The sequence below is a fragment of the Rhodohalobacter barkolensis genome, from assembly GCF_002834295.1.
Taxonomy (GTDB): Bacteria; Bacteroidota; Rhodothermia; order Balneolales; family Balneolaceae; genus Rhodohalobacter; species Rhodohalobacter barkolensis.
On the sequence record NZ_PISP01000001.1, the window covers coordinates 346,030 to 576,715 of the forward strand.

Here is a 230,686-nt window from a genome sequence, read left to right on the forward strand (position 1 = left end):
TTGGCTAACTCCAAACCTATACCACTTGATGCACCTGTAATTAATGCGGTTTTCTTCATCTACTTTTATTCGCCTTTATACTTGTAGATTGTCCAGGCTGTAAGACCCAGCAAGACGGTTGCAGAACCTACAAGCAGTGCCAAATTCACATCTCTCTGTATTCGTTCAGCACGATCCAAATATTCGGAGCCGATTCCTTTTTCAGCGATTAGTTTTTCAAGCTCTTCCCGAGACAAATCTTTAAGCTTCATAATAGTAGTCCGTTAAGTTTTAAATTCAATTTTTGATCAATTCTGCTTATCTACTCACTTTCATAACATGCAGCATTTTACGAGAGTTCAACTCTTATTGTCAGGGATGTTGAAAAAGAGTTATTCCACTTTTTGTATGGATAGGTGTAAGATTCCATAAATCAATTTGTTTAAAAATTATGTCCAACTACATAGCAACTATTCGATGGAACCGAAATGGTGCAGCTTTTTCAGATCAAAAATATCAGAGATTGCATACCTGGTCATTTGAAAACGGAATGACGATGAATGCTGCCGCCTCACCCAATATTGTTCCTGAAACTTGTACAGATTCTTCAGTGATTGATCCTGAAGAGGCGTTTACAGCGTCTGTTGCAAGTTGCCATATGTTATGGTTTTTATCTATAGCAGCCGGCAGAGGTTATATCGTTAATCAATATTCTGATCCGGCTGAGGGAGTATTGGAGAAGAATAGTGAGGGTAAAATGGCCATGACGAAAGTGATTATCAGGCCAACTGTAGCATTTGATTCAGAAAATGCACCCGATGAAAATGATTTTATCAAAATGCATCAAGTAGCTCACAGTAAATGTTTTATTGCAAACTCGATAAAATCAGAAATAGAAATTATACCAAAATTGGTATTAGAATAGAGATTAGGAGTCTGAGTTCAAGCCTTTTACGCCGGCAACTTTCAGACAATACATGAGTGATAGTCCATAACTGACGTGCATAATAACACCTGCAAGCAGAATTTTACCGGGAATCCAGGTGTCCATATAGAATAACCCGAAAGAATCACCTGCCGCTGATGAGACCAGTGGACCAACAATTACACCGGAAAAGATCGAAATCAAAATACCATATATAAATCCCTGTACAATCCAGTTTCCGGGGACTCTGATCTGCAGCGATACAACCCAAAACAACGCCATTAATATACCACCAAGGATATAGGCTGCATTAGCCCAGGAAATGGAGTAAACTTCGCTGCCATGAACATGATTCAGACTTTGGTCGATGAGGTAGGCGATGTCGATGGTAGGTAAACCCAGCCCACCTTGCAAAAAAGAAACCATTGCCATGATGAAAGTTGCAATGAAACCGGAAATAACGGTACGCCAGAATATATTTGAGCTGATCATAGAGAGTCCTGTAAGTGAATAAGCCTGTTTAGGTTGCAGAAGTATACATTGAACATCGCAACCATAAGATGACGAAAATTTTAATTATCCCGAAATTCTAAACATCTAATCTTCCTATTAGCATTTAGGGTCATCCATTAAACTCTTCGAGCTGCTTTGCCAGTTTTTCCAGATCAGTCTCAGCATCTGCTTTTTTCTGCTTCTCTTTTTCAACTACTGCATCCGGCGCATTATTGACAAAACCGGCATTGGAAAGTTTTTTCTCAACACCTTTCAAAAATCCCTGTAACCGGTCAATCTCTTTCTGAATACGGTTTCGCTCTTTTTCCAGGTCAATCAAGCCTTCAAGTGGAATGTAGATCTCAGATCCATCCACAACTGCAGCAGCTGATGCTTTAGGTTTTTCGGAACCTACATCAAATGTGATCTTCTCAACGGGAAGAAGTTTGCTGTAGATCCACTCAGCCGAACGAAGCTGCCGGGCAAGGTCATCGTTTTTTGGTTTGATAATAATGTTTAGTTCCGCTTTGGGCGATAGATTCATTTCCGCCTGAATATTTCTTATTGCAGAGATCTGATCCTGAACCGTATTGAAAAGTGATACAGAACTATCAAACGTTTCATTCTTAATTTCAGGCCATGAACTCACCGTTAATGCCTCATCATCCGATCGACTTTGAATACGCTGCCAAATCTCTTCTGTGATAAATGGCATGAATGGATGCAGCATTTTCATCAGCATTTCAAAGAATCCGAGAGCTCTTTCCAGATTCTCTTTTGGCATGCTATCACCGTACTGATCTGCTTTACACACTTCGATATACCAGTCGCAGAAATCATCCCAAACCAGCGAGTAGATTTTCTTCAGAGCTTCATTGAGACGGTATTTGGAAAAATCATCTTCCATATCCCGCAGTGTAGACCGGATACGTCCTATCATCCACTTATCTGCCAGATTCTCAGGGTCAATTTCTGTAGTAGGTGCATATTCGACGCCATCTTCCATATTCATGGTTAGGAATCGAAACGCGTTCCAAATTTTATTTGAAAAGTTACGTCCTTGTTCACAAAGTGCTTCATCAAATAGAAGATCGTTTCCGGCAGGAGAGGCAAAAAGCATTCCCACACGTGTTCCGTCAGCGCCATACTTTTCGATTAGCTTCAACGGATCGGGTGAATTCCCAAGAGATTTAGACATCTTACGGCGTTTTTCATCCCGAACAATCCCGTGGTAGTAGACGTTGCTGAACGGTTTCTCACCGGTAAAAGCGTAGCCGGCCATAATCATCCGAGCTACCCAGAAAAACATAATTTCAGGTGCTGTTACCAAATCCTGAGTAGGGTAGTAGTACTCGAGCTCTTTATTTCCTTTTTTGTTTTTGATGAATGCCGGATCAAAAACGGACATGGGCCAGAGCCACGAGCTAAACCATGTATCAAGCACATCTTCGTCCTGACGTAGATCTGAATCGCTCAGGGCAGAATTTCCTGATTTCTCTTTGGCTTTTTCAAGGGCTTCGTCAGCCGTCCTGGCAATCACATACTCTTCTTCGCCATCGCCGAAATACCAGGCCGGGATACGGTGTCCCCACCAAAGCTGACGAGAAATACACCAATCGCGAATATTCTCCATCCAGTGCTTGTAGCTGTTTTTAAACTTAGCGGGATGGAACTGAATCTCGTCGTTCATCACGTTGTCGAGAGCCGGTTTGCTCAGCTCGTCCATTTTGCAGAACCACTGAAGGGAGAGACGCGGTTCAATGACGGCATCTGTTCGCTCAGAGTACCCAACTTTATTGGCCATCTCTTCAACTTTCACCAGCAGTCCGGCTTCTTCCAGATCTTTGATGATAAGTTTTCGGGCTTCGAATCGATCTTTGCCAACGTAGTGTTCGGCAACTTCAGCGACGGTTCCGTCGGCATTCAGCATGTCGATAATTTCCAGGCCGTGCTTTACACCGATCTCGTAGTCGTTCTGATCGTGAGCAGGAGTGATTTTCAGGCAACCGGTTCCATACTCTTTATCCACATACTCATCTGAAATGATTTTTACTTCACGGTTCACCATCGGGATAATGACAGATTTACCGATCAGGTGAGTATAGCGATCATCATCCGGATTTACGCATACAGCCGTATCTGCTAAGATGGTTTCAGGCCGGGTGGTAGCAATCGTGATATACTCATCCGAATCCTTAATCGGGTAGCGAACGTGGTAGAGTTTAGATTGGACTTCTTTATGTATAACCTCTTCATCACTCAGTGCGGTTTGAGCAGCGGGATCCCAGTTCACCATTCGCTGTCCGCGGTAAATGTAACCTCGATCATATAACTCTATGAAGCAGTCTATAACCGATTCGTAGAGTTCATCTTCGAGCGTGAACCGGGTACGCTGCCAGTCGCAGGAAGCACCCAATTTACGTAACTGCTGTAAAATAATTCCACCGTGTTCATCCGTCCAGTCCCACGCGTGCTTCAGAAATTCATCGCGTGATAGATCACTCTTCTTAATTCCCTTTTTCCGAAGTTTTTGGACAACTTTTGCTTCCGTTGCAATCGAGGCATGATCTGTTCCGGGCACCCAGCAGGTGTTTTTTCCAAGCATTCGTGCACGGCGTACCAAAACGTCCTGAATCGTGTTATTGAGCATATGCCCCATGTGCAGCACACCGGTAACGTTTGGTGGCGGAATAACAACTGTGAATGATTCACGATCGTCGGGCTCTGAGTGGAAAAAGTTGTTTTCTTCCCAATAAGAGTACCACTTATCTTCGGTTTCGGATGGGTCGTAATGTTTTGGAATGTCTTTTAAACTATCAAATGAACTCATATAAACTTTTCATTCAGGTAAACATAATTACTTCTTTAGGGCAAATAGTACAGTATTCAAATATTCTGATACCTGAATACTGTTTTAAAATCTATTTCACTCTTTTCAATCGTACACCAAAGTGGCCGTCGCAGCCGTGGATGTGCGGTAATGTTTGATAGGCATATCCATCTTCAACGAGTACCTCTTCCGGCAGAAATTCATCCAGCTTTTCAAGCTCGAAGTTGTCGTATTTTTCGAGGAATTTTTGAATCTGTTCCCAGTTCTCTTCAGGTTCAATTGAACAGGTGCTGTAAACCAATCTTCCGCCTCGTTTTACGTGATTCGCTGCTTCATCCAACAGTTCTTCCTGTAATTTCACGGAATTTTCGAGCTCTTCTTCTGTGCGCTTCCATCTTAAGTCGGCTCGCTTACTTAATACACCGGTTCCGGTACAAGGTGCATCGAGGAGTACTCCGTCGGCAAGCTTTAAATTCAGGTCACGAACATCATCCTGCCTAATTTTAATATTTTCAGCTCTGTAGTCCATTGCACTTTCAGCCAGCAGTTCAAGTCGTTGAGCACTGATGTCAACAGCGATAATACTGCCTTCAGCATTCATCATATCGGACATTACGATACTCTTGGTTCCCGGTGCCGCACACAGATCGTAAATGGTTTCACCCGGTTCGGGCTCTAAAATAGTTGGGGCGAATCCGGCTGCAATATCCTGAACCAGGCAGATGCCTTTTTTGAGCAGATCTTTTTCGATAAACGGAGCAACAGAATCTACTTTATAGTAACCCGGCAGCCATTCACTCTCATCAAATGGAATGTCGAGTTTCTCCATGCGGAGTTTAAAGTTCTCAGTTTTGGTACGAAGATTATTAACACGTACATAATAAAACGGTCGTTGATTATTGGATTGCATCAACTGAAAGGCTTCTCGCTCGCCAAACCTTTTTACCCATCGTTTAACCATCCACTCGGGGTGAGAGAAGGTCGTGGCAATCAGTTTTGTTCTGTCTTCGAAAGCCGGTTTTGGCAGATTATCGATATCTCTCTGGATATTGCGCAGAATGGCATTAACCAGATCACCCGCTTTAGATCCCAGTCTGAGTTTTGCCAGTTCAACGGCTTCGTTGATAGCGGCGTAGTCGGGTGTTCCATCCATGAATAACATCTCGTAAAGACCGAGACGTAAAATGTTTTTTAATACAGGCTTCATTTCATCGATGGTAATACTGGAATATTCACCAATGATGAAATCCAGATAACTTCTTTTTCGAAGAATATTCTGAACGTATTCTCTTACCTGTGCACGCTCTCTTGGTTCAAGGTCGTTGGCCAGCGAATAGTTCAGGCTCTTCTTGTCATCAAATATTTCCAGTAATTCAATGCTGACTGATCGTGCTGTTTGTTCCGTATCCAATGGTTTTCCCCGGGTTTAAAAATTCAAATTTCTGCAATCCGAAGCCGATTTAAATAGGCTAATTGTCGAATTTTAAAGAGTCTTAAAGATAGTACTTTGATATACTTTTTGCTAATAGATGATTGGGATAAAATTGAGCATTTATCGCTCTTTGATATCCATTGGTTCTTCTTAATTTCTGATAACGATATTAAAACAGCAGATCACTTTCATGAGCTTCTTTTCACAGTTTGAATTATGGACCTTCTTTGCCGGATTGGGAATATTTCTGTTTGGCATGCATATGATGGAAGAATCGATCCGGATTTTGAGTGGAGCAGCTTTTAAATCAATTATCCGCCGGTCGACAGGTACCCGTGTAAAAGCGATTTTTAGCGGGATGTTTAGTACGGCTATTCTTCAGAGCAGCTCGGCTGTATCTCTAATGGTTCTGGCTTTTGTGGGCGCAGGAATATTGAATCTGGTACAAGCTATATCCGTGATGATGGGGGCGAAAATAGGAACAACGGCAACGGCCTGGGTTGTAGCGGTTTTTGGATTTAAGTTTAATATCGAGGTCTTTTCACTGCCGATGATCGGAATTGGTGGGTTGGGAATGATCGCATTGGCACGCTCTCCCAAATATGTCAATATCAGTAAATTTCTGGTGGCATTCGGGTTTTTGTTTATGGGTCTGGATTACATGAAGTCGAGCGTAGACCAGGTTTCAAATGTAATCGACTCCGAAATTTTTACCGGCTATGGAATCCTTGTCTACGCTCTGGCGGGTCTCGTACTGACGGCAATAATGCAAAGTAGTTCAGCCACAATTGCCATTGTTTTGACGATGCTTTTCAGTGGGGTTATTGATTTTTCTGCTGCAGCTTCAATGGTTATTGGTGCGAATGTAGGCACCACTGTTACAGTGATTTTGGGAGCGGTTGGGGGAATACATACCAAAAAGCAAGCGGCAGTCAGTCAGTTGATATTTACCACCGGAACGGCATTTTTAGCTCTTCTATTACTCCCAGTTCTTACCTGGATTGTATTGGATCTGTTTTCATTTAATGACAATCCGGTACTGGGCCTGGCTCTTTTTCACTCCCTGTTTAATATTGGAGGAGTTTTGCTCTACTATCCCATCATTCCTCAGCTGGCCAAAAGAGTGGAGTTGTGGATACCGGAGAGGACGGTTTCGTTAAGCAGCTATATTCATAAAACAGATCCGGAAATTACGGAAGCCGGTTTGGTGGCGTTTAAAAAAGAAATTTTATGTCAGCTACAGTATACATTGAGTTTTCTAGAACCAATTTTCAGATTAAATAAAAGTAAACAGAGAATTGATTACTCTGACCTGGAGCGCTATCACGCCGAAATATTTGAGTACTATACAAACCTTCATAAAGAGGACCTAAATCAAGAGATAGCCGAGGATTTAGATAAGCTGTTGAGGGTAAGTCGTAGCTTTATGAATAGTTCTAAAAATTTACATGAGTCGGTTGATGAACTCAAGGTATTAGAGAGTGAGACTGATGAAGTTCACCAAAAAGCCAGTAATTTAATTAAGGAGAGAATAGAGTTACTTCTTCAAACCGGGAGAATGCTGGATGTGATTGAAACAGAAGAGAGACGGAATGAAGTAATATCAGCCGTTGAAGAGCTATATCAGTTCATCGAGAGTGTGGATAAGGAATTTATTAAAATGTGCTCAACGGCAGTTACTGAAGCTGATTTTAAAAAAGTTGAAATCACATTTTTGTTAATGCTTAACCGTGTGATTACACAATCCTGCCGAATGATTGTATTTGGAATGAGAACACTGCTTTTAAGTGAAGAAGAGCAATCCAAATAGACTTCATTCTTTGAAATTCTGAAGATTTCAATGAGTGCCCAAATCAAATATTAATTGATGCGATTCATCTTTGATTTTTGGGTAAGAAGTGGGTAACTTTTTTAGCTTTCAATGAGGAGGTGAAAACCGGTAAAGATTCCGGTCAGTCTATGCCCGTTGAAAGGAACAGTATAACAGTTTACAATACGCGTAAAGACACAAAAAACGATTATAATCGAATGAATAAAGGAACTGTAGCACAAGTTATTGGCCCCGTAGTTGACGTTGACTTTGGTAGAGGTGAGCTCCCCAAAGTGATGAGCGCACTCTATATTGAGCGCGAAGACAAAACAAAATTATATTTAGAGGTTGCACAGCACCTTGGAGAAAATCGCGTTCGAACGATCGCGATGGACTCTACAGACGGCCTTGTACGAAATACAGAAGTAGTTGATACCGGAGCCCCTCTCTCTATGCCGGTTGGTGAAGACATCCGCGGCAGATTATTCAATGTTGTGGGTGAAGCTATTGACGGTATTGAACAGCCTGAAGGAAAAAGAAGTTATCCAATTCACAGAGAGGCACCTAAATTTGAAGATCTGGCAACAAGTTCCGAAATGCTTGAAACCGGTATTAAGGTAATTGACCTTCTCTGTCCATACGCCAAAGGTGGTAAAATTGGACTATTTGGTGGTGCCGGTGTTGGTAAAACGGTATTGATTCAGGAGCTGATTAACAATATTGCGAAACAACACGGTGGACTTTCAGTATTTGCCGGAGTGGGTGAGCGTACACGTGAAGGGAATGACCTTCTTCGTGAATTCCTCGAATCCGGAGTTATCAAGTACGGCGATGAATTTATCGAATCCATGGAAAAGGGAGAGTGGGATTTATCTAAAGTGGACATGGATAAGCTGAAAGAATCTCAGGCTACTTTGGTATTTGGTCAGATGAACGAACCACCGGGAGCTCGTGCTCGAGTAGCGCTCTCCGGACTGACCGTTGCAGAGTATTTCCGTGATGAGGTTTCCAAAGATATTCTACTTTTTATTGACAACATTTTTCGATTTACACAGGCCGGTTCTGAGGTATCTGCGCTGTTGGGACGTATGCCGTCTGCGGTAGGTTACCAGCCAACATTGGCCAGTGAGATGGGTGATCTTCAGGAACGTATTACTTCAACCAAAGATGGTTCTATTACATCAGTTCAGGCAATTTATGTACCTGCCGATGACTTGACTGACCCTGCTCCGGCTACAACATTCTCTCACTTGGATGCGACAACGGTATTGAGCCGTGCGCTGACACAGATTGGTATCTATCCTGCTGTAGATCCGCTCGATTCTACATCACGAATTCTGGATCCAAAGGTTGTTGGGGATGATCACTATGATACCGCTCAGGAAGTAAAAGAGATTCTGCAGAAGTATAAAGATCTCCAGGATATCATCGCCATTTTGGGTATGGATGAACTATCAGATGAAGATAAACTGGTTGTAAGTCGTGCACGTCGTGTACAGCGATTCCTAAGTCAGCCGTTCTTTGTAGCTGAACAGTTTACAGGCCAAAGCGGTGAGTATGTTAAGATTGATGATACCATTAAAGGTTTTAAAATGATTCTTGAAGGTGAATTAGATCATCTTCCTGAAAACTCTTTCCACCTTGTGGGTACGATCGAACAGGCTCAGGAAAAAGGTGAGAAACTGCTTGCAGAAGCTGAAGCTTAATCAAACCGGAGAATACCGTGTCTAAAACATTTCATGCACAAATACTGACGCCCGAAGGATCGCTTTTTGACGGTGACGTAGAGGGCGTACAGGTTCCCGGCAAAAGTGGAAACTTTCTAATGCTTTTTAATCACGCACCAATCGTGTCTTCACTCGGTGTGGGTCGTGTTATCATTAAAAAACCGGATAACAGCGAAACGGTTTATGCCGTGAGCGGTGGCTTTGTGGAGATGAATGATAACAAGATGACCATGTTGGCTGAAAAAGCTGAAGAAGCATCAGAAATTGATGTGGAAGAAGCGAGAAAGCTTCGGGCAGATGCAAAGGAGCGGTTAAAGGATGTGAAAAACGATCGCGAAAAAGCTGAAAAAGACCTGGCTATTGCTGAAAATAAACTGAAGATTGCTCAGTAGTTTTTTAAGAACTGACTTTTTAAACCCCGATCTGTGAAAACAGGTCGGGGTTTTTTATTTAAAAATTGACCGGTAGTGCAAAAAGGGTTGAAACCGGTTTGCCATCAACTTTTCCCGCGGTGAATTCGGTTGAACTTATTGTAATTTCTATGAGATCGGAACAATCATTTGATTCTTCAAGGTTGGATTTGATTTTTGAAATATTCCCGTTCTCATCAATCACAAAACTGTAGACTACTTGCTCATCTTTTAAAGTTGCACAGTCAACTGAAGAATTACGATTCACTGTCATAGAAATACGTTGCTGGAGATCTCTCATTCCTTTTACAACACTTGGAAACTCATCAACGAAAACCCATATTTCATTTCGCTCGCTCTCATCAATCCAGTTATGTTGATCAGTTCTTTCGGAATTCTCCTCATTAAATTGAGCAATTGTTTGTGGTTTTGTTGGGATAGTGGGTCGAGTTTCTGTTGATTTGCAAGCCGTTCCCATCAGAATGAGAGTGAAGGCATAGAGAATGAAATATTTCATGGAATTACGATTGTGTTTTGATCTTCACCTAAGGAAAGACTGGAGATACCGTGAATGCTTTTTCTCATCTTTTTGGCTCGTTTTGAAACCAAGGTTGATTTAATTCGTGAAAACATATCTAATTTCAACTAAGAAAAAAACTTTTTTGGTAGGGATTTGTTTATTCTCTCTTTAAGTATATTATCAAACCATCAACATTAATGAATCACCAATAAATTATGAGCCAATTGACACATTTAAAGTACTTATTAATAACGGGGTTGGTTTTTGTATTTCTGGGCTGCGCCACAACACAGCAAACAGCAGCACCGGAAGCCGCACCAACTGAACAGGATACCAAAGCGGATCTTGAAAAAGCAGTTGAAAAAAGTATCGCTTATGAAGGGTTGTTTACGATCTATCAGGATACCACAAACGGATCCATAAAAATGGCAATCCATAAAGATCAGCTCGATAAGGAGTATATCTATTTTGGACTTTCACAGGATGGAGTGTTGGAAGCCGGACATTTCCGGGGAAGTTTCCGCGATAACAAAATTGTGAAAGTGAGACGCTACTTCGATAAAGTTGAGTTTGTTCACGTGAATAACAATTACTACTTCGATGATGAGAGTCCGTTGAGCCGTGCATCCAGGGCTAATATTTCGGATGCTGTACTTTTTACCGGAAAAATTGAAGTTGAAGATGACTCGAGCGGATATCTTCTGATCGACGCTGACCCTCTATTCTTAACAGAGAGTCTGCACCAGATCAAACCTAGCCCAAACCCAATGAGCCGGCCGGGACAGTATTCAATTGGAAACCTGAACCGAGAAAAGAATAAGTATACGGCAATCAATAATTTTCCAAAGAATACAGATGTTATCGTTGAGTATGTGTATGAAAACCCATATCCAACCGGTTCAACAAGCGGAGCTGTAACAGATGGCAGATCGGTGAAAATTGCATACCAGCATACATTTATTGAGATGCCGGATAATGAATTTGAGCCCAGGTTTGCTGACCCACGTGTTGGCTTTTTTACCACTCAGATGGACGATCAAATCAGTACCAGCCCGACTCCTTATCGGGATTTGATACATCGGTGGAATCTTGAAAAACAAAATCCGAATGCAGAAATCTCTGAGCCGGTAGAACCAATTGTCTGGTGGATCGAAAATACAACACCGCATGAATTCAGAGAAACAATTAAAGAAGCTACTCTTGCGTGGAATGAAGCATTTGAAGCAGCAGGATTCAGAAATGCAATTGAGGTAAAAGTACAACCCGATGACGCTGACTGGGAAGCTGGGGACATTCGATATAATGTTTTGCGCTGGACATCATCACCGGTTTCACCGTTTGGCGGATATGGTCCAAGTTTTGTGAATCCCCGAACCGGACAAATTCTTGGCGCCGATATTATGCTTGAGTGGGGATTTTTTAGAAACCGATTCTTTGAGGAGGATGTTTTGGCAGTTGGAAGAACGGCCGAGGAGAATATTCAATTCGCGATGGACGAGCAGTTTTGTACTTTTGGTCGCCATTTCCAGGAAAACAACCAGTTTGGAATGAGCGCGTTGAGTTTACTCGATGCCCCGGATGAAGAACTTGAAGGTTTTCAAAAAGAGGCGATGACTATGCTGATTTTGCATGAACTGGGCCACACTTTCGGACTCAATCATAACATGCAGGCGAGTACATTACATTCTCCAGAAGATATCCACAGCGAAGATCTTGCTAATACGGTCGGGTTGACCGGTTCTGTGATGGACTACTCATCCGTAAACGTAAATAGTGATCGAGATAATCAGGGGCGATATTACGATATCAAACCGGGACCTTACGATGTTTGGGCTATAGAGTTTGGATACAAATCGGAATTGGATGATGAAAATCAGAGAAAAGCTCATCTCGAAAGATCCACTGAAGATGAGCTGGCTTTTGGGAATGATGCTGATGATATGCGTAGTCCGGGCAAAGCGATTGATCCACGAATTATGGTAGGTGATATGTCCGCTGATCCGGTTGCCTACGGTGTGGAGCGAATCGAAATGTCGCGTGAGTTGATGGACGGGCTGTTAGAGAAGTACGGTACCCGGGAAGGACAATCTTATCAGGAGCTCCGAAATGCTTATATGGCATTGATGAGTCAGCAGAGAACGCAAACCGGAGTCATTTCTCGTCAGATTGGTGGTGTTTACCGCGATCGTGCTTTTATCGGCCAGGAGGGAGGAGATATACCTTTCAGACCGGTTCCGGCAGAAGAGCAGAAAGAGGCGATGAGCTATTTAAATCAATATCTGTTTGCACCTGATGCTTTCAGCAGTTCACATGAAGTGTATAACTACCTTCAGATTCAGCGTCGGGGATTTAATTTCTTCAGTATGTCAGAGGATCCGAAAATTCATGATATGGTGCTCTCAATGCAGGCAAATGTTCTGAATCATTTGATGCATCCAAATACAATGAAGAGAATCACCGATTCCCGAACGTATGGAAACAGCTATTCACTTGCTGAGATGATGGGGGATCTGACTTCCTCTCTGTTTGATGCCGATGCACGCGGTAATGTCAATACATTCCGCCAAAATCTTCAGGTTGATTATGTGAATCGACTCACATCAGTATTGGACAGCGATGCGTTTGATAATATTTCAAAATCGACGGCGCTCTACAATTTACAGAACATCCGATCGATGATGGATAACAAAGGCAACGTGAATGAAGAGACCCGTGCTCATACAGCTCACCTTAAAACAGTGATTGATAAAGCGTTGGAAAGCTGAAAATAAAACTTGTATCCAATTAGAAAGGAGCTCTGCAGAAATGCAGGGCTCTTTTTGTTTACAGGGTTTTGACAAACGTTGAGTTTGTCTTTTTAAACCCAACCTTTTCGAGATACTCATTGTGTTCGCTGTTGCCGGCGGGAGTGACAATTTTTTGAATACCGTCTTTTTTTAACTCCTGTGAATTCTTTTCAAACATGAACCGGCCAATTTTGAAATCCCTGTAACTGGGAATGACAAAATCGAGATCCATCTCCAGGGTTCCATTCTCATCAATGTTGCCCAGAATGAGGCCGGCAGGCACCATATCACTCAAAACAAAAACCGAGTAATTGTAGGATTTTTTAAACGAGAATTCCGGCTGGTACTTTTTGATGTGATCTTTATAGAACTGCAAAAACCTGATGAGGTACGTACTCTCATCCGAAGTTCGTAATAGCTCAAAATATTGATCATCCCTGTAGATTTTAACCAGGTAATAGAGATTTACGAAAACAATGAACGCGTTCATGAAGGCAACGGGCCAGGCGTTAATCAATACTCCGTAAATGGTAAATGTCAGGGAACCAATCAGATTGATGATTCGCAGCTTAACGATGGCGCTCATCATCAGAGATATAGCAACCAAAAGGGAAGCCAGATAACCAATTAATTCATAAACAACTGCTTGTTCCATTGCGTGTTATATTTAATTCAAAGTTTTTTTAGAATGGCGGTTCGTTCACCTATCACTTCCAATTCAGCACTGTAGTGATTAGCCATCCAGTTAAAAGTCTTTTCTGAATAGAAAGTTACATGTGTGTCATCCTTACGATAATGCCAATCGGGAAATTCTTCTAAAGATGGTACCAATTTAGTCATAATTCCAAGGTATCCGCCTGTTTTCAGACACGACCAAAGCAGATCAAACTCTTCTCTTGGATTGAAAAGGTGTTCGGCAGTTTCAGTTGTGGTGATGAAATCGTACTGATGATTAAAAACAGATCGGTCCGGAGCATAGAACGGATCAAAAATATTGACCTTGTGTCCATCTTCTTCAAACATCACACTTAGTGTAGGACCGGGACCCGATCCAAAATCAAGACCGAAAGAGTTCTCTTTCAATTTCTTACTGAGTGGCCTGTAGAGTTGACTCAAAAACTCCCGGTACCTTTCATCTTCAGGGTTATTTTCGTGCAGATCATACCGGCTTTTCTCTTCGCCGGGATCAAGTCGCTGACCCGGTTTCACAAATATCAGATCACAAACACTGCAGTGTAAATAGTCGTATCCATCGGCTGTGCAAAGATCTTCTGCTTTTTGCGAAAGGCATAAAATACATTGATTCATAAAAGAAAATGTAGCAGAGTTATAAAAATTGGAAGAATTCTCGGGACTGTATCAAGTGGTATAAGCATGCTGCAGAAGCTGCTCCATGGATAAAATGGATAAGACCTTTTCATTAGTAGCTTCAAGGTCCACTTTCGGTGCTATTCCGGCATCATAGGCCTCTTTCCAACGCAGGGCGCATAAACACCATTTATCACCGGCTTTCAAACCCGGAAAGCTATACAGAGGCATAGGTGTTTTTAATGGATTTCCCATCTCCATAGAAAAATCCAGAAATTCATCGGTCATGATGGCACAAACCAGATGACGTCCGGAATCCTGAGGGCCGGTATGGCAACAACCATCCCGATAGAATCCGGTTATAGGATCTTTACTGCACTCTTTTAATGGTTGGCCAAATATATTTTTTGCTGATTTCTGCATCTATTTTTCCAGAAAAGTTAGTTCTTTACTATCCGGATTCAGAGATCTGTAAAAGCATGATTTCCGATGAACGCCCAACTTATTCTTGGTATGACAGACTCCATCACCTTCCAATCTCACTTTATAGACTAAAGCGTCCTGATCGCAATCAACCAAAATCTCATCGATCCAGATGGTATTCTCCGATGTTTCTCCTTTTACCCAGAGTTTATTTCGGCTGGTGCTCCAGAACGTGGCTTTTTTGGTTTCAAGGGTTCGATCTACAGCCTCTCTATTTACGGAAGCGATCATTAAGATATCGCCGGTTTCAGATTCCTGAACAACCACGGGCAAAAGTCCGCCTCGCTTGTCAAATTGAAGGTTGAGCTGGTTGCTTTCTTCTATTTCAGACTCTTTCATAAATAATTGGTGGTATGATTCCGATCAGTGATTTTCTTTTTTATCTCCCCATGTTGAATAATCGCCCGATTGATCTGCCCGATCTTTGGGTACTTCTCGAAGAGGCTCACACTCACGCAGTGTATCGTAAAGCTGTTTGGGCAGCCTCTGATACCAACCGGTACCTTCGGTTTTCCATTTGGCCATTTCATCGGTTACGTCTTTAACGATCTTGGCAGGGTTCCCAACTACAACCTTTCGATCCGGAATTTCCATTCCTTCTTTAATGAATGCAAGAGCACCGACGATACACTCTTTTCCGATGATCACATTATCCATCACAACCGCATTCATTCCAACCAGGGAATTCTCCCCGATCGTGGCTCCATGAATTATAGCTCCATGACCGATATGTGCTGATTTTTTCAATGTAACCGTTACACCCGGAAACATATGAATGGTGCAGTTTTCCTGAACATTACATCCATCTTCAATCACAATTTTCCCCCAGTCGCCCCGGATGGCAGCTCCAGGCCCGATGTAGACATCTTTTCCGATAATTACATTTCCGGTAACTGCCGCCAAAGGGTGGATGTAGGCAGATTCATCAATTACCGGTTTGTAACCGTTAAATTCGTAGATCATTTGAACAGATTTGTGATTTGAAAAATAAAAACCTGTCAGCGTGCCGAAAGCATTCGGTACCTGACAGCGTTTTTTAAAAGTTCAAGGTCTTAGAATCACGCTGACAGGACCACGAGAAAAAGCGTGGACGCTGTCAGGTGAAATGTCTGTCATGCTCTTCGGCTAACGGACCCGACACTATCTCAGCGTACTCTGCGCCTTTGCGGTGAATCAATCGTTTCCTTTCGGAGTAAACGACTGAATTCCTGTAATTTCTCTACCCAGAATCAGTCCGTGGATATCATAGGTACCTTCGTAGGTGTTCACAGACTCGAGGTTCACCATGTGATGGATTACACGGTATTCACCGGTAATTCCATTCCCTCCGTGCATATCACGAGCTACACGGGCAATATCGAGCGCTTTGCCTACATTGTTTCGTTTCGCCAGTGATGTCATAGCATGATGATCGCGGCCTTCATCCTTCAGTTTTCCGAGACGAAGTGCTAGCAGCTGCATTGAAGTGATCTCCGTCAGCATGTTTGCCAGTTTTGTTTGTGGAAGCTGATTTGCTCCAATTGGCTGACCGAACTGCTTTCGATCGAGCACATACTGCCGTGCTTTTTGATAGCAAAACTCCGCAGCACCAACGGCTCCCCAGGCAATACCATAACGGGCACTGTTCAAACACATAAATGGACCTTTTAGCCCACGAATATCAGGGAATACGTTTTCATCCGGTACAAACACATCTTCAAAAACCATCTCTCCGGTTGAGGATGCCCGAAGGCTCATCTTATGTTTGGTGGCAGGGCAGGAGTATCCGTCCATGCCTTTTTCAACAATAAATCCGCGAATGACCGGTTTGTCATCTTTATGCTCTTTGGCTTTTGCCCAAACAATTCCCACATCCGAAATGGGGGAGTTGGTAATCCACATTTTGGCTCCGTTCAGAATCCATCCGCCGTCTGTTTTAACAGCTGTTGTAACCATCGACCCGGGATCTGAACCGTGATCCGGTTCGGTCAATCCAAAACATCCGATGATTTCACCGGAAGCAAGTCTTGGCAGGAAACGCTCTTTCTGCTCTTCGGTTCCAAATTGGGAGATGGGATACATCACCAGGGAAGATTGAACAGACATAAAAGATCGGTAACCGGAATCGACGCGTTCAACTTCACGAGCTACGAGTCCATAAGCCGTCTGGCTGGCACCGACTCCGCCATATTTGGGATCAGTAGTTGCTCCAAGAAGCCCAAGATCGCCCATTTCTTTGGCGATATCCATATCAAAAATTTCTTCCTGATTTCCTTTTAGTGCACGCGGTTCCAGTTTGGTTTGGGCATACTCGCGGGCAGTCTCCATGATCATTTTGTCATCTTCATTCAACTCAGATTCGAAGAGATATGCGTCGTCAATATTAAATTGTGAATTTCCCATGTTGGTAGATGATTAAGAGCTAAAAATTTTCGAACTATATTTTATTCAATGTAATGAATTCAGATAGTCAATTCATCCATTCTGATTATTTTATGCAATAAATTATCTGAAATTGAACGGAAACATCAGGGTAAGAAAAAAGTCGCATCCCTTTCGAGTTGCGACTTTAATCATAAACTCTAAAATGTGGGTTTAACTGTTATACCCTAACTCATTTTTAATTTCACGAGCCAGAATCAGACGTTGGATTTCTGATGTTCCCTCGCCAATAGTCATCAGTTTGGAATCTCTCAAAAAACGTTCAACGTGATACTCTTTGGTGTAACCGTAACCGCCGTGAATCTGAATGGCATCCAGCGCGGCTCGTTCAGACAATTCAGATGCAAACAGTTTTGCCATGGATGCCTCTTTAGTATATGGTCGTCCCTGATCTTTCAGCCAGGCAGCTCTATGTACTAATAGTCTTGCTGCATCAATTTCTACAGCCATGTTTACCATTTTGTGCTCTATAGCCTGGAAATCACCGATGGAGTGTCCAAATTGCTTACGCTGCTTGGCGTATTTCATAGACTCTTCGAGTGCACCGCGTGCAATTCCAACGGATAGAGCTCCGATTCCGATACGGCCGCCATCGAGTACTTTCATCGTGTCGATAAAGCCTCTTCCCAATTCACCGAGGAGATTCTCTTCAGGTACTCTGACGTTTTCAAGGATGACCTCGGCTGTATCTGAGGAGTTCATGCCTAACTTATGCATCGGCTCACCGGGTTTTACACCTTCCATCTCACGTTCAACAATAAATGCGCTTATACCTTTGGTTCCTTTATTAGAATCCGTTTTGGCAAGAACAACATAGGTGTTACCTACGGTTGCCTGTGTTATAAATGTTTTCGCACCGTTGATGACCCATTCGTTTCCTTCTTTTACAGCAATAGTTTTCATATCGGAGGAGTCACTACCCGATCCCGGCTCAGTGAGGCACCACGCTCCAAGTTTCTCGCCTTGAGCAAGAGGAGTAAGGTACTTTTTCTTTTGGGCATCATTACCTGCCAGGGCAATATGACCGCTGCCCAGAGATGTATGAGAAGCTACTGTAAGAGCCAGTGATGCATCCCATCTGGCAATTTCTTCTAAAGCGAGGCAGAAACTTACCGTGTCAAATCCGGCGCCACCGTATTTCTCGTCATGATAGATTCCCAAAAGTCCCTGGTCGGCCAGCATTTTTATAATGTCGTGAGGGAATTTTTTGTTTGTATCTCGTTCAATTACTCCGGGAGCAATGTGGCGATTTGCAAAGTCACGAACAGTGTCGCGAATCATTGATTGATCTTCTGTCAGATCGAAGGATAGTGAGGTCGATTTTTCAAGTACGTCTAATGTCATTTCAAAATAGTTTTATTTTTTGGTACCGCTTCCAAAAGGTAACGATTTTTTGCCTGTTTTCATTTGTATGAGTTGAAATTTTTAGCTGGCAAAAAGATAGGATTAGGACGAGTGCTTATATTAAACGTAAGAAGTTGTACTACATTTAGATGTGGCGATTTGAACTCTTTTCATAGTTTTTTGGAATAATTGGAACATTATCATCTGATCTTCCTTTATATAGATGAACACACGTTAAATAAAGAGTACACAAAAATTATGCTAAGGAAAAAATCAACAATACTGGTTGCACTTCTACTATTTATAGGAGTTGGATGTTCTTCTCCGGGAAGTTTATCATCAGAAGAAATTACAAATGTTGCCGGAGTCGTAGTTACTGAAGATTATGAGAGGGTTGCAAATGCTGAGGTACATTTTGTGGATGATGACTTAAGAACCACCACATCCGAAGAAGGTACATTTACACTGTATGAAGTAAGTGTAGGAAGTCAAAATGTGACCATTAATTCTGAATCTCATGGTACATTTGAAAAAAATGTAGAGATTGTAAATGAAGGAACCAGGCTCGAGATCAAACTTGATTGAGTGTCGTAATATTTAAAAAAAAGCTCTCCTCGTTTTCGATGAGAGCTTTTTTTATGTTCTGATAATATTTATTGTGGGTATCAACCGAAATTCCACGTCACACCGCGGCCAATCTCCGGATCGGGAAATTCCCAACTCACCGCACCCTGATCGCAGGCATACATACAGGTTCCACACTCAATGCAGTCTTCCACCTGAAAATGGACCTTACCATTTTCATCCTTGGTATAGCAGTTTGCAGGGCACACATAGGTAGTGCAATGATGGGGGCAGGTTGAATTGCAAATATCTGTATCAACCTTAATATGCGGTTTGATTTCAGATTTAGCTTGGTTACGATAGCTAACCAATCCAAGTCGTTCGGGTAAAGTCAGGAGTTTCATGTGTATTTGAATTGTGTTAATTGATATTCATTAAAACTGAGTGAAATCGAAAAAGTGCGACATAATTAAAATAAAAGTTGGCAGTTGGGAGTCTGCAGTCGGCAATTTTTTTTCTACTATTCTATTTATAAAAACCTTAAGCATTAAGTAATAATTAAACTGCCAATTGCTAACTGCAAATTGTCAACTAATAAACAGCTACAGTGCTTTCGCTCCTTTTGCTCCAATCTTAACGAGATCCCAGTACGAAGCGTGTTTTTTAACGGAATCACTGAACATGTTTCTTGCCTTCTTGGTCGGCTCGTTCTTAATGCTAAAGAAATTCCGTCCGAAATCACAGAGCAGGTTTGGCATCTTGTCTATCATAAATGGATCGTGCAACAGATGTACGGCATCCTGAAAATTATTGATGTCTTTCATCACATAGCTGTCTTCCAACGTATCCTGATAGGCTTTCATTGCAGATTCTCCAAAGTCGCCTTTCTCTTTTGCTTTTGTGATGGCCTCGGCCGCCAAAATTCCGGATCGCATCGCGTAATCCATTCCCTGGATCGCTTTGCCGGCATTCATTAGCAGATTGGCTGCTTCGCCGCAAACCATCAGGCCGGCTTTGTAAAGCTTTTCAGGCATCACACGCTTATCACCGGATGACACAACGTGAGCAGAGTATTCAACAACCTCACCGCCACGAATCATATCAGCAACAGCAGGGTGTTTTTTAAAATGATTGAGGATATCGTAAGGTGTTTGCTCTTTTTCACGCAGATCTTTCAATCCCAAAACCAATCCGATTGAGACAGTGTCTTTATTGGTGTAGAGAAATCCACCGCCTTCAACACCGTTCGTGGCGTGCCCGACAAACTCATTACTCATTCCGCTTTTTCCATTTAGCTGAAAACGGTTCTCAAGAACATCCTGATCAAACCGGATAATCTCCTTGACACCGGTCAGCATGTGGTCGGCGGGGACGTATTTATCCTGGAGGCCGACCTGCCGTGTGAGAAGATTGTTAACTCCCTCAGCCAAAATCACAGAGTCTGCATAAAACTTATCTTCACCGGTTCGAATACCTACTACTTTACCATCTTCTTCAAGTACTTCCTCAACAAGGATATTGGGTGCCACGAAAGAGTCCATCGCGAAATCACTCTCTGCAATAGCTTCCTCAACTTTTCCGGCGAGCCATTTATCAAATTTGGATCGCAGTACAACCACACCGGTGTAAGGAGGTTCGTTGAAATGGGACGATTTAAAATCTACTGAGAATGATGACTGTTCATCCATAAAGGTGAGCCTGCGGTGATTGATAAATCGATCCCATCCGCTATCGTCTTCTTCCCAGTAATTTGGAACCAATTTATTCAAATCGTTTCCCCACAACACACCACCGGATACATTCTTTGATCCCGGAAATTCTCCCTTTTCAATGAGAAGAAATTTCATGTTGTTTTTGGCGAGCGTCATGGCAGCGGCAAGCCCGGCCACACCGGCTCCTACGATGATACAGTCAAATTTTTCGTCCATAGAAATTGAGTAGTTGGTATTAAGTATAAGGTATCAGGTATTTACTACCTGATACTTGCGACTTGATACTAATTCTGTTTGATTTTTTTCAGTTCTTCGATGAATGGAGGCAGGATTTTGTAAAGGTCTCCAACTAATCCGTAATCTGCAATATCGAAGATAGGAGCATCCGGATCTTTGTTGATGGCTACAATGACTTTACTGTTCGCCATACCTGCAACGTGCTGAATTGCACCGGAAATAGCCACACCAATATAGAGTTGAGGGGAAACCACTTTTCCGGTTTGACCAATCTGTAGACTTGGGTCATAATCTCCGGCTTCTGTTAACGCTCTTGAAGCTCCGATACCGGCATTCAGTACAGAAGCGAGTTCAGAAATCAGGTTTCGTCCTTCTTCATCTTTTACGCCGCGACCGGCAGCAACTACAACTTCTGCTTCAGAAAGATCAACTCTGTCGGACGACGAGCTGATAATCTCTTTCAGAGTTATTTGAAGCTCTTCATCACTAAAATTGAAATCGATCGCTTCAATGTTTGCGTTGCTCTCTTTCTCAACGACATCATAAGAGCCGGATCGAACAGAGATAATAACCGGTGAGCCCGATGCTTCTACTGAAGAAATAATCTTTGAAGCCATTACCGGACGTTTGCCCTTCACACCGTTGTCCGTCAGATCAAATTCAGACATGTCACTGAGAGCAGCTGTTTGTTGATTCGCTGCCAAGGCTCCAAGTACATCTTTTGAACTCTCCGTAGAAGGAAAAGCAACCACTTTTGGGTTGATTTGAGAAACTGCTGTAGAGAGAGCTTTTAGAACCGGAGTATTCAGGTGGTTTTTAAAGATTGGATTTTCGATCGTGTAGATCTCGTCCGGACCGTAATTTTTAAGTTGTTCTGCGATTTCAGAAGCTTTCGAGTCAATCACTAAAGCCGCAGATTTCATTCCGTTGTTTGATGCAAGCTCATTGCACCGTGAAAGAACCTCAAGAGAGGAGCGTTTAATTTTTCCGTCGTTAACTGAGATGACTGTTAATAGAGTACTCATGAATCAATTTCTTTTAAGTTTATATAACATTTTCTTCGGAGTCGAGCAGCTGGGCAACCTGGCGTGCAATTTCATCAGGTTCTCCCTCATACTTTTTACCGGGCTCGCGCTCAGGTTTTTCTTCAAATCCTAAAACTTTTGTTTGAACATCATCGGATGAGATTTCTGCACCCAAATCGTTTAGAGCAATCGTATCTACCGGTTTTCTTTTGGATTGCATGATACCTTTCAGACTCGGAATACGCGGATCATTCATGTCGTTTGAACAGGTTACCAAACCGGGTGCCGGAACTTCAATCATCTCTTGTCCCGAATCTCCCTGACGCTTTACGGTCATTTTTCCGTCACTGAATTCCAAACCAACAGCATTGGTTGCGTAGGGGAGGTTGAGCATCTCTGCCAGCATAGATCCTGTTAAACCGGCATCTGTATCCTGACTCTGTTTACCGCAGGAGATGAAGTCATACTCTTTATCAGAAAAGAACTTCGAAAGGATTTTGGCGTATGCATAGGAGTCGAAATCTTCATCTCCATTCGTCACAATATGAGTTCCTTTATCAGCACCCATTGCCAGTGCTTTTCGGAGAGTCTCTTTGGCTTTTTCAGGTCCGGCAAGAACAACTTCAACTTCACCGCTGTGTTTCTCAGCGAGTACTAATGCTTCTTCTACTGCGGATGCGTCATAAGCGTTCAAAATATTACGATCTGCATCTTGAATGAGTTGGCCGTCTTTTATCTGTAAGGGAGCGTTTACATCGGGTACCTGCTTAATACAAACGTAGAATTTCATGCTTGATGGTTTATTTTTCGGTTAGCGTATGAAACCGCTTTTTTAGCGTTTTTTAAATATACAAAACGTGAATAAAAAAACTGCATCCGATTCCCGACAAGAAACTCTAAATAATCTAAGTTGGATGATTTTCCGAGCTTGCCTATTATCCAACAGGTTAAAAGGATTTTCAATGGTTAAAAAACACTCCATCCTCTATTTGCTTCTTTTCATTGCAGCCGGCTGTGATGTGTTCAACTTTGATGAAGAAGCACCGATCTACCCTACTCAGCTCGACAAGCTGGAAATGGACGAACTGGTTTCCCTCAATGAAAAATTCCAGTCTGCAAACGATAACATGTGTTCAACTTTAAACGAGTATGGGTTAACCGGTTATAGTACAGTTCTGTTCGAAGGTGAATCCGGTCCATGTTCTAATCGAGAACCGGTTCGAATTGAATTGACTGAACCCGATACACTACTTTTACACGCTGCAGAATCTGTAGTTAAGAACAGTGAGTATACCGGTGTTTCAGATACTGAAGATCTATCACTACTGGAGATGGAGCCACTGAGAGGTTGTATAACCTGTGAAGGGCCAGATACAGACAGCCGTATTTTAGAGTGGAAATTTATTTTTCAAGAACAGGAGATTAATGGATTAAAAGTTTATGATTCTACCATCACCGTGATTGTTGATGCAAAAGGGGTGAACCGAATTTGGGGAAATTGGTACTCTGAGCTCTACTTACCAGCAAGAGCGAACGTTCTTCCGGATGAAATCGTCGAAAATCTGGATGGACAAACGATTGAATGGGATGAAGATGGAGAGGAGTATCGGCATACTATCGAGGCAGATCGGTTGTTACTTCCTGATCAGAAAACAGTTATAGCATTTGAAAATGAAGACCTCGACAAACTGGAACTCAGGGCCGGTTGGAAATTCGAGATTGAAGATCAGAACGTTCCTTTTGGTGGATGGACGGTAATTGCTGATATGGTTGACGGTAGAATTTTGAAGGTCGATAAAATGATAAGAAGCAATGATTTTGGTTCAACCGATGGGGGAGGTTAGAAAAACTTTGTAACAAAACGGGAACTCTTTGTTCTTATTCATGTAAACATGTGTTTAAGTAAATGCTAAAGGAGTAGGAGTTCTTTTGAAGCGAGTTCTCATTGTAGAAGATGATCTTATAATATCTCTGACCACAGAAAGAATGGTCAAAAAGTTAGGTTTTCAAGTTGTAGCTTGTGTTACATCGGGGGAGGAAGCTGTTAAAGCAGCGGAAGAGAACAAACCGGATGTCATATTAATGGACATTCGTCTGAACGGTCAGATGGATGGTATTGAAGCGACTCAACAAATTTTAGACAGCCTGGAAAAAACGAGGGTAATCTATGTAACGGGCAATACAGATAATGCCTACAGAGAAAGAGCCGAACAGACAGGATATGATGCCTATTTGATTAAACCTCTCCGGCTCGATGATTTGAAGTCAATAATTTGATGGTTCGATTTATGCATTAAGTGCGTTATATTCTCCAACTGTTTTGGAGGATGAATCATCACACTATTTTGGCACTCAAAAAGTATCAACCGCTCTTATTAAAACTGTTTCTCTCAACCACTGTGGTTGCTATGGGAGTAAGCTGGATGCACGATGCACCCGTTAATGAACGGGTAGTGACACTACGTTACTTGATTCTGGCTATCGCCGGGTTTATCTCATTTGTAACACCCTATCTACTATTTCCCGATTCGAATTCCAGATTAATTCAGATGGGAAATATATCCGGGAATAAGCTACTCTCATATCTGAGCCGCAAAACCCTATACTTCTACATTTATTTCTTCCTTTTTATTACAGTCATTCTTTTTGTGGACTCAGTATCCCTGACATCAGATTTAGTCACAAAAGGAGTATATGCTTTATATGGTATCCTATTTACAACAGGACTGCACTTTGCGGCACTTTTTCTTTATCTGAAAGTTGGTCCTCAATCCCAGTTTTGGCAGGAGAGTAATAAAGGAAAAGAGCTGAGGCGAAAAATGGCTGACTATTTTAAATACCCGATGGATCCCGGGGCAATTCCCAGCCTCATCAATACAGTTGTACTCGCTACCGGAGGTATGCTGCTGGTAATTATTTCCTCGGTTCTTGGCAATCAATTTGGCGGATTTTCAGAACTTCTTTTATCCCTTGTCGTTTTTAGTTTTGCTTTAGCCCAATACCGATTGAACAATCGTGAACCTGAAAGAAAATATTACCACACCAATAGTTTTTTTAGTGAATTTTTTGGTGCAAATGCCGGAGAAGACTCCATAACGGCCCGTCGGAAAGTAGATCAATTGTGGTGGGTTCCGGCTCAATTAAGGGCAAATGTATGGCAATTTCTTCAGCAGATAGATCGTAAGATACCGGCCGGACGAGCAGTGGCAGCCGGACACATCTTGGTCTGGTTAATCGCCTATCAAAAACCTGATATTAATTTTATGATCGGAGTGTGGGCATTATTTGCTGTTTCACACCATCTGTTTATTCTGATGACAATGCAGACAGATTTTTCACCTCATTGGCTTTTGCGATGGGTCTCATCTCCCGCAAAATGGTTTATAACCTGGTTTTGGATGCAAATCAGGTGGCTGCTGCCTCTGCTGATCAGCATGAACTTGCAACTGTTTTTATTTGATGTGCCCCGAGGTCAGGATCAGGTAGTGATAATTATCATTTATTTACTTTCAGCAGCCGTTGCAGCAGCTGTCGGGGCTGTTAGAATCAAAACAAGTGTCAAATAGTATGATTAGTATTAAAAATCTTACCAAGCAATATAAACCGGGACACCCGATCTTTTCGGACTTTTCGAAAGAGTTTAATCCGGGGGATGCGATCGGTATTATAGGTCCCAATGGGTCAGGAAAAACAACTTTTTTACGGATATTGTCGGTCAATTCGTTTCCCAGCGAAGGTGGGGTCTTTTTTGATGAAGTAAATATTCATGAGCACCCAAACCAGTACTTAAAAAATGTGGGATTGGTGCATGATGAAGAAACACTACCTGCGCATTTAACAGCATCTGAACTGCTGGAATGGATTCTTAGAAACAGAAATAGCTGGAATGAATCCTCAGAACAAGAAATTGAGAAGATTTTCGATCAGCTTTCTTTAGATGCAAGAAATGAACAGATTGGAACTTTTTCGACCGGGATGAAGAAAAAGACCCAAATTGCAGCGGCTTTAATTCATCAACCTAAGATTTTAATTATGGATGAGCCCTTAAGAGGCCTCGATAAAGAGACCCGTGTTATTGTAATGGACATGCTAAAAGAGATAAAATCAAACAATACCCTGATTTTTATGTCTTCTCATTACATGGGTGAGGAGGGTGAACTCTTTGATGAAATGATTCACTTTCCACTTTAGTTTAATATCCCAGAAATGAACCACAAACTGTAATAAAAACTATTTTCTATTTACATGCCCGAGTTAAAACTACCCGAAGTTGAACTGAATATTTATGGTCCAAAGGACCCGGTTGAAGTACCCGTTGTTGAAAATTATGTTATTACCAAAGAGTCCAGTCCAAACTTTGTTCGTCATATTACATTTGATATTTCAGGTACTGAATTGGTAGGCAGAGTTAAAGTAGGCCAGTCTATCGGAATCATCCCTCCCGGAAAAAACGAAAGAGGGCGGGACCATAAACTCAGACTCTACTCCGTCTCATCACCAAACGGTGGCGAAAATGGAAAACCACACCTGATATCAACCACTGTGAAACGGACTATTGAAGAGCTGGACAATAAACTATATCTGGGTGTTGCCTCCAATTATCTTGCCGATTTACAGCCGGGCGACAAAGTGAAAATGACCGGGCCCAGCGGTAAAAGATTTTTGCTTCCGGAAAACCCCAAAGAATTTAACTACCTGTTTTTTGCTACCGGAACCGGTATTGCACCTTTCCGGGGTATGATTATGGAGCTGTTTGAAAAAGGAGACTTCCAAAACGACTGTGCTTTAATTTTTGGCTGCCCATATCGAACAGATCTGCTCTATTCAGATTATTTCGAAAAGATGGCTCAAGAGCACAGTAATTTTTATTATCTGAAAAGTATATCCAGGGAAAATCGCCGGAAGGATGGATCCAAGCATTATGTTCAAACTAAAATTGAGGATGAAGAGGAACTGCTTCTTCCTATCCTTCAAAAGAAAAATACACTGATCTATATTTGTGGATTGAAGGGGATGGAAACCGGAATATATAAAGAGCTAATTCGTCTCGGTCTTGAGGAGTATCTGGATATTCGTAAAAAGCTACCTGAAGATTTGAATGAGATACCGCGTGGTGATTTCAAAATGTTCATCAAACCTTCGAATCGAACATTTGAAGAAGTATACTGATCAAAAATCAAGACTTGAGTTTTGATATCAAAAACTTCAATTCTGCTTTTAAATTTTTATCAGGAGAAATGCTTTGTCCGGGCTCAATGAAATAGTTTGCAGGTGAAATAAACCCGGGCTGAACAGCATACCGTTTGTAGAAGTCTGTATACCTACGGACATACTTTTGAGCTGTACTATTTTGCAGCGGTTGTGGACCTTTCAGGCACATCTGTCCTTTAAGTAGATTTTTTGAAAAGGGTAGTTTATAAAGACCCGACCTAAAGAGGAATTTTTGTATGCGCGCCGGTTCCGGATTTCCAACTGTGAGGTCTTGATATATGCCAATATTGAAGTGCTGAACTTCAAAGGGTTGTCCATATAATCCATTTACTCTATATGATGTGAATGTATGTCTGACTCCTGATAATCTCAGCAGACCCCAGATTAATGGAAAGGTTACGATGAATAAAATGTATAGAAACACACCAACTAGGAAACTCAGTCTGGAGTCTTGATCTAAACTCCTGTTTTCCAGTTCATGGAAAAAAAGATGAGTAGTAGGTCCGGAAAACTTCGATTCCGGGATATATTCCTTTTTCTTGGATATAATTTCCTCTTCAATAGACAACGATGAAAAATCTTCGTCAGAAGTTTTTCGTATTGCTTTCTGTATCATAAATAGGCCTTGAGAACGAACACAAATATTTTCAATGAAAATAATAAAGAGTAAATGCTGATAAAACTCATTTTTCCATCTTTATTGATAGGACTAATAAAAGAAGAGTTTGTTTCAATTTTTTAAAGCAATCTTGAAAATTGGAACAGTGGTGCAGTTAGGTTAAAAGGAGTTTATAACGCGAAATTTACTTATATCTTGGAGTGATATTTTTTAAGGGAAACGAATCTGTATGGTTTGATCTTTCCGCCATATTTTTCGGTATAAACTTGGGTAAAAACAGCACCCAGGAGAATGGTTTGAATGTTATAGTAAACCCAGATAATAAACACTACCAAAGAGCCCGCCGCCCTGTAAGTTGCTTCAATACCTGTGGCTAAGAAAAAATATCCTATCAGGAATTTGCCAATCAGAAAAAGTATGGTTGTGACACTTGCTCCAACCATAATGTCCGTCCATCTTGCATGCACATCGGGCAGAATTTTAAAGATGAGTGTGAAAAAGATAACTGCAAAAATCACCGTTACGGCTTGAGCAATAACTCCATACAAATTTAAAGGGACTAAAGGCAGAATATCAGTTAAATAGGTAGAAGAGACCGTAAGCAGCAATTCGGCTGCAAGGGACGTGAGAAGAAGTAAACTGAACACAATGATCATCCCGAAGGCAAGAAGTCTGTTGAGAAGAAAGTTCCAGACAGAATTAATGGTAACATCAGCCACATTCCAGATTTTGTTTAAGGTTGATTTTAGCTGACTGATAACCGTAGTTGCTCCAAATATTACAGTACCGGTAGCGATAATTGTAGTAATCAATCCGCTTTGGTCCTGACGGCGGGATGAGATATAGTCAGTCAGGTTTGTCAATACTTCTTCATCCAGATAATCTCCCAGATATTCTGAAGCTTGTTCAGTAACAAGCTCTTCGCTCAGAAAAATGCCTCCCAGGTAGACTACCAAAATAAATAATGGTGTGATTGAAAATATCGTATAAAATGCGATTGCCGCACCATGTACCATAATTTCATCATCAGCTGCTTTATTGAACGTATCGACAATTATATTCTTTACATCCCCGGCAACTTCTTTACTTTTTTTAAAAAATTGCATTCAGTACAGTGTCCAACTCTTCTATCGTGTTATAGTAGTGGGGTGCAATTCTCAGTTTCCCCTCTCTGGATGATATGGTAATATTTTCCTTTTTAAGGGATTCTACAAACATTTCTGTGTCCGGTACCTTGTCAGTGGAAAAAGTTACAATACCTGCTCGACTGTTTTCGTCAAGCGGACTAATGACATTAGTATCTTTACGATTTGATAATTGAGAGGTTAAATAGCCCGTAAGGTTTAAAATTAAACTGTTGATTTTATCAGGGCCAATTTCTGTCAGAGTTTTTAAAGATGCATTCATCCCTACTAATCCCAGCATGTTGGGAGTCCCGATCTCAAGATGTTGGGATACTGGCAACCATTCCTGATCGAAGTTGGAAAGCTCCCACGGCTCTACAACAGATAGCCAACCGGTTTTATAGGGTTTTAATTGATTACTTAACTTCTCTGAAAGATAAAGAAATCCGGTTCCCATAGGACTCATTAACCATTTATGTCCGCCGGTGGCCAAAGCATCAATGTTACACTTTTGTACGTCTATACTGCCTGCTCCAAGATACTGTATTGCATCAACCACGAAGATGACGTTATGCTTTTTACAAATCGACCCAATCTTTTCCAGGTCAGATTTAAAACCGGTTAAATACTGGACTGCACTGATTGAAAAAAGACGCGTTTTTGGTGTTATAGCCGATTCAACCATAGCCGGGGTAACTTTATGATCTTCAGGTTCGATGTATTGAACAGTGACTCCAAAACGCTCCAAAGCGCGAAATGGCTGAACATTGGTTGGGAACTCCATACGATTTAACAGAATCTCATCTCCCTCATTCCATTGTAAACCTTCAGCAACAGCTGTAATTCCTTCCGAGGTATTACTCATAAATGTAATGTGATCGGGAGAAGATGCATTGATGTGATCTGATATGATCTCGCGGGTTTCACTGACAATAGACATTCCCAGTTCAATATTGTCAATTTTTCCGGTTTGCCTGTCTTCTAAAAATTTTTCTATCGCTTGTTTTACCTGAACAGAAATTGGACTGATCGCCGCATGATTTAAGTAAGTATGTCCGGTTTTCGTGTGTGGGAAATAGTCCCGAAATTCAGCTATTTCTGTAGGAGTTATGGATGGGTTCATTTTTATTTAACTCTTTATGGCTTCAATTTGTGTGACACCCGCACTTACAGCAAACTTCATCGCTTCTGACGGATCTATTTTTAGAATTTTAACCCGGTTTGGATCGACTAAAAAAAGATTACCTGAAAAGTTATAGGAGTGGGGACAGTACACTGCAACTCTGTTCTCAATATTTAGAATGCTCAGATCCCGTTCTGTGATGAAACCTATTCGATCCACACCGTCGGTCAGGGTTACAATGACAGGTTTATTGAATTTCTTTTTATCTCCAAGAAATGCTTCAGTAAAATCTTTAAATGCAGTGTATATGATCTTAATAAAAGGAATTTTGGATAAAAGCGATTCAAAATAGGTTACAATCGGCCGGGTCAGTGCTGTAGATATTATGAATCCAAGCAATGCGATGAAAATAATGGTAGTGAAGAGTCCCAATCCCGGAATATGTATTGGAAGCCATCCAAAAAGAATAGGGTTTACGGCAGAGTCGAGCCAGTTCACTAACACTACGATTACAAAGACGGTAGCATAGAGTGGAAAAATGAAGAGCAATCCTCTTAAGAAGTAATTTAAAATTGTTTTCATAAGATCATATTCAATTAAATGATAGTCCAATATACGCAAGTGTAAAGGTAATACGCATGAATCTGAAACTTTGAAATGAGGTTATGTTTAAAAATTGCTATTTTATAAAGCTTATAAGGAAAACATTTTTACTAAAGTTTAATTGAATATATGTCATTGAAAACGGCTGCTCAGATTCGTCGGGAGTTTTTGGAATTTTTTAAGGCTAAGGAGCATCTTATTGTTGATAGTGCACCTGTTGTTCCAAAAAACGATCCGTCCCTTCTTTTTACCAATGCCGGTATGAATCAGTTTAAACCTATCTTTTTGGGAGAACAGGATGGTCTTAAAGACGACGGTAAAATTTGGAAGCGCGCAGCTGATACTCAGCGCTGTATTCGTGTGAGCGGGAAGCATAACGATCTGGAAGAGGTAGGGCACGACACTTACCATCACACACTGTTCGAAATGCTCGGAAACTGGTCTTTTGGCGACTATTTTAAAGAACAAGCTATAGAATGGGCATGGGAGCTGTTGGTAGATGAATGGGGACTTGACCCGGATCGATTGTATGCAACGGTATTTGAAGGTGATGAATCTGACGGGCTTCCTGCCGATGATGAATCAGCACGGCTATGGGTAGAAAAGACATCCATATCACCTGATCATGTTCTGAAGTTTGATAAGAAAGATAATTTCTGGGAGATGGGTGAAACCGGTCCTTGCGGTCCCTGCTCTGAAGTTCATGTTGATCTTCGGTCAGATGATGAGAGGAAGAAAAAGCCCGGTGCAGAGCTTGTAAACATGGATGATCCCCGAGTGATGGAGATCTGGAACCTGGTATTTATTCAGTTTAACAGGCAGAATGATGGTTCACTGGTAAAACTGCCGGCTCAGCATGTAGATACCGGGATGGGTTTTGAGCGAATCTGTGCTGTGCTTCAGCGGAAAACATCCAACTACGATACAGATGTTTTTCAGCCAATAATCCAAAAAATTGCTGATTTAGCCGGGAAAACGTACGGAGATGATGAAGAGACAGATATCGCCATGCGGGTTATTGCAGATCACATCCGTGCGGTGAGTTTTTCTATCATGGATGGAGCTTCTCCGTCCAATGAAGGTCGTGGGTATGTAATCCGCAGAATTTTGAGAAGGGCCATTCGCTATGGATGGGATCGACTTGATTTTAAAAAGCCATTTATGAGCAAACTGGTTCCGGTATTGGCGGATCAGTTTGCTGACGTATTCCCGGAGTTGGACGGACAGATTGAATACATACAAAATGTGATCCTGGCTGAGGAGAAGAGCTTTCTTAATACTCTGGGTCAGGGAATTGAGCTGTTTAACTCTATGATTGAGGGAAAGAAAAAACTATCAGGTGATGATGCCTTTAAGCTCCATGATACCTACGGATTTCCTATTGACCTGACAGAGTTGATGGCCCGGGAAAAAGGAGTGGAAGTCGATACGGATCGTTTTTCCGAGTTAATGAAAGAGCAAAAGGAACGTGCACGGGCTGCCGGAAAATTCACAGCTTCGGAAAAAAGTGATTTGGAATGGACGGTGATTAAAGATGCAGAATCTGAGTTTGTGGGTTATGATGACGTCAAAACAAATACCTCAATACTGGCAACGGCTCAACGGGATGATCAGAAGTTGATCCTGTTGCAGCAGACACCATTCTATGCAGAATCGGGCGGACAGATTGCAGATACCGGCTTTATTGAAAGGGGATCGGAGAAATTAAGGGTTCTGGATGTTCAGAAGTCGGATAAGGGTCATGTGCATTATGTTGATCAGCTGCCCGAAGATCCATCCGGTGAGTGGATTGCATCTATTGATATTGAGCGTCGCCGTGAAATTGAAAAACATCACTCTGCAACTCACATTATGCATTCGGCATTGAGAGATGTTTTGGGAGATCATGTAGCCCAGAAAGGATCACTGGTGGCTCCGGATCGTCTTCGGTTCGACTTTTCACATTTCGAATCGGTGAAACAGGAGGAGCTCGATCGGATTGAGCAGCAGGTGAATGAGAAAATTCAGGAGAATATTCCTCTGCTCGAGGAGCGAAATGTACCGATTGATCAAGCTCGTGATCAAGGTGCAATGATGTTGTTCGGTGAAAAGTATGGTGAGCAGGTCCGGGTCATTACGTTCGACCCCAACTACTCTGTTGAACTCTGTGGCGGAACGCATGTTGATGCAACAGGCAGAATCGGGTATTTCCGTTTTTTAAGTGAAACATCTGCTGCTGCAGGAATCCGAAGGGTGGAAGCTGTTACCGGAAAAGCTGCGGATCAAAAATTGAGAAACGAGCAGAGGCTTTTAAAACAGATTCAGACAGTGTTGGGGAATCAAAAAGATGTGCTCCCCGGTATTCAGAATCTGATTGAGAAAAATAAAGAGTTGGAGAAAGAGCTTGAAAAATTACGGCAAAGTCAGGCCGGTGATTCATTAGATCAAATTCTTGAAAACGGAAAAGAAGTTTCCGGTGTTCAACTCTATACCGGAAAAGTTGACGGAGCCGATATGGATACGCTAAAGCAGCTGGGTTATGATGCTTTAGAAAAGATGAAATCCGAAACAGTAGTTGTATTGGCTTCTGTAGATACAGAAGAAGGGAAAGTCTATATAATGGCGGCGGTTACCGATGATTTAATCCAAAAAGGAGTGAAGGCCGGAAATATGGTGTCACAACTTGGAAGAATTGTTGGCGGCGGTGGCGGCGGACAACCTAATCTGGCAACAGCCGGAGGTCGGTTTCCGGAAAAAATCGAAGAAGCATTTGAGAAAGCAGAGGAGTTGATACAATCGGAGCTCTGATTTAAGATTCAGGCATCTGTAAACTTCTCAAATAATGGGTATATTTAACACAAATTAGAAATTGAACAACGATTAACTGTAAATATGGCGAAGAAAAAAGAAACAGATGCTATTTTTACTCCCATCGGGATTGAAAGTGGCAATAATGGCCAAATTGAAAAATCAGTAGATCTGCCTGATCCAACAGAGAAATCGCATAAAGATTTAGGTCTGTCGGATGATGATGCAATCAAAATGTTTGAGCAGATGTTCTTGCAACGACGTTTTGAAGAGCGTGCCATGCAGCAGTATCAAAAAGGAAAATTTGGTGGATTTCTTCACCTATATATTGGCCAGGAAGCTGTATCAACCGGAACCGTTCATGCATTAAATGATGATGACGATATCATTACCGCTTATCGTGATCATGGCTGGGGACTCTTGCGAGGGGTTTCTGCCAAGTCTGGAATGGCCGAATTATTCGGTAAAGCCACAGGATGCTCCAAAGGAAAAGGCGGATCCATGCACTTTGCAAATGTTGAAGAACATTTTTGGGGAGGTTACGGTATAGTTGGCGGCCATATCCCAATTGGTGGGGGGATTGCTTTTGCCAACAAGTACCAGGAGAACGATCGAGTAACAGCAACCTTCTTCGGGGACGGTGCAGTTGATCAGGGTGCACTTCACGAGACCCTTAATATGAGTCAGCTCTGGAATTTGCCATGCATCTATATTGTGGAAAACAATGGATATTCCATGGGTACTGCGGCTCGTCGGCATACGGTTAATGAAATTCATGAACGTGCCAAAGGATATGGCATGAAGAGTGCGGTATTTAATGGTATGGATGCACTTACGGTGTATGAGAATATGAAGAATATCGCTGATGAAGTTCGTAAAGACAGTAAGCCTTGGTTTGTTGAAATCCGGACTTATCGCTACCGTGGTCATTCCATGTCAGATCCTCAGAAATACAGAACCAAAGAGGAGCTCAAGAAGTATCAGGAGATCGATCCGGTAGAAAGAATGAAAACCTATTTGATTGACGAAAAAGTAGCGAAGAAAAAAGAAATTGAAGAGATCGAACAACGTATTGAGGATGATATACTGGAAGCAATTGAGTTTGCTGACAATTCCGATTTCCCGAAAGATGAAGCGCTCTATGAGGATATGTTTGCGGATACTCCTCACTTTCATGACAGAAAGTAATCGACTCAAAAAATAATTTTAAAGACAACGATTTATAAAAATGGCTGAATTACAATTTAGAGAAGCAATTCGCGATGCGATGGACGAGGAAATGGCTCGCGACGAACGAGTCTTTCTGATGGGTGAAGAAGTTGCCGAATATAACGGTGCTTATAAAGTGTCGGAAGGCTTACTTGATAAGTATGGCTTTAAAAGGGTGATCGATACTCCAATTTCAGAGCTTGGGTTTGCCGGAATAGGTGTGGGTGCGGCAATGAACGGTTTACGCCCCATCGTGGAGTTTATGACATTCAACTTTGCAGTGCTGGCAGCTGATCAAATTATTAATCACGCCTCCAAAGCGAGATATATGTTGGGTGGCCAGTTGAATACACCGATCGTTTTTCGGGGTCCCAACGCCTCTGCAGGTCAGCTTGGAGCGACGCACTCCGTTGCTTACGACTCGATGTATGCTCAGTTCCCGGGGCTTTCAGTGATTTACCCATCCGAACCTGACGATGCGAAGGGATTGCTAAAATCTGCAATTCGAAATGATGACGCCGTCCTTTTTATGGAGTCGGAACAGATGTACGGCTTGAAGGGTGAGGTATCTGATGAAGAGGATTATATTATTCCGATCGGGAAAGGTAAAATTAAACGGGAAGGGGACGATGTGACGATTGTTGCCACCGGAAAGATGTACCATATTGCTAAACAAGCAGCAACGCAGCTTGCCAAAGATGGTGTAGAAGCAGAGATTATAGATCCTCGCACAATTAAGCCGTTAGATATTGAGTTAATTGTGGAGTCTGTTAAAAAAACCAACAGATGTATCGTTGTTGATGAATCTCACCCGTTTGGCGGATTGGCATCGGAGGTGGGTTTCCTGATCCAGCGTGAAGCATTTGACTACCTGGATGCACCCGTTCGAAGAGTAACATTGCCGGACGTTAACGCTCCATTTTCAAAACCACTTTTTGATCTTTGGTTGCCGGATGCTAAAGAAATAATTGATGCTGTTAATGCAGTGACTTACAGAAAATAGGTGATGCAAGCGAATTGAAGAGTTGATCTCTTCATAAATACCGAATGACGAAAACAATTTACAAACAGGATTAAGAAACAGGATTATGGCTATAAAAATTGAGATGCCGAAGTTAAGCGACACCATGGAAGAAGGTGTTATTGCTAAGTGGAACATCAGCGAAGGGGACAAAATTGAAGCAGGTGATGTAATAGCTGAGGTAGAAACGGATAAGGCTACAATGGAAGTTGAAGCTTTTGATCCGGGCACAGTTCTCAAAATTCTCGTAGGCGAGGGAGATGCTGTTCCGTTAGGAGGTATCATGGCTATTGTTGGTGAGGAGGGTGAAGACATCAGTGATTTACTGGAGGAGGCAAATAATGCCAACGGTGGTGCTTCTTCATCAGATAGTGAAAGCGAAGAGAAATCATCAGAGAAAAAATCATCTGACAAGTCTGATAAAAAAGAATTTGATCCTATTCTGGATGATGTTGAGTCCGGTAAGGGTAAAAAAGAAGAATCCTCTGAAAAAACCAGCGACGACGGCAGAATAAAGGCGTCCCCGCTTGCCAGAAAAATGGCTGAGGATAAAGGTATTAGCCTTACTGATGTTGAGGGTTCAGGTCCTGATGGTCGTATTATTAAACGGGATATAGAGGATTATAAACCTTCAGAAGCGAAGAAAGATAGCTCTGTTCAGGTTCCATCGTTTGCCTCAGAAGAGGATGAAGAGATTAAGATCTCGCAGATGAGAAAGGTAATTGCGCGTCGATTGAGTGAGAGTAAATTTAATAATCCTCACTTTTATGAGACGATTGACATCGATATGGAGAAAGCAATTAAAGCCCGAGCGGCACTCAATGAGATTAGTGAAGTGAAGATCAGCTTTAACGATATAGTTGTAAAGGCTTCTGCGATGGCTCTCAGAAAGCATCCCGAAATTAACTCATCCTGGTTGGGAGATGTCATACGCAAGCATGGTGATGTAAATGTAGCGGTTGCGGTTGCCATTGATGAAGGACTGATGACTCCTGTTCTGAATCATACCGACAAGAAAACTTTACAACAAATATCAGCTGAAACCAGAGAACTTGCCGGTTTGGCACGAGATCGTAAACTGCAGCCTGAACAGATGGAAGGAAGCACATTTACCATCAGTAACCTGGGGATGTTTGGCATAGAAGAGTTTACGGCAATTATCAATCCGCCCAACGCGTGTATTCTTGCCGTAGGTGCCATTAGAGACGTACCTGTTGTTAAAGGCGGTGAAGTGGTACCGGGCAAACGAATGAAAGTTACATTGTCCAGTGATCACAGAATTGTAGACGGAGCCAAAGCCGCACAATTTCTGAATACATTGAGAACAATGATTGAGAATCCATTGGCTATGATGCTCTGATTATAATAGAGCATTCTTTCCTTTTAGAAGCCGGTTGAGTTACTTCAGCCGGCTTTTTTTATTCCTCTTTCACACTGATAGGATCAGCACTAAGCCCATCTCTGCAGTTGATCCGGAAGTTTTATTAGAACAGAAAAAGTCTAATAAATGTAAAAATCAGCATTTCTGAGTTATTGACTTCGATTTATGAGGCAGTGTATTTACCACGTAAAAATTAGAATTTCTTAATATTAATTTATTCTAATATATTTCTGTAGAGACAAGATGCTTTAGTGAGTCAATCATGAGAAAGACAATAAAAATACTAATACTTGTACTGGCGGCCATCACGTTTTCTGCTGCGGATGTTATCGCACAAAATTTTGCCAGTGCAACGATGCAGGTTAAAGTTGAAGTGGTAAGTGGAAGTCAAATATCCAATAACCAAATTGCTGAACCTTTTTTGGTAAGGAATGAAGAGACAACATTTGGAGATTTTTCAATGAACCTTCCTAATGGTGTTGAGTTCATTACAGAAGCTAATGAATCTGTAGAGATGAGTGATGGTTCAGATCAATGGAGTATGAAAGCAGAAATGAAGATCAATAGAGAAGACGACGGTACAGTTAATGTGAAATTTATGACCCGGGACAATAAAAAAGAAAAACGTACGGGCACTACCTACCGCGGTAAACAAGTAGCTACGATTCAGTATCTATAGATGGCAATACAGGCCTGCTTAATCGAGAATGAAAATTTCGAGAGGACGCAGGTCTGCTTTTTTGTTCACTTCGTTAAAAATTTCGATAAATCTTTCCCACGACCTGAACTCACTTTGATCGAATAACCGAATGGCTTGCTGATCGGTCTCAATAGAAAGTCGTCTATTGGTAGCTCTGAAATAGTCTGTACTTATCTCTGTGTAATCATCAATGTCAGAAATTTCACCCAGATAAATTCTAAAAGTCAAATTGAGTGGCAGAGAGGTTTCAGGATCAACTTCAATTTCCTGATTATCAATAAAACCTTTATCCCGTAATTTGTTTAAAGCTTCATTAGCCGAATCAAATTCTGAAAAAGGTCCGGCTATGACATCGAAGACCTGAGTCGTTTCAGTTTTCACAGATACTTCAATCTCAAGTTTATCCGATATCTCATTAGCTAAATCCCTTGCCTCTGCCTCTTGGTCAAACTGAGCAATTGGAATGATAAAACGTGTATAGGTTTCTTCTACAGGCATTCCTCGGTCTGTACAAAGTCCTACGATCGCATACTGGTTAAGCGGATCCTGATCCTTAAATAATATCAGCTGAAACAGGGCATCTGAAATATTATCAATAGGGGACGTTCTCAGACCAAATAGTTCAGTAGATTCATTGTAGACAAGGAATATCTCTTCGTCCAACCGATCACTTATCTGATTTGCTTTTGCAGATGCTTCCCTGGCATTACCAAAACTTCCAACCTGAATTGGATAGCTGCAGGTAAGACTTTCCTGAGCACGAATTGGAGCAAATTCCATTGACCGAATGTCTGCAAAAGGATCATCATCAACTGTACTAAACTCAGCTTCTTCCAAAATTTCAACAACTTTTGGTTCATCGGTTTCCAATGTATCTGTATCTAAAGAATCAGGGGTTAACCCGGTTCTATCGATAGGTTCATAGATAACAATATCACGGCCGGTTATGCCTGTCGCTTCTTTGATGTTTTGATTGATCTGTTTCAACTCCTCAAGGTCACTTACCCGACTCTCTGTTACGACCTGAAACCGGCCATCTTCTGTTTGAATGATTTGTAGCTCTTCGTCTATTTGATCGCGGGTATTTTCTATAAATTGCCGGGCACTTTCCGAATCCATGAATGTTTCCAGACTAAGGGCGTATGTCAGATCTGTTTGCGGCGCAAGTTCGTCCTCATCCTCCAATCCGGCAAGCAGTTCATCATAATAACCTTCAAAAGCCAGTTCGTGAAGTGTGGATACTAAAGCGCTTCGATTTGTAAAAGGTCCGACAAATACTCTGAATAGGTTACTATCCCGGTCGGGGTAAATAAATACATTTTGGTCTTCCAGTTCAGCTTGAATACGATCTCTTAAACTATTGGCGCGTTCTCGCGAATCGTACGCTCCAACATGGATATGTAGATCTTCATCACTATCGGGTGAATCGCAATGATGAATCACTGAAAGCCTCCCAATATTTGAATTTCTAAAGTCAGATATCTGATTTGATAGAGAGTCAAAGTCATCGAATGGAGTCGTTCTGACCGTATACAGCTGATTAGAGGCATTGAAATCAATCTGAAGCTCAAGATCGGATAGATTCTCTGCATACGAAGCGAGGTCAGCAGCGTCAGTAAAACCTGTAAAGGTTCCCAGCTGAATGCTATAACTACAGTTTTCTTTGTAGTTGATATTAGAATCGGTACCGTTTAAACCAATGAGTGAGGCTGCTGTTATAGGAATTTCTTCAATCGGTTCACGGCGTTGAGGATCATCAGCCGGCAGCATAGTCATTTCAAGACCTTCAACAAAGTCACCCTCTGCCAAAGCTTCAACCTTAAATTCAATAGCTTCTAGTTCGGGAGTGGCATTTAGAAAGTTAAGCTGCGATGGATCCGGCTCAATCACATAGTCTCCCGGTGGAACCTCATAGGTGTAAAAACTCCCATCAGAAAACGTTCTGATTTCTTCTGTATGCGGTTGAACTCCTTCAGGAACATTGATCTGTTTCAAATAGAGTCGGAGTCCGCCGAGACCGGTCGTTGTGCCATCAGGCATTTGACGTGTAATCTTACCCTCTACAATGCCGGACATGTAAAGCGGGATCTCTATCAGCTTGTACTGATTTGGATCCGTTACTATCGAAAATTGTTCAAATTGTGGTATGAGCAACGGATTTGTAATGGATCCCTTATTTACCGTCATATTGTACTGTCGGTAGGGCTGCAGTTGGGAGATATAGTTGATTTCTCCCTTGGAGAATGTATTTCCGCCTGCACGATCAATCCGAATAGCATTTTCTGGTATTAATTCATCTCCTTCGTCATAAGTGCCATTGTTGTTGTTGTCAACAAACATACGTGTTGCAATTCCGGCTCGTCCTACTTGCTGTCTGTTTGTAAAGAGTGCGTAACTGTGGTTTGAATCGTAACCGACCGATCCTCTCAAGCTTTGTGTGAGAGTGGTTGAATTGCGTACAGATCGTACCGTTGTGTTTGAGCGAATCGCATCGAAGTCGAATGTGAGTGAAAATCTGAAGAGGTTGAAATCACCCACAAAGTTTCTTCCCGCAGAAAATTGAAATCGTCCTCTTCTTGTTACATTTCTGCTGAATTGAATTTCAGCATCTTCAATTCTGGAAATGGATGGAATATAATTGGCTTGAGCCCTTACAAATACACTTCGTAACAGTGAAGGGATATCCCTGCTTCGGGAAAAATTATATGTAATAGCAGAGTTTAACCGGGCTACCGGTGTTGTTTGAAATGAAAGGTTTCCCAATTGAGTGTCTCTGTACCCAAACCGAAGGTTAGCGCGGCCTACTCTTGTATTCAGGTCAAGTCTGTAACGAGTAACCGCACCGGTTTGACGTTGTTCGTTGGTAACAGACCATCTTAGGAACAGGGGCCAGTCTGCAATGTTTACCGGAGTAAATAGGTTTGCACGGATTGAAGATTGATTTCTGCTGGTATTGTAAATTCCACCCTGTGTGTTGTAGTAAGTGTAATCTAAATTAAAACTCGCGTTGTTGGGGTAAATAACACTTCCCGTTGCCCTGTAGAACGCATTATTGGCTGCCTCAAAGGAGAGCAGATAGCTGTCGGCTAATCGAGTGGATAAACCGGCAGTAAACGTTGGCAGATCATTGTGAAAGTCTTCAAAATATTCAACTCCGCCTGATGCAGTGAAGCGGTCAGTAAGTCCTGCACTTAAATTTGCTTTGGAAACCATTCCACGATTAGTGGAACCGGCAACAGGATTATCAACACGGCCGGCATTTATGGTATAGTTAACTTCTCCGGGCGGTAAAAAATTGAATGGTATTTGTAATCTTGCATCGCGGGTAGTCATTTCGCCGGTTGGACTGTAAGCTCGTATCGTGTAGCTTGACGAACCATACGTTAGAGGAATGGAAAATCGATAGATACCGCTGCCATCAGCCTGTGTAAAATCGACGAGGGTGTTGTTTCGATAGAGTTCAACTTCTGAATCAGGTTCTACTGTACCTGAAAAAACGGTCTCATCGTAGATATATCTCGGTTCAATGGGTTCGTTCGTAAAACGGACTCCGGTATATGCAACCGGGGCAAGACCTTCAGCCGTGGATTGTCCGGCAATAATTGTACTTATCCATTCATTATCCCGGATACCGTAGCGCCATCTCAATCCGCTGGATCGCAGAGATGATGCCGTTTCGGAATAACTGCCAAAAAGTGTTCCCTGTAGGTCACCGCCCACTAATTCCGTCCCGATGTTGGTACTGTACAAATAACTGTTACCCGATTCATTCAGGTTAGCCGTCAAATTGTAATCGATAAATCCGGCATCGAAAATACTCCTGTTCCGATCAAAGCGAAGGGGATAGAAATCACGTCTGAGTTCTCGTTGAGTTCGTAGGAGTCGTTCCCGTCGTACTTCACGTTCTCTTTGCGCAACAACCGGCATGGTATCAGGCGATTCCAGCGAAACAGATAGATTGCTGAAGTCGATAATGAACTCAAGTTCAAAGAGCTGATATAGTATTTCAGGATCGAGGTAGTATCCAAATTCAGTAATGACATAGTCATCGGCGGTGAGGGTGATGTCCTGATCTGAGAACTGTGCCCGGCGTGAATCGAAATTGAGTATATATCTGCCTTCGCCAAGATAATTACCGGATATTGTGAATGCCGCCTGATCAATAGTTACATCAATCTGAAGGGCTTGGAAAAGGTCTGCTACGGAAAGATAAAATTGATCGCGTTCGTATAACGCTGAAACATATGTGTTAACGACTCCTTCATGACGAAACTGTAGAAATACCTCCTGGTCTGAACTTTGAGCCTCTGCCGAATCAAATATCGAAGGACTCAGGAACAGAAGAAAAAGATGTGTTATCAGAAGGCATTTTTTAATCACTCAATCGTAAACGTTGTTCGCTCACTTACTTCAGAAATTTGCAGCAGGTTTTGCGATGAGATATCATTTCTTTGCGATTCAAACATAGTTTCTACAGAGTATTGACCGGAAGGCCAGTTTGACGTATCAAATTCTACACGCTGATTGTTGCGAAAATAGACAGAGGTGGATGAACGCCTGGAATCAACTTCCTGACCATTGGAGTTCATAACCCGGGTCCTTACACTTCCGATGAAAGGAGAGTTACCGGTGCGCTCTACATCAGTAATAACAACTAACCGGTCATCATCAACCATAGCTTCTGAACGGTGAACTTCCAATCCCGTTTCAGCACTTCCGTGCTGAACCAACACTGCAGTGACCTGGTCAATCTGGAAAGAGACCTGAGCGGCGACCTGTCCTTCAGCAACCTCACCAATTGGCGGAGTAAGCTGATTAGAGGAGACACGCATTCGGGTCCAATACATTCCCGGATCAGAATTTTGAGGAATTCGTCCGACTAAACGAACTGTTTGTCGCTCATTCGGCTGTAATACAAAAGTGGTTGGAAAAGCCCGTAAATGAGGTACAAGGGAAAATTTTTCTTCAGCTTCAGAATCTTCATAATTCAGAAAAACTCTTCCATCTTCATCCGTAGCAGGGTAGGCAAACTCGAAACCGAGTCGAACTTCTACGGCACTGTTTGATGGATTGGAGACATAGAATGATCCGACCTTACTGTTTTTATCGAGAAAAACGGCGGTAGGAGAGATCGTTACCTGAGCCTGTACGGAAAAAGCAAAGAGCAACAGCAGAGCAAAAGGAAGTGATAGTAGACGAATTTTCATGAACGTGTCATTTTATTCAACAAATATTGCTGAACTTACGAAATAAAAAAACCCCACGAAATAGTGGGGTTTTAACATATTGAAGTGTAAGTCTTAAATATTGTAATTTACTTCAAATACAAGTGGTAGACCACCCCCGGTATTTGTTGAGTAATTACCTGAAGCTGTAGGAGATTGGAGTTGTCCACCAATATCCAAGGTTAAATCACCACCACCAGATACGTTGTATCCTGTACCGTCAACGTCTGCTGTTACATCATTACCACCATCAAAAACTCTATGGGTGAATGTAAGTTGATCTCCGTCAGCATTTTCAAGAACAGCATTTTGAGTAACTTCTACGATATACTCTTGTCCATCTGCGGTAATTGTGAGTGAACCTGCTGAAGGGGCACTTGCGTTTGAACTTGTAATATCACTTCCATTTGCCTGAACTTCTGCTACCGAACCTTGCTGAACATTTCCGAATGAAACATCAGTACCAGCAACATTCAATTCGGCTAAAACATCTGCTGTAACACCAATTTCAGCAGTATTTGTTTGTGCAAAAACCGTCCCGGCTGAGAGTACAAATAGAGCAATTATGAGAGAGCTTAATTTTTTCATTTTTTCGATGATTTTATTGTTGTTTAAAAATCTTTAGAGCGATTCTTTTTTGTTTCTACAAACAAGATAAGTGGTTGTCTGACTTACCCCAAGTTAGAGAGCTTTAATTAAAGGGCTATAATACCCGCTTAATACCGTTAGAGCCACTTAATGCAAGCCCGTTCGGTAACTACTCATAAATCACAGTCAGCACCACTTCACCGGTGTAGACGCCTTCAGGCACATTGCCAATATCTATATTTCCAAACACATAAATATAGAGTGAGCTCCATGCTGAATCCGGATTGTTTGATGGAGACTCCAATACAAGGCTTTGTCCGATATCGTTCAAAGGAGTACTGAGCTCAAAATCTTGTAGATCAAAATTTGTATATGCCGCCTGCAGTTCGATGGGGATTGTATCCAGGATATCCGGGTTTTCGTGCTGTAGTTCACGATCAGATTCCATTTGAATAATTAACCTTTGGGTTTGCAAGGCGCGAACTCGAAAGACTCCCATATTCGGAGAGCCGGGTGGAATTGTCTGAAGCCCCATTCCTGTGATGACCTGACCAAAATCGAGACTGCGCTCAACAGTAGTTTCAACTTCAGGCTCTACATCAATCTGAATGTTTAAAGATTGAGATTGAGCAATGATGGGTAACAGACTCAATAAAAGCGAAGCGAGCAGAAATAAAATAGGATATGCTTGAAAATAGTTTGAGCGAATATCAGAGAATGTAGAAAAATAAACCTTCTTCATATCTATCTGTACTCCACTGTGACCGTAATGGTGCCTCTGTAAGAACCCGCGACTACATTTCCGACATCAATTTGTCCATAGAAATAGAGATAAGCGGTTTCATTCACTAAAGATTGATCAAAATCTCCGGTGGGCGGTGTGGGTGGAGGCCCCGGTGGTCGCTGTCTGCGAGAAAGTATGGGAAACCGGGCATTACCGGTACTTAAGGAAGGTGTGTTTGCAATACCAATGGGTCTAGCAGATGATACATTATTCTCTCCGCTGTTTGTGAATGCCGCTTCCAGTGTAAACGGAATGGATCGCTGAGGGTCTGAATCATACGTCGGATTACCATCCAGTAGTAATTTACCTTCAGCAGTGATATCTACATCCACGTCTAAATATTTTACCCCAATTATGGCCAGTACCTTAGAGTCGATCAGTTCAACCTGATGTATCCCACTGTTGCTGTTAATCGGGCCTTGAAATACTAAATCTTCAAGACCAATATCTTCCAGTTCTATGGTATAGGTGCCATACTGGCCAAACTCGATATCCTGTGAAAGCGCACTATTTACAGATAATCCAATCAGTAGGACTGCAATGAACGCTGTTTTGATATGTTTGAAAATTAATATCAACTCAATCAGATATACTCTATTTCGATTGTAAATTCACCTTGATAGCTGCCAGGATTTACGTCACTCAGATCTATGGTTCCACCTATCCAGAAGTAAAACTCACCCTCTTCGTTAAACTGCAGATCACGAATATCCTGATCCAGAAGTTCTGCGGTCTCCTGATCATCAATGCCATTACCGGCTACTTCATAATTAAAAAAGATGATGCCTTCGCCATCTAAGTTAACCAGTTCGCGTTGGCGGATGTAGTCAACCCTGAATTCTGCATTGGGCGTTCCGCGTGCGACCATCTTGCCGGATCGCTCACCAAAAATCGGATCAACCCGTATTTCGGAACCTTCCTGCTCAATATCATCAAAATCTACGGTGTTGATGGTAATCATCTCCACGGTTCCGGCTACGGTGGCTGAGACAGAAATACTCACGTTTTGCTGAGATTGAGCAAAAGCAAACAGTGGGAGCAGAGCTAAAATGAACAGTCCTAAAAGTCTTTTGTAAATCATGCTTAATAAATTTTCTACTATAAAGATCCCAACTTAAAGACGGTTTAGCGAGTTAGTCTTTTTTAATTAAGGAGATCTAAAAACGGCGATTTAATCTCTATATGAGCGTAATAGTTCTCTTTTTTTGATTTTACCCAAAGCCGTAACTGGCAGACTATCTTTGCGAATCAGCTCTTTGGGAACCTGATAGGCCAGCAGTTCTTTTTTAAGATAAGTTTTTAATTCCGTTTCATCTATTTGATCCATATCGGAGGTATAAAAAGCCACAACACGCTGACCCCATTTTTTATCATGTACGCCAATTACGGCAGAACGGCTGATTCCCGGAAATGTTTCAATGACTTGCTCTACATCATGTGGATTTACATTTTCACCTCCGGTAATGATTAAGTCGGTTCGTCTTGTTTCAATAAAAAGCTGTTTTCGAAAGTTCAGATATCCAAAATCACCGGTTTTAAACCATCCATTCTCGTCAAACACAATTTCATTTAAATCTTCTGATAGATATCCGTCAAATATCTGTGGACCTTTTAACCAGATCTGGCCGGATTCCCGTAATGGGAGGGCGGCTCCTTCATCATTACGAATTTCGATCGAGTTTGGTGGAAATAATCTTCCAACGCTGTTCTTAGGTGAATACATCCCGCTGGGCGAAAGAATGGGATTGGCTGCTATTTGAGCAAAGGTTTCGGTCATGCCGTAACTCGTCACAATGGGAATTCCGCGGGTGATCGCCCATTCAATCAGTTCCAAAGTTATGGGCCCGCCACCCAGTAAAATGGCCTTGAATTTTGGATGAGTTTGAAAGTGAGAATCATCCATAATATTTATCAGCATGGTGGGTACCATGGATGCTACTTCGAACTCCCGATGATTCGCAAGCAGATTGCTAACTTCCTCGGTTTCAAATTTGTCAACTCTATAGATAGCGGAACCGTAGAGTAACGATCTGAGTATGATTGAAATCCCTCCCACATGGTTGAGAGGAAGACATAAAAGCCAATATTTGTTCTTACCCGGTTTAAAATTCTCGGCTGATGCCTGTGCCGCAAAAAATACTTGTCGTCTTTTAATCGGTACAATTTTTGGAGTACCGGTTGAACCGGACGTTAAAAATAGTCCGGCTATTTGTTCGGGATCGTGTAAGCTAAAAGATGTGGTGTTGAAATCTGCTGTTCGTAATAATTCGTCATTAGAAATCTGAAGATTCGATGCGGTAAAAGTTTGGTCGAATCGGTTCTCATCAGTTGTGTAAATGAGAGCAGGGTCTATCTGATCCTTAAGTTTTTCTGCATCCGAATCAGAAAAATCTTCATGAAGAGAAATGAAAGGTATTTTTAACAAAAAACAGGCAGAGATTAAAAAAATGACTTCATCAGAAGATGGAGAGCAAATTAGAAGAGGTTTGTGAGCAGAAAATGAGACTCCTTCTGTCTTTTTTAAAAGCCAGTCAGTAAACCCGTAAAGATTTTGATAGGTGTATTCATTCCGGTCCGAAGCCAAAAAAATCAGGCTTTTGTCAGGATTTTGAAACAGATCAGTATTTATGGATGCCGGAGTCATGACTTGATTTCTTCTGTTAACCTGATATTTACATTCAGAATTTACTCAGTAGACTTTGATTTAAATCATTTAATTTAAAATTTCTGAAACCCGATTTTGGTACGTTGATTTCTCCTCTTACTATTTCCGGATCATCTGAAAGATCGGAATGAAAGAGATAACCTGTATTTAGGCCGTGAGCCAAATTTGGATCACCGATTAACGTGGCTGCTGAAGCTGCCATTGTCCTGCCAATCGAAGATTCCAGCGTAGTTGTAACAACGATCCTATTAAAATGAGTTCTTTCACCCCGTATTGTTTCAAATAGGTCGATTAAATTTCCAAGCAGCATCGGCTTGATCACTAAAAAGTTTTCAGGCAGTTCCCTGAGAAGCGTTTTTAAATGTTCAATATTTTGGATGGATTCATCCAACGCCAAAGGAATTGGAGATTGAGCACTTATTTTTTTGAAAACCTCGAGATCGTGCCATTTGAAAGGTTCTTCAATGTATTCGATATCGAAAGGTTCGAGCATTTGAATAGTAGATAGGGTCTGTTTTACCGGCCAGGATTGATTGGCATCGAGTCGAAATTTGAGTTCATGATCAGAATTTTGACGGAGCTTGGACAAAATTTGGATCTGGCTATCAACTGGAAAGCCACATTTTAGCTTAAACGTTTTGAATCCCTGATTTCTACTTTTTTTAAAATAAAGCAGAGAGGACTCCAGATCTTGAATAGGTATAATTTCGTTTACTTGAATATTGGGTATTTTCTGACAGTCAAAAAGCTCATAAAGAGATTGGTCTTTTCTTTTTGACAGGATCTGCAAGCCTAAGAAGCTTAATGCAAACTGTAAAGAGGGGAGGTTTGGAAAATCCTCTAAGATTTCCTGAAGATTTTGAATAGTAAATGGTTTGGACAGAAATTCATTCAACTCATTCTGTTTTTCTTTAAGTACACCGGAAATTGAATCGATTGATTCTTTTGAGAATCCGGGTAGCGGGGAAGCCTCTGTGAGAACTTCTCCCGAGTGATCTGAATATCGAACGAGAACTCCTTCTCTATGATGAAATTCACCTTTACCCGTAACAAACGGATTTTTGAAGGGCAGTTGATATTTATAGAGTTCAATCAAAGAGTTTAAAGTATCAGACCGGCTGCAAAAAGGAAACCGAAAACCACCATCAACTTAGCTGTTCGTTCCAGGGTGTTATTCAGTGATCTTTTATCTTCGTGGTGCCAAACCTCTTTGGTTAGATTCCACGCAAAGAGAATGGATAAATATGGGAGAATGATAAAAATGGAATAATCTAAAAAGTAGTAGAAGTAAACGGGAGTCAGGTACGCTACTGCAATCATAGAAACATACTCGACTTTAAGCGCACTTTCGCCAAAAAGAACACCGAGTGTACGTTTACCTGTAATTTTATCCTGTTCCACATCACGCAGGTTGTTGACAACCAGGATATTCACACAAAGTGCACCTACCGGGACAGATGCCCAGAATGCCTGCTCCGACCATTCCAGGGTATTCACGTAAGTTGTTCCCATAACGGCTACAAAACCAAAAAAAATGAATACAAATATATCGCCCAACCCATTGTAACCGAGAGGAAAAGGGCCGCCGGTATATAGTATTCCAAAAAGTAGAGAGAGAAGACCTATCCATAGAACCACCCATCCTCCAATCCAAACAAGATAGAGTCCGGCCAGGAAAGCGATGAACATCGTAAGAATAGTAGCCCGAAGCATGGTTTGCGGTGCCACGGCACCCGAAGCGGTGGCTCGTTTAAATCCTATTCGATCTTCTGTATCGGCTCCTTTCACAAAATCAAAATAGTCATTGGCGAAATTGGTTCCGATTTGAATTGCAAATGCACAGAACATGGCTACCAGAGTGGCATCCCATAAAAGAGAATCATGCCTGTAGGCAATGGATGCCCCGACAAGCACAGGAATAAAGGCGGCGGCCAGAGTTTGGGGGCGAGCGGCATTGAGCCAGACTTTAAAAGCAGATGAATTCAATGAGAATAATTAGTTAGTGACTCTATAAAAATTTCTGACCAAAGATACAGAATCAAAGACTCCCTTAAAAAATTCGACGGTATAACGGATTGGGTAAATTATTTTTGTCAGAGGCAAAACTGAAAGCGCTTTTAATTAAATAAATTTTTTTAATTTAGTTTAAAACTTAAATAAATAATGAATTTTAAAATTAGTAAGAAAAAATTTTAATTATTTTGAAACACTGATATATTTCCGCTGTTCAAAACCCCGAACTAAAACTTCATTAATAAAATGACACAGACACAACGTCGCTATGATACCCTTGCTGCAGCTAGAAATTGGTCACCTCAGGCCAATGGTGAGTTCAAACAGATGCATATCAAGGAAGTATTTGGAGAATTTACCCTCACACTGGATGATCTTAGAGAACGGCTTCCAAAAATTGTTTGGCAAGAGCTGAAAATGACCATTGAGGAGGGACAACAGTTGAATTTGTCCGTAGCTGATGCGGTTGCATTAGCCATGAAAGAGTGGGCAACCGAAATGGGAGCTACTCACTTTACTCACTGGTTCCAGCCCCTTACAGGAGCAACTGCCGAAAAGCATGACAGTTTTATTACTCCAAACCAGGGAGGCGGTGCCGTTTCAGAATTTTCAGGTAAAGATCTGATTCAGGGAGAACCGGACGCATCCAGTTTCCCAAGCGGAGGTTTGCGCGCAACTTTCGAAGCCAGAGGATATACAGCATGGGATCCAACATCCCCGGTTTTTCTGATTGAAAACCAAAATGGTAAGTATCTCTGTATTCCAACAGCCTTTGCATCGTGGACTGGAGAAGCCCTCGATCATAAAACACCACTACTGCGATCAGTAGAAACATTGGACGAGCAGACGAAAAGAGCACTGGCACTTTTTGGAGTAAAATCCAAAAGAGTAACATCAACAGTTGGCTGTGAGCAGGAGTACTTTCTGATTGATCAGGAGTTTTTCTATCGCCGTCCAGATTTGATGACTTCAGGACGAACTCTTGTCGGTGCAAAGCCTCCAAGAGGTCAGGAACTGGATGATCATTATTTTGGATCTATTCCGGATCGTGTACTCTCATACATGCTGGAAGCGGAGAGAGAACTTTACAGATTGGGTATTCCGGTAAAAACCCGACATAATGAAGTGGCACCCGGGCAGTTTGAAGTAGCTCCAATTTTTGAAAACTGCAATATTGCAGCCGATCATCAGCAGTTGATGATGATTGTTTTGAAAAAAATTGCCAAAAAATATGGGTTTGAGTGCCTGCTTCATGAAAAACCATTCGATGGGCTGAACGGTAGCGGTAAGCACCTTAACTGGTCACTAAGCACCACCGAAGGTATGAACTTGCTGGAGCCGGGTGAAAGTCCGCACGAAAATATGCAGTTCCTTTTCTTCTTTTCAGCAGTGTTAAGTGCGGTCTATAAGCATCAGGATCTGCTGAGAATAGCTATAGCAAGTGCAAGCAACGATCACCGATTGGGTGCAAATGAAGCACCGCCTGCTATTATTTCAGCGTATATCGGTGAGCAGCTGGAAGATATTATCAAGCAGCTGTTGAACGGCGGTTTGAAGAAGTCAATGAAATCCGGTTTGATGGGACTCGGATCACCGGTTCTGCCTACCATCCCAAAACATGCCGGCGATCGCAACAGAACTTCACCTTTTGCTTTTACAGGGAATAAGTTTGAGTTCAGGGCAGTGGGATCAAGCCAGTCGGTTTCATTCCCGATCGTGGTACTGAATACAGCTGTTGCAGAATCAATCGACACGATGTGCACCAGTCTTGAGAAGAAGATGGAAAAACAGGATCTGGAAAGTTCATTGAAAGAAGTTCTTGTTGAAACAATGAGTGAGGCAAGAGATATTATTTTTAATGGCGACGGATATTCTGATGACTGGCAGGAAGAGGCGGAAAAACGCGGTTTGTTGAATCTTAAATCGACGGCTGATGCGCTTCCGCTCTTAACAGATGAAAAGAATATCAATCTGTTTGAGAAGTACAATGTAATGTCATCTCGCGAAGTTCATTCCCGTCTTGAGATCTGGGCTGAACAGTATGTTACCAATTTGAATATTGAAGTGGATACTACGGAAGCCATTGCAAAAACAATGGTATATCCGGCCGCAATTCGATATATCAATGAGTTAACAGCTGCTGTTAAAGAGACATCAGAGCTTGGTCTGGATAATTATGGATCAAAAGAGATGCTTGAAACGGTAAATGGAGCGCTCAATGATCTGGGCAAGGCTTTGGTTGATCTTAAAAAGACACAGGATGAACTGGAAAGTGAAGACTTGATGGATCTTTGTAAAGAATACCGAGCAAAAATAATCCCTGCGATGGGTAAAATCCGAGATTCGGTCGACTTCCTGGAGCGTTATACCGCAGACGATCATTGGCCACTGCCAATTTATCGTGAAATGTTGTTCGTGAAGTAATTCATAGTCCATCAGGACAATTACTAAACTGATAAATACTTAACATCGCAGTATCTTAACCCGTCAGACACATTTTGTATCTGACGGGTTTTTTTATCTCTTCTTCTCTCCAATATGTCCCTCATTTTCTTTATATATTCTCAACTAAATCTACGCAGATCAAAATAAAATCGGTTGGGACATTGAATATCTTAGCAGTTGAACCTTTTTACAGCGGATCTCATAAAGCCTTTTTGAAAGGTCTTCAGGAGAACTCCCGTCACAATATTATTCCCATTAAACTGAACTATAAAGGGTGGAAATGGCGCATGCACGGCGACTCCGTTAAACTGGCCGAGATGTCAAGCCATGTTGATGAGGAGATTGACCTTTTATTGGTTAGCAGCATGACCAATCTCCCGGCTTTTTTGGCTCTGACCAATCCGAGATTTGCCCATACTCCTAAGGTTATGGTGATGCATGAAAATCAGCTTACCCAGCCGATGCCGGAAGGAGAGGAGAGAGATCTGACCTACTGTCATATCAACTATTTAAGTATGTTATCGGCTGATAAACTGCTCTTTTCTTCCAACTTTCACATGAATGATCTGCTGGATGCCTTGCCCGAATTTTTAAACAATTTCCCGGATGATAAAACCTATAACACAGTTCAACAGATTAAAGATAAGAGTATGGTGATGTATCCCGGCCTGGACCTCAAGTTTTTTGATCAGCATCCGGATACAAGAGATCAGAATCAACGCCCGGTAATTGTGTGGAATCAGCGCTGGCAGTTTGACCGAAATCCCACCATGTTTTTTAAGGTGCTGAATCGGCTGAATGATATAGATTTAGAATTTGATCTCATTCTGGCAGGAGATACCAAGCATGAAAAACCTGAGGAGTTTGAAAGAGCTTGGAAACGGTTTGGCGATCAGATCACCCATTTTGGATACGTGGATGATCCGGAACGCTACAGCAAACTTCTTCACTCAGGTGATATTGTTGTTTCTACTGCTACCTATGAATTTTTCTGTGTGGCTATTATGGAAGCCGTCTACTGCGGTTGCCATCCACTGGTTCCCAATCAGCTTCACTATCCGGAATTGATACCCGAAAGTCTTCATAGACCTCTTTTACACTCATCGGTTCTTTATGAATCAGAGGATGAACTGTTTAAATATTTGAAAGATCTGTTAACCGGAAAAACACAGCCACTCCCAAAAACATCTCTTCAGAATATCAACAAACATCTGGATTGGAGCCGAATGATTGGAAAGTATGATGCTCTATTTGATGAACTGAAGCAAACTGAGAGTTTGGCCTCGTTTTAATTTATTGATTCATTCACTATGCTTAGCAGTGACTCCGGCATATTTAAAGACCTTTGGTGTCTAGTCTTAAATTGCATAGCAGGAGGTTCTTATTTTTGCTAAGGTAATGTGAGTTCGATATAAAATGAATGTAAAGGCATTGAAAAAGTCCCCTCCTTTTTCAAGGAGGGCTCATTTTTGAGCGCGAAGCGAATATAGGGGTGGTTAAAACCAATAACGGATTAGGTTTTAAACCTGTGTTCATCAAGGCTACCTCCCCCCAACCCCTCCTTACACAGGAGGGGAGAATCATCTTCAAGATCCATATGTCGAACTCACGTTAAGATAAATTGTACGGGGCGGTTAGAAAGGCGCCTCGTCATCTCCACCTGGACTGAATGGCGGAGGTGCTCCGCCTGAATCACCGCCGGCATCATTGGAAGGGGGCAACGCTCCCTGGTCATCTGAGTCACCAAACGGATTACTTTCTACCCGTGTCAGTTTTTCGAACCGGGCGTATTCCTTCACAAAGAACATCCGGGTAGAACCAACGGGTCCGTTACGCTGCTTTCCGATAATCAGTTCAGCCAGGCCATTTGTAGATTCACCTTCTGCTGTTGTCGTAATGCCGTAATATTCAGGTCGATAGAGAAAGCAAACCACATCGGCATCCTGCTCAATAGAACCGGATTCACGAAGGTCACTCAGTTGAGGACGTTTATCACCGCCTCTTTGTTCAACCTGACGGCTAAGCTGTGAAAGTGCAATAACCGGCACGTCCAATTCCTTGGCCAAAGCTTTCAATCCACGGGATATAGTAGCAATTTCCTGCTCCCGGTTTCCCACATCTTTTGATGTAGCAGTCATCAGCTGAAGGTAATCGACGACAATTAAGCCGATATCGTGCTCACTTTTCAAACGCCGGCATTTGGTTCGCATCTCCATCACACTCAGACTTGGAGTGTCGTCAATAAAAATGTTTGCTGTGAAAAGGCGGCTGGCCGCATCAATCAGGCGTTTAAAATCTTCATCTTTCAATCGTCCGGTTCGGGCCGCTTGTGCATCAATCCGGGCTTCCATGGTTAGAAAACGTTGAACTAGCTGTTGAGATGACATCTCAAGGCTAAACAGTGCCACATTTGCCTGTAAATTTTCATCAGGATGGAGCGCCGCATTACGGGCACAGGTCAAAGTGAATGCAGTTTTACCCATGGAGGGGCGCGCTGCGATTATAACGAGATCTCCTTTTTGCCAGCCCGATGTATAATTGTCTACATCCAAACCTGTGGGCACACCTGTAACTCCCGCAGGTTTACCTCTGAGGTCCTCAAGATGAGCGAGCGTGTCTTTCAGCACATCCCCAATTTTGGTGGCATTAGCGCGGCTTTTGGTATTCGCTATATCAAAAATGCTCTGCTCTGCATGGTCCAGCACTTCATACGCATCGGTGGTGGAATCGTATGCTGCTTTGATAATCTCATTGCAGTTTAGAATCAGGTTTCGTTTAACAGCTTTTTCAGAGATAATCTGAGCGTGATAGTCTACGCTTGCTGCTGAACTGACGGATCTGGTCAGATCAGCCAGATAACCGGGACCTCCAACTGTATCGAGTAGCCCGTTATCCCGAAGTTCATTTTCTACAGTGATCAGATCCAGAGGATTATCTCTCTCGTATAGATCAAAAAGAGTTTCAAAAATATTTTTATGAGCCGGCTTGTAGAAATCGTCAGGTTTCAGAAGTTGAAGGGCGATAGTCGCCGCCTCGTGTTCAATCAGCATGGCTCCCAAAACAGCTTCTTCAATCTCTACAGCCTGCGGGGGTACTCTGCCGCCATCATGTGGAGCTGATGAATTCTGTTTACTGTTTTGATAGTTTGAGCCGTTCTGATTGGGCATTTTGGGAGAAAAATTTATACTTCTGAAATATTCAACTGAACCTGAGCCTGGAAATGTAATCGATTAAACTCCGGTCGGGTAAAGTACAAAAAAGTGGCCGGATTGTTTATCTTTTTTAGATGAAAACTTCTTCAAAGTGAGAAGTTTTTTCAAGGTTTCCCACCGAGTTCATCATACCGTTTTCTTACCATCTGAACATCTTCCCATGTGGGGCGTTTCCACTGTTGGTTTCGCAGAAGAGCTGCCGGATGATAGGTTACAGTCAATTCATAATCTTTAAATGAGTGAAACTTTCCACGCATGCTTTTCAGAGTTCCGTCACTGTTCAGCATAGTTTGACCTGAAATTTTACCAAGGCACAGAATGATTTTTGGTTTAACCAGTTCAATCTGTCTTTTCAGGAAAGGCATACTTCGTTTACACTCTTCATCGGTTGGATTTCGATTACCCGGTGGACGATGTTTTAAAATATTTGCAATGTAGATGTCATCACGCGAAAAATTGATGGCAGCCAGTATTTTATTCAAAAGTTGTCCGGCCGCACCTACAAAGGGTTCTCCCTGTTTATCCTCTTGTTCACCCGGCGCCTCACCGATCAGCATCAGATCTGCATTTGGATTGCCAACACCGAAAACCAGGTTGGTATTTTTAAGGTCGGTTCTAAGTTCATCGGCTGTAGAACAGAGTTGTTTTAACTCATCCAATGTTGAACAGGCCGCGAGTCTGTCAGAAAGGGTTAATGGCTTCGTCTCAGCTTCAGGTTGAACCTCTGTTTTTTCATCTTCTTGAATAGTTGCTGTCTCAGCTGTTTGATCAGGTCTATCAAAATCCCGTTTTGATACTGAAAAAGGACCATAAACTTCCCGCTCAGCTTTTAAATAGTTGATGATGTCATCAATAGATATTTGGTCAGAATTACTCATGAATCATTTGAGGATAATGTGTGCAGAATGATTGTCAAAACTTTGCTACAGAGAAAATGCAAAAGAGATGGGAGAGGGGCAAAGGTTTTAGTTAAATGCATAAAAAAATCCCCTGCAGTTGAACAGGGGATTTGAATAAATTTTATCAGTGCAGTCGCTATTTACGTGGAAGCTTTTCATCCAACATGGCTGTATGATAAACAAAAGTTGCAATAATTACTGCAGAACGCTGCAGATCTTGTTCAACCAATCGTTCGTAGTAATCCATATTCGAATGGTGCGTCATGGTGAAGTACTCAATTGGGTCCTGAATAAACTGGAATCCGGGGAGTCCAACTCTTTCAAACGCAATGTGGTCGGTTGAGCCTGTGTTGTTGTAGGTAACTGTGTTGGCACTCCACTCTTCAAACGGTTTCAGCCAGGTTTTGAACAGATGTCTTAAATCTTCATTCTGCTGAAGGTATACACCGCGTATTTGACCGGTTCCATTATCAAAATTGTAATAGGCAGAGAAGTTATCGTAATCCTCTTTTTCTTCTATCCCTTCTGCCTGATTCCACGAACCTTCTGCCGAAGCAAAGTGATCTGATACATATTCCAGGGATCCGTTCAGTCCCTGTTCTTCACCATCCCAGAGGGCAATCCGAATGGTTCTGCGTGGTTCTACACCCAGTTCTTTTAAGATTCGAACGGCTTCCATCATTACGGCAGACCCGGATGCGTTATCGGCCGCTCCGGTAGATGCATGCCACGAATCGAGGTGTGCTCCCAGCATAACCACTTCATCCTTAAGATCAGGATCCGTACCGGGAATTTCGGCTATCGTATTATAACCGTATAGGTCATCATCATAGAAGCTTACTTGCATATCGAGCTCAATTTCTACCGGCACATCTTTTTCCAGCATTCTGAAGATACGCCCGTAGTGCTCTCGCATCAGGGAAATTTGAGGCACAACATCTGATACGTTCTCATCCCAAACTCTGGGGCGTTCTCCCCATGGTGTTCCGGGGGCTGACGGTATGGATGCAGCACCTACAGCTATTTGTCCGTACCAGCCGCGATAGCCGTAATCGAGGATTGCGAGTGGTTTCTCCTCCCATAAAAATTTCATGATCTCGTACTGTAGTTCTGCCCGCTGAGCAGCTTCCGGATTTGGCTCGCGCTGATTCTCCTGTTGCTCACGAACGGCTTCAGATGCATTGGCCAGCTCTAATAGTCTTTCATCACTGATTCGTGTAGCGATAGGATCCCAGCTGGGTTCAGACTCCTGAGGAAGATCCAGCATCACAAATTTATCTCCAAGCTCCCCTCTGTATTGTTCAAGCTCCTCAACGCTTTCTACATTTAGAAAAAGCACTTCACCCTCCACGGGTCCTTCGTGTCCCGGCGACCACGCTTTTGGATAAGCTGTAACCGGAAAGTAACTGTGAGGAGAGTTCGCATGCATGGCAAAACGATTCAATTCCCATCCTTTGCCAAAGGGACCCCATTGGTGGAGATATGCATTCTCGAGGCCCATCTCTTCAAGGGCGGTTTTTGTATATTCGTTCGCATTTCTCATTTGTGGAGAGTTGGTAAGCCTGGGGCCGTAAACATCGGTCAGCCAGCTGGCAATTTCCATTACCTGGGAACGCTCAATGCCTTCCTCAATAATTTGGTCAACAATTTCAATGTCTACACTTGTCTCAGAGATTGATTGTGCATCAATGAACTGCGGTACAGTAAAAATGAAAAGAAAAGACAGTAGCAGATAATTTTTCATATAGTGGTGGTTAAATGACAATTCAATCAGCAATATGACAAGATTTAGACTAAAAAAATAAAGGTGTGCCGGGGCTTAAATACGAAATCGTGTAAAAAGATGTTTCTTCGAACTACTTTCTTTCGGATTGTTCAAAACGGCGTAACTGTTCAAAATACCGTTCAATTAACCTCTGAAAGGATTCGGAAAAACTCGTATAGTTTGGGTCCTGAAGTCGAGTGCGGATCTCTTGTTCAAGTTCCTGAAGCGTCATTTCCGGTGGAAGAGTTTGATCATAATTGCTTGATGCCGTTCCTTCACGTTCTTCTGTTTCGCCTCTTTGCTCAAGAGCCTCTTCAGCATCCAGCATTCTGGATAGAATATTTTGTTGTCTTTGCGTCATAATCGGATCGGTCATCCCGCCGCGCATGTCATTAATGGAATCTTCCATATCATCCATCATTCGCTGTAATTCACTCAAAACCCGATCGCCAGACTCAAGCCCGCCACGCCGTTGAATTTCCTGCAGCTGTCTTCGAACTTCATTTTGCTGGCGAGCCAACTGGTCAAGTCTTTCAGTCTGTTCCCGGCTCAAACGGTCTCCCTGCATGTCGTTGATGAGCTCTTGTAACTGTTGGTTGAGTTGTTGCTGGTTACCTGACATTTGCTGCATTTGCTCAATCATCTGTTGCATACTCATACCACCGCCACCATCACCATTTTGCTGATCTTTCAGTTGATCAATGAGGGAGGCAACCATGGATGCAAGATCATTGATTCCACTCAGGGCTTCTCTGGAAGCGATGGATGCATTCCGTTGATCCCGCTCTACCATCTCCTCAAGCGAATTTCCAAGGCTGCGTTCCACTTCAGCTTTTTTCCGGTTAATCTGATTTGGAACACCGGGCAGCTCAGAAGAAACTTTAAAGAGAGTATCTGCCGTGATCGAAAAATTGTCGGAGACATTTTTCTGGCTACGTGCCAATTCCACAAAACCTTGATTACGACTGCGAATTTCAGCAGCGCTTTGAGAAATATATTCCTGCAGATCAGAAAGTTCTAAAAGTGTATAGAGCGCATGTTGAAGTGCAAGTATATTCACTTGAATCTGCTGACCGCTCATCTGACTACTCGCCGACCGAAGCTGTTCAGCCTGTTCCTGTAGTTGTTGGCTTAATTGCTGTTGATTCCCCTTTGTGGATTCATCCGTTTCTTCATCACCACTCTGGATTTGATCTTCCGTTTCTCGGTCTAGATCATCGAAATCCTGCTCAATCTCATCTATTCGTTCTTGAGCCTCTTCTTTAATTTGCTTGATCTTTTGTTCAGATCGCTTCGGTGGATTTTGATCCAGATTGTCCAGCTGATTTTTAATCGAGTTTAAATCATCCTCACTATTCTGCAGCTCATTCTTCAGATTCTCAGGAGATTGACTTTCAGTTGGTTGAATTCGATCTGCCAGATCTTCATATTGTCTGGCCAGTTTATCCAGGTCGCTATTCATTTTAAGTTGTTTGAATAGCTCTACAGTCCGTTCAATCCGTTCCCTGTATACATCTTCGTTAAAGCTGACATTTTCCAGAGCTTGCTCAATCTCGTCGGGCGACATATTCTGCAGCGCCTTTTGCAACTCTTCCATTGCTTCGCGCAGGGCAGGGTCATCCAGCTCATCCATCAGTTGCTGTAGTTCGCGGTAGGCCCGTTGTGTCTCCTCAGATACATTATCATTCTGCATCATTTCGGATCGGAGCTCTTCAAATTGTTCATTCATTTCACGAACCGCATCATCTATATCCGATTGCTGGTCACGAATCTCTTCCATCATCTGTTCTTCTTCAAAACCTCCCTCAGGATTTTGCCGAAGCTTTTCCAGAAACTCTTCATACTCATTTTCCATGTTTCTGAAGTTATCCGAAATATTATCCAGCTCTCCCTGTACATCCCGTTCCTTGCTGTCCAGTTCCTCAAAGCTTTCTGCAAGTGAGGGCACGATCAAGGTTACAATGTTTGAATCACTGTATTTGGGACCGCTAATTTCGTCATTATCCCACACCCGAATTTTAAATTCAACAACATCCCTTGGACGAAGATCAAGAGAATTCAGATCCCAGTTTATCGATTCTGTATATCCGTTTCCGGGATTCGAGAGACGTTGTTGATTCTGTATCGGATCATCCACAAAAGCTCGCTGCAGTTCCCATCGAAGTTCAGCCCGGGTAATACCAAAATCATCCGTTGCCCGAAACTGGATCTCCATATTTTCGGGTGAGGAGCTTTGAATGGTGCCCGTAGGGTCAAGTATAGAGACGACAGGGTTCTCGTCATCAGTAAGAGTGAGTACTGTTCGATATCGGTTCGAATTTTGGAGTTCATCTATGTCTGACAGATAAAAAGCGAGTGTGTCATCGTTCTCGGGAGCAAACTGATAGGTAAAAACCGACTGGCCATTCTCCGTTTGAAGTTCTGGCACTGAACTAAAATCTTCACCTTCAATTCTTAAAGTGAGCAGCTCTTTATTTGTTCTGCCTGAAAGTGATATTTCAGAACCCGGATAAAAAGAGATGTTTGAAAAGGGATAGGTATATTCTGACGACGATAGTTGAGTGTATGAAGGAGGCTGTACATCAACCATTAACTCTTCAAACCTGGGCTGCAGACGGACCGTTGCTTCATACTCTTCACTTTGAAAGCCATCCATCTCAAAACGATAGGTTATACTGTTGGTTAACTCAATTTGGGAAGAGGCAAATAGCCTATTTCCGCCAGATTCTGTAGGACGTGAACGAAACCCATCTTCAACATCTGTCTTGTAGGAAAAAAGAATCTGGTCCGGAATATTACCATCCAGAAATTTGATTTCCGGGTTAAATGCAGAGCCGTGTTCCACAGTGGTGTTTCCGGGTGAAACCGTAAATTGAAAAGGATTAGGTTTTGAGTAGGTTTCCCAAAAATGAAAAGTCCTTTGGAGAGAATCCGTGTAGATGAAAGAAAAAGTAGCGATTAACAGGAAGGAGGCCAGAAAGAAAAAAGCAGATTTTTTAAATGACTTCGTTTCCGGTTTTTGTAGAATGAACTCATTTAACTCTCTTCTGACATCCCCGATATTCACATTTTTTAAATTGGAAGATATCGCCGCATCATAAAAAACTGAGCTTTGCTGATCGGGATAAAGATAGAGATCAACTGCACTGAGTACTTTCGACTGATCACTATTGGAAAAAAAATCAGTGTAAAACGTTTGAAATGAACTCGTTTTAAACTTCTTATAGAGTGAGTAACCTAACAGCAGGGACAATCCCAAAAGGAGAACCACCAATCCGGTTTTAACGCCGGAGGTCAAGTACAAACTTTGTTCAAGAAGAACGAAAGCTGATAATCCGGCCAGGAATAGTCCAAATGCGTAAAAGCCGAGCGTGGTTTTTTTGAAACGTGTGTACCGTTCATACCCTCTTTTCAAAAGAGCAATCAGCTCATCGAGTGTTTTATTATTTGAGGGTTTTTCAGGCATTCATTCAAAATGTTGGTAATAGAGAGTCATTTATTAATCCATCGATATAACGCAGCTGCAAGCCCGGTGATTATTCGATGTCGGAGATCTTCATGGATTGATCCATGGCATATTTTCCATTCTCCTCATTTATCGTAATGATTTCGTGTTCTGCATCGTGTTCCATGTAGATGTACCATTGATTTTCCACGGCCTCCTTCAAAAACGCTTTCTTCTCTTTCAGGGTTTGAAGTGGTTTCATATCGTATCCCATAATCCACGGCAGGGGTATGTGAGCGAAGGTAGGGAAGAGGTCCGCAGAATAGATAATGGTCTTCTTTCCGTCTGTAAAATGTGGCAGCTGTTGACCTTCTGTATGACCATCCATTACTACGGTTTTAAATCCTTCCTCGAATTCACAATTATCTTCGGTGAGATTTAATCGACCGCTATTCTTAATGGGATCGATATTTTCAGGAAAAAAACTGGCAGTTTCACGATCATTGGGATGATTTGCAGTTTCCCAGTGACGTTTATTCACGTGGTAGGTAGCATTAGGAAAAACCTCCACCAGATTTCCCTCCTGATCATAATCTGTAGTACCTCCGCAGTGGTCAAAATGGAGATGAGTGTAAACCATATCCGTAATTTCTTCAGGGTTAACTCCAATTTGACTCAATGAATCGATCAAATTACTGTGTTCATAATCCAGCGAATAGATCTTCTCCATCTTCTCATTAAACTTATTTCCACAGCCGTTATCAATCAGGTAAATCCGATCCGTTTTTTGAGATTTAACCAGCATACAGCGCATGGCCATCGGAATTCGGTTTTTATCATCTGCCGGTATTTGACGGCTCCATAATGTTTTAGGTACTACACCAAACATAGCACCTCCATCCAATCTGAATCTTCCGGTTTCTACGGGAAAGAGCTCGAGGTTTCCAATTTTTAAACTATTCATCGTGTCCGTCTTGAGTTGAGTTTATGATGGAGTGAAATGTAAACAAAAAAAGCCGATCTCGTAAGAAATCGGCTTTTAAAAACAGAATAATACTTTATTAGAAACTTGGTATTGGATCAATTCTGAATAGGGTATCCAGCAGCGTAATTCCAATCAGGAGCAGGAAGAAGATGATTGAAAAAACAAAGAGTAAACTGTTGAATTTACTGTCCCAATAAAGGTTCATGAAAAAGAGAAGTACCAACAACGCTTTTACAATTGCAATACCGATAGCCACTACTACATTCCAGGGATCAGGAATTTCAATCCAGGTAACGGCAACCGTAACAAATGTTAGGAAAAACAGGGCAATTGCAATTCCCCACAAAAACTTGGCTGATGAAATATGATGTCCACTCATGTTGTGATATAATTTTTTCGGTTAGTCGATCAGATAGAGTAATGGAAAGAGGAAAATCCAGATGATATCCACGAGGTGCCAGTATAATCCGGTGATTTCTACAGGTGTGTAGTATCCTTCGTGAAACACATTCTTTTTCGCCTTGATAACCAGCCAGATCATAAGCGCGATACCAATGGTTACGTGAACCCCGTGAAGACCGGTCATCATGTAGTAGATACTAAAAAAGATATTCGCTTTTTCGTGCTCCAATCCATCATATGTGTAATAACTTCCGGGTGCAATTCCCTTATAAAGCTTCTCAGAGTACTCAAAGTATTTAATCACCATAAAGGTTAAAGCTAATCCAATGGTAATATATAGGTTGATGATCAATCCCTTGATCTGATTCAGCTGGGCTGAACGAATGGCCATGGCTACCGTGAGTGAGCTACCGATAAGCACCAGTGTATTCACACCGCCCCAAAAAGCATTCAGTTGAGTGGATGCCTCAAGGTAGAGTTCGGGATACCAGGCACGATAGGCGATATATGCGGCAAAAAGTCCTCCAAACATGAGAACTTCAGTCACAATAAATACCCACATTCCCATTTTTGCGGATTCGAACTGTTGATCACTGTCAACAAAGTGGTGTTGAACGTGATCAAGCCTTTTTTCTTCAATAGCAGAAGTTGATGACATGATTTCTTTTTCCTTTGATTTACACTTTATCTTGTACTGATGATTCCGGTACGTTCACCGTTTCTTCTGCGTGGTGCCCGTTGTGTGAAGATGCAACTCCCAACTGGAATTCCGACATCGGTTTATGATAGTCGTAAGGTCCGTTAATTATTACCGGTACATGTTCAAAGTTATGCAGCGGCGGTGGAGATGCTGTTTGCCATTCGAGAGCCCGGCTTCCCCAAGGGTTAGATCCGGCTCGTTTCCCCTTAAAAAGGGAATGAATGAGGTAGAAAGCAATAATCAGGAAACCAACCCCCATGATGTAAGCACCTATTGTAGATGTTTGATGGAATGGTTGAAACTGCTCAATGTAGTTGAAGTATCTTCGTGGCATTCCCTGAGATCCCATGATAAACTGCGGAAGGAATGTCATGTTAAATCCAATAAAGATAAATCCAGCAGCTATTCGTGCCCAAATTTCACTGTACATCTTTCCGAACATCTTAGGCCACCAGTAGTGAATACCTCCGAGAAAAGCCATCACCATACCGCCAACCATCACGTAATGAAAGTGAGCAACTACATAGTAGGTATCGTGCAGGTGAATATCTACGGAAAGAGCGCCGAGCATGATTCCGGTAAATCCACCGATGGTGAACAGGAACAGGAAGATCATGATATATAGCATAGGAGCCTTTAAATCGATCGAACCTTTGTACATCGTGGCCAGCCAGTTAAAAATCTTAATTCCGGTTGGAATACCTACCATAAAGGTTAAGAATGAGAATACCATGTTGGCCAATGATGACTGACCTGCTGTAAACATGTGGTGGCCCCAAACAAGGAACCCTATAAATGCAATTGCCAGAGAAGAGAGTGCAATCGCCCAATACCCAAATATAATTTTCTTGGAAAAGGTAGAGATTACTTCAGAGACAATTCCAAAGCCGGGTACAATCATAATATATACGGCAGGGTGGGAGTAGAACCAGAAAAAGTGCTGATATAGCACGGGATCACCTCCCATATTAGGATCAAAAATACCTATACCCAATGCTCTCTCCATAGCGAGAAGAAGAAGTGTAATTGCAAGTACAGGTGTTGCTAAAATCTGAATAATGGATGTTGCATAAAGTGCCCAGAGGTTTAGTGGGAGTTTAGCCCAGGTGATGCCCGGTGAGCGCATTTTATGAATCGTAACAATGAAGTTTACACCCGTTAATATGGAGGAAAAACCGAGAATAAATATCCCAAGGGTCATCAATAACACATTACCGCTTGTTGTAGCACTGTAAGGCGTATAGAATGTCCATCCGGTATCAACACCGCCTGTCAATATAGCGGTAAGTGTAAATAGTGCACCGATTACGTAGATATAGAAACTTGCAAGGTTCAGGCGAGGGAAAGCCACGTCTTTTGCTCCAAGCTGAAGGGGTAAGACAAAGTTACCCAGAACGGTTGGAACGGATGGAACCAGAAAAAAGAAAATCATGATGGCGCCATGCAATGTAAATACCTGATTGTACATGTCGGCATCAAGGAAGTTTCGGGCAGGTGTCCAGAGTTCGGTTCTAAGAACCAAAGCCAGAATTCCTCCTACAAGGAAAAACAAGGCAATCGAAGCCAGGTACATCAGACCAATCTTTTTATGGTCTACTGTTGTTAACCAGGCCCAAAGTCCTTTTTCTTCGTTGAGATAATGTTTTTCAGGATTTTCATCCGGCTTATAACGCCGGACCTGTATTTTTTTGTAAGTCGTATTGGATGCTTCGGATGTAGCCATGATCTATTGTAAGGTTTTTATATACTCAATGATTGCATCAATCTGTCGGTCGTCGAGAGTACCTGCATAAGAAGGCATAACTCCCTGGAAACCTTCGTGTACTTTCGCATTTGGCTCCAGGATACTTTCACGAACATAGTTTTCATCAAACTCTACTGTTTCGCCGTTTTCGAGAGGTACTTCAGATCCCCACGCTCCCTGAAAGGATGGACCTGTAAGTCTGGATCCGTCTGTGGAGTGGCAGGTAGCACATGCATTACGCTCAATAAGCATTTCACCTCTTTCTGCAGGTGACATATCTTCATCATCTCCGCCACCCGATTCCAGCCATGTTTGAAAATCTTCTTCAGAATGAACAATTGTAGTTGCAAGCATATTTGAGTGAGATGTTCCGCAATACTCAGTACAGAATATTACAGATTCACCCTCTTCAGTGGCTTCAAACCATACAGAGGTATAACGATTGGGTAGTACGTCTTTTTTTACTCTGTAATCCGGAATATAAAAGGAGTGTAGTACATCGTCTGAACTCATAACCAGTTTCACCGGCCTGTCTACAGGAACATGCAGTTCGTTAACACTTACGGTGCCATCATCGTAATGGAATTCCCAAAGCCAGCTTTTACCTACAACTCGGATTTCGTAGGCATCAGAAGGAGGGGTGATATTTTTCACATAGGTGCTATAACCCCATCCAAATACAATGATCACCAAAATTAGCGGTATAACCGACCACGTAATCTCGAGCTTGTTGTTATGAGAAATAACCGGTGTAATATCATCTTCAGATTTTCTCCTGTATTTCCAGGCAAAGAGTATTATTGCAACGGTTATTCCAAAGAGAAGAATAAAGCTGGTAACATTGATGAAGTAGAACAATGCATCTGTTTCGCCGGCCATCGTACTTTTTGCCGGGGGAAGCATATATTCAATAAGTCTATTCATTTTCAGTAGTTATTTTTGAGGATTGTGTAGAACGGCGTTCGCGCCTCCAAAAAATTCCAAGAAATATACCCAGAATAATCACGGTAGCCAAGCCACCAAGTTTCATAATATTCATCGCAACCGGTACATAACTTTGCGATGACGGATCGTAAGTAAAACAGTATAAAACGACTTGATCGATGGCTGAACCGATTTTTCCGTCTGCAGATTCATGGAGTGCATTTCGCAAATCCAATTCTCTGAACGTAGCTCCATATAGATACCGGGTAATTTTACCTTCAGGGCTCAAAAGCATGATACTTGCCAGATGAAGATACTCACCTGTTTCTTCATCATACTTATACTTGAAGCCAATCGATTCTGTCAGAGCTTCAATATTTTGTTGATTACCTGTTAAAAAATGCCATCCTTCATCAGCGTTAGGCCTGTCGAGTGATTCTAAATAAGATCTTTTGTTTTGAGCAGCCAAATCGGGTCCTTCTTCCGGATCTATACTAAATGAAATAATGGTGTAGTCATCACCGGGCGACCACACAAGCTGATCAACAACTTTATATACAGCATCGAGTACCAAACTGCAAAGAGTAGGGCACTCATAATAAAGAGGATTTAAAAGAACAGGTTTTCCACTTTCTAGGAGATCACCCAATCGAACTGAATCGCCTTCAGAGTTGGCAAATTTAAGATCAAGAGGAATATTATCTCCGAGTTTTTCATCAACACCAATGTCTTCGAGTATTTGCGGTTTTGATTGATTTAACTGAGCAGATACTGAGCCGGCTGAAAAAATGAAAAACACTGAAACCCAAATTGCGATTCTCAGTGTGTACTTCATAAAGATTGATTAATTACTTTCATTCACTATTTCTGAAATAGCCTGATCTATCGGTATGCGATAAATTCCTTCTTCCGAATCAACAACACCGTAACTGTTTAGCGTTTCGGCTTCTCGTTGCTGAATTTCCTCAATATTGTAAAACTGGCTTTCTTCGGATGTTCTGTCTGCTACGTTAGACGTAGTGTAACTGTGTACATAGAAAACAGAAACAATGATGAGTAGAACCACTGCAGATCCAAAAGCACTCCAGAACACAATTCTTTGATAATTCGGAGTATCGAAGGAAGCACCGTAAGTGACTGATTTATCATAGTCGTCAGTAACTTCAATAGATACGCTATCGTCATCATTAACGTCAGTAACGCCTGTTTCGCGCATCCAATTCCGTATTTCTTCAACAGAAATACCATGTTCTTCTGCAAGCTCTTGCAGCTTACTTTCTTGGCCGGATGCAGCTTTTAAAGCGATGGCCGCTTTTTCTTCTTTAGTGAAATTTTTTGAGCTGTTACTCATAGCTAAAAGCAATTAAAAAAGATTATTGGTGATACTCTTTGTGTAGCGAGTCCGGTAAATTTGGATCGTGAATCGGAACCATATTATGATTTTTGAATGTCTGAAAGAACATTCCCATAAAAATTCCACCAAGACCAATCAACGTAGCAATGTCGAGCCAGCTGATTGCAATTCCATGATGGTGCAGGGTAGGCATTACTATCCAATGTATCTCTACAAAATGCATCACAAGAATTAATATCGATGTAACGATCAAAAGTACTTTGTTATGCTTCGACTCTCTGTTCATAAGGAGAATGAAAGGGATTACAAACCTGCCAAACAGGAGCATATAAGTAACGGCCTCCCAGCTTCCTTCTAATCTATGGTAGTACCAAAGTGTCTCCTCAGGGATGTTAGCGTAGTAAATCAGCAAAAACTGACTAAACGCGATATAGGCATAAAATACAGTAAAGCCAAAAAACCAGGCACCCAGATCATATACATGCGCTTTTTGAATAATATCGTTCATTATTCCATTGCGATGCATCCAAAACACCATCAAAATGATAAAAGGAAAGAGAGCCTGAAAACTCATTGCAAAATAGTATACTCCGAACATGGTAGAGAACCAGTGAGCATCGAGAGACATAATCCAGTCAAAGCTTGCAAATGCTATGGTTAATGCAAAGAGCAGGATGCCGGGGGCACTGAACTTTCTAAGCAGTGCTGTTAATCCCCAATCACGGGTGCGATCCATTTTTATAGATACACTGTGCAGCTTGTAGCCTAAGAAACCCCAGATGCCAAAGTAGATAAACTGACGGATGATGAAGAATGGCTCATTCAAGTAAGGTGTCTTACCCGCAAGAATGGGATCATTCATTACATACTCAGTATTAGTCCAGGTATACAGATTGCTCATTCCTAGAAGTATGGGGATGAAGAAGAGACCCCAGATCCAGAATTTTGAAAAAAGTGATTCCGGAATTCGTCGAATTACCGCACCCCAGGAAGATTTTGTAATATGATGGATCATCACCAATATCAGGGCTGCAAGAGCGAAACTGGTGAAGAACGTGAAACTTGTCAGATAAGAGAAGAAAAACTGATCTGCGTTTAAAAAGTATCCAACGCCGCTGGCAATAAGGCCAACGATACCTACTCCGTAAAATGCTTTTGTTGCATCTTTTTGGGCTGGAAATTGAACGGAATCAGCTAATTTTGGACTGTTTGAAGCCATGAATTTATTTCTTTTTATCGCTCAGTGTTAATTATCAGAAATTGTTTTTAAGTACTCTATAATGGATTGGATTTCACCATCAGAAAGGTAAGAGTAGGGGGCCATTACATTGTCATAGCTTTCTACAACCTTAGCACCCGGCTCTATAATAGATTCTCTGATGTACTCTTCATCCGCGACTGTTGATGAACCGTCTGCAAAATTCCTTTCAGCTCCATACAATCCTTCAAAACTTGGTCCTACCAACCTTGAACCATCTACTGAGTGGCAGGCGTTACAGGCATTTGCTGTAATGAGCTGCTCTCCACGAGCCGCTGAAACTTCTTCTTCGCCGCTTGCTGCAGCACGTTGTTCAGCAAGTTCTTCCTCACGCGCTCTGCGCGCTTCATCTTCCTGCTGTAGTTGTGCTAAATCCACATCGTATTGTTCCATTTCAGATTCAGGAACGTTTTGGCTGCGTTGCAGAGCTCTTACATAGGCTACAATTGCCCATCTGTCTTCAACTTTGATCTGTGAAGCGTAAGCCGGCATGTTTCGAATACCGTTTGCAATGGCTGAGTAAATCTCACCATCCGGCATATTGTAACTGTCTTCTCTGTGGAAAGTGGGAGCAGGTACATATCCATATCCGCCGGTCATAATGATACCCTGTCCATTCCCGGTTCCGCCGTGACACATCTGGCAATAAACTTCAAATTTGTCTTTTCCTCTGTAAAGGAATGATTCAGTCAAATCAAATGGGATTTCGTTGATATAATCACCGTTTTCATCAACTCCCTCATACAAAGCCGTATCGTGGCGAAGTTGCCCACGGGCTACAGTACCTTCAACAGGGGTACGCATTGCCCGACCATCTGCAAAGAATGGATTGGATTCCTGAGCATTAAATCTATCCTGAAAATCCATATTCTGTTGAGGATGAATCGGTGGTTTTTCAGATTTTTGACCACGGCATGACATCATCATGACCGAGATCAATAAAAGGGCACATATTCTGGCTGTGTTTAATTTCATCTGTCTGAACAAATTAAAATTTAAATCAGATGCAACAGCTTTACGATTTTGCTGAATGTATATCGTTTTGACTGCTGTAAATTTTAGTTATTTGAAAATTTTATCTATTTGATACGTAAATAAACGGGTTAATTATCGTAAATCTCTTCAATATTGGTGCCACCGGCATCTTTCAGCATACTTTGTACTTTATCTGCATCAAATTGTGGATCAGCAGCTTCAATACATACAAAAAACCCATCATCCGTAACTTTGGCGAAATTATCTGAATTAAAAAGCGGATGATTGAATTTTGGCAGCCCATTTAAGAAAAACATTCCAAAAACTGCACCGAAAGCGGATAGAAGCACGGTCAATTCAAAAATTACAGGAATCCATGCCGGGATATTCAGTAATGTTTTACCACTGATATTGAGAGGGTAGTCGGCAACCATCATAAAATAGATCATGGCAAATGAACCGATTAACCCGATCAATCCGTGTGAAATTACAATCCATCCCAATTTGGATTTCGGAAGATTCATAGCCTTATCGATACCGTGAATAGGGAACGGGCTGAATGTATCAAACTTCTTATATCCGTTCTGATTGATCATTTTGGCTGCGTCAACGAGTTCTTTAGGATTTCTAAACTCGGCGAGTACACCATACATATTATTTTCTACAGTTGATTTACTCATCACTTTATCCTTTTTGTGCAGAATCTTTAATAGGTTCCGGAATTTCTACTTTAGGAGGATTGAACTCTCCATTCTCATCATAGTTATGAGGGTCTGCTTGCGGTATTACAGCTTTTATCTCTGCTACTGCAACCATTGGCAGGAATCGAAGAAAAAGCAAGAAGAATGTAAAGAACAGTCCAAATGTCCCAACGTAAGTAATTACGTCCCAAAATGTTGGCGAATAGTAACCCCAAGACGATGGAAGGAAATCGGTTGATAGTGAGGTTACAGCAATCACAAATCGTTCAAACCACATCCCGATATTCACTACGATCGATATGAAAAATGTAAAAGCTACATTACGCCGTAATTTCTTAGACCAGAATACCTGAGGAGAGATCACATTACATGTAATCATAATCCAGTAAGCCCAGGCATAGGGTCCGGTTGCCCGAAGTATAAAAATTGCTTTCTCGTACTCAACACCGCTATACCATGCAATAAAGAATTCCATCAGATAGGCAAAACCGACCATTGAACCGGTAACCATAATAATGATATTCATTTTCTCGATGTGATCAAGGGTCATAATCTCTTCGAGACCATAAATTTTCCGCACAATGATCATGAGTGTCAATACCATCGCAAAACCGGAGAATACCGCACCGGCAACGAAATAAGGTGGAAAAATGGTGGTGTGCCAACCCGGAATGAGGGAAACGGCAAAGTCGAAGGATACAATGGTGTGTACAGAAAGTACCAGCGGAGTAGCCAGCCCTGCAAGAATCATGTATGATTTTTCATAATTCCACCAATGGCGGTTACTTCCTCTCCAACCGAGGGCAAAGGTACCGTAAATGGTTTTGCCAAGTTTGCTTTTAATTCTGTCTCTGATTGTGGCAAGGTCAGGAACAAGGCCTACATACCAGAAGAGAAGTGAAACGGTAAAATAGGTTGATACGGCAAATACGTCCCAAAGTAGCGGGGAGTTAAAGTTGGGCCACATGGCCATTTGATTGGGCAGTGGGAAAACCCAATAGATGACCCAAATTCGACCGACGTGGATGGCAGGGAATATACCCGCACACATTACGGCAAAGATGGTCATTGCCTCCGCAAAACGGTTAATGGCCGTTCTCCAATCTTGACGGAACAAGAAAAGTATGGCGGAAATCAGTGTACCGGCGTGACCGATACCGACCCACCATACAAAGTTAATAATAGCCCATCCCCATCCTGCAGGGGCGTTCAACCCCCAAATTCCGGTTCCTTCCCAAATGAGGTATCCAATGGAAAAAAGAAGAACAAACAGCAGAATATTGGAAATACCGAATGCAATGTACCAGCCTTTAGGCGTGGGACGCATATTAATATCGGTAATAAGCGCTGTAAGACTCTTAAAATCGTGATTCCCCTTTACAAGAGCGGGTTCAGTAACGTATTCGTACGTTTTACTCATGTTAAATCAGTTGCGATTAAATATCCTGGTTGTTAAGCCAATTCTGAGTTAGTATTTCGTAGTTTAGCAAGGTATGAAGTTCTTGGTCGAACATTCATCTCTTCGAGCATCACATAGTTTCGATCATTCTGCTTATGCTGTGATACCACACTGTTTCGGTCGGTTAAATCGCCGAATGTGATTGCATTAGCAGGGCATGCTTGCTGACAAGCTGTTTGAACAGATCCGTCAGCTGGTTTTTTGGAACCTGTAGCAATTTTTGATTCGATCTTCGCTTTGTTTACTCGCTGTACGCAGTAAGAGCATTTTTCGATCACACCTCTGAAACGAACAGTCACATCCGGATTCATTGCCATCTGGATGATTTCCGGGTCGTCTCCGGTGGTTAAATATTCTTTTGTATAGTTGAAGAAGTTGAAACGTCGAACCTTAAACGGGCAGTTATTAGCACAGTACCGTGTACCGATGCATCTGTTATAGGTCATCTGGTTCATGCCATCTTCACTGTGTGTAGTGGCTGCAACCGGGCAAACCTGCTCGCAAGGAGCCATTTCGCAATGCATACATGGAACCGGCTGGTGATATGCTTTTGGATTATCACGATCACCTTCAAAATAGCGATCCGTTCTTATCCAGTGCATGATACGTCTGCGGCCAACTTCGCGTTTTCCAATTACAGGAATGTTGTTCTCGGCCTGACAAGCAATGGTACATACACCGCAACCAAAGCAGGCATTCAGGTCAATGGCCATTCCCCATTGTGGTTGATAATCCGGACCGTACTGTTCTTCAAATAGTGAAATGGGTCCGCGATCGTCTCCTTCCGCTAATGCTTCTTTAATTCCGGGAACTTCATACCCGTGAATACTCTTATAGGTAGCAAAATCAGGATTTTCGCGATACTCCTCGAGTGTCGCTTCGCGTACCATGTCGCGGCCTTCAATACTGTTGTGGTCCTGGACACAGGCGATTTCGTACATTGCCCCGGTTTTTTCAACCTCAGCAGGTCTGAAAAACATTGCATCGCTGCTTCGAAGAGGGTAGGTATCCACTCCAACTCCGTCAGCTACACGGCCAACGTTATTTCGCCCATAGCCCGTTGTAAGGGTGATAGAATCATCCGCATGTCCCGGGAGGACCCAGGCTGCAATTTCCAATGTATTCCCGCCGGCAGAAATCCTAACCATAGGTACATCATTGGATTTAAAATTTTGTTCAGGTGGGATACCCAACGATTCCGCAGTACTTGGACTCATCAGGGCTACATTATCCCAGGTAATTTTCGTCATGGGTTCAGGTAATTCCTGAAGCCATCCGTTATTGGCAAACCGGCCGTCAAAAAGAGTAGCGTCCGGTTTAATTGTAATTTCTATACCATTAATCGGTTCAGCAGAAAGATAGGAGCGGATGTCTGAAGCAAAACCTGAGCGAACAGATACATTTACCTGTTCAAATCCACTTTCTCTGTCTACTCCATCGTGAAGGACAGTTTCCCACTGACGGTCGAAGTTTGATGTAAAGTAATTGCTCCATGTTTCCTGAACCAGGTCGTAACCGGTACTCTCTTCGCCTGTAACAATTGTATTTAAAAACTCAATTTCGCTCAATCCATCAAAAAGAGGAAGGATTTGCGGCTGAATGACTGATCGATGTCCGGTGTAAGCAAGTCCGTCACCCCAGGCCTCAAGGAAGTGTGCACGATTTACGTGCCAGTTTGATGCTTTTGAGGTCTCATTATAATAGTCGGAGAGATGAATTGTAGTATCCACGTTACCCAAAGCCTGAGCAAATTCAAGATCGGCAGGTGCGGAGTAAGCCGGGTTTGTACCTACAAGTACAACGGTATCGTAATTACCGGCTTTCAACTCTGTAATCGCATTTAAAAATTCTTCAGTCTGATTTTCATCACCGTAATATGGCAGTTCGTGATAGGTTACGGTACTACCAACATTATTTAATGCGCTATTGATTGCGGCAACTGCTGCATGAGCACCCGCTGAATGGTCAAACCCGAGACTTACAACTGAACTTCCACGGTTTGAAAGCAAATCATTGGCTAACCTTTCAATCCAATCGTGATTGCTGAATGCGTTGGACACATTACTAAAGGCAGAAAGACCGTTTACACTTTCTGAAAGTTTAGCTGCCAAAGCATAGGCAAATGGCTCAATTTCTGATGTTTTTAATCTTAAACGGTGATCTGCATAAGATCCGGTAGATGTGAAAGAGTTTTCAACGCAGTAGATACGGGACATGGAGTCATCCGTACTGCTTACTTTTCGTCTGGAAGTAACTTTATAAGCATTTTCAACACTGTTTTTATGTCCAAACGGGCTCATAAAGTCATCATTCAAGGCTACAACAACATCTGCGTTATCATAGTGATTAACCGTTCTGAGTCTTTGACCAAAAGCGATGTTTGTGCCTTCAATGGCATTGTCATCATTGAAGGGCTCAAATGTTACCCAATTGGCGTTTGAAAATGTTTGAAGTGCATTCTGTTTAATTCTGTTGTACGTAGGAGAGGAGTTGGCCTCACTTATAAATAGAACTCTTCTGTTTCGATCAGAAAAATGATCAGATGCAAACTGAACAAATTCATCCTTTGACGTGCTTTCACCATTTCTTCGGGGCGATCTGGAACGGTCCGGGTCATAAAGATTCAGAATACCGGCCTGATTGTAAATATTTGTTCTTCCGCCGCTTGAAGGGTGTTGTTCATTACCCTCAAGTTTAGTAGGTCTACCTTCATTATTCTCAACCAGAATCCCTGTAACCGTATCCTGAAATGGCATACTGGTTGCGTAGTAATTTGGTTCGCCAAGTACTACATCTTCCGGCTGTTTAGAAAAAGGTAAAATCTTTTGAACAGGTTTCCGGCAAGAAGCGAAACCGGCCAGGGCAATGGAAGCTCCCATTACACGAAGGAAACTACGGCGGGAGACCTGGTCGGTCATTTCAGTTGCGTTTTCAGGAAATTCCCTTTCAGTGTACTTTTTGTACTCTTCGTTTTTGGCAAGTTCGTTTAAACTTTTCCAGAAAGTAGTTTGATTTGACTGATCACTCATTCTTTACAGAATATTAAATTGAAACTCAGGGTTTGAATTAGATCAAACAATTAATAGTGGCAACTCTGGCAATATGTAGGAGCGTTGATGTTGTGTTTTGCAACCAATTCGCGTCCAATTTCAAGTTGATTTTCTACAGAGTAACCCATTGTGGTTACTTCTGATACCGGTCGAACATGTTTTTCCGGTTCACGGTGACAATCCAGACACCATCCCATACTAAGCGGTTCTGCCTGATGCACAACTTCCATACGATCAACACGACCGTGGCAAGATTCACATCCCACACCTACATTTACGTGTGCCGCGTGATTGAAATAAGCATAATCGGGTAACATATGAACACGAACCCACTCAATGGGCTCGCCGGTTTCCCAGCTGTCGCGAACAGGTTGTAATGATTCTACATCTGTGCGAATTTGACTGTGACAGTTCATGCAAGTTTGAGTAGCCGGAATATTAGCGTGTCTGGATTCTTCTACTTGGGTATGACAGTACTGGCAATCCATGCCTAACTGCCCTACGTGTACCTGGTGTGAAAAGGGGACAGGCTGTTCAGGAGCATAGCCGACATCGGTAAATTCAGGAGAGAAGAAATACCATATACCAAATACAACAGCATTTAAAAGTATGATAGAACCTATAAGAATTCGCTTGGGCGCTTCATCTGCCCATTTTGGAAAAATCTGAGCCATAAGATTTATTGAAAATTATCAATTCCTTTTATCGAAATTTACCGGAAATTAATCAGCCATGAAGGTAGCGAAAATTATAAATTCTCCATACCTATTCTGTGATAGACCAAAGTATTTAAACTCATTCTAAATAATAGGGTCTCGGTAAACATCGTATCAATTGCTCACAAAGATAGTGGACAGATCTATAAATTGCTTAAAATTTGATGCTTTTTTTATGGCTATATGGCAGACCATTAGTGTTAAGAATAAGAGCAAATAATCCAATTTGTTAAAACGCCTGAAAGCGCTTCAGTTAGGAATGTTATAGTGTCTCAAAATTGTTTACCAACAATTAATATTGAATGATTTAAAGGGAAAAAATATTCAGAATTGTTCAAGAATTGATTTCTGAATGTTGTAATTTTGAGCGCGAAAAAATTAATTGATTGAACTCTGTCAGATATGAAAGAACCAAACAGTAAGGAACTCACTGTCGATTTTTTAAAAAAAATAAGTGTAGCAAAAGCATTAGGTGTTATACTGCTGATTAGCGGCCTGGCTTTTCTATTTTTGATCTGGTTAATCTATTTCAGGGAAACTGCTGATGAGACTGCGGCATGGGTTTCAAACTTACCTGCACTCAATGCACTACTCAATACCGCGAGTACAGTATTTATTGTACTGGGCTTTATAGCGATTAGAAAACGAGAATTTGTTAAACACATGAAGATGATGCTCACCGCGTTTGTTACATCATCTTTATTTTTAATCAGCTACTTGGTTTATCATAATTTTGTTGGTCATACACCTTTTCCGGGAGAGGGTATCATCCGACCGATCTACTTCTTTATTTTAATTAGCCACATCATTTTGTCTGCTTTTGTTGTGCCTCTGGTTCTGACCAGCTACTACTTTGCATTTTCAGGGAAATTTTCCACTCACCGTAAAGTATCCAAGTGGACATTGCCAATCTGGCTCTATGTTTCTGTAACCGGTGTGGTGATCTTCTTTATTCTGAATGCTTATGTGTAAAGAAGGAGCGATCTGAAATTTCCGGCGGTAAATGTTGCTATACAGAATTTAAGAAATCGTGCAGATCTTCTTCGGTATCCAGTTCCAGCTTTTTACGTAACCGGGATCGGTTTATATAAACACTTGAAGGCTGGATATTTAAAAAGTCAGCGATCTCCTTGGAGTTGAAGCCCAGTTTTAAATAGGCACAAAGTCTGAGATCGTTACTGGAGAGCTGGGGATAATTCTTTTTCAATCTTTGGAAAAATTCCTGATGCAACTGATCCATCTGAATTTCAAAGGTGTTGTCTTCTTCAGTAGAATATGAATCAAGCAAATTGCTGATTTCATTCCATCGAGTTTTGGATGATTCTGAATTTTGCTCAATCTTCTCAATTTTCTTCTTGAGCTTTTCAATCAGCCGATTTTTATCCTCGTTTTCTTTTGCCTTGTTGGCAAGCTCAATTGTCTTCTCCCTCAGCTTCATTTTCAGTTGATCATAATCTTCCTGCAAACGCTCCTGTTCAAACTGTAACATTTTTTGGCGGTGTTTTTCAGCTTGTTCACGCAAAGATTGCTGCTTATTAATCAGATACTGTTTTTCGTGTTTCTTTAAAGTGTACATTTGCCACAAATAGAGCAGATAGATACCTATTGCAATTAGTATCAGGTATAGGAGATAGGCGTACCAGGACTGATACCAAGGCGGTGCCACACGAAATGAGAGGGTAGACCGGTCAAATATCTCACCGTTTTTCATAGCTTGTACAGATAGCTCGTAATCACCATAGTCTAAATTGATCAGATCAATTCCACTTTCTGCAGACCACTCACTCCACGATTCACTACCGTTTAGTTTGTATTGATATAGAACATCTTGCTGATTGGGAACCAGATATTCTACCCTGACATTGTTATAAGCATGAGAAATGGTTTCACCGGGATAAGATTGAATGCTCTCTTCGTTGTTATAGGCTTCAATTTGTCTGAAAATCAATTGCGTACTATCGGAGTTTTCTATAAACCCCTTTTCAAGAGACCGGAGGGCGAAACCATTGTAGAGGGGAAAGAATTCATATTCATCATTCAGAGAAACGGAACGGTAAATCCAGGGCATCATTTCTTCAGGACCTGAATGAAATGCGATCTCATTTTTTGTACTAAAACTGCTGTCTTCCGGTGAGTAGGTATATTCAAATTCATCAGTAACAACCTGAACGCCCGAATCATTTTTCGCAATGTAGGGATCAGCACCTTCAAAGATATCGTTCAAGAAAATTTTTCTATCCGTCGGATTAAGGTCGTCATCGAGTTCAGCTCTGATAACTCCGTAATTAGGTATGTTGGTCCATAGTATGTTGTCTCGCTCAATCAAAACCTGATTGGTTGATCCACGAATCAGATCCATTCTTTTCAGAAACGACCATTCTCCTGATGATTTTTCAAAAATGGAAATTCCATTATATGTCCCACCCAGCAAGTAATCTCCATAGGGAGTGATTTCCCAGAAGCCCTGTTGGGTTCCTACTCTTTCCAGTTGATTATTGTTCAGAATGAAAAGCCCGCGATCGTGGGCAACAAATAGTTCATCTTCAATCGTATTTAACGACCACACCTGTCCTTCGCTACCCGGAATTTCATTAAAACCGTAAAATTCAATGTCGTTTTTAAGTAAGTCCCAGTCTGAGGTATAGAGACCTTTGTTTGTACCCAGATAGAAACGTTCATCCTTCAATTGAGCTGTATATCCCGTACCAAAATCACCTCTGAAATCATAGATAAATGTCAGATTACTATTTAGATTCAGTGAAGAAATCCCATAGTCCAATCCCATCCAAAGTTGACCATTAGAACTGTAATGGAGACTTAATATGGTATTGTTGAGGAGTCCTTTATTTCTGTTGATATAGTGGATAATGTTTCCATCCATATCACTGATATATAAACCCTTTTGTACGGTTCCGACGGCTAAATAATTTTCCCGGATTTGTTCAAAACTAAATACGTTGGAATTTTCGAGAATACGAGATAAGGGTGTTTCAAGCCGGGTCAAATTCCCATCAGAGTAAAGAAAAAGACCGGAATCGTATGTAACAAGCACAATTCCCTCTTCATGATGGTAGATTCCTGAAATTTCATAATCGAAATCATCGGGAAACTCAGCAACTGGGTTTAACGATAAATCATCGAATTGAAGTAAACCCAACTCTTCATCTGAGAAATAGATCGAGTCTCCAACTGAGTAGCTATCTGTTAACCGACTGGGAGCTGATATTTTAGTGAGATTTTCGTTTCTAAAAATGTAGATGTTGTAATCTGATACAAAGAGAATATTCTCTCCTGATTGATGAATGTTCCAAAACTCCTCATTCAAGTCAATCATATCCTCCCGGAAAGGATAAAGGGAACGGTATTCAAAATCCTGGTACCTGTTTTTTTGCCATATGCCGAAGTCCAGGTCAGAACCGGTGTAGATAAGCGAATCACTGACTACATGGATAGAACGGGTGAAACCTTCACTACCATTAAAGCTGTTCCAGGTTTTGCCATCGTATTCAAGTAGTCCACCATCGGCGGCCATGTAGACAATACCGTTTGGAGCCGTATCGATATCCCATATTTTACCCTTATTGTTATACTCTAAGGGGGTAAAGTTCTGCATCAACGGTACACCTTTTTCTGGTATCTGTTGTGCATGTACTGAAACTGTGCTAATCAGTAGTATTATTAAATATGTTATCGGTCTCACCAAGGATGAATGGTCATAATGTTTTTAGACTTCATCTGCTCAAATCCAGCCTTAATAGATTGGATATTTCAAGTATCCATTCTAAAGTAATTTTTGGTTTAACCAAAATAAGAGTTTAACCATTTCCGAATGTTGTAATAGTATGTAACTGCAAATACATAATTACCGGTAAGATTAAACTCTGAGTTAAAACTGACAAATTTCAATTATTTGTGAAGCGGAGACACGCCGTGCTCCCAATCAGTCATACATCATGGCAAGCTTGGGCGTTCTGTCAGTTTTGAAAAGTCCCCAGTGCTTTTCGGGTTCCAAAGGTTCGGGCGAACCTTTCCAACTCTCATCAAAGGCTTCGAAGTAGAATGTAAGAATGTTCTCTTTTTCAACCCAATTCATAAGTTTTTCAAAATAGATTTTCTGAAACTCTTCGTTGACAAATTCCGGGTTGATGCCTCTACCATTAGATTTTGTAGCCCAACCGGCTTCTGTGATGACAACAGGTTTATCGGGGTATTTTTCGGCAACAGCGCTATAGTTTTCTTTTGTATAATCTATAGCTTCATTGATGTGTTTGTACTCCCAAACTGGGTAGGTGTGAATAGAAATAAAATCTAATTCGTTAGCGAGAGGTTCAAGCTTTGAAAGCCAGGGGGCGTAATTTTCGCAAAATGTTACAGGTTGATTCGCAAGACTTTTTACTTTTTGTACATAGTGCAGCACTTTCTCTTCATGAACCAGGTGATCTGTCCAATCCACACACGCCTCGTTACCTACAGAAAGGGAGAAGATGATATCCGGGTACTGATTTGCAAATTCAGCCAATTTGAGCATCTTTTGGCTGTTGTTTTCGGTATTTTGTTCGAGTACTTTTTTGGGATGAATTCCACCTCCCCAGGGACAATTGAAATTATTCATTTCGGCTTCAATATAAGCCCCAAGCATGATCTGAAAATCAAGATTTTCATTTCGGATCACATCGAGTACAATCTCTGCATGTGTGTCGATATTAAATAATCTAAGGTATTTCCAATGGTTGTGAAGAAGCAGTAAATCTTCTTTTACTTCTTCGTAATTGGGGTATTTACCACCCGGATGCTGTCCTTCTCTGAAACCGGAATAGCAAATGGCTTTTCCGGGAGCTAAACCCAGTTCTTTATATGTGTTCATCCTTAGTATTTAAGTTTTCCTTTTTTATCCCAGATTCCCCAATATGCACCTACATCTCCTTCAGAATCAACTTTCCAGGATTCATCAAAAGATGAGAAATAGAAGACTTCGATATCTTCATCCTGAGTCCACAAGCATGTGTTGATGAAGTATTTCTTAGCATTTTCTACAGATGGTGTTGCGCCGCCTAAAGCTGTTCCTTTACTTGGCCATCCGGTTTCGGTAATTATCACTTTTTTACCATTACCTGCTTCTTTGGCTTGATAATACATCTGTCGCATATGCTGTAGTGAGTGTTCGAAGCTGGTACCTTCCCAGAATGGATAGCAGTTACATAAAATCACATCGCAGACATCCGATACTTCCGGTCTTTGAACGAATTCGTAATATGCATCTACATAGCCTACGGGTATATCTTTTGGAATTTTACTTCGAACTTCTTTGATGTAGTCAATGAGAGTTTCCGGTGTAAGATCACCTCTATAGAGGACCTCATTACCTACTGCCGCAATATCTACCATTCCATCATTAGCTAACTTTACCAAATTATCGATCTCTTCCCTGTTCTTTTCTTCATCGTCGCTAAGCCATGCTCCAACCAAAGTCTTCATTTTAAATTCTTTGGCTACTTTAGGTACAAATTCATTTCCTTCCGTAGTTGAAAAAGATCGTATTGCATTAGTGTAAGGTTTCAAGATCTTAATCCTTTTTCGGATTTGTTCTTCTGTAACAATGGTTCCCGGACCCTGTCCATCCTCATACATACTGTAACAAAATCCATAGATGCCATTATCTAAAACTTCTCTAAACAGGCTATCTATTTCGTCATTTGCCATCTCATCCAAATAATTCAATTTTGGAATGAGATCAGATCTCTTATAACTTAAAAATTGTTCCTTTCTATATGACATTTTAGTTTACTTTTAACTGTTCATTTTTATTCCAAAGTCCCCATCTCGCTCCAACATCACCTTCGTGTCGGGCTTTCCAGGATTCGTCAAATGAAGAGAAGTAGAACACTTCAACTTCCTCCATTTCGCTCCATTTCTTCAAGCGGATGAAATACTTCATCATATTTTCGATGGAGGGTTCAGCCTGATCCACATTTTTCCCGTATGTAGGCCAACCTGTTTCTGCGATGATTACTTTTTTATTATCAGAGACCTCTTTTATTACTTCATACATCTTAGCCAAATACACTGATGAATTCTCGGCATCGTAGCCTTCCCAGAACGGATAACAATTGGCAAGAACAACATCACAGGCTTCAATAACTTCAGGACTCTGGTGGAGTTGATAGTAGGTGTCTACATAACTTACCGGCACTCCGGGTAAAGCCTCCTTAACCTGATTAATGTAAGCGATGATCTGATCCTCACTCAGTTCTCCCCTCAATAAGCATTCGTTACCAATAGCGACGATATCGGCATGACCAGCTTTGGCAACCTTAATTAAATTCTCTATCTCAGTTTTATTGGCTTCCAGATTATCATCAATCCAGGCTCCAACTAAGGTCTTTAATCCCATCCCTTTGGCAATTTCCGGGATCAGTTCGTTACCATCGGTACATGAGAATGAGCGAACCCATTTAGTATGTGGAGCCACAATTTTCATTCTTTTCTCTATTTGTTCTCTTGAAAGCTGATCACCCAGGTTTTGGCCTTCCAGGTAGGGGCTAAAACAGAAGCCGTGAATACCGCTGTTCAGTGATTCTTTGAAGCTTTTCCGTAACTTCTTGATACTAAGCTGATCGATCTCAGCCGCGATAGCTTCCACTTCAGAATCGACAGAGGTAATAGAGAGCAACCGGTCTTTCTGGTAAGAATACGGGACAGCAACTGCATCTTTTTCTGCTTTTCGGGCATCTAAAATTTCCCGTACCTCATTCGCTTTTTCTTCGGTTACATCATAATCTCGCATTACCCAAAGAGCCACCAATGTTCCAAACATTGGCAGAGCTGAAAAGAATAATCTCAGTCCTGTGATCGCTCCTTCAGGCTGAACCGAGAGATTACCATCAAAACCGACTACGGTAAGAATGACCCCGCTTAATCCCCCGGCAATCGCAAAACCAAACTTCACCATATACCAGTAGATCGCACCGAATATTCCCTCTCTTCGTTTTCCATAATTGAGTTCGTCAATATCAATAACATCTGCAGTCATCGACATCATCAACACAAATAAACTACCAATCCCAAATGAGTGAAAGGGCAATGCCAGCAAAAACATCCACGGTTTTCCGGGGACAAATAGGAACCACAGACTTGCATACCCAAATAGCGCTATGGTTTGCGCGATCATGAATGCATTTTTTTTGCCAAGTTTTCTTGACATACGAGCCACAATCGGGATCACCAAAAAGGTGGTAACCAGTGCTCCTGCACTCCCAAACAGGGGAGTCCAAATGCCCGCTTCGCCGGCGTCTCCGCCGAACAAATACCAGACAATAATGAAGAAGGAAAAACCGGCAACGGTGTTAAAGGCATTAAAGATGAAAAATGTTGAAATACAGAGCTTTCTGAATGGGGTTAATGACAATGCCTCCTTGAACCCCCTGATGATTTGTTTGAGACTCCGCTTAATGTTGTTCAGAGTCAGCGATTCATAATCTTCGTTTACCGTAGATTTACTGGGAATAAAAAGTCCGGGAATCATAGCGCAGAGTGCAAAGATAATACCAACGTAGATGGCAAGCTCTCGAGTGGCTGCTTCAGCGCTTGGGAACCATGCCGGATCGTACATGATCACCCAGAACCAAGGTGCGATTACCCATGCCCATTGACCAATCCACTGTGCGATGGCCATAATTTCGGTTCGCTCATGAAAATCGTCGCTCATTTCATAACCCATAGCCACATAAGGCACACTGAATATGGTTAAGCCGATGTAGAAGGCAAATGACCAGAATAAGAAGTAGCCAAAATTGTAATTGACTGTGTTTTCTGCATAGAGCTGCCACATGATCGTAAAAGCAACACCCATGATAACAGCACCTGAAATCACATACTGCCTTCTGCGTCCAAATCTTGAGCGGGTATTATCAGATATAAACCCCACGATAGGATCGGTAACAGCATCGAGAACCCTAGGCAGGAAATAGACGATGCCCCACATCCAACCGGGGAATCCTAAATTCTGAACAAGCACCACCATGAATATTCCCAACGTTGCGGGAAACATCTGATTGGCCAACATACCCATCCCGAATGCTATCTTATGCCGATAGGGTACTTTCTTTTTTATGGTTTTAGACTGCGACATCCTTTAGTTATTTGAGATTTATGACAGATCAATCATGGGGCGGGGTAGCACCGCTTGAATAGTTTTTTTGTATTCAAAGGAGACTTTTTGCCCAATGCAATGGTTAGTTACTATTGGCAGATATTCGTTAGGTTTTTCAGATGATTAATTATGTATCTAAATCGGTAATGACGACGGTTTGAATTGCTTTTCCACTGATTGAAAATTCAGTCGATTTTCCATTCAAGTTTAAATTGATGCTTTTTGCAACTTCTTCAGGATTAAACAGCACAACGGCTATTGATCCGTCGGGGTTTTGTGCAGCCGTTACCATCAAGTTTTCATCAGAATGATTATGACCAATTCTAACGGCTCCGGGTCTGATGTATCTGCTGAAGTGAGCCATGGTGTAGTAAAGAGGAGTGAAGTAGACCTCATCCTGTTCGGGATCCACAATGACGGGAGCTGCACACCAGTTTTCGGCCCAGTTTGGCCCGCCCTGACGATCCAGCACCATATTCCAGTCAACCCAGCCATCAACCCAGTTGTTTAAAGTTCCAATCATATCCCGAGCGTATCTGAAAACGGGTACATACTTTGTGTGAAGATGTCTTCTCTCCTCAGGCGCCCAGTCATAGCCCCAGTCTGTAGCTTCCTTAGACCAATACCACGCGTCGTCTTTCCAGGCAGGAACCTCAGCATCCACCGTAGCCTCCGTTTGTATCAAATGTTTATTCGGAGCCTTGCTGTGGGCATATTGTAACTCTTCAGGGAAGTAATGATATGTACTTCCATACCAATGCACGGCAGTTCCATCATAATATTGAGCAGCTTCCGGGTCGTCATACATTGTATCCACCCACTCGATCAACTCTTCATCCCGGTTTTGGTCATATCCCAGAATCTTAACATCCTGTTCGGCCTGTTGCAACCGTGGCCCCAGATGGTTTTTAACAAAATCATTCTGCTCTTCGGGTGTAAAGTGCATGCTCTCCCAATTGCTATCATTGCCAAGAGGTTCATTCTCTACAGTAAACGCCCAGATATCAATTCCCTCTTCCCGATAGGCATCCAGATATTTTGAAAAGAACAGAGCCCAGGTTTCATAATATTCGGGAAGCAGTTTGCCACCTTTCCAATCTTTGTTATCCTTCATCCAGGGTGGAGCCGTCCATGGAGACGCAATGATTTTAAACCCGTCTTTAGATATTTCCATCGCATCTTTAATCATCGGAATCATGTCATCCCGGTCTTCATCGATGGAGAAGTTTTCCAGGTTAACATCTCCCTCAACCGGAGCGTAAGAGTAATTAGACAGGGAAAAATCGCTGGAGTTCATATGTTTTCGAGTCAGTGAGTAACGGGCTCCGTCTTCACCGAAGTAGGCTTCCAGAATTTTCATCCGGTTTTCATTGCTCAGCTCATTCAACAGATAAGCGGATGCTTCAGTAAATGATCCGCCAAAACCGGTAATTTCCTGGTACGTATCATCAGGGCTGATCGAAACTTCCACACGCTGATCAGACTCCTGAAACTCTTGCAGCTCAGTAAGTTGATTTCCGCTCTCGGAAGTTTCAAATATTTGTATGTTCATCTCATTATTATTCATATCACAGCCGGTAAGTGTGAAAATAAGTATCGTAAAGAAAGCTATTATTGCTGTTGATTTCATATCAGTTTGTGTTTTGAGATTGCAATCTTTCCTGAATTTCCTGATCTGTTGGCGGCACTTTAACGTCTTCCATCATAGCATCAAAATCACCATTGTATGTTTTTGTGATTGGCATTCCGTCACGCGTCAATCCTTCAAACACGCCTGCATCAACCTCGTCCCAAAGCACATACTTAGCCTCAGATTGCAGGTTGATCAGCCCGAAATGATTTTCTGAGCCGAGCTGATTTTCTGCATCTTTCCATTTTTCATCAAATGCTTCAAAATAGAAGACGGAGACTTCATTCTCGTCAGACCACTCCCGAATCATGTCGTGGTACATCTTCATTTTATACTCATCCGTAGCTCGTGAACCTTCAGGTCCATAATATTCGTTCGATATGGTTGCCCAACCGGTTTCGCCGATATGAACCTCTTTGTCTACTCCAAGGCTCTTCATATAATCGACCACGCTCTGATACTGCGACACTGCATAGTCGAGCGATCGATCAAGGGCAGCATCAATCTTCTCCATGTCTGATAGGTTTTCCTCATCTTCAGGTACACCCCAGAAATCGGGATTGTAGTGCGTATCGTGCATAGGGTAGGTGTGCATCGAAATGTAGTCTACCGTCCGAATAAGTTCATTGAGATCCTCTTTGTGATATTCCTCACCGCCACCACCCCAGGAGGCAAAGTTATCCGAGCTGGTTATCCATAAATCCTCGGGCAGCTCTCCGTTTGCTTTCCGCTCCTGAAGATTCTTTACCCATTTTAAAATAATTCCGGGTTCTACATAATACTCCTCCTGCCAGTGTACCATGGCCTCGTTGCCAACTGCAATCACTTTAACAATGTCGTGGTATTGGCTTGCAAGGTTTGCGGCCCTGTCGATCTCTTCGGGATTTCTCGGGTGATCTTCATCCCGGATGCGTTCGGGTTCGTCGGTCCATGCATTTTTAGCATCAATCCAGGCCCCCATCATCACATACATTTCGAAATCGGGGTCTTCCTCTTTCATTTCCCGAATGGCTCGCAGCAGATTGGGAACCGCATCGAGGTACACATTGTACGTTCGCACAATTTTTATACCCATTGCCGAAAGGATTTTCATGTCTTCTTTCAACTCTGGAATTGTAGGCTGAATATCTCGCGAAATTCCCCGGTAGCCGCTATATGAAATAGCGGGGTAATCCGGATTACCAAGAATTTCTTCAGCCGTGTCGGATGATGTTTTTGATTCGGCTGAATTTTCATTCGATGAACTGTTGCAGGAATTCATAAGCAAAGGAACTAGTAGTGCAAGCAGCAATAAGTGTAATTTTTTCATTATTTTCCTTGATTAGTACAGTTAGGCTACATGAATCTATCACTATTCAAATAAACAGTGATCAGCTCTATTTCACCGGTGCGATTAAATACTTTTTCACTGGTTTCTTGATCCAGGCTCAGCCCGTCAAATTCCCGTGATTCCCCGTTTGCATGTTCAACCGTGATTTTATCTATTCCTGTTTGTCGGTAAACCACCGGAACCTGACAAAATGTAAAGGATAGGGAGTTTGGCTGAAGGTTCAACTTTTTGGGCTCTTTTTGTACATCGACATACTTGAATGCTGCCGCTTCTGTCAGTAATTCATCTTTTTTAAGAAGAAGCGGTTTGAAAGAAACTTTTCCGTCTTTTATAAACACTCCCAACTCACCGATTCGCACCAATATATCTTCCTTTACCTGTCCGGTCATACCGGGCTGTTGTGCACCTCTGTGATAAGGAGTATGTGAGTATGGATCGGTTGGGAAAGCCCCATAATCTTCAGGAGATTTATGAATTCCAATTCCATCGCCAACTTCGTAAAAGTGGTTTCTCAGACGATTGAGAACAGATTCATCCGCCTCTTTATGATATGCATCAAGAGTTACCTCTTCTACGGCCAGATAGAGTTTGGAAACCATATGCCAGTAGATAGAACCCAATCCTTCAAAGGCAAAGAAAGTGCCCGATCGGCCTGTAAATGCTTTATGGTTAAATACCTCTTCAAAGATTTGAAGCAGAAGATCAAATTCCTTTTCAACCAAAGGTTGATATTCCGTTGACTCCAGTTCATGCAGAGCTTTTTTTAGATCCCCGGCATTTCTGAAATTTCCGTTGAAGTGGTAATTACCTTCCACATCTCTGTTGATAATTTGCCGGTTACCGTCTGCAATCATTTTCTTGAGCAGTTCGGATTTCTCAACCAGACTTTCAGGAACGTTGTTTTTTTCTAAAAATCCGGGCAGATCCTTGTTAGGGTAGAGGATGTAACTGTTCTGATCTTCCCGGTAAAGAGAACTGTTGCGAAGAGCATCCAAAACGTCAGCAGATTCCTTCGGGCTCAAATACCCTGAGCTGAGAACGGCAACCTGTCCTTCGAGCATTTCATCCAATCGAGAAACTGAGACTCCGTCAGCGTTTATGCTCATTAAATTATATGCGTGATACAGCTTGTCTTCTCTTCGGTTGGCTTCAATGGAATGCTCCAAATAGGAGAGGGCCGTGTTCAGGAATTCTGAGATATGATCAATTTTCACAGTCTCTTTTTTTCCGCTGAACCCCTTGCTATAGATTTTTTGTCTGTAGTCGCTACCCGCAGTTCCTAAGCCATCCGTTACAGCTTTTCTGTCTGCGTCATCAATACGATTGTTTAATAAGTCTTGATGCTGCTGTAGGGTGTCTGAAATTTGAGTGAAAAAGCGATGGAGCTCTTCAGAGATAACCAACTCGTTAATTTCCGTTTCTGAAAGGGTATCTTCAAAGAAATTTAAAAACCGCCTCAGGTAGTAAAGTGTCACCATTGAGACCCCATTTCCTACAAGGGCATTATTGGCGTCATTCCACTCGGGGCGCTGGGTGTTCATCCAGATGCCGCCTTCAGGTATAAAGTTGGACATCTTAGCAAGAACTGTTGCCAGAATCTTCTCAATAAAGTTTACCCTATGAATATCACTCTGTTTACTTTGAAGGAGTGCACCGTCAGCACCAATTTTTTCAACTTTCTCACGAACTTCCTGATCTGATTTCTCATCAAAATCGATGGTGTTCTTCGGATCTTTTACGATCTGTTCGTAAGGTTTAATCCGGTAGGGGACATTGGCGTAAGCGAAATACTCTTTGTTGAAAATCCGCTCGAGTGCATCCGGCTGAAGGTTTCTGTAAAACTCTAAAAATTTCAGCAGATAAATAATCTGATGATCCCCCCAATAGCCGATGTAGGACCATGGATCGTCCGGATCGATGGTTTCCCAATCAAATCCGCCTTTTGTGACTCGGTATGGATTGTACCCGTCAAATGTAGTGGCGTTCAGGAATTTGAAAATCATCCCTTCAATAAAACCGGGATAGGAGTGAACCAATGCCTCCCAATTCTGGAAAATATCTCGCCAGTTTCCTTCATAATCCAATATTTTGGATCCATCCAGTTCGCTGTGCGTGTTGATGGAAAATTGATTCCAGGGACGGCTGGGATCTCCATGTCTTCGGCTGAATTTCAGCGGCAGATACTCTGTTGACAAGCGCAGCAGATCCGGATCGTCTGTATTTTCAAGTTGATCATACAATTCTCTGTTGTTGAATACATCGTTCAGGTTGCTGATAAAATCTTCATTTCTATGAAAGACCTCTTGATTGGCACTTTTCAGATAAGAGACAAAGTCACCCTTTTCGATGTTGTAATTATCATCAAAAATACCGCCGCGCATGATGTTAAATAGCACATTGGAGTAGTGCCGCGCATCTTTCAGGTGATCTGATGTTTTCTGGAGTCCATCGGCGCTGCCTGTGAGCAGAAGAAGTCGCTCGGTACCTTTGTCTACATCTTTCCGGAGTTTCTTGTTAAGCTGCTGATCCTGTTGAATCGCCTTACTAAGCTCAACAACTTGCGACTGGTTCTGATTTACATTCGCTACAATTTTCCACTCTTTGGTTTCGCTTGCCGGTAAATCTACATCGGCATGAAGAAAGTATGCGCCTTTCTCACCTTTAACATCCTGCTCTTCATAAATTTCTTCCCGTTTTCTGAATTTATTTAACTGAAGGGATGATAACAGGTGTTGTGGATTTTCAAGACCGTAAGACCAGGCGATGTTTGCCTTAAGTGCTTCGCTCGGTTCCGCCTTGTCTACAATGATGGCGCTCAATGCAAAAATGGCCAACCCGGATTCGGGGACCAATTCCGTTCGTTTGTAAGCATCTGCAAGATTACTGGATGTCTGCTGCATGTCGCTCTCAACTCCATAGGGAAGAACGTTTTGTATACCGTCTATGAATGAGAGGGAGTAATCTCGATCCGAGTGATTGATCATTTCGGACGTTCTCACAAACCCATAAAGATTGCTTGAATTCCATTGATATCTGAAAGTCAGATTCAGGTCGTGATTAATCTCTTCAAATAGGATTTTGTTGCCGTAACGGTTCTTATAGATATTCCGGCTAATGGAGTAGTTATCGGCAAACCGATCGGAAAAGGGTTCCCAAAGCAGAGTTTCTTCTTTTTCCTTAATCTGAATAATGGTTTTACTGCCGGTGGTGTCAGCTAAATCTGTAATTTTATCATCGGTGTAGTAGGGAAAAAGGGCATATTCTGAATTTTTACGCCCTGCGGTAAGCCCACCGTTACTGGATATAAACATCCAATGGTTCGAATCGCTAACAACGCTCATGAAAAATGGTCGAAACTGGTCGTGGTTACTGATTTTAAACCATTTTTCACCGTCAAAATTTTCTACTGATATGGATTTTGCCAATGTTCTGCTATTCGTTTTTTTAAATTTTTTAGAAATTAAATATGTATGTAAGAAATCCATCTGAGTCTTCCATCAGATGGAACCAAGTGTTTTAATTTTCAAGGTCATAAACCCGAACGTAGTCCACCATCATGGTTTGTGGAAAAGGAGTAAGGGATGTAGGAGAGCCTACAAATGTTCCGCCAACCGCTACGTTCAGGATGATATAAAATGTATTGTCATTGAATACCCATTCTCCGTTGACATCTTCAGGAGTGATGGTATTGTAAAGGATATCGTCTACATAGTACCTGATAAAATCGGGTCCCCACTCAATGGCAAAAATATGAAATTCAGTATCAAATCGTCCATTAGGTATTGTGTACGAATCAGTTACTGCGTTTCCACCCGAGTAACCGGGACCATGAACGCTTCCGTGGATTACCGTAGGTTGCTGACCACGATATTCCATAATATCGATCTCACCAATTTGTGGCCAGGTTTCCGTACCGCCTGAATCGTCGCCAAGCAGCCAGAATGCCGGCCAGATACCCTGGCCAAAAGGAAGCTGAATGCGAGCTTCAAAACGCCCATAGGTTCTTTCGAAAAGACCTCTTGTCAGAATCTTAGCTGACGTGTAAGAAGAGCCTTCGAACGACTCTTCTCTAGCCGTGATCTGCAGCATTCCATCTTCAACCCGAATATTTTCGGATCTGTCGGTGTAATACTGCAGCTCATTGTTTCCCCAGCCGGGCTGGCCAAATATCTCCTCACCGGTTCCGATGTCGTAAATCCACAGGTCTGAGTCTACAGATCCGTCTACATCGAATTCATCCTGCCAGATGATCTCTCTGGTGACTTCTTCTTCAGGTTCGTTTTCTGTTCCGCAACCCGTCAGGATAACTAAAAAGGAACCCAGGTAGAGGAGAAATTTGAATAATGCTTTCATGCTTTACTTTGGTGATTATTTATTCATTTTGGTTAGGCTCGTTTTTTCCGCCGAATAATATTTACCCGCTATCTGCGCAGGTAAATATTGTCGACGTAGATTGTTTCACCTGCTAAACCGGGCCCCAAGTCGCTGTCTAATACGATCTGGCCAAGATTTGATTTATTAGCCATGCCCGAAATATCAAGCTCTATTGTTATCCATTCACCGGATTCTAATTCAGGATTGCTAGCAGAAGTAGCTTCCTCGGTATCATCACCGCCACCAAACGAATCATCTGCACCGAAGTCTCTAAGGGTTACTCTTAGTGTAGAGTTATCAGGAACTTCATCCGGGAAGAAAACATCCATACTTAGGATATTCATATCGCTTCCATCTATAGTCGGTACGTTCTGATTGAACTCAATACCTACAAAGTTGAAGTTTTCATATCCCAATACGTCGTTACCATCCACTGTAAAGTCACTTGAAGTAGTGGTTTGAAACGGCTCATAAAAGCCATTATAGAAATCAACGGGCACGTTTTCGTAAGCGTCACTGAAAATAGAGATGACATCATCCGGATCTTCGGTTGGTGTAGGGGCCGGAGTGAAATTACCGATTGATTCGATGATCAGTGCACCACTGGCATTCAAGTCACCCAAAGTTGCAGTTATTTCTGCAGTACCCTGGCCAACAACGTTTACTTCTCCGTCTTCATTTACTGTAGCAACACTTTGGTCGGATGAACTGAATGAATAGTATGCCGGTGCAGCACCCACGGTTACATCCACTCCGTTAGCCTGGTTTACGGTAAATGTAAGACCGCTAACCGAAGTATTTGAACCAATAAAACTGGTTTGAGTCTCTTCGTTTCCATTCAAAATAGCCGGTCGTGCCTGTGCCAAGCCGGGAAGGTTTTCGTATTGGAGTTCATCCACCCAAAATGAGTAACCATCTCCATCTTCAGGCCCTTCAGCATACCAAAACAGTCCCTGTTCTGAGGTCAGAACGGATGGATCAGGGATAGGAATAATATACTTTTCCCAATTGGTGGTAAGCTTGAGATCATTCCGTGTTACCGCATATTGATCACCTAAGAAATCCTGACCGAAACCGATATCATTGATTGATCCGGCTTTTGTTCCTTTGGCATAAAACGTTAATGCATTGTAAGAAGTTAAATTTCTCCCTCCGTTTTCATCTCTGAATATTGCACCGGCATATGCTCCTGCCGGATCACCTACGTTTGGTACATCAAAGCGCATGGATGCTGCAGAGTTATCATAGGTATCATCTTCATCCACGCTGAATGCATCCTGTCTTGAATCTTCGTAAGGATAGTATTCAAGTCCGGCACTAAAGCCATCAATAAATACTTCAGGGTTAGCCGGGAAATCCGGTTCTTCCAGGCCGTCAACGCTTCGCTCACAGCCCTGTGCAAAGAACATGAGTAGCAAGCCTGCCAGTATCGTAAGTTGGGTGCTTTTTAATTCCAAAAATTTCATGTTTCTGCCTCTTTATTAGTTGGTAAGATTAATTTGAATGTATGTTCTGAATTCCCACTCACTTCCATTGTCAAATCCGAAAGCAGTAGGATCGGGGACAAGTTCCCCGCTTGGATCCATCATATACGTCGGCGCATATCGGGGTGAGAAATCATCCAGCGATCTCCATGTACCTCTTACACCAATTCTGGTAGAAGGCAGGTCAAACCAGTCCGGTCTTCCTAAATCTGTAGAGAAGTCTGCCATCAACTGAAGAGGGAATGTTAAGTTGAAATCTCTGTGGTAATCGTAAGGCCCCCAATCATTCACTTTAACGTGAGAGCTGAATTTTAACTGCTTATAGATCATCCTCAAGTCACCGCCAAATCGGGTAATCAGTCTTGGGTCACTGCCATTTGCCTGTGCTTCTCCTCCATATAGATTGGCAATGATGCCCAAATCCCGGTTAACTTTAGAGACAATTCGTGCATTCACTTCCCAAAGTCCGTTTAATCCGAAAATATTTTCATCGGGTACGGGTGGAGCTCCCGGGAACGGAAAGAATGTTCTTCCGTCGGGTAAAATACCAATGGCTGCATCCTGTGTTGTTGGCAGATATCTGTATACGAAACCAAGGCTCATTGCCAATGCGGCATCTTCTGCCATATCATTATCCCACTCATACATGTAGGTGCCCGGGGTTGGATCGTATGTTAACAGAAGTTCACCGGCTACCTGCTCTCTGTTGGATCTTACCACAAATGGATCATCCAGAATGTTTCGTGGCCTTGCCGGAGCATCAACACCGGAAGGAATAGGTCCTTCAATCGGTTTTTGCCATAGAAAGTTAGGAGCTACCTGGATGTTACCAAGCATGTATGTAAACCCGGATAGGAAATTATACTGGTTTCCGCTGCCGCTGTCTTTCAGTCTCCAGCCGGTGAATGTCATTGTTTGATCTGCACCACCTTGTGCAACCAATCCCATAACTGCAGACTGTGCGTACCAGTTAAACCGGCCTCCTTCGTAGGTGAGTTTTAATTTACCACCCCAGTTATCTTCCGGTTTAATCTCATCTACATATACATCGTAGCCGCCATCGGCCTGTTCTCGAGCAAGTTGAAACTCACGGCCATTCAGAGGCTCACCGGCCCAAATACCGCCCAGCTCAACTCCAAAGTTTCCAAAATCACGACCCGCATAGAGTGTCAATCGTCTTGTTTTGGGTTGAGGAATCGCAAATGAACTTCCAGTTAACCCTTGTCGCTCAATATCTTCATGAAAGATACCGGTTAATGATGTTTGTCCGATATCTCTGGAGTATTTCAGTAAAACAGCCGGGTTTGCTCCCCACCATAATTGAGGACCAAAGGCAAGCTTCGCTCCATCAAGCATTTTTTTACCTTCCGCTTCGAATCCAAATGGAGCCTCGCCGTTATAGGTAAAGATCTGGTCGCCGTAATTCGATTCCGGGTATAAACCGAAGAAGTCTCCTTCATAACCCCAATGGTAGTGCCCAGTGCGGTAAAATCCATCAAGATTGAAATATTCATCATTCCAGGAGTAACTGGCACTGTAAATATCAACCCGATTGAGTGATTCGGCCGTAACGTTTCCATTTTGCCCCATAAGCTCTACCGCTCGTCCGCGGTTTTCGTAAAAGATTTCATCAATTGGGTTCTCTGCAACATTCCCCAAAACGTTTGCAACCACTTCGGCTCTCATGTTTGGAGATGGATTTGCTTCCACTCCTATTAAGTAGGATTGCATGTGATCAAAACCCAGTTCATCAGGGTACTGAACAACATCCGGATCGGCATCATCCGGTGTGGTGATCTTGCTGCCACCCGTATTGTAGGTTTCAAACATGGCAGTAAATCTGCTCAGTGAAATAAGATCGGAACCGCCACCGCCTGAACCGCCACCTGCGCTTGCACGAAGATTTTCGCCAACTACAGATATTTCAGAAAAGTGACTTTCCAGATCTACAGTATCTACACCCATTTCATAGGGTTCGAATTCGTGTACTTCTTTCAGTACATAGTATGCCGCAGTTGGATAAAGCTCATAAAAACCGTTCAAATCGGTTGGTCCTTTCGCCATAATGCCAAACCACTCTTCATTCATATTATTTTCGCCGGGAACATGGTCAAACTCATATCCGCCGTTTTCCCATGATGCGTTGGTATCGTGAGTGTCGAGTCCCTCGGTTTGTCCGTATTTCCACCAGCCATCACTGAACTGAAAAGTAAAACCACCAATGGAGTTATTACTGCCGCCTAAACCGGCTGCATTTCTGTAAATATCTTTCCAGTTACTTAATAAATAGGTTGCTTGTGGGATCTGCGCCTCTTGCAATGTTTGAGCGTTAAATCTATCTGAGCCAAATTCAGTAAGAAGAACAGGTTTTCCATACTCATTTTGAACTCTTTCATACAGGTCGGTGAAAGTCATTCCCCGATAAGTATTCGTTCCAAAGATGTCCATATCGGGAACTAATTCGGCAACAAGGTCCATAAAAAGCAGATCACCGTTTGCCATAGCAATAGGCCGGCTGCTGTCTATAGCTTTCATCTCTACAGCCGCTTCATTGAAGAGTTCATACATGGCCCTTGCTCGGATTGTAGATTCTCTGTCCTCAATAGGTATATCTTCGGTTTCAGCTCCGCCCCAGAATAATCCGTAGTTATTTTCATTTCCCAAAAGATATAGAAGCAGCCCCGGGGTATCTCTATACTCTTCTGCGAGTTGAGTGACTTCCTCAAGCAGTAATTCTTTTACCCTCTCATCTGAATACTCTGTATTAGCCATCCAGGATCCGTCGATTGTTAACCCGTAACGCCCAAATGAGTGATTGAGCATCGTATAAATGCCGTAATTCTCATATATATATGTAATCCATCTCTTGGGTATTCCTGTATAGACACGTATTACATTCACACCCATATTTTTTAACAAGCCCATTTCATAATCCAGAGCCTGCTGTATAAACTCCGGAGACTGATTCCAAAGGCTGTAGTTAAAGTTGGTTCCCCTGGGAAAATAGTCCCAGTTCATTCCGTTTACCATTAGTGGCTCACCGTCGACGAGAAGTCTCCATCCATCTTCACTCTCTTCAACTACTACATTCTCTGTTTGCGCCATTAAGGGAACAGAGTAGATGAAAAAAAGACTCAATATTGATAGACAGATCACAGTAATTTTAGCTTTCATAGAGGTCATTTTTATTAACTTTGAAAATTCTTGCTAAGGATCTGTATGTAATGCCTATTCCAACAAATCCAACCTCACATTAATGATGAAGAGGAGCGATCGCAAGATATACATTATATATACAAGCCAAAATAAAAGCGCTTTTTTATGCCATGAAAGTGCATTTAAAAGCTTTTAAACCAACAAAATCAAACTTAGATAAAAAGGTCCAATTAGTGTTGAAAAAAATTCGCTTGTATATACTTTTTAAAGGTGAAGGAAGGATGATTTTCTGGAAAAGCGCGATAAATACATAAACGAAGGAGAGGAATAATTTCAGATCGGATTTAAAAATGCTCGATCTCTTATTTTAAAAATGGTTATCAGTTTAGACAAGGAAAGAGGTAAACTTAACAGCAAACTTATTTCAATGTTGAGTAGAAATATTTTAAAAATGACTTGTTTAAAAAAAAGAGCAGAAATAGATGAAGATTTTATCACCTAATACTGCTCTTAAAATATTATCGAAAAACTGACTGTTTAAATCCTGATTAGTTGCCCAAAAACTGCTCTCCGGGTTTCGGAATTTCAACTTTTGTATCACAGTATTCCTGTGTGAATTCTTTAAAATCCTCAGGGTCACCTGTCAGAACCGGAAATGTTCCGTAGTGAATTGGAACAGCAACTTTGGCGTTTAGCATGTCGCAGCAAATCGCCGCTTCCTGTGGTCCCATGGTGTAGTAGTCTCCCATCGGCACAGCAATAACATGCGGCTGATACATCTCGCCATATAGCTCCAGGTCGCCAAAGATGTTGGTATCGCCCAGATGGTAAAAACAGATATCATCTTCAAAAGAGATTACAAGACCACCGGCTTCTCCGGCATAATCCCCCTGAAAGGACGAGCTGTGATTGGCATTAACCAGTGTCACTGAAAAATCATCAAAATGTACTGTCCCGCCTTTATTGAACTCTACTCGCTGATCTTCCTTCAACCCGTGCTTCTTGAGTAAGTGAGAAAGCTCTACCTGAGCCACTACTTTACATCCGGTTTTTTCGGCCAGATCCAACGTATCCCCAACGTGATCTTCGTGTCCGTGGGTTAACAAAATGTAGTCTATATCATCCGGATTCTTCTGATCATCCGGTGTTTTTGGATTTTGCGACAGGAAAGGATCTACATAAATAACTTTCCCTGAAGGAGATTCAAGACGAAAGGCGGAATGTCCCAGCCACCAAGCTTTAATTTTAGTATCCATACTTACGTGTTGATTTTATTTGTGGTTAAAAATTCTTTGATCTTAGTGATTCAACAAAAACAGTAAATCAATCGTTGACAATAGATAAAGGGAATGGTATTAATATAAAAAGCAATTCTGTTTATTGATGCAGAAACAAAAAACGGATCGTTCAGATAAGAAAGCTGAAAACCAATAATCTCAAATAGGGTAAATATGTCTCAAAGAGTTAAACTACATCCGGATGCGCCTCACAAGAAAAAAATATTTGAATTGACTGATGAACTCATCGATGGTTCAGTCATGGTCCTTCCCACCGATAGTCAATATGCACTGATCTGCGACTACAAGAACAAAAAAGGCATAGATAGAATCAGGAAAATTCGACAACTGGATAAAAATGATCATCTGACAGTGATGTGCCATAGCCTGGAAAATGTTTCGATATTTGCACATCTGAGTGACGACAATTTTAAATTGATTAAAAGGCTGATACCCGGTCCTTACACATTCATCTTACCGGCAACACGTGAAGTTCCCCGACTGCTAACTCATCCTAAGAAAAGGACTGTTGGAATACGTGTGCCGGATCATTCCGTTTGTCTGGAATTGATACAAGAACTGGGTCACCCGGTAATGGCGATTACTGCAAAACTGCCCAACGTAGAATTTGGAAGTCCGGAAGAAGGAAATAAAGAGATGTATCTCAACCGGTTCGATAAGGTTGTGGATGTGGTGGTAGACGATCAAATGGATGAACTATCGGACGAGGAAACCAGCATACTGGATTTGACCGGAGACGAACCTGTACTTCTGAGAGAAGGATTGGGCATGGAAAGATTAAGGGAAGCGATCGCTCTGGAAGGATTTACTCTCGATTTGCCGGAGACAGTATGAGAATAGCAATCAATACGGGTGGCGGCGATGCGCCCGGACTGAATGCGGCAATTCGTTCTGCTACACTTTCTGCCATACGGCGGGGCTGGGAAGTTTTTGGGATTCGTAATGGCTATGGATCGCTCTACTCAGACGAACCATTTATTCCGCTGACCCGGCAACGTGTTCACGGAATTACTCTTCAAGGCGGCACCATTCTGGGTACGGCAAATCGGGGAAATCCATTCGAGATGCCTTATCAGAAAAAAGATGGAAGCTGGGGTCTGGAAGATCGATCGGATGAAGCCGTTGAGGTTTTTGAATCTCACAATATTGACGCACTTGTAGCCATTGGCGGTGATGGATCCATGCGTATAGCCCATAAACTCACTCAAAAAGGAGTTCCTGTTGTTGGGGTCCCAAAAACGATAGATAACGACATCTGGGGATGTGAAGTAACTCTCGGGTTTGATACGGCCGTTACCACAGCAACGGAAGCCATTGATAAAATTACAACCACGGCAGAATCGCACCGCCGGATTATGGTTATAGAAGTGATGGGGCGCTATGCAGGATGGATTGCCCTTCACTCCGGACTTTCAGCGTCGGCAGACGTTATTTTGATACCGGAAATAGAGTTTTCACTGGATTCCATTGCTCAAAAAATTATGGAGAAAGAAAAAAAGGGGGAGACCTATTCCATCGTTGTTGTGGCCGAGGGTGCTAAAGAAGTTGGAGGAGATCACTTTGTAAAAGGTAAGGTGATAGGTCAGGCTGAGCAATTAGGAGGAGTTGGAGAATATCTCGAGAAGAAGTTATCTGAAATGACGGGGAAAGAGTCGCGCTCTCTGGTTTTAGGACACCTACAGCGAGGCGGGACACCCTCAACGAGTGACCGGCTTATTTCTCTTCGATTTGGAGCTGCCGCCATCCGATCATTAGCTGATAAAGACTTTAATAAAATGATTGTGATGCAGCAGAATGAGATTCGAAGAATACCTCTTTCTGAAGTTGCCGATAAGATAAAACTTGTTCCATTGGATGGAGATACTATCCTAACGGCAAGAGAAATTGGAGTTTGTCTGGGGAATTGAGGTATGAGCTTTTTAAGCGGATTAAGAGGAATGGTTAGTGGCAGAGCATCACTTTCTGAAAAGTGGTTACAGCCGGAGGCAGAAGAGGATCTTGACAAAATGGTCGCAGCTAACTCCGGGAAACACGTGATCTATAAACACAGTTATAGCTGTGCAGTCTGTCTGTTTTCTAAACTGAAAGTAGAAGAAATCATGGATAAATATGATGATCGGGCATCATTTCATTTTGTTGATGTGTTGAAAAACAGGGCACTCTCCCGAAAAATAGCCGACATGACAGGATTGAGACATGAATCTCCCCAAATTATCGTATTAAACGATGGAAAAGTTTTCTGGCATGAATCTCATTCAGGTATATCAAAAGAAGAGCTGGAAAAAGCAATTCTGTCCTGAAATTGACATCGAAAGGGGATACTTTAAAAATCAGACAGTACTGTTATTTAAAGTCGGGCAGTGTTTTGATTGATAAGATCAGCCCGACCTACAAACTGTTCATTAGTAAACAAAAAAACTTAAATCATTACATCCATTATGGATCAGAAGAGAAAGCAACCAAAAGGTAAATCGATTGAAATTGAGTTGAAAGATGATGAGGCAAACGGAACGTACTCAAATTTGGTAATGATTACGCACTCTCAATCTGAGTTTGTGTTTGATTTCATCTCCATGATGCCGGCTGTTCCAAAAGCTAAAGTCATGAAACGGATTATCATGACACCCGATCATGCCAAACGTCTTGCCAATGCGTTGAACGAAAATATCAGAAAGTTCGAAGCTGAAAATGGCACGATCTCAACAGCTTCAAAAGACAAATTTGATATTCCATTTAATTACCGCGGTCCTAAACCTGAAGCGTAAATACCGTCTATTTTTTAGCCATAATTAAGGCTATTAAACCAAGTATGAAGAAAAACAGATGAGGGAAAAAGGCGGTAAATTCGGGCGTTAGTGTACCTGCGGCTCCAAAGGGTTCAATCACTTTCATTAAAGTGAGGTAAATGAAGCTGAAGGAGAGTCCGGCTGCAATATAAAATCCCTTTCCGCCTTTTCGCCTTTCCGTGGCAATTGCAAACCCGATGATGCAGACCACAATGATGGAAATCGGGTAAGCCATTCGGCTGTATAGCTGAACTTGTGGAAGGGCAATGCCACCGGCTCCAATCCTTTTTATTGATTCGATATATTCCAGCGCCTCTGGGTACGTAAGCTGATAAATATCTGATGTTCTCCGTGTTAAGTCTCTCGGGAGAATATTCAGTTCAATCTCTTCATCTTCAGTATCAAACTCTTCGAATGCTACATCCCGGAAAACTCGATTTTGTGCACGGTCTGTTACCCATGTTGATGTGGAATCGACCCAGCTTATTCTGTTGGCAGTAATAATTTTTTGAATCCGATCTTCTTCAAATTCAATAAAGGTAACTCTGTGACCGATATTGGCATTATGATCATAGAAATTGATGTTTATAATAGTACTGTCAGAGTCCTGCCTGAATATCCCACCTCTGTCTATCCTGTCGCCGCTATTCGACATGTACTGCTGCTCGAAAGCAATTCGCTCTGCATTTGAGTTTGGAATAATAAATGCATCGAGATAGCTGACCGTTAATGCCACGGTTAAACCAAAGAAAAGATACGGCATGATGAGTCGGTAAAGACTGATACCGGAAGCTTTGATGGCTGTAATTTCAAGCCTCTCTGTCATCTGACCCGTTAAAACAAGACAAGCCACCAAAACGGCCACCGGAGATACAAGACGAGTCATCTCCGGGATATAGTTTAGATAGTATTGTCCCCAGATCTCAGCCATGTCTGCACCTTTATCTGCAAATTCATCACTGTTTTCTGAGAAATCAATCAGTACAAAGATGAGGATCAGCATCCCAAGCACAAATAGAGTGATGGTAAAAAGCCTCAGTAAAATATATCGGTCGAGCTTATTCATCTTTCTGAAATAAGTTTGTAATGCGTATGGAGGTACTTACGTGCAGAGTTAATATAATGCCGACTATCAGAAAGAAAATATTGATCCCCCACATTCCCCAAAACGGACTGATTACCAGGCGGTCGGCCAATTTTTCACCTTGGATAATCGCGATAAAGTAGACCGTTAAAAGTCCGCCACTGATTAGTGCCGCAACTCCCAGGTTCCCTTTTCGTGTCAGCATGCCAATCGGTGCTCCCAGAAAAACAAAAACCACACACGCAAAAGGAATAGATAGTTTTTTGTGTACTTCTACTAAAAATTCAGCCACTCTGAAATCCCGCCAGCTAACATTTGACTTTAAATTATCCAGCTCGGAGTTGTAGCGGTCTATGGTATTGATCGCACGGTTTATGGCTCCAATTTGGGTGGCGGGATTAGGCAGGTCATTCAGAACAAGCAGATCAGACTGGTAAACTCTGAGGGTATCTTGTGTATCATCCCGAACTAAGTTGAGGGAACTCCCGGATTCTGAGTAGAATGGGGTTTGTTCGTTCTGACCGGTTGCATTTCTGAATTTGTCCCTTTCGCGATTCTGTTCGGTGCGCAGGGTATCCACTACGGCAATCATGGCCTGAGCGCTCATGGTTCTGTCATTCCGGCTGCGCTGTTCGGGGTTTGACCGTGAAAAAGAGAGATCTGTCAGGTCAAAGCTCATTCGGTAGGTGTTGAAGTTGCTGCGTTCAAGAGTTTCCTCATTTCTGCGTTCACCGGGAATAAATCGCAGGGCAGAGCCATTGTACAGGTAGAGCGAAAGGGTATATTGGTCCGGACTTTCGAGCCATCCGCGTTCGGCGTTGATATACGCTCTTCTGCGGTTGTCGGATGCATCCTGAAAAACCCGTACATCATACAGTGAGTCTGTTTCACTGTCGATCTCTGTAATCAGAAAGGTGTACCCATCCAGGTCTTCATAAAAAATTCCTTCCTGTAGATCAAAAGCAGGTTTTTGCATTCGAATGTCGAGAAACAACGATCGTGCTTTGTGGTTCGATTCGGGCAAAATATAGTTGGAAAAGTAGCCCATCACACCAAACAGGACAAACCCGGTCAGAATCATGGGGATCATGAGTTTGATGGGGTTGATTCCGGCCGCACGGATGGCGGTCAATTCATTCCACTCTGAAAATTTACCATACGCGATCAATGTAGACACCAGCACCGCCATGGGAACGGCCAAAACGACCATGTATGCAAGATTGGTGAGGATTAACTCAGCAACGATAAAAAAGGGCAACCCTTTTCCAACAAGCTTATCTACATGCAGTATCAGAAACTGCATCAGAAGCAGAAACATGACTGTAAAAAAACAGAAAAGAAAAGGCCCAATATGTTTTCTAAAAAGTTCGGTCTGTACGCTGTTAAACATGCCTTAATAGTACAGCTATTTTAACATTCATGAAAAGTGCTTTTCGAAAATCAATTCCTTTCAAAAGCTTCTATTTTTAAACATCTTTGCAGAGAGTTTATTATTCTTAGTCATTCTCATTTGAACCCCATTTAAAAGTAGATCCTATCGCAAAAACGTTACGACACTGATTGATTTGTTTTTTGTTTGAAATTCCGTAAAAATTAGCCGCATATCCGGCTTAACACCAGCAGTTTACAACAGTGCCAATTAAACGTTTCTTAATACTCTTTCCAATACTGGGATGGATGATGCATTTAGCTTCAGCGACAGAGGTATATGCTCAACAGACAGATCAGGAAGAAGGAGATATTGAGGAGAATGGTGAATTTCAAAATACGTTCAGGGGTATCAAAGGAGATCAGGTAGCCCCAATTTATTTTCAGCCCATCCCAAAACTCTACTTTATCACACTTCCGGCGGAAGAGATTTATATCGAAACCCGAAACGACGGCGGGTTTTATGTCGAAAAACGAATTGAAGGATATCGGTCCGGCTTTCCTGTTTCGGTATCATTTCCAAAATATGCCGACATGAACCGTGAACGGGTTAAACAGGAAAACTGGCAGCAGTTAATCCGAGAAACAAACCGACGGGATGAAACGCAGCGCGGTATTTTTGATATGAGTGTGGACATTCCGGGTGGCAGGGAATCTGCATTCTCGTCTATTTTTGGAAGCCCGGAGGTGAATCTGAGAGTCAATGGAGTAGCCACCATGAATGTGGGTGCCTCTGTACAGCGATCTGAAGATCCCAGTTTACCGCCGGATCAGCAGACACGGATCGACCCTACTTTTGATCAAAGTCTTCAACTTAATATCCAGGGAAATATCGGTGATAAACTGACGATTCAAACCGATTGGGATACCGAGAGGCAATTTGATTACCAAAACCGGTTGAGTATCTCCTACGAGGGATATGAGGATGAGATCATCAAGAGTATTGAGATGGGAAATGTGAACATGAACACCGGAAATTCACTGATTCGCGGCAGTGGTGCTCTGTTTGGAATTAAATCGGTTGCAGAATTAGGTTCATTTAGGCTTACGTCCATTATTTCTCAACAGGACGGTGAGAGCAATGTGGAAACCATTAGCGGTGGTTCGCAGGAACAGCCGATTCAGCTTCGTCCGGCCGATTACAGTGATGACCGGCACTTTTTCCTGGATTACTATACTCGTCAGGAATTTGAAAACAGTATGGCAAACCCTCAGCAGCTGTCTCAAACGCTTCAGATAGCCGATGTTGAGGTGTGGGTACTGCGAGAAAATATACAGTCAGATGAGGGCGCTCGTCTCGCTGTAGCTTTAGCAGATTTGGGAGTTGTAAGAGACGGGACGGAAGGTTTTTTGCCACCGGAAAATGATCAGGATGTGTTTGATGCAGCACTTTTAGATCAATTTCGTGACCCGCAAACCGGAGTTTCTCCAGAGGATTTGGGAGTGACCGATTCAAGGAATTTTGAAGAGGGATATTTTACACCGCTGGAAGAAGGCACGGATTACACCATCAATAAAATTTCAGGGTATATATCGCTTCGAAGGGGATTAGGGTCGAGAGAAGTGTTGGCAATTTCGTTCACCTATAGAGGAAGCAATAATGAAATAATTAATGTAGGTGAACTTAACCGAAGCGGTAACGACAGGATTTTCCTGAAAATGCTGCGTCCGCAAAATGTATCGACAGATAGTGATCTTTTTAACCTGACTATGCGGAACATCTACTCATTAGGTGTGAGTGATATCAATCGGGAAAGCCTTGAGCTCGAGTTGGAATTTACGGAGCAAAATATTGCCCGCGACCGGCTGCCGGGAAGATCTGCAACGCTTCTGCAGGATTTGGGACTGGATCGGGTTGACTCGCAGGGAGCTTTGGAACCCGATAACCAGCTTGATTTTGGCACAGGTACATTAGATCCTCAAAACGGATTGGTCATATTTCCATATCTGGAGCCATTCGGAAATCGTATCCGTGAGGTTCTGCAAGATTCTCCGGCTTCGGAAGAGGAGATTGAGAGATTATCCTATGATGAACTGTATGAAGAGAGAAACCGGAATGCATCTCAAAGTTCAAAGAATGGATTTTATAGATTCAGCGGTACATCAAGGGGCGGACTGCAGGAGAACTATAACCTGGGATTTGCACTGGTTGAGGGGTCAGTCAGAGTTTATGCAAATGGTAATCAGCTTCAGGAGAATGTAGATTATCAGGTAGATTATTCATTTGGAAGCATTACCATCCTCAATGATCGATACACCGCACCGGGGCAGGATATTCGGATTGAATATGAGAATCAGGCGCTGACTTCCATTGAACAGAAGACATTCACCGGTCTGCGCGCAGAATACGACATCACCAATAATTTCCAGGTTGGAGGCACTTTCTTTCGGTTCAACGAGCGGCCGCTGGATGATAAAATCCGAATCGGTGATGAGCCAATCAGTAACTCAGTGATTGGCCTGGATGCAAATGCTCGTTTCGATACTCCATTTTTAACGCGCGCAGTGGATTGGCTTCCTCTGATCCAGACCCGCGAAAACTCAGAGTTTGAATTCAGCGGCGAGTTTGCACAACTCAGGCCGGGAGTATCAGAAACCCGTGCTGTACGCCGGGCAATCCGTAATAATGAGTTGTTTGAAGATGAGGAGGAGGGATTGTCTTTCGTGGATGATTTTGAAGGATCAAATATTAAAATCAATCTTCTGAATGCGACAAGATGGAATTTGGCGGCAGCTCCGGCAGCTGTACCGGGGTATGAGCCGGATGAATCCATTTTTTTAGAAGAAGATTTCCCGGGAGCTCCGGTTTCTGACCAGCAATCGAGACTGGATCGTTCTGATCTGAGGTCGAAACTATCCTGGTACTCCATCCCCAGAAATATTTCGACAATTTTAGGAAATGTAGACTTTACGCCGGAATCTCAACCTGTTGAGGTTACCGATGTATTTCCCGGCAGGGAGACACAAAATCCACAAGAAGAGATTATCACAACACTGGATGTATTTTATGATCCAACTTCCCGGGGGCAGTATAACTACAACTCTGAACTGAGAACGTTACTCGAAGATGAGCCGGAACGAACCTGGGGAGGAATGACGGCCGTGATACCCTCCGGACAGGAGGATTTTTCTCAAAACAATATTGAATTTCTGGAGTTTTGGGTTCAGCCGGTACTCGAAGACGGACAACCGGCACAAACAGGCACGATTGACGATTTTGACGGCAAAATATATATCGATGTAGGTTTGGTTACAGAAGATGTAGTTCCAAACTCCAAGCTAAATACAGAGGATGGACTTGCTCTTAATCCCGAGACCTTGATTCTGGATAGCCAGATGAATCCAAGATCCGCTCTGCCAGCTAATCCTCCTCCGCCTGAAGGACAGTTTTCTAATGAGAACAGAGAGATCGAAGATGTTGGCCTCGATGGGATGCCAAATTCAGGTGGCGTCAATGGGCTGAATGAGCAGACGATATTTGAGGAATTTGTAGATCAGATGCGTGTGCAGTGGGGAGCCGGGAGTGAGGAATTTGAGCAAATTTCTTCCGACCCTTCAAACGACGACTATATTTTCTACGGTGAGTCTCTGGTTCAGGATTTGCCGCTTCATGAACGATTTCACAGGATGCTCGGGCACGGTGATGGCAATACACCAATTGATCAAAGCGAAAGAAGAGCTTCTACCAACCGGCCTAATACGGAAGGCTTGGTTAATCCATCAACAGTAGCTCTGAACAACTCCTATTTTCAATACGAGGTAGAGTTGAATCCGGCCGATGAGAATAGGTTGGAAATCGGTTCACCGGGTACATATATCGTAGACCGGGTCCCGGGATCCCGTCAGCAAGATCGTTGGTACCAGGTACGGATTCCACTCGATGAATTCAAGCGAACTGTGGGTGATATAAACGACTTTCAGAATATCACATACATTCGAATCTGGATGTCGGGTTACGAACAACCCTTTACGCTGCGCTTTGCATCTCTGGAATTTGTTGGGAGTCAGTGGCGGCAGGATGAGAATATAAATTCCCAGAGTGACCCCAATGCGGATATTAAAATCAGTACGATAAATATTGAGGAGAATTCAAATCGGCGCCCCATTCCGTACCGGCAACCAAGGGGTGCAATTCGTGCACAAAATCGAGGTACGCAGCTGCAATCCCTGCAGAATGAACAGTCAATTGTTCTTCAAGGAGAAAATATTGGTCCGGGCTCTCTTCAGTTGGTTAAACGGGTATATCCCGGTGGGTTGAACTTGCTCAACTACTCCAACATGCGAATGTTTGTACATGGGGAAGGATATGAGGAGAGAGGAGAGGCAGAACTGGTGATGCGCTTCGGCAACGACCTTGAAAATAATTACTACGAATACAGGCAGCCAGTAACCCCATCGAACCCCAATTTCCCTTATCAGGAGTTTGATCCGGGCGGTAATCAGCTTATTGATGAAGAAGCTGAGCAGGTGTGGAGGTATGACGAAAACAGCATGAATATTGTGCTGTCGGCATTCAATCAATTGAAGCAGCTCAGGGATCAAGAGGGGGGCGGCTCACTATCTGAAGTGTATGAGAGATCAGATATTCTGGAAGATGCTGTTCCCGGCGCAGTGGTTGCCATTAAAGGAAATCCATCTTTGGGCAGAGTGTCTGAGGTGGGTATGGGAATTAGAAATCCGTTCGATCCGGATAATCCGAGTGGCCCCGGTACGCCGATTTTGAATGCTGAACTTTGGCTGAATGAATTAAGGGTTTCAGGTTTTGATAATGAAACCGGTTGGGCCGCAAATGCAAAATCATCTCTGAAAATAGCTGACTTTGCCACGCTTAATGCAAATTTAATTCGGCAGACTCAAGGCTTTGGTTCACTGGATTCCCGTTTGGGACAAAGGAGAGTAAGTAACGAAATTGCGTATGACCTATCTACTACTGTCAATCTGGATAGCTTTATACCGGAGCGGTACGGCTGGAATATTCCGGTAAGCCTGTCGACAAGAAGATCAAATTCAGTTCCCAAATATTTACCGAATCAGGGAGATGTTCGCCTCACAGATTTTGAACAGGCTGTTCGTTCCAGAACGGATTTAAATGAAGATGAGCAGGATCAACTCATTGAACAGCAGATCCGTGATGTTGAGACCTATTCCGAGAGCTATTCGGTAAACCTGTCGAACCTGTCCAAGCAAAATTCACAAAATTGGTTAGCTCGATACACTCTGGATAACACCACATTCAACTATGTATATAATACTACAGACGGCCGTACGCCGGAGTATTTATTTCAGGATAATTGGAATTATAACGCCTCTGTGAGGTATAATCATAACTTCAGGACTGCCAGATATGTCAGGCCCTTTAATCTTCTCTCCAACATTCCGCTGGCCGGAACTCTGGCCGGTTTACAGCTGGGAATTACACCCACAAACTTCTCATCATCACTGAGTACCCGCCGTTCGTATGAAGAGAGGAAGAGAAGAACGTTACAGAATCAGCAGGAGTTTGCCCTGCAGCAAACGCATAGCTTTACATATACCAGCAATCTGGGATTTGGTTATAATCTGACTCCTTCCGTATCAACCTCATTTCAGTCGCAAAGTATTTTTGACCTGGGCCGGGCTTCTATAAAAGACGCAGGATTAACCGGGGTAGACAGTGATGCATTTGAAACTGAATCTTCATTTGATGTATTCCGTGATCTGATCTTTGATGACCTCTCTCCTCGCCGCAGCAGCTATTCGGAGAACTATACGGCAAGCTGGCAACCCCGATTGAGCCAAATATCAGTTCTGAATTGGTTGAACTATAATGCACGATATTCGGGCGGCTATCGGTGGGAAAATTCACCGTTCGGCTCCAATCAGGGATCTCGTGTATCCAATACATTCAGGCTCGACCATACCCTTAGAGTAAACACGGAGACACTGCTGAATAAAATTCCTTTTTATGAAAATGCAGTTGAAGCAGACAGGGATGAATCGCGCGAACGTGAAATCAGCAGAGACAGTGATGAGGAATCGGCAGGCTATACGTTTGGAGAACAGTTTAGCTATTACGCCAGAAAAACATTCCTGGCCGTGTTTAGCTTACGCAGCGCAGACATCAATTATAGCAGTTCAAAAACCGGTTCTCAGGCCGGTTATGACGGAGGTTCAAGCTTCTTTGACATGTTCGGGGGAGATAATTTTACCCCTTCATTTGGATACAGAATTGGTATTGAAGAGAGAATTAGACAGGATAGATTGATTTCCAATCCGGACGGTACAGGTTCAATTCAGATTCCGGCTAACAACACATATTCAGATAACATCACGCTGGGAACTCGACTCAACCCATTTACGAATCTGTCGATCGATTTAAGCTGGCAAACGCAATGGGACGAACGCCGCACCGAATCCATTTCATTGAGTGCCAACAATGAAATCTCTTCTGTAGTGAGTTCTTCCGGCAATATAAGTTCGAGTATCTGGGCTTTTGGCAGTGGCTACGAGAAATTGTTCAGGAATCAGCTTCAATCCGCTTTTGACGGTATGAGCAGTGTGGACAACGTTATCGGAGCGGATAACGGTAATACGGTGTTGAACAGCGTTGCACTTCAGGAAGACTTCAGAAAAGCCTATATGGGCAGGGCACCAACGATTGGAGACAAAAACTTTACTCCGATTCCTCTGCCAAACTGGAGAATCAACTGGACGGGTATTGAGGAAATATTTCCTTGGATTGGCCGCTATATGCAGCGTGCAACCATTACGCATTCTTACAGCGGTCTCTACCGTGTGGGCTGGAATTTGAATAACGATGCTGATACTCCGATATCCAGGAGATTGGGAATTTACCAGATAGAGGATACCCGCCCTGAATTTGATCCGTCTTCTGTAAATATTGAGAAGAGATTTGCCCCGCTGGTTCAACTGAATATCACCTGGGATAATGGATTGAGAACCCAAATGGGTTATGAAACCAGTAAACTGACGAGCCTTTCACTCTCGAATACGCAGGTTTCTGAAAGGACATCCAAAGGGGTGAGGGTTCAGTTTGCATATACACTGCGTAATTTCAGGTTGCCGTTTTTCAGAAGATTGACCAACAATGTGGATCTGACGTTAAACGGAAACTACATCGAAGACTCTGAACAGCGATTTTTACTGGATGCGGATCTGGAGCGTGCCCTTCAGGTCGACGCCACGCAAATTAACCGGGATCCGGATGCCTATGATTTTAATCCGAGACCGCCGACAGGGCAAACTCGCATTAACACATCTGCTGTAGTGGGTTATCGTTTCTCCAATACGATTCAGGCAAATTTTGAGTACGGATTTACCCAGATTCTTCCAAAGTCGTCCAGAACGTTTAAGCGAACTACGCACGACATCCGCTTTAATATTCGGATCAATATTCGGTCTTCGTAATTCAAAACTTTCATAGCAGTTACGGTGTTGCTTGTTTATTATGTTTACTACAGAACGATAACCAACCGGCAGATTAATGAAATATTTTAAATGGCAGGCTCTTTTCCTGCTCTTCCTCTTTACGCTTTCCTGTGGCGATAATAACAGTATCGATGAGCCCGAATTTGAATACCTGGTATCTGAGGAATTTAACCGTACGATTACTCAGTCTTCCATGGAGTTTTTCTGGACATTTGCGGGGCAGTCTGATGCAGCTGCGTTTATTGAATATGATGTTGATGTGTATAGAATCTTATATCAGACTACGGATTTAGCCGGGAACCCCATTGAGGCTTCTGGAGCCGTAATGATACCGAAGGAAGCCTCACAGCCGGAACTTCTGTCCATTCAACACGCTACGATATTTTCGAATGTTGAAGCTCCATCGGTTGATGGAACAACCAACTCTGTAGTAACCCGAAAATCCATTTTTGCTTCAGCAGGAAACATTGTATTTCTGCCGGACTACCTCGGTTATGGAGTGACGTCCCAGCAGCCGCATCCCTACCAGCACAAAGAGTCGCTGGCAACGGCCAGTTACGATATGATGATGGCCGGGATGGAGTTTCTTGAAGCGAATGAGTTTGAGTGGTCGGGCAGCACCATCGACCTGATTGGTTATTCTGAAGGAGCCTATGCCACGCTAGCTCTTGCTCAGAAAATAGAAACCGGTCCGTCACCTCTTCAGGCAGGATTGATATCTATGGGTGCACCCATTTTTGATCTGTCATCCACAATGGATTTTATAATCAACAACATCGATCAGCCAGCCGAGTGCGTGGCCTGCTACGCCTATTTTTTACAGACCTACCACGAGATTTACAGCTTACAGAATCCCGTGAGTGATTATTTCAACTCTCCGTACGACGAGAGAATCTCTTCAGGCCTGTTTGACGGTTCACAAAGTGCAGCCCAGGTTGCATCTCAGCTTCCCGAGTCTATGACAGAACTCTTTACGGATTCCTTTATTGAACGATATCTGAATGGTGAAGAGGAGGAGCTTGAATTGGCGGTTGCAGAGAACAACATTCTTTATGTGCCGGAAGCAGACGTTCTGTTGGTGCATGGAGATGAAGATGGGGTTGCCCCGATTTTTAACAGCGACGATTTTGAGGCTCGTGCCCAGCAGTCGGGAAAAACAAACCTGACTTATATCCGACCGGAGGGTGTAAACCATACGGAAGGGATCTTTCCATGGGGATTGGAAACGCTGGACCGTTTGAGCAGCGCTTCAAAAATATTGGCGGAGAATTAAGAGCCGAAAATCTCTTGAAGTATTTGAGAGGCTATTTCTTTTTTTGAGCCGGTAAATTCAAGCTGCCGTTCGTGGCCAATAAGATGGATCGTGTTTGTATCCGAGGCAAAACCGGACCCTTTTTCACTCAGTGAGTTGGCGCAGATCCAGTCGAGGTTTTTCTTTTCGAGCTTGGCACGGGCGTTCTCCATCAGGTTTTCTGTTTCCATGGCAAAACCGATCAGTACCTGTCCCTTCTTTTTATGTTCACCCAGCCAGGAGAGAATGTCGGGATTTCGTTCAAGTTCAACAGAGAGTTTGGCCCGGTCTTTCTTCTCTTTTTGATTCGATCGGGTGACAGGTTTAAAATCAGAAACAGCAGCCGATTTTATGACGATGTCTGCATCCTGATGATCTTTCATCAGTTCAAATAGATCATCAGCGGAAATGAACGATTTAGTTTGAATTCGATCGGGAATTTTTTCTGTGATGGGACCGTGTAGCAGAGTAACATCCGCACCGAGTGCCCGGGCGGCATCTGCCATAGCAATTCCCATTTTGCCGGAGCTTGGATTGGATATAAACCGAACAGGATCGATGTATTCTCGTGTGGGTCCGGCTGTTACAACAACCTTCTTTCCGGTCAGCGGGCCTTGAATCCGATGCTCCTTAATGATTTGAGCCGATCGTTTTAAGATGGCATCCGATTCAGGCAGACGTCCGATGGCTTCCAGTCCACTGGCCAGGTAACCTTCGTCGGGTTCAAGAACATAGTAACCCATCTCCCGAACTTCCTTTAAATTTTTGGAAACGGCCGGGCTTTCATACATCTCGCCATCCATTGTGGGACAGATTAAAACCGGACATCTTGCGGCCAGGAGGGTAGAGGTGAGCATGTTGTCTGACTGGCCATGTACAATTTTAGACAGCGTGTTAGCCGTGCAGGGTGCAATCACAAACAGGTCGGCCCATTCGCCCCAGTGAATATGTTTGGTCCAGTTTTTTCCGGGTTCCGAATCGTTGAAAACTTCAACGGCAACTTCATTACGGCTGAGAGCGGCAAACGTCTCAGAACCAACAAAGCGGGTAGCCGAAGGGGTCATGGTAACCCTGATTTCAGCTCCCGCTTTTTGAAATTCTCTTAATAAGTAGACTGCTTTATATGCAGCTATACCACCGGTAACGCCAAGTATGATGCGTTTCCCGGAAAGCATATTTAAATCTCTTTGTTAGGGTAACGGTAAGTTACCTTGTCTTCCAGCATTTCATCTACAGAACGCTGAGTTGCATGCGGCAGTTTTTCGAACGCCTTGGAGATTCTTTCCTGCTCTTCGTTAAAAGTGAACTCGTCTTCATCTTCGAAGCCCTCAAAATATTTGAGTTTTTCGTCGAGTTCCATCTTTTCCTGTGCAGCGATTTGACGTGCTCGCTTAGACATCGCTACAATTTTTTCGTAACGATTGCCTTTTTTGCTACCAAGGTTTTCTAAATTGAGTGTTCGAATCGGCATAATTATATGTTATGAATTTATAAAAGTTGAAACCGTTTCTTTGATCCGGTTGTATGCAGTTTCCAGATCATCATTGATAATGACTTCATCAAAATCGGATGCGTACTTCATCTCTTTTTCAGCCCGTTCAATGCGTGTTTGCAGGGTCTCTTCTGTTTCAGTTCCCCTGGCAATCAAACGATCTTTTAATACTTCAAGAGATGGGGGTTTAATGAAAAGAGCCAATGCTTCATCGCCATAGAGCTTCTTTACATTTTTTGCACCCAATACATCAATATCAAGCAGAATAAAATAGCCTTTATTCAGCTCATTTTCAACGACTGAACGTAAAGTACCATACATTGTGCCGTTGTAAAACTCCTCCCATTCCAAAAACTCATCATTTTCAATTTTTTGTTTGAAGGTTTCTTTGCTGAGATAGTGATAATGAACGCCATCTTTTTCGCCTTTTCGAGGAGAACGGGTTGTGGCACTGACTGAAAACTTCAGCTTGTCGAAATCTTTCAGCAGACGTTTAGTCATGGTCGATTTCCCACCGCCGCTGGGTGAAACAAGAATCAGAATTTTTCCTCTTTTGCTCATGTAAAGTGATGAATATGATATTAGAAAGCCGGTTGAGAACTATTCGATATTTTGAACTTGTTCGCGAATCTGTTCCAATTTTTCTTTCCCTAAAACAATGTGATGGGCTACTTTAGAGTCATTGGCTTTGGAGCCGATTGTATTCAGTTCACGATTGATCTCCTGGCATAGGAAATTCAGTCGTCGCCCAACAGGCTCATCTGCTTCCAGGGCTTCGAGGAAAAATTTGAGGTGAGACTGCAACCGGATCACCTCTTCGTTGATATCCATTTTATCAACCAGCAGTGCAATCTCCATCTCCATCCGGTCAGCGTCTACCTGCTCTTCAGTGATCATTTTTTGGATACGGGTCTGGAGCTTTTCACGGATCTCCGGAGCCCGTTTATCAGAAAGTTCAATCACTTCATCCAATAGCTTCGAAATGCCGTTGATCAAGTTTGAAAGATCACTTTTCAGCTCCTGACCTTCTTTACGGCGCATGGTGTTTAAATTCTTGAGGGCGGTTTCGAGAGCAGAATTTGTGCAGTTCCAGATAATGCGAACTTCCTCTTCACCTTCTTTCCTGGTTTCAAAAATGTCGTTGAACTGTAACAGATCCCGCACGGTAACCGGTTCGTCAATATTTCCCACACTTCTCAGATTTCTCAGGATGGAACTATAGCTCTTAACCAGCTCTTCGTTCAGTTTGATATCGGGTCCGGCCGTTTCTGTGCGATCTACATTAATATTCAGATTTACTTTTCCACGGGAGAGGTTTTTTTGAACACACTCTTTCAACTGAATCTCTTTATCCTGTATGGATTGCGGCATTCGTACAGAGATGTCCAGGTATCGGCTGTTCAGAGTTTTAACTTCAACGGTTACCTGGTAGCCGTCAGACGATGACTCGCCCCGGCCAAAACCTGTCATGGATGTAATCATTCTGAAATATTAGTTTAAACGGATATGAATTTTTAAAATAGGAAAGCTTACAGAAGAAAGCATTTCCTGTTTGAATCTGTTTTTGGTTGAGTTACCGAGATCATTATTTAATAACTGAAAGAATTTTATCGGCCAGTTGATTGGCTGCTTCTTTCGTTTTTGCTTCACTGTAAACCCGGATAATGGGTTCTGTGTTTGATTTTCGGAAATGAACCCATCCCTCATCAAAATCAAGCTTAACTCCATCAACGGTATTCGGATTTTGATCGGCATACACTTCGGTAACTTTTTTCAGCAGTTCATCGGCGTCCATCCCGAGATTGCTCAGTTCAATTTTCTGTTTGCTCATTTCATAATCTGGTAATGAGTCTCTGTATTCTGATGCCTTGATGTCCCGCTCGGCCAGCAGCTGCAGAATCATAGCTGTTCCTACCAATGCATCACGCCCCGGGTGCAGGTCAGCATTGATCACTCCTCCATTTCCTTCACCGCCAATAACGGCGCCTTTCTCCTGCATCACTTTAACGACGTTGATTTCGCCTACAGCAGAGCGGTGACACGTGTGTCCATATTTATTGGTGATATCATCCGCTGCCCGCGAGGAGGAGAGGTTTGTTGCTGTGTCGCCGGGATTTTTACTCAGCAACAGATCAAAGGCTGCAACCTGCGTGTACTCTTCCCCAAAAAGTCGTCCGTTCTCATCCACCAGCGCAAGGCGGTCTCCATCCGGATCCGTAACAACTCCAAGATCACAAGATTTTTCCTTTACAAAATCACAGATCTCCGTAAGGTTTTCCGGCAGTGGCTCGGGATTGTGCGGAAAGATTCCCGTAGGTTCGCAGTAGATGCACTCTGTTTGAACTCCGAGTGCTTCGAGCAGGGCGGGGAGAGCTACGGAACCGCCGCCATTTACGGCGTCTACGGCAACTTTAAACTTTTTACTTTTAATCAAATCAGAATCGATATAGGGCAGATTCAGGACGGCTTGGATGTGATTTTGAATGGCATCCGAATCGTTTTGAACCGTTCCGATTTTATCAAAAAGCTTATACTCAAATTCACATTTATCGGCGATGTCTAGAACTTCTTTTCCCTGGTCCGCATCTAGAAATTCACTTTTGCTATTCAAAAGTTTCAAGGCATTCCACTGCTCGGGATTGTGACTGGCCGTTAAAATGATTCCGCCATCCGCACTGTGCTGCAAAACACTCATCGCAACGGTAGGAGTTGGTGCTATGCCGATTTTAATCACATTGCATCCTACACTTTGAAGGGTAGCGCATACAATATCCTCGCAAATTTGTCCGGTAACCCGTGAGTCGCGCCCTACAACTACGGTGCCGCCGTTCAGCCATGTTCCGTATGCCGATGTAAAGGTAACAAGGTTTTGAGGAGTGAGATGAGAACCGAAAATTCCACGAATTCCGGATACAGAGATCATTAATGCCATAAAGCGCGTAAATTTTTTGGATTGTTTAGTTTAAATAAGATGAGTTCGGGATAAGATTTATAATTGAGAGTTCCCCTTAATAGGGTGGGTAAGCGCTAACTTAATATTTTCTTATGATGAATTTGAAGATTTCCCCTCTTTTAAAGGAGGGGATTAAGGGGTGGTTCGATCAAGTTGGGTTCATTTTTTAAACGTTTTTGAAGGAACAAATTCCGGTCCAACCTCCCCTCGCCCCTCCTTCATAATGAGGGGATACTACTGTTATTCACTATTTTATTTAAATTTAGTGCGCATAAAACTCTCAAATTACCAAATTAAATGAATTTATATCATGATCACTTTATAACCGTTACTTTTTTTTCCGTGGCTGCCAGGGTGTTTCCGGCTCACCAGCTTGCCTGTTTTCATATCTGGCCAGAACAAAAAGAAGATCAGAAAGTCGGTTGAGATAAATAACGGTTTCGGCCGAAATAGGATCGTTTTGCTTCAGTGCTACCGTGTTTCGCTCAGCCCGCCTGCATACGGTTCGTGCCATGTGCAGTGTGGCTCCGGCCGGTGACCCGCCGGGCAGGATAAAGCTTGTAAGAGCGGGGAGATCTTCCTCCAGCTCATCGATCCAGTTTTCCAGCTTCTGAATATCGCCACTGCCAATTCGTTCAATCTTTGCCTCTTTTGAGTGAAGGGTGGCTAAATCTGCTCCCAGAACAAAGAGCTGAGACTGAATCTCATTCAGCATCTTTTTCCCTTTATCGCTCAGGGAGTGAGTCAGTACCATGCCGATAATGGAATTGAGTTCGTCTACAGTGCCGTAAGCATGTATACGCAAACTGTTTTTTTCAACATTTGCACCTCCGAAAAGTGAGGTATATCCCTGGTCGCCTTTTTTTGTATAGATCTTCATAAATTTTTGTTTTTAAGGTAACAAGCTGACGAATGATTTTCAGCTACTTATTTTTTTATGTGAAAAGATTCACCTGTTTTTTCAAAATCCTCAAAGAGGTGTGTAACGGATTTCAGCTTTCCCTCCAATCGATCGATCTCGTCGACAGGGCAGCCAAATTCGTAGGTAACATCTTCGAGGTATACAGAGTTAAGTTCAATTAGGGTGAAATCGTTTTTAAGTTTGTCAATAATTCCCTGGTGTTCGTAATTATACTGTATACGGTAGGTTTGAACCGGGACGACCTCTTTCATTACGGCATGCTCGATACATTGGCGGGCTGATTCTCCGTAGGCGTCAATAAGGCCCGATTTTCCCAGTTTGGTCCCGCCGTAATAGCGCACAGATACCATAATGCAGTTCACCAAATCGGCCGATTTCAACGCGTTTAGAATGGGAAGGCCGGCAGTGCCGCTCGGTTCACCGTCATCCTGGTCGAACTCTTCAATTTTATTGGGGTTCACCCTCCATGCATAGCAGTGATGGGTAGCCGTTGGATGCTCATCTTTTACGGTTTCCAGGAAATGATCCGCTTCCGTTTTACTTTCCGCCGGATGTAAATACCCCAGAAATTTGGATTCTTTGATGCGATAATCGCTTTTAAATAGTTTAGTAACTGTATACAAGAAATTGATTTGCTAGAATGAGAGGTTAATATCCAATTTAGACCTTTTCTTAATAAGCCGATTCCATGAATTGAAAGGGCTTCAACCTTGCCTTTTATATCAAAAGGGGCGACTTTTAATAGATGAATTTAGGAACAGAAAAATATAGATGATTGTTAGTTTGAAAAATTACGATTCATCTATCTGATCACATTAATAATAATATCTACAGTATGCCAAATCTATTACAAGCAGCGACGTCACAGGTTGGGCGAAAAATATTGACCGGCCTGACCGGCATTTTCCTCGTCTTGTTTATCATATTTCATCTTGGCGGTAACCTGGCCATCTTCGGCGAAGCAGATGCAATGAACCGCTACTCGATGACACTTCATAATTTAGGCCCCCTGCTTTGGATTGCAAGAATCGGGCTGCTGGCAGTTTTTGTAATTCACGCCTGGATTGGAATTTCCATCTGGTTCAAAAAGAGAAAGGCGCGTCCCAACAAATATGAGGTCTACAGCAGTAAAGGCGGTCCCAGTAAACAGAGTCTCAGTTCGAGAAGCATGGCCTTTACAGGTGTTGTACTCCTGATTTTTGTGGTCATTCACGTCAACACTTTTGCACTGGGCGAAACCGGTACCGTGGTAATAGACGGACAGGAAACGCACGATATTAAAACACTGGTTATCGATACCTTCCAGAGCAGCGCAGTATACTCTTTCGGGTATGCATTCGTTATGTTGCTTCTCGGAACACACCTGGGGCACGGGATCTGGAGTGCCTTTACATCTCTCGGAATGAAGAGCAAAAAAACGTCAGCTATTGTCTACACATTAGGCGGAATTTTTGCAGTCGTGTTTGCCGTTGGCTTCCTGTTTATCCCGATCTATATCTACTTCGGCGGTGGCTGTGAAGCAGCACTTATCCAATGCCAATAATCATTTTGTAAATCTACCTATACCATTATGAAATTAGATCCAAAAGTACCTTCAGGACCACTGGAAGATAAGTGGGAACAGCATTTAAAGGATATCAAACTGGTTTCCCCAAACAACAAGCGTAAGCACAACGTCATTGTAGTTGGAACAGGACTTGCAGGCGCTTCTGCTGCAGCCAGCCTTGCAGAACTTGGCTATAATGTGCAGACGTTCTGTATTCAGGATTCTGCCCGCCGGGCGCACAGTATTGCGGCTCAGGGTGGTATCAATGCTGCGAAGAATTATCAAAATGATGGCGACAGTGTATGGCGACTGTTTTACGATACCATTAAAGGCGGTGACTATCGAAGCCGTGAGTCTAACGTTTATCGTCTGGCTCAAAATTCGAATAATATTATTGATCAGGCGGTTGCACAGGGTGTGCCGTTTGGACGTGATTACGGCGGACTGCTCGATAACCGATCCTTCGGTGGAGCGCAGGTTTCGCGAACATTTTACTCCCGGGGACAGACCGGTCAGCAGCTGCTTTTGGGTGCCTATCAGGCGATGATGCGCCAGGTTCATACCGGAAAAATTAAGGACAACCCGCGTCAGGAGATGCTGGATTTGGTTGTGGTTGACGGAAAGGCACGAGGTATCATTACCCGTGATCTTGTAAACGGAACCATTCAGAAGTGGGAAGCTGATGCCGTTGTTCTCTGTACCGGCGGATATGGAAACGTATTCTACCTCTCCACAAATGCAAAAAATTCAAACGTAACCGCAGCATGGAGATGTCATAAGAGGGGAGCCGCTTTTGCGAATCCCTGCTATGTTCAGATTCACCCAACCTGTATCCCGGTTTCCGGCGACTATCAGTCCAAGCTGACACTGATGAGCGAGAGTTTGCGTAATGATGGCCGTGTTTGGGTGCCGCGCAAGAAAGGAGACGATCGTGCTCCAAACGATATTCCTGAAGAGGAGCGGTACTACTACCTCGAGGAGCGCTATCCAAGTTTCGGTAACCTGGTTCCGCGTGATGTGGCTTCCAGAAATGCGAAGATGGTAACCGACGAAGGCCTTGGAGTGGGTGAGACCGGACTTGCGGTCTATCTCGATTTCCGTGATGCAATTAAGCGCGACAGTAAAGAGGCTATCGCTGCACGATACGGAAACCTCTTTGACATGTACGAAAATATCACGGACGAAAATCCGTATGAAACACCGATGAGAATTTTCCCTGCCGTTCACTACACGATGGGTGGCCTTTGGGTTGACTATAACCTGATGAGCAATATTCCGGGACTGTTTGTGGCCGGAGAGGCGAACTTCTCCGATCACGGTGCAAACCGGCTGGGTGCAAGTGCGCTGATGCAGGGTCTGTCCGACGGATACTTTATCATCCCTTACACTATAGGAAACTACATTGCCGGCGAAGACCTCGAAAAAGTATCCACGGATCACAAAGCATTTGATGAAGCCGCAAAAGCGTCTCAGGATCAGCTTGATAAACTTCTCGCTGTGAAAGGGGACAAGTCACTGATTGAGTTCCATCGTGAGCTCGGAAAGATTATGTGGGATAAAGTTGGGATATCCAGAAGCAAGGAGGGACTTGAATCGGCTATTGAGGAGATTCGAGCTCTTCGCGAAGATTTCTGGAAAAACGTTCGGGTACCGGGCGAGTCCAACTACTATAACAAGTATTTGGAATTTGCGGCCCGTATTGCCGATTTCTTTGAACTGGCTGAGCTGATGGCTCTTGATGCACTGGACAGAGATGAGTCCTGCGGTTGCCACCTCAGAGATGAATATCAAACCGAAGAAGGAGAAGCCCTCCGGAATGATGAAGATTATGCATTCGTTTCGGCATGGGAGTATCTGGGCGTCAACGGCAAACTCGAAACCAAACGCCACAAGGAAGACCTTGAGTTCGAATTTGTGGAACTGAAACAAAGAAGTTACAAATAACAGGATTTGATATGAGTACAATGAAAATAAACCTGAAGATTTGGAGACAAAAAAACGCCCAGGATAAAGGCGGTTTTCAGGATTATACACTTGATAATGTAAGTGAACATATGTCGTTCCTTGAGATGCTTGACGTTCTGAACGAAGAGCTGATTATGGACGGTAAGGATCCTGTCGAGTTTGACTACGACTGCCGTGAAGGAATTTGCGGATCGTGCAACCTGGTGATCAACGGCCGTGCACACGGACCAAAGCACAAGACGGCAGCCTGCCAGCTGCATATGCGTAACTACAGCGATGGCGACACTATCGTGATTGAGCCGCCCAGAGCAGCCGCATTCCCGGTCATTAAAGATCTTGTAGTAGACCGCTCTGCGATGGACAGAATTGTTGAAGTAGGTGGTTACGTCTCGGTAAATACCGGACAGGCCCCAGAAGCAAACCTTATTCCGGTGAAAAAGGAAGTTTCCGATCAGGCGTTCGACTATGCAACCTGTATCGGTTGTGGTGCCTGCATTGCAGCTTGCCCGAACTCTTCGGCATCCCTCTTTACCGGCGCGAAAGTCGCTCACTTGAACAGTCTGCCGCAAGGCCAGCCCGAGCGTGAAAGACGAACCATAGCCATGGTAGAGCAGATGGAGAAAGAAGGATTTGGCGACTGCTCCAACTTTGCAGAGTGCGAAGCGGTTTGTCCGGTAGGAATCAGCATTTCAGCTATTGCAGAGATGCGACGAGACTACATGAAGGCGATTCTCTAAGAGTTCCTTTTTAGATACTATTATACTGATATTGAAGGCGTGGGTTTAAACACTCACGCCTTTTCTATTTTCAAGAGCATTTAAAGTATTCCCCTTCGAAGGGGGATTGAGGGGGATGACCTATCTAACTTAATATCGAGCTGCAGGTAGGTGAATGTGTCGTTATTTTGCTTTTACCGAAAGTTGACTGACTGTGATGTGTTTCATAGACTATTAAATAACAGTGGTTAATTAGAAATGACAGTATAAACAGATATTCTACGACAGGCAGGACGGGTTGGATATTGTCGTATGATTATATTTACTATGTTTTCTGTGAACTTGAACCAAAATTACTTGATTAGAAAAGTAAACTAAAAAGAATAGATTAATACTCTAATTACATAATGGATTGTCACCGAACATGAATAATATTACTCTAATTAGTACAGTTCATGAGGAGATTGGAAAGTGCAATTCTGACCAATTATGTGAGATTATAGAAAAAATAGGACCAGAAGTTATTTTTTTAGAGGCTCCTGAAAATTCGTATTCAGAATATGATAAAATGAGGTATACATCATTTGGGGTACTGCATAAGAAATTGGAATTAAGTGCAATTCAGAAATACAGCATCAAAACCTCTTTTGATTATGTTCCTGTGCTTGATAAAGGATTATCCGATTCTTTCGAAAAAAAATATGATATAGTTTGTGAAAAAAAAGAATTGCAAAATTTAATTGACAATTTTAATTCATTGGCGGCAGAACATGGGTTTAAATTTCTTAATAGCACTGAAAGTATTAAGCTTCATGAAGAAATGAGAATGCTAGAAAGTCGAATTTTAAATGAAAGTGAGATAGATAAAATGGCTAATGAATATATAGATGCATATGAAAACTCAATGCTTCGAAATATTTATTCTTATTGTAAAACCAATAAATTTAATAAGGCAATATTTATGTGCGGTGTAGCTCACAGAATATCAATCATTAAAAAAATAGAAGAATATAAAGCACAAGAAGAAATCGATTTGAGTTGGACAATTTTCGGAGAATGAAGCAGACTCTACATAAATTCATTTAAAATTAGGTAAATCCTCACTTAATAAATTTTTAGCTATGAGAGCTATCTTTGTCATATTCACAGTTTCTATTTTTCTTACCGGGTGCATGACATCAAATTTTACAACAACAGGAAATACGTATGATGCATTGCCCGAAAACTTTCCGGTAAAAGTAGTTTTAACAGGTCTCGATGATGAGATTGAATACGAAGAGATTGGAGCACTTCAGGTAAAGCAGTCCGATATGAATGATCTTTCAAAGGCTGTTGAATTTGCCAAGAAAAAAGCCCGGTAGAGGGGAGGGGATATTATATTTCTGCTCTCCTCAGATTCAAATACAGCAATAAGCAGCTACCAGTTTGGAGTAATTTCAGAAGAGAAAAACTCCTTCATATTCATCGTAGGGAAACAAATGGAATAGACTGAATATAACATCCACTCAAATAGTCTATATTTTTTCTTTCTCAAGGCAGTCTATAATCAAGACTCACATTCACAAACTTAATAAAAGACTCCGAGGATGGCTTGACGAAAAGAAGACCACTTTTTATATGTGGCTGTTTCTCAATTCAAAGGCCTACCGAAGATTTCATTGAATTATCATTCCGTCCAAAAATGGAACTACTCAAATAGACCATCTGATTGTACCGCCTTACAGTATGTTTATTGTAGAAACAAAGAGTAAGAAGTGTTGGATCTTCGGTGGAGGGAAAGAGGAATACATCGCATAAACTATGGGATGACAGGCTTTAATTGCTGATATCATCAAAAACAGATATTCTGCGTTAGGCAGGGTGCTTTAGATTCTGTCATATTGCCCTTGCAGTTCTAAAAGACACTAATGGAAAGCTGAGAGAACCTGAGCGATGTCCTATGTGATGAGGAGAGTTCTTGCCATTGTGCAATTTAGAAATCATGGAACGAAACAAATACAACACAAAAGCGTAGGTGATAGGCCAATATTGGTATCTTTAGTCAATGAGCTACGCAATATCAAAATATCAAAAGACAGAGTGGGGCCTTCACCTCTTATTTTGGGTGTTTATTTTTACAGCGGTCAATGTAAGCTGGCAGCAAAATTGGTTTGATCCTTCTATCCGTACCAACACCCCTGCACCTTTGGCTGTCCTTATTTTTCCCTTCCTTTTTTATGCTCATGCTTACTGGGCTATTCCAACGCATTTAGCAAATCAAAAATGGCTATCATACGGTTTCAGTTTACTGCTAATTTTTGTCGGCCCCGAATTACTGCGATTGAGCTATTATGCATTAGCCCTTAATCGCCCTTTGGAAACAGAGCTTTTTAGCAGAGACAGTTTCCTTTTTGGAAGCCTCAATATTGCATGGATAGCTTTTATCTTTTCTTTGGTGTATAGACTGTTCATTGACAAAGTGGTTGTTGCACATGCAGAAAAGCCGACAACCCCGAAAGTAGAACAAGGAATTGGCTCCACTTCAGTTCTATCCGAGAAAGAGTCACAAAAGCTTATGGATGCTTTAGCTCTGTTGATGAATGAAAAGCAGCTATTCTTAAACAGCGACCTAAAATTAGGAACATTATCTGACCACATTGGAATTCCGGAAAAAAAGCTCTCGACACTGCTCAATCATAACATGTCTACAAGCTTTTCTGATTATGTGAATGGATACAGAGTCGATTACTTTTTAAAGGAGATCGATAAGGGAAAATTAGACCACCTTAGCATTTCAGGACTAATGAATGAATGTGGTTTCTCTTCTAAAGCAACCTTTTATAGAGCTTTCAAGAAAGTTAAAGGGTGCACACCTACCGAGTGGCTGAAATCTCAGCAGTAGTCAAACCACAAAGAGAGGCCTTTTTACTATCAAATCAGTTTCAAATCTTCTTTTGAGACTCTTTGTACCTCTTGAACGTCGTCAACTTACCTTCCGGTATCGTATTCTTGTGGTGAACATTTCACTAACCTGACAGCCTGTGTCAGGAAATCAAAAGAAATTCCATCATGAGTCTTGTTGTCAATAATATAAAGAAAAGCCACAAAAATGGAGTTACAGCACTCGATGACCTCTCCATTGAAATTGGCAAAGGTATGTTTGGACTGCTTGGCCCCAACGGAGCCGGTAAATCAACGTTCATGCGGATTCTGGCCACGCTGCAGGTTGCCGATTCAGGACATATCACTTTTCAGGGAATAGATATTCTGCAAAACCCCAAAGATCTCCGAAGCAGGCTGGGCTATTTGCCACAATCTTTCGGCGTGTATCCAAAAGAGAGCGCTAAATTTCTCTTGCATTATATGGCGGTATTAAAGGGGATTTCAAACAAACAACAGCGAACACAGATCGTTGACGAGGTATTGGATTTAACCAATTTAACGGATGTTCAGGATCAATTTGTCAGCGAGTATTCAGGTGGAATGAAACAACGCTTTGGAATCGCCCAGCTACTTCTGAATCGTCCTTCACTTATCATTGTGGATGAACCCACTGCAGGTCTTGATCCTTCTGAACGAAAGCGTTTTTTAAATGTACTGCGTGCTGTTGGTACGGAAAACACGGTCATTTTTTCTACCCACATTGTTGAAGATGTGAGGGAGTTGTGTAATGACATGGCCATTATAAACCATGGCAAAATTCTCAAACACCAGTCGCCCCGGCAAGCTATCGATGATCTGCAAGGAACCATATGGCAAACTAAAGTAACGAAAGCCGGGAACCCGATTCTAAAAAGGAAGCATACGGTCATTTCTGAAAATTTTAGTGACGACAATCAGCTATTAGCGAGGGTATTTGCAACAGAAAAACCTACCGGTGATTTTCGTCCGGCGCCTCCAACCCTTGAGGATGTCTATTTTCTCACTCTGGGTGATTCAAAATGACTTTCTCAGCCATTTTTAGATATGAAATGAAAGTATGGCTAAAAAAGCCCGCTTTCTACCTTATTGCAGGATGCTGTTACGTTATCCCACTGTTTCTATTTATTGGAACCGGGGGATATTTTGACGGAACTATCGTTGAAGAGACCAAAACTCTGCTCTACCTCAACTCACCTTTCCAAATAACATCCTTCTTACATCTTATTGGGAAGTTCCTGCTTTTTCTGGTCGCTGCTATAATTGGCTCAACGATCTACAAAGATTTTCAGCACGATGTATTCAGGTTAATCTATTCCTATCCAATTGGTAAAGGAACGTACTTAAATGCAAAGTTTATGTGCTCTTTCTTGCTGGTTTGTTTTCTTTCATTGTTGCCCTTGGCGGCATTTATTTCGGGGGAATTTGTTCTGGGTGAAGGGAGTCCGTACATCACTTCGACCAGCATCCAAGGATATTTATTTAGCTATGGTTTCATTTTACTGCCAAATCTCTTTGTATTTGGCCTTTTGGTTTTCTCAGTGGTTGCTTTGTTTAGAAATATCTACGCAGGATTTTTGGTCGTGTTAATATTAATATCTTTCCAGGGTCTTGTTGAGAATATGTTCCATCAATCCAATTTTTTAGTTGCTCTACTGGATCCATTCGGAAAGTACGCTTCGCTGGATCATACGCGTTTTTGGACACTTGCTGAAAAAAATCAACTGCCTTTGAGCATTTCCCGGACATTGATCTACAACCGAATTGTGTGGCTTGGAGTTGGAATAAGTGCCGGATTTATTACGTACAGAAAGTTCTCCCTGAGCCAATTTGGGCTAGATATTTCACTTTCCCGAAAAAGAGTCATTAAATCAAGACCAGGCATAAGTAAAACTCATCCTGAAAAAGTAATGCAATTTGAGCCACTCAGCGGTTTTAAACAGACTCTGTTTCAACTTTACACGATGGTCAGGTACCAGGTCAGCTATGTTATGAGGCACTGGATTTTCATCTCCTTCGCGCTGATGGGCTTGTTACTGATGCTATTCATGCTGAATAGAATATTGTACTCTGGAGAATTAACCATGCTGCCACTTACTCGACTGATTCTTCAAATTCCTGTTCTGTTTTATATGATGTTAGTCGTTTTTGCAACCTTCATATTTTCCGGCATGCTCATGTTACTGGAAAAGGATTCCGGTATGGAGCCACTCATATACAGTACTTCAGTCCCCACATCTACTATCATTCTTTCAAAAACAGTTAGTCTTATTCTCATTCAATTCGTGCTGCTTTTACTATTTATGGGTGCCGGCATATCTATGCAGATCCTCAACGGATATTTTCATTTTGATTTTACTCACTATTTCTTCGCTCTTTTCATTCTACATGCACCTGTTTTGGCTGTTTGGGCACTGCTTTCCGTTTTTGTGTTTAGTGTAACCCGCCATCTCTACTCAGGGTTGTTTATCCTGTTGCTGGCGTGGCTTGCTCAATTCGGATATGAACAGCTTGGTATCACCTCAAAACTGCTTCAATTCAATACCTTTCCGTTACTTGAATACAGTGATTTCATTGGATATGGGTCTGCTTTGGTCGGCCGAATAGTCGTGCAGACCTACTGGTTTCTCTGGGGAATTCTGTTGCTTTTAGCTGCAATCAGGGTGTGGCCCAGAGTTCAAGTGGACTCTTTAAAGATAAAATGGGCTGCAGTTAAAAATAGTGCCGACAGAAAAAGGCTGGCTTTTTCGGGGCTTCTGCTACTACCACTACTTATGGTTTCTTACATCATAATCGATGGCGAAACATCAATTTACAAGGTGGATGAAAGTCAAAAGGTGCTATCCGAATTCACAGAAAAATTTCACGTATTGAAGGACCTTCCTCAGCCAAGAATAAGCGCAGTTTCATTGCGTGTAGACCTCTATCCCGAAAAACATGATTTCACCTTAGATGGTGAGTACGTTTTGGTAAACAGAACAGATGTGCCTATTGATACCATCCTTATCAAGACAAGTATGGATGAAATAACAGAGTACCGGTTGGAAACTCTCGGCCGGGAAATTGATTCTTTCCCACCCTTACATTTTTACGTTGCCCAACTAAGCGGTTCTTTAATGCCGGGGGATTCAATTCGTATGCACTTTAATGTTAAAAACAGACCCAATACGTTATTTCAGAGGAATTCCGGGGTGCTTAGTAGTGGCACCTTTCTGACTCAGGATATACTCCCAAGAATCGGATATTTTTTGGGGCAGGGCTTGCAATCTCCGGACAGCAGCGACCATGTGAATAATCACTATCAATCCTGGGATAGTGATTTGGTAAGCTACAGTGCAACCATTAGCACATCAGCTGATCAGGTTGCTTTTACGAACGGAAGCCTGATAAAAGATTGGCAGGAAAATGGACGGAATTACTTTTCTTATGAAACTACAAAACCGGTGAAGTTCAATTTTCATTTTAATTCCGGCAAGTTTGATACTTACAAAGATTACTGGAATGATACTCTCATTACGATATATCACCATCCGGGCCATACACAGAATCTTGAAGCCATAGCATCCGGGGTGAAAGCATCACTTGAATTCAATCATGAACTGTTCGGGTATACTCCGAGTGAAAAGAAGATCAACATTATTGAATATCCTTTGACTGAAGGCAGTTTCAGCACCCTGAAGACCAATTCCATAATCATGTCAGAATCGGTTTTTGGGGTGAATACGAATCAAGCCGAAAAAATTAATTTCCCTTTCTATGTGGCAGCGCATGAGATGACGCATCATTGGTTTGGTAATAAGCTTATTCCAAAAGATTCCCCGGGAGCACTCTTTCTAACGGAAAGCATCACAGAATATCTGACACTGCAAATTTTTAAGGAAAGATTTGGAGACGATGCTGCACGTAACTTTCTGAAAGTACAACACGAACGATATTTCAGAGGCAGAGCAAATGAACAAGGTGAGGAAAATCCATTGGTTTTGGTTGATTATGGTCAGAACTACATCTCTTACGGCAAAGGTGCGGCTGCTTTAAATGCGATAGCGCATGGGCTTGGACGGGAAAAGTTTCATGATTTTTTATCCGAATTTTTCAGGGAGTTTGCTGAATCTGACAGGTACTCAACGTCGCTCAATTTTTTTGAAATGCTTGAGCAAAATACGCCGGACAGTTCAGCTATTATCATTGAAGAAAACCTCAACAAATCGATAACCTATAATCTTGAGATCCTATCAGCAGAGATGAGCAGGGAAGATCAAAATGGCTGGCTGGTGGAAGTGGAATACAATGTTAAACCGTATGAACTGGAAAAGTCTATAACCGGGTTTTATCAAAGGCCCATCGAACTTGGAGTATATGACCAGCAGGGTGAATTAATTCGGCTGTTACCTATTTTACCAAGTGAGAATAAAAATACAATACGGATCGAAATGACGTCTAAACCTCATCGATTGGTGCTGGACCCGAACTATTTGATACTGGATGCTGAAAGAAATAATAACAGTATCACAGTAGATGAATAAGGCTACAGGTGTCAACACAGTATGAGCGTATTCCGGCCTCGCGATATAAATTGTGTTTGTTGATCGCTTCAAACGGCTTCATCAAATCTGTGTCCGGGCGGTAGACTAGATCGCAAAACGCATCCCATTCCGAGAAGCAGTTACATTTTATCCTTTCCCGGTCGTTTCGGGATTCCGGTTCAAACTCCTCCGGCCAGTACTCATCAGGCCGCCCAGGCACGGCGAAATCTTCCATCATGCAGAACTCTAAAATATCCGGCTGAGCTAAGCGGTTTGTCCGGTAGGAATCAGCATTTCAGCAATTGCAGAGATGCGAAGAGACTACATGAAGGCGATTCTCTAAGAACTCCTTTTTAGATACGAATACTGACTAATATTAAAGGCGTGGGTTTAAACACTCACGCCTTTTCTATTTTCAAGAGCATTTAAAGTATCCCCCTTCGAAGGGGGATTGAGGGGGATGACCTAAGCAATGATTTTGCTCAAAAATTATCTAAAAAGTATTAGGTATCACATCTTTCATATTACTTTTGGGCCGCCAAAAGTAATCATCCCGAGGTCTCGGGACGCGGACTGTGATTGCTTCCGGGCCTGGTTTGCCCGCGCGGTTACACAACATCGATTGCTACCGGGGAAGCCGATATTGTGACGTCTCCCGCGATTTGATGCAAAACACGCTATTTCGCTGGCGCGTTCAAAAAATGAGCTCCACCAATCAAGGCCGGGGAGTTTTTCTTTTTTTATACCGTGTAAGCGAGATTGAAGGGGGTGGCCTTAATCAGAGGTTCATAATTAAGAGGTAACATTAGGTAGAGGGGCAAACATTTTTCATCCATATTCGATCAAAAAAACATCATTATGAAGTACAACAAATTCATCAACAGTGCACCTCCGGTTTCAGAAATTGGCCTGGGCACCTGGCAACTGGGAGAGAGTTCCGATTGGGAAAGTCCAAGTGAGAAGGAAGCCATAGAATTGGTCAAAAAATCCGTAGAGCTTGGGGTTAATTTTTTTGATACTGCCCCCAATTATGGATTTGGAACAAGTGAAGAGCGGCTTGGCAAGGCGCTGAAGGGAGTTGACAGAGATCAGATCGTTATCAATACGAAATTTGGCCATACAGCTTCCGGAGATCTGAATTATGCATCCGATTCCATTCGCGAATCATTGGAGGGGAGTCTCCGCCGGCTTCAGATGGATTATGTTGATTCCCTGATACTTCACAACCCGCCTTTTGAAATTCTGGATGGGAATAAAAACGACCATTACGAAGTATTGGAGCAGTTAAAAGATGAGGGTAAAATAAAAGCCTACGGTGCCTCCTTAGACACCAGCGAAGAGATGAAACTTCTCATGGAGACAACAGAGAGTAAAGTGATCGAAGCATTCTTCAATATTTTTCATCAAGAAGCGGCAGTGGCGTTCGATGAAGCTCAAAAGAGAGACGTGGGAATCATTGTGAAAATTCCGCTCGATTCTGGGTGGCTGTCCGGTAAATACAGTGAAGAGAGCACGTTCCGGGATATCAGGGATCGATGGTCGCGCGAGGATATCAAAACCAGGACCGGGTTAGTTCAGAAATTAAAAGAGATTCTCGATGATGAACGGAATCTTGTGCACACGGCACTCTCGTTTTGCCTGGCATACGATGCGGTTTCCACGGTTATTCCCGGCAATAAAAATATTTTGCAGCTAAAAAGTAACCTGGAAAGCCTGAAGCATCCTGTATCAAAAGAGCTTGTTGAAAAGCTTGAGGCCTTTTATCGCGACGAAGTAAAAGAGCTTAACTTACCCTGGTAGCTTAAAATTTGTCAGGATATCACTCACTACATGAATGTGATTATGTTCACAGCTTGATCTTTACAGTGATTAAAGAAACCCGGAATTACGATTAACGATTTGTTCGACTTGTATTGACAAGAACGCTGATTCCTAACCCTCTTCTTCAGAGGCAAAAGCGATTTAGCTGTGTTATCAGTATACATATCCTCTTTTATAGGCAAACGGCTGAATGTGTCGTTTTAAAACCTTGACCGAAATTTGATCGGTAGAATTGTGACATATAAACTCCTAAACAACAAGCTTTAATTGCAAATAACGCTTTAAACAGATATTCTGCGAAAGACGGAGCGGTGTGAGTTCTGTCGTTTAATATATGTTCGGCACTAAGAGAGGAGGCCTTTTGACTATTAAACTCAGTGAAAGTGATCTTTGGCCGGGAAAAGAGAGCCCCGCGCAAGTCATCGAGGAACTCAAGTCCATCCGTGCGGAGATGATTGCCGATGCGTCGCAGTCGGCGCCACGCCTCGATCAGGTTCACGCCAATTATCGGGATAGCGCGCGCAACCTCCTTCATTACCTCGCCCTCCGGCGTCGCGACCTCCGCCCGTTGCAACTACGGTTGGCCGCGCTGGGGCTTTCTTCGCTCGGGCGCGCCGAGTCGCACGTTCTTGCCACGGTCGATGCGGTTCTGGAAATTCTCTACCGACTGACCGGATCCCCCCGACAGGCAATAGCGCCAGAGGCCGCACCTATCGATTTTGAAACCGGAGAGCGGTTGCTGGCGGATCATACCGAAGCGATGTTCGGTCCCGCGAAGCCGGCGCGCAGGGTTCGGATCATGGTCACCATGCCGAGCGAGGCGGCGGATGATTACACCCTTGTTCATGAACTGTTGCAGCGGGGAATGGATGGTATGCGAATCAACTGCGCTCACGATGACGCCGTGGCATGGGCGCGGATGATCGAACATTTGAGGCGAGCCGAGCAAGAACTCGGGCGGTCTTGCCGTGTGTTCATGGATCTGTCGGGGCCCAAGTTACGAACCGGCCCGCTCGAGCCGGGTCCTGCGGTGATTCGGGTTCGCCCACGCCGTGACGTGTTTGGCCGGGTCAAGACTCCGGCCCGCATCTGGCTGACTGCCGGTACGGCTCCCCGACCCGCCCCGTCGCGGGCCGATGCGTGTCTTCCGGTCCCGGAAATGTGGCTGGCGCGTCTTCGACCGGGGGACAAGGTGAAGTTCACCGACACACGGGACTCCAAACGAACCCTGGTGGTCTCCGATGTGATGGCCGGAGGTTGCTGGGCGGAGGCCAGCAAGACGGTTTACATCGACCCCGGTATCGTCCTGCGGCACGAACGCGAGGGGGATGATCGAGAGGGCGTGATTGGGGCTATTCCGCCGACCGAGAACGCCATTGACCTGCAGGAAGGTGACCAACTCATCTTAACGCGGAACCTCGAGCCGGGCCGCCCTGCCACGCGCAATGGTGCGGGTCAGGTGCTCACACCCGCAGTGATCGGTTGCACCATTCCCGAGGTGTTCGACACTGTCCAGTTTGGCGAGTCGATCTGCTTCGACGACGGTAAGATCTGCGGCATGATCGAGAAAGTGGAGACCGAGCGGGTTCTAATCCGGATCACACGGACCCGATTGGGCGGCGAGAAATTGCGAGCTGATAAGGGGATCAACCTCCCCGAAAGCAACTTACGACTGCCGGCACTGGGCGCCAAAGATCTCGAGGATCTGACCTTCGTTGCCAAACACGCCGATGTGGTCGAACTCTCCTTCGCAAACTGCTCGGAGGACGTGGAATCACTCCAAAAGAACCTCAAGCGGCTGACCAGTCGCTCGCCCGCCATCGTGCTGAAAATCGAGACACGGCGGGGTTTCGACAACTTACCGGACATGCTGCTCACCGCCATGCGGTCTCCGTGCTGTGGGGTGATGATTGCCCGCGGCGATCTGGCCGTCGAGTGCGGCTTCCAGAGATTGGCGGAAGTACAGGAGGAGATCCTCTGGATCTGCGAGGCCGCCCACGTTCCTGTGATCTGGGCGACGCAGGTTCTGGAAATGCTCGCTAAGGAAGGGATGCCTACGATGGCAGAAATCACCGACGCCGCAATGGGCGACCGGGCCGAGTGTGTCATGCTCAACAAGGGCCCGCATGTGCTCAATGCAGTCTTGGTGCTTGACGATGTCTTGCGCCGGATGCAAGACCACCAGTCCAAGAAAAGTGCCATGCTCCGGGAGTTACGGTTGGCACGTGCGCGGCGGGCCGAACCAGGTGATGCAGCAGACGGTGGGGCATGATTCGTTTTATGTCACCGCAGGCCGACAGTGCCCAGACGCTGCTGAGAGGGGTTCATTATCCCATTCGCAAAGCTTTCTGATAAATATCTACCCCTTGAACCAAAAATCGAAAGAGATACTATCGTTGCCGGAGTAGAATTCGTTGTAAACTCTGTGATTATTGGTTAACGTTTATAATGACCATGGTTTGCAGATTACAAATACCAACGAATGAACAAAACATAGCGCCTGTTTGTGATTTCACGATCAGCTGGTGTTTAAATCATGGTTTGTCGAAAGTGGAATCTATCCGTTTTACTGTGGCTGTAAGTGAGCTTGTCACAGATATTATTCTGTTTGCCTATCCTGAAAACAGCCGGGAAAATTTTGAAATCGAATATCACTACAGTTTCCCGAATTTGGAAATTGTTGTGAGTGAATTGGGGGAACCATTTGATCCGGACAAACACACATATGATGCTAAAAAGGCACGGGAAGAAAGCAATTTCGAAGGTGCAGGTTTATTGTTAATGAAGGAGCTTAGTGATGAGTTCTCCTTTATCAACAAAGGCAAAGAGGGCAAAGAGTTCAGGTTGTCCAAAAAAATAGAAATACATGATATCGATGAACTGTTACAACAGTCTGCAACTTTGCGTGAACCGGAGATTGACCGTGACGAACAAGAGATTCCCCATAAGAATATTGATGAATTTACAGTGAGCCGTATCCGGTCTGCTGATGCAGAGGAAATAGCAAAAATTTTCTACCGCACGTATGAGTACAGTTACTTCAAGGAGGATATGTATTTACCCAAAAAAATTGAGGAAGCTGTATTAAGTAAGGAAAAGCTCGGGGTGATTGCCCGGAAAGAGGATGGGGAAGCGATTGGATATTTTGGTGTTATGCAAAAAGAGGACTCGGATATTGCTGAACTGGGAGAAGCTATTGTAACGCCCAGCTATCGAAGAAATGGGGTGATGACCTCGATGATGAACCATCTCATCGAAATTCTAAAGGATCAGGGTGTGACAGCTTTATTTGCCAAAGCGGTGACCAACCATCTGGTGAGTCAAAAAGTGAATCACAAATTTGGATATGAAACTACGGCAATTTTGCTCGCCCTTTCAGAAAATATCAAGTACAAAGGATTTGATGAAGATTATCCACAACCGATTTCTGCTGCCCTTGAATTTTTACCCCTTATACATCCCAAGCAAAAATCAGTCTATCTGCCTGAGAAATACAAGGATTTTATTCTGGAGACGTATGAGGAACTTAGATTAGAAGTAGAACCAAAAGAAGTGACATCCACCCACTTGGCTGAAAAGTCAGATATAGATCTGAATGTTAACTATACCAGCCTGACCTCGTTGATAGTGGTCAATAAATATGGCAAAGATTTTCAGGAGGTACTCTCGAATATGGTCAGCAGCCTTGAGGAGAAAAATCCGTGTGTTATTTACCTGGATCTTCCACTGGAGAATGAATCGACGCCGGAACAGTTTTCAGAGGCGGTGTCATCAGAATTCATTTACTCCGGACTTATGCCTCAATTTCACCGGCAATCCGATTACCTTCGATTACAAAAAGTGTATTCATCCCTTGATCCTGACATTATTGAAATTTACTCCGATTTCGGAAATAAAATTAAATCACTTGTTGTAGATGAATATCATAGACACACATAAAGAGGGGCAGGTTTTATCAGTCACGATTCATAGCCATTTCAATCTGCGAACAAAAAATAAGATTGAAAGCCGCCTGACCCCGGGAATCAATAAACTGACTATTAATCTGATTAATTGTAATTTTATAGACAGTGAAGGGGTGATTTTTTTACATGAGTGGTTAAAAAGCGGAAATGATTTACTTCTTAAAAAACCACCGCCCATTTTTTTTGAAATTCTGGAAATCCTGGAACTGGATGATTTATGGGATCTTGAAAATATCATAATAAATTAAATTCAAGTGTATGTCTGAACAAAAATCCAACTCTATGATCGATATTACAGATGACCCCAATCTTTGGGAGCGAATTTTTATGGTTCACTCTTTACTTGTTATTGGAAGCAGGGAAAAAAACGGGGATTATAATATGGCTCCTAAACACATGGCGATGCCGTTGGGAATGGGGCCTTATATCGGTTTTATGGGTACGCCCAGAAAGACGACGTATCAAAATATCAAACGTGAGAAAGTTTTTACGGTGAGTTACCCGCAATCCGATCAACTGGTTTTTTCCAGTATTACGGCGTCATCCCGGGACGAAGAAGATGAGAAACCGGCTATTTTAACGGTCCCTAAAGTAGATGCTCAAAAAATAGATGGTAAGTTTATCAAAGGTTCCTATCTGCAATTCGAGTGCACTCTTCATGAAATCATGGGTAAATTTGGAGAATGGGAGATGATTGTGGGAAAGATTGTAGCAGCGTATGTACACGAAGATGCAATCCGGAAAGAAGGGATTGAAGCCGATGATGCCAGCCTGATCAGTAATAACCCACTGCTGGCCTATCTGCATCCCGGCCGGTTCAGCATCATCAAAAAAAGCAACACATTTCCGTTACCTAAAGACTTTAAAATATAAATTACAGGTCATGACAGAATCGGGACGTGAAATCCATACTTATTTTTTGGAGCATAAAGCTGATTTTATCGAACTGCTGCGCTCACTTGTAGAGCAGGAAACTCCCTCCGATGATCCTTCCTCTTTTAAAAAAGTCTTCAGCATTCTTCGCAAAAGCTTTGAAGATTTGGATTACAACGTTGAACACAGGCCGGGTAAAACTACGGCGGGCGAGCTTGTTTGCAAACCGGAAGATTTTGATCCTGATGCCCCAAGCCAGCTTTTGGTCGGACATATTGATACGGTTTGGGATACCGGGACGCTCAACGAGATGCCTTTCTCTATTGAAGATAATATCGGAAAAGGGCCGGGTATCTTTGACATGAAAGCGGGTGTTTGCATGATGATTTTTGCAATGAAGGCAATCAGAGAGTTGGGCAGGTCTCCGGATGTACAGCCTGTATTTATCATCAGTTCGGATGAGGAGATAGGCAGTTTTGAGTCGAAAGATATAATTGTTGAGGAAGCTAAACAGGCTGAACGAACATTTATTCTCGAACCTGCGCTTGGAAGAGAGGGGAAGATCAAAACAGAGCGAAAAGGAATCGGCCTTTATGAGATCGATATAAAAGGGACTCCATCCCATGCAGGTCTTGACCCGGAAAAAGGTTCAAGTGCAATTCTGGCTCTCTCAAATATCGTACAGCAGTTAATTGAACTTAATGATCCCCTGAATGGCATTAATGTTAACATTGGAAAAATAGAGGGGGGAGAACGTGCAAACGTTATTGCTGCTAAAAGTAAAGCCATAGTGGATTTGCGGGTTCCTACAAAAGAGGACGGGGAACGGATCAATAAGCAAATTTATGATCTCAAATCTGAGGAAAAAGGGATTGAGGTTAAAATATCAGGAGGAATCAGGCGTCTGCCGCTGGAAAAAAAGGAAGCTAACCAACGTTTGTGGGAGATAACCCAATCTTTGGGCAGGGAGCTGGATATGGAACTGGAGGAGACTGCAACGGGAGGCGTATCGGATGGAAACTTTACAAATCTATACTCTCCGACTATAGATGGCCTCGGTGCCGTGGGTGAAGGGGCACACGCCTATCATGAAAAAATATTTGTGGAGGAAACGCTTAAACGCGCCGAACTGCTGACTCTTTTATTGCTACATCCCTCACTGTGACGTTATAATTATCGTCATTTCGATCCCGCCTGCATCAAGACTTCGGAGGGCAGGCGCAGTAAACGAACGCAAGTGAGTGCACGCAGTCGCTCATCTTTTGCACACGAAGCAAAAACTCTACATTTCACTCAAGTAGACTAACTTGAATTCTATTACTTAGACGTGCCTCTGATCTTCCGACTGTTGCTAAAGTCTATGTATGATCTGTCTACTAATCAGCCAAATAAACATGTGAACCCTCTAAAAGCTGCTGAGGCACAATCCAGGCGTTCACTTTGAAACAAGTGAACGCACAAAACTTCCAGTAGACACAGTTAATCTTTATAAGTCAGCACGCGTCCCCAAAGGCTCTTGGTTCCCCAGATGCCGCGCCGCAGGGTTTCGAGCTGTACGATCTGGCTGTTATCAACAAAGAGGTTTACTTCCGGTCCGTAATTTTTGATGTACCAGGCAAAGACTTCCGGATCGGCAGCTTCGAACATCAGCTTTTCCAAGCCAATTTCGTTGATAAACTCAGCGGGTACATCCGTTCTCCACGGGTCGGCATTTTCGGTGATTCCTTCCGACTCAATCATAATCATATATGCGCCTGCATCAACAAAACGCTTCGCCTGTTTTACGGCGTAGCCGGTATCCAGCGTTCCTTCACTCTCCAGCTCGCCTTTGGCTGTATCGCCACCGGCACCAAACTGTATTCCGATTTCAGGCTTGGCCTTCAGTCCGGCTTGCTGAACTTTCTCAATCAATCGCAGCCAGTCGTCGGTGGGCAGGGTGATGAAACCTGCGGAGATTTCAATAATATCGAAGCCGTAATCCTTGCAGGTTTCAATGTACTTATCAACTGAATCCTTGCCCTGGGTTAGCACATACTCTATAAACCCGCCGGTGGATACCAGTGAGTCATACTCGTGGGCGATGTCAATGAGTTCGGTAACGGCTTCTCTGGGCATGATGGAAAATGAGCCGCCGGAAAACTTCAGGGAATCGACATGCTCGCCCATCGTCTCCATAATATCCTGTAAATATCGTTTGCCCATTACATCATAGTAGGGGCCGCGTATCTCGGTAACGCCTTTCGTTCTCGGTTTGGATTCCCGTTCATTTTTATTCAGAAAATCGAATGTCTTTTCGTTAGCCATGATTCTGGAATTTTGATTTAGTAATTTTATGAGTTCCTAATTCAGGACGATCGTTCAACTTTTGCCAGCAGCTCTGTCAGCTGGTCTACAGATCGTTCTTCAAAGTTTTGGACTGTGTTGATGATTTCCTCTCGTAAATCGGCCGTGGTAAACGGATCAGCCAGCTTTTCAAATTTCTGGATGATGGTTTCCCAGCTCATGGGACGCGTATGGAAACCTTCATAGTCTCTCTTTACAATTTGATGGCTGTTTCCGTCCTTTAGATGTACCGTCAGCTTAACGGGCATTTCATCAGGGAAACGGCCGCTGTACTCCTGATTCGGGGCTACCTTCACTTTCTGCAGCAGCGACTGAATGTCATCGGCTTCAATGCGCTCCCGTTTATACTGTTCAGGCATCACGGGGCCGTCGAGCAGCGCCGCAGAAACCATATACTGCAGGCTGTGGTCGGCCTCCTCCTTGGTGCGGACAATCGTCTTGTCGCCCTCCTCACCGCCGCCGATGATGTGATAGGCCACATCAAAGATTTCTATTTCAACTTTATCCACCTCTTCCGCTGTAAACCCGTGCTCTTCCTTCAGTTCAATGATCCCTTCAAGAGACGATTGGGAATGGATTTCCGCATTATATTTTTTGATGATGGTATTTGTGACTCGTTCTAGGTTTTCGGATTCCCAATCAATCGAGAACTCTCCGGCGATGGAATCCATGAATCCCTTATTCCCTTCAAATACGGCCGGCGGACCCGTTATTCCATATTTAGCCAGAAATGCCGCATGCGTTCCGCCGAAAGCGGTGTGCGGGTAGGCCAGACCTTTCCAGTTTGAAAGAGCGCCCGTCCGTGTTACCCGAAGGGCATTCAGTGCAGTGCCGGCTATGGCAATGGCGTTGGCGGTTTTCTCTTCATCCAAATCCAATGCCTTCGAAACGCCTGCGGCCACGGCATATGATCCCTGTGTGGTGTGGTCAAATCCTTTATCCCGCACGGGTGCTTCGTCACTCAGGCGGCACTGCACCTGGTAGGCGACGGCCAATGCGGTCAAAAAATCCTTGCCGCCTAAGCCCGTCATTTCACCCGCGGCGAGGATAGCACCAATATTGTCGCTTGGGTGACAGGTCTCGCCTTTAGCAAGGTAGCTGTCGTTAAAATCGAGGTAGCGGACCAGGCCGCTGTTGTAGAGAGCTGCGCGATCGGGGGTTGTTCTGCCACCGCCGATCAGCGTACTTATCTCCGAGCCGCCAAAGTCGTCAATCATACTGCGAATGGCTTGTACCGGCTCGCCTTCAATGGCGCCGATGGCAGTTCCTATAGAATCGAGCAGTCGTATTTTAAGTTGTTTAACGGCTTCTTCAGATAGATCACCGTACGATGCTTTTTTGATAAATGATGACAATTCGTGAACAATCATATCTCTCCGTATTCATTGAATGATCAGCATCAAAGACTTTGGGTTGCCACTGATCCTTAATTTGGACAATTTTATCTACTATTCTATTAAATTAACAACTGAGAACTTTTCAGCGTTCAAAGATTGCCGGAAAAGCATCGGTCATAATTTTGCATGACGGATGAGTGAAGTTTCCCCAATAGGGCATCCCCGAACTCTCCGATATCTCTCTTTGCAGGGGAGGAGCTAGTTCACCTCAACAAGCCATTCCGAAAGGCAGGCCCGAACGGAACCAGGGTAGGGCAAAAGGCCACCGGTTAAGTCATTTTTCTACTACTGACGGACACTGATCTGAGAAGACCTTTTCTGTAAACTCATGAATAACAGTCTTTAATTGCAAATGACAGTATAAACAGATATTCTGAGGCAGGCAGGGGTTGGTTCTGTCTTAGAACTGTATGTTAGGTGTAATTCGGAAATAAAATTGCAATGCTTTATAAGTATCGATCCATTGAACAATTCAAATTTTTTGTTGACATCTTAGTGAGGAAAAAACTATATGCGGCACGATATTTTGAACTAAATGATCCAATGGAAGGACAATACTTATATACTGGCAGTTCTGATGGGGTAAACAAAGATATTCAGCAAATACTTAATAATAAAAAGGACAGAATTAGAATTTGCTCTCTATCAAATAACTATCAAAGTCCAGTGATGTGGTCACATTATGCGAATGGACACAGAGGAGTTGTACTTGGTGTAGAAATTGATCCTAATAAGTATAATGTTCGATCTATTTTTTATGACGGTCCGATGAAAATTAATCTAAATAGCCTTAATACAAATTCAGCAATTGACATTTTAACAACCAAATTACAAGCCTGGAAATATGAGGAAGAAGAGAGGGTTTTTACAATTGACGGCAGTCAATTTGTAGATATAGATTTAAAGAAAATCATATTTGGCTCTCGAATGAATACAAGAGATAAAGGCTTAATTATGGATTTAGTTGAATCAATTTGTCCAGAAGTTATTGTTGAAGATTCACATATAAGTTAAACCTAAAAACCGCATTAACGGCGGACGAAGCCACGGCTTCGGTTAAATTTCTTGTCAATGATTTTTTAAATGGCTAGCCTTAAAAATCATGATACCTGCACCGGTTATGCGGTAGGTCGTTAACTAACACTCTGCCATCCAACCAAATAAAATGAATAGACTCAAATATCTACACTGCATAACCCTGGTATCAATTTTAATGTGGGGATGCGGCACACAGGATCAGCAGGAGTACAGGGCGGAAATAACCGCATACGACTATGCATTCCAGGCACCGGATGAACTGCCCTCGGGGTGGATTACATTTGTTTTAAACAATCAGCAAGCGCATGAAATACATGAGTTAAGTTTTGCCCGTATTCCGGAAGGCGTCACATACCCTGAATATTTGGATGAATATGTGGGAGCTTGGGGAGTTTTACTGGAAGAATTTCAGAACGGTGAGGTGGAACGGTCCGGTATTTCGGCTCGCGTAAATGAACTGCTGCCCGAGTGGGCCGATGGCGTAGAGTATGTGAACGCCAGGGGGCTGGTTTCTCCGGGAAGGTCAGCCGAAAAAACGGTGTACCTGGCCCCGGGACTTTATTCAGTAGATTGCTGGGTCAAAACGGAGGAAGGGATCATTCATTTAACCGCCGGCATGACCCGGCCGCTTACCATCACGGAGGAATCCGCAAACAGCCCTGAACCTTCGTTTGATAACAGTATCACACTGCAGGAAAATGAAATCGATGTTGATTGGAATGCTGAAACCGGTTTCCACTCTTTTGCCGTATGGATGGATGCAGACTCTGAGGGAAATCCGGCTCATAATAACATTCATCTGATCAAGCTGGAGGAAGACACCGACCTGGATGAAGTAAACATCTGGATGGATTGGTACAGAGTTGGAGGACTCAGGGCACCCGCACCTGCCGATTTCCTTGGAGGTGTGAGCACCTATGACGCTGTTCCCGGTGAAAGTGCCACTTACTTTTCCTTGGAAATTGATGAACCCGGAGAGTATGCCTGGATCGTTCAGGTGCCTGAAGGGGAGCAGTTGTGGAAGACGTTCAGTGTCCAATAAGAGGGCATTTCAAAACCGTTCTTTTGTCCAATTTCGGCGTTATTGTGAAATCGAAATCCTCACGTATAGTAAATACGATCCGGTTCCTCCGCCAACAGGCGGATGGCCTTGAACTATGACAAAATCCCTGGTTTTGAAAAAGCCCTCTAAAAAATGGGCTGAATCTTTTTGATTTGGTGGTTTTATTGTGGTCTGTGAATTTGTAGCGGTTCACAATGGTTTTGTGGGTTCCTCTTACCGCAACGAGGTTGAGCCATCGGTTATATTGCTGATCGTTACGTACCCTTCATCAATACTTCTCGTTTATTCATTTCATTATCTCATTGCGTATTAATTTTGTACTTTATAAATACGTTTAAAGAAACCACCGACTATTATGGCAACAGCACGAATTGAAATAGACCAGGATATCCAGCCGCTATCTGAATTTCGAAAGCATGCAGCAGATTTCATCGATCGTATCAAAAAGCAAAAAAGATCCATTGTTTTGACACAGCATGGAAAAAGTGCAGCTGTTTTAGTTGATGTATCAGAGTATCAACGAATGGTTGATAAAATCGATTTAATGGAAGAGTTGATCGAAGCAGAACGACAAATTGCAAGAGGTGAAGTCGTCTCCCACGAAGAGGCAAAAAACAGATTAAAGAAAACCTTGACAAGTGGAGATAGTCTGGACTAATCAGGCACTACGAAAACTCAACAAGTTTGTTGATTACATCGCTCAGGGTGATCTTGTTACTGCGGAAAAGTGGGCGTTAAAGCTTATTGAGAAAACCGATCAGCTCATTGAACAACCGGAATCAGGCCGGGTAGTGCCTGAGTATGATGAGCCAAATTTGAGAGAGTTAATATTTGGATACTATCGGGTAATTTACCGAATACGTAAAGAAGAGAATAAAATCTATATTCAAACTGTGTGGCATGCTAGACAAAATCCTACTCAATCGAGTGCGGGGTTGCGTTAACAAGTGCTTCCAGCCGACCGGTTTTAGTTTCTTGCCGCACAATAAATTTGATTGCCCGGCAGATACACCAGACTGTTAGGCTTCCCTAACTCAATCAAGTTTATATGACAATTAAGCAAGCATTTGATAATAAAATATTCCTAACCGGTTTTATGTTGCTGGTTATAGGTTCAGGTCCACTTTTGGTCACTTTGTTAGCTGCTAAACTTGGTATAACAGCCGATCCTAACCCCAATCCTGTTTTCTTGGGAATGATGGCTATGTTTACTTTTTGGCCCGGTCTTTTATTAATGGGAATTGGCATGTATAGGGAAAAAATATCCTGTACTGAAAATAACCGGAGTTAAAATATCATCGTAATTCTAAATACGGACGGGATTTGCCATTCCCCTGCCTCTCTTTTATTTGTTAGTTAATCTTTCATGTGTAACGAATTCTGCATTCCGGTAATGCGCAATGCCGTTAAGTTTCAATATTTAAAAAATACTATATGAATTACTCCAAGGTTAAGAAGATATTCCTTCGCGGCTTTATAGGCTTTCTTGTGTTAACTGCTCTCGTCGCAATTTTCGCTGTTTTCAGTGATTCGTTCGGAGAAACCCAAAAACGTATTCTGGCCACAACCTTCACCATTTCGATAGCCAGTATTTGCGCCATGGCTTGTGCAGCGTTCATTGAACGTCGAAGTCTGGTTTGGCTGGGAACGGCCGGTATAGCATGTTCCGCATTAGCAGGTGTGTTGCTGTTATCAGGTATTTGGAATTTATTTGTGAATGATTTTTCTTTTAAGATTACAGCAACATTCATTACGATATCTATAGCTTTTGCCCACGCATTTCTTCTTGCTCTACCGGAGCTTGACAAACGGCATAAATGGATTCAACCGGCTACTGCTACAACAATCGGCCTGTTGGCTATTCTAATAATAGTGGTGATGTGGTTTGAAACCGAAAGTGCGATCTTTTTCCGATCCATTGCAGTGTTAGCCATTTTAACAGGATTAGAAACCTTAGTCATTCCAATCCTATTGAAATTGGGAGGGAAAGAAAAAGAGCAAGCTCAGGAACTCCACCTAACTCTGGTTGATGGGAAGTACTATACAAATGCAGCCGGGGATAAGTATGAAGTCAAAGCATTAAATTCTACTGAATAATTACCTATATCCATGAGTTAGTTGATCTTTCATTTTAAAGCTAATTCGCCGGTCAGGCGCGGTTTAATCCTCTTTCGTGCAGTACTCTAAAATATCCAGTTGAGCCAGGCGGATGTTCGCAAACTGCTGATAAAATGAGTAAGGGATTCCATCAGAGACTCTTCCAGGATCCTCAAAATTGATTTTCTTCAGTACGGTTTCGATCGGTGAAAACGCCTGACCGCCTCTAATGTGGCTGACAAGCTGCTGTTTTAACCCGGTTTGATCACTCATATTGTGAATGTTTTTGTTGTCGATTGTCCTATCAATAAGAAACATGAGGTTTATCTCCTGAGTTCGGTTTTGTCTTTCACAGTGTTACAGGATTGGCAATGGTTGTTACCGGACTTTAATGAAAGAAGTTGTACTTTGTGGCCACAACACATGACCGGCAAACTGTTAACCACCTACTCAAACACCTCTTATGAACTATAGTAGTCCACTATTTGTAAGAAGTTATTGAGTACTGTCATCTAATATAATTGTATTCGGAAATTCTGATCTCTTCTTGTAAGCTCATATTAGACATAACATCAATCGTTTAATCTAAACATTGTGATATCTAAAACGTTTTTCTTTATCCTGTCACTTTCGGCCGTGTTGTGCATCTCGTGTACAACGGATTCAAATGAAACTGTATTTACCTTGGATGGGAATGTAAATAACATGGATATAGAGAATGTCCTGTTGTATCAGGCGAAAGGACTTAACGCCAATGAGTATGATATCGTGGATACCCTGTCGGTTGAGGCCGATGGTGTGTTTTCAGAGTCCTACAGCCTTGAACCCAACTTCTATCGGTTGATCATACACGACTCTCTTGAGGTTCCGTTTATTGCTGATTCCGGTCAAAATATTACGATGAATTTTCCTTCAGCAACGGATTACGAAATCTCCGGTTCACCGGATACGGAGCTTTATGAAGAGTATGAAGAGTTCCGGCTGGAGGTCTTGAACGATATCGTGATCCCGATCCGGTCTGAGCTGGAAGATATGCTGGCCGAGAATAATCCCGACAATGCGGAGAGAATTGAACGGCTTGGTGATCGGGTGCTTAGAGCGGAAGCGACCTACCGGGACACCCTTAGGTCTGCAGTTGAAAAGATGGGGACATCGATCGCGATTTATCCAACCATGGTCCGATGGGACGGTGACAGAGACATGGAGTTTTACGAAAATCTCGCCGCCGAATTTTCTGAGCGTCATCAAGGGCTGAGAGTCGCTGACCTTGTTTCAGAGAAAGTGAGAATACTGGAACAAGTTTCCATTGGGGGTGAAGTGGCAGAAATTGTGGCTCCCGATACATCCGGAGTGGAACAATCTCTTTATGATAATATGGGCAAGTACACCCTGATCGATTTTTTTGGGAGCTGGTGCGGACCGTGCAGATCAGAAAGCGCCCAGCTGGGCAGAATGTATGATCGTTACAACAATTCCGGATTTGAGATTTTCGGGTTTGGTATTGAGTTTGAAAAGGAGAGGTGGATCGGGGCCATTGAGAAAGACAACAGAACCTGGGTCAACGTTTCCACGGTTGACGGCTACGAAAGTGATACCGCCAGAGAATATTCTGTAACGGCTCTGCCTAAGAATTTCCTTGTGGATGAGAACGGAATCATTGTGGCCAAAGATCTTCATGGCCGGGAGCTGGAAGAGAAACTTGAAGAATTATTTTCAGACAATTAACATTGCTGTAGTTACTACTGTAAATAATAAGAGAGAACGTATTATCAGAAAAATGACTCAGTCTTTTGGACATGGGTCAGGCAGAGTCACTGTTAAAGGGAAAGGAGAACTCATAAGGACCAACTCGTATGAAACCAACACCGAAACATAATGAGAGAATGGCAAACCTGACGTTTGCATCCGTATATCCGCACTATATCACCAAAGTCGAGAAGAAAGGGAGAACTAAAGAGGAGCTGCATCAGGTCATCGAGTGGCTGACCGGTTTTGATGATGATAAAATTCAAGAGCTCATTAATCGGAAAGTTACGTTTAAAGATTTCTTTAGTGAGGCTACTTTGAACCCGAATGCTCACCTCATTACAGGAGTTATTTGCGGGTATCGGGTAGAGGAGATCGATAATCCACTTACGAAACAGGTAAGATACCTCGATAAGGTAGTGGATGAGCTGGCCAGGGGTAAAAAGATGGAGAACATTTTAAGAAGTGAGTAACATTTTCTTGTACTGATATCATTAAATTGCGCGAGTCGCGTTTGGCATAGCATCTATCAAGCAGTCAACATTAATCCTAGTTCATCATGGAATCCATTTTAGACTCTCTTCAAGAAATCCAGGTTATCGCACTGGCGGGAGTACTGATCCTGCTATTCATCTGGGAGTCGCTCCATCCGTTTTATGCCTATTTTACCGAATCCTTTAAAGACAGGGGAAAGCATGTTTTTCGGAATTTGGTTATCGGAGCTATCAACGGACTGCTTGTGAGTGTGATTTTCGTCGGGCTTTGGCTTTCGGCATCTGTCTGGGCAGAGGGGAATCGGTTCGGGATCATGCACTGGCTGCAGGATGCGACAGGGCTGCCTCTCTGGGCGCATGCCGCCGGAGCTATTCTCCTGCTCGATTTCTGGACCTACGCCTGGCATCGTATGAATCACGAGATCCCATTTTTCTGGCGCTTTCACAGCGTCCATCACTCCGATAATAAAATGGATGTCACAACAGCCAGCCGCTTTCATTTAGGCGAAATCTTTTTCTCATCTATATTTCGTATACCGCTGATTGCACTGTTTGGGGTATACCTGTGGGAGCTGGTTCTGTATGAAATTGTGATGTTTGCCGTAGTGCAGTTCCACCATGCCAATGTGGGTCTGCCGGAGAAGTATGACCGAATATTGCGAACAATCATCGTAACACCCAACATGCACCGCGTACACCATTCGCGCTGGCAGCCGGAAACCGATTCCAACTACAGTTCGCTCTTCTCAATCTGGGATCGGCTGGCCCGGACGTTTCGGTTGAACCCAAAACCCGAGACGATCAAACTTGGACTCGAACAATTCGACAGTGAAGAAGATCAAACTGTAAAAGGAATGTTCAAAACACCGGTTAAAAACCCGGCAAGGGATGAAAGTTAAGTATTAAATTTCAGCATTCGAGATTATGGATTCGATTCAGGTATACAATCAGAAAAGTGATGAGTACGACCGGTGGTTTGATGAGCATCCGGTCTTTTTTGAATCTGAGTTAAAAGCGCTGAAAAAGGTAGTTCCGTTAAATAAGTTCGGAGTTGAAATTGGGATAGGAACAGGTCGGTTCGCCGAAAAATTGGCTGTCGACCGCGGACTTGACCCTTCCGAAAGTATGGCGAATATTGCAGAATCCAGAGGTATTAAAACACTCATTGGGAAAGCAGAAGAGATGCCTTTCAATGAGAATAGTTTTGACTACGCCGTCATGATTACCGTCGATTGTTTTCTGGAAAATATTCCTAAAGCATTTCAGGAAGTAAAAAGAATTTTGAAGCCCGGCGGTGTGTTTATCATTGGAATGATCAATAAGAACAGTGTATTGGGGCAGACCTATCAGAAAAGAAAGCATTCCAATCCATTTTACAGACATGCCACATTTCACTCACCTGAAGAGTTAACCGTGATTTTAGAAGATGCCGGATTTAAGAGTTTTGAATATTGGCAAACCTTGATCACTGCCTCCGAAACAACTCCGAAAGAACCTGAGAGAGGATACGGAAAAGGTGGGTTTGTGGTCTTAAAAGCAGTATCCGGGTAACTTAAACCGGTTAGGCATCTACCAGATCTAAAAATTTCTACACCCATCTTTCTGCTTAAAATGATGGAGAAAATCCTCTCTTAGGGTGATATACAGACTCCGGTAACTCCGGGGACTCTAAAGCAGTAAAATGCCGTCATATAAAGTGGTACCGCTTGGGCTTTTCTATAAAGATGAGTTTATAGGAGTTGCGATTGCTTCATATCAGAAATGATTAATCAGTGGGATTATCACGAATGTGATCTGCCTCGGGAATATGCACGTTACCCAAAAAGGGACCGGGAAAATTTTTCTGAAAAAACTGGGAGAATGGGTAGCCTAGAAAGTCAAAAACCGTCCGGAAGTAAAATATCTGTATGGTTATGTGATGCAGGATAACCGGGCGGGCGAACGGATTGCCAGGCTGGGAGAACTCGATTAAAAATTGTGTGGGACAATTTCTATGTTTACGCTCCTTACACTCGTCCGTCGAGATTGGGTCTCGTCTGACGACTTTGGGAAAGTCGAGGCTATGAACTCCAAATATTCAGTCGTCGGACGAGTATCGGGTTTTGCAATAGTGACTTCACTGTATTGGACTGTGCTCAAACCATTCGACAGTCGAGTGTTTTGTGGTAGGGAAGAGGTTTTGAGGTGATTCCACTCGTCGGTCGAGATTGGGTTTTGCTTATTCAAAAGTAAAAGAAAACGAAGTTCCATGTTCATAAGAATGAACCTGCATGTCTGCGTCAAGTTGTTCTGCAAAATTCTGGATAAGAATGGTTCCCAAACCTTCTCCCTGTATCTTACCGAATTCACCGGGCAGACCAGGACCATCATCAGAAATACTGAGTCGAATATTTTCACCCTTTTTCTTCAAGACGATGCTTAGAACTCCTTCATCTTTGTCTGCAAAGGCATATTTAAAAGCATTTATCACCAATTCATTAACCAATAATCCACAAACAACGGTTTTATCAACTGAAAAAGTGACTTCATCTAAGTCAAAGTCCAGCCGTACCTTTTGTTTTTCGTTTGTATAGGTTTGATGGATGGTTGTAACGAGATCCTTCAGATAATGATCGAGTCGAACAGTCTGGTACTTCTGTGTTTGATATAATTTTTCATGAATCAGTGTCATAGAATTTATCCTGCTTTTGCTGTTCGATAAGCTCTTTTCAACGGCAGGATGATCAGCCACGCTAATTTGCAGATCAAGAAGGGCTACAATTTTAGCAAGGTTATTTTTAACTCTATGGTGTATTTCCTGCATCAGAATCTCTTTCTCCTCCAATGCAACAGAAAGTTCATTCGTCTTGGATTTTACCTGCCTTCTGAGTACAAAAATCCATCCAAAAATTAAAACGAAGGAAGCGATTCCAAACCACCCTAAATAGCTTAAGTATTTTCGGGGAAAGCCCAGTGCTTTAATATCATCGGTGGTGCGTGGCATTATATGATAGATAACGGTGCCACTGGTTAGAAAAACAAATTTGCCAAGTATTCCTGAAATTTCAATTTCATCCCCTATACTCAATAACTCCAAATTAAACTCATCTTTTAATCTGTGTGATTGTGATATATATACTTCTGAAATATGCTCAGTAGAATCGTTAATGGAAATTTTGAGTCCCCTGTAACCGGAACTGGCATTTTTTTGTGAGACCACCGCACGCCCTTGCACCAACATTCCCAGGTAATTTTCCGGATTTGGTGCAACCCGGGATAGTGTTTTTGGAGTTGGAACCCTGGGTGGGGCATCCACAACGTAAACGGTATCTGCTACGATTTCAGGTTTGTCGTAATACAGTTCCAGAGTCCCTTTTACAACTAAGCTGTCCCCTTCACTGATATCGGCTTTCAGTGTACCGCTAAACACCTGAATACCGGCGCTTTCATCCTGCATATAAACGGAAAGACGCTGTTCATTAAAAATGAGATTATCAACAGAAGCACGCCCGGAAATCACTACGGTTTGGTTGAGAAGATCAATGTTTCCATCTTCATCACGATCTGCAAGTGCTTCTGAAACGGAATAGATCGTTTGAACATCATCAATCTGCTGAGCAAGGAGGGAACAGTTACATAAAAAAAGTAAAACAAGGAATATTACTGCTGATCGTGTTACCGTCATATCAGATAATCCTTTTGCAAAATGAGGTTTGTCATTTTCTTAAAGAGTAAATATTAAAACAATTGCCTGTGTCTGTACTAATATTATTTACCAGGAAGATAAATTTTATCCTCGCCTTTCGTTATTATAATAACTTCATACTCAGGGCTTAGAGAGTTTTTGATTGATCCAATTACTGCTCCATTTCGCCTAATCTTTCCTGAATCTGCATTAATACGGTTTTATTGGAAAACTGATCGCAATGACCGGCCATGGGAGTAAAGATGACTTCCGCATCCGATACCGGTTCCTCCGTATTTTTCAGGAACTCATCAAAAGCACGTGTTGACGGGTTGAGATAGAACTGATCCATATCACCCATCCAGATAAAAATTTTACCCTGCAGTTTTGGCCCGAGCGTTGACCAGTTCTCCTCCGCATATATTTTGAAATCGTATTTCTTCCAGTGTTCAGCAACTTCCCGGTCTATCTCACCTGTTGTGGGGTGAAAGAGCGGTTTGGGAAGTCCGTTCTCGCCACGTGGACTATAAAGGGCCGTGTGGGCGCTGAACTGCCCGCCGGAATTGAGATAGGTATCAGAGTCTCCGAGTGTGTTTTCGTAGGCGATGAAGTCACGCAGTGAGATCATAGGTTCACCTACTGTGCTTCTCATCACCGGCCGTTCGTAATCGAATTCATTGATGAAAGCATTTTCATCCTCATAGATGTTGATCAGCTGATAATTTTCAAACTCGATGGCATCAGGACTGTAGGAAAATACACCATTGAAGTGGTCGGGATAGTAAAGCTGGAGCCCAAGTGAGACCCATCCGCCGGTGGAACAACCATCTACAAAACGTGTGTTTGCTGAATCGGTGCCCCTGTATTCCGATTCTATGTGCGGGATCAGCTCGTAAATCAGCGCGTGACCGTAAGGCCCGCTGTTTTCGGAATCCATTTGGTATGAATCACCAAAAGGCCCTTCTCCGTCTAAAAACACATTGATTACCCGTGGCCCCTCATCACTTTGCCACCAGTCAGTGAAATCAGCACTGTTTAACAAATTATTAACTCTCGTGTACCTGCCGCCATATCCCGCCACATTGTATCGGATGGGGTAGGATTCAGATGAGTCATAATTTTCAGGCAGAAGCACGGAAGCCTTCAGATGTACCGGCTTATCCCACCAGGCTGAAAGTGTGTCACTTTGGAAATCGACCAAATGTAGTAAATCAGATTCAGCAAGCTCCCTTTCGGCGATCACTTGATTTATGGTGATGTCTACCTCTATTGAGTTTGAAACTGTAATTTTCTGTTTTTCTGAATAAAGGTTGCCCGGAGCATTAATTCTTGATTCGCTTTTATCCTGATCCCATAGAATCTGAATGTTATACTCACCCTCCGGAACGTTTTCAAAAGTCCAGTCGGTCGTTTTTGTCCAACCCTCATTCGGAGCAATTGTAATACTGCCATCCGGACTTAAGTCGGTTCTGTTTATTGCAAAGATATGGCTCATTCTTCCCGGGTACGGCCAGATTTGATCCATTGGCTCCACCTCGAGATTCTGATTCAGAAAAACGTATAACCGTCCATCAGCTTGAAAAGACTCTTTAACGTCATCTGAGACCGTCAGGTTTACTTTAACCGTGTGACCTTCGTTTTGACTACTGGAGGTACAACCCGATATAAGAAGAAAAAGGAGAAGTGCAGGTATAAAGTTTTTCATTGGGGCTATCATTAGGTGATTAAAGAAGAAGATTTTGAGACTCATTATCAATAATGTAGTTAATAATTCCCCTTTTGTTGTAAATATATGATACTGAGATCTGCGAAGGGGGGATGCGTCAAGATTGGAAAACGTTTAAGATTTCTTTGGGAATGAGATTCCTTTCTAAAATTTTAGTCAAAAATCTATTAAAGAGACTCGATAATACGATCCGGCCTGTTCTGTTTGGCTAGCAATCGTTTCAGTTTTTTAGAAGTGATGTTTAAACATCATATTCACAAATATTGAGAGTGATTTATAGATACTCTCGCAACAGAGTATGCTCCTTACGATATCTGCAACAAGATCAGCTAATTAAGTATTGAGCGATTAAAGAAAAAATATATTAGACTCAATTGTCCAAATGGAAAGGATCTGTTCTGAAGTCAGAATTTTATCTTGATATATGATTTAGTATAGTTACCGTATACGCTGTATTTAATATCATGAGTAGGAAATCTGTATAAGATTTATTAATGTTAAAAATGATTTTTTGAAATATTGTATAAAACAATAGAAAGTATAGATTGGGGTTTTGAAATAGTCAAAGAGAATTCATTGTTTTAAGTGTGGTGGATCAGATTCTTAGTATCTGAAAAAAGAAGGGATCAAACATTGTGTTTAAATAGATAGAGAATGATAAAATCATTGGGGAATCTATGAATAGCGGGGAAGTTTCTAATCAGGAAAAGAAAAAAGTAGACTCGTTAGACTTTCGCAGGGAAAAAATGGTGGACTGGTTTAGTCCGTCACAACTTGCGAAAACAGGTCTCCAGGCGGTAGTGTCTTCAGTTTTTGGGAATTATGCTGATAAAAGAGAGACACAGGCCGCACTATCCAACGATGAAGAGTCGCTAAAACCGTATGATTTTTCCGACCGCGAGGAGATCTGGCTGGATTATGTGAGTGATTTGGGATCCGGCTGGAATTCAACCTACAGTGTTGCCTACCTATTGGGACGAAAAGAATTAAATATTCAAAGCTTTAATGGAAAAGATTACGATTTAAAGAGAGGTGATATCCTGGTTATGGGCGGTGATGAGGTTTACCCGGTTGCTACGCCCGAGGAGTACAAAAACAGGTTAGTTGGCCCGTACCGTTCTTCACTGTCAAGCGTGCAAGATTCAGATAGTGCCCCGACACTTTTTGCTATTCCGGGAAATCATGACTGGTATGACGGACTTTCCAGTTTTATGAAACTCTTTTGCCAGCAGAGATGGATGGGGGGCTGGAAAACCAGACAGAACCGAAGTTATTTTGCGATTAAATTACCCGGTAACTGGTGGCTTTGGGGCATTGACATTCAGTTACATGCCGACATCGATAAACCGCAGCTCGACTATTTTGACCGGATGTGCGATCTCGCGAAAAAAGGGGATAATGTTATTCTCTGCACAGCCGAACCGTCGTGGTCCTATCAGGAGTACCAAAAAAGTGATAAACCCTACCAGAACCTTAAATTTTTTAAAGATCGGTATGCCTTAAAAGGGGAGAAGGAACTCAATTTTAGTCTGATTTTGGCCGGTGATTTACATCACTATGTCAGTTTCAGGGAGAAAGGCAGTGAAAACCCGAAGTGGAGAATTACAGCCGGCGGCGGCGGGGCATTTTTACATCCAACCCATCAAATACCGGACACCCTGAATTTTGAAGATTCCGTGTACGAAAAGAGTCAGGCCTCGCCATCAAATAAGGAATCTCGCAGGATGGCGTTTAAAAATTTACTGTTTCCATTTATAAACGTACGATTTGGGAGCTTCTTTGCTCTTGTTTATATACTGTTTGGTTGGTTTGTAAGTGCCGGAAATTCAGGTTCACTCGTAACACAAATGGCCAGTTCAGGACTATCAGATCTGGGGGTTTTAATCCCATCACTTTTTATAACATTACTTGGCAGTCCGGGACTGAGCATATTTCTTGCCCTCATCTTTTTTGGAATACTCGCCCTGGCCGATACAAACCGGAAAAAACCACTCTCTTCCTGGATAGCCGGTATCATTCACGGTGCTGTTCAGGTTACCTTTTTAATTGCCGGACTCTGGCTTGTTGCCTATATCGTTAACGGAATAGCCGGAATTAATCCTCTTTCAGTTTGGGGAATTGTGCTATTCGCTGCTGGGATTGGACTGTCCGGTTGGCTGCTGAATGGTTTTGCAATGGGGATCTACTTGATGATCTGCATTTTAGTTTTAAAAACTCACGACACTGAAGCATTCTCTTCTTTCAGGGGAGAAGACTACAAAAGTTTTGTGCGCATGCATGTCAATTCTGATGGGTTGACAATTTATCCGATTACAATTCCCAAGGTATGCAGGAACTGGCAAGAAGTTGAAGAGAAATTTGAAGGGGAGGATCCTTGGTTTATTCCGGCAGATGAAGAAGAATTTAAATACAGTCTTATTGAAGATCCGATCAATATAAGGCCTTGAACATAAAATGAAGGGGAGAAAGTATGGATCGATTGTCACTACCGATCGAACAAATAAGGGACCATTACGACGTAATCGTGATAGGATCGGGATATGGAGGAAGTATCAGTGCCTCCAGGATGGCCCGTGCGGGTAAATCCGTCTGTTTGCTTGAAAAAGGCAGAGAAATTCATCCCGGTGAATACCCGGATAAAGAAACCAATGCCCATAAAGAGATGCAGATGGATATTGAGGGGAAGCATGTCGGTTCGGAGACCGGGCTCTACGATTTTCGATTTAATAAGCATATCAATGTTTTTCAGGGGTGCGGGCTTGGAGGCACTTCACTGGTAAATGCCAACGTATCACTGCCACCCGAGGAGTGGGTTTTGGAACGTGAGGAGTGGCCAAAAGCCCTTCGAAATGACCGTGAATTGCTTACCGAATGCCAGGACCTCGCACTGCATATGTTGAATGCATCTCCTTATCCGAGAAGCTGGCCTGTACCCGCAAAACTTAAATCAATGGAAATTGCATCCACAAAGTGGGGGAAGGATTCATTCTACAGACCGCCCATTAATGTTACATTTTCTGATGGCAAAAATGTTGTGGGAGTAGAGCAGAAAGCGTGTAATGGCTGTGGGGATTGTGTGACCGGCTGTAACTACCATGCAAAGAATACGACACTGATGAACTATTTGCCCGATGCCAGAAATCACAGTGCAGAAATTTTTACTGAAGTGGCTGTCGACCGAGTGGAACAGATGAAGGAGAAATGGTTGGTTCGGTACAAAGTAATGGGTACCGGCCAGGAAAAATTTGGTGATTCCACCAGTTTTATCACCGCGGATATTGTCATACTTGCTGCCGGCACACTGGGTACTTCTGAGATCATGATACGCTCCAAGAAAGAAGGCCTTCCGGTTTCAGACATGCTGGGAAAACGATTTACGGGGAACGGTGATTTTCTTGGCTTTGGGTATAACAATGATGTACGGTCTAACGCCATCGGGGCGGGTCACAAAAAACCGGATGCAGATGATCCGGTAGGCCCGTGTATAACGGGTATCATTGATCTTAGAAGCCCCGGCTACACAAATGGAAAAAAAAGTGAGGGAATGGTTATTGAGGAAGGAGTCATTCCTGGAGCCCTTTCGGCTTTTGTACCCTGGATGCTGACATTTGCCTCAAAGTTTACCGGAGATGATACAGACAGCGGTTTTCGGGATTTTCTAAGGGAAACATGGCGCTGGCTGGGATCCATCTTTAGAGGAGCCTATAAGGGAGCAACGGCAAACACAATGACTTACCTTGTAATGACGCATGACGACGGACAGGGAGAGCTTTACCTCAAGGATGAACGGCTTCGAATAGATTGGGATGATGTGGGCAAGCAGTCGATTTTTGAAAAAGTAAGTCAGAATCTTCGAAAAGTTACCAAAGAACTGGGTGGAACCTACGTTAAGAATCCGAGCTGGAACAGGCTCTTTAAACACCGTTTAACAACAGTGCATCCATTGGGCGGATGTATTATGGGTAAAGATGCTGAGAGCGGTGTGGTCAATCACAAAGGCCAGGTATTTTCGGGCAACAGAGGCAGCGATGTGTATGATGGGCTTTACATCAGTGATGGATCCATTATTCCAAGAACACTGGGCGTAAATCCGCTTTTAACGATTTCTGCGTTGGCTGAAAGAAACTGCAAATATATCGCCCGGGACAGAGGCTGGACAATTGACTACAGTTTCAATAATCAAGGACTGAATGGTTCAAAAAAGGAGGGAAAGGAAGAAGTTCCCGGTATTCAGTTTACCGAACGCATGACCGGTTATTTTGCTGTGGGTACCGATTCGTACGAAGCCGGATATGACAAAGGGGTGTTAGATGATTCAGCACTTTCCTTTGTACTTACCGTCCGCTCGAACGATGTTGAAAACATGCTGAATGATTCAAATCACCCGGCCGAGCTCTTTGGTTCGGTTCAGGCTCCGGCACTTTCCGATGATGATCTCACGGTAATGGAAGGTTTGTTTAACCTGTTTACCGAAGATCCCGAAGATGATGACATCCGGTATATGAAGTACAACATGAAGCTAAAATCGGAAGAGGGCAAAAGCTACTATTTCGAGGGATATAAAGTAATTCACGATGATCCCGGATTTGACCTTTGGGCCGATACAACGACTCTTTTTGTGACTCTCTATGACGGGGAAAATCCGGATGCACCGGTTTTGGGGAAAGGGATCTTAAAGATAAAACCGGATGATTTTCGAAAGCAGATTGGAACTGTGAAGATTACCGGGACAGACAAAAATATGGATCAACTGAAGTACAAGAGTAAGTTTATAAAGTTTTTCTCTGAAAATATTGTCGATGTATATCTGTAACAATTAGATGAGGGGTTTTTGTGATGGAAAATTATATAGAGCATACCGTACCCTTTAAAGCCGGAGACGGGCTTGAATGCAATCTGGTGAATGTAAAAGCCGAGGCTCATCCGCCAAAAGGTCCAGTTTTGGTTGTACACGGAGCCGGTGTGAGAGGGAATATTTTCAGAGCTCCGGTAGAGACCAATTTTGTGGATTACCTGGTTCAGGAGGGGTATGACGTCTGGCTTGAAAACTGGCGCGCAAGTATCGACCTGGAGCCAAACGAATGGGATCTGGATCAGGCCGCCAAATATGATCACCCCAAAGCGGTTGAAAAAGTTGTGGAAGAAACCGGGTACGATCAGATAAAAGCTGTTATCCACTGTCAGGGTTCAACCAGTTTTATGATGTCGGCGGTTAGTGGTTTGGTGCCGCAGGTCAAAACCATTGTGAGTAATGCTGTTTCGCTTCATCCGGTTGTACCGGGCTGGTCGAAAGTGAAGCTTAGGTTAGCTTTACCGCTTGTTGGCCTAGGAACACGATATCTGAACCCACAATGGGGAATTAAAGCCGAGGGATTTATGCCTGAACTGATTCGAAGGGTGGTGGAGGCTACCCATCATGAGTGTGATAACGGAGTGTGTAAACAGGTCAGCTTTACTTATGGAAGTGGATTCCCGGCCCTTTGGGAGCATGAAAACCTCAACGAAGAGACTCATGAATGGCTGAAAGATGAATTTGCTGAGGTGCCGATTCGGTTTTTTAACCATATCAAAAAATGTGTAGCGAAAGGCCATCTCATTGCCAACGGCGATGAAACCGGACTGCCGGATGATTTCGAGATGGGAAAACCTCAGACCGATGCCCGATTTGTTTTTTTTGCAGGTGAGAAAAATCGCTGTTTTTTGCCTGAAAGCCAGGTCCGGACATACAACTATTTTAATAATCATGAATCAGACCGGCATGCCCTTCATCTGCTGCCAACATACAGTCATCTGGATGTGTTTATGGGCAAAGAAGCGGCTAAAGATGTTTTCCCTCTGATGGTGCATGAACTTGAAAACGAAGGTTAGAAAAGTGAATCAATAATAATTATAGAGTAGATCAATATGGGTATTCCGAAACGGATTAAGCGATATGCAGGACGTTATGCACTGGTAGATGGAATCCCGTATGAAATGCCGGTAAGCGCCAGGAATTCTCCGGCATTGATGGCGGGATTTACCTGTGACTGGGAAAAGGCAAATGCACTGTTGCCCGGAAATGAGGTACACGCACTGCAACTTCCAAATGGCAAAGCGACATTGTTAGTTACCGTTATCAATTACGTTGATACCAGTATTGGAAAATATATCGAGTATAGCATCGCCATAGGTTGTACACGAGGGCCAAAACCTGCTCCTCGGATTTTAAACGCACTGCTGATGAAAAAATATGGAACAGGACAATATATTTTGGACCTGCCGGTGAGCTCTGAAATTTCAGTAAAAGGGGGAAAGGGAATCTGGGGTATGCCCAAGCACAAAGCAAACCTCGACTTTAAAGTCACCGATAATTCTGTCAGTTCGCAATATGAAAAAGATGGCAAGTTTGCATTTCGAATAGAGATGGAGAGGCCAAAATCTCCATCATTCAGGCTTAAAATTGGTGCGACCAACTACTGTAGGTTCAGAAATATGCTGATGGCTTCCTACATCTATTTTAATACCAAGGCCGGGGTAAATCTGTTTGGAAAAGCCAAAGCCAAACTGTTTATAGGGGATCACCCCAATGTCGCAATTCTCAGAGACATTGAAATTAATCCCGATCCCTACTTCACTCTTTTTATGCCGGCGGCCAACGGCGTTCTGGATGATCATTTTGACTGCTGGTTTATGACCTACGACGCCCCTCCGAAATCTATGCCGGAAGGGTTGGAGAGCATCATCGACCTGGGGTTGGATGAAACGTGGCTGGAGCCGCCTTCAATAACAAATTATGAAGAGTTCAAAATTTAACACTTTGCAAATCAGGAAAACCGGAGAACCAATGAAGCGATTACTGCTAAAGATCAACAAGGGGTTGTTATTTGCCTGTGTATCCATGTATTTCGGAACAGGGTGGTCACTCATATTTTTTTCGTTACCCTCGGTAGCTTCTCTGACTCCGGAAAATTATTACCAACAGTTTGTCCCACCTATAACCAGAGCTACTGATTTTTTCACCTATATGACTATTCTTATGATGATATCTGCTATCATTATTATTGTAGAGGAATGGAAATCAATTAGAAAATGGTATCCAATAGGAATTCTTGGAATGGTCATCGCAGCTACTTTACTCACCTCCTATTTCATTTTTCCATACAATGAACAGTTGGCTGCCGGGATAACCAGCCAGTTTGAATTAGATGAGGTTCTCAAAATCTGGCAAAACCTACATCTTGTACGAATGGGTTTTTGGACGGGTGAATGGCTGTTAATGCTACTCTATTTTTTCAGTATGATTTCGAGTAATTCAGATACGGTTCACCAAACTGAATAGACATGAAATTACTTAACTATTTTTTCTTTTTTACCTATATCGGATTAGTAATTTTGGCTGGATTCTGGGGAGCTTTTATTGGGGCTGATTTAGATCAACAAATGCTGCTTGGCCTCGATACAAATGTTCTGGCAGAAAAGACCCGGGCCAATGTTCTTACACAATACAGATTTCTGAGAGCTATGGAATTGGGGTATGGTCTGTTTGCCATCGTTTTCCGGGAAGAAATCTTTTCTATTAAAAAGTTCAACCTCCTTTTTCTGGTAATTATGCTTGCCGGAGTATTAGCTCGCGTTATATCGCTGATCGTAGACGGTTATCCACACTGGATTTTTTATTTCTTCATGATATACGAAGGAATAGGCGTCGTAATTATTTACCTCTATTCACAAAAAGAATTAGGGATATATAAAAAGAAACAGATATGAAACACCACCATAATTAATTTTAAACCTTAGATGAAGAAACTATGGTCTATAAAAATTATTTAGAAATCATTCTCAAATGGATCAGCGCACTGACGATAGTCAGTGGTCTGGTTCAGATACTTGCCCCGGGATTTGTGCTGAATATGATTGGCGGAGAAATCAACGATTCCACCATGTACATGTTCGGGATTATCGGGATGTTTATGATGCTTTTTGGCGGACTACTCCTTCAAGCACTGTTTAGCAAAAAGGACCACCCGGTTGCGGTACTCTGGTGTGCCCTGCAAAAATTTGGAGCCGGTGTTGCTGTTACATTGGCTGTTGGAAGCGGACTTTTTTCCTTACTGGCACTTGGTGTGGCTCTCTTCGACCTGTTTTCAGGAGTTCTGATTGCAATTTATTGGTACTCAATTTCTAAAAAAGAATCTACACTGTAATGCAACCAACTCCAGTTCACATATCCGGTGCAGTTCCCGATCATTACAGCGGGCCGGTTCGGTCGCTGGTTTTGGCGGGCGGGGGAATGAGAGTTGCATATCAGGCAGGCGTCATTCGCGCATTGCTGGAGCAAGATTACAGTTTTAATCATGTGGATGGCACCTCCGGCGGGATTATGAATTTAGCCATGCTTTTGTCGGGCCTTACGCCGGAAGAGATGTGTGAGCGGTGGAGAACTTTGGATGTTAAGAAGTTTGTGTCGATGCTGCCGTTTGATGAATATCTTCGCCTGCATAAGTCGAAAGCGATGGGCGATGCAGATGGAATCATCAATCACGTATTTCCACACCTGGGAATTGATCCGGAAAAAATCCGTTCGGCAAAGGGGATAGAGGGCACGTTTAATGTTTGTAACTATACCAAAAAAACTAATGAGGCCATTCACCATTCAGAAGTAGCACTGGAGCACCTGGTTGCGGGAATTTCACTGCCCATCTTTATGCCGGCTGTGGAGTACGGTGGTAATTCATATATCGATTCGGTATGGATCAAAGATGCCAATGTGATGGAGGCTGTAAAGCGTGGTGCGGAGGAGATCTGGCTAGTCTGGTGTATTGGCAATCATGGGGTTTATAAAGATGGGGCTTTTGATCAGTATGTGCATATGATTGAGATGAGCGCCAATGGAGTGCTGTTTGAAGAGTTTGACCGGATCAACGAGCTGAACGAGCGAATTAAAAAAGGAGATTCACCCTATGGGCAAACATCGCCAGTAAAGTTGCACGTGATTAAACCTGACTACCCGCTGCCGCTTGACCCCGATTACTTTTTTGGCCGGATTGATGCGTCTACCCTGATCACTATCGGTTACTCAGATACGACTAAATATCTGACTAAGATGAATGAAGATGGCATCCCGTTTACACCGGCTGCTACAAGGATGAAAGATCCCGTACCGGGGATTGCGTTTCGGGAAAAGATGGAAGGGTGGTTCAGTCTGGACACGGACAAACCTGAAGAGGGGGAGGAAAAAGGCAAAGAAAAAAATACCCGTTTATCACTGAATGCAGCAATCTATATAAGGGATTTGCCGGAATTTTTGAAAGACCCCAAGTCAGCTGGCACCATGACGGGGCATGTCTCATTCGAACCCTTTGATGAATATTTACCTGCAAAAGAGGGCGTTTTTAACCTGTTTGTAGAACAGGAAGCCCCCGATACAAAATTGATGATTTATGAAATGCAGTTCGATTACGAAGGAACTTCATATTACCTGGCCGGGAAAAAAGTAGTTCGGGATGATCCGGGGTTCGATTTGTGGGAAGACACGACCACATTACGTGTACAGCTTCATAAAGGAAAGGATAAAACCGGACCCGTTGCGGGAGCCGGGGTATTGACATTATCAAAAGCTGAACTGTTTAATCTGCTTCGTACCCTACACGCTATTGATGCCCGCGATGCGGCAGAGAAATTTAACCTGATCGCCAATTTTGGCTCTTTCTTTTTGGGAGAGCTCTGGGATTCCTATAAGGGAATCATCAACAAGCCAACGGATAAAAAAAGTAAAATCAGATATTATGCTAAGCTTTTGGGTATTGCCGTGGCCATAGCCGCTGCCGGCAGCCTGGGATATCTGTTTTTCTTTGGATAAGGAATTTATGAAACAGACAGTCATCTTATTTGGGCTGCCTACCGAAGCTCTAACGCAGGCAGGCCTTAATCTCCTCCTTGAGAAGGAGGGGACTTGAAGGATCCAAAAGGAAGATTATTAATCGGATTGAGGTTAAATGTTTAATCAAATCAAAAAGTAGAGGGAGATAAAAATATGGCATTAGACATAAAAAGGGATTTTTTGCTTCCGGAATCGGAATTTTTCACTGTGAAAGATGAGAAATCGGGAATCTGTATACATCACACGGTGGGTGGTTCTGTGAAATCAACCTATAACTGGTGGCTGCAAGATTCTCAGATGGTAGGAACGGCGTATATGATTGGTCGGGATGGTACACTCTATCAAATGTTTGATCCTGAAAACTGGGCCTGGCAATTTGGACTTCCCTGGGAATATGAGGAAAAAATCGCTTTTGAAAAACGGTTTATCGGCATTGAACTGGCGAGCGAAGGTGGCATCATGGAGAAGGATGGAGTTTACTACTGTTTCGACCGGGTCTCCCCAAAAACGGTCAAATCTGCCGATGAAATATTTGATGCCGGAATGGATTATCGCGGTTACCGCATCTTTGACAGGTATGAACCTGAACAGATTTCCTCGCTGATAGTCTTGATCAATACATTATGCGACCGGTTTAATATTCCCCGCCGTGTGCCGTCTGAACCTCTGAACTACTACGGACAAAAGCTAAAAGATTTTCGCGGCATTATAGGCCATGCCATGGTCCGTAAAGATAAATCGGATCCGGCGCCAATGCCTGCTCTGTGGGAACGGCTGCGTGAGGAATGTAACCTTGATTTTGTAAATCCAGAGGAGATTCATCCTGCTGAGAAAACAAAAAAAATGAGTGAATCAGAAATAGACAACCTGTTCGAGGAGAATGCAAAAGAGCTTAATAAAATGAATGTTTCGGCCGGAAGTATGGTGAAGGGGTTAATCCAGGAGTTAGAGCGTGACAACCGGGGTACGTATATCAGGCTGAGGGATGCAGTGAAGAATGGTCATCAGATCAGCTACGATTTTGTAGAGGGAAATAAGAGTCTGGTGAAGAAAATTGGCACGGCACTTGGGTTTAAAAAAGTTACAGATAATAAGCTGGAGGTTCGAAATGGATAGTTTAAAAAAAGGACTGATTATCGTAAGTATTGTCGCCGGACTTTTAGCCATTGCCCTTTCATTTATCCTGGGGCGGGGAATTGACCGGGAAGAGATACAGCGAGCACAGCTTGAAATGCAGGAGCTTCGGGCCTCACGCGACTCAATAAAGGCAGTTGTTTCTCTGAAGGATTCCATGCAAGCCATGCTTACTTCTCAGGTAAATCAGTTGGAATCTGAAACATCCCGTTTGAGGATGGAAGTGCAAGATCTGGAAGAAGAGCGTGAGAAAAATCAGCTGACCGTCCGGAATATTCGAAAAAAAGAGGATTTACAGGAAAGGCTGGCTGAGACCTTCCCCGAGATGGCACAATCGGATTGGGGCGTTACCGAGGTTTATAATGAGGAAGCCGATATCGGTATTGAATACCTGCTGGTGCCTCTCTGGTTTAGTGAAACGTTTATTATCGACCATCAAAACTCCATTTCGTACATGGAGCAGCGGGATAAGCTTCAGATGGTAGACAGCCTGAACCAGGAGGTAATTGTACTTCAGGACAGCCTTTTTACACTGGAACGTGAGAAAGCGGAAGCGTACCAAATGGGGTATGAAGAGGCTTTTACAAAATATGAAGACATCAACACGAAATACATTGAACTGCTTGAGCAACCGCCTTCAATTGACTTTGGGTTTCCAAGATGGGGCGTAATCGGGGCCAGTATAGGGGCCGGTGTGTTGGTGGGTTCTCAAATCAAATGAGCACAACTTACGGACTATTTATCAGGAGAGAGTTGTGAAACATCAGGTGCTGTTTGGCCTGTAGATTGATCAAAAAAGAACAAGAGAATTCAATCAGAATAGTAATGGAGAATTATTATGAGAGAAATCATTATTACAACGATCCTATGTATGCTATGTGCAGATATTGCTGCACAATCTATTTCCATAACGGAGATCTCTCCGGATTCACAGGCGAGCCTGGCATTTGGCCGGCAAGTGACGATATCCTTTGAATATGAAATGAACAATTCTGAAGGGGTAAAGATCTTTGTAAGGCCTTTTACCTCCGGCAGTCTTACACCGAACTATTCGGCGAGCGGCTCACCTGTTTATCGGGGCAGAGGACGTGGATCTGCAAACTTTACCATTCAGTCGAAAGATGCCACTGTAGATCAAATCAGAGTACGGGCCGTGAACTCACAAAATGATCTGCTTTTTGAGTTCTTTCTGCCTGTAAAATTAAACTTTTTTTCGCCGCCACAGACGCTAACGTTGGGACGGGCAGAGAGATTAGCCCTTATTGAAGCAGTGAATGCCGAAAGAGCCACAAATCAAAATGAGACCACACCACAAGAAGAGAGCGCAGATACGACAAATACTCAGTTTTCAGAATTTGATGGTGACAAAGAGATCATTGATAAAAAAGTGAAGCCTGACGGCACACTAGAACTGCACTATTCGGATGGCTCAATAGAAGGGATTCTTTCACCGGGAAGTTCAAGTGGATTTAATAGGTACAGGATTGACCCGGCAACAGGTGATACAACATATACACAAGCATTTTTTAACCAGGTTCAGGCTGCCAATCCTCCGGGATTTGTCGGAAGTGAAGCAGCCGTAAATGGGGAGTGGTTACAGCGCTTGAATAGTTGGATTGAACACCATGGGAATCGGTTGTTGGAACGAATTGATGCTCTTCTGGATGAAGAATCTTACGCCGCATATATGTCATACGAAGAAAGCGCTGATCTTTCGATGTATGAGGAAGTGAATTTTCGATACACGTTTCTTGAACATCTCACCGAATAGATCCAACCCAATTTTCAATTCAAACAGATGATTCTACTATGAAAGATTCTAACTCAATATTTTATCGAATGGTACTGCTGGCTGCGGTTGTTGCACTGCCGGTTTGTTCAGCAGTTGCACAGAATGGTGTAGATGATCAGTCCTCCCGGGTAAATGATATTCTAAACCAAATGCAGCAGGATATGCAGAATTCTGACACCGTACCCGATTCCATTGTGGCTCCTCCGCCCATAGCCCTCCAGCAGGCTCTGGATGATTCCACCGTTGAAATGTATCAGAAAGCAATGCAGGCCTACTATAAGTACCGGGTATCAGGATTTGAGCATCGTCAAAATGTTTTTTTGTGGCAGCTTACCTCCTCCAAAATGATCTTTTTCGGGGTTTTACTGATGGTGTTTTGCGGTATCTGCTTTTCGGGAATTCAATTTTACAAATCGATGACGAGGGGACCGGATGAGGGATCGGTAGACGTGGATGCCGCGGTAACAGAATTTGAAGCCTCAGCAAGCGGAATTAAAGTGAGCTCCTCCGTTCTTGGAATAATTGTTTTGGTTATCTCGCTGGCATTCTTCTACCTCTACCTGGTATATGTTTATCCAATCAGTGAAATTTTTTAATCAAAATGATCAGACAGGTCGATTATGAAACGTAAATCTCATGCTTTCCTGGTAGCTGCACTTCTAATCCTGATTGGTCTGCCCGGTCAAATAATTGGACAGACCGGTACGGATAATACATTACCGGAACATGCTTTTGATTTCTGGCTGGGTGAATGGGATCTTACCTGGCAGAATGAAGACGGTACCACTACATCAGGAAAAAACAGAGTGCGCCGTATACTCGACGGTCATGTGATAGAAGAGAACTTTGAAGCCCTGACAGGAGATATGGCCGGGTATGTAGGGAAAAGTTATTCCGTATACAATTCACAAACCGGTGAGTGGAAACAGACCTGGGTGGATAATGGAGGAGCTTATCTCGATTTTACCGGAGATATTGACGGGGGCAATCGAATTTTCTATCGAACTGCGATTAGCTCGAACGGCAGCCGGTTGTTGCAGCGGATGGTCTTCTACGACATTACGGAAGATTCGCTGAGCTGGGACTGGCAGAGATTGGAAGATGATGGTGAAACCTGGCAGCTAATGTGGAGGATTCAATACCGGCGATCTTTGGTAGAATGATTTCTGCTGCACAAATCCATTCCCTAATTAAAACAGGGTCAACTCTATTCATCCTGATGATAAATCAAAGATTAAAGATCGGGATTAGGAATAACCAATTCAAATGTCAATCAATCACAACGTAGCTATGAAAGAATCAGGAAAGATTAACTATATCGAGATGCCTTCGCGAGATCTTGAGGAAACCAAGAGATTTTTTAAGTCTGTGTTTGGATGGTCGTTTGTTGACTACGGCCCGGAGTATGTTTCTTTTGAAAACGCCGGGATTGATGGCGGTTTTTTCAAGTCAGATAAATATTGCTCCACGGCTAACGGTAGTGTATTGGTTGTTCTATACAGCTCAGATCTGGAAAAATCTTTAGAAGACGTGAAATCTGCCGGGGGCAAGATTATTCGGGAGATCTTCTCTTTTCCCGGTGGTTGCAGGTTTCACTTCTCTGATCCCAACGGAAACGAGTTTGCGGTTTGGTCTGAAGACAAAGCAAAACCGGATCGGTAATGATTCGATAGTCCGGTTTATTTACAGATTTATTTTCTCTCTCAAATCGTTAGATTGAGTGACAGCAAATAGTATGTAAAAGATACCGTCAGTTTAAAAAATGAGTCAGCCAACCATCGAGGATGCCAGGAGTGCATTAAAAAAATATTGGGGATATGATGATTTCCGTCCCGGACAGGATGAGGCGATTCAGTCTGTATTGGATGGAAATCAGACCCTCGTACTCTTTCCTACAGGCGGCGGAAAGTCTCTATGCTACCAAGTTCCGGCAGTAGTTTTTGAGGGTTTAACGATCGTTATTTCACCCTTGGTGGCTTTGATGCAGGATCAGGTGGATCAACTGCAAAAATTGGGAATCAGATCTACTTTTATCAACAGTACCATTCCGGGTCACGAAGTTGAGCAGAGATTGGTCAATGCCCGAAACGGGATGTATAAACTGCTCTATATTGCTCCGGAACGGCTTGCTACTCAAAGATGGCAGGCAGAACTTCCAAATCTAAATATTGAACAGATTGCAGTTGATGAAGCTCACTGTATTTCGGAGTGGGGACACGATTTTAGGCCCAGTTATCGGAATATCAGAGAAGAACTTTCTCAGTTGGGTGATCAGGTCCGTTGGATTGCACTTACGGCAACGGCAACTCCGGAGGTAAAAAAAGATTTGCTGCAATCCCTTCGGTTTGATGAACCTAACGTAATATCCGGTGGATTTAAACGCCCGAATCTTCATTGGTGGGTTAATGAGACTCAAAAGAAGAGAGACCTTCTGATTAATGCCGTAAAAAAAGGGATCAAACTGGGCAGCGGAATTGTCTACTCCAATACGCGGAAAGATTGTCAGTACTGGGCAGATTTTTTCACGAATAAGGGAATATTGTCTAAACCGTATCACGCCGGATTAGACAGCGGCGTTCGTGAAAAAATACAGAATCAGTGGATATCCGGTGAGGTACCGCTGGTGGTGGCAACCAATGCGTTTGGAATGGGGATTGATAAACCTGATTGTCGTTTTGTGGTTCACTACTCCATGCCTTATACCCTGGAGGCTTATTACCAGGAGGCAGGGCGTGCCGGCAGGGATGGAGAGACAAGCTATCCAATCCTGATTTATAAAAAGAGTGATGTTGATCTTTTGAAATCCAGGATTTTACGATCCTATCCCGAGTATGAAATGCTTAACAAGATCTACATGGCGTTGTGTGATGAACTGAATTTAGCTGTTGGCAGCGAACATGAAGCTATGGAGCCCGTGGATTACAAAGCTGTTGCAAAGCGTTCCGGGTTTACTGAAAGGGAAATTCAAGTGGGTGTGGAAGTTCTGCAGCGACTGGAAATTTTAGAGCTGACTGACCTCTATCGGTCTAAAGTAGGCATTCATTTTTTAGTGAGCCGATCGTATGTGAGAGATAAGGTGGATGAACTTGAATCTAAAAAAGGAGAATTCCTGGATCAGCTTTTCAGAATTTACGGTCCTCCGTCTTTTGCAGATTTTCACTATATCGAAACGCAGTATCTGACGGATAAGCTTAGCATAAACTCAAATCAACTTCGAAAAGCACTTCGGGTGTTTAGTGAGCATGACCAAATATTGAAGGTAAAATATATCGGGGAAAAACCTTTGGTGAGACTCATGAACCCACGAATGCCGAATCTGCACATCGATCAGAAAAAAGCCTATCACTATAGAGATGTGCTGCTCAAAAAATTGGAGTATATGGATGGTTATGCCTCCACTCAAGGATGCAGGGAAGTCTATTTACGAACCTATTTCGGAGAGACGGATGCCCGGCCGTGTGGCAACTGTGATAACTGTAAATATATCAGCAAAGAGAAACTGGGAGCGGTTACGGATTCAGATATCAAAAAGGTAAAAGAGATTTTGATGTCCGGCGCTCACGATATTCAGACAATTCAAAACCGAACAGATTGGGATCGGGAAAAGTTGAAACAGGTGATCGAATTTATGCAAAGAGAGCAAGTGATTACCAGGGTTGAGGAGAAGAAGGAAACCTACAAGCTTTCATAATGTGCATTTCTTGATGAATAGAAGACCTTATTAAAAAGTTTGGTCATTCTGAGTAAAACGAAGAATCTGTAGGCCCTTGATAAATATGATGTGGAGAGATTATTCAATCTATGCAAGATGACATTATAGCTTTTCAAAACATATAAATACATAGTTCATCGTTTAAAGCCACTATGGGAATTTCATTAGTTAAATACCAAACTTTTTCCGGATAATTTGCATTATAACCATAGAGAAAAGGGTTTTAAAGTAAATAAGCCCTAATTAAATTTACCTTTTTGCTATTTAATGTTTAGTTTAAGCCGGCTCAGAAAATAAGATGACAAATAAAAGCATTTAGGGAACTCTCAAGTCATAAAAAGTAATATCAACAAAAGCTTTATCTCATTTCAATCATCTTTTCTAAATCCACTTGTGAACGAACTGAACATTCGGAATCGATCTGAAACACAAGTTTACAATTAACCAAATCAAAACTGAATCATCTCTATGAAGGAATTTTTTGCAAACTTCTTTGACAAGTATGGTCTGTCTTTTATTATGGTCGCCAGCTACTTTGGCTCAGGCTCAATTTTTATAGCCAGTCAGGCAGGCGTTGAATACGGATATGTTCTCATTTGGGCAGTACTTGGTGCTGTTCTTCTCGGCTTTATGGCACAGGATATGAGTGCACGGCTGGGTATTTTCGGCGATACACTGATGACTTTTATCCGGAAAAAATTGGGTAAAAACGGAGCGCTTACCATTGCTCTTTTCTTATCCATCGGGTGTATTGCCTGGACATTGGCACTTACCGCTGCTGTGGGTAAGAGTGTGGAAATTTTAACTGCCGGCGCACTGCCCTGGCAGCCGCTTGCTGTAGTTACGGGTATACTTGCAATCGTAGTTGGAGTTCTTAATTACAATTACGTTGAGAAGGTTATGACAGGAATGATGTTCCTTCTGCTTATTCTCTACATTATCGTAGCCGGAGCCAGCGGACCAGATATGATGGAAGTTGCAAAAGGATTTGTTCCTTCCATTCCGGATGTGGGAGCGATGCTTCTTGGGGCAGCTATTTTGGGAACCACAGCTCTGTGGCCCAACTTTTTTCTTGAATCCATACTTGTGAAACGAAAAGGGTGGAACAGTATAAAGCATGTGAAAATGATGCGTACAGATCTTGCCATGGGTTATACTGTAGGCGGTTTGATTACACTTGCCATTATCATTGTAGCCGCTGCCGTTCTGCGTCCTGCAGGATACACGGAACTCTCATCATTTGTAGCACCGGGCGAAGCTCTGGAAATTGTTTTAGGGCAGTGGGCTATGATCGTTTTCCTGATTGGTGTAATTGCGGCTGCTTTCAACAGTATTGTTCCAATCATGTGGACGGTTCCATTCATGATTCTGGAAGCATTGGATATCGACCATAAAGACGGAAGCAGTAAAGCGTTTAAGCTGATCTTTGCCGGCGGAATTGGAATCGGTATGTTCTCTCCGCTTGTATCACAGATTACCGGACTGAGCGTTGTTGAAATGGTTACTCTGTTCCCGGCGTATAACGGTGTGTTTGGCCTACCAATAACAGCAGCACTACTTTTCTGGGCTGTAAATGATAGAAAGCTAATGGGAACTGAGACCAACAACTGGAAGCTAAATATAGCAAACAGTGTTTTGGTGATTTTCTCTATCTATATTGCGATTAATTCCGGAAAAGGCGTTATGCAGGCTATTTTTGGTGGAATGTTGGCGTAATTAATCACACTTAATGAATTTATTTAACACACTTCTATTTCTAGGTAATCTTTCTATGAGCCCCGAAATGGCGATCCTGATGTTTGTGATCGCCCTGATCGGGGGTTTTTGTATTACAACCATCGGACCGGGCGGAATTTTTGTAACCATTGCGCTTTTTGCTCTTTTACCTCTCGATCCGAGTACTGTAGCCGGAACAGCAAGTGCTACATTTATTGCAACCGGGATTGTTGGAAGCCTCGGCTATCTTCGCTCCGGGCATCTTGGAACCAAAGAAGCGATGAAAGGAGCGTTTGTTCTCAGTATAGCCTCGGTGATCGGTGCATTTGTGGGATCTCAAATCAATACTCTGCTGGATGCAGCTACATTTGCCGTTCTGCTTGGGCTTTTTGTTTTCTTTACCGGACTGCTGATTCTCTATCGTCAGAAAAATAAATTGGCACCCGAAAAAAAGCTTCAGATGGATACACTTAAAGGCATGCTCTATCTAGGGGGGGTTGGGATTGCCGTAGGGCTGCCGGGCGGACTTCTCGGAGTTGGCGGACCAGTATTGGCCGTTCCCATTTTGGTTGTTCTGGGCGTTCCAATGCTTCTATCCGTTGCGCTGGCACAGGTACAATCTATTTTTATCTCGGGAATGGCAACAGCCGGATATATGATCCATGATGCTGTTGACTGGTGGCTGGCTCTCTTTTTAGTTGTTCCACTGCTGATTGGAACGGTAGGCGGATGGATGGCTGCCCAAAAAATTCGTGCGGCCAGACTTCAAATCTTCCTGGCGGTTGTTTTGGTTATTCTTGGCGTCTATCTGATGGCCGGCGGAGCCACACCCGGTGGGGCCTAAGATATTAATCCGTCAGACCGCCTTGAGCGGTCTGACGGGCGTTACGCTTCTCCCTTAATTACAGCTCACATTTGGATTAAAAGGTGTGAAGATTCCGTTCGGATTATCTTTGTAGAGCCAAACGTGAAGGCTGTAGTGATCAACAGGGACAGGAGTGCCGCCAACGTCGAGGGGATAGTCGCCAAAATGCGGATGATCCTGACCTATATCAATTACGATATATTCCACTGCTACGAGTTTCATGTTACCATTCTTGTCGGCTTCATAAACAACAGCCTCCGGCTGAAGCGGATCAAATACAGGATCAACCCAATCTTCATTCAACCAGTGATAGCCCATACCGCCACTTTCGGATGAGATACATTCTTCCAAGTTGACATAACCCGCTTTAGTTGCTTGTGTTGTCGAATTAAATCTAGATGTAGCCTGTTTAACCGCTTTCAAAACGGTTGCATCACCTTCCGAATATTTCATATCAGGCAGTTCGGCTCCCTTTTCAAGTATTGTAGTCGGTTGAAGATCTTGCCCGTGATCTATAAGTGATGTATCACTGCAACCAGCCAATAAAAGTATGCATGTCGAAATAGTACAGATTGAAAAACATCGCTGGAATCCCATAATTCCCTCCTTTATTAATTATTAAGAAATGACCTGATTTTACACCGGATTGCTAATCAATGCGAGTGTTAATCAGATTAGAGGAGAATATGAGCGTAGAGAGGGATGAACACCATACAAAAAAGGATGATAAACATGTAAGAATGTCTCAATACCAAACCACTAAAGTATTCAAGAGAGGTTCTGTGATTGTGATCAGATTCACGTTGGGTTGATTTTTTACTTTATATGAATGAAACTGAAGTCGGTATGTACAGTTCTCCTCTTGAAAAAAAGCTTTATTAAAAGTGGGAGAATACTATTTACTTCACAAAGTCCTATTTAATGGTGTTATGCAACGATCTTTTTATACCCTTTTCTTTCTTTCATACCCGCGTAAAGTTGAATACCACCACCGAAAAGTATTACGTAGGTCACAATTGCTCCTGGATTGAATAAAAGCGAAAGTACACCAATAACAGTAAAAAATGCTCCAGATCTAACATTGATCTTAATCATTTTAATTTTTCTTTGAACATTTTCCACCATATTTCCAGCTGCAAGTCTTGAAAGCCCTTCGTCTTCCATTAGTTTTTTATTTACCTGTAAGGATGTTTTACCGTTATGTAATTCAGTAGCAATCAGATCAAAATTTTTTGGCTTGCCTGCTGAATAATCGCCAATAAGATTTTGTAGAAAACTCATTTGAAATTCAATTTTAGGATTTTAGTTGCATAACGGTTTGGTAAATAAGCGGCGCCGTTGTCAATTTATTTGGTAAATGTTGATTCCCTAATCTATCAGATTCCATCGAAAAAGCAAGGCGGTGACCGGTTGATTTGTTGGTTAAGAACCTGACTGATCTATTGCTTGTTTATGTCAATTTCGACATATTTAGTCATGTCTGAAAATGATAAACCATTAGTATGGATTCAAGGCGAAGTGAAAACACCGCCTTTTTCTGTTGATGCCAGATTAAAAGCCGGTTTTCTACTCAGAAGACTACAAAAAGGCGAACTGCTAGATTTGCCCGATTCCAGGCCGATGCCATCGATTGGTAATAGCTGCCACGAAATTCGCATAAATGACCAAAACAAAACTTGGAGAATCATCTATTTCCTCGATGAAGATGCCATAGTGATTCTGGTTTTTTTTTGCGAAGAAAACTCAAAAAACACCGCAGAAAGTAATCGATGTATGCAAAAAGCGGTTAGCACGTTACAAAAAGTACTAAGAGACAATTATTCATGGAAAAGAAAAAACAAAAAAAACTGGAAGAAAAAGGATATCGGGTAGGCTCTGCGGCTGATTTCTTAGAACTGACGCCTGAAGAAGAAGCGTACATCGATATTCGACTAGACATTAGCAATCTGGTAAAAACTCAACGTGCAAAAAGAGGATGGACACAAGAACAGCTTGCCCGGGCAATCGGCTCAAGCCAGTCACGCATTGCTAAGCTTGAGGGCGGCGATCCCGGGATATCGTTGGATTTGATGATCAAAGCACTTCTTCGACTTGGAACATCAAAAAAACAGATAGGAAAACTATTGGAAGGAGAGTTAGAGCTAGCCTGATAGAGCAGGGTACTTAATGCCCTTGCGTTTAAGCGGCAAGCCGATATGTTAAAATTTAGGCCCCGAAATCTAAATGAGTCAGCTTGAAACGCCTTGCTATTTTACCAGCTATGTAGGGTGAGTTACTCTTTTATGATTGCTCGAAATTCCCCAGAAATATTTGATTCGTAATTTGAACTATTTACTGCAATAAGCTCAAAACTTCCCACCAATAATTCGTCTGATTTTTCATCAATTTTAATAATACCAGATTTAATATCGTGGGCGTCAAGTGTGTTTGGCTGAATGAATAAATTTTGGAAGAAAGTTGTTCCTAATTCCAATTCATTTATGTCAGTTTTCCAAAGTGAATTTAAAGATAACCCGATATTAATGGTGTATTCAGTTATTTCTCCATTAAACTCTCTTGTATTTGTAATCTCTCCCGTTTTAAGAGTTAAGAATAAAACTGAATCTTCTAAAACATATTGAACTCCATCTCTTGTAGGAACGGCAATTTCAAAAAGCGCATCACCATCAAAATTATTTCCATCTTCAACTTTTGCAGTAAATTTCCCGTCCATAAGTTCGTCAATATCCGAACTTGTTGAACTTGCACAGCTAGTTAAAAATATTGTACTAACTATCAAGAGAGGACTTAAAAGAGTTAATAGTTTCATAACGAAATGAGTTAATTGTTATGGATGAGTAATACTATTAATAATCTAGTAAAAATCAGGAAAAATAATATCTATTTATTCACCTTATACTTAGGGCTTAAATCAGTTAAATAATAGTTTAATGCATTAAATAAGACAATTAGAGATACTGCAGAGTTAAATAAACTTCTCTCAGGTTATATAAAAAAGTCAAACAATAGGGTGAAATAAAATATACTCAAGGAATGGGAAGCATCAGTCTCTAAGCTGAATAGATACCCCGAATCGAATCTTCATAAATAAAATGGTTTTTAAATAAGAAAGAAGATTCACAACATGGTGACCATTGTGATAACCTTTGCGTTCATTGTGGTATAAAGAACCAGGGGTGATTAGTTAACGTAGCATCAAGATATCCGAATGATGAACCGCATAGCGGAAACCGAATACCGTATACCGTAAACCTTACTTCTCCACTTCCTTAATCGACTCCACCAGCACGTCAATCACCCGGTCAATTTCCTCTTTTGTAATGATGAGGGGAGGGACTATTCGAATGACCACTTCGGAAGCACAGTTGGAGAGAACACCGCGCTTTAACATCTCGTCAACAACCTCTCGACCCGGGAAGTTAAGCTCTACTCCGATCATCAGTCCGAGTCCGCGTACCTCTTTGATGGCATTCCAGTTTTGGGAGAGATCCTTCAGTCGCTGCATCATATAATCACCCCGGACACGGGCTTTCTCACAAATCTCTTCATCCTCAATGGTTTTCAGAGTTTCAAGCGCAGCTGCACATGCCAGTGGATTCCCACCGTAGGTCGTACCATGATTGCCCGGGGAAAATGCCTTGGCAAACTGCTCTTTAGCAATAACGGCTCCAATGGGGAAACCTGAACCAAGCGCCTTGGCTGATGCAATGATATCGGGTTCAATGCCATAGTGCTGAAATGCAAACATTTTTCCGGTTCGGGCGATGCCGGTTTGAACTTCGTCCAGAATGAGAGGAATGTCATTTTTATCGCAAAGATCTCTTGCTGTTTCCAGAAACTCCTTTGTAACCGGAGTTATTCCGCCTTCACCCTGAATCGGTTCGAGAATAATTCCTACGATATGTTCATCAACCGCATTTTTCAGAGCTTTTACATCGTTAAACGGAATTCGTGTGAAACCGGATGGGAGAGGGTCATAACCTTCGCGATATTTATCCTTGCCCATGGTGATGGTTGCAAGCGTGCGTCCATGAAATGCCTGTTCCATCGAAAGTACCGTTCCGGTTTTTCCTTTCAAATAGGAGTAGCGGCGGGCCAGTTTAATAGCACCCTCAACGGCTTCTGCACCGCTATTGCAGAAAAACGCCCGATCCATTCCGGATACTTTAACCAGCTTTTCAGCCAGATCACTCTGCGGCTCGTTGTAGTAGAAATTGGAGGTGTGCATCAACCTGGCAGACTGCTTCTGAATCGCTTTGACGATGCGCGGATGACAGTGACCGAGGCTGTTAACCGCAATCCCGGCCAGGGCATCGATATATTCATTCCGTTCATCATCCCAAACTTTAGCCCCTTTTCCTTTTACCAAGGTAATGGGATATCGGTTGTAGAGATTGAAGTGATATTTGTCTGCCTTCTTTTTAGCAGGCTGTTTGCCTATGAGAGACTTGACAGTTTTAAGCACTTTTCCGGTGATATTGGCAGACATAATCAATTTTTCTTGTCGTTGATGGATCGTTTCCTGAAATGTATAAAAGAGGTGTTTGAATCGCTAAAACAAACAGGAAAACTTTATGGCAAGTTCAATAAAGTGTAGCGGTATTTTATAGCCTGAATCAATATCTGGATCGCAGTTACTTAAAATAATTGCAGGAAATGAGAGTCTTTGATTTTATTCTGCGCTATTGCAGGTATACACATAATCTTAAATTAAAATGATCTGCAGAATAATGAGAAGAATAACATATTTAATTGCAATAACATGGATTGCCGGACTACTGACTCTGAGCTGTTCTGAATCGTCGGTTGGAAATGATGATTTGGGCCTTGGAAATGCAACTTTTAGCGTATCGGGAGATGTTGAGGGCAGCAAATCAGGAATGGCTGATTTTAGCGGTTTTAACATGAACAATTTGTATTCCTGGGATATCTCCATCCACGATTTTGATCCGCAAACCTTTTCATTGCAGTTTATGATCGTTTCAGATAGTGAAATTGAACAGCCCTCAACAGGAACATACAGCATCGGAAACGAACCGGACTCTGATTTTACAGCCAGTTTCACCGATACCGAAGATGGGTTTGACAATTCCGTAGAGTATAGCACACTATTTGGAGAGTATTCAGGAACATTGACGATTACAGAGTCGGGCAGCGATGTTATAAAGGGAACGTTTAGTTTTACAGCCGGTGAGGAGAACTTTGACCCGGAAGTGCCTAACCGTGAAGTTTCTGTGACAAATGGTGAATTTGAAGCCCGTCCCAGAATGCAGTAAATCCATTCAGGTACGGACTTGGAGTTGAAAACCGTCTGTACCTGAAATTTTCAAAAAAATATGTAAGCCAAGCAGCAACTCTGTGGTTTTTTGAATTAAACCAACGCCAGTCCAATTCGGCCTCTTTCCACATCAATATTTGTAATCTCCACATTGATAATATCTCCTACGGAAACCACATCATGAGGATCTTCCACGCGTTCGCGGCCTTTACTCATATTTGAGATATGGAGCAGTCCATCCTGTTTTACACCGATATCAACAAAAGCGCCAAAGTCGACCACGTTGCGAACCGTTCCCTCTAAAGTCATTCCGGTTGAGAGATCCTCCATCTTCATTACATCCTGTCGCAGAAGCGGTTTCGGCAGAGATTCACGGGGATCGCGTCCGGGTTTCTGAAGGTTTTCGAGAATCAGTTCAAGTGTTGGAACTCCAATCCCAACCTGCTCAGCTACCTCTTTTTTGTTGATGCCGGCAAATGTGGATTCAATTTTCTTCTGTTCGGATGAGAGTTTATCGATGTTAATTCCAAAGAGATTGCAGAGTTTTTCGGTCGCTTCGTAACTCTCCGGGTGGATGGCGGTATTGTCGAGAGGGTGTTCGCCATCGGGAATTCTCATAAACCCGGCCGCCTGCTGAAATCGGAAATCACCTACGCCTGAGATCTTCATAATCTGTTCGCGGTTGTTGAATTTCCCTTTTGCTTCGCGGAATTCAACAATTTTTTTGGCAACATTCCGGCTTAATCCGGAAATATGAGTCAGTAGCGGAGCACTGGCGGTATTTAGGTTCACACCCACTTCGTTCACGCAGCTCTCTACAACATCATCCAGCTTTTTAGCGAGCTCGGTTTGATTCACATCATGCTGATAAAGTCCGACTCCAATCGATTTTGGATCAATTTTAACGAGTTCAGCCAATGGATCCTGGGCACGTCGTGCAATGGAGATGTTTCCTCGTTGTGGTGCATCCAGATCCGGAAACTCCTCACGTGCAACCGTTGATGCGGAGTAAACGGAAGCACCTGCTTCACTGATAATCAGATAGTTCAGATTCTCTTTTTTATTCAGCTCTTTTCGCTTTTGAATGACATCGGCAATAAACTGTTCAGTTTCACGACTGGCCGTTCCGTTTCCAATAGCAATTAAAGTGACACCATATTTATCAATCAGTTGATTAACCACTTTTGCACCCTGCTCTACTTTATTCTGTGGAGGAGTGGGGTAGATGGTGGTTCCTTCCTGGTATTTTCCAAGCTCATCAATAATGGCCAACTTGCAACCGGTTCGAAAAGCCGGATCAACCCCCATCACAACCTGATCTTTTAAAGGTGGCTGGAGCAGTAAATTTTTTAGATTTGTAGCAAATGTCTGAATAGCATGTTCATCAGCCTGCTCGGTCAGTTCATTGCGAAGCTCTCTCTCCAGGGATGGCATCAGCAGTCGTTTATAAGAATCCTCTACGGCATCCTGCAAAAAGGGAATAAAAATGGAGAGATCATTGCTGATCACTACATCATCAATATTTTCAAGCGTTCGACTTTCATTCAGCTCCAGGTTTACAAAGAGTACGTTTTCCCGCTCTCCGCGATTCAGTGCCAGTATCTGATGCGGTTTCAGATATTGAACCCGGTTTTGAAAATCATAGTAATCTTCAAAATTGGTTCGTCCTTCAACAACCGGATTTTTTTCGGATTTGATGATTCCATGTTTGCGAATAATGGTTCGCAGCTCATCCCGAACCTCTACCGACTCATTGATCCATTCTGCAACAATATCGAGGGAGGTTTTGAGTGCGGTTTCAGCATCCGGTATTTCATGCTCTTCGTTGATGTACTCCTCAGCATATTTAAGTGGGTCACCCTCGGTAATCTCCTGATTCCAGATTATCTGAGCCAGCGGTTCAAGACCTTTCTCTTTAGCCATGTCGCCGCGTGTTTTCCGCTTTCTCTTATAGGGCAGGTAGAGATCCTCCAGCGTTTTCAAATCTTTGCACGCATTGATTTTTTCTTCCAGCTCATCGGTCAGCTTATCCTGTTCATCTATTGCTTTCAGAACGGTTTTCTTACGGTCTTCCAGGGTTCTTTGGAACTCGATCGCATCCCGGACAGCACGAAGTTGCTCTTCATCTAATCCTCCGGTGGCTTCCTGACGGTAGCGGGCCAGAAACGGAATAGTGGCGCCTTCATCAATAAAATCGGCAACGGTCTTTACCTGTTTGGATGAAAAATTGAGTGTTGATGCAATGTGGTTAAAAATCTGTGAGTCGGTCATCGGGGTTGCTGCTTAAAAAATTCGTTCTGAAAATGAGGGTTGATAATACGGTTTTGTACAGGTTCAAATCAAAAAAGTTCGATCTTCGTCAAAGAAGAATCTGATTATAAGGAGATCCAGTATGGTGTTCAGAATAATCAGATCTGCTATTGAAAACATTCTAAAAATAAATGAAAGTTTTTTGAAGGTACTTACGCTTACATAATAAATAGCAATAAAAATATTCGGGAAGTGCCTCATAGATTAAAAATTAGTTTGTTGGTCATCACTCTGATCTCTCTCGCTTCGGCACAGAGAGCATTCGGGCAGTTCAGCACATTTCTTGAAGAATCCAATATCAGTACTGCAACGGCAGGAGGGAGCATTGGATTAACGGCAAGTGCCTATTCGGTGGATGGGATTGAAAACCGCCGTGCTCCGGGTATGATTCAGACCAACGCCAACATGAACTTCAACCTGTTTGGGTTTAGTTCAGGAATAAATATGAACTACTCTACGGATGATTCTCAATTCCGGCAGAGCATGAACAACATCAGTTTTAATGCAACGTGGAGATGGCTGAATATTCAGGCCGGCGACGTCAGCGCAAGATTTTCGGAATATGGTTTGAGCGGTGCTACGATACGCGGTGGATATGTAAGGATGGATCCCGGGAATTATCTATTGGAGATTACGGGCGGCCGATCGAAGAGAGCGGTACGTCCAAGCCTGGAATCAGGTTTTAGAAGACCGGCTTTTCAACAGTGGGCCGGTGGGGTGAAATTGGGTTATGGGAGTACATCCAGCTCCTATTTCCATTTGAGTACGTTTTATGCCAGAGATGAGAAAAACTCCATTACGGGATCGAACCTGGATATCGAACCCCGCGAAAATCTGACAATGACCCCGGATTTTCAAGTTGAGCTGTTTAACGGAAGATTTACGATTGGCAGTCAGGTTACAGCCTCGATCTTCACTCGCGACCTCAACAGTTCAGTGGTATCGATGGATGAAGTGAATATTCCATCTTTTTTCACAACATTTTATTCGCCAAGAACCAGCACACGAATCAACTATGCAGGAATAGCAGATGCCAGCATGAACCTGGATCTGTTTAGTCTTGGATTAGGATATGAACGTATTCAACCCGGTTTTGAATCACTGGGAAGAGGAACCGTTCGTGACGATCAGGAGAGAATTAAAATCAGCCCGACTCTTAGGTTGATGAACAATCGGATTAATATCAGTTCAAATATAGCACTGGGCAGAGATAACCTGTTGGGAAATCGGGTTCAGACACAAAGAAATACAAATGTGAACTCCAACGTACAGTTCGTTATATCGCAAGACTTCAGCCTGAACACGACATACGGATTGGTACTGAACAATATTACAGCTGAAGAGATTGACGGACAGACATCGGGCAGTAGTCAGTCTCAAATATCACATAATGTGATGGTTCAGCCCAGTTTAACACTTCGGGGTGAAGAGATAACGCATAATATCTCTCTGACCGGCGGATATATGAGTATTGAAAGCAGGTTTGATAACCAGGGGGGGATGCCGGCTGATAATTACGGCTCAGAATCGATTACTTCTGCTTTAAACTATGCGATTACACTTCCTATCGGACTCACCCTGAACTCCTCGGTTAACTACATGACAAATAGTTCTGATGGCATTGAGATACAGAATTTCGGATTTAATTTGGGAACCAGCTATGCCTTTTTTAACCGGAGCTTAAACGTGAGTGCCAATGCCGGTATGAACCGGAATATAAATGAGAGAATAGGTCCGGGCGATCAACTTACGGAAACAAATATCCAACAGCTGACAGGGAGTCTGAACTCCTCTTATAACCTGACGGACAAAGATTCTTTTGATATTACTCTGCGCACCAGAAGCAATAGTGTGTTAACCGGTGCCGGAAGAGAGTTTGCAGAGCTTGAAGGAAGTTTCAGATACCAGAGAAGATTTTAATTCAGAAATGTGAAGATCAGTTTGAACGAAATTAAAAGTCATTTACAGATGGGAATAACAAAGTTTTTAAAACTTTTTGTGGTTTTGACGGGCATGCTGCTGCTGTTTACTCAGCATTCCTATTCTCAAAGTTCTACACAGGTAAACATTGTAGGTATACCTCCTGTATTGACATCACCGTTTGCGGATAACATTGAAACGAATTTTAAAACGGGTCAATACCAGGTCATTTTCAACTACTCCAGCTTCAGCAGTCAGCCTGTCGATTTTGTATTTGAATTCACCCTGAGACGAAATAACCGAACCATTATTGAGTTTGAATCCTTGCCAAGGGCATTTACACCGGGCAGCTATGTATTTTCCAACTTTTTTGAAGAGGTGGACTTTCCGTTTACTCCAAAGGATGTGCTCAATCAACTGGATAAAGAACTGCAAAATCAGGTTGTACAGTCGGGCTCAATCCCTGAAGGAAACTACTCCATTGAGATCACTGCCCGTCCCAATGTGCAGCAGTCAGGTATTAATTCCATGCCGGGCAATTCCATATTTACCGTTCGTTATCCACCGTCACCCATTTTGGTATCTGTACCGGATGGGGCAAACTTATTGTTAGAAACTCCAACGTTTTCCTGGACTCCGGTCGCCAGTTCAATGGGCGGCCTTTTTGAGTATGAATTTCTCTTGGTTGAGGTTTTTAAAGGACAGACACCGCTTCAGGCTATCAACAGTAACCGTGAGCACGCTTTTGAAACATTAACCGGTCAAACTACATTGCCTTACACACTTCAGTATCTGCCCTTGGAGGAGGGAGCAACCTACGCGTGGCAGGTAACGGCAAAGGACGCAAACGGACAACTTCCGATTCAGAACGACGGAGAGAGTGAGATTTACACGTTCACGTATAGGGATAAAGGGGCAAGTGATGAGGTGATTGCATCATTAGATGAACTGAAAGAGATTCCTTTGGTGCCCGGTTTTGCCACCGTCAATAATTTTGAACGGATGCGCGTCGAGGAGACTCCCAATTCATTTATTCTAAGCGGTTTGGCTACGCTGAACCTTGATTTCGTTACTTTGGGTCCGGTATCCATGCAAGCCGAACTTGATCGAGTAGAAATTCAGAAATCAGCTTCACTTCAAACACCAATTTTAATGGGAGGGAAGATTTCTGCACGATCTAAAGGAATTGAAGAATTAGCAGGTCCACTGTCTGACTACGTTGAAATTCCTGTCGTGACATGGGATTTTGCAAGTGGTATCGGAGCTGAATTAAATGTTAAAACCCCTGCAGGTTCAGACATGAGGGCAAGTGGTGATATGTCCCTGAATAGAATGGGATTGAGTGGTCAAGCAAGTATCAACGGTACACCTTTAGTAGAATTTGGAGAGGGTCCTTTATCAGTTGAACTAACTTCATTAACTGTAACATATCCTGAAGCACAATTGCGTGCTAAAACCAATGCAAGATTTTTAGGTGAAGAGCTTTGTGAGACGCCGGAGTTTCCCTTATTAGATGATAATTTCAGAATCAGACTTGATTGTACTATTGACAAGGATATCTCAATGGTAGATCAATCGGATCTGCTTGTTCTGAATTTAGAGGATGTGAGTGGGGAGATCATCGGCTCACTGAATAGTGATGAATTTGATTTCAATTTAGCAATGCGCTCAAATATTGATCTTAAAATGGAAGACGATCAATACTGTGGAGGATCAACTTTTATTCAATATTCATCTGAAGATGGATTCAGTGCCGGTCAATTTACTCCTAACTGTACAATACCTCGTCCTGAACTGGACCTTGGGTTTTTAAAGGCTTCAGTTAACAACATTGAGTTGGAGCAACTTTCCTTAAGTGAAGAGGGGAATGAACTCGATTTTGAAGTTTGGTTTGATTCGCAATTATCCTTTCCAAACAATCCCACTCTGGCCCTGCCGGCACTTGAAGGTGTTAGAATAACAAATTCGGGAATTACTTTTCCGGATGCACTTTTTGATGGAAATGATATTCCTGTAAACAACACTTTTGAGCTCGGTGATTTTGAGTTGCAACTGGAAAGGTTTGAACTGGATCCATTCACTTTTCCCTGGTTCGACTGGGATGGTGAAGGAGTAGGCCCCTGGAGCTTTAATTTAGATGCAGGACTGGAACTCCCGGTTTCTGCCGAACTTCCGGGTTGTTTCTCTTCAACGACTCTCGGTGTCGAAAATGCCTCTATCTCTTCAGACGGTGATGGAGAATTTGCTGTTATGGGTACAATTAATGCGGATAATGTTGCCTCCTGCAGTTGGGAGTTAGGCCCCGGATTCAGTATGGATATCCACAATATTGGTGGTGATGTTGTAATGAAGCGCGCATCTGAAGGTTTTAGTGTTAGAAGTGATATTACTTTTGACGCCGACTTAAATGTGGATGAACCATTTGCATGTAGTGAACAATCAAGTTTTGAACTAAACGATCTTTCAGTGAGTCTTGATTCCGGTCTTAATGGTAACGTATCCATTCAAAACCCCGATTGTCCGCTGCAAATCGGCCCATATACCGCCGATATCAATCAAGCTGAAATAGAGTTTAATTACAATGATTCAGACGGTCAACAGATTGCACTAAGCGGAGGTGCTTCATTAGACCTTGGTGATGGGAATAGCGCAGATGGTACATTTACCATGGATCTGAAAACCGGTTTGTTTACAGATATTAATTTTGAAATTGACGGGCCATTTGAATGGGGAATTCCGAAAGAGGATCCGGTATTGGCATTTACGATTGATGAAGCCTCGCTTTCGAATGAGGGGATGATGATTAATGGACGTCAAACACTTGATCTCGGAGAAACTGAAATTGGCACTACGTTTGACCAACTGTTAATTGATTGGGATACTTACGAAATATTAGGTGGGCGTATCATCTTTGACGAGGCTTTTAACCTAACTGCGGGTGTTGATCTGGAAAATAACGCCCTTCAGTTTGAGGCCTCAACGGATGATACCACAGCATCTATTTCCCCGGGTGTCATGATGGGCCTCGCGGGTACTGTTCAAATCGACTCATCAGGTGTAAGATCTGCCGGTACAGCGGCGGCGGCACTAAATATCGATGGACTTGATATTGGGGATCTGGAGGTAGAATACAGTGATGATTTTGCCATAGAATTGAATCCGTTTCGTGTTCAATCAGGAGAAGTCAATTTTAACTGGAATGAACAACGGGTAGCATACGCCAATAACAGCGGATTTTTCCCTGACCTTTCGTTCTTCTCAAGTGAGTTTTTACCGGACAGAATACCTCTTCCAAATAACGATGTAGCCTATTTGCAAATTCGTGATGAGGATACCGGAGAATTGATCATATCTACAGAGCGGCAGGACAATGGAACATTCTTAATTGAGACGTTGGAAGATCAGGAGTTAATGCTGACTCTACCACTGCTTCAGAGAGGGGATGAAGCAGTGCCGCCATCTGTTGCAGTCCAACTAAATGATCTGATTATCAATCCTTCGAACGGAACGTATGTAAGCGGTTCGGTTTACACATCCGTTCAGGAAGGCAGTAACCTTGCAAATCGTCCAAATTTACCATTTAACATAAAAGAGATTCAATATTCAAATGGGGAAAATGCAGATGGTGATGAAATGCATGCACTCTTTTTGTCAGGTTCACTTAATCTTTTTGAACAAGAACTGGAAGGACAGGATATAACGCTCTATGCTGATTCTGATGGTTTTATTAGAGGTGGTGTAGATCTGCCAGATTTGAACACGGTTATTCCGCTTGAAGGACCGGGTGGCCATGTCGTTCTGAGTGCTGATTCACTTGGCGGTGGATTTGAGTGGAATCCGCAAAATATAGCTGCTTCTCAATTTAATTTGGACATCGTAGGTGGGTTCGAAATTCTTGACTTTGATGGTAATCCTGTGGTTCGATCTCAGGTAAGTCTGATGTATGATGAATTTGGTATAAATCTGAAAGATTTTTCTCTTGGAGAAGATTTTGACGGGTACGATTTTAACTTTGGTTTTTTCGATCTGAAAATACCCTCTATCAATACACTGAATCTATCATACGACCCGCAACAAGGTTTTGATTACCATGCAGATCTCGATTTCAATCTAAGTTTTGATATTAACGGTCAATCCATCCCATTTCCTTTAGAGAATGTTGAAATCCGAAAAGATCTTGGGTTTGTTATTCCCTCACAAGACATTCACGATGGCAGCTTTCCCGGTTTGAGTTTACCATCAGTCGAATTCGGTGCATTTAAATTGGAACCACTAGCCTTACGGATGGATCGGGATACAATTGATGTAAACAATTTCACTGCAGGAGATCTGCTCGATATCATGCCCGATCTCGATTTCGAGTTTTCAATGCCCGGATTCCAGGAATCCATTCCTGAACTTGCCAATCTGAATATGACCGTTCAGGGAGCGAATTTTAGTGAGGGAATTTTCAACGGAAATATTCTGCCCTTAGAATTTGATGAAGTACCACTGTTCTTGCCTTTAGGCTCAGGAGCCGGTATCAATTTGAGTGAAATTGGAGGATCACTCTTTGCAGAGGATGACGGCCAGGGATTCTCCATTCAGTTAGACGGTGGTTTTGTTCTTCCTGATTTCTTTTCAGATGCCGATGAGTCCTGTGCAATGCCCAATGTTCAGCTGGATGTTACCCGCGACGGTTATTTCTCAGGTCAACTATCAAACTTTGAACCATGTGGTGATATTGACCTGGGTGGATTGAAACTCAATTTTGGAGAGACACTTCTTGAGTTTTCACATGAGGATGATGAACAACTGGCAACAATAGACGGTGGTGTAACTGTAGAATTAGAAAACACAGACGGTGATTTAATTGAAGCTACAGGATCTTTGAAATATGATTTGATCAATGGTGGAATAGTGGATGGCAGTGTACAAATTGATTCCCAATTCCCATGGAATTTCCCTAGAAACAACTCCATTTTTAAGTTCTATGTAAACTCAGCCACACTCAACTCGAACGGGTTGGTAATTAATGCTGATGGTGGTTTGAACCTTGAGGATGATGTTTCCATAGATGCTACATTTAATAACTTAACACTGGATCTTTCAACATTTGAACTAACGGATGGTTCAGTAGAGTTCGACAGTCCATTTGCACTGGATGTTGGTTTTGGCCCAAGAACCTGGAGTGTAAAAAATCCGGCCACCGCACCTGAGTTTGATAATGGAGTTCGCATGACCATTCCGGGAAATATGGAGTTATCCCATGATGGTTTGTTGGTTAATGGAGAAGCCGGTTCAGCTCTCTATTTTGGAGATGAGATATATGATGGCATTAGCGTAGATTTTATCAATACTCGATTTCTCTTCTCACCAGATCCACAAATTAGTGAAGGTCGTGCAGATTTCTTGCACCAGGAAGATGGTGAAGATGAACCAGAACGGCTTGCATGGTTCGACAGTGATGGATTTCATCCGGATAACCTGGCCGGCGCAGTTTCCCTGCCGGATACTCTCGGGCTACCGGACAAAGATATCGCATATATTGTACTGAAAGATGATCAAGGACAAAATCTGGTACAAAGTGAAAATGTAGAAGATGGCTTGAAAATTTTTACAACTGATCCGGTTGATTTAGTTATTGAATCCTTTAGTGGGGAATTCGGTGAGTCGTATTCAGTATCGGTAACGTTTGATAGTTTGATTGTAAACTCAGCTTTAGAAGTTACTAGCGGCAGTATTATTGCAGATCTTACCGACACACCTTTAAGTCTTCAGGAAGATATGCCACTTCCAATCGGTGTTCAAAAACTTGAGTATAGAAATCAGTCAGGTGAACATAAACTTTTTGCGGATGTTCAGTTAGATCTGCCCGGTGAACTATCACAGATAGCGATGATTGTTGAAGATCTGTTATTGACTAAAGATGGGTTTGAAGATGTTAATATAGCTTTGGGTGAATACAGCGAGACATATGATGCAGATGTTGACACAGTTATTGCTTCGTCAATGTTTGCCGATGACAATTTTGAAGTCGCTGTTCGAGGGGCAGAGTTTGGATTCGGTTCAGATCGCTATTTTAGATTTTCGGGAGATATAAGAAGTCAACTTTTCCGAAATGATGAGGATGAACAGGTTGTGGTGCATCTTGCTGCGGGATATGAAAATACAGATTGGAATTTTTCAGTGGATACCGCTCACCTGGTTCCACAGAAATTGCCAATTGGAATGTCTGAATTAATTTTAGATGATGTTGGGTTTGAGCAGATTGAAGAGGATTTTGCGTTAGTTATCGATAGCCGATTAAAATTGCCTGAAATACTTGGAGAGGAGACTGAAATTGGTATAAATGGTTTACGTGTGGGAACCGGAGGTGTAAGTTTAGAAGAGGTGGATACAGAAGCTTATTCTGGGCAAAAACTTACTCTGTTTGGGCAGCAGGATATTTTAACGATTGCGTCACTCGGTATTGAAATAACGGATGATCTGCACCTTATCGCTGATTTGAGCGGATCACTGGAGTTTCTGGAGAGAACATTTGATGTAGACGACCTTAAAATTGGTACAGACGGTACATTCTCAGTTGGCGATGGAGGTGTTAATCTGATCGGTGACGGACCGAAGAATTTACTGGGAGATAATCTGATCCTTACTACCCTTGAGATTGGAATGGTTGAAGATGTAGCCACACTTACTGCATTAGCCGATTTAACACTTCCAGAACCGGTTGAAACAAACTCAACGGTTGGATTAAGCATCAATCAATTGGGGGAGATAGATATTCAGCAACCGGATATTAACTTTTCAGGTGTTTCAAAAGAAATTCCGGGTTTTGCAACCATATCACTGGATGATGCTGAATTTGAATTAAACAGCCTCGAAGAATTGGATTTTGGTTTCTATGCTATGGCAAGTGTGGAAGCGGGAGGAGAAACCATTGAATTTGGTCAGGCAGGAAATACTGAAAACTGGGGGATTCGCTATCAGTATGGAGGAAGTCTTGAATGGAGAATTACAAACAGCCCATCATTTGAATTTGAAAATGAGATGTTTGCATTTAATGTAGATGGTGTATCTGCGGAGACCGAAGAATCTTTTGTTCTGCAGATGAATGTTGGTGCAGAACTAAAATTAGCAGGAGTTTCAGGTTCAATTGCATTCGACGGTATGGAGATTGATGCCGGTGGTGAGTTTGATTTAGGAACATTTTCCGAATCAGATCTAGACATGGGCCCAGTTTCGGTAACAATAGAATCGTTTGAATACTTGCCGGATGGTGGCACAATAACACTCGATCAGGAATCGGGCAGTTCATCAGATGAAAACCCTGAAATAGAAAGTGTGGATATTGAGGTTTCCGAATATCTTACCTTTGGTGGCAGTATGACACTGCCCGGTTTTAGTGGCAATGTGAAAGAGATACTTTACTACCGGCAAGGCTCAGATATTTTCTTCAGTGTAAAGGACTTTAATGCTGAGCTAAGTGATATGGCAAGCATAACAGCTTCCCTTGAATATCAAACAGTGGGTAGCGAGTTTGAACTGCTTGTTGCCGGTGCGGCGGAATTCACACCTCCCGAGGGCGATACGATTGGACTTGCCGCAATGGGTAGAATGGGGAATATAGGAGGAGAGTTTAGTTTTGGAATTTTTGTGAAGGCTGATGTTACCGTCCCTGTTTTTCCAGGAGCGCTAACCATGACCTCATTTGGTGCCGGGTTTTTCTACAATGCTAAAAGTAGTGACTTTGATCATGTTTTGTCATTAACAGATCATGAGATTACATCCGACAGTCCGCCATGGGAGATAGAAGGCGGCAGTTACGACTTTGCAATTATTGCTTATGCCGGTGTAGGACTAATCGGTGAAGCAGGAACTTATGCTATTGAAGGTTCTGCTATATTACTGATTACTGATAGTTGGCTTGTATTGGATCTTGATGGTCAGATATTTGATGGCGAAGCGACTATTGACGTGGGTATGTATTTAAGTGTTCAATGGAATCCAAGTTTTCAGTTGGATGGACAAGCAACTGCCAGCTTAGACAACTCGATTGCCTATGCAAGTTTTGATCTCTCAATAACTATATTGAAAAATCAAGATGAAACAATTTGGGGGGTAGAAGCTAACATCGATGTTGAAGTATTAAGTGTGATTACACTGGATGGAACATTTATTGCCGGTAATGATGGTTTTTATGCGGAGATTAGTAAAGGGCATACTTTGGATGTTTCCATTATCTCTGCATCTGTTAATATAGACTTGTCACTGTGGTGGGTCCGTGGGGAACAGTTTGGGGCTTTTGTTGAATTTGATGCATCTGCATCTATACTTGCCGGAACAGTATCAGGTTCAGTGAGCTTTAAGGGCGGGCTTATAGTTGATAGTGGTTATCTTATCTATGCATATGGTAAACTGGAAGCAGAAGTTCTATGGGGAGCCGGCTCAGCAACTTATGATCTGAATGTATCCATTGAAAATGGAAAAATTGACGGTGGAAGAGGCTCAAATAGTGATTATGAAAGAGCGTTGAGAGATGCACAAGAGGATGCTGAAAACATGAACGACAATATTACTGCTGCGATTGATGCAGCGCAAGATCTTAGTTCGGTTGTACAAGATCGAAGCAGAGATACAGAAGCGCTTGCACAAGCCGGTGAAAAAATATTGGGTGACGACTTTAGACGTAAATTCACCTATGCAGCAATGAGAATGGTTGAAAAAAGTTTAACAGGTGATGTTCCTCCAGTCTATGATTCGATATATCAGGCTATAATAGATGCTGAAGATATCCCTGAAAAAAGTGATTATAACCTTCAAATGCTTCAGCAAGAACTGGATAACACTGTAGACATTCTTACTACTTCTTTAAATGAAGTAAATGCTGAACTATCACAACTAGAGGCAGTTATTATTGAATATCAGGAAGATGCTGAGACTTCATTGGAAGATATTCTGGAATCACCTGTTCAAAACCTTCAAACGACTTGGAATGGTGATCAACCGCCATCTTTTGATATTGAACCTTCTCAAGATTCTGAGAACAGGGGAGCTCTTGAAGATTACAAAGTAGAAGTTGAAGCGATGGAGCAGAAATTTGAAGATGCTATTACAGGTATTCAGTCTAACATTACATCATTAGAAAACGTGCTTTTTTCTGATGAATTGGGACTCAATAGAGTTGCAAAAGAATTTCATGATGTAACATTGCAAATGGATAAACTCTATGCGAATCTCGCCTCTCTTTACTGGGATATGAATCGATGGGCGATTAATAGCAGAAATCTCTTTTTAGACACTGATACAGATTTAAGTGATGCTGTTGTAGGCCAGGCCGAATCTATGTTGGATGGAGAGGGAATACAATTTGACTTTGAGGATACAGAGTTGTTGAATCCGGGGTCTAGCTTTACTAGTACCAACTTCTTTGACTTAACACATATTGCAGCTGTCAGAAGTGCCTTGGTTGAGATGAATTCAGTTGAAAGTGATGGCTTTAACAGTGCCTACAATTCTGAAAAAGGTGCACTTGAGGATATGGTTGATGCTGACCAATACGCAAATTTTGCGAACTCTTTTGTTACAAGAGCGAAAGAGTTTTGGTACGACGTTCCAATGCTTGGATATACCCAACTCAGGGATGACGCAGTAGTGGAAGCTGAAGCAATTGATGGAATGTATGAGAATGCTTTAAGTCCGCTTAAAGTGAGTTATGTACAGTTTACCAATAGAATTGATGACCTTTACGGAAATAAACATGCTATCCATGCTACCTATGAATCTATACTTAGACATTACATCACATGGCGGGAAGATGTTTTTGTGGGAGATGACAATTCTCAATATGAAACGCTAAAATCTGAAAATGCAGAGCAATCTAAAGTTCCAAATATAGGCTCCATTTCTATGTCGTACGAGCGTGATGGTTTTGTTAACAAAGTCATGGCAGATTGGAATGTAACCCATTCATCAGGCATCAATCCTGAGAACAGTTATTACATATCTGATAATAGCGGATCCTTAGTATTTAATGAAGAGTTCTTATCTATAGGTTCTGATACTGATCTAAGCAGATTTCTTTTTAAACGCTCCGAAGATGAAGATAGTCGCGATATGACTATCAGAGTTAGAGCCAGAGGGCCTTCAGGTTTGTCTATAACCAGAAGCGAAACATTTACAAGAAGTCTTAATCCATCAGTAACTACTTTTGGTTCATCTATAATGACTGGAAATTGGAATCATATAGGTACGGATTTTTACGGGGGAGGACTTCATCAACCTCAGGAAGGCAGCAAACCTGAAACACCGACCCTTGAAGTGCCATATCCGGCTGATGAGTATGTAAGTTACATACGAATTCCCACACCACAGGGTATGATGATGGAACCGGTTGATATGGCGAGATACTGGACTAACAACAGTAATAGTCTTGAGTTTACAGCATCTTCATTTGATGAAGAACTGGATATAGCTTCATTTAAATACATGGTTGGTACAAGTCCGGGAGACTCAACTCTCGTAGGTTGGACCCAACAATTGGGTACCCCTGTGAACGGGAGTGCATCTAATGAGCAGCACTATGAGATCTATAATCTAAATCTGCTCGAAGGTGAAGAATATTACATTACAGTTCGTGCAATTAATGGTGGTGGTGTAGAAAGTGATCCAGCTTACATTGGCCCCATTAAATATGATGAAACACCACCAACCCAACCGGGCAGTGTGGGCAATGCGTTTAATCACCCAACTGTTGTAAAACTTGGAGATTCAGGCACTTTTAATTCAACAGTGTCTTACGGAAGTACAACTACAAGACAAACCCCACCAAAAGAGGATGCAGTGATATCAATTAACTGGTCAGGTTCGTCTACTAGTTCCGGTTCAGGCATCTATGGATATAAGATTGTTGTTTCGGAACACGACACTTATCAGATGGCTGAAAATGATGGTGAGGTGTTCTTCAGTGAGGGTACATCTTCCGGTTATACAATTTCAACTGATAGACTTGATTTTGAAACAGAGTATTATTTCTATGTTTTGGCTGAAGATTATGCAGGGAACACAAGCGATCCTATTCAATTGGGCCCGGAAATGGTTGTGGACCCAACTTCGCCAACTGCCCCATCAATAGTTGCAAAAATAGAAAATGGTATTTTAGGAGTTTCAATGCCGAAAGGTTCTATAGACAGAGAATCCGGATTAGATTATTATGAGTATACATTTATTAATGAAAATAGTGGTCAGATTATTTCTGGTGCGGGAGGAGAATATGACCCATCATCAAATCAGCAACCTTCACCAAGCTCAAAAAGCAGTCGAGGTACAGATGGAATCGATTCAGGAATTGGTGGTTTTGGAGGTTCATCAACCACTAACACCTTTATTCCTCTAAACACGAGTAACCTAACGGAAGGTGTGCCATTGAGAGTAGTATTTAAAGCTGTAAACAATCAGGGTGAAAAATCCCATACCGGTGAATCGGGACCTATAATCTATGATTCTAGCAAACCTGAGATTACAGTGTCTGCACTTGACTATGGCGATCACATAGAAATAATAGTAAATAGTGCAGAAGATCCTGAAAGTGGAATTACTGATGTTGATTACAAAATTGTGAGTGGATCACAAACCATAAAAGATTGGACGACAATGCTTAACATAATAAGTCCATCATTTAGCAATGTAAGCAGTACTAAAACATTTCAGTTAAATGGTTTATCTGCTGATAACTTAGAAGTAATATTCAGAGTCAGAAATGGAAATGGCATGGAGAAAACCAAAACTAAAACTCCGACTGAGCCAATTCAGATTATTTACATGGAGCCGGTATTTATGCAAATGTCATACTAATAGGAAATTAATTTAAAGATGAGATCGAAATTTCATTCAATTACACTTATGCGCTGTTCATACTTGTACATAATTCAGGCGTTGTTGATCACAGCGTTTCTTTTTCATACTGAAGAACTTGTTGCTCAAAGCGAGGATCCATTTAGAATTGCTGTAAGTGATGGCAATGTATATCTGTACTTGTTGGAATCACCAAGGACAGATTTCGCCTACAACTTTTACAGAAAAGATCCGGGAGATTCTGACTTTAAACAGATCAATGAAGATCCGGTTCGAGGGGTTGCTTATGGAGATCAGTTGAAGGTTGTTTTGGGTAATCAATATGATCAAATCAGAAGATTAGCAGAGGTAACATCTGAAGGGGCTATGTTAAATCTGGCAAGAGGAAACTCCACCGAGGCAATTTGGCTAAGCATGACCTACCCCGAGCTGGCTCAGGCCGTCAATAAATTATATATAGACGAGACGGCTCCTGAAGGCGAACAGGTAGAGTATTTGATCGAATTTTTAAATCAACGGGATGAACCGACCGGTGAATCGTACCAAAAGCAAGTTGTAGTAGAAGATCATGTATTGGGAAATACTGAGATTCTTAATGTAACTAACGAAGGGAAATCGGTAACTGTTGAATGGGATTACACTCCTGTAATGGATGATGATGTCGCATTCAGGTTTAATGTATTTACCAATCAACCTTCAGAAGATAATTATCAACGTGTAAATAGAGGAATTATCCTCAGAAATCTCCAACAGGATACATTCAGTTACACATTTAATACAGAAAGTATTGAATCTGAAATTGAAATTAGAGTGGGTAGTGTGAGCATTACATCTGCACCGGGTCCATTGAGTGAATCGGTTACATATTTAGTTCAAGACAATGTTGCTCCATCTGTGGTTCAGGGCGTGAGAACATCTCTAATGCAGGATTCTGTACAAGTTCAATGGAGAGTTAGCCGAGAGTTGGATGCAGCAGGTTATTACGTTTACAGAGGAACTGAATCGGACGGGGAGTTTGAACGCCTGAATCAAGAACTAATACCAATTAACCAACCGTTCTATTTTGACAGAAATTTAACACAGGGCAGCCTCTATTTATATCGAATTACAGCTGTTGATGAGTCCGGTAATGAAAGTGAATTTAGTACTGCCGTGACAAGAATTGTTCCTGACAACACAGCACCCTCTGCACCTTTAAATTTAACAGCTGATTTGAATAATGATGGAAATCAAATATTACTAAACTGGAGTACATCTGAATTACCTGATGATTTCAGGAATTTCGTTGTGTTCAGAAGAGTAGTGGAAGGTCGATCTCCGTCATCAAATTATAGCCAGATTGCACCACCCAATTTAAGAGAGAACAGTTTTACAGATACCGGAAGTGATTATGAGGAGGGTGCCTTATATCGATTTGGGGTTTTAGCAGCCGACAGTTCCAGAAATTTCAGTGACACAACATTCGTAGATGTTCGAATACCGAATGTAACTCCACCCGACCCGCCAAATGTTGTAAGTGCACAAAATAGAGATGGAGTTAGAGTAAATATAGTTTGGGGAGGAAGCCTGTCTCGTGATGTGGGTTCCTATAATCTCTACAGAAAAATCGACAATCGGGAGTATGAATTAACTGAGGAGCTCGAATCCGACTTAAGATCATTTCGTGATGAGGAGATAGAAATTGGTAAAACGTATACTTATGCGATCTCTGCCGTTGATACCTCTGGAAATGAGAGTGATCTTATAGAGTCAGAATCTGTTTTAGTTAAACGTTCAAATCCACCGCGAAGAGTAAGGAATGTGAGAGCCGTACAAACATCGGATGGTGTTCAAGTTCGTTGGGAACCTGTAGCATCCGAACATTTGGCGGGTTATAAAGTTTATGTTGCCGATAGGTCAACTGGAAACTTTGAACCTATACATGAGAATCTTATTTCAGAGACGAGTCTCACAGCAGACACAGGTACCGAATCGATCTGGTTCAGAGTTACTGCACTGGATATAACCGGAAATGAGAGCCGACCAAGCGAACCTGTCCGATTGATTGTGCCTTAATACCTGTATAAATTCACTAGCATTAATTAAATGATTTAATTGATATAGTCGGCTCATGAAGAAATTTTTGGTAATCATTATTACTGCGCTTTATCCGTGTTTGGGGGTTGCTCAATTCTCAGATTTTGAAAAAGGAATTAACAGCTATAAAGCCGAAAATTTTGATCAGGCAATTACTTTTTTTGAATCAGCCAAAAAGAGTAATCCTTACCATAAAGATTCACATCTTTTTTTAGCGATCTCATATCTTAAAGAGGAATTTCCGATCCTGGCTGAGACAACTTCACTGGATGCATTTGAACAATTTGATGACGAAGGAGGATTCTTATGGATTGCAGGTGAAGCCCTGTTGATGCAAAATCAACCGGAAAAAGCTTCAGAGCACTTCAAAAGACTCTATCGATATTTTGAAGATTTCACATTTTCTCAAGTATTGAGTATTACCGAATCCAGAATTAAAGAAAGGTGGATTGAGACAGAACTTTACAAAAGTTCGTTGGCGTACCAGAATGAAGATTATGATAGTGCAATTGAAGCCTTAGACACCGTTCTTCGTTTGCAGTCTGACCATCCAGATGCTCTTAAAAATCGGATATATATAAACATGGAGATTGAAGAGTGGGAACGGGCTTTAAACTTAGTTCAAGATGCAGAGAAGAAGATTTCTGAAGATCAGGAATTAATCAGATTGAAAGCAAATATCTATTATCAGCTTGAAAATCTGGGTGGTCTTCTCCAGGAGTATCGCGAGTTGTATAACAGAAATCCACAGGATAAACAGACTGCATTTACTTACGCAGATATTTTAATTGCCAATCAAAAAGGAAGTGAAGCAGAGCTTGTAATAGCCGAATTGATAGAGCAGTATCCGGAAGACAAAGATGTTTATTGGAAACTTGTAGATGTACAGGAGCAGAGAATGTACATACAAGAAAAGGCAGCTGCACTTCAGTGGCTTCTTGAAAAATTCCCTGGTGACAATGAGGCTTTGCGGGAACTATCAGCAACTTATAAAACACTTGAAGAATATTCAGATCAACGGGATATATTACGAACTTTATTGAACAACTCTGATGATAAACTTCCCATCTATCTTGATATTGCAGATTCTTTCCTTGCAGAAAACAGATTTGATGATGCTGAGAGAGAGCTTAAAAACATAAAATCAGAATATGATAGTCGTCAAGAAATACTGTTAAAGCTTGGTGATATTCTTCAGATGCAGAATAAATGGGAAGAAAGCATTGAAGTTTATGAGCGGATTAAAAGTGAACAGTTGATCAGAATTGCCGGTACTCAGCTAGGACGAGCATACTTTCAGATTGAAAATCGAGAACGTTCCGGAAAGATATTAGAAGAGGTTATAGAGAGTGGTATTGATGATCCGTTAGCTTGGTTTTTACTGGCAAAGATTACATATGAATCTAATAAAGATCGAGCCTATGAGTTCGCTTTACGTGCTCTTGAAAGTGGAGTTGTTGATTTAGTGAAAATACGTCGCGAAACAATTCAGAAACTTGATGAAGGAGGGATGTTTGCGAATATAGATGGTGAAGAGGAAGAGCATGAATACTTTCAGGATATAGCCGGTGAAAGTATTCAGTTTTTGATAAGTAACTTTGACCGAAAAAAACTGGAGGAGGACCTGATTATTTTAGCGGAGAATTTTGATAACTCTGCTACACTAAACTATTTTCTTGCCGACATTTTTAGTAGTTCAGAAGAGCTGTCTCTGGCTACTGATTATGCTGAAAAAGCAATACAGATTAACCCTTCGTATTATGAGGCTCACATGATGATGGGGCAAATTAATAAAAAGAAAGGCAATATTCGTGCAGCTGCACTTTCTTTTGAGAGGGCGCGAACTATACGGCCTGAATCTAAGGCAGCTTATCGAAATTTAATTGACCTCTATCAGCAGGAAGACAATCTGCCTGATCTTGCAGAGCAGTGGGAGATACAGTTTAGGGGTGAAAGTGGTAATGAAGTGTTTAAAGAGCATTTAATTGAAGCACTTCATAAAGCTGGACGTTATGACGAAGCCAGAGAAATAATAAATCAATAAGAAGACAAACTTATATTAAATTACTTTTGATTTAGTGAGAACAAACCCCGATTATAGGCAACAATTGATATAAAAAGGTGTTTGCAAAATATTTCAGATGGCGAATAAAGAAGATATTACTCAGCTACTTAACAAAGTAAATGAGGATGAAGAGGTACACGACAAAGTTTATCCATTGGTATATCAACAACTGCGGCGGATCGCAAATCAAAGGATAAACCGAGAAGGAGATGGACATACCTATTCAAAGACTGAACTGGTTCATGAAGCCTACCTAAAGATGATCAGTCAGTCTGAGATGAACTACCAAAACAGGAGCCATTTTTTGGCGATCTGTTCCAGTTGTATGAGACAAATTTTGATCGACTATGCCCGGAAAAAGAATGCGGTAAAAAGGGGGAAAGACTACGATAAGTTTACCTATGTAGACGGGTTGGTGGAATCTGAGGGCAAGGATCTTCAGGAGCTGATAGATATTGACGACGCTATGAAAAAGCTGGAAAAGCTAAACCCTCGTCTGACAAAGGTCGTTGAGATGCGATTTTTCGGAGAAATGAAAGTAGAAGAGATTGCCGAAGCGCTGGGTATATCGGAAAGTACAGTTCACCGGGACTGGCTGAAAGCCAGAGGGTGGTTGTATCAGGAGTTGAAGGGACTCGAAGAAGAATAAAATTTTTAAAATCTCATCATCTGTTTAATTCATTTTTAAAGGCTTACCAGAGTATAATTCATTAACACAGCTTCTCCCTTAAAAGAAGGCGGATAAATTACATTTTACCATATCCAATCTGCCTGATTATATAACTGAATTTCTTTGACAGGTTTTCAGGACCGTTTACGCTTATCTACTAAAAGACCATGTAATGCAATCCGGCATATTCTATATCAAACCGTGATGAAGAATTTATAAGGGGAACTCTGAAGTGTTTGTAGAAACTTCATTTGACCATTCTCGGGGTAAAAGAGATCGGATTTTGAATGAACTAAATCGAATAAAACAAGATGGTATGAAAACATCGTTTACTATTTTAGCAATTTTACTGTTTAATATTTATGCACCTCAATCTGTTGCGCAAATAACTGTAAACTCAGATATCGTTGAGAACACAACATGGACAGTGTCAGATTCACCTGTTTCTGTTCAGAATACAATTAAAGTATCAGAGGGTGTGACTCTTACTATAGATCCCGGTGTTACAGTTGAAATGGCTAACGGTGCATCTCTTTATGTGGATGGAGCCCTGTCAGCCGCCGGTCTGGAAGGTAATCTGATTACATTCACGTCTTCAGAAGCAACACCCGCTCCGGGTGACTGGGGATCCATTGAATTTAGAAATAATAGTGATGCTGGTTCACTATTCGACTTTGTGGTTGTAGAATATGGTGCGGGAACCGATCGAACGGGTATGGTTTTTTATACAACCGGTGCGTTCGGGGTCAATATTTCCAATTCTATATTCAGAAATAGTGCAGTACATGGAATAAATCTGCGTGCTTCGTCACCAACCCTGGATAACTCCGAGTTCTACGATAATAATGGATATGGAGTCTACACCGATCTGAGTCTTAACTATACCATCCAAAACAGCACTATTCGAGATAATACAGTGGGAGGTATTCGGGTTCCAATCAATTCAAGCGCCTTGATTACAGATTCTGAAATTGATTCAAACCCGGTCGGAATTTTGATTGATAACGGCGGTGCACCAACCCTTACCAATAACCAGATTGTGAATAATGAGTATGGCATCCGAATTATTGAGGTGGGTGCTACCAAACCGGAAATTACGGATAATACAATTTCCGGTAACACTGAATATGGAGCTGAAAACCTTAGCTCAAATGTATTGGATGCGAAATTTAACTTTTGGGGAAGTTCATTGGGTCCCACAACAGATTCGAACCCTTCAGGAAACGGAGACCGCGTTACGGAGGGAAATGTTGACTATACACCTTGGAGATACGGTGCTACCGATCTTCCTGTAGTAGAAGTAAACTCCAATGTAGTGGAAAATACCGTTTGGGGAACCGGAAATGTATACCATTTAACCAGCGATATAACAGTTGGCAGTGCTGCTACTTTGACTATTGAACCCGGTGCTGTAATCAAGTTTGCACCCGGGAGATCTCTGACGGTTGATGGACAGCTTGTGGCTGATGGAACTACGGAAAGTCTCATCTTTTTTACATCAGACCGCGATGATGCGGCAGGTGGTGATTCAAATGGTGATGGCGATTCAACTGTGCCTTCTCAAAATAACTGGAATCAGATTAACATCAATAATTCGGGTTCCCAAATATCTCATACAATTATACGATATGGCGGTAGCAGCAGTACGTCCAGTTCCGGGGTACTGAATTTAAATGCCCCAATTTCATTGAGCGACGTTATTGTATCAAATAATTATAGAAATGGAATTTATTCTGATGTAGACCAAACCGGCTGGACGAATGTCCGATCCATCGATAATTCTAATCATGGTATCCTATTTTATGAAGCCGGGTTAGCAATGACAGGCGGTGAAGCATCGCTCAGTGGAGGTGTAGGTTTGTATTTACGGTCTTCCGATGTTGAAAAAACAGTTGAACTGGATGGGTTTATTTCGTCAGATAACAACAGTCATGGTATTCATATTGACGGAATTTCGAGCAGGCAAGGAACCAGAATTTCATCTCTTTTAAATTCAGAAATCAGCGGTAATGGCGGAACAGGTTTGCTATTGTATTACTCACAAACCGGTGTGCAGCTGTTTGATGGGAATTTGATTCAAAATAATTCGGGTCACGGTATAAATCTTAGCCACGGAATGACGGCTGAAGAAATTGTATTCCAAAACAATCAGATATTGGATAATGGACAGTCGGGGATACTGAGTACCCAGGCGCGGTTTATCGATAACCATTTTGAGGGGAACCGTTTTGGTATAGGAGCCTGGAAGGAGCTGGGTCATATCTACACCGATGAGAGTGATGTGGACGGTAATACGTTTACCGACAATATCTATCCCGGTGCAATTGCCCTGTATGCGGATAACCTGAACGGAACGCTGAGCTCTACGGTGCCGGTTGCCTTTTCCAATCCAACCTACGTTTTAGCCTCCTCGGGTACGGCAAACAGCAGTTCTGATGTGCTGACCATTGAGCCGGGTGTGACCATCAAGACCTCACCGGAGCTGGTGAATGAATTTACTGAACTTCGATTTGAAGGGCAGTTGATTGCCAATGGGGATGAGGTGAATCCAATTGTCTTTACATCGGTCAATGATCATACATACGGCGGGGATGTAAGCCGTGTGGATGACAGCTCCTCCCCATCCCGCGGAGACTGGGCGGGTGTTCAGCTGCACCGATCAGGTACGGCCGAATCGGTGATGAGCCACGTCTATTTCCGGTATGCCCGAACCGGGATCACCGTTGGGGATGTGTTTAGCAATCCATCGGGGGTAGAGTATCAAAACACATTTGAAGATATCTGGGTGGATCAATCCTCAGAAAATGGATTTGAAGTACGGGAGGGGGCGATTATCCTGGAGAGGTTACGCTCGACAAACAACAGCAGGAGCGGTGTGGAACTTGAAGATGCAAACAGCGGGAATGGATTTGTAGCCCGCGCTATCATACGTAATGCGGAGATTACCGGCAACGGAGGCAGCAATACCAATTATGCAGGACTGTATGCCCGAAGCATAAATGACGGTGCCGCTTTTACGGAGGTTTCCAACAGTATCATTAGCGGGAACTCTATCGGGATTCAGATGGAAAGACCGTCATTGCCGGTCTCCATACTGGGTAATAATATTGAAAACAGTTCCTCCCATGGAATATTGATTAATTCACGACTTACAAGAACGGATCTTGCTTATATAGGAAATCAGATATTGGGCAATGGACAGTCGGGGATACTGAGTACCCAGGCGCGGTTTATCGTTAACCATTTTGAGGGGAACCGGTTTGGAATCGGGGCCTGGAAGGAGCTGGGTCATATCTACACCGATGAGAGTGATGTGGACGGTAATACGTTTACCGACAATATCTATCCCGGTGCAATTGCCCTGTATGCGGATAACCTGAATGGAACGCTGAGCGCTACGGTGCCGGTTGCCTTTTCCAATCCAACCTACGTTTTAGCCTCCTCGGGCACGGCCAACAGCAGTTCTGATGTGCTGACCATTGAACCGGGCGTGACGATCAAAACATCGCCTGAGCTGGTCAACGAATTCAATGAACTTCGTTTTGAAGGGCAGTTGATTGCCAACGGCGATGAGGTGAATCCAATTGTCTTTACATCGGTCAATGATCATACATACGGTGGGGATGTAAGCCGTGTGGATGACAGCTCCTCCCCATCCCGCGGAGACTGGGCGGGTGTTCAGCTGCACCGATCAGGTACGGCCGAATCGGTGATGAGCCACGTCTATTTCCGGTATGCCCGAACCGGGATCACCGTTGGGGATGTGTTTAGCAATCCATCGGGGGTAGTGTATCAAAACACATTTGAAGATATCTGGGTGGATCAATCCTCAGAAAATGGATTTGAAGTGCGGGAGGGTGCAATTACCCTGGAGAGATTGCGATCGACGAACAACAGCAGAAGTGGTGTTGAACTGGAGGATGGTAACAGCGGGAATGGATTTGTAGCCCGCGCTATCGTACGTAATGCGGAGATCACCGGCAACGGAGGCAGCAATACCAATTATGCGGGACTGTTTGCCCGAAGTATAAATGACGGTGCCGCTTTTACGGAGGTATCCAACAGCACCATTAGCGGGAACTCTATCGGGATTCGAATGGAGGCCTCATCACTTCCGTCTACAATTCAGTCTAATACTATTACAGATAATGCGACTGACGGAATTAATACCCGCTTAGTCTCAGTAGAGACAGATACTTCGCTGACCATCTCGGGTAACACGGTATCCGGTCATACTTCCGGTACGGGAGCTTTGGTAACCCGGGCGATAATTTCGGACAACACATTTGAAAACAACGTCTTTCCAATTGGGCTGATGGGAGAACTGTCTAGAGAGGGAAGCGCGAATGAAAATGGGACACTCTTCGAGGGAAATATCATCGGGGAGCATGTTTACCAGGATGCAATTGCACTCTATTCCTCCAACAATTTGAGCTTAAAGGGTAAACTGGGGTATACATGGCCGGAATCTTTTGAAAATGGAGTTTACATCCCAATTGTCGGTACAACCTATATCAATTCATCAAATAGTGTAGAAGTTGCTCCGGGAACTGTTTTTAAAATGGGACACAATTCAACGAATGACTCTTTTCTGATTCAGGGAGAATTTTTGGTTGAAGGTGGTGTAGATGATAAAATCGTATTTACCTCCTTAAAGGATGATTCATTTGCCGGCGATACCAATAAAGATGACAATACCACACTACCGGATAGGAGTGACTGGAATTATATGGAATTTCGAAATTCCGGATCGAGCAGTTCACTGGTGAAGCATGCCATTATTCGGTACGGTCGGTATAATCTTTACATGAGGAATACAGAAGCTGTAGTTGATTCGAGCTTTTCATCAAATGCAGATCGTGGGGTATATACTCTGGATGGTGCAAAACCAACTATCCGTAATTCAGAAATCCACTCAAATGGTTATGGGATTTACGTTAATTCAGACTCTGATGATCCGAATATTCACCTGAATAATATATATGACAATACTGACGCCGGATTATACGTGCGAAGAGATGTTACCGCGATAGATAATTATTGGGGTGATTTAACAGGACCATTTGTAGATCAGGGATCTGATTTAAATCTGGACGGACAAGGTGATCGAATCGAAATTAGCGGATCATATGAAGTTACCTATCGTCCATTTTTGACGGACCGGACCGGAGTTTTGCTTGGGGATGTCAGTGAAGATGGATCCATATCCGCATTTGATGGCTCACTAATACTTCAGTATGTGGTTGAACTAATGACTTTAGAGGCTTCCCAAATTGCTGCTGCTGATGTATCGGGTGATGGTTCTGTCAGTGCCATGGACGCCTCCTATGTTCTTCAATATGTAGTTGGGTTGATAACCGGATTCCCGGGTGCCGGCAAGCTACCTGAGATTGAATCTGAAGAGATATATGAAATTGAGACGATTGTTGCGGATTCATACTTCGACATGATCATTAAAACGAAAGGGAATATGGATGTTTATGCCGGAGAAATTGAGCTGAATTATCCGGAACAAACCGTATCGGATGTGGAAATATTGAAAACCGCGGAGACTGCAAACTGGAATACGATTAACAATTCAGACCGTGGAAATTTGAAAGTGGCTATTGCCGGCCTTGAAGCCATCAAAGAGCAGGGAGATCTGATACATTTAAGGTTTAATCGCTTGGATGAAGAACAGATTCAGTTGAGAGACATTCAGATTTCAAACCTGAAAATAAATGAAGTGGATGTGTCAGAAAGTGCGGGAGAGGACTTATCGGATCAGACAGAAAATTTATTGCCGGAATCGTTTACGCTGCAGCAGAATTACCCCAATCCATTTAATCCTACCACCAATATTCAATATCAAATACCGGCAGAAGGGCAGGTATCCGTTCGGGTATTTAATACGATTGGGCAGGAAGTTGCAGTACTGGTGAATAATCAAGTTCAAACGGCCGGCACCTATCAGCTGGAGTGGAACGCAATTAATGTTTCCAGTGGAATCTACTTCTACAAAATTGAAGTAACAGGAGCCGACGGCAGGCAGTTTACTGACGTGAAAAGAATGACACTCATCAAATAAGAAATGATAGCTGCTAACAGCCGTAACATGAAAAAACTGATTAGAACAAAGTTTTTCGGGGTACTTTTGCTTTTGTGTGGCTTGGGCTATGGGAATGCACTATCCCAAACTATTTCCATTTCTATACCTGATACTACGGTGGATGCCGGAGAAACCATTACCATACCTGTTTCTGTAAGTGAAATTTTAGAATCAGATAATATATTCTCCGGTGAGTGGAAGTTCACATCCTCCTCCAATCTTATAACATTTCAAGATGTTTCCACTTCAGGTACTATTCTCGATGGAATAAACAGCACGTTTAACTCAACATCCGGCAATTTTGCATTTGCAGCTATGCAACCTGTAACGGGAGAGGGGTTATTCTTGAATCTGACTGTGCAGGTTCGTGAAGATGCTGTTAAATTTGAAGATTCGGAAATAGGAATTACTGACGGAAGATTCAATGAGGGAGAGCCACAGCTTGCGTCAGACCCAGGAGTCATTTCTGTTCGTGGAATAGAAGTTACTCCAAAAGAACCATCAGGGGCTTTGATTGAGGGACAAAGCTTTCAGTTTTCAGTCAATGGTAATATAACGGAACCCGTAACATGGACATCTTCGGATACAAATATTGCTACGGTATCTTCAACCGGGCTGGTTGAAGGCATTATTCCTGGTACGGTAAAAATTTATGTTGAAGATGCAGCCGGCTTAACAGATTCAACAGATTTTTTCAGGGTTGAACCTATCTCATTACAGGAACTTACATTAGGTGTTTCAGATCGAAATGTTACTCAAACCCTTGTTGATTCCGTACAGGTTAATGTTTCAGATTTAACCGGTCTGAATATTACCTCCGGACAATTTGATCTGAGCTTTACCTCATCAAAACTTGAAATCCTTTCGATATCGACCGAAGGAACCATTTTAGAAGGAAAACCTGATCCCACTTATTTTCTGGATGGAAATTTAATGAGAATAGCTTTTGCGGATTCTGAACCTTATGAGGGTGAAGGAGCCTTGATGAATATTGTTTTCAGGGTGAATAGAGATGCAACAGGAACAGCCAGTTTTATTCCTCAAAATGTACTGTTTAATGAAGATTTTGAAGCAGATGCCAATGAGGGAACGGTAACGATTGAAAATGCTCCTGAAATTATTGTTAACCAGCCTCAGAACGAACTAACGATTGGTGAAAGTCAAATCTATAGTGTGGAGACCGGCGGAACGGCACCCTACAGATGGAATACTGATGATGAATCAGTGGCAGTTATTGATGAGAATACCGGTGAATTACAGGCCTTATCAAGAGGAACAGTGAACATTACTGCAGTGGATAGTGATAATTTTGAATCTGAACCGGTAGAACTGAGGGTTAATGATGTAACAGTATCTGTTGCTGATACCACCGTTCAGGATTATCAAACATTTACTTTGCCCATTGAAACTTCAGATTTGACAGATTTAGGAATTGTGGCATATGAAATCGATCTCGATTTTGATCCGGCTCTGTTGAACTTTGAGTCCATAGAGTCTGCCGGGACAATTTCTGATGGTTTAAATATTTCCAACTCTGTAGAAGAAGGTGTGGTAAAAGTTGCAGCAGCCGGTACGTCTGTTCTATCCGGAGAAGGGACACTTTTAAACGTTAATTTCAGTATTCAGGATACAGTTTCATTTGGCAGTTCAGGTGTTGTGGATCCGGTAAGAGTACAGTTTAATGAACCCGGACCCAGTACTCCAACCGCCAGTCGCAGGTCTGCAACGATTAGTTTTTCTGACTCGGTACTACCGGATCAGATTACATTGACAGCTCCTGAAAATGGTCAAACCGGTGTTCCCATAAATCCGGAATTTGTGTGGGGAAACTCTGATGGCGCTAATGAATATGAATTGGAAATCTATTCGGACCCCGACTTAACGCAGCTATTTACGAGAGTAACAGGTTTAACAGAATCGTCTCATTTTTTAACGGAAGACCTCAATCAGTTATCGATTTATTACTGGAGAGTAAGAGCCATTGGGACAGAAGGGGCAGGGCCGTGGTCTGAAACGTGGAACTTTGAAACGGTTCCCGGAGTTGCTGCCGCTCCGGTACTGATGGAACCCTCTGACCAGGAAATCGATGTGCCCATAAATCCAACTCTCAGGTGGATGTCATCGACATTTGCAGAGAGTTATGTTGTTGAATTAACCACAGATCCGAATTTTGAAACAATTGATTTAACTGAAAGCGTTACGGATACTTTGTACCAGGTTGATAATTTACAGTTCGAGACTGTTTATTACTGGAGAGTTAAAGGAGTAAATGAGCTAGGTGAAGGAAATGCTTCGGATTCATTTAGTTTTACTACGGAAGTTGATGACACAACCCCGCCAAATTCTGTAGATGCAGAACTTTCTTCTGTAGTTGCTACAACTCCACACCTTGCTGATGGTGAAGATCAATCGTTTGTTACAGTTACACTCATCGATACAGACGGGAATCCGGTTGAAGGAATGGTACCTTCTGACCTGACCATTCAGACGACCGGAAGTGCTGAATTTACATTACCTGATGGTTTGGGAAATCCCGGAGAATTTGGATTCACGGTGACAAATAGTGTTGCGGAAATAGTGACAGTTACCGTTACCGCTGATGGGGTTGAACTGAATGAGAAACCTGAAATTGAGTTTGAAGAACCCCTTAAACTTGTTGACGCTGACTTGTCAACCGTTACGGCAACTACGCCGCATGACGCTGATGGTGAGGATTCATCTATGGTCGTTGTTCAACTCGCTGACTCATTGGGTAACCCTATAGAACGGTTCAGTCCGGCGGATCTGCAAATTGACGTATCGGGCAGCGCAGAATTCACGGGTGCCGATAATACTGGCAACCCCGGAGAGTTTGCGTTTAGCGTAACCAACTCGGTAGCTGAAACCGTTTCGGTATCGATTACCGTGGATGATGTATTGTTAACTGATCAACCTGAAATTCTGTTTGAAGAACCTCTCCAATTGGTGGATGCTGATTTGTCAACCGTTACGGCAACAACTCCACATGATGCCGATGGTGCAGACCCATCAACGGTCGTTGTTCAACTCGCTGACTCCTTGGGTAACCCAATAGAACGATTTAGTCCGGCAGATTTACAAATTGACGTATCAGGAAGCGCAGAATTCACAGGCGCCGATAACACCGGAAATCCGGGAGAGTTTGCATTTACGGTAACCAATACGGTAGCTGAAACCGTTTCGGTATCGATTACCGTGGATGATGTTTTACTGACCGATCAGCCCGAAATTCTGTTTGAAGAGCCGATTCAGTTGGTGGATGCTGACTTGTCAACCGTGACGGCAACCACGCCACACCTTGCCGATGGGGAGGATCAATCATTTGTTCGAATTCAACTATCAGATTCATTAGGGAATCCGATAGATCGATTTCAACCCTCTGATATCATTATAGATGTGAATGGAAGTGCTGAAATTACCAGTCCAGACAATCTTGGGAATCCGGGGGAATTCGGATTTACTGTCCGCAATACTGTGGTGGAAACTGTAACGGTTACAATCACCGTGGATGACGTACAATTAACGGATCAGCCTCAAATTATTTTCCAGGAAGTTGAAACCCCTCTGCCTGTGGTAAATGCTGATTCTTCATCCGTATCAGCTACGTCTCCACATTTTGCAGATGGAGTGGATGCATCAGAGGTTACAATTGTAGTTGCAGATTCCCTTGGTGAAGCCATTGGCCGCTACACATCAGGGGATATTGATATTCAATTGAATGGAGCAGGAGAAATAGGCACGATTGAATCGACAGGAGATGCCGGAATCTTCCGTGCATCAATTACCTCCCTGGAACCAGGTACGGTAAGCCTGAATGTCACAGTTGATGGCGTTGTTTTAACGGACCAGCCCGAAATTCTGTTTGAAGAGCCGATTCAGTTGGTGGATGCAGACTTATCAACCGTCACAGCAACCACTCCACATGATGCCGATGGAGCAGACCCATCAACGGTCGTTGTTCAGTTAGCTGACTCACTGGGGAATCCTATTGAACGATTCAGTCCGGCGGATCTGCAAATTGACGTATCGGGCAGCGCAGAATTCACGGGTGCCGATAATACTGGCAACCCCGGAGAGTTTGCGTTTAGCGTAACCAACTCGGTAGCTGAAACCGTTTCGGTATCCATTACTGTGGATGATGTTCAGTTGACAGACCTACCTGAGATCGTATTTGAAGAGCCTATTCAACTGGTCGATGCAGATTCTTCCACCGTTACAGCAACTTCACCACATCTTGCGGATGGCGAGGACCGATCAACGGTGATTGTGCAGCTGGCTGATTCTCTGGGAGATCCCATTGACCGGTTCAATCCCGAAGACTTGCTGATTAACGTAACCGGAGATGCCCAGTACGCGGCACCGGATGTGACGGGGAATCCGGGAGAGTATGTGTTTAGTGTGTCAAATACAGTAGCTGAAACGGTATCGGTATCCATATCCGTAGATGAAGTTCAGTTGAGTGATCAACCTGAGATCGTATTTGAAGAGCCTATTCAACTGGTCGATGCCGATTCTTCCACCGTTACTGCTACATCACCACACTTGGCTGATGGTAATGATCAATCCACGGTAGTTGTCCAACTCTCGGATTCTCTTGGAAATAGGATTGATCGCTTTACTCCTGAAGATCTTCTAATTGAAGTGAGTGGGAGCGCACAATTTACAAACCCGGATGTAACCGGCAATATCGGGGAGTTTATATTTACGGTAACAAACTCGGTAGCTGAAACGGTTACAGTTTCAATTACCGTGGATGATGTACTGCTGACCGATCAGCCAGAAATTTTGTTTGAAGAGCCGATTCAGTTGGTGGATGCTGACTTGTCAACCGTGACGGCAACAACACCGCATGATGCCGATGGAGCAGACCCATCAACGGTCGTTGTTCAACTCGCTGACTCCCTGGGTAATCCTATTGAACGATTCAGTCCGGCTGATCTGCAAATTGGAGTGACTGGAAGCGCGGAATTCACGGGTGCTGATAACACTGGCAACTCCGGAGAGTTTGCGTTTACAGTAACCAATACGGTAGCTGAAACGGTTTCAGTATCGATCACTGTGGATGATGTTCAACTGGCAGATCAGCCTGAAATTCTCTTTGAAGAGCCGTTCGTTGGCGTTCCATCAGCACCGGAATTGACATCTGTTGAGTCCGTTGAAACCGGAGCAAATCTCAACTGGAGCGTATCAGTGACTGATCATATCGATCACTTCTTAATATACAGGGGAGAGTCGCCTGAGAGCTTAACCGTATTGGAAAGCGTCGGACCGGAGGTAAGAAATTACTTAGATAGCAATCCACTTCAAGGTGCATCGGTTTACGCTTTAACTGCAGTAAACAGAAATGGTGAGGAGAGTGAACTTTCCAATATTATCTATTACATAAACAGTGAAATTGTAGCATCTACTGAATGGCAGCTTTCAAGTACTCCTCTGTCTGTAGAAAGTGATGAAATGGATCTGGCTACTATCTACAGCTACAGTGATCGGTATGATTTGAGCAGTACCTTTATACCCGGCAGGGGATATTGGATCAAAACAAAATCGTTCGACAACGAAACAATACCTGCTGCAGGTCAGGGTTTGGATAGTTTGAGTGTAAGGTTGAATTCAGGCTGGAACCTTATAGGAAGTTTGTCTGAACCGGTTTCAATATTTGCAATATCAGACCCGGAAGAACTTCTTACAGAAACACCGGTTTATCTCTATAAAGATGGCAATTATGCTGCAACAGATGAGTTGATACCCAATTCCGGACACTGGATATATGCGCGTGAAGACGGTAATATCACCATCACAGTACAGAACGATCCACCCACTGCGGGTATGGAATTAGCGGATTCAGAGACTGATTCTGAGTTAAACCAAGAATTAGCAAGGATTCAGTTTATATCTGGATCTTCCAGCTCAGAATTGGTTGCCAGTCAGGTTTACTTGTCTGAGGCAGAACAACAAAGTTATCTGCTACCGCCGGTTGCTCCGGATCCTGTTTTGGATGTTCGGTCAGAGAATCACAGCAAGCTCATCAATAACGAGCCTACAGAAATTCAGATAAATTCGAAGCACTATCCGATTGAAATTAAGATTGAAGGTCTGGAAGAAAATTCACCATACGCATATAGAATCTATGCTGAAAAGGAGGGGGTTAGCAGAACAATTGATCTGACATCGGGTGGCAGTGAAATTCTTGATCAGGAGTACGATCACCTGGAAATTGAAATGATTTATGCCGATGAAGTTGTGACGGAAAATCAACTTTTACCCAACTACCCGAATCCGTTCAACCCCTCAACAACCATTCAATATCAGCTTAGGGAACAAACACACGTGATGATTGAAGTATATGATGTAATTGGACGGAGGATTCAGCTTCTTGCTAATGAAACACAGCTTTCCGGTGAACACAGAGTAAACTTCGACGGTACAAACCTATCCTCCGGTTTATATTTTATTCGCTTCCAGGCCGGAAATGTAGTTGATATTCGGAAAATGACCCTCATTAAGTAGAATCACATGAAATACTCATTACATATATTCACTATTTTGATTCTCTGGATCAGCGGCTGTGGAGAAATATCTTCACCTGCCGACAGGGTAAATATCTCAATCAACGTAAGTCCTTCAACAGCAGGAAACGTGTTGTCAAGCGGGGGAGATGAGGTTGGAGCAACTGCGGAGTTTTTAGCCGTTGCCAACGATGGATGGCAGTTTGCCGGATGGTCGGGTGATGTTGAATCCAATGAGAATCCGCTTTCTGTGGAACTGGAAGATGATATCGCCCTGACAGCAAATTTTGAAGTGAAGAGTAACAACTACCGGTTTGATTTAGAACTGTTTGATGGTGAATCGTATGTGGATTTAGCATTTGGACAAAAACCCGGGGCAACTGACTTCTTTGATTCAGGAATTGACCTGGAAGCTCCTCCGGCTCCGCCCAGTGCTCTTTACGCATGGTTTGAAGGTGATGATAGAAAACTGTTCAGTGATTTCCGTAACTCGTTGAGTTCTGAAATTGTTTGGGATCTGATAGTGGAGTCTGGCCCATCAGAAACGGTTCAGTTATCCTGGAATAGGGACGATGGGCAATTTGTGGGTAGCATGGTGCTCACAGATCGTGATGGAAGCTTTAAAATAGATATGCTTGAGGTCAGCCAGACTACATTGGAGGTAAACGGCAAAAGAAACCTTCAAATTCACTTCGACAATTTGAACTGAAATACGGAATTGATAAAACCTTCATCTTGAATCCTAAATCGTAAGAGAGAATGGATGTATAAATAAGTATCTTTTGTAGAAAGAATATATGTGGAGTTTACCACAGCAAAATGGATACTTTTTCATGCAAAAATCATTACCGGAATTACGAAAAGCAGCTGAAGAGTTCGCAAAAATAGGTGGCGATTCAACTCTTAACTACTTCAAAAAATCTTTTCAGCTCGAATTTAAGGAAGACGACTCACCCGTTACCAATGCCGATCAGACGGCAGAAAAGCTGATTCGAGAGCAGATAAACAAAAACTTTCCTGATCACGGGATTATTGGAGAAGAGTTTGGGGAAGAGAATACAGACAGTGAAGTTGTTTGGGTGCTGGATCCAATAGATGGTACTCAATCGTTTATTCATGGAGTCCCATTCTATACAACTCTGATAGGTATTCTGGTTAATGATAGACCGGAAATTGGTGTCATTTATGCCCCTGCTCTTGACGAAATGGTATCTGCAGCTGTGGGTCACGGTTGTACTCTGAACGGGAAAACCACAAAAGTGAGGGAGTGCACAGATCTCTCTAAAGCGACATTCCTTTCTACAGAAGTTACCACGTTTGAACAGTATGGACTTTCAGCTCCTTTTTTGGAACTTTTAAATCGAACAAGACTTCACAGAACATGGGGAGATGCCTACGGCCACTTAATGATTGCTGCAGGCAGGGCCGATATCATGATCGATCCTATTTTAAATATCTGGGATGCTGCTGCGTTGTTACCAGTAATAACAGAAGCCGGCGGTTCATATACCGATGTACAGGGAAATCCATCTATTAAAACCGGTAATGCAATCTCAACAAATTCTTCATTACTACCTGAAATTCTTTCACTTTTTGATGCAAAAAATGATTAAACAAATTACACTCGTACTTTTTTCCTTCATATCCATTTTTGCACTAATTCCGGATTTATCCGCTCAGAATTGGGACTATGAATCGTACCCTCATCTGCCGTTCGAAATCAGTCATCTGGATGCAGAATTAAATATTTCTGATACGGGATCAATCGAAGGGGACCTGCTATATATGATTCAGCTCAAAGATGGGGACATCGATTCACTGGTATTTGATGCCCGCGATATGGAAATTTTGAGCACTGTTATAAATGATGAAAGCAAAGAGTTCTATTTTGAAAATAACCAGCTGATCGTTTTAACCGATGGCGATTTTAACAGGGGCGATGAAATCTCATTACGAATTCAATATCGAAACAACCCGGTTTTTGGATATTTTCAGACCGCAAAAGGGACATATTTTACGTCTTTATTGCCGTTAACAACTTCGCACTGGCTCCCTGTGCCCGATCATCCCAGAGTTCAGTTTACTTCCGAGATTATTTTCACACACCCGGCTGGAAAAACTGTAGTTTCAAATGGCAGAAGAGCTACAATGGAAATTGAGAGTGTATCAGAAGAGACCACAAGTTTCACATCGAATAAAACGGTTTCGCCGGTTGATCTAAGTTTCGCGATGGGGGATTTGGAGCTGATTTCATCAACTCAAAACAGCAACGATATTCAATCTGAATACAGTTCAATGTTTGAACGCCGTTCAGATCATCAAATTCATATCTATTCTGAAAATTCTGATTTTGAAAGCGATCAGCTGCTTGAAACTGCAGTTGATGCCTATGGTAAATTATATGAGCATCTGAATGTGGGGTATCCGTTCAGGGATCTTTCAATTGTTATTCTTGAAGATGATTTCTGGGAAACCAAATCTTATGGAGCCGGAATCATTTATCTCTACTTGAACCGAGGTGATTTAGAAACACAATTGCAGCGAGCTTTAACCGGAGTCTGGCTGGGAGCTCATCAGAGAACAGAACTTTGGAGTGATCCGGATGCCATTACAGCTTTCCAGGGTTGGACGCTGAACACTCTTTTTGACCTGGATTATGTGTATGAGCAAACCGAGGCTCCATACCATGTTTTTGATGGAAGTTTAAGCTCTAAATGGCAATCAAATTTTGCTGAAAACCAAAATGATAAATTCAACAGCCACTTCGAAAGAGTGTACAATTCCTTGATCTCTGAATCATCTCAAGTCATGAACTGGTATGATCTGGCCAAGGCGATTTATAAAGATTCCGGTTTTCCATATTTCGATACAGATAAACCGGTATTGGCTGAATTGACAAAAGAGGAGGTCTCGGATTATCAATACAGGGCCGAGATGAAATGGGATGAAGAACAACAGAACATCACCGTTACGTTTAATGCTATTTCTGAGCCTGTTAATGAGCTGGTAACCGTGCAGGTCGATGAGTATACACTTCTTGATGAAAAAGAGAATGAGATTACATTTACCGGCGACTCCGACAGTACTGTTTTGAATGTATCTACAAATACTGAAAACATCATGCTAACTATTTTAGGAAGAGATGATATTCGGCTTGAAGTTCAAAAACCATTTGAATTCTGGATACATCAACTGAGGAATTCTGATGATCCTGACCGCCGGGAAGCAGCAGCTGAGGGGCTGGCCAATTATTCGGATAATCCTGATCTGCAACTGGCATTGCAGGACCAGATGCGGAACGAAGAAAACTCAGATGTCTATGCAGAATTGCTGCGAACATTTTCAGCAGTAACTACGGGAGCTACCGGAACAGATCAAATGTTAATCGATCATCTGTCATCCCGTTACAGTAATGAAGTTCGCTTAGCCGCTGTTGAGGGTCTGGCAAATTTTAGAGGAAATGACAGTGTGATCAGTCAATTACGATCGGTAGTGAGTCAAACCGATAACAGTGAAATCAGAACTGCAGCCATTCTTTCTCTGAATGAAGTTGTGGACGTGGATCGTTTTAAGATTCTTGCAGAAGATTTAATCACACAGGAGAGTGTTTTACAGGATGTTCCACTCTTGTTGAATTTACTGTCTGAGAAGGGAGAAACTGAAGCTGCTGTACAATATGCTGACACGTTTTTGGCAGATGGTTTTCCATATTCCATACGATCAGAAGTACTCGATTTGATACTACAGGCTGATCAATCCCGTGAAGGCTGGGAAAATCGCCTGACGCGTCTGCTTGAAGACAGGGATCCAAGGATTCGAATTCAAGCACTGAATGCCCTGGACCGCGTTAGTGATACATTTAGAAGCGAGTGGTTAGATCGGAGAAAGACAGAAGAGTATGATGAGCGAGTGAGGAGAGCTTTAAATCAATTCTAGTTTATAAAAATGTCAGACCGCCTGTGCGCGGTCTGACATAAGTTTTTCTAAGATCGTTTGATCCATTTTGCAAGATCCTTAAAGCTTGCTGTTTTTCCGTAGCTTAAAATTCCTACCTGGTAGATCTTGGAACTCAGCCACATCGTTCCCACAAAAGTGAGCATCATCAAAAGGATAGCAGTTGACGTTTGCCAAAAGGGTACTTCTGTAATGGCAATCCGGGTAATCATCAAAATAGGAGAGAAGAACGGAATAAGCGATCCAACTACGGAAAGTGTACTGTCCGGACTCTGCATCGCGTGGAACATAATTATGTAAGCGATAAAGATCGGTGCAGAGATCGGAAGCATGAGTTGCTGAGTATCGGTTTCAGAATCAGCTGCCGACCCGATAGCCGCAAAAAGAGAACTGTAAAGCAGGTACCCCAGGAAAAAGAAGATAACAAAGTAGACAATTAGGGATGTTTCCAGTGTTGGGATATCTAAAATTGCAGGAAGCTGTTCTTCGGCTTGTGCCAGTTCACCCGACATTTGTGATGACGCTGCATCTGCTCCAAGGATTGAATTCGCCAACGGTCCGGCAATAGCTGACAGACCTGCAAATGCAAGTAACCAGATACCAAATTGAGTGATTGCAATAGCTCCCACACCCGCCATTTTACCAGTAAGCAGTTCAATTGGCTTAACCGATGAGGCGATGACTTCGATAATTCTGTTCGTTTTCTCTTCAATAACACCACGCATGATATATCCACCATATCCGAATATTGCGCCAAAGATGATTAATCCCATAAACATCCCTACGATCGATAAAAATTCGGTGTCATCGTCGGTCTCTTCGCCTTCACGGCTCAACCTGCGGGAGTCCACTTCAACCCTGCTTTCAAATATGTTTCGGATATCTTCGCTAACATCTTCACGACGCAGTCTTTCCTGGCGAATGGATTCTCTGAAATCAGAACGAACGGCCGTCAAAAGCTGCAAACCTCCGCTTCCGCTGTAGATCAATTCGAGATTTTCATTTTCGCTAATGTGCGAATCATCAATAAGTACATATCCGGTAATTTCCTCTCGCTGCACCATGGCACGAAGGGTATCCACAGGGCTGTCTGAATAGTCGATGTACCGATTTTCATCAATTCCCTGAAGATTAGCAATCACTTCACCGGTTTCATCATAAACACCGATGGTAAAATCAATTTCACTGTCCCATGCAGCAATAAAAATTCCAACGCCAATGAATACTGCAAATCCGAGCGGAACCAAAATGGTAGCCCAGATAAATCCTTTGCTTCTAACCCGGGTGAGATATTCACGCTTTAAAACAAGGTAGGTTTGCCTCCAATTCATGATAGCTCAGCCTCCTGCTGTTTTTTGATATTGTCTTCACCGACGGTTGAAATAAATATCTCATTCAGTGATGGTTCAACAAGCTGAAACTTGTGAATCTCGGCTTTTTCCATAGCTTTTCTTAGAATCTCCTGTGAGTTCAATCCGTTTAAGATTCGAATTTCTGCAAAATTTGTTGATCGGTTGTTAATTCGCACATCATCCAGTTCATCCAGGAACCCGCCGTCGCCCTGGAATTCTATTAAAACCGTATTCTTTCCGAAGTCTTTCTTGATCTGGCGTAGGTTTCCGGTTAATACAACTTTTCCGTTGTTGAAAAGGCAGATATCATCACACATCTGTTCCACCTGCTCCATGCGGTGAGTAGAAAACAGTATTGTACTTCCCTGTTCCTTCAGCTCGATGATAATCTCCTTCAGCAGTTCACTGTTGATCGGGTCGAGACCACTGAACGGCTCGTCAAAAATGTATATTTCCGGGTTGTGAACTATTGTTGCAATGAACTGTATCTTTTGGCTCATTCCTTTTGAGAGTTCACCTACAACTTTTGAGTGCCAGTCGTAAGCATTGAAGCGATGCAGCCAGTACTTAATTTTTTCACGCGCATCATTTTTGTTCATCCCTTTTAACTGAGCGAGATACATGAGCTGTTCACCAACCTTCATCTTTTTATACAAACCCCGCTCTTCGGGCATATAACCAATCATCTTCTGAGTTTTGGGGCTTACCTGCTGACCATTAATGGTGATCTCACCTTCGTCCTGAAGAGTGATATAATTGATCATCCGGATGGTAGTTGTTTTACCGGCACCGTTGGGTCCAAGGAGTCCGAAAATTCTGCCTTTTTCCACTTCGAAAGATACGTCGTCAACAGCTTTTGTTTGGCCAAAGCTTTTAGAAACCCCCTCAACTGATATCGTTACACTCATTTAAAAAAGTTAGTTAAAGAATTGATTCTAGATGATGATAGCACTTAGGATACTTTAAAAAAAACAAAGAAAGAAATTATTTGGATACTCAGGGTGTGATCTTTCAGTTCAAGAGAACGATTCATTATTTATCTTAATGATTGCGCATCATTTATTATTTTCTTAATTGAATACAGTAGTATCAACCTACGGACATTTAAAAATTTAGTTATATCTCTTCATTATGAATATTGTTCATATATCGGCTGAGTGTTACCCATATGCGAAAGCCGGTGGACTCGGGGATGTTGTTGGGGCTCTTCCGAAGTATCTTAATCAGAGTGGTCACAGATCACACGTTATTATTCCATTTTACTATAACAACAAATTAAAGAAAGCGAATAAAACACTCGTCTATGAGAGTAATGCTCTTTTAGGGGGTGAACCATTTATTTTCAGGGTGTATAAGATTGATGATAGTCAAGATTTTGATCTGTTTGTAATTGACATTCCCGGGCGTTTTGACAGGCCAGGTGTTTATATCGATCCTTGGTCCGGTCATGCCTATTGGGATGAGAAAGAACGGTTTTTCAGTTTTCAGATCGCTGCCTTGGAGTGGTTAAAGATCCAGGACGAAAAACCGGATATCATACATTCACACGACCACCATACCGGGTTGATTCCGTTTATGATGAGCCAGGCTTTCCGGTTCGAAAAATTCAGAGAAACACCGTCTGTCCTTACCATTCATAACGGGGAGTATCAGGGCAGATATAACCGGGATGATTATGATCTCCTGCCTGCGTTTAATCTGGAAAATCTGGGGCTTTTAGATTGGGATGGAGCGTTGAACTCACTGGCTGCAGGGATTAAATCTGCTTGGAAAGTGACAACCGTATCGGAAGGGTATATGAACGAACTTCTGGAGTATTGTCACGGATTGGAGCAACTGCTTCGTCACGAAAAAGAGAAAACCACAGGAATTGTTAATGGCATCGATTCTGATGTCTGGAATCCCGCAGATGACCCGTATATATCCGATCACTTTTCAGTTAAAAATTTCAAAACGGGTAAGAAGAAAAATAAAAAGGTTCTCTGTGATGAATTTTCAATTAACCATAATCGTCCCCTGTTTTCATTCATCGGTCGGTTGGTTCGCGAAAAAGGTGCCGATCTCCTTCCGGGTCTGATAAAAAGTTGCCATGAAAATGGAATAGAAGCTTCATTTTTGGTTCTGGGAACGGGTGACCCCGGTTTGCATCAAATCTTTGAAAATCTTCAAAGTGATTACGTCGGATATTTTGATACCCGGCTGGAATATAACGAGAAGTTAGCTCACCAGATTTATGCGGGTAGTGATTTCCTGCTTATGCCTTCCAGGGTTGAACCTTGTGGATTAAATCAGCTTTATGCCATGCGTTATGGTACAATTCCGGTGGTAAGAAAAACCGGAGGATTAGCCGACACAGTCATAGATTTTGAAGAGAAGAACGGCTATGGTGTAGTTTTTGATGAGTTTGATCAAAAGGAGGCTGTGGAAGCAGTTAAAAGGGGAGTGGAACTATTCAACATAAAACAGTTATTTAATAAGAAAGTAAAGCAGGTAATGTCACTCGATTATTCCTGGAAAAGTTCAACCGGCAATTACATAAAATTATATCATTCATTGCTAAATAAATAAGGGGTTCAACTATGAAAGAGAAGACCATTGCAATTATTTTGGGGGGAGGAAGAGGTACAAGGTTACATCCTCTTACCTATCACAGAAGTAAACCGGCAGTACCCGTTGCGGGTAAATATCGGTTAGTAGATATACCGATCTCCAACTGTTTAAATTCCGGGATTCGAAAAATATTCGTACTTACTCAGTTCAATTCCGCTTCGTTGAACCGACATATAAAGAATACGTACAACTTTGATCTCTTCTCTCACGGATTTGTTGATATTCTCGCTGCCGAACAGACTCCTAAAAGCAGTAACTGGTTTCAGGGAACTGCTGATGCAGTGCGCCAATCCATTCATCACCTCGCCAATCATGAATATGACTATGTGTTGGTTTTATCCGGTGATCAGCTCTATCAAATGGACTACGATAAGCTGATTCAGGATCATAAGCAGCAGGGAGCCAACTTAACGGTAGCAACCATACCTGTTACGGCAGAGGATGCTTCCGGATTTGGCATTATGAAGACCAACAAAGATGGTCAAATCGACTCTTTTGTAGAAAAACCTGCTCCGGAGGAGCTGTCTAAATGGTCATCAGAAACTACCCCGGAGCTGAAAGAGGAGGGTAAAGTTTACCTGGCTTCGATGGGAATCTATGTATTCAATAAAGACGATCTGAACAGACTCTTTGAAGAGAATCCTGACGCTACTGATTTTGGTAAGGAAATTATCCCCAAAGCGATAGATGAAGGTGCAAAAGTGAATAGTTACCCGTTTGTAGGATACTGGACGGATATCGGTACAATCTCCTCCTTTTTTGATGCAAATATTGCGTTGACGGAAACGTTGCCGAAGTTTAATCTCTTTGATAATGAGCGTCAAATCTATACACGTGCACGTTTGCTGCCAACTTCAAAATTGACGGGTACATCGCTCGAATATGTAATTGTAGCGGAGGGATGTATCATCGAGGCCAGTCGGATAGAACGATCTGTAATTGGTATCCGATCCAGAATCGGCAAAGGAACCACAATCGAGTCCTCAATTGTGATGGGTAACGATAATTTCCCTACACCGGTTGATTTGGATATGCAGAGCAGTGAGATGCCGTTGATGGGGATCGGTCAGAGATGTTATATCAGCCGCGCCATTGTAGATAAAAATGTTCGCATTGGGAATGACGTTCGAATTGTAGGCGGATCTCACCTCGAGGATGGAGAATATGATCATTATCATGTTGTAGACGGAATAGTCATCGTTCCAAAAGGAACGGTTATACCGGACGGGTTTACAATTTAGTGCGATATATTTTTGTGGAAACTATTCCTGGTTTTGGGAGAAGTGCGTAATTTCATTCTGCTTACTGACGACTGTTGGTGGGATTAATCTAAAAATGTATGGAATTATGTTTACGGATGAACAGTGGATTCATTGGTTTGATAAATTGGCTGAAGACGACTATGTAGTTGTCGATGATTTTCTGTCGAATGAGCAGTACCGCCTCACTATGAACTTCTTTAAACAGGCTGAAGAGAAGAATCATTTAAAAAAAGCCGGAATTGGGTCCTCAGGAGAGTTTCAAATCAAATCGTCTGTACGGGGTGATTTTATCTACTGGCTTGAAGAAGAACGGGACACCGAACTATCTTCTTTTTTTGATATAGTACATGATTTAATCGCAAATCTAAGGCGGTTCTGTTTTCTGAGTTTGTCCGGATCGGAATTTCACATTGCAAAGTACCCCGAAGGATCTCACTACGATCGTCATCTCGATCAATTTAATGAGCGGTCTAACCGTCAAATTACCGTGCTGATCTATCTGAATGAAAACTGGAAGAAGGGAGATGGCGGTGAGCTGGTAATCTACAAGGATGATCAGGAGATTGTTGTTGAACCGATTGCAAAGCGACTGCTCTTGTTCAAAAGTGATATGATTGAACACGAAGTATTAACGACGAACGTGCCCCGCTACAGTTTAACCGGCTGGCTGCTGCATCAACCGGCCTCAGTAGGTTATCTGATTTAAAAAAATCATAAAACAGTGAGTTCTGAAAGTTCAGGAATCATCCGTTTGCTGCAGCGTTTCTTTGCTCAATAAATCAATCTCCGTCAATTCCATATTGACCTGCTGAGGTTCAGCTTCTTCAGGATCTGAATTTTCGTGAATGGCTTCCGTTTCAAGCCGGTTTTCCTCGTGAATAGTTTTGTCAAGTACTTCACAACCGATAACAAGTAAGATGGATGTAATGAGCAGGGAGATACTGGTGAGTATCGTTTTCATTCCAGTTAAAAAATGCTTTTGAATTAATAAGTTTCCTTTAGCTTTGAATACTTTTCGAATGGGAAAATGTTCCCAATAAATTTAAGCTTTGCAGGGATAAATTAGCGGCCACAAAAGTATGGGATTCGATCGGATTTAATCAACAAAATTTACAACCGATAGTAATTACCTTTCTATGATTAAAGAGATGTCTACCCAAGAAAATCAGGTAACAAAAAAAGCCACCCTGAAAACTCAGAGTGGCTTTTGAAATTTTTAGTACCGAAAAAGAGTTAGAGAATCTCCTTCAGTGTTACGCCGATTTCTGCAGGACTTTCTGCTACGGTTACTCCGGCATCTTTCAGTGCTTTCTTCTTGTCGTCTGCACCGCCTTTTCCGCCTGAGATAATTGCACCTGCGTGTCCCATTCGTCGTCCGGGAGGCGCTGTGCTTCCGGCGATAAATGCTACAACAGGCTTGTCTACGTTTTCTTTGATGTAAGCGGCAGCATCTTCTTCAGCAGACCCGCCAATTTCACCGATCAATACGATAGCGTCTGTATCCGGATCATCCTGGAAAAGCTTTACAGCATCAGTGTGCGTGGTTCCGATAACCGGGTCACCACCAATTCCAATCGCCGTGCTCTGTCCGAGCCCAACCTTTGTTAACTGATCAACAGCTTCGTACGTCAGAGTTCCAGAACGGGAGATCAGCCCTACGTTGCCGGGAGTGAAAATCATAGCCGGCATAATACCAACTTTAGCTTCGCCCGGGGTTATGACACCGGGACAGTTTGGTCCGACCAGAGTAGCACCGTGACGGTCGCAAACTGTTTTTGCTTTTACCATATCCTGTACCGGAATTCCCTCAGTAATACAGATGATCACTTTAATTCCGGAAACAGCAGCTTCAATAATTGCATCAGCCGCAAATGGAGGCGGTACAAAAATTACAGAAGTATTTGCACCTTCTTCGTTTACAGAATCAGCTACAGTATTAAAAACAGGTCGGTCTAAATGTTTTTGGCCACCTTTGCCCGGTGTAACTCCACCAACTACATTTGTTCCGTATTCAATCATTTGGCCGGCATGAAATGTCCCTTCACTACCGGTAAAACCCTGCACAATCAGCCGGGTATCTTTACCAACTAATACACTCATGAATCAGGTTAGTTTATTTTAAAATTTTGATTAAAATATCTAACCTTGAATATACCATCATTGATCAGATTTTCCCAAGAGAGCCTCTAACAAATCTTGACTAAGACGGCCCCATACAAATAAATCCTTTGTTGAATCTGAGCGGGAGATTTGCTCATCTGTTTTAAAAATTAAATTCCTCGATTTAATTGAAATCCGGGATCTATTTAGTCTGATCTATTTTGTATTTTCAAAACTCATTATGATGATACCCGAGAATAAAAAAGAAGAAATACGTGAGACGGCAGATATCGTTGAGGTAGTCGGCGATTACGTGAAGCTCAAGAAGTCCGGAAGCGGATTTGTCGGACTCTGTCCATTTCATAATGAGAAAACCCCTTCATTTCATGTGACCCCGAATATGGGGATCTACAAATGTTTTGGGTGCGGAGAGAGCGGAGATGTTTTCAGTTTTGTGATGGCAATGGAGGGTGTGGGTTTCCCCGAGGCGCTGCGCTCACTGGCCGATCGCTACGGTATTGATATTCCGGATGAGCACGTTGAAGGAGATGACGAGAGAACTAAAAAAAGAGAAGGTGTTTATCATGCGCTGAAATATGCAGGACTTTTCTTTTACCGACATTTACTCGAAACCGAAGACGCGGAGAAAGCCAGGGCATATTTAAAAAAACGGGGATATGACAAATCCATTATCCGAAAATTTGGATTGGGCTACGCTCCGAAAAATTCACAACTTTTAAAAGCGGCTGAGAAAGAGGGTATCCCTGAAGAGTATCTTGCCGAGGCGGATCTTGTAAAACCCAGCAATCGCGGGGATGGATTTTACGATACATTCCGGGATCGGCTGATGTTTCCAATCTTCAATCCATCCGGCAAAGTCATCGCTTTTGCGGGACGAATACTGGATGAGGAAAAGAAAACAGCCAAATACGTAAATTCGGCTCAAACCCTTGTTTACAATAAAAGTGAAGTAGTTTATGGAGTGAACTTTTCAAAAAATGACATCAGAAAAGAGGGTGAGGTAATTCTGGTTGAGGGTTACACGGATGTCATTTCCATGCACCAACACGGTGTAAAAAATGTGGTATCGTCGAGTGGAACATCTCTTACGGCAGGACAGATTAAGATTTTGCAGAGGTACGGTAACCGGATTGTGATGATTTACGATGCCGACAGTGCCGGACAGAAAGCGATGGAGCGTGGGATGAATATCGCGCTGGAGCAGGGCATGGAAGTCTTTTTAATGCAGCTGCCCGATGGTGAAGATCCCGACTCGTTTGTGAAACAGTTTGGGCAGGAATCATTTTTAGATTATAAACGGAAAAACGCCGAAGATTTTGTCACATTCTCGATCCATAAAGCGGAGAAAGAGGGACGGATGGAGAGTCCCGGTGATCGAACAGCGGCAATCAAGTCTGTGTTAGAAAGCATTGCGCTGATTCCGGAAGAACTGGACCGGCAGGTGTACGTTCAGCATCTTCATCAGCAGACACAAAAATACCGAAAAGGGAGTGATCGTGAACTCTTTCAGCTGCTGGACAAAATTGTTGCGGATCAACAGAAACGAAGTCGGTACAAAGAGAGGAATCAATCGGCTCCTTCTGCTCCGGTTCCGCATTCCGTAGGGGATGAACCTCCACTTCAGCAAAGTGAGTATCCGGAATCCACGCCTGCTCAAAAGAAAAAGCCTCATTACGAAAAAGAGATTATTCGACTGATGCTGCAATTTGGTGAGAGGATGATCAAATTTATTGGCCATAATGTTGCGGAAGATCATTTTGAGGATGATGAACTGCGTGAGTTCTATAGAGATATCATCAAACGCCACATTGAAGAAGAGGAAGTAACGGTTCAGCACTACACAAACCGTGAGAAACCATTTCCAACTTTGGTTGGCGATATCGTTTTGGAACGTTATTCAGTGAGTGAGAAGTACGTTCAAAAAACAGGGAATGATGTCAAAAAAGACAGGAATCCATTTAAGACGGCAAAATACTCCATGAAACCTCTGCGGCTTTACTTTCTGGAACGAAAGAGAAGAGAGCTTACGGAGAGAATGAAAAAAAGCGAAGATGAAGAAAAGTCGAAACTGATGAAGTCGATCACCAAGCTTCAGAAAGAAATCACTCGAATTCAGAAAATATCTGCCGATGAACTGTTTGAAGACCCCGACTTTCTGAAGAACGATAGCTCTGCTTCTGTTTCCGGACGTTTTGAGTATAAAATGAAAGGGGATAAGTAAATGTGAGATGTGAGATGTGAGACGTGAGATTTGAGACTTGAGAAATGGGATTATCATTCAAAATTCATCATTTAGTAATTCAACATTTTTATGAATAACGACCTAAACATTGCCTTGAACGCCGCACGCAAGGGTGTCGAGACTATTAAAAGCTATCAGTCGAAAGCATTGAATACGCGTGAGAAGGGACATCACGATCTGGTGACGGATGCAGATCTGGAGACGGAGAGGAATATTCTATCCTATCTTAAGGAGCACTGTCCGGATGATATGATATTGGCTGAGGAGACGAAAGCTCACGAAAAGTTAAGTGGTGCACGGACATGGATTGTTGACCCCATTGACGGGACTACTAATTTTGCTCACGACTTTCCGGTATACTGTGTTTCTGTAGCGATGTGGGAAAATAAAGAGGCGCAAGTGGGTGTGGTAATTGAAGTGAATCGTAACGAGGAATTTACGGCAGTAGCCGGTGAAGGAGCGTGGCTGAACGGAGAAAAAATCAGGGTATCCAATACGTCAGAACCGAAAGATGCGTTTATCGGAACCGGTTTTCCCTATAATGATCTTTCACTTGTTGAATCTTACCTAAAACTCTTTCGACACCTGATGGACGAACTTCAGGGAATTCGCAGGCCCGGAGCGGCTACCTTTGATCTTTGCTGTGTAGCCTGCGGAAGGTTTGATGGATTTTTTGAATATTCTCTCCAAGCCTGGGATGTTGCCGCAGCTGCGCTCATTGTTAAAGAAGCGGGCGGTGTAATAACTGATTGGAAAGGCGGTGATGACTGGCTCTTTGGTCAGCGAATTATCGCTGGAAATCCGAAGATTCATCAGGTGCTTCTGGATCGGGTTGAAGAGTTTATACCAATTGAACAGAGAGAAGCAGTGGTTTGAGTTTTAAATGAACCGTCTGACGGATGACCTATTTCAACCTGACAGCGTGCCCGACTGCATTTGGAGGGTTCCTGTCAGCGTTGAGTTTGAATTCAGTACCGACGCTTTCAGGACTTTCACTTCGTGTTCAAAAAATGAGCGCTCTGCTCCAGACGCTGACAGGTCATGGGTTAATACTATAAAATGGAAAACCCCACCAAACGAATGTCTGATGGGGTTTGGTTAAATTTTGATGATAACCGTCTGACAGGTAAGAATGTTATTGTGAGTTCAATATAGAGTCATTGAATTTGGATTAGAATAGTCCCCTCATTTTCAAGGAGGGGATTTAGGGGAGGTTCAAACAAAGCCGGGTACCAATTCTCAAACTTTAAATCTTTTGCAAGTAAAGAAAACCACCCCCAACCCCTCCTTAAGAAGGAGGGGAGACATATTAATCCGTCGGAAGGGGATGTGATTTATTTACCTCTCAGCACTGCGCTGTTCTACTTTTTCGTGATACTTTTCATAAAGCTGACGATGCATGTCCATCATATCGCTTTCTCTTCCTTCAACATAAACCTGTTCAATCTGAGTGCTGTACTCAATTGGATTCCCGGTTGTTATGAGAAGAGTTGCATCCTTTCCAACTTCAAGAGTTCCGATTCGATCATCCAGACCGAGTATAGTGGCCGGAAAGGAAGTTACGGATCTGAGGGCTGTATCCGCATCTAACCCAAATGCGGCTGCGGCACCGGCTTCGTATGGAAGTCGATGAGCGTACGGAGCACTGGATCCGCCGGCAATGGCAAACTGTACTCCGGCTTCGTGTAGTTTAGAAGGCAGACTATATCGTGCATCATAGCTCTCCCAGTCCCTGTTCGAAGAGGTGAGAACACTTGTAACAATAACAGGTATCTGCTTTGTTTTGAGGTGATCGGTTACAAGGTGCGCATCCGAACCGCCCAGAATAATCAGCCGAACTCCTTCCTCTTCAGACCATGTAATCGCATCCTGAATCTGACGAACTTCGTTTGCATTCACAACGACCGGGACATCCCCTTTGAGTACAGGTATCATCGCTTCCCATCGGCTGTCGAGATCATGGCGTTGGGCCTGTCCGGAATCCATCGCCTCACGTGCAGTTCGATAAGCTTTTGCATCTGCAAACGTGTCCCTAATCCTGCGAAGATTATCTTCATAATTATCATTACCGGCATTTGGCCAGTTTACTATCAGTCCGGTACTTGATTTCAGGATCATTTCATCCCATGACCAACCGTCCATTTTCATGGCTGATGATTGTCCGGAGATGATTCCGCCACCGGGTGATGTTACAGAAGTTAAAACACCGGCAGAACGTGCAATACCAATATGACGACTTTCCGGATGAAAAGCTCTTTCGGGCAGTACATTCGGGTTTATTAAACCCTGTTCGTTGACATCAACTGTCATATCCACGGCTCCAATTTCATAAATTCCCATTTGGTTATAGGAATCGATTAAACCTGGATAGATCTGTTTTCCGGAAACATCTTTTGTCCGAACACCTGCAGGAACGTTGATATCAGAACCCAGAGCGGTAATTTTTCCATCTTCGAAAATGATGGTTCCATTTTCAATAACATCACCTGCAAGTGTATGAATGGTGCCACCTACAAGTGCGATAGGCTCACTCTGTTTGGGTGCAGGTATTTGGGCTTCCAAAGCGGGAGCAAACATCAGACAAACTGCAAACAGTGTAAGCGATAAGATTACGTTTTTCATGGTTGATAAATTTGAGATGTTCAATCGATTTTGCTGATTGTGAAGAGAAATTGATTTTACTTTTTCCATTATTTCTCCTCCATAATTAGTCGAATGAGCTGTGCGCGCTCTTCCTCAACTGTTTGGCGTAGTTCCCTGTCTTCATCGAGGTCGAAATATTTACGGCCGTCTATCCAGGTCTGCTCTGCTTTGGTGAGGGTAGAGAGCGGATCTCCGTTCCAAATTACAAAATCGGCATCCTTGCCGTTTTCGAGTGATCCGACCCGATGGTCTACACCAAGAAGCTTGGCTGTACTGATAGTTACCAACGAAAGCGCATCTTCAGGATCCATTCCGGCCCGTACCATCTTAGCCGCTTCCCAGTTCATACGGGATGCAATCTGGCTGTTGTCGGAGTGAAGGGAGGTGAGTACACCTGCTTCTGTCAGAAGTTTGGCGTTGTAGAGTATTCCGTCCTGGGCTTCCATTTTAAAAGATGACCAATCGGACCATACAACAGCACCGGCACCGTGTTCAGCCAATTCGGGAGCTACCTTGTACGCTTCAACACCGTGATGGAATGCTTTGATCGTGAAATCAAAACGTTCAGCCAGGCGCATCAGCATCAGAATTTCATCCTGACGGTAGCTGTGCGATTGTACCAGAATATCTCCATTCAGAATGTCTCGCAGTGCATCGAGTCTGAGATCTTTGCGAGGAGGTATTCCTTCTCCGGTCTCATTCCACTCATTCCAGCGTGCTTCATAATCGCGGGCCATTCTAAAACGATCTTCAATCATCTGTTCGGTACCCATCCGGGTTTCCGGGTAGCGGTCTGAACCAACACGTTTTGGATTTTCACCCAGTGCGAATTTTACGGTACGGGGAGCATCATCAATTTTAAGATCATCAGATAAAGAACCCCATCTCATCTTGATATGTACGTTCTGTCCGCCAATGGGATTTGCAGATCCGTGCATAACATGAGCTGTAGTCAATCCACCGGCAATCTGGCGATACATCCAGATGTTATTGATGTTTAGAACATCACCCATGCGAACTTCTGCCGTGATTACGTTTCCAACTTCGTTTACACCGTTCACACCGGAGTGGATGTGGGCGTCGATCAGACCCGGGGTAACATGTTTGCCTTCTGCATCAATTTCGACGGCATTTCGTGGAGCACGCAGGTCCTGTCCAATTTCTTCTACTTCGCCGTTCGAGATAATCATATCAGCATTTTCGAGAATACCCTCGGGTCCCATTGTCCAAATGGTTGCATTCCGAACGATCACATTTCTTGGCTGCTCGGGAATCGCGTTTCGACCGTACTCCATAGCAGGACGCAGTTCGGAGAGTTGAAGATCCCGATTCATGGTTTCTGCTGAATCCTCAGACTCACTCTCTGTTACAGAGCCGGTGCGTGTGGCACTAAACTGAACCCGGTCTCTGCCGGTTACTTCAGCCCAGCCACGAAGATTGTCTCCATCTACGGATCCGGTTAACCGTACCGGTCCTTCGAGACCCAGTTCGTTGCCGGAAAAGTCGGCTCTGAATCGTCTGGCCTGATCCTGCATGGAAGCAGACATCAGATCAATTTCGTCGCCGTTTATTGTTACGGTTCCGTTCAGTCGGCCGGGTCGGGACTCTTCAACCACCAGTGTACCGTCTATTGATCCATCGGTTGATACAATTTCCCATTCACCGCGCGGGTCAAGTTCCTTTTCGGGGTTTATTCGATAGTGAGAACCATCAACCCAGAGATCGATGATTTTGGCACCATTTTCAAAAAGGTCTCCATCAGCTACAATGATGTTCGCTGCTTTGCCGGCTTCAAGTGTTCCGTGTGTGGAATCTATTCCCAAAAGACTGGCAGGGTTGGATGTTAACGCAGCCAGTGCAGTCTCTTTATCAAGACCCAGTTGTACAGCTTTTCTCAAATTTCCTAAGAAGTCACCCGGTTTTTCCAATCCTGCGGTTGTGAATGAAAACAGAACACCCGCATCTGCCACTCTTGCAGGATTTTCAGGAGCAAGATACCAGTGGCGAAGTTCCGCAAGATCTTCACTGAGCGCGTCCTCAGGTGTTTCAACATCCGGAGCTTCAGGATAGTCAAGAGGCAAAATAAGGGGAGCATTATGCTCACTTAATACATCCAGAACTTTATATTCGTGACCATTTCCCAAAATCCAGGGATTGATAGAACTGAATTCATCTTTAAAACGCAATGCACGTAAAATTTCTTCATCACTTTCGGTATGAAATATCAGCGGCTGATCTCCATGAACGGCATCACGAAGGGAGGCAAGCGGTGCATTCGATTCCGGCCGTTCCAGTGAAGGATTACTTCTGTACGCCTCATGAGCTCTTTCATACCAATCGGCATCGTAAAGTGTCTGACGAATAAGGGCGATGACACCAATTTGAGAAGTGGGATAGGTAAAACCGAAGTCCCGGTTTGTGGAAAGAGATACACCCTGTGCAATTCGATCCATAACCACACGATCGGAAACATCTCCGTCTTTGAGACTGATAACGGCTGCTTCACCTTTAAAAATACCGAGTGGCGGCATAGAAAGAGCCGCTGTAAAACCCTGGCTTCTCAGCGCAGAATTACCATCATCTTCTGTATCAAATTCTTGTTCTGCTTTAAGATGTGATCGCAAGTTCGGGTTCCAGGAGTTGTTTCCTCGATCGAGTTCAACACGAGGTTCATTCATCCCAACATCGCTGTAAGAGTCGATAAATCCGGGGTAGAGGGTTTTCCCTTCCATATCCCAGACACGGGCATCGGAGGGAGGAGAAACGCGTCTTCCAACGGCTTCAATCACACCGTCTCGGATCACCAGCGTAGCGTTGTTGATGGTTTGACCCGGTGCAGTTACAATAGTAGCATTAGTGAAAGCATGAACATTTGGTGTATTGTCTTTCATGCCGTCAGTAGGGGCTGTTTGGGCAACCAGCAGTGCCGGAAGGGCAGCGGTAATCATCAAAACAGCCATACACTTCAGAAGTGTCGTATTAATTTTGTCAAAGAGATGGTACATATGATTCATAGAATCTAAGTATGGTTCGGGTTGTAGTTAAAGCAAGTCGTGGTAAAAAAATTTGATTCAGAGTACTAGAAATGATTGAGCAGAATTTTTAAGCCATCGGGCAAGAGTTGTCAATCTTAGACAATTTATAAATCCAAGCTGCTATTCAAAATAAAATATCGAAAGAGGAGGGTGGGTGAGGAAAAAAGATGTAAATAGGCGCGCAAAAGAAAAGGCACTCCGTTTTCACACGAAGTGCCTTTGTTTGATGGGAAATGATAGATTAATCCTTTTGAGCAGGGAATAAGTCCTTATTTATTATAAAGACGAGAGGAAGAGCATAGATCCAGTGGCGAACCATCGAGCCTACCGCCATATCCACACCCATGTCAAGTCCGGCTACTCCGGCACCTACTAGTGGAAACATGAAGAGCCATACAAGCGCAATAGTTTCTCCGGTTGTATAGATAAACGGTCTGATCCATTTAGGTCCCCAAAGGGATGGGGCAATTCCTGCATAGAGTACGGCAAGCAGAACACCATTTCCGTAGTGACCGGCAACTCCGTAGGCTAATCCCAATCCTGTCTTTTCTCCGAGCAGGGCGGGAATATCCCACCAGCCCATTCCCATCATCAATCCGAACAGATCGAAAAGGATGGTTCCTGCAATTCCGGCTAAGATCGCTTTTGTCCAATTAATAGTATGCATATCAAAGTCCTCTTAGTTTTGATTTACAGTTAGTTCCGGAGCTTCAGGAAAATCAATAGGTATTTCCGTGATATTATGCAGAAAGTTCGTAATCGATTTTTCGCCTACATTTATGATGACATCAATTAGATTTTCCTTACTGTAACCGGCATCAAAAAAAGTTTGGAGCGTCTCGTCGGAGATGTTTCCGCGGTTTTCAATAATTTCACGAGCCAGTCCGGCAAGAGCGTTAAATTTATCATCGAACGATGCCTTACCTTGACGTAATTCCAGGGTTTGCTCTTCTGTAAACCCATTCATTTTTCCCAGCTGAGTGTGAGCGGCCAGGCAGTAGTTGCATCCGTTGATTTCACTCACGGCCAGATTGATTACCTCCTTCTCTTTGTTATTGAGAGATGTTTTGCCGTTGGCAAAATTCATGTATCTGGCCAGCCCGTTTTTGGAATGCGCATAGGTGGCATAGATGTTAGGTACAAATCCGAGATTGGATTCTAATTGATCAAAGATCTGTTTGTTTTGATCAGTGACTTCATTTTTCGTAGGTACATTTAATGGTCTCATAACTGTTTCTGTTTGTTGGTTTGTGTTTGTTACACTGCCAACATCGCTTAATTACGCACGCCTATAAATGCTCATAATACCTCTCTTGTTGTCAATTCTTCCCGTATGAGGCCTGGGACCCATAATGATTGATTTGTATTACCAGACGCTGTAAAATCCGGTAGGTGTTGAGAGGTCTTGGAATTGACCTGCAAGCGTCCGGCAGGACCTGGCAGCGTCGATAATGCAAATTTGTTCATCAATGGTCAGATTTTTGGAATACATCATTCCGTAGGAATATCCTGGTTTTAGAAAATCGTGGAATATGAAAGTTTCGCTCCGTAGGTGCGTCCTTAATCAATCTGAAAAATTTTATCAGATGGTCAGTAAATTTAAACAGGAGGCTCCGCTGGAGCCTGATCATGACACGGTTATGCATTTCTATAAACAGGTAACTCCTGCCGGAGTAAGTCTGACTCAGAAATGAGAATGAAAATTTTGGAGATGCCATTAATTGAGATCTTCATCTACGGATCAGGCTATTCGTTGCACGATCTTCTCAGCGTGACTCTGCGAAATCATCTGCGCAACTCTGCGAGAAACCCATATCTTGATTTTTCATCGACGCTGTCAAATCCGGTGGGTGTTGACAGGTCTTGGAATAGACCTGTAAGCGTCCGTCAGGACCTGGCAGCGTCGATAATGCAAATTTGTTCATCAATAGTCAGATTTTTTGGAATACATTCATTCCGTAGGAATATGCTGGTTTTAGATAACCGTGAGCCAAGTTGCAATCGCTCCATAGGAGCGTCCTCCTAACACGTGATGTGTCGTTTGAAATGAAATCACACCAAGGAGGCTCCAACGGAGCCTTGTAATGGTATGGGTTGTTTCTTTTCTATAAACAGGTAACTCCTGCCGGAGTAAGTCTGACTCAGAAATGAGAATGAAATTTTTGGAGATGCCATTAATTGAGATCTTCATCTACGGATCAGGCTATATGTTGCACGATCTTCTCAGCGTGACTCTGCGAAATCATCTGCGCTACTCTGCGAGAAAACCATATCTCAATTATCATCGACGCTGTCAAATCCGGTAGGTGTTGACAGGTCTTTTTTAACTTTGGTTTTTTTTCAAAAACTGAGTGGTGGTCATTCCGGTCTGTTTTTTGAACAGTTTGCTAAACTGTGCCGGGTCATTATATCCAAGCTCGTAACCGATCTCCTTCGCGGTTTTATCCGTATAGAGCAGCATCCGTTTGGCTTCCATGATTACTCGTTTATGGATTACCTCGAGAGGAGTCATATCTGAGTTTTTACTAAAGACATTAGCGATCGTCTTAGTTGATTTGTATAAAAGATCGGCATACTCCGAAACACTTTTTTTCGATTTAAAATGCTCCTCAACCAGTACATTATACTGTCGTATCAGGTCTATCTCAGTTTGGTTATCTCCATCTTTTAAAAGCTGTTTATTCGCGAGACGGGTACAGCGGATGATGAATCGCTTCAACAGAATACGCAGCATCTCCTCCTGACTGCTTTCCTTCATATCAAACTCTTCGGCAAGTACATGAAAGAGTGTTCTTAGCCGATGAGATTCTTCGTCATTCAGGTTCAGGATGGGGTTGAAGTTGGATCCGAAAAAGAGCAATCCGTTACACGAGACCTCACTGTCGTTTGTATGAACACAGTAAAACTCCCGGTTGAACCGTAGGAATTTCAAGTCATCAAGATCTTTACTATTTCCGAAGTTTACTTTTTGAAGGTAAGTCGTACAGGTAATTTGTCCGGAATTTAGTTCTACGGAACGATCATCCACTGAGAAACAGACCGGACGAGTGCTGTCATTCCAGATAAACATCAGAAAGCTGCCGTCTTTACCATGGGATCGAGGCACACCTTTAGAGATATTAAATTCCGCTTCAACTTCCCGGTTACGAAATGTTTTTTCCATCATAAATCATAAGATGACACTTCTGCGGTCTATCTTACCTTTTTGGCTTAGTACTCATAAATAGATCAAAACCGGTCATCGGTATCGGTTTACCGTGATAGAGAAATCCTTCGGCGTACTCAAACCCACCGAGGTGGCCAAAATATTTGGCGCGAGCCCGCAGAGCTTCAAAAAAATTTGGATCTGAGATATAGGTTTCCGGCTCATCCCCGGGATCAGCAACGTTAAATTGCGTTGCAAAAGCTTGAATGGCTTTTTCTTTGATTTCTAAGGTGTTTGTAATATCGAAGACAAAGTCGGGCTCAAAAGGCCGGTCCTGCATGTAGTGGATGATATGAGCCGGACGGTGCGGTTCCTGTAAATTTCCGTTTTTATCCTTTGTTTCAATTTTGACGAGACCGCTGTAGAAGATGGCATCCACCAGGAGGCGGGATGCATCACCATGATCCGGATGGCGGTCGGAGGGAGCTGTAATCAAACAAACATGGGGACGATATTTGCGAACAGCCTGAATAATTGGGAGATGTAACTCCCGTGTGTTTTCAAGCTGAGTGTCGGTTAAACCGAGATTTTCCCTGGCTGCCAGGCCGAGAATATCTGCGGCTTTTGCAGCCTCTTTCATTCTGATTTTCGGTGTTCCGCGAGATCCCATTTCTCCTCGGGTCAGATCAACTACGGCAACTTTTTTTCC

172 protein-coding genes and 1 pseudogene (2 of these 173 running past the window's edge) are annotated in these 230,686 nt (G+C 42.7%); 85 read left to right on the top strand and 88 right to left on the bottom strand.

Annotated features, from left to right (window positions below):
• Both CWD77_RS01375 and CWD77_RS01380 read right to left on the bottom strand, forming a co-directional pair.
• Positions 1-59 carry the beginning of an SDR family NAD(P)-dependent oxidoreductase gene (locus tag CWD77_RS01375; protein WP_101071438.1) on the bottom strand. Its footprint begins 721 nt before the window's first position, so the window shows 59 of its 780 coding nt (coding positions 1-59); the start codon lies at positions 57-59; its stop codon lies off the left edge, out of view.
• Positions 60-65: 6 nt separating this feature from the next.
• The gene (locus CWD77_RS01380; protein ID WP_101071439.1) at positions 66-251 is read right to left on the bottom strand and encodes a hypothetical protein; all 186 of its coding nucleotides are present in this window, start codon (positions 249-251) and stop codon (positions 66-68) included.
• Between the two features lie 179 nt (positions 252-430).
• Between CWD77_RS01380 and CWD77_RS01385 the strand changes: the two genes are divergently transcribed.
• The gene (locus CWD77_RS01385) at positions 431-904 is read left to right on the top strand and encodes an OsmC family protein (RefSeq protein ID WP_101071440.1); all 474 of its coding nucleotides are present in this window, start codon (positions 431-433) and stop codon (positions 902-904) included.
• A gap of 3 nt (positions 905-907) precedes the next feature.
• Here CWD77_RS01385 and CWD77_RS01390 read toward each other — a convergent pair whose 3' ends face one another.
• The 3 genes from CWD77_RS01390 to rsmB all read right to left on the bottom strand — a co-directional run bounded on the left by CWD77_RS01390 (position 908) and on the right by rsmB (position 5,637).
• Positions 908-1,396 carry a hypothetical protein gene (locus CWD77_RS01390; protein ID WP_101071441.1) on the bottom strand — a complete coding sequence of 163 codons (489 nt, stop codon included), beginning with the start codon at positions 1,394-1,396 and terminating at the stop codon, positions 908-910.
• A 130-nt stretch (positions 1,397-1,526) separates the two neighbouring features.
• A complete protein-coding gene (locus CWD77_RS01395; protein ID WP_101071442.1) occupies positions 1,527-4,226 on the bottom strand; it encodes a valine--tRNA ligase in 2,700 nt (899 codons plus the stop codon).
• A 91-nt stretch (positions 4,227-4,317) separates the two neighbouring features.
• Entirely contained in the window at positions 4,318-5,637 is a 1,320-nt protein-coding gene (rsmB, locus tag CWD77_RS01400) for a 16S rRNA (cytosine(967)-C(5))-methyltransferase RsmB (protein WP_101071443.1), read from the bottom strand.
• A 211-nt stretch (positions 5,638-5,848) separates the two neighbouring features.
• On the opposite strand from rsmB, the gene CWD77_RS01405 reads away from it, so the two are divergent.
• The 3 genes from CWD77_RS01405 (at position 5,849) to atpC (ending at position 9,587) form a co-directional block, all read left to right on the top strand.
• Positions 5,849-7,468 (top strand): Na/Pi cotransporter family protein, encoded by a 1,620-nt coding sequence (locus CWD77_RS01405; protein ID WP_101071444.1) that lies wholly within the window; start codon positions 5,849-5,851, stop codon positions 7,466-7,468.
• 218 nt (positions 7,469-7,686) lie between these two features.
• The gene (gene atpD, locus CWD77_RS01410; RefSeq protein WP_101072904.1) at positions 7,687-9,174 is read left to right on the top strand and encodes a F0F1 ATP synthase subunit beta; all 1,488 of its coding nucleotides are present in this window, start codon (positions 7,687-7,689) and stop codon (positions 9,172-9,174) included.
• A 17-nt stretch (positions 9,175-9,191) separates the two neighbouring features.
• Complete coding sequence (gene atpC / locus CWD77_RS01415; protein WP_101071445.1) at positions 9,192-9,587, top strand: ATP synthase F1 subunit epsilon; 396 nt, start codon at positions 9,192-9,194, stop codon at positions 9,585-9,587.
• Between the two features lie 58 nt (positions 9,588-9,645).
• Here the strand turns inward: atpC and CWD77_RS01420 are convergent, their stop codons facing one another.
• Positions 9,646-10,122, bottom strand: a complete 477-nt coding sequence (locus CWD77_RS01420; protein WP_101071446.1) for an energy transducer TonB — start codon at positions 10,120-10,122, stop codon at positions 9,646-9,648.
• A gap of 218 nt (positions 10,123-10,340) precedes the next feature.
• On the opposite strand from CWD77_RS01420, the gene CWD77_RS01425 reads away from it, so the two are divergent.
• A complete protein-coding gene (locus tag CWD77_RS01425; protein ID WP_101071447.1) occupies positions 10,341-12,890 on the top strand; it encodes a zinc-dependent metalloprotease in 2,550 nt (849 codons plus the stop codon).
• 58 nt (positions 12,891-12,948) lie between these two features.
• On the opposite strand, the gene CWD77_RS01430 is transcribed toward CWD77_RS01425, so the two are convergent.
• The 7 genes from CWD77_RS01430 to CWD77_RS01460 form a co-directional block, all read right to left on the bottom strand.
• Positions 12,949-13,566, bottom strand: coding sequence for a YgjV family protein (locus CWD77_RS01430; protein WP_101071448.1), 618 nt, complete (start codon positions 13,564-13,566; stop codon positions 12,949-12,951).
• A 17-nt stretch (positions 13,567-13,583) separates the two neighbouring features.
• Positions 13,584-14,219 (bottom strand): class I SAM-dependent methyltransferase, encoded by a 636-nt coding sequence (locus CWD77_RS01435; RefSeq protein ID WP_101071449.1) that lies wholly within the window; start codon positions 14,217-14,219, stop codon positions 13,584-13,586.
• Between the two features lie 51 nt (positions 14,220-14,270).
• A complete protein-coding gene (locus CWD77_RS01440) occupies positions 14,271-14,642 on the bottom strand; it encodes a DUF2237 family protein (protein WP_101071450.1) in 372 nt (123 codons plus the stop codon).
• Positions 14,643-15,041 carry a phosphoribosyl-AMP cyclohydrolase gene (hisI, locus tag CWD77_RS01445; RefSeq protein WP_101071451.1) on the bottom strand — a complete coding sequence of 133 codons (399 nt, stop codon included), beginning with the start codon at positions 15,039-15,041 and terminating at the stop codon, positions 14,643-14,645.
• Positions 15,042-15,065: 24 nt separating this feature from the next.
• A complete protein-coding gene (locus tag CWD77_RS01450) occupies positions 15,066-15,665 on the bottom strand; it encodes an acyltransferase (protein ID WP_101071452.1) in 600 nt (199 codons plus the stop codon).
• Between the two features lie 210 nt (positions 15,666-15,875).
• Entirely contained in the window at positions 15,876-17,084 is a 1,209-nt protein-coding gene (locus CWD77_RS01455; protein ID WP_101071453.1) for an acyl-CoA dehydrogenase, read from the bottom strand.
• Between the two features lie 192 nt (positions 17,085-17,276).
• Complete coding sequence (locus CWD77_RS01460; RefSeq protein ID WP_101071454.1) at positions 17,277-18,467, bottom strand: acyl-CoA dehydrogenase family protein; 1,191 nt, start codon at positions 18,465-18,467, stop codon at positions 17,277-17,279.
• Positions 18,468-18,725: 258 nt separating this feature from the next.
• Here CWD77_RS01460 and CWD77_RS01465 point away from each other — a divergent pair, with 258 nt between their 5' ends.
• Positions 18,726-19,052 carry a carboxypeptidase-like regulatory domain-containing protein gene (locus CWD77_RS01465; RefSeq protein WP_133120144.1) on the top strand — a complete coding sequence of 109 codons (327 nt, stop codon included), beginning with the start codon at positions 18,726-18,728 and terminating at the stop codon, positions 19,050-19,052.
• A gap of 80 nt (positions 19,053-19,132) precedes the next feature.
• Here the strand turns inward: CWD77_RS01465 and CWD77_RS01470 are convergent, their stop codons facing one another.
• From CWD77_RS01470 to CWD77_RS01485, 4 genes are all read right to left on the bottom strand, one after another.
• Positions 19,133-19,435 carry a ferredoxin family protein gene (locus CWD77_RS01470; RefSeq protein WP_206017924.1) on the bottom strand — a complete coding sequence of 101 codons (303 nt, stop codon included), beginning with the start codon at positions 19,433-19,435 and terminating at the stop codon, positions 19,133-19,135.
• A gap of 198 nt (positions 19,436-19,633) precedes the next feature.
• A complete protein-coding gene (locus CWD77_RS01475; RefSeq protein WP_101071456.1) occupies positions 19,634-20,959 on the bottom strand; it encodes an FAD-dependent oxidoreductase in 1,326 nt (441 codons plus the stop codon).
• A 68-nt stretch (positions 20,960-21,027) separates the two neighbouring features.
• Positions 21,028-22,005: an electron transfer flavoprotein subunit alpha/FixB family protein gene (locus tag CWD77_RS01480; RefSeq protein WP_101071457.1), complete on the bottom strand. Its 978-nt coding sequence runs from the start codon at positions 22,003-22,005 to the stop codon at positions 21,028-21,030.
• 19 nt (positions 22,006-22,024) lie between these two features.
• Entirely contained in the window at positions 22,025-22,795 is a 771-nt protein-coding gene (locus CWD77_RS01485) for an electron transfer flavoprotein subunit beta/FixA family protein (RefSeq protein WP_101071458.1), read from the bottom strand.
• Between the two features lie 172 nt (positions 22,796-22,967).
• Between CWD77_RS01485 and CWD77_RS01490 the strand changes: the two genes are divergently transcribed.
• The 5 genes from CWD77_RS01490 to CWD77_RS01510 all read left to right on the top strand — a co-directional run bounded on the left by CWD77_RS01490 (position 22,968) and on the right by CWD77_RS01510 (position 27,174).
• Positions 22,968-23,849, top strand: a complete 882-nt coding sequence (locus CWD77_RS01490; RefSeq protein ID WP_133120145.1) for a hypothetical protein — start codon at positions 22,968-22,970, stop codon at positions 23,847-23,849.
• Positions 23,850-23,934: 85 nt separating this feature from the next.
• Positions 23,935-24,282 carry a response regulator gene (locus tag CWD77_RS01495; protein WP_101071460.1) on the top strand — a complete coding sequence of 116 codons (348 nt, stop codon included), beginning with the start codon at positions 23,935-23,937 and terminating at the stop codon, positions 24,280-24,282.
• A gap of 50 nt (positions 24,283-24,332) precedes the next feature.
• Entirely contained in the window at positions 24,333-25,571 is a 1,239-nt protein-coding gene (locus CWD77_RS01500; protein WP_101071461.1) for a hypothetical protein, read from the top strand.
• 1 nt (position 25,572) lies between these two features.
• Complete coding sequence (locus CWD77_RS01505; protein ID WP_101071462.1) at positions 25,573-26,196, top strand: ATP-binding cassette domain-containing protein; 624 nt, start codon at positions 25,573-25,575, stop codon at positions 26,194-26,196.
• A 54-nt stretch (positions 26,197-26,250) separates the two neighbouring features.
• On the top strand, positions 26,251-27,174 hold the full coding sequence (locus tag CWD77_RS01510; RefSeq protein WP_101071463.1) for a ferredoxin reductase domain-containing protein: 924 nt from the start codon (positions 26,251-26,253) through the stop codon (positions 27,172-27,174).
• 7 nt (positions 27,175-27,181) lie between these two features.
• Here CWD77_RS01510 and CWD77_RS01515 read toward each other — a convergent pair whose 3' ends face one another.
• From CWD77_RS01515 to CWD77_RS01530, 4 genes are all read right to left on the bottom strand, one after another.
• The gene (locus CWD77_RS01515; RefSeq protein ID WP_101071464.1) at positions 27,182-27,832 is read right to left on the bottom strand and encodes a sugar transferase; all 651 of its coding nucleotides are present in this window, start codon (positions 27,830-27,832) and stop codon (positions 27,182-27,184) included.
• 191 nt (positions 27,833-28,023) lie between these two features.
• Entirely contained in the window at positions 28,024-28,941 is a 918-nt protein-coding gene (locus CWD77_RS01520; RefSeq protein WP_101071465.1) for a YihY/virulence factor BrkB family protein, read from the bottom strand.
• Positions 28,928-30,082, bottom strand: a complete 1,155-nt coding sequence (locus tag CWD77_RS01525; RefSeq protein WP_101071466.1) for an aminotransferase class V-fold PLP-dependent enzyme — start codon at positions 30,080-30,082, stop codon at positions 28,928-28,930. The genes CWD77_RS01520 and CWD77_RS01525 overlap by 14 nt, the downstream gene beginning before the upstream one ends.
• Before the next feature lie 6 nt (positions 30,083-30,088).
• Positions 30,089-30,664 carry a DUF502 domain-containing protein gene (locus tag CWD77_RS01530; protein ID WP_101072906.1) on the bottom strand — a complete coding sequence of 192 codons (576 nt, stop codon included), beginning with the start codon at positions 30,662-30,664 and terminating at the stop codon, positions 30,089-30,091.
• Positions 30,665-30,814: 150 nt separating this feature from the next.
• Here CWD77_RS01530 and alaS point away from each other — a divergent pair, with 150 nt between their 5' ends.
• The 5 genes from alaS (at position 30,815) to CWD77_RS01555 (ending at position 37,762) form a co-directional block, all read left to right on the top strand.
• A complete protein-coding gene (gene alaS, locus CWD77_RS01535) occupies positions 30,815-33,472 on the top strand; it encodes an alanine--tRNA ligase (protein ID WP_101071467.1) in 2,658 nt (885 codons plus the stop codon).
• Between the two features lie 84 nt (positions 33,473-33,556).
• Positions 33,557-34,660 (top strand): pyruvate dehydrogenase (acetyl-transferring) E1 component subunit alpha, encoded by a 1,104-nt coding sequence (gene pdhA / locus CWD77_RS01540; RefSeq protein ID WP_101071468.1) that lies wholly within the window; start codon positions 33,557-33,559, stop codon positions 34,658-34,660.
• Between the two features lie 40 nt (positions 34,661-34,700).
• The gene (locus CWD77_RS01545) at positions 34,701-35,684 is read left to right on the top strand and encodes a pyruvate dehydrogenase complex E1 component subunit beta (protein ID WP_101071469.1); all 984 of its coding nucleotides are present in this window, start codon (positions 34,701-34,703) and stop codon (positions 35,682-35,684) included.
• Between the two features lie 85 nt (positions 35,685-35,769).
• Positions 35,770-37,062: a pyruvate dehydrogenase complex dihydrolipoamide acetyltransferase gene (locus tag CWD77_RS01550; protein ID WP_101071470.1), complete on the top strand. Its 1,293-nt coding sequence runs from the start codon at positions 35,770-35,772 to the stop codon at positions 37,060-37,062.
• 283 nt (positions 37,063-37,345) lie between these two features.
• Positions 37,346-37,762 (top strand): hypothetical protein, encoded by a 417-nt coding sequence (locus tag CWD77_RS01555; RefSeq protein ID WP_101071471.1) that lies wholly within the window; start codon positions 37,346-37,348, stop codon positions 37,760-37,762.
• 18 nt (positions 37,763-37,780) lie between these two features.
• Here CWD77_RS01555 and CWD77_RS01560 read toward each other — a convergent pair whose 3' ends face one another.
• From CWD77_RS01560 to CWD77_RS01600, 9 genes are all read right to left on the bottom strand, one after another.
• Complete coding sequence (locus CWD77_RS01560) at positions 37,781-42,163, bottom strand: SPOR domain-containing protein (RefSeq protein ID WP_101071472.1); 4,383 nt, start codon at positions 42,161-42,163, stop codon at positions 37,781-37,783.
• Positions 42,160-42,990 carry a fimbrial biogenesis chaperone gene (locus CWD77_RS01565; RefSeq protein WP_101071473.1) on the bottom strand — a complete coding sequence of 277 codons (831 nt, stop codon included), beginning with the start codon at positions 42,988-42,990 and terminating at the stop codon, positions 42,160-42,162. Before CWD77_RS01565 ends, CWD77_RS01560 begins: the two co-directional genes overlap by 4 nt.
• A 93-nt stretch (positions 42,991-43,083) precedes the next feature.
• Positions 43,084-43,596, bottom strand: a complete 513-nt coding sequence (locus CWD77_RS01570; RefSeq protein ID WP_101071474.1) for a hypothetical protein — start codon at positions 43,594-43,596, stop codon at positions 43,084-43,086.
• A gap of 169 nt (positions 43,597-43,765) precedes the next feature.
• Entirely contained in the window at positions 43,766-44,338 is a 573-nt protein-coding gene (locus tag CWD77_RS01575) for a hypothetical protein (protein WP_101071475.1), read from the bottom strand.
• A gap of 2 nt (positions 44,339-44,340) precedes the next feature.
• Entirely contained in the window at positions 44,341-44,958 is a 618-nt protein-coding gene (locus CWD77_RS01580) for a hypothetical protein (RefSeq protein ID WP_101071476.1), read from the bottom strand.
• A 5-nt stretch (positions 44,959-44,963) separates the two neighbouring features.
• The gene (locus tag CWD77_RS01585; RefSeq protein ID WP_101071477.1) at positions 44,964-45,461 is read right to left on the bottom strand and encodes a hypothetical protein; all 498 of its coding nucleotides are present in this window, start codon (positions 45,459-45,461) and stop codon (positions 44,964-44,966) included.
• A gap of 90 nt (positions 45,462-45,551) precedes the next feature.
• Entirely contained in the window at positions 45,552-47,024 is a 1,473-nt protein-coding gene (locus CWD77_RS01590; protein ID WP_101071478.1) for an AMP-binding protein, read from the bottom strand.
• A 34-nt stretch (positions 47,025-47,058) separates the two neighbouring features.
• Positions 47,059-48,141, bottom strand: a complete 1,083-nt coding sequence (gene menC, locus CWD77_RS01595) for an o-succinylbenzoate synthase (RefSeq protein ID WP_101071479.1) — start codon at positions 48,139-48,141, stop codon at positions 47,059-47,061.
• 5 nt (positions 48,142-48,146) lie between these two features.
• On the bottom strand, positions 48,147-49,031 hold the full coding sequence (locus tag CWD77_RS01600; RefSeq protein WP_101071480.1) for a 1,4-dihydroxy-2-naphthoate polyprenyltransferase: 885 nt from the start codon (positions 49,029-49,031) through the stop codon (positions 48,147-48,149).
• A gap of 273 nt (positions 49,032-49,304) precedes the next feature.
• On the opposite strand from CWD77_RS01600, the gene CWD77_RS01605 reads away from it, so the two are divergent.
• Complete coding sequence (locus tag CWD77_RS01605) at positions 49,305-51,482, top strand: glutamine synthetase III family protein (RefSeq protein ID WP_101071481.1); 2,178 nt, start codon at positions 49,305-49,307, stop codon at positions 51,480-51,482.
• 182 nt (positions 51,483-51,664) lie between these two features.
• Entirely contained in the window at positions 51,665-52,795 is a 1,131-nt protein-coding gene (locus CWD77_RS01610; protein WP_101071482.1) for a tRNA-queuosine alpha-mannosyltransferase domain-containing protein, read from the top strand.
• Positions 52,796-53,137: 342 nt separating this feature from the next.
• On the opposite strand, the gene dnaB is transcribed toward CWD77_RS01610, so the two are convergent.
• From dnaB to CWD77_RS01695, 17 genes are all read right to left on the bottom strand, one after another.
• Positions 53,138-54,670, bottom strand: a complete 1,533-nt coding sequence (gene dnaB / locus CWD77_RS01615; protein ID WP_101071483.1) for a replicative DNA helicase — start codon at positions 54,668-54,670, stop codon at positions 53,138-53,140.
• Positions 54,671-54,819: 149 nt separating this feature from the next.
• Positions 54,820-55,593, bottom strand: coding sequence for a uracil-DNA glycosylase (locus tag CWD77_RS01620; protein WP_101071484.1), 774 nt, complete (start codon positions 55,591-55,593; stop codon positions 54,820-54,822).
• Between the two features lie 157 nt (positions 55,594-55,750).
• Positions 55,751-57,358 (bottom strand): M20/M25/M40 family metallo-hydrolase, encoded by a 1,608-nt coding sequence (locus CWD77_RS01625; protein WP_101071485.1) that lies wholly within the window; start codon positions 57,356-57,358, stop codon positions 55,751-55,753.
• A gap of 112 nt (positions 57,359-57,470) precedes the next feature.
• Positions 57,471-60,845 carry a coiled-coil domain-containing protein gene (locus CWD77_RS01630; RefSeq protein ID WP_101071486.1) on the bottom strand — a complete coding sequence of 1,125 codons (3,375 nt, stop codon included), beginning with the start codon at positions 60,843-60,845 and terminating at the stop codon, positions 57,471-57,473.
• Between the two features lie 70 nt (positions 60,846-60,915).
• Complete coding sequence (locus tag CWD77_RS01635; RefSeq protein ID WP_101071487.1) at positions 60,916-61,788, bottom strand: MBL fold metallo-hydrolase; 873 nt, start codon at positions 61,786-61,788, stop codon at positions 60,916-60,918.
• 97 nt (positions 61,789-61,885) lie between these two features.
• A complete protein-coding gene (locus CWD77_RS01640) occupies positions 61,886-62,188 on the bottom strand; it encodes a cytochrome C oxidase subunit IV family protein (protein WP_101071488.1) in 303 nt (100 codons plus the stop codon).
• 21 nt (positions 62,189-62,209) lie between these two features.
• Positions 62,210-62,869 carry a cytochrome c oxidase subunit 3 family protein gene (locus tag CWD77_RS01645; RefSeq protein WP_101071489.1) on the bottom strand — a complete coding sequence of 220 codons (660 nt, stop codon included), beginning with the start codon at positions 62,867-62,869 and terminating at the stop codon, positions 62,210-62,212.
• 19 nt (positions 62,870-62,888) lie between these two features.
• On the bottom strand, positions 62,889-64,634 hold the full coding sequence (gene ctaD / locus CWD77_RS01650) for a cytochrome c oxidase subunit I (RefSeq protein WP_101071490.1): 1,746 nt from the start codon (positions 64,632-64,634) through the stop codon (positions 62,889-62,891).
• A gap of 3 nt (positions 64,635-64,637) precedes the next feature.
• On the bottom strand, positions 64,638-65,579 hold the full coding sequence (gene coxB / locus CWD77_RS01655; RefSeq protein WP_101071491.1) for a cytochrome c oxidase subunit II: 942 nt from the start codon (positions 65,577-65,579) through the stop codon (positions 64,638-64,640).
• Positions 65,572-66,414: an SCO family protein gene (locus tag CWD77_RS01660; RefSeq protein ID WP_101071492.1), complete on the bottom strand. Its 843-nt coding sequence runs from the start codon at positions 66,412-66,414 to the stop codon at positions 65,572-65,574. Before CWD77_RS01660 ends, coxB begins: the two co-directional genes overlap by 8 nt.
• Before the next feature lie 9 nt (positions 66,415-66,423).
• Positions 66,424-66,930, bottom strand: a complete 507-nt coding sequence (locus CWD77_RS01665; protein ID WP_101071493.1) for a hypothetical protein — start codon at positions 66,928-66,930, stop codon at positions 66,424-66,426.
• Positions 66,931-66,952: 22 nt separating this feature from the next.
• A complete protein-coding gene (locus CWD77_RS01670) occupies positions 66,953-68,152 on the bottom strand; it encodes a hypothetical protein (RefSeq protein WP_101071494.1) in 1,200 nt (399 codons plus the stop codon).
• Between the two features lie 27 nt (positions 68,153-68,179).
• Positions 68,180-69,166, bottom strand: a complete 987-nt coding sequence (locus CWD77_RS01675) for a c-type cytochrome (protein WP_206017925.1) — start codon at positions 69,164-69,166, stop codon at positions 68,180-68,182.
• A gap of 128 nt (positions 69,167-69,294) precedes the next feature.
• Positions 69,295-69,846 carry a DUF3341 domain-containing protein gene (locus CWD77_RS01680; protein WP_101071495.1) on the bottom strand — a complete coding sequence of 184 codons (552 nt, stop codon included), beginning with the start codon at positions 69,844-69,846 and terminating at the stop codon, positions 69,295-69,297.
• Between the two features lie 4 nt (positions 69,847-69,850).
• Entirely contained in the window at positions 69,851-71,287 is a 1,437-nt protein-coding gene (gene nrfD / locus CWD77_RS01685) for an NrfD/PsrC family molybdoenzyme membrane anchor subunit (RefSeq protein WP_101071496.1), read from the bottom strand.
• Between the two features lie 32 nt (positions 71,288-71,319).
• Positions 71,320-74,355: a TAT-variant-translocated molybdopterin oxidoreductase gene (locus tag CWD77_RS01690; protein ID WP_101071497.1), complete on the bottom strand. Its 3,036-nt coding sequence runs from the start codon at positions 74,353-74,355 to the stop codon at positions 71,320-71,322.
• A 50-nt stretch (positions 74,356-74,405) separates the two neighbouring features.
• Positions 74,406-75,050, bottom strand: coding sequence for a cytochrome c3 family protein (locus tag CWD77_RS01695; protein WP_101071498.1), 645 nt, complete (start codon positions 75,048-75,050; stop codon positions 74,406-74,408).
• Positions 75,051-75,494: 444 nt separating this feature from the next.
• On the opposite strand from CWD77_RS01695, the gene CWD77_RS01700 reads away from it, so the two are divergent.
• Entirely contained in the window at positions 75,495-76,064 is a 570-nt protein-coding gene (locus tag CWD77_RS01700) for a DUF420 domain-containing protein (RefSeq protein WP_101071499.1), read from the top strand.
• A 37-nt stretch (positions 76,065-76,101) separates the two neighbouring features.
• Here CWD77_RS01700 and CWD77_RS01705 read toward each other — a convergent pair whose 3' ends face one another.
• From CWD77_RS01705 to CWD77_RS01755, 11 genes are all read right to left on the bottom strand, one after another.
• Positions 76,102-78,705 carry a hypothetical protein gene (locus tag CWD77_RS01705; protein ID WP_101071500.1) on the bottom strand — a complete coding sequence of 868 codons (2,604 nt, stop codon included), beginning with the start codon at positions 78,703-78,705 and terminating at the stop codon, positions 76,102-76,104.
• Positions 78,706-79,032: 327 nt separating this feature from the next.
• A complete protein-coding gene (locus CWD77_RS01710) occupies positions 79,033-79,956 on the bottom strand; it encodes a glycoside hydrolase family 17 protein (protein ID WP_101071501.1) in 924 nt (307 codons plus the stop codon).
• Between the two features lie 2 nt (positions 79,957-79,958).
• Positions 79,959-80,867 carry a glycoside hydrolase family 17 protein gene (locus CWD77_RS01715; protein WP_101071502.1) on the bottom strand — a complete coding sequence of 303 codons (909 nt, stop codon included), beginning with the start codon at positions 80,865-80,867 and terminating at the stop codon, positions 79,959-79,961.
• Between the two features lies 1 nt (position 80,868).
• Positions 80,869-83,220 (bottom strand): MFS transporter, encoded by a 2,352-nt coding sequence (locus CWD77_RS01720; protein WP_101071503.1) that lies wholly within the window; start codon positions 83,218-83,220, stop codon positions 80,869-80,871.
• 148 nt (positions 83,221-83,368) lie between these two features.
• Positions 83,369-84,871: a glycoside hydrolase family 30 protein gene (locus tag CWD77_RS01725; RefSeq protein WP_165779046.1), complete on the bottom strand. Its 1,503-nt coding sequence runs from the start codon at positions 84,869-84,871 to the stop codon at positions 83,369-83,371.
• A gap of 1 nt (position 84,872) precedes the next feature.
• On the bottom strand, positions 84,873-86,180 hold the full coding sequence (locus tag CWD77_RS01730; RefSeq protein ID WP_101071504.1) for a glycoside hydrolase family 17 protein: 1,308 nt from the start codon (positions 86,178-86,180) through the stop codon (positions 84,873-84,875).
• Between the two features lie 26 nt (positions 86,181-86,206).
• A complete protein-coding gene (locus CWD77_RS01735) occupies positions 86,207-89,686 on the bottom strand; it encodes a hypothetical protein (protein WP_420821206.1) in 3,480 nt (1,159 codons plus the stop codon).
• Positions 89,687-89,717: 31 nt separating this feature from the next.
• Positions 89,718-90,554 carry a glycoside hydrolase family 16 protein gene (locus CWD77_RS01740; protein ID WP_101071505.1) on the bottom strand — a complete coding sequence of 279 codons (837 nt, stop codon included), beginning with the start codon at positions 90,552-90,554 and terminating at the stop codon, positions 89,718-89,720.
• Between the two features lie 68 nt (positions 90,555-90,622).
• Positions 90,623-92,041, bottom strand: coding sequence for an Ig-like domain-containing protein (locus tag CWD77_RS01745; protein ID WP_101071506.1), 1,419 nt, complete (start codon positions 92,039-92,041; stop codon positions 90,623-90,625).
• 15 nt (positions 92,042-92,056) lie between these two features.
• On the bottom strand, positions 92,057-95,233 hold the full coding sequence (locus tag CWD77_RS01750) for a glycoside hydrolase family 2 TIM barrel-domain containing protein (RefSeq protein WP_101071507.1): 3,177 nt from the start codon (positions 95,231-95,233) through the stop codon (positions 92,057-92,059).
• A 530-nt stretch (positions 95,234-95,763) separates the two neighbouring features.
• Complete coding sequence (locus CWD77_RS01755) at positions 95,764-96,471, bottom strand: metal-dependent hydrolase (protein ID WP_101071508.1); 708 nt, start codon at positions 96,469-96,471, stop codon at positions 95,764-95,766.
• A gap of 195 nt (positions 96,472-96,666) precedes the next feature.
• Here CWD77_RS01755 and CWD77_RS01760 point away from each other — a divergent pair, with 195 nt between their 5' ends.
• The 4 genes from CWD77_RS01760 (at position 96,667) to CWD77_RS01775 (ending at position 99,278) form a co-directional block, all read left to right on the top strand.
• On the top strand, positions 96,667-97,347 hold the full coding sequence (locus CWD77_RS01760; protein WP_101071509.1) for an L-threonylcarbamoyladenylate synthase: 681 nt from the start codon (positions 96,667-96,669) through the stop codon (positions 97,345-97,347).
• Positions 97,344-98,420 (top strand): 6-phosphofructokinase, encoded by a 1,077-nt coding sequence (locus CWD77_RS01765; protein ID WP_101071510.1) that lies wholly within the window; start codon positions 97,344-97,346, stop codon positions 98,418-98,420. Before CWD77_RS01760 ends, CWD77_RS01765 begins: the two co-directional genes overlap by 4 nt.
• A gap of 3 nt (positions 98,421-98,423) precedes the next feature.
• Positions 98,424-98,813 (top strand): bacillithiol system redox-active protein YtxJ, encoded by a 390-nt coding sequence (gene ytxJ / locus CWD77_RS01770; protein WP_101071511.1) that lies wholly within the window; start codon positions 98,424-98,426, stop codon positions 98,811-98,813.
• A gap of 138 nt (positions 98,814-98,951) precedes the next feature.
• The gene (locus tag CWD77_RS01775; protein WP_101071512.1) at positions 98,952-99,278 is read left to right on the top strand and encodes a DUF3467 domain-containing protein; all 327 of its coding nucleotides are present in this window, start codon (positions 98,952-98,954) and stop codon (positions 99,276-99,278) included.
• Positions 99,279-99,285: 7 nt separating this feature from the next.
• Here CWD77_RS01775 and CWD77_RS01780 read toward each other — a convergent pair whose 3' ends face one another.
• A complete protein-coding gene (locus CWD77_RS01780) occupies positions 99,286-100,365 on the bottom strand; it encodes an LptF/LptG family permease (protein WP_101071513.1) in 1,080 nt (359 codons plus the stop codon).
• Complete coding sequence (locus tag CWD77_RS01785; protein WP_101071514.1) at positions 100,358-101,773, bottom strand: LptF/LptG family permease; 1,416 nt, start codon at positions 101,771-101,773, stop codon at positions 100,358-100,360. The genes CWD77_RS01780 and CWD77_RS01785 overlap by 8 nt, the downstream gene beginning before the upstream one ends.
• 287 nt (positions 101,774-102,060) lie before the next feature.
• Here CWD77_RS01785 and sov point away from each other — a divergent pair, with 287 nt between their 5' ends.
• Both sov and CWD77_RS01795 read left to right on the top strand, forming a co-directional pair.
• Positions 102,061-109,218: a T9SS outer membrane translocon Sov/SprA gene (gene sov / locus CWD77_RS01790; protein ID WP_101071515.1), complete on the top strand. Its 7,158-nt coding sequence runs from the start codon at positions 102,061-102,063 to the stop codon at positions 109,216-109,218.
• Positions 109,219-109,294: 76 nt separating this feature from the next.
• Entirely contained in the window at positions 109,295-110,512 is a 1,218-nt protein-coding gene (locus CWD77_RS01795; RefSeq protein WP_101071516.1) for an alpha/beta hydrolase family protein, read from the top strand.
• On the opposite strand, the gene coaBC is transcribed toward CWD77_RS01795, so the two are convergent.
• The 7 genes from coaBC to CWD77_RS01830 form a co-directional block, all read right to left on the bottom strand.
• Positions 110,509-111,705 (bottom strand): bifunctional phosphopantothenoylcysteine decarboxylase/phosphopantothenate--cysteine ligase CoaBC, encoded by a 1,197-nt coding sequence (coaBC, locus tag CWD77_RS01800; RefSeq protein WP_101071517.1) that lies wholly within the window; start codon positions 111,703-111,705, stop codon positions 110,509-110,511. The two genes, CWD77_RS01795 and coaBC, sit on opposite strands and share 4 nt — an antisense overlap.
• Positions 111,706-111,707: 2 nt before the next feature.
• Complete coding sequence (locus CWD77_RS01805; RefSeq protein ID WP_101071518.1) at positions 111,708-112,001, bottom strand: DNA-directed RNA polymerase subunit omega; 294 nt, start codon at positions 111,999-112,001, stop codon at positions 111,708-111,710.
• Positions 112,002-112,010: 9 nt separating this feature from the next.
• Positions 112,011-112,583 (bottom strand): guanylate kinase, encoded by a 573-nt coding sequence (gmk, locus tag CWD77_RS01810; protein ID WP_101071519.1) that lies wholly within the window; start codon positions 112,581-112,583, stop codon positions 112,011-112,013.
• A 39-nt stretch (positions 112,584-112,622) separates the two neighbouring features.
• Complete coding sequence (locus tag CWD77_RS01815) at positions 112,623-113,504, bottom strand: YicC/YloC family endoribonuclease (protein WP_240596595.1); 882 nt, start codon at positions 113,502-113,504, stop codon at positions 112,623-112,625.
• A 103-nt stretch (positions 113,505-113,607) separates the two neighbouring features.
• Entirely contained in the window at positions 113,608-114,954 is a 1,347-nt protein-coding gene (gene glmM / locus CWD77_RS01820; protein ID WP_101071520.1) for a phosphoglucosamine mutase, read from the bottom strand.
• Positions 114,955-115,303: 349 nt separating this feature from the next.
• Positions 115,304-115,855, bottom strand: coding sequence for a cob(I)yrinic acid a,c-diamide adenosyltransferase (locus tag CWD77_RS01825; protein WP_101071521.1), 552 nt, complete (start codon positions 115,853-115,855; stop codon positions 115,304-115,306).
• A gap of 47 nt (positions 115,856-115,902) precedes the next feature.
• A complete protein-coding gene (locus CWD77_RS01830; protein ID WP_165779047.1) occupies positions 115,903-116,520 on the bottom strand; it encodes an IMPACT family protein in 618 nt (205 codons plus the stop codon).
• A gap of 212 nt (positions 116,521-116,732) precedes the next feature.
• On the opposite strand from CWD77_RS01830, the gene CWD77_RS01835 reads away from it, so the two are divergent.
• The 9 genes from CWD77_RS01835 (at position 116,733) to CWD77_RS01875 (ending at position 127,545) form a co-directional block, all read left to right on the top strand.
• Entirely contained in the window at positions 116,733-117,440 is a 708-nt protein-coding gene (locus tag CWD77_RS01835) for a succinate dehydrogenase cytochrome b subunit (RefSeq protein WP_101071523.1), read from the top strand.
• A gap of 27 nt (positions 117,441-117,467) precedes the next feature.
• On the top strand, positions 117,468-119,387 hold the full coding sequence (locus CWD77_RS01840) for a fumarate reductase/succinate dehydrogenase flavoprotein subunit (protein ID WP_101071524.1): 1,920 nt from the start codon (positions 117,468-117,470) through the stop codon (positions 119,385-119,387).
• A 20-nt stretch (positions 119,388-119,407) separates the two neighbouring features.
• On the top strand, positions 119,408-120,145 hold the full coding sequence (locus tag CWD77_RS01845) for a succinate dehydrogenase/fumarate reductase iron-sulfur subunit (protein WP_101072911.1): 738 nt from the start codon (positions 119,408-119,410) through the stop codon (positions 120,143-120,145).
• A 403-nt stretch (positions 120,146-120,548) separates the two neighbouring features.
• Positions 120,549-121,184, top strand: coding sequence for a hypothetical protein (locus CWD77_RS01850; RefSeq protein ID WP_101071525.1), 636 nt, complete (start codon positions 120,549-120,551; stop codon positions 121,182-121,184).
• A 61-nt stretch (positions 121,185-121,245) separates the two neighbouring features.
• Entirely contained in the window at positions 121,246-121,485 is a 240-nt protein-coding gene (locus tag CWD77_RS01855) for a hypothetical protein (protein ID WP_101071526.1), read from the top strand.
• 307 nt (positions 121,486-121,792) lie between these two features.
• Positions 121,793-121,921: a nuclease-related domain-containing protein gene (locus CWD77_RS15740; RefSeq protein ID WP_420821209.1), complete on the top strand. Its 129-nt coding sequence runs from the start codon at positions 121,793-121,795 to the stop codon at positions 121,919-121,921.
• A gap of 247 nt (positions 121,922-122,168) precedes the next feature.
• The gene (locus CWD77_RS01865) at positions 122,169-123,005 is read left to right on the top strand and encodes a helix-turn-helix domain-containing protein (RefSeq protein WP_101071527.1); all 837 of its coding nucleotides are present in this window, start codon (positions 122,169-122,171) and stop codon (positions 123,003-123,005) included.
• A 167-nt stretch (positions 123,006-123,172) separates the two neighbouring features.
• The gene (locus CWD77_RS01870) at positions 123,173-124,048 is read left to right on the top strand and encodes an ABC transporter ATP-binding protein (RefSeq protein ID WP_101071528.1); all 876 of its coding nucleotides are present in this window, start codon (positions 123,173-123,175) and stop codon (positions 124,046-124,048) included.
• A gap of 26 nt (positions 124,049-124,074) precedes the next feature.
• Positions 124,075-127,545 (top strand): M1 family aminopeptidase, encoded by a 3,471-nt coding sequence (locus CWD77_RS01875; RefSeq protein ID WP_165779048.1) that lies wholly within the window; start codon positions 124,075-124,077, stop codon positions 127,543-127,545.
• Here the strand turns inward: CWD77_RS01875 and CWD77_RS01880 are convergent.
• Entirely contained in the window at positions 127,529-127,783 is a 255-nt protein-coding gene (locus CWD77_RS01880; RefSeq protein ID WP_133120146.1) for a hypothetical protein, read from the bottom strand. The genes CWD77_RS01875 and CWD77_RS01880 overlap by 17 nt on opposite strands.
• A 620-nt stretch (positions 127,784-128,403) precedes the next feature.
• Here CWD77_RS01880 and CWD77_RS01885 point away from each other — a divergent pair.
• The 6 genes from CWD77_RS01885 (at position 128,404) to CWD77_RS01910 (ending at position 135,369) form a co-directional block, all read left to right on the top strand.
• The gene (locus tag CWD77_RS01885; protein ID WP_101071531.1) at positions 128,404-129,345 is read left to right on the top strand and encodes an aldo/keto reductase; all 942 of its coding nucleotides are present in this window, start codon (positions 128,404-128,406) and stop codon (positions 129,343-129,345) included.
• A 382-nt stretch (positions 129,346-129,727) separates the two neighbouring features.
• The gene (locus CWD77_RS01890) at positions 129,728-131,638 is read left to right on the top strand and encodes a pyruvate kinase (protein WP_206017926.1); all 1,911 of its coding nucleotides are present in this window, start codon (positions 129,728-129,730) and stop codon (positions 131,636-131,638) included.
• 182 nt (positions 131,639-131,820) lie between these two features.
• Positions 131,821-133,305, top strand: a complete 1,485-nt coding sequence (locus CWD77_RS01895; RefSeq protein ID WP_165779049.1) for a GNAT family N-acetyltransferase — start codon at positions 131,821-131,823, stop codon at positions 133,303-133,305.
• On the top strand, positions 133,283-133,579 hold the full coding sequence (locus CWD77_RS01900) for an STAS domain-containing protein (protein ID WP_101071534.1): 297 nt from the start codon (positions 133,283-133,285) through the stop codon (positions 133,577-133,579). Before CWD77_RS01895 ends, CWD77_RS01900 begins: the two co-directional genes overlap by 23 nt.
• Positions 133,580-133,589: 10 nt before the next feature.
• On the top strand, positions 133,590-134,204 hold the full coding sequence (locus tag CWD77_RS01905; RefSeq protein ID WP_101071535.1) for a flavin reductase: 615 nt from the start codon (positions 133,590-133,592) through the stop codon (positions 134,202-134,204).
• A gap of 10 nt (positions 134,205-134,214) precedes the next feature.
• Positions 134,215-135,369: a M20 family metallopeptidase gene (locus CWD77_RS01910; RefSeq protein ID WP_101071536.1), complete on the top strand. Its 1,155-nt coding sequence runs from the start codon at positions 134,215-134,217 to the stop codon at positions 135,367-135,369.
• A 314-nt stretch (positions 135,370-135,683) separates the two neighbouring features.
• Here CWD77_RS01910 and CWD77_RS01915 read toward each other — a convergent pair whose 3' ends face one another.
• Entirely contained in the window at positions 135,684-136,508 is an 825-nt protein-coding gene (locus CWD77_RS01915) for a phosphosulfolactate synthase (RefSeq protein WP_101071537.1), read from the bottom strand.
• A 41-nt stretch (positions 136,509-136,549) separates the two neighbouring features.
• Positions 136,550-137,917 (bottom strand): MmgE/PrpD family protein, encoded by a 1,368-nt coding sequence (locus CWD77_RS01920; protein WP_101071538.1) that lies wholly within the window; start codon positions 137,915-137,917, stop codon positions 136,550-136,552.
• A gap of 570 nt (positions 137,918-138,487) precedes the next feature.
• Between CWD77_RS01920 and CWD77_RS01925 the strand changes: the two genes are divergently transcribed.
• The 6 genes from CWD77_RS01925 (at position 138,488) to CWD77_RS01950 (ending at position 142,142) form a co-directional block, all read left to right on the top strand.
• On the top strand, positions 138,488-138,958 hold the full coding sequence (locus tag CWD77_RS01925) for a DUF2971 domain-containing protein (RefSeq protein WP_165779050.1): 471 nt from the start codon (positions 138,488-138,490) through the stop codon (positions 138,956-138,958).
• 151 nt (positions 138,959-139,109) lie between these two features.
• Positions 139,110-140,024, top strand: a complete 915-nt coding sequence (locus CWD77_RS01930) for a hypothetical protein (protein ID WP_133120147.1) — start codon at positions 139,110-139,112, stop codon at positions 140,022-140,024.
• Between the two features lie 376 nt (positions 140,025-140,400).
• The gene (locus CWD77_RS01935) at positions 140,401-140,703 is read left to right on the top strand and encodes a type II toxin-antitoxin system Phd/YefM family antitoxin (RefSeq protein ID WP_101071541.1); all 303 of its coding nucleotides are present in this window, start codon (positions 140,401-140,403) and stop codon (positions 140,701-140,703) included.
• Positions 140,684-140,989 carry a type II toxin-antitoxin system RelE/ParE family toxin gene (locus CWD77_RS01940; RefSeq protein ID WP_101071542.1) on the top strand — a complete coding sequence of 102 codons (306 nt, stop codon included), beginning with the start codon at positions 140,684-140,686 and terminating at the stop codon, positions 140,987-140,989. The genes CWD77_RS01935 and CWD77_RS01940 overlap by 20 nt, the downstream gene beginning before the upstream one ends.
• A 104-nt stretch (positions 140,990-141,093) precedes the next feature.
• Entirely contained in the window at positions 141,094-141,336 is a 243-nt protein-coding gene (locus tag CWD77_RS01945; RefSeq protein WP_101071543.1) for a hypothetical protein, read from the top strand.
• A gap of 143 nt (positions 141,337-141,479) precedes the next feature.
• On the top strand, positions 141,480-142,142 hold the full coding sequence (locus tag CWD77_RS01950; RefSeq protein ID WP_101071544.1) for a hypothetical protein: 663 nt from the start codon (positions 141,480-141,482) through the stop codon (positions 142,140-142,142).
• Positions 142,143-142,205: 63 nt separating this feature from the next.
• On the opposite strand, the gene CWD77_RS01955 is transcribed toward CWD77_RS01950, so the two are convergent.
• The gene (locus CWD77_RS01955; RefSeq protein ID WP_133120148.1) at positions 142,206-142,415 is read right to left on the bottom strand and encodes a hypothetical protein; all 210 of its coding nucleotides are present in this window, start codon (positions 142,413-142,415) and stop codon (positions 142,206-142,208) included.
• Between the two features lie 363 nt (positions 142,416-142,778).
• Between CWD77_RS01955 and CWD77_RS01960 the strand changes: the two genes are divergently transcribed.
• The 4 genes from CWD77_RS01960 to CWD77_RS01975 all read left to right on the top strand — a co-directional run bounded on the left by CWD77_RS01960 (position 142,779) and on the right by CWD77_RS01975 (position 145,933).
• A complete protein-coding gene (locus CWD77_RS01960; protein WP_276307515.1) occupies positions 142,779-143,867 on the top strand; it encodes a TlpA disulfide reductase family protein in 1,089 nt (362 codons plus the stop codon).
• A 128-nt stretch (positions 143,868-143,995) separates the two neighbouring features.
• The gene (locus tag CWD77_RS01965) at positions 143,996-144,361 is read left to right on the top strand and encodes a DUF2200 domain-containing protein (RefSeq protein ID WP_101071547.1); all 366 of its coding nucleotides are present in this window, start codon (positions 143,996-143,998) and stop codon (positions 144,359-144,361) included.
• Between the two features lie 86 nt (positions 144,362-144,447).
• Positions 144,448-145,281: a sterol desaturase family protein gene (locus CWD77_RS01970; protein ID WP_101071548.1), complete on the top strand. Its 834-nt coding sequence runs from the start codon at positions 144,448-144,450 to the stop codon at positions 145,279-145,281.
• A gap of 25 nt (positions 145,282-145,306) precedes the next feature.
• Positions 145,307-145,933: a class I SAM-dependent methyltransferase gene (locus tag CWD77_RS01975; RefSeq protein ID WP_101071549.1), complete on the top strand. Its 627-nt coding sequence runs from the start codon at positions 145,307-145,309 to the stop codon at positions 145,931-145,933.
• A gap of 667 nt (positions 145,934-146,600) precedes the next feature.
• On the opposite strand, the gene CWD77_RS01980 is transcribed toward CWD77_RS01975, so the two are convergent.
• Complete coding sequence (locus CWD77_RS01980) at positions 146,601-148,046, bottom strand: histidine kinase dimerization/phosphoacceptor domain -containing protein (RefSeq protein WP_101071550.1); 1,446 nt, start codon at positions 148,044-148,046, stop codon at positions 146,601-146,603.
• Positions 148,047-148,218: 172 nt separating this feature from the next.
• Positions 148,219-149,751, bottom strand: coding sequence for an alpha/beta hydrolase-fold protein (locus tag CWD77_RS01985; protein ID WP_165779051.1), 1,533 nt, complete (start codon positions 149,749-149,751; stop codon positions 148,219-148,221).
• A 698-nt stretch (positions 149,752-150,449) separates the two neighbouring features.
• Between CWD77_RS01985 and CWD77_RS01990 the strand changes: the two genes are divergently transcribed.
• The 17 genes from CWD77_RS01990 to CWD77_RS02070 all read left to right on the top strand — a co-directional run bounded on the left by CWD77_RS01990 (position 150,450) and on the right by CWD77_RS02070 (position 168,829).
• Positions 150,450-152,219, top strand: coding sequence for a metallophosphoesterase (locus CWD77_RS01990; RefSeq protein WP_101071552.1), 1,770 nt, complete (start codon positions 150,450-150,452; stop codon positions 152,217-152,219).
• A gap of 23 nt (positions 152,220-152,242) precedes the next feature.
• On the top strand, positions 152,243-154,585 hold the full coding sequence (locus tag CWD77_RS01995) for a GMC family oxidoreductase N-terminal domain-containing protein (protein ID WP_101071553.1): 2,343 nt from the start codon (positions 152,243-152,245) through the stop codon (positions 154,583-154,585).
• A 23-nt stretch (positions 154,586-154,608) separates the two neighbouring features.
• Positions 154,609-155,640, top strand: coding sequence for an alpha/beta fold hydrolase (locus CWD77_RS02000; RefSeq protein WP_101071554.1), 1,032 nt, complete (start codon positions 154,609-154,611; stop codon positions 155,638-155,640).
• Positions 155,641-155,676: 36 nt separating this feature from the next.
• Positions 155,677-156,564, top strand: a complete 888-nt coding sequence (locus tag CWD77_RS02005; RefSeq protein ID WP_101071555.1) for an acetoacetate decarboxylase family protein — start codon at positions 155,677-155,679, stop codon at positions 156,562-156,564.
• A gap of 31 nt (positions 156,565-156,595) precedes the next feature.
• The gene (locus CWD77_RS02010; protein WP_165779052.1) at positions 156,596-157,090 is read left to right on the top strand and encodes a DUF1772 domain-containing protein; all 495 of its coding nucleotides are present in this window, start codon (positions 156,596-156,598) and stop codon (positions 157,088-157,090) included.
• A 2-nt stretch (positions 157,091-157,092) separates the two neighbouring features.
• Entirely contained in the window at positions 157,093-157,518 is a 426-nt protein-coding gene (locus CWD77_RS02015; protein ID WP_101071557.1) for a DUF4345 family protein, read from the top strand.
• Positions 157,519-157,559: 41 nt separating this feature from the next.
• Positions 157,560-157,955: a patatin gene (locus CWD77_RS02020; RefSeq protein WP_101071558.1), complete on the top strand. Its 396-nt coding sequence runs from the start codon at positions 157,560-157,562 to the stop codon at positions 157,953-157,955.
• Positions 157,955-159,610: a patatin-like phospholipase family protein gene (locus CWD77_RS02025; RefSeq protein WP_101071559.1), complete on the top strand. Its 1,656-nt coding sequence runs from the start codon at positions 157,955-157,957 to the stop codon at positions 159,608-159,610. The genes CWD77_RS02020 and CWD77_RS02025 overlap by 1 nt, the downstream gene beginning before the upstream one ends.
• 174 nt (positions 159,611-159,784) lie before the next feature.
• Complete coding sequence (locus CWD77_RS02030) at positions 159,785-160,747, top strand: N-acetylmuramoyl-L-alanine amidase (protein WP_101071560.1); 963 nt, start codon at positions 159,785-159,787, stop codon at positions 160,745-160,747.
• Positions 160,740-161,486: a coiled-coil domain-containing protein gene (locus CWD77_RS02035; RefSeq protein ID WP_101071561.1), complete on the top strand. Its 747-nt coding sequence runs from the start codon at positions 160,740-160,742 to the stop codon at positions 161,484-161,486. The genes CWD77_RS02030 and CWD77_RS02035 overlap by 8 nt, the downstream gene beginning before the upstream one ends.
• Positions 161,487-161,603: 117 nt before the next feature.
• Positions 161,604-162,536: a hypothetical protein gene (locus CWD77_RS02040; RefSeq protein WP_133120150.1), complete on the top strand. Its 933-nt coding sequence runs from the start codon at positions 161,604-161,606 to the stop codon at positions 162,534-162,536.
• Positions 162,537-162,574: 38 nt separating this feature from the next.
• A complete protein-coding gene (locus CWD77_RS02045; protein WP_101071563.1) occupies positions 162,575-163,153 on the top strand; it encodes a hypothetical protein in 579 nt (192 codons plus the stop codon).
• A gap of 24 nt (positions 163,154-163,177) precedes the next feature.
• Positions 163,178-163,720 (top strand): DUF1579 family protein, encoded by a 543-nt coding sequence (locus CWD77_RS02050; RefSeq protein ID WP_101071564.1) that lies wholly within the window; start codon positions 163,178-163,180, stop codon positions 163,718-163,720.
• A 127-nt stretch (positions 163,721-163,847) separates the two neighbouring features.
• A complete protein-coding gene (locus CWD77_RS02055; RefSeq protein ID WP_101071565.1) occupies positions 163,848-164,219 on the top strand; it encodes a VOC family protein in 372 nt (123 codons plus the stop codon).
• Between the two features lie 100 nt (positions 164,220-164,319).
• Positions 164,320-166,248, top strand: coding sequence for a RecQ family ATP-dependent DNA helicase (locus tag CWD77_RS02060; protein WP_101071566.1), 1,929 nt, complete (start codon positions 164,320-164,322; stop codon positions 166,246-166,248).
• A 489-nt stretch (positions 166,249-166,737) separates the two neighbouring features.
• Positions 166,738-167,985 (top strand): Nramp family divalent metal transporter, encoded by a 1,248-nt coding sequence (locus tag CWD77_RS02065; RefSeq protein ID WP_101071567.1) that lies wholly within the window; start codon positions 166,738-166,740, stop codon positions 167,983-167,985.
• Between the two features lie 13 nt (positions 167,986-167,998).
• Positions 167,999-168,829: a sulfite exporter TauE/SafE family protein gene (locus CWD77_RS02070; protein ID WP_206017927.1), complete on the top strand. Its 831-nt coding sequence runs from the start codon at positions 167,999-168,001 to the stop codon at positions 168,827-168,829.
• Positions 168,830-168,883: 54 nt separating this feature from the next.
• Here the strand turns inward: CWD77_RS02070 and CWD77_RS02075 are convergent, their stop codons facing one another.
• A complete protein-coding gene (locus CWD77_RS02075) occupies positions 168,884-169,303 on the bottom strand; it encodes a hypothetical protein (protein WP_133120151.1) in 420 nt (139 codons plus the stop codon).
• Positions 169,304-169,777: 474 nt separating this feature from the next.
• Positions 169,778-170,131, bottom strand: a complete 354-nt coding sequence (locus tag CWD77_RS02080) for a hypothetical protein (protein WP_101071570.1) — start codon at positions 170,129-170,131, stop codon at positions 169,778-169,780.
• Between the two features lie 195 nt (positions 170,132-170,326).
• Between CWD77_RS02080 and CWD77_RS02085 the strand changes: the two are divergent.
• A pseudogene (locus tag CWD77_RS02085) lies at positions 170,327-170,660 on the top strand (type II toxin-antitoxin system RelE/ParE family toxin).
• A 13-nt stretch (positions 170,661-170,673) separates the two neighbouring features.
• Positions 170,674-171,000, top strand: coding sequence for a helix-turn-helix domain-containing protein (locus tag CWD77_RS02090; protein WP_101071571.1), 327 nt, complete (start codon positions 170,674-170,676; stop codon positions 170,998-171,000).
• A gap of 122 nt (positions 171,001-171,122) precedes the next feature.
• Here the strand turns inward: CWD77_RS02090 and CWD77_RS02095 are convergent, their stop codons facing one another.
• Positions 171,123-171,659 (bottom strand): hypothetical protein, encoded by a 537-nt coding sequence (locus CWD77_RS02095; protein ID WP_133120152.1) that lies wholly within the window; start codon positions 171,657-171,659, stop codon positions 171,123-171,125.
• A gap of 444 nt (positions 171,660-172,103) precedes the next feature.
• Positions 172,104-173,339: an aspartate aminotransferase family protein gene (locus tag CWD77_RS02100; protein ID WP_101071573.1), complete on the bottom strand. Its 1,236-nt coding sequence runs from the start codon at positions 173,337-173,339 to the stop codon at positions 172,104-172,106.
• 241 nt (positions 173,340-173,580) lie between these two features.
• On the opposite strand from CWD77_RS02100, the gene CWD77_RS02105 reads away from it, so the two are divergent.
• A complete protein-coding gene (locus CWD77_RS02105; RefSeq protein ID WP_101071574.1) occupies positions 173,581-174,126 on the top strand; it encodes a DUF6252 domain-containing protein in 546 nt (181 codons plus the stop codon).
• 95 nt (positions 174,127-174,221) lie between these two features.
• Here CWD77_RS02105 and CWD77_RS02110 read toward each other — a convergent pair whose 3' ends face one another.
• Entirely contained in the window at positions 174,222-176,399 is a 2,178-nt protein-coding gene (locus CWD77_RS02110) for a Tex family protein (protein ID WP_101071575.1), read from the bottom strand.
• 231 nt (positions 176,400-176,630) lie between these two features.
• On the opposite strand from CWD77_RS02110, the gene CWD77_RS02115 reads away from it, so the two are divergent.
• From CWD77_RS02115 to CWD77_RS02160, 10 genes are all read left to right on the top strand, one after another.
• Positions 176,631-178,358, top strand: coding sequence for a hypothetical protein (locus CWD77_RS02115; protein ID WP_133120153.1), 1,728 nt, complete (start codon positions 176,631-176,633; stop codon positions 178,356-178,358).
• 48 nt (positions 178,359-178,406) lie between these two features.
• Entirely contained in the window at positions 178,407-190,190 is an 11,784-nt protein-coding gene (locus CWD77_RS02120; protein ID WP_101071577.1) for a prefoldin domain-containing protein, read from the top strand.
• An 18-nt stretch (positions 190,191-190,208) separates the two neighbouring features.
• Positions 190,209-192,245: a fibronectin type III domain-containing protein gene (locus tag CWD77_RS02125; protein ID WP_133120154.1), complete on the top strand. Its 2,037-nt coding sequence runs from the start codon at positions 190,209-190,211 to the stop codon at positions 192,243-192,245.
• Between the two features lie 55 nt (positions 192,246-192,300).
• A complete protein-coding gene (locus CWD77_RS02130) occupies positions 192,301-194,310 on the top strand; it encodes a tetratricopeptide repeat protein (RefSeq protein WP_101071579.1) in 2,010 nt (669 codons plus the stop codon).
• A gap of 97 nt (positions 194,311-194,407) precedes the next feature.
• A complete protein-coding gene (locus CWD77_RS02135; RefSeq protein ID WP_101071580.1) occupies positions 194,408-194,980 on the top strand; it encodes an ECF-type sigma factor in 573 nt (190 codons plus the stop codon).
• A gap of 337 nt (positions 194,981-195,317) precedes the next feature.
• Positions 195,318-201,068 (top strand): right-handed parallel beta-helix repeat-containing protein, encoded by a 5,751-nt coding sequence (locus CWD77_RS02140; RefSeq protein WP_133120155.1) that lies wholly within the window; start codon positions 195,318-195,320, stop codon positions 201,066-201,068.
• A 27-nt stretch (positions 201,069-201,095) separates the two neighbouring features.
• The gene (locus CWD77_RS02145; RefSeq protein WP_165779053.1) at positions 201,096-207,614 is read left to right on the top strand and encodes an Ig-like domain-containing protein; all 6,519 of its coding nucleotides are present in this window, start codon (positions 201,096-201,098) and stop codon (positions 207,612-207,614) included.
• Positions 207,615-207,620: 6 nt separating this feature from the next.
• The gene (locus CWD77_RS02150) at positions 207,621-208,322 is read left to right on the top strand and encodes an InlB B-repeat-containing protein (protein WP_133120156.1); all 702 of its coding nucleotides are present in this window, start codon (positions 207,621-207,623) and stop codon (positions 208,320-208,322) included.
• A 124-nt stretch (positions 208,323-208,446) separates the two neighbouring features.
• Complete coding sequence (gene hisN, locus CWD77_RS02155) at positions 208,447-209,226, top strand: histidinol-phosphatase (protein WP_101072912.1); 780 nt, start codon at positions 208,447-208,449, stop codon at positions 209,224-209,226.
• Positions 209,219-211,549 carry a HEAT repeat domain-containing protein gene (locus CWD77_RS02160; protein ID WP_165779054.1) on the top strand — a complete coding sequence of 777 codons (2,331 nt, stop codon included), beginning with the start codon at positions 209,219-209,221 and terminating at the stop codon, positions 211,547-211,549. The genes hisN and CWD77_RS02160 overlap by 8 nt, the downstream gene beginning before the upstream one ends.
• Positions 211,550-211,596: 47 nt before the next feature.
• Here CWD77_RS02160 and CWD77_RS02165 read toward each other — a convergent pair whose 3' ends face one another.
• Both CWD77_RS02165 and CWD77_RS02170 read right to left on the bottom strand, forming a co-directional pair.
• Positions 211,597-212,898: an ABC transporter permease gene (locus tag CWD77_RS02165; RefSeq protein WP_101071585.1), complete on the bottom strand. Its 1,302-nt coding sequence runs from the start codon at positions 212,896-212,898 to the stop codon at positions 211,597-211,599.
• Entirely contained in the window at positions 212,895-213,827 is a 933-nt protein-coding gene (locus CWD77_RS02170; RefSeq protein WP_101071586.1) for an ABC transporter ATP-binding protein, read from the bottom strand. Before CWD77_RS02170 ends, CWD77_RS02165 begins: the two co-directional genes overlap by 4 nt.
• Before the next feature lie 223 nt (positions 213,828-214,050).
• On the opposite strand from CWD77_RS02170, the gene CWD77_RS02175 reads away from it, so the two are divergent.
• From CWD77_RS02175 to CWD77_RS02185, 3 genes are all read left to right on the top strand, one after another.
• On the top strand, positions 214,051-215,487 hold the full coding sequence (locus tag CWD77_RS02175) for a glycogen synthase (protein ID WP_101071587.1): 1,437 nt from the start codon (positions 214,051-214,053) through the stop codon (positions 215,485-215,487).
• An 11-nt stretch (positions 215,488-215,498) separates the two neighbouring features.
• Positions 215,499-216,770, top strand: a complete 1,272-nt coding sequence (locus CWD77_RS02180) for a glucose-1-phosphate adenylyltransferase (RefSeq protein ID WP_101071588.1) — start codon at positions 215,499-215,501, stop codon at positions 216,768-216,770.
• Between the two features lie 94 nt (positions 216,771-216,864).
• On the top strand, positions 216,865-217,497 hold the full coding sequence (locus tag CWD77_RS02185) for a 2OG-Fe(II) oxygenase (protein WP_240596601.1): 633 nt from the start codon (positions 216,865-216,867) through the stop codon (positions 217,495-217,497).
• 30 nt (positions 217,498-217,527) lie between these two features.
• Here CWD77_RS02185 and CWD77_RS02190 read toward each other — a convergent pair whose 3' ends face one another.
• Both CWD77_RS02190 and sucD read right to left on the bottom strand, forming a co-directional pair.
• Positions 217,528-217,752 (bottom strand): hypothetical protein, encoded by a 225-nt coding sequence (locus CWD77_RS02190; RefSeq protein WP_101071590.1) that lies wholly within the window; start codon positions 217,750-217,752, stop codon positions 217,528-217,530.
• A gap of 272 nt (positions 217,753-218,024) precedes the next feature.
• The gene (gene sucD, locus CWD77_RS02195) at positions 218,025-218,891 is read right to left on the bottom strand and encodes a succinate--CoA ligase subunit alpha (protein WP_101071591.1); all 867 of its coding nucleotides are present in this window, start codon (positions 218,889-218,891) and stop codon (positions 218,025-218,027) included.
• Positions 218,892-219,132: 241 nt separating this feature from the next.
• On the opposite strand from sucD, the gene dnaG reads away from it, so the two are divergent.
• On the top strand, positions 219,133-221,133 hold the full coding sequence (gene dnaG, locus CWD77_RS02200; RefSeq protein WP_240596603.1) for a DNA primase: 2,001 nt from the start codon (positions 219,133-219,135) through the stop codon (positions 221,131-221,133).
• A gap of 90 nt (positions 221,134-221,223) precedes the next feature.
• Positions 221,224-222,030 (top strand): inositol monophosphatase family protein, encoded by an 807-nt coding sequence (locus CWD77_RS02205; protein WP_240596605.1) that lies wholly within the window; start codon positions 221,224-221,226, stop codon positions 222,028-222,030.
• Between the two features lie 462 nt (positions 222,031-222,492).
• Here CWD77_RS02205 and CWD77_RS02210 read toward each other — a convergent pair whose 3' ends face one another.
• From CWD77_RS02210 to bshB1, 6 genes are all read right to left on the bottom strand, one after another.
• Positions 222,493-223,776, bottom strand: a complete 1,284-nt coding sequence (locus CWD77_RS02210) for an amidohydrolase family protein (RefSeq protein ID WP_165779055.1) — start codon at positions 223,774-223,776, stop codon at positions 222,493-222,495.
• 68 nt (positions 223,777-223,844) lie between these two features.
• The gene (locus CWD77_RS02215; RefSeq protein ID WP_101071595.1) at positions 223,845-226,811 is read right to left on the bottom strand and encodes an amidohydrolase family protein; all 2,967 of its coding nucleotides are present in this window, start codon (positions 226,809-226,811) and stop codon (positions 223,845-223,847) included.
• Between the two features lie 262 nt (positions 226,812-227,073).
• Complete coding sequence (locus CWD77_RS02220) at positions 227,074-227,499, bottom strand: hypothetical protein (protein WP_101071596.1); 426 nt, start codon at positions 227,497-227,499, stop codon at positions 227,074-227,076.
• Positions 227,500-227,511: 12 nt separating this feature from the next.
• Entirely contained in the window at positions 227,512-228,060 is a 549-nt protein-coding gene (locus CWD77_RS02225; RefSeq protein ID WP_101071597.1) for a carboxymuconolactone decarboxylase family protein, read from the bottom strand.
• 1,095 nt (positions 228,061-229,155) lie between these two features.
• Positions 229,156-229,998 (bottom strand): helix-turn-helix domain-containing protein, encoded by an 843-nt coding sequence (locus tag CWD77_RS02230; protein WP_101071598.1) that lies wholly within the window; start codon positions 229,996-229,998, stop codon positions 229,156-229,158.
• A gap of 31 nt (positions 229,999-230,029) precedes the next feature.
• On the bottom strand, positions 230,030-230,686 hold the 3' portion of the coding sequence (bshB1, locus tag CWD77_RS02235) for a bacillithiol biosynthesis deacetylase BshB1 (protein WP_101071599.1). The gene runs 84 nt beyond the window's last position; 657 of the gene's 741 nt are visible here — the last part of the coding sequence; its start codon lies off the right edge, out of view; it ends in the stop codon at positions 230,030-230,032.

What these genes read in the sequence shown, in the direction of transcription:
- CWD77_RS01660 (WP_101071492.1), bottom strand. Translation starts at nt 66,414, where the DNA reads ATGAAGTACACACTGAGAATCGCAATTTGGGTTTCAGTGTTTTTCATT.
- CWD77_RS01875 (WP_165779048.1), top strand. Translation starts at nt 124,075, where the DNA reads ATGAAAGTATGGCTAAAAAAGCCCGCTTTCTACCTTATTGCAGGATGC.
- CWD77_RS01900 (WP_101071534.1), top strand. Translation starts at nt 133,283, where the DNA reads ATGAATATCATAGACACACATAAAGAGGGGCAGGTTTTATCAGTCACG.
- ctaD (WP_101071490.1), bottom strand. Translation starts at nt 64,634, where the DNA reads ATGGCTACATCCGAAGCATCCAATACGACTTACAAAAAAATACAGGTC.
- CWD77_RS01925 (WP_165779050.1), top strand. Translation starts at nt 138,488, where the DNA reads ATGGAAGGACAATACTTATATACTGGCAGTTCTGATGGGGTAAACAAA.
- CWD77_RS01745 (WP_101071506.1), bottom strand. Translation starts at nt 92,041, where the DNA reads ATGAAATTTTTGGAATTAAAAAGCACCCAACTTACGATACTGGCAGGC.
- CWD77_RS01515 (WP_101071464.1), bottom strand. Translation starts at nt 27,832, where the DNA reads ATGATACAGAAAGCAATACGAAAAACTTCTGACGAAGATTTTTCATCG.
- CWD77_RS01850 (WP_101071525.1), top strand. Translation starts at nt 120,549, where the DNA reads ATGAATAATATTACTCTAATTAGTACAGTTCATGAGGAGATTGGAAAG.
- dnaB (WP_101071483.1), bottom strand. Translation starts at nt 54,670, where the DNA reads ATGCCCAATCAGAACGGCTCAAACTATCAAAACAGTAAACAGAATTCA.
- CWD77_RS01545 (WP_101071469.1), top strand. Translation starts at nt 34,701, where the DNA reads ATGGCTGAATTACAATTTAGAGAAGCAATTCGCGATGCGATGGACGAG.
- CWD77_RS01550 (WP_101071470.1), top strand. Translation starts at nt 35,770, where the DNA reads ATGGCTATAAAAATTGAGATGCCGAAGTTAAGCGACACCATGGAAGAA.
- CWD77_RS01955 (WP_133120148.1), bottom strand. Translation starts at nt 142,415, where the DNA reads ATGAGTGATCAAACCGGGTTAAAACAGCAGCTTGTCAGCCACATTAGA.
- CWD77_RS01920 (WP_101071538.1), bottom strand. Translation starts at nt 137,917, where the DNA reads ATGATTGTTCACGAATTGTCATCATTTATCAAAAAAGCATCGTACGGT.
- CWD77_RS02230 (WP_101071598.1), bottom strand. Translation starts at nt 229,998, where the DNA reads ATGATGGAAAAAACATTTCGTAACCGGGAAGTTGAAGCGGAATTTAAT.
- CWD77_RS01880 (WP_133120146.1), bottom strand. Translation starts at nt 127,783, where the DNA reads ATGATGGAAGATTTCGCCGTGCCTGGGCGGCCTGATGAGTACTGGCCG.
- CWD77_RS01765 (WP_101071510.1), top strand. Translation starts at nt 97,344, where the DNA reads ATGAGAATAGCAATCAATACGGGTGGCGGCGATGCGCCCGGACTGAAT.
- CWD77_RS02135 (WP_101071580.1), top strand. Translation starts at nt 194,408, where the DNA reads ATGGCGAATAAAGAAGATATTACTCAGCTACTTAACAAAGTAAATGAG.
- sucD (WP_101071591.1), bottom strand. Translation starts at nt 218,891, where the DNA reads ATGAGTGTATTAGTTGGTAAAGATACCCGGCTGATTGTGCAGGGTTTT.
- CWD77_RS01585 (WP_101071477.1), bottom strand. Translation starts at nt 45,461, where the DNA reads ATGATTTACAAAAGACTTTTAGGACTGTTCATTTTAGCTCTGCTCCCA.
- dnaG (WP_240596603.1), top strand. Translation starts at nt 219,133, where the DNA reads ATGATGATACCCGAGAATAAAAAAGAAGAAATACGTGAGACGGCAGAT.
- CWD77_RS02205 (WP_240596605.1), top strand. Translation starts at nt 221,224, where the DNA reads ATGAATAACGACCTAAACATTGCCTTGAACGCCGCACGCAAGGGTGTC.
- CWD77_RS01510 (WP_101071463.1), top strand. Translation starts at nt 26,251, where the DNA reads ATGCCCGAGTTAAAACTACCCGAAGTTGAACTGAATATTTATGGTCCA.
- CWD77_RS02165 (WP_101071585.1), bottom strand. Translation starts at nt 212,898, where the DNA reads ATGAATTGGAGGCAAACCTACCTTGTTTTAAAGCGTGAATATCTCACC.
- CWD77_RS01855 (WP_101071526.1), top strand. Translation starts at nt 121,246, where the DNA reads ATGAGAGCTATCTTTGTCATATTCACAGTTTCTATTTTTCTTACCGGG.
- CWD77_RS01390 (WP_101071441.1), bottom strand. Translation starts at nt 1,396, where the DNA reads ATGATCAGCTCAAATATATTCTGGCGTACCGTTATTTCCGGTTTCATT.
- CWD77_RS02075 (WP_133120151.1), bottom strand. Translation starts at nt 169,303, where the DNA reads ATGAAATATTCGGAAGGTGATGCAACCGTTTTGAAAGCGGTTAAACAG.
- coaBC (WP_101071517.1), bottom strand. Translation starts at nt 111,705, where the DNA reads ATGCTTTCCGGGAAACGCATCATACTTGGCGTTACCGGTGGTATAGCT.
- CWD77_RS01420 (WP_101071446.1), bottom strand. Translation starts at nt 10,122, where the DNA reads ATGAAATATTTCATTCTCTATGCCTTCACTCTCATTCTGATGGGAACG.
- CWD77_RS01465 (WP_133120144.1), top strand. Translation starts at nt 18,726, where the DNA reads ATGCTAAGGAAAAAATCAACAATACTGGTTGCACTTCTACTATTTATA.
- CWD77_RS02130 (WP_101071579.1), top strand. Translation starts at nt 192,301, where the DNA reads ATGAAGAAATTTTTGGTAATCATTATTACTGCGCTTTATCCGTGTTTG.
- CWD77_RS01990 (WP_101071552.1), top strand. Translation starts at nt 150,450, where the DNA reads ATGAATAGCGGGGAAGTTTCTAATCAGGAAAAGAAAAAAGTAGACTCG.
- CWD77_RS01805 (WP_101071518.1), bottom strand. Translation starts at nt 112,001, where the DNA reads ATGCCGATTCGAACACTCAATTTAGAAAACCTTGGTAGCAAAAAAGGC.
- CWD77_RS01435 (WP_101071449.1), bottom strand. Translation starts at nt 14,219, where the DNA reads ATGAATCAATGTATTTTATGCCTTTCGCAAAAAGCAGAAGATCTTTGC.
- CWD77_RS01500 (WP_101071461.1), top strand. Translation starts at nt 24,333, where the DNA reads ATGAATCATCACACTATTTTGGCACTCAAAAAGTATCAACCGCTCTTA.
- CWD77_RS01840 (WP_101071524.1), top strand. Translation starts at nt 117,468, where the DNA reads ATGAAATTAGATCCAAAAGTACCTTCAGGACCACTGGAAGATAAGTGG.
- CWD77_RS02220 (WP_101071596.1), bottom strand. Translation starts at nt 227,499, where the DNA reads ATGCATACTATTAATTGGACAAAAGCGATCTTAGCCGGAATTGCAGGA.
- CWD77_RS01760 (WP_101071509.1), top strand. Translation starts at nt 96,667, where the DNA reads ATGTCTCAAAGAGTTAAACTACATCCGGATGCGCCTCACAAGAAAAAA.
- CWD77_RS02125 (WP_133120154.1), top strand. Translation starts at nt 190,209, where the DNA reads ATGAGATCGAAATTTCATTCAATTACACTTATGCGCTGTTCATACTTG.
- coxB (WP_101071491.1), bottom strand. Translation starts at nt 65,579, where the DNA reads ATGAATAGACTTATTGAATATATGCTTCCCCCGGCAAAAAGTACGATG.
- CWD77_RS01735 (WP_420821206.1), bottom strand. Translation starts at nt 89,686, where the DNA reads ATGGATTTCTTACATACATATTTAATTTCTAAAAAATTTAAAAAAACG.
- CWD77_RS01425 (WP_101071447.1), top strand. Translation starts at nt 10,341, where the DNA reads ATGAGCCAATTGACACATTTAAAGTACTTATTAATAACGGGGTTGGTT.
- CWD77_RS02120 (WP_101071577.1), top strand. Translation starts at nt 178,407, where the DNA reads ATGGGAATAACAAAGTTTTTAAAACTTTTTGTGGTTTTGACGGGCATG.
- alaS (WP_101071467.1), top strand. Translation starts at nt 30,815, where the DNA reads ATGTCATTGAAAACGGCTGCTCAGATTCGTCGGGAGTTTTTGGAATTT.
- CWD77_RS01795 (WP_101071516.1), top strand. Translation starts at nt 109,295, where the DNA reads ATGAAATATTTTAAATGGCAGGCTCTTTTCCTGCTCTTCCTCTTTACG.
- CWD77_RS01625 (WP_101071485.1), bottom strand. Translation starts at nt 57,358, where the DNA reads ATGAAAAATTATCTGCTACTGTCTTTTCTTTTCATTTTTACTGTACCG.
- CWD77_RS01555 (WP_101071471.1), top strand. Translation starts at nt 37,346, where the DNA reads ATGAGAAAGACAATAAAAATACTAATACTTGTACTGGCGGCCATCACG.
- CWD77_RS01460 (WP_101071454.1), bottom strand. Translation starts at nt 18,467, where the DNA reads ATGACATTAGACGTACTTGAAAAATCGACCTCACTATCCTTCGATCTG.
- CWD77_RS01590 (WP_101071478.1), bottom strand. Translation starts at nt 47,024, where the DNA reads ATGACTCCGGCATCCATAAATACTGATCTGTTTCAAAATCCTGACAAA.
- CWD77_RS02030 (WP_101071560.1), top strand. Translation starts at nt 159,785, where the DNA reads ATGGCATTAGACATAAAAAGGGATTTTTTGCTTCCGGAATCGGAATTT.
- CWD77_RS02105 (WP_101071574.1), top strand. Translation starts at nt 173,581, where the DNA reads ATGAGAAGAATAACATATTTAATTGCAATAACATGGATTGCCGGACTA.
- CWD77_RS01690 (WP_101071497.1), bottom strand. Translation starts at nt 74,355, where the DNA reads ATGAGTGATCAGTCAAATCAAACTACTTTCTGGAAAAGTTTAAACGAA.
- CWD77_RS01675 (WP_206017925.1), bottom strand. Translation starts at nt 69,166, where the DNA reads ATGAAATTAAACACAGCCAGAATATGTGCCCTTTTATTGATCTCGGTC.
- CWD77_RS01430 (WP_101071448.1), bottom strand. Translation starts at nt 13,566, where the DNA reads ATGGAACAAGCAGTTGTTTATGAATTAATTGGTTATCTGGCTTCCCTT.
- CWD77_RS01980 (WP_101071550.1), bottom strand. Translation starts at nt 148,046, where the DNA reads ATGACGGTAACACGATCAGCAGTAATATTCCTTGTTTTACTTTTTTTA.
- hisI (WP_101071451.1), bottom strand. Translation starts at nt 15,041, where the DNA reads ATGAAAGAGTCTGAAATAGAAGAAAGCAACCAGCTCAACCTTCAATTT.
- CWD77_RS01490 (WP_133120145.1), top strand. Translation starts at nt 22,968, where the DNA reads ATGGTTAAAAAACACTCCATCCTCTATTTGCTTCTTTTCATTGCAGCC.
- CWD77_RS02005 (WP_101071555.1), top strand. Translation starts at nt 155,677, where the DNA reads ATGGGTATTCCGAAACGGATTAAGCGATATGCAGGACGTTATGCACTG.
- CWD77_RS01530 (WP_101072906.1), bottom strand. Translation starts at nt 30,664, where the DNA reads ATGAAAACAATTTTAAATTACTTCTTAAGAGGATTGCTCTTCATTTTT.
- CWD77_RS01740 (WP_101071505.1), bottom strand. Translation starts at nt 90,554, where the DNA reads ATGAAAGCATTATTCAAATTTCTCCTCTACCTGGGTTCCTTTTTAGTT.
- CWD77_RS01845 (WP_101072911.1), top strand. Translation starts at nt 119,408, where the DNA reads ATGAAAATAAACCTGAAGATTTGGAGACAAAAAAACGCCCAGGATAAA.
- CWD77_RS02070 (WP_206017927.1), top strand. Translation starts at nt 167,999, where the DNA reads ATGAATTTATTTAACACACTTCTATTTCTAGGTAATCTTTCTATGAGC.
- CWD77_RS01930 (WP_133120147.1), top strand. Translation starts at nt 139,110, where the DNA reads ATGAATAGACTCAAATATCTACACTGCATAACCCTGGTATCAATTTTA.
- CWD77_RS01970 (WP_101071548.1), top strand. Translation starts at nt 144,448, where the DNA reads ATGGAATCCATTTTAGACTCTCTTCAAGAAATCCAGGTTATCGCACTG.
- CWD77_RS02145 (WP_165779053.1), top strand. Translation starts at nt 201,096, where the DNA reads ATGAAAAAACTGATTAGAACAAAGTTTTTCGGGGTACTTTTGCTTTTG.
- CWD77_RS01570 (WP_101071474.1), bottom strand. Translation starts at nt 43,596, where the DNA reads ATGAAAAAATTAAGCTCTCTCATAATTGCTCTATTTGTACTCTCAGCC.
- CWD77_RS01715 (WP_101071502.1), bottom strand. Translation starts at nt 80,867, where the DNA reads ATGTCATATAGAAAGGAACAATTTTTAAGTTATAAGAGATCTGATCTC.
- CWD77_RS02110 (WP_101071575.1), bottom strand. Translation starts at nt 176,399, where the DNA reads ATGACCGACTCACAGATTTTTAACCACATTGCATCAACACTCAATTTT.
- CWD77_RS01725 (WP_165779046.1), bottom strand. Translation starts at nt 84,871, where the DNA reads ATGAAATCAACAGCAATAATAGCTTTCTTTACGATACTTATTTTCACA.
- CWD77_RS01905 (WP_101071535.1), top strand. Translation starts at nt 133,590, where the DNA reads ATGTCTGAACAAAAATCCAACTCTATGATCGATATTACAGATGACCCC.
- CWD77_RS02215 (WP_101071595.1), bottom strand. Translation starts at nt 226,811, where the DNA reads ATGAATCATATGTACCATCTCTTTGACAAAATTAATACGACACTTCTG.
- CWD77_RS02180 (WP_101071588.1), top strand. Translation starts at nt 215,499, where the DNA reads ATGAAAGAGAAGACCATTGCAATTATTTTGGGGGGAGGAAGAGGTACA.
- CWD77_RS01950 (WP_101071544.1), top strand. Translation starts at nt 141,480, where the DNA reads ATGAATTACTCCAAGGTTAAGAAGATATTCCTTCGCGGCTTTATAGGC.
- atpD (WP_101072904.1), top strand. Translation starts at nt 7,687, where the DNA reads ATGAATAAAGGAACTGTAGCACAAGTTATTGGCCCCGTAGTTGACGTT.
- CWD77_RS01605 (WP_101071481.1), top strand. Translation starts at nt 49,305, where the DNA reads ATGACACAGACACAACGTCGCTATGATACCCTTGCTGCAGCTAGAAAT.
- glmM (WP_101071520.1), bottom strand. Translation starts at nt 114,954, where the DNA reads ATGGCATTAATGATCTCTGTATCCGGAATTCGTGGAATTTTCGGTTCT.
- CWD77_RS02160 (WP_165779054.1), top strand. Translation starts at nt 209,219, where the DNA reads ATGATTAAACAAATTACACTCGTACTTTTTTCCTTCATATCCATTTTT.
- CWD77_RS01985 (WP_165779051.1), bottom strand. Translation starts at nt 149,751, where the DNA reads ATGAAAAACTTTATACCTGCACTTCTCCTTTTTCTTCTTATATCGGGT.
- CWD77_RS01885 (WP_101071531.1), top strand. Translation starts at nt 128,404, where the DNA reads ATGAAGTACAACAAATTCATCAACAGTGCACCTCCGGTTTCAGAAATT.
- CWD77_RS01975 (WP_101071549.1), top strand. Translation starts at nt 145,307, where the DNA reads ATGGATTCGATTCAGGTATACAATCAGAAAAGTGATGAGTACGACCGG.
- CWD77_RS02210 (WP_165779055.1), bottom strand. Translation starts at nt 223,776, where the DNA reads ATGAAAAACGTAATCTTATCGCTTACACTGTTTGCAGTTTGTCTGATG.
- CWD77_RS01785 (WP_101071514.1), bottom strand. Translation starts at nt 101,773, where the DNA reads ATGTTTAACAGCGTACAGACCGAACTTTTTAGAAAACATATTGGGCCT.
- CWD77_RS02025 (WP_101071559.1), top strand. Translation starts at nt 157,955, where the DNA reads ATGCAACCAACTCCAGTTCACATATCCGGTGCAGTTCCCGATCATTAC.
- CWD77_RS01965 (WP_101071547.1), top strand. Translation starts at nt 143,996, where the DNA reads ATGAAACCAACACCGAAACATAATGAGAGAATGGCAAACCTGACGTTT.
- CWD77_RS01895 (WP_165779049.1), top strand. Translation starts at nt 131,821, where the DNA reads ATGGTTTGCAGATTACAAATACCAACGAATGAACAAAACATAGCGCCT.
- CWD77_RS01700 (WP_101071499.1), top strand. Translation starts at nt 75,495, where the DNA reads ATGAAAGAACCAAACAGTAAGGAACTCACTGTCGATTTTTTAAAAAAA.
- CWD77_RS02040 (WP_133120150.1), top strand. Translation starts at nt 161,604, where the DNA reads ATGAGAGAAATCATTATTACAACGATCCTATGTATGCTATGTGCAGAT.
- CWD77_RS01935 (WP_101071541.1), top strand. Translation starts at nt 140,401, where the DNA reads ATGGCAACAGCACGAATTGAAATAGACCAGGATATCCAGCCGCTATCT.
- CWD77_RS01440 (WP_101071450.1), bottom strand. Translation starts at nt 14,642, where the DNA reads ATGCAGAAATCAGCAAAAAATATATTTGGCCAACCATTAAAAGAGTGC.
- CWD77_RS02095 (WP_133120152.1), bottom strand. Translation starts at nt 171,659, where the DNA reads ATGAAACTATTAACTCTTTTAAGTCCTCTCTTGATAGTTAGTACAATA.
- pdhA (WP_101071468.1), top strand. Translation starts at nt 33,557, where the DNA reads ATGGCGAAGAAAAAAGAAACAGATGCTATTTTTACTCCCATCGGGATT.
- CWD77_RS01915 (WP_101071537.1), bottom strand. Translation starts at nt 136,508, where the DNA reads ATGGCTAACGAAAAGACATTCGATTTTCTGAATAAAAATGAACGGGAA.
- CWD77_RS01665 (WP_101071493.1), bottom strand. Translation starts at nt 66,930, where the DNA reads ATGAGTAACAGCTCAAAAAATTTCACTAAAGAAGAAAAAGCGGCCATC.
- CWD77_RS01475 (WP_101071456.1), bottom strand. Translation starts at nt 20,959, where the DNA reads ATGGACGAAAAATTTGACTGTATCATCGTAGGAGCCGGTGTGGCCGGG.
- CWD77_RS01385 (WP_101071440.1), top strand. Translation starts at nt 431, where the DNA reads ATGTCCAACTACATAGCAACTATTCGATGGAACCGAAATGGTGCAGCT.
- CWD77_RS01380 (WP_101071439.1), bottom strand. Translation starts at nt 251, where the DNA reads ATGAAGCTTAAAGATTTGTCTCGGGAAGAGCTTGAAAAACTAATCGCT.
- CWD77_RS01450 (WP_101071452.1), bottom strand. Translation starts at nt 15,665, where the DNA reads ATGATCTACGAATTTAACGGTTACAAACCGGTAATTGATGAATCTGCC.
- CWD77_RS01485 (WP_101071458.1), bottom strand. Translation starts at nt 22,795, where the DNA reads ATGAAATTCTACGTTTGTATTAAGCAGGTACCCGATGTAAACGCTCCC.
- CWD77_RS01680 (WP_101071495.1), bottom strand. Translation starts at nt 69,846, where the DNA reads ATGAGTAAATCAACTGTAGAAAATAATATGTATGGTGTACTCGCCGAG.
- CWD77_RS01865 (WP_101071527.1), top strand. Translation starts at nt 122,169, where the DNA reads ATGAGCTACGCAATATCAAAATATCAAAAGACAGAGTGGGGCCTTCAC.
- CWD77_RS01945 (WP_101071543.1), top strand. Translation starts at nt 141,094, where the DNA reads ATGACAATTAAGCAAGCATTTGATAATAAAATATTCCTAACCGGTTTT.
- CWD77_RS02060 (WP_101071566.1), top strand. Translation starts at nt 164,320, where the DNA reads ATGAGTCAGCCAACCATCGAGGATGCCAGGAGTGCATTAAAAAAATAT.
- CWD77_RS01480 (WP_101071457.1), bottom strand. Translation starts at nt 22,005, where the DNA reads ATGAGTACTCTATTAACAGTCATCTCAGTTAACGACGGAAAAATTAAA.
- CWD77_RS02150 (WP_133120156.1), top strand. Translation starts at nt 207,621, where the DNA reads ATGAAATACTCATTACATATATTCACTATTTTGATTCTCTGGATCAGC.
- CWD77_RS01645 (WP_101071489.1), bottom strand. Translation starts at nt 62,869, where the DNA reads ATGTCATCAACTTCTGCTATTGAAGAAAAAAGGCTTGATCACGTTCAA.
- CWD77_RS01775 (WP_101071512.1), top strand. Translation starts at nt 98,952, where the DNA reads ATGGATCAGAAGAGAAAGCAACCAAAAGGTAAATCGATTGAAATTGAG.
- CWD77_RS01405 (WP_101071444.1), top strand. Translation starts at nt 5,849, where the DNA reads ATGAGCTTCTTTTCACAGTTTGAATTATGGACCTTCTTTGCCGGATTG.
- CWD77_RS02080 (WP_101071570.1), bottom strand. Translation starts at nt 170,131, where the DNA reads ATGAGTTTTCTACAAAATCTTATTGGCGATTATTCAGCAGGCAAGCCA.
- sov (WP_101071515.1), top strand. Translation starts at nt 102,061, where the DNA reads ATGATGCATTTAGCTTCAGCGACAGAGGTATATGCTCAACAGACAGAT.
- CWD77_RS02050 (WP_101071564.1), top strand. Translation starts at nt 163,178, where the DNA reads ATGAAACGTAAATCTCATGCTTTCCTGGTAGCTGCACTTCTAATCCTG.
- CWD77_RS01730 (WP_101071504.1), bottom strand. Translation starts at nt 86,180, where the DNA reads ATGAAAAAATTACACTTATTGCTGCTTGCACTACTAGTTCCTTTGCTT.
- CWD77_RS02015 (WP_101071557.1), top strand. Translation starts at nt 157,093, where the DNA reads ATGAAATTACTTAACTATTTTTTCTTTTTTACCTATATCGGATTAGTA.
- hisN (WP_101072912.1), top strand. Translation starts at nt 208,447, where the DNA reads ATGCAAAAATCATTACCGGAATTACGAAAAGCAGCTGAAGAGTTCGCA.
- CWD77_RS02020 (WP_101071558.1), top strand. Translation starts at nt 157,560, where the DNA reads ATGGTCTATAAAAATTATTTAGAAATCATTCTCAAATGGATCAGCGCA.
- CWD77_RS01575 (WP_101071475.1), bottom strand. Translation starts at nt 44,338, where the DNA reads ATGAAGAAGGTTTATTTTTCTACATTCTCTGATATTCGCTCAAACTAT.
- CWD77_RS01835 (WP_101071523.1), top strand. Translation starts at nt 116,733, where the DNA reads ATGCCAAATCTATTACAAGCAGCGACGTCACAGGTTGGGCGAAAAATA.
- CWD77_RS01640 (WP_101071488.1), bottom strand. Translation starts at nt 62,188, where the DNA reads ATGAGTGGACATCATATTTCATCAGCCAAGTTTTTGTGGGGAATTGCA.
- CWD77_RS02045 (WP_101071563.1), top strand. Translation starts at nt 162,575, where the DNA reads ATGAAAGATTCTAACTCAATATTTTATCGAATGGTACTGCTGGCTGCG.
- CWD77_RS01565 (WP_101071473.1), bottom strand. Translation starts at nt 42,990, where the DNA reads ATGAAAATTCGTCTACTATCACTTCCTTTTGCTCTGCTGTTGCTCTTT.
- CWD77_RS02190 (WP_101071590.1), bottom strand. Translation starts at nt 217,752, where the DNA reads ATGAAAACGATACTCACCAGTATCTCCCTGCTCATTACATCCATCTTA.
- CWD77_RS01870 (WP_101071528.1), top strand. Translation starts at nt 123,173, where the DNA reads ATGAGTCTTGTTGTCAATAATATAAAGAAAAGCCACAAAAATGGAGTT.
- CWD77_RS02055 (WP_101071565.1), top strand. Translation starts at nt 163,848, where the DNA reads ATGAAAGAATCAGGAAAGATTAACTATATCGAGATGCCTTCGCGAGAT.
- CWD77_RS01620 (WP_101071484.1), bottom strand. Translation starts at nt 55,593, where the DNA reads ATGAGTAATTCTGACCAAATATCTATTGATGACATCATCAACTATTTA.
- CWD77_RS01720 (WP_101071503.1), bottom strand. Translation starts at nt 83,220, where the DNA reads ATGTCGCAGTCTAAAACCATAAAAAAGAAAGTACCCTATCGGCATAAG.
- nrfD (WP_101071496.1), bottom strand. Translation starts at nt 71,287, where the DNA reads ATGAGTAAAACGTACGAATACGTTACTGAACCCGCTCTTGTAAAGGGG.
- CWD77_RS01525 (WP_101071466.1), bottom strand. Translation starts at nt 30,082, where the DNA reads ATGAACCCATCCATAACTCCTACAGAAATAGCTGAATTTCGGGACTAT.
- CWD77_RS01670 (WP_101071494.1), bottom strand. Translation starts at nt 68,152, where the DNA reads ATGGCTTCAAACAGTCCAAAATTAGCTGATTCCGTTCAATTTCCAGCC.
- CWD77_RS02035 (WP_101071561.1), top strand. Translation starts at nt 160,740, where the DNA reads ATGGATAGTTTAAAAAAAGGACTGATTATCGTAAGTATTGTCGCCGGA.
- CWD77_RS01705 (WP_101071500.1), bottom strand. Translation starts at nt 78,705, where the DNA reads ATGCAGAACTTTACCCCCTTAGAGTATAACAATAAGGGTAAAATATGG.
- CWD77_RS02090 (WP_101071571.1), top strand. Translation starts at nt 170,674, where the DNA reads ATGGAAAAGAAAAAACAAAAAAAACTGGAAGAAAAAGGATATCGGGTA.
- CWD77_RS01635 (WP_101071487.1), bottom strand. Translation starts at nt 61,788, where the DNA reads ATGAATAGTTTAAAAATTGGAAACCTCGAGCTCTTTCCCGTAGAAACC.
- CWD77_RS01520 (WP_101071465.1), bottom strand. Translation starts at nt 28,941, where the DNA reads ATGCAATTTTTTAAAAAAAGTAAAGAAGTTGCCGGGGATGTAAAGAAT.
- CWD77_RS01395 (WP_101071442.1), bottom strand. Translation starts at nt 4,226, where the DNA reads ATGAGTTCATTTGATAGTTTAAAAGACATTCCAAAACATTACGACCCA.
- CWD77_RS01710 (WP_101071501.1), bottom strand. Translation starts at nt 79,956, where the DNA reads ATGAACACATATAAAGAACTGGGTTTAGCTCCCGGAAAAGCCATTTGC.
- CWD77_RS01755 (WP_101071508.1), bottom strand. Translation starts at nt 96,471, where the DNA reads ATGGATACTAAAATTAAAGCTTGGTGGCTGGGACATTCCGCCTTTCGT.
- CWD77_RS01750 (WP_101071507.1), bottom strand. Translation starts at nt 95,233, where the DNA reads ATGAAAGCTAAAATTACTGTGATCTGTCTATCAATATTGAGTCTTTTT.
- CWD77_RS01815 (WP_240596595.1), bottom strand. Translation starts at nt 113,504, where the DNA reads ATGATTACATCCATGACAGGTTTTGGCCGGGGCGAGTCATCGTCTGAC.
- CWD77_RS02170 (WP_101071586.1), bottom strand. Translation starts at nt 213,827, where the DNA reads ATGAGTGTAACGATATCAGTTGAGGGGGTTTCTAAAAGCTTTGGCCAA.
- CWD77_RS02010 (WP_165779052.1), top strand. Translation starts at nt 156,596, where the DNA reads ATGAAGCGATTACTGCTAAAGATCAACAAGGGGTTGTTATTTGCCTGT.
- CWD77_RS01995 (WP_101071553.1), top strand. Translation starts at nt 152,243, where the DNA reads ATGGATCGATTGTCACTACCGATCGAACAAATAAGGGACCATTACGAC.
- CWD77_RS01695 (WP_101071498.1), bottom strand. Translation starts at nt 75,050, where the DNA reads ATGGCTCAGATTTTTCCAAAATGGGCAGATGAAGCGCCCAAGCGAATT.
- CWD77_RS02065 (WP_101071567.1), top strand. Translation starts at nt 166,738, where the DNA reads ATGAAGGAATTTTTTGCAAACTTCTTTGACAAGTATGGTCTGTCTTTT.
- CWD77_RS01780 (WP_101071513.1), bottom strand. Translation starts at nt 100,365, where the DNA reads ATGAATAAGCTCGACCGATATATTTTACTGAGGCTTTTTACCATCACT.
- CWD77_RS02000 (WP_101071554.1), top strand. Translation starts at nt 154,609, where the DNA reads ATGGAAAATTATATAGAGCATACCGTACCCTTTAAAGCCGGAGACGGG.
- CWD77_RS01825 (WP_101071521.1), bottom strand. Translation starts at nt 115,855, where the DNA reads ATGAAGATCTATACAAAAAAAGGCGACCAGGGATATACCTCACTTTTC.
- CWD77_RS01470 (WP_206017924.1), bottom strand. Translation starts at nt 19,435, where the DNA reads ATGAAACTCCTGACTTTACCCGAACGACTTGGATTGGTTAGCTATCGT.
- CWD77_RS01505 (WP_101071462.1), top strand. Translation starts at nt 25,573, where the DNA reads ATGATTAGTATTAAAAATCTTACCAAGCAATATAAACCGGGACACCCG.
- gmk (WP_101071519.1), bottom strand. Translation starts at nt 112,583, where the DNA reads ATGAGCAAAAGAGGAAAAATTCTGATTCTTGTTTCACCCAGCGGCGGT.
- CWD77_RS02100 (WP_101071573.1), bottom strand. Translation starts at nt 173,339, where the DNA reads ATGTCTGCCAATATCACCGGAAAAGTGCTTAAAACTGTCAAGTCTCTC.
- ytxJ (WP_101071511.1), top strand. Translation starts at nt 98,424, where the DNA reads ATGAGCTTTTTAAGCGGATTAAGAGGAATGGTTAGTGGCAGAGCATCA.
- CWD77_RS01455 (WP_101071453.1), bottom strand. Translation starts at nt 17,084, where the DNA reads ATGGGAAATTCACAATTTAATATTGACGACGCATATCTCTTCGAATCT.
- CWD77_RS02140 (WP_133120155.1), top strand. Translation starts at nt 195,318, where the DNA reads ATGAAAACATCGTTTACTATTTTAGCAATTTTACTGTTTAATATTTAT.
- CWD77_RS02225 (WP_101071597.1), bottom strand. Translation starts at nt 228,060, where the DNA reads ATGAGACCATTAAATGTACCTACGAAAAATGAAGTCACTGATCAAAAC.
- CWD77_RS02175 (WP_101071587.1), top strand. Translation starts at nt 214,051, where the DNA reads ATGAATATTGTTCATATATCGGCTGAGTGTTACCCATATGCGAAAGCC.
- CWD77_RS01910 (WP_101071536.1), top strand. Translation starts at nt 134,215, where the DNA reads ATGACAGAATCGGGACGTGAAATCCATACTTATTTTTTGGAGCATAAA.
- CWD77_RS02185 (WP_240596601.1), top strand. Translation starts at nt 216,865, where the DNA reads ATGTATGGAATTATGTTTACGGATGAACAGTGGATTCATTGGTTTGAT.
- CWD77_RS01630 (WP_101071486.1), bottom strand. Translation starts at nt 60,845, where the DNA reads ATGCCTGAAAAACCCTCAAATAATAAAACACTCGATGAGCTGATTGCT.